Source organism: Bacillota bacterium (assembly GCA_009711825.1).
Classification (GTDB): domain Bacteria; phylum Bacillota; class Proteinivoracia; order UBA4975; family VEMY01; genus VEMY01.
Genome location: VEMY01000010.1, coordinates 1 through 200,824, shown reverse-complemented (window position 1 = coordinate 200,824; position 200,824 = coordinate 1). Strand labels below are relative to the sequence as shown.

General features: G+C 51.5%; 213 protein-coding genes, 3 tRNA genes, 2 other RNA genes, 2 pseudogenes and 1 riboswitch. Of the genes and pseudogenes, 200 read left to right on the top strand and 20 right to left on the bottom strand.

The window, feature by feature from the left end:
* Positions 1-167 precede the first annotated feature (167 nt).
* The 11 genes from FH749_05870 to FH749_05820 all read left to right on the top strand — a co-directional run bounded on the left by FH749_05870 (position 168) and on the right by FH749_05820 (position 10,347).
* Positions 168-620, top strand: coding sequence for a hypothetical protein (locus FH749_05870; protein ID MTI95004.1), 453 nt, complete (start codon positions 168-170; stop codon positions 618-620).
* Between the two features lie 15 nt (positions 621-635).
* On the top strand, positions 636-923 hold the full coding sequence (locus FH749_05865) for a hypothetical protein (GenBank protein MTI95003.1): 288 nt from the start codon (positions 636-638) through the stop codon (positions 921-923).
* 12 nt (positions 924-935) lie between these two features.
* Positions 936-1,511: a hypothetical protein gene (locus tag FH749_05860; protein ID MTI95002.1), complete on the top strand. Its 576-nt coding sequence runs from the start codon at positions 936-938 to the stop codon at positions 1,509-1,511.
* Positions 1,512-1,681: 170 nt separating this feature from the next.
* Positions 1,682-1,882 (top strand): alpha/beta-type small acid-soluble spore protein, encoded by a 201-nt coding sequence (locus tag FH749_05855; protein ID MTI95001.1) that lies wholly within the window; start codon positions 1,682-1,684, stop codon positions 1,880-1,882.
* A gap of 143 nt (positions 1,883-2,025) precedes the next feature.
* Positions 2,026-3,429: an MATE family efflux transporter gene (locus FH749_05850; protein MTI95000.1), complete on the top strand. Its 1,404-nt coding sequence runs from the start codon at positions 2,026-2,028 to the stop codon at positions 3,427-3,429.
* Positions 3,430-3,478: 49 nt separating this feature from the next.
* Positions 3,479-4,021: a hypothetical protein gene (locus tag FH749_05845; GenBank protein ID MTI94999.1), complete on the top strand. Its 543-nt coding sequence runs from the start codon at positions 3,479-3,481 to the stop codon at positions 4,019-4,021.
* 105 nt (positions 4,022-4,126) lie between these two features.
* Positions 4,127-6,136 carry a S9 family peptidase gene (locus FH749_05840; GenBank protein MTI94998.1) on the top strand — a complete coding sequence of 670 codons (2,010 nt, stop codon included), beginning with the start codon at positions 4,127-4,129 and terminating at the stop codon, positions 6,134-6,136.
* Positions 6,137-7,306, top strand: a complete 1,170-nt coding sequence (locus FH749_05835) for a beta-aspartyl-peptidase (GenBank protein MTI94997.1) — start codon at positions 6,137-6,139, stop codon at positions 7,304-7,306.
* 114 nt (positions 7,307-7,420) lie between these two features.
* The gene (locus tag FH749_05830) at positions 7,421-8,908 is read left to right on the top strand and encodes a hypothetical protein (GenBank protein ID MTI94996.1); all 1,488 of its coding nucleotides are present in this window, start codon (positions 7,421-7,423) and stop codon (positions 8,906-8,908) included.
* 109 nt (positions 8,909-9,017) lie between these two features.
* Entirely contained in the window at positions 9,018-9,329 is a 312-nt protein-coding gene (locus FH749_05825) for a hypothetical protein (protein MTI94995.1), read from the top strand.
* Complete coding sequence (locus FH749_05820) at positions 9,319-10,347, top strand: polysaccharide deacetylase (protein MTI94994.1); 1,029 nt, start codon at positions 9,319-9,321, stop codon at positions 10,345-10,347. Before FH749_05825 ends, FH749_05820 begins: the two co-directional genes overlap by 11 nt.
* 71 nt (positions 10,348-10,418) lie before the next feature.
* Here FH749_05820 and FH749_05815 read toward each other — a convergent pair whose 3' ends face one another.
* The 7 genes and pseudogenes from FH749_05815 to FH749_05785 form a co-directional block, all read right to left on the bottom strand.
* Positions 10,419-11,000 (bottom strand): hypothetical protein, encoded by a 582-nt coding sequence (locus FH749_05815; protein MTI94993.1) that lies wholly within the window; start codon positions 10,998-11,000, stop codon positions 10,419-10,421.
* Positions 11,001-11,003: 3 nt separating this feature from the next.
* The gene (locus FH749_05810; protein ID MTI94992.1) at positions 11,004-11,828 is read right to left on the bottom strand and encodes a hypothetical protein; all 825 of its coding nucleotides are present in this window, start codon (positions 11,826-11,828) and stop codon (positions 11,004-11,006) included.
* A pseudogene (locus FH749_05805) lies at positions 11,819-12,807 on the bottom strand (ATP-binding cassette domain-containing protein). Before FH749_05805 ends, FH749_05810 begins: the two are co-directional and overlap by 10 nt.
* 277 nt (positions 12,808-13,084) lie before the next feature.
* Positions 13,085-14,464, bottom strand: a complete 1,380-nt coding sequence (gene argH, locus FH749_05800) for an argininosuccinate lyase (GenBank protein ID MTI94991.1) — start codon at positions 14,462-14,464, stop codon at positions 13,085-13,087.
* Complete coding sequence (locus FH749_05795; protein ID MTI94990.1) at positions 14,454-15,677, bottom strand: argininosuccinate synthase; 1,224 nt, start codon at positions 15,675-15,677, stop codon at positions 14,454-14,456. The genes argH and FH749_05795 overlap by 11 nt, the downstream gene beginning before the upstream one ends.
* 431 nt (positions 15,678-16,108) lie before the next feature.
* Positions 16,109-16,615 carry a chromate transporter gene (locus FH749_05790; GenBank protein MTI94989.1) on the bottom strand — a complete coding sequence of 169 codons (507 nt, stop codon included), beginning with the start codon at positions 16,613-16,615 and terminating at the stop codon, positions 16,109-16,111.
* Positions 16,615-17,166, bottom strand: coding sequence for a chromate transporter (locus FH749_05785; GenBank protein ID MTI94988.1), 552 nt, complete (start codon positions 17,164-17,166; stop codon positions 16,615-16,617). The genes FH749_05790 and FH749_05785 overlap by 1 nt, the downstream gene beginning before the upstream one ends.
* 124 nt (positions 17,167-17,290) lie before the next feature.
* Between FH749_05785 and scfA the strand changes: the two genes are divergently transcribed.
* From scfA to FH749_05770, 3 genes are read left to right on the top strand one after another with little or no spacing between them, the layout of a single operon-like run.
* Positions 17,291-17,428: a six-cysteine peptide SCIFF gene (gene scfA, locus FH749_05780; GenBank protein ID MTI94987.1), complete on the top strand. Its 138-nt coding sequence runs from the start codon at positions 17,291-17,293 to the stop codon at positions 17,426-17,428.
* Positions 17,425-18,780, top strand: a complete 1,356-nt coding sequence (scfB, locus tag FH749_05775; protein MTI94986.1) for a thioether cross-link-forming SCIFF peptide maturase — start codon at positions 17,425-17,427, stop codon at positions 18,778-18,780. Before scfA ends, scfB begins: the two co-directional genes overlap by 4 nt.
* Positions 18,781-18,785: 5 nt before the next feature.
* A complete protein-coding gene (locus FH749_05770) occupies positions 18,786-19,403 on the top strand; it encodes a hypothetical protein (GenBank protein MTI94985.1) in 618 nt (205 codons plus the stop codon).
* A 19-nt stretch (positions 19,404-19,422) separates the two neighbouring features.
* Here FH749_05770 and FH749_05765 read toward each other — a convergent pair whose 3' ends face one another.
* A complete protein-coding gene (locus tag FH749_05765; protein MTI94984.1) occupies positions 19,423-19,893 on the bottom strand; it encodes a gamma carbonic anhydrase family protein in 471 nt (156 codons plus the stop codon).
* 120 nt (positions 19,894-20,013) lie between these two features.
* On the opposite strand from FH749_05765, the gene FH749_05760 reads away from it, so the two are divergent.
* The 13 genes from FH749_05760 to aspS all read left to right on the top strand — a co-directional run bounded on the left by FH749_05760 (position 20,014) and on the right by aspS (position 33,040).
* On the top strand, positions 20,014-20,724 hold the full coding sequence (locus FH749_05760; protein MTI94983.1) for a serine/threonine-protein phosphatase: 711 nt from the start codon (positions 20,014-20,016) through the stop codon (positions 20,722-20,724).
* A 6-nt stretch (positions 20,725-20,730) separates the two neighbouring features.
* Positions 20,731-21,105, top strand: coding sequence for a hypothetical protein (locus FH749_05755; protein ID MTI94982.1), 375 nt, complete (start codon positions 20,731-20,733; stop codon positions 21,103-21,105).
* The gene (locus FH749_05750) at positions 21,083-21,751 is read left to right on the top strand and encodes an HD domain-containing protein (protein MTI94981.1); all 669 of its coding nucleotides are present in this window, start codon (positions 21,083-21,085) and stop codon (positions 21,749-21,751) included. The genes FH749_05755 and FH749_05750 overlap by 23 nt, the downstream gene beginning before the upstream one ends.
* Before the next feature lie 34 nt (positions 21,752-21,785).
* A complete protein-coding gene (gene secD, locus FH749_05745; protein ID MTI94980.1) occupies positions 21,786-23,153 on the top strand; it encodes a protein translocase subunit SecD in 1,368 nt (455 codons plus the stop codon).
* A complete protein-coding gene (secF, locus tag FH749_05740) occupies positions 23,153-24,061 on the top strand; it encodes a protein translocase subunit SecF (GenBank protein MTI94979.1) in 909 nt (302 codons plus the stop codon). Before secD ends, secF begins: the two co-directional genes overlap by 1 nt.
* Before the next feature lie 247 nt (positions 24,062-24,308).
* The gene (locus FH749_05735) at positions 24,309-24,821 is read left to right on the top strand and encodes an adenine phosphoribosyltransferase (GenBank protein ID MTI94978.1); all 513 of its coding nucleotides are present in this window, start codon (positions 24,309-24,311) and stop codon (positions 24,819-24,821) included.
* 28 nt (positions 24,822-24,849) lie between these two features.
* The gene (locus tag FH749_05730) at positions 24,850-27,006 is read left to right on the top strand and encodes a bifunctional (p)ppGpp synthetase/guanosine-3',5'-bis(diphosphate) 3'-pyrophosphohydrolase (GenBank protein MTI94977.1); all 2,157 of its coding nucleotides are present in this window, start codon (positions 24,850-24,852) and stop codon (positions 27,004-27,006) included.
* A gap of 12 nt (positions 27,007-27,018) precedes the next feature.
* On the top strand, positions 27,019-27,468 hold the full coding sequence (locus FH749_05725) for a D-tyrosyl-tRNA(Tyr) deacylase (protein MTI94976.1): 450 nt from the start codon (positions 27,019-27,021) through the stop codon (positions 27,466-27,468).
* Between the two features lie 10 nt (positions 27,469-27,478).
* A complete protein-coding gene (locus FH749_05720; protein MTI94975.1) occupies positions 27,479-28,102 on the top strand; it encodes an MBL fold metallo-hydrolase in 624 nt (207 codons plus the stop codon).
* A gap of 54 nt (positions 28,103-28,156) precedes the next feature.
* The gene (locus FH749_05715; protein ID MTI94974.1) at positions 28,157-28,336 is read left to right on the top strand and encodes a hypothetical protein; all 180 of its coding nucleotides are present in this window, start codon (positions 28,157-28,159) and stop codon (positions 28,334-28,336) included.
* A gap of 30 nt (positions 28,337-28,366) precedes the next feature.
* The gene (hemZ, locus tag FH749_05710) at positions 28,367-29,737 is read left to right on the top strand and encodes a coproporphyrinogen dehydrogenase HemZ (GenBank protein MTI94973.1); all 1,371 of its coding nucleotides are present in this window, start codon (positions 28,367-28,369) and stop codon (positions 29,735-29,737) included.
* A gap of 301 nt (positions 29,738-30,038) precedes the next feature.
* Positions 30,039-31,289, top strand: a complete 1,251-nt coding sequence (locus tag FH749_05705) for a histidine--tRNA ligase (protein ID MTI94972.1) — start codon at positions 30,039-30,041, stop codon at positions 31,287-31,289.
* Between the two features lie 2 nt (positions 31,290-31,291).
* Positions 31,292-33,040 (top strand): aspartate--tRNA ligase, encoded by a 1,749-nt coding sequence (gene aspS / locus FH749_05700; protein ID MTI94971.1) that lies wholly within the window; start codon positions 31,292-31,294, stop codon positions 33,038-33,040.
* 57 nt (positions 33,041-33,097) lie between these two features.
* On the opposite strand, the gene FH749_05695 is transcribed toward aspS, so the two are convergent.
* Together FH749_05695 and FH749_05690 are read right to left on the bottom strand one after the other, a co-directional pair.
* Positions 33,098-34,009 carry a hypothetical protein gene (locus FH749_05695; protein ID MTI94970.1) on the bottom strand — a complete coding sequence of 304 codons (912 nt, stop codon included), beginning with the start codon at positions 34,007-34,009 and terminating at the stop codon, positions 33,098-33,100.
* Between the two features lie 97 nt (positions 34,010-34,106).
* On the bottom strand, positions 34,107-34,385 hold the full coding sequence (locus FH749_05690) for a hypothetical protein (protein ID MTI94969.1): 279 nt from the start codon (positions 34,383-34,385) through the stop codon (positions 34,107-34,109).
* 124 nt (positions 34,386-34,509) lie between these two features.
* Between FH749_05690 and ssrS the strand changes: the two genes are divergently transcribed.
* From ssrS to pruA, 6 genes are all read left to right on the top strand, one after another.
* A non-coding RNA gene (gene ssrS, locus FH749_05685) (6S RNA) lies at positions 34,510-34,694 on the top strand.
* A gap of 40 nt (positions 34,695-34,734) precedes the next feature.
* Complete coding sequence (locus FH749_05680) at positions 34,735-35,448, top strand: tRNA threonylcarbamoyladenosine dehydratase (protein ID MTI94968.1); 714 nt, start codon at positions 34,735-34,737, stop codon at positions 35,446-35,448.
* 107 nt (positions 35,449-35,555) lie between these two features.
* Entirely contained in the window at positions 35,556-35,855 is a 300-nt protein-coding gene (locus tag FH749_05675; protein MTI94967.1) for a metal-sensitive transcriptional regulator, read from the top strand.
* Positions 35,839-36,300 (top strand): SoxR reducing system RseC family protein, encoded by a 462-nt coding sequence (locus FH749_05670; GenBank protein MTI94966.1) that lies wholly within the window; start codon positions 35,839-35,841, stop codon positions 36,298-36,300. The genes FH749_05675 and FH749_05670 overlap by 17 nt, the downstream gene beginning before the upstream one ends.
* 2 nt (positions 36,301-36,302) lie before the next feature.
* Positions 36,303-37,640, top strand: a complete 1,338-nt coding sequence (locus tag FH749_05665) for a replication-associated recombination protein A (GenBank protein MTI94965.1) — start codon at positions 36,303-36,305, stop codon at positions 37,638-37,640.
* 91 nt (positions 37,641-37,731) lie between these two features.
* Positions 37,732-39,276 (top strand): L-glutamate gamma-semialdehyde dehydrogenase, encoded by a 1,545-nt coding sequence (gene pruA / locus FH749_05660; protein ID MTI94964.1) that lies wholly within the window; start codon positions 37,732-37,734, stop codon positions 39,274-39,276.
* 47 nt (positions 39,277-39,323) lie between these two features.
* Here the strand turns inward: pruA and FH749_05655 are convergent, their stop codons facing one another.
* On the bottom strand, positions 39,324-41,297 hold the full coding sequence (locus tag FH749_05655; GenBank protein MTI94963.1) for a hypothetical protein: 1,974 nt from the start codon (positions 41,295-41,297) through the stop codon (positions 39,324-39,326).
* Between the two features lie 125 nt (positions 41,298-41,422).
* Here FH749_05655 and FH749_05650 point away from each other — a divergent pair, with 125 nt between their 5' ends.
* Genes FH749_05650 through FH749_05640 form a run of 3 tightly spaced genes read left to right on the top strand, consistent with a single transcriptional unit; the run spans position 41,423 to position 45,540 of the window.
* Positions 41,423-42,589 carry an ATP-NAD kinase gene (locus FH749_05650; protein MTI94962.1) on the top strand — a complete coding sequence of 389 codons (1,167 nt, stop codon included), beginning with the start codon at positions 41,423-41,425 and terminating at the stop codon, positions 42,587-42,589.
* 13 nt (positions 42,590-42,602) lie between these two features.
* On the top strand, positions 42,603-44,012 hold the full coding sequence (locus tag FH749_05645; protein MTI94961.1) for an aminomethyl-transferring glycine dehydrogenase subunit GcvPA: 1,410 nt from the start codon (positions 42,603-42,605) through the stop codon (positions 44,010-44,012).
* Entirely contained in the window at positions 44,005-45,540 is a 1,536-nt protein-coding gene (locus FH749_05640; protein MTI94960.1) for a glycine dehydrogenase subunit 2, read from the top strand. The genes FH749_05645 and FH749_05640 overlap by 8 nt, the downstream gene beginning before the upstream one ends.
* Before the next feature lie 43 nt (positions 45,541-45,583).
* Here FH749_05640 and FH749_05635 read toward each other — a convergent pair whose 3' ends face one another.
* Positions 45,584-46,597 (bottom strand): hypothetical protein, encoded by a 1,014-nt coding sequence (locus tag FH749_05635; GenBank protein ID MTI94959.1) that lies wholly within the window; start codon positions 46,595-46,597, stop codon positions 45,584-45,586.
* A gap of 121 nt (positions 46,598-46,718) precedes the next feature.
* Here FH749_05635 and FH749_05630 point away from each other — a divergent pair, with 121 nt between their 5' ends.
* The 53 genes from FH749_05630 (at position 46,719) to FH749_05370 (ending at position 92,994) form a co-directional block, all read left to right on the top strand.
* On the top strand, positions 46,719-47,243 hold the full coding sequence (locus tag FH749_05630; GenBank protein ID MTI94958.1) for a hypothetical protein: 525 nt from the start codon (positions 46,719-46,721) through the stop codon (positions 47,241-47,243).
* A gap of 193 nt (positions 47,244-47,436) precedes the next feature.
* Entirely contained in the window at positions 47,437-47,643 is a 207-nt protein-coding gene (locus FH749_05625) for a hypothetical protein (protein MTI94957.1), read from the top strand.
* A 65-nt stretch (positions 47,644-47,708) separates the two neighbouring features.
* Positions 47,709-48,767, top strand: coding sequence for an AI-2E family transporter (locus FH749_05620; protein MTI94956.1), 1,059 nt, complete (start codon positions 47,709-47,711; stop codon positions 48,765-48,767).
* Positions 48,768-49,038: 271 nt separating this feature from the next.
* Complete coding sequence (gene alaS / locus FH749_05615) at positions 49,039-51,657, top strand: alanine--tRNA ligase (protein ID MTI94955.1); 2,619 nt, start codon at positions 49,039-49,041, stop codon at positions 51,655-51,657.
* A 96-nt stretch (positions 51,658-51,753) separates the two neighbouring features.
* The gene (locus FH749_05610; GenBank protein MTI94954.1) at positions 51,754-52,014 is read left to right on the top strand and encodes an IreB family regulatory phosphoprotein; all 261 of its coding nucleotides are present in this window, start codon (positions 51,754-51,756) and stop codon (positions 52,012-52,014) included.
* A gap of 5 nt (positions 52,015-52,019) precedes the next feature.
* Entirely contained in the window at positions 52,020-52,964 is a 945-nt protein-coding gene (locus tag FH749_05605; GenBank protein ID MTI94953.1) for an aldo/keto reductase, read from the top strand.
* Between the two features lie 15 nt (positions 52,965-52,979).
* The gene (gene ruvX / locus FH749_05600; GenBank protein ID MTI94952.1) at positions 52,980-53,393 is read left to right on the top strand and encodes a Holliday junction resolvase RuvX; all 414 of its coding nucleotides are present in this window, start codon (positions 52,980-52,982) and stop codon (positions 53,391-53,393) included.
* Positions 53,386-53,649, top strand: coding sequence for a DUF1292 domain-containing protein (locus FH749_05595; protein MTI94951.1), 264 nt, complete (start codon positions 53,386-53,388; stop codon positions 53,647-53,649). Before ruvX ends, FH749_05595 begins: the two co-directional genes overlap by 8 nt.
* An 18-nt stretch (positions 53,650-53,667) precedes the next feature.
* Positions 53,668-54,768 carry an endolytic transglycosylase MltG gene (gene mltG, locus FH749_05590; GenBank protein MTI94950.1) on the top strand — a complete coding sequence of 367 codons (1,101 nt, stop codon included), beginning with the start codon at positions 53,668-53,670 and terminating at the stop codon, positions 54,766-54,768.
* 14 nt (positions 54,769-54,782) lie between these two features.
* Positions 54,783-55,994: a U32 family peptidase gene (locus FH749_05585; protein ID MTI94949.1), complete on the top strand. Its 1,212-nt coding sequence runs from the start codon at positions 54,783-54,785 to the stop codon at positions 55,992-55,994.
* Positions 55,991-56,623, top strand: a complete 633-nt coding sequence (locus tag FH749_05580) for a uridine kinase (GenBank protein ID MTI94948.1) — start codon at positions 55,991-55,993, stop codon at positions 56,621-56,623. Before FH749_05585 ends, FH749_05580 begins: the two co-directional genes overlap by 4 nt.
* A 40-nt stretch (positions 56,624-56,663) precedes the next feature.
* Positions 56,664-58,334, top strand: coding sequence for a penicillin-binding protein 2 (locus FH749_05575; protein MTI94947.1), 1,671 nt, complete (start codon positions 56,664-56,666; stop codon positions 58,332-58,334).
* 61 nt (positions 58,335-58,395) lie between these two features.
* Complete coding sequence (gene sigK, locus FH749_05570; protein MTI94946.1) at positions 58,396-59,097, top strand: RNA polymerase sporulation sigma factor SigK; 702 nt, start codon at positions 58,396-58,398, stop codon at positions 59,095-59,097.
* A gap of 53 nt (positions 59,098-59,150) precedes the next feature.
* Positions 59,151-59,669 carry a YqeG family HAD IIIA-type phosphatase gene (locus FH749_05565; GenBank protein MTI94945.1) on the top strand — a complete coding sequence of 173 codons (519 nt, stop codon included), beginning with the start codon at positions 59,151-59,153 and terminating at the stop codon, positions 59,667-59,669.
* Positions 59,670-59,730: 61 nt separating this feature from the next.
* Positions 59,731-59,925, top strand: coding sequence for a hypothetical protein (locus tag FH749_05560; GenBank protein MTI94944.1), 195 nt, complete (start codon positions 59,731-59,733; stop codon positions 59,923-59,925).
* Complete coding sequence (locus FH749_05555) at positions 59,922-60,677, top strand: hypothetical protein (GenBank protein ID MTI94943.1); 756 nt, start codon at positions 59,922-59,924, stop codon at positions 60,675-60,677. The genes FH749_05560 and FH749_05555 overlap by 4 nt, the downstream gene beginning before the upstream one ends.
* 94 nt (positions 60,678-60,771) lie before the next feature.
* Complete coding sequence (locus FH749_05550) at positions 60,772-61,203, top strand: hypothetical protein (GenBank protein ID MTI94942.1); 432 nt, start codon at positions 60,772-60,774, stop codon at positions 61,201-61,203.
* Between the two features lie 10 nt (positions 61,204-61,213).
* Positions 61,214-62,260, top strand: a complete 1,047-nt coding sequence (locus FH749_05545) for a type II/IV secretion system protein (protein MTI94941.1) — start codon at positions 61,214-61,216, stop codon at positions 62,258-62,260.
* Positions 62,257-63,234, top strand: coding sequence for a type II secretion system F family protein (locus FH749_05540; GenBank protein MTI94940.1), 978 nt, complete (start codon positions 62,257-62,259; stop codon positions 63,232-63,234). The genes FH749_05545 and FH749_05540 overlap by 4 nt, the downstream gene beginning before the upstream one ends.
* A gap of 14 nt (positions 63,235-63,248) precedes the next feature.
* Positions 63,249-63,572, top strand: coding sequence for a prepilin-type N-terminal cleavage/methylation domain-containing protein (locus FH749_05535; GenBank protein MTI94939.1), 324 nt, complete (start codon positions 63,249-63,251; stop codon positions 63,570-63,572).
* A complete protein-coding gene (locus FH749_05530) occupies positions 63,559-63,876 on the top strand; it encodes a hypothetical protein (GenBank protein ID MTI94938.1) in 318 nt (105 codons plus the stop codon). The genes FH749_05535 and FH749_05530 overlap by 14 nt, the downstream gene beginning before the upstream one ends.
* A complete protein-coding gene (locus FH749_05525) occupies positions 63,873-64,292 on the top strand; it encodes a hypothetical protein (GenBank protein MTI94937.1) in 420 nt (139 codons plus the stop codon). The genes FH749_05530 and FH749_05525 overlap by 4 nt, the downstream gene beginning before the upstream one ends.
* Complete coding sequence (locus tag FH749_05520) at positions 64,285-64,584, top strand: hypothetical protein (GenBank protein MTI94936.1); 300 nt, start codon at positions 64,285-64,287, stop codon at positions 64,582-64,584. Before FH749_05525 ends, FH749_05520 begins: the two co-directional genes overlap by 8 nt.
* 167 nt (positions 64,585-64,751) lie before the next feature.
* On the top strand, positions 64,752-65,333 hold the full coding sequence (locus tag FH749_05515; protein ID MTI94935.1) for a hypothetical protein: 582 nt from the start codon (positions 64,752-64,754) through the stop codon (positions 65,331-65,333).
* A 50-nt stretch (positions 65,334-65,383) separates the two neighbouring features.
* The gene (locus FH749_05510; protein MTI94934.1) at positions 65,384-65,767 is read left to right on the top strand and encodes a signal peptidase I; all 384 of its coding nucleotides are present in this window, start codon (positions 65,384-65,386) and stop codon (positions 65,765-65,767) included.
* Positions 65,716-66,699 carry a hypothetical protein gene (locus FH749_05505; protein ID MTI94933.1) on the top strand — a complete coding sequence of 328 codons (984 nt, stop codon included), beginning with the start codon at positions 65,716-65,718 and terminating at the stop codon, positions 66,697-66,699. Before FH749_05510 ends, FH749_05505 begins: the two co-directional genes overlap by 52 nt.
* A gap of 56 nt (positions 66,700-66,755) precedes the next feature.
* Entirely contained in the window at positions 66,756-67,247 is a 492-nt protein-coding gene (locus FH749_05500) for a hypothetical protein (protein ID MTI94932.1), read from the top strand.
* A gap of 345 nt (positions 67,248-67,592) precedes the next feature.
* Positions 67,593-68,873, top strand: a complete 1,281-nt coding sequence (locus tag FH749_05495; GenBank protein ID MTI94931.1) for a hypothetical protein — start codon at positions 67,593-67,595, stop codon at positions 68,871-68,873.
* On the top strand, positions 68,807-69,235 hold the full coding sequence (locus tag FH749_05490) for a prepilin-type N-terminal cleavage/methylation domain-containing protein (protein ID MTI94930.1): 429 nt from the start codon (positions 68,807-68,809) through the stop codon (positions 69,233-69,235). Before FH749_05495 ends, FH749_05490 begins: the two co-directional genes overlap by 67 nt.
* Positions 69,236-69,247: 12 nt before the next feature.
* Complete coding sequence (locus tag FH749_05485) at positions 69,248-69,763, top strand: prepilin-type N-terminal cleavage/methylation domain-containing protein (protein MTI94929.1); 516 nt, start codon at positions 69,248-69,250, stop codon at positions 69,761-69,763.
* Positions 69,764-69,873: 110 nt separating this feature from the next.
* Positions 69,874-72,900, top strand: a complete 3,027-nt coding sequence (locus FH749_05480; GenBank protein ID MTI94928.1) for an efflux RND transporter permease subunit — start codon at positions 69,874-69,876, stop codon at positions 72,898-72,900.
* 297 nt (positions 72,901-73,197) lie between these two features.
* Positions 73,198-74,748, top strand: a complete 1,551-nt coding sequence (locus tag FH749_05475) for a type II secretion system protein GspE (protein ID MTI94927.1) — start codon at positions 73,198-73,200, stop codon at positions 74,746-74,748.
* A 20-nt stretch (positions 74,749-74,768) separates the two neighbouring features.
* A complete protein-coding gene (locus FH749_05470) occupies positions 74,769-75,770 on the top strand; it encodes a type IV pilus twitching motility protein PilT (GenBank protein MTI94926.1) in 1,002 nt (333 codons plus the stop codon).
* A gap of 17 nt (positions 75,771-75,787) precedes the next feature.
* Entirely contained in the window at positions 75,788-77,002 is a 1,215-nt protein-coding gene (locus tag FH749_05465) for a type II secretion system F family protein (protein MTI94925.1), read from the top strand.
* Positions 77,003-77,075: 73 nt separating this feature from the next.
* The gene (locus tag FH749_05460; GenBank protein MTI94924.1) at positions 77,076-77,522 is read left to right on the top strand and encodes a prepilin-type N-terminal cleavage/methylation domain-containing protein; all 447 of its coding nucleotides are present in this window, start codon (positions 77,076-77,078) and stop codon (positions 77,520-77,522) included.
* 57 nt (positions 77,523-77,579) lie between these two features.
* Positions 77,580-77,981, top strand: coding sequence for a prepilin-type N-terminal cleavage/methylation domain-containing protein (locus FH749_05455; GenBank protein ID MTI94923.1), 402 nt, complete (start codon positions 77,580-77,582; stop codon positions 77,979-77,981).
* 14 nt (positions 77,982-77,995) lie between these two features.
* Positions 77,996-79,138 carry a hypothetical protein gene (locus tag FH749_05450; GenBank protein MTI94922.1) on the top strand — a complete coding sequence of 381 codons (1,143 nt, stop codon included), beginning with the start codon at positions 77,996-77,998 and terminating at the stop codon, positions 79,136-79,138.
* A gap of 16 nt (positions 79,139-79,154) precedes the next feature.
* Positions 79,155-80,147 (top strand): type IV pilus assembly protein PilM, encoded by a 993-nt coding sequence (gene pilM / locus FH749_05445; GenBank protein MTI94921.1) that lies wholly within the window; start codon positions 79,155-79,157, stop codon positions 80,145-80,147.
* Complete coding sequence (locus tag FH749_05440) at positions 80,147-80,695, top strand: hypothetical protein (GenBank protein MTI94920.1); 549 nt, start codon at positions 80,147-80,149, stop codon at positions 80,693-80,695. Before pilM ends, FH749_05440 begins: the two co-directional genes overlap by 1 nt.
* Positions 80,688-81,260 (top strand): hypothetical protein, encoded by a 573-nt coding sequence (locus FH749_05435; protein ID MTI94919.1) that lies wholly within the window; start codon positions 80,688-80,690, stop codon positions 81,258-81,260. Before FH749_05440 ends, FH749_05435 begins: the two co-directional genes overlap by 8 nt.
* Positions 81,257-82,021: a prepilin peptidase gene (locus FH749_05430; GenBank protein MTI94918.1), complete on the top strand. Its 765-nt coding sequence runs from the start codon at positions 81,257-81,259 to the stop codon at positions 82,019-82,021. Before FH749_05435 ends, FH749_05430 begins: the two co-directional genes overlap by 4 nt.
* A 1-nt stretch (position 82,022) precedes the next feature.
* The gene (locus FH749_05425; protein ID MTI94917.1) at positions 82,023-82,475 is read left to right on the top strand and encodes a type II secretion system protein; all 453 of its coding nucleotides are present in this window, start codon (positions 82,023-82,025) and stop codon (positions 82,473-82,475) included.
* Between the two features lie 66 nt (positions 82,476-82,541).
* Positions 82,542-83,426, top strand: coding sequence for a DMT family transporter (locus tag FH749_05420; protein ID MTI94916.1), 885 nt, complete (start codon positions 82,542-82,544; stop codon positions 83,424-83,426).
* Between the two features lie 32 nt (positions 83,427-83,458).
* Positions 83,459-84,550: a D-alanine--D-alanine ligase gene (locus FH749_05415; protein MTI94915.1), complete on the top strand. Its 1,092-nt coding sequence runs from the start codon at positions 83,459-83,461 to the stop codon at positions 84,548-84,550.
* Positions 84,543-85,178, top strand: a complete 636-nt coding sequence (locus FH749_05410; GenBank protein MTI94914.1) for a histidine phosphatase family protein — start codon at positions 84,543-84,545, stop codon at positions 85,176-85,178. Before FH749_05415 ends, FH749_05410 begins: the two co-directional genes overlap by 8 nt.
* Before the next feature lie 17 nt (positions 85,179-85,195).
* Positions 85,196-85,801 carry a cyclodeaminase/cyclohydrolase family protein gene (locus FH749_05405; protein ID MTI94913.1) on the top strand — a complete coding sequence of 202 codons (606 nt, stop codon included), beginning with the start codon at positions 85,196-85,198 and terminating at the stop codon, positions 85,799-85,801.
* Between the two features lie 49 nt (positions 85,802-85,850).
* Entirely contained in the window at positions 85,851-86,105 is a 255-nt protein-coding gene (locus FH749_05400) for a hypothetical protein (GenBank protein ID MTI94912.1), read from the top strand.
* A 114-nt stretch (positions 86,106-86,219) separates the two neighbouring features.
* Positions 86,220-86,325, top strand: a riboswitch (glycine riboswitch).
* A gap of 135 nt (positions 86,326-86,460) precedes the next feature.
* Positions 86,461-87,567 carry a glycine cleavage system aminomethyltransferase GcvT gene (gene gcvT, locus FH749_05395; protein MTI94911.1) on the top strand — a complete coding sequence of 369 codons (1,107 nt, stop codon included), beginning with the start codon at positions 86,461-86,463 and terminating at the stop codon, positions 87,565-87,567.
* Positions 87,568-87,954 carry a glycine cleavage system protein GcvH gene (gene gcvH / locus FH749_05390; protein ID MTI94910.1) on the top strand — a complete coding sequence of 129 codons (387 nt, stop codon included), beginning with the start codon at positions 87,568-87,570 and terminating at the stop codon, positions 87,952-87,954.
* A gap of 3 nt (positions 87,955-87,957) precedes the next feature.
* The gene (locus FH749_05385) at positions 87,958-89,301 is read left to right on the top strand and encodes an aminomethyl-transferring glycine dehydrogenase subunit GcvPA (protein ID MTI94909.1); all 1,344 of its coding nucleotides are present in this window, start codon (positions 87,958-87,960) and stop codon (positions 89,299-89,301) included.
* Complete coding sequence (locus FH749_05380; GenBank protein MTI94908.1) at positions 89,301-90,761, top strand: glycine dehydrogenase subunit 2; 1,461 nt, start codon at positions 89,301-89,303, stop codon at positions 90,759-90,761. Before FH749_05385 ends, FH749_05380 begins: the two co-directional genes overlap by 1 nt.
* Before the next feature lie 85 nt (positions 90,762-90,846).
* A complete protein-coding gene (lpdA, locus tag FH749_05375) occupies positions 90,847-92,220 on the top strand; it encodes a dihydrolipoyl dehydrogenase (protein ID MTI94907.1) in 1,374 nt (457 codons plus the stop codon).
* A 69-nt stretch (positions 92,221-92,289) separates the two neighbouring features.
* A complete protein-coding gene (locus FH749_05370) occupies positions 92,290-92,994 on the top strand; it encodes a DUF421 domain-containing protein (GenBank protein ID MTI94906.1) in 705 nt (234 codons plus the stop codon).
* A 24-nt stretch (positions 92,995-93,018) separates the two neighbouring features.
* On the opposite strand, the gene FH749_05365 is transcribed toward FH749_05370, so the two are convergent.
* Positions 93,019-95,595 carry an aminotransferase class III-fold pyridoxal phosphate-dependent enzyme gene (locus FH749_05365; GenBank protein MTI94905.1) on the bottom strand — a complete coding sequence of 859 codons (2,577 nt, stop codon included), beginning with the start codon at positions 95,593-95,595 and terminating at the stop codon, positions 93,019-93,021.
* A gap of 270 nt (positions 95,596-95,865) precedes the next feature.
* On the opposite strand from FH749_05365, the gene FH749_05360 reads away from it, so the two are divergent.
* The 51 genes from FH749_05360 (at position 95,866) to ald (ending at position 139,607) form a co-directional block, all read left to right on the top strand.
* On the top strand, positions 95,866-96,306 hold the full coding sequence (locus tag FH749_05360) for a 3-dehydroquinate dehydratase (protein MTI94904.1): 441 nt from the start codon (positions 95,866-95,868) through the stop codon (positions 96,304-96,306).
* A 3-nt stretch (positions 96,307-96,309) separates the two neighbouring features.
* Positions 96,310-97,377, top strand: a complete 1,068-nt coding sequence (locus FH749_05355; protein MTI94903.1) for an aminopeptidase P family protein — start codon at positions 96,310-96,312, stop codon at positions 97,375-97,377.
* 12 nt (positions 97,378-97,389) lie between these two features.
* Positions 97,390-97,947: an elongation factor P gene (gene efp / locus FH749_05350; GenBank protein ID MTI94902.1), complete on the top strand. Its 558-nt coding sequence runs from the start codon at positions 97,390-97,392 to the stop codon at positions 97,945-97,947.
* 60 nt (positions 97,948-98,007) lie between these two features.
* Entirely contained in the window at positions 98,008-98,445 is a 438-nt protein-coding gene (locus FH749_05345) for a hypothetical protein (protein MTI94901.1), read from the top strand.
* Positions 98,446-98,520: 75 nt separating this feature from the next.
* Complete coding sequence (spoIIIAA, locus tag FH749_05340; protein MTI94900.1) at positions 98,521-99,468, top strand: stage III sporulation protein AA; 948 nt, start codon at positions 98,521-98,523, stop codon at positions 99,466-99,468.
* A gap of 2 nt (positions 99,469-99,470) precedes the next feature.
* Positions 99,471-99,989, top strand: a complete 519-nt coding sequence (locus tag FH749_05335; protein ID MTI94899.1) for a hypothetical protein — start codon at positions 99,471-99,473, stop codon at positions 99,987-99,989.
* Positions 99,990-100,001: 12 nt separating this feature from the next.
* Complete coding sequence (gene spoIIIAC / locus FH749_05330; GenBank protein ID MTI94898.1) at positions 100,002-100,208, top strand: stage III sporulation protein AC; 207 nt, start codon at positions 100,002-100,004, stop codon at positions 100,206-100,208.
* Between the two features lie 11 nt (positions 100,209-100,219).
* The gene (gene spoIIIAD / locus FH749_05325; GenBank protein ID MTI94897.1) at positions 100,220-100,606 is read left to right on the top strand and encodes a stage III sporulation protein AD; all 387 of its coding nucleotides are present in this window, start codon (positions 100,220-100,222) and stop codon (positions 100,604-100,606) included.
* Positions 100,603-101,724 carry a stage III sporulation protein AE gene (spoIIIAE, locus tag FH749_05320; GenBank protein ID MTI94896.1) on the top strand — a complete coding sequence of 374 codons (1,122 nt, stop codon included), beginning with the start codon at positions 100,603-100,605 and terminating at the stop codon, positions 101,722-101,724. Before spoIIIAD ends, spoIIIAE begins: the two co-directional genes overlap by 4 nt.
* Before the next feature lie 7 nt (positions 101,725-101,731).
* Positions 101,732-102,343, top strand: coding sequence for a stage III sporulation protein AF (spoIIIAF, locus tag FH749_05315; protein MTI94895.1), 612 nt, complete (start codon positions 101,732-101,734; stop codon positions 102,341-102,343).
* A 49-nt stretch (positions 102,344-102,392) separates the two neighbouring features.
* Positions 102,393-102,959: a hypothetical protein gene (locus tag FH749_05310; protein MTI94894.1), complete on the top strand. Its 567-nt coding sequence runs from the start codon at positions 102,393-102,395 to the stop codon at positions 102,957-102,959.
* An 11-nt stretch (positions 102,960-102,970) separates the two neighbouring features.
* On the top strand, positions 102,971-103,552 hold the full coding sequence (locus FH749_05305) for a SpoIIIAH-like family protein (protein ID MTI94893.1): 582 nt from the start codon (positions 102,971-102,973) through the stop codon (positions 103,550-103,552).
* 95 nt (positions 103,553-103,647) lie between these two features.
* Positions 103,648-104,052, top strand: coding sequence for an Asp23/Gls24 family envelope stress response protein (locus tag FH749_05300; protein ID MTI94892.1), 405 nt, complete (start codon positions 103,648-103,650; stop codon positions 104,050-104,052).
* Positions 104,053-104,081: 29 nt separating this feature from the next.
* The gene (amaP, locus tag FH749_05295) at positions 104,082-104,621 is read left to right on the top strand and encodes an alkaline shock response membrane anchor protein AmaP (protein MTI94891.1); all 540 of its coding nucleotides are present in this window, start codon (positions 104,082-104,084) and stop codon (positions 104,619-104,621) included.
* Between the two features lie 11 nt (positions 104,622-104,632).
* A complete protein-coding gene (locus FH749_05290) occupies positions 104,633-104,845 on the top strand; it encodes a DUF2273 domain-containing protein (protein ID MTI94890.1) in 213 nt (70 codons plus the stop codon).
* A gap of 16 nt (positions 104,846-104,861) precedes the next feature.
* Positions 104,862-105,290: a transcription antitermination factor NusB gene (gene nusB / locus FH749_05285; protein ID MTI94889.1), complete on the top strand. Its 429-nt coding sequence runs from the start codon at positions 104,862-104,864 to the stop codon at positions 105,288-105,290.
* 1 nt (position 105,291) lies between these two features.
* Positions 105,292-106,212, top strand: a complete 921-nt coding sequence (locus tag FH749_05280) for an O-sialoglycoprotein endopeptidase (GenBank protein ID MTI94888.1) — start codon at positions 105,292-105,294, stop codon at positions 106,210-106,212.
* 103 nt (positions 106,213-106,315) lie between these two features.
* Complete coding sequence (locus FH749_05275; GenBank protein MTI94887.1) at positions 106,316-107,131, top strand: sulfide/dihydroorotate dehydrogenase-like FAD/NAD-binding protein; 816 nt, start codon at positions 106,316-106,318, stop codon at positions 107,129-107,131.
* On the top strand, positions 107,128-108,540 hold the full coding sequence (gltA, locus tag FH749_05270; GenBank protein MTI94886.1) for an NADPH-dependent glutamate synthase: 1,413 nt from the start codon (positions 107,128-107,130) through the stop codon (positions 108,538-108,540). Before FH749_05275 ends, gltA begins: the two co-directional genes overlap by 4 nt.
* A complete protein-coding gene (gene folD, locus FH749_05265; GenBank protein ID MTI94885.1) occupies positions 108,541-109,386 on the top strand; it encodes a bifunctional methylenetetrahydrofolate dehydrogenase/methenyltetrahydrofolate cyclohydrolase FolD in 846 nt (281 codons plus the stop codon).
* Positions 109,380-110,612 carry an exodeoxyribonuclease VII large subunit gene (gene xseA / locus FH749_05260; protein MTI94884.1) on the top strand — a complete coding sequence of 411 codons (1,233 nt, stop codon included), beginning with the start codon at positions 109,380-109,382 and terminating at the stop codon, positions 110,610-110,612. Before folD ends, xseA begins: the two co-directional genes overlap by 7 nt.
* Positions 110,590-110,790 carry an exodeoxyribonuclease VII small subunit gene (xseB, locus tag FH749_05255; protein MTI94883.1) on the top strand — a complete coding sequence of 67 codons (201 nt, stop codon included), beginning with the start codon at positions 110,590-110,592 and terminating at the stop codon, positions 110,788-110,790. Before xseA ends, xseB begins: the two co-directional genes overlap by 23 nt.
* Complete coding sequence (locus FH749_05250) at positions 110,780-111,661, top strand: polyprenyl synthetase family protein (GenBank protein ID MTI94882.1); 882 nt, start codon at positions 110,780-110,782, stop codon at positions 111,659-111,661. The genes xseB and FH749_05250 overlap by 11 nt, the downstream gene beginning before the upstream one ends.
* 12 nt (positions 111,662-111,673) lie before the next feature.
* A complete protein-coding gene (locus tag FH749_05245; GenBank protein MTI94881.1) occupies positions 111,674-112,108 on the top strand; it encodes a divergent PAP2 family protein in 435 nt (144 codons plus the stop codon).
* Positions 112,109-112,832: 724 nt separating this feature from the next.
* Positions 112,833-113,387, top strand: coding sequence for a hypothetical protein (locus tag FH749_05240; protein MTI94880.1), 555 nt, complete (start codon positions 112,833-112,835; stop codon positions 113,385-113,387).
* 1 nt (position 113,388) lies between these two features.
* Complete coding sequence (gene dxs / locus FH749_05235) at positions 113,389-115,290, top strand: 1-deoxy-D-xylulose-5-phosphate synthase (protein ID MTI94879.1); 1,902 nt, start codon at positions 113,389-113,391, stop codon at positions 115,288-115,290.
* Positions 115,263-116,063, top strand: a complete 801-nt coding sequence (locus FH749_05230) for a TlyA family RNA methyltransferase (protein ID MTI94878.1) — start codon at positions 115,263-115,265, stop codon at positions 116,061-116,063. Before dxs ends, FH749_05230 begins: the two co-directional genes overlap by 28 nt.
* 90 nt (positions 116,064-116,153) lie before the next feature.
* Entirely contained in the window at positions 116,154-116,642 is a 489-nt protein-coding gene (locus FH749_05225) for a hypothetical protein (GenBank protein ID MTI94877.1), read from the top strand.
* A gap of 5 nt (positions 116,643-116,647) precedes the next feature.
* Positions 116,648-117,499 carry an NAD(+)/NADH kinase gene (locus FH749_05220; protein ID MTI94876.1) on the top strand — a complete coding sequence of 284 codons (852 nt, stop codon included), beginning with the start codon at positions 116,648-116,650 and terminating at the stop codon, positions 117,497-117,499.
* A gap of 12 nt (positions 117,500-117,511) precedes the next feature.
* Positions 117,512-119,242: a DNA repair protein RecN gene (recN, locus tag FH749_05215; protein MTI94875.1), complete on the top strand. Its 1,731-nt coding sequence runs from the start codon at positions 117,512-117,514 to the stop codon at positions 119,240-119,242.
* Between the two features lie 210 nt (positions 119,243-119,452).
* Complete coding sequence (gene spoIVB, locus FH749_05210; GenBank protein ID MTI94874.1) at positions 119,453-120,766, top strand: SpoIVB peptidase; 1,314 nt, start codon at positions 119,453-119,455, stop codon at positions 120,764-120,766.
* Between the two features lie 53 nt (positions 120,767-120,819).
* Positions 120,820-121,599: a sporulation transcription factor Spo0A gene (gene spo0A / locus FH749_05205; protein ID MTI94873.1), complete on the top strand. Its 780-nt coding sequence runs from the start codon at positions 120,820-120,822 to the stop codon at positions 121,597-121,599.
* Between the two features lie 67 nt (positions 121,600-121,666).
* A complete protein-coding gene (locus FH749_05200; protein MTI94872.1) occupies positions 121,667-122,797 on the top strand; it encodes a hypothetical protein in 1,131 nt (376 codons plus the stop codon).
* The gene (locus tag FH749_05195; protein MTI94871.1) at positions 122,770-123,552 is read left to right on the top strand and encodes a hypothetical protein; all 783 of its coding nucleotides are present in this window, start codon (positions 122,770-122,772) and stop codon (positions 123,550-123,552) included. Before FH749_05200 ends, FH749_05195 begins: the two co-directional genes overlap by 28 nt.
* On the top strand, positions 123,549-124,217 hold the full coding sequence (locus FH749_05190) for a glycosyltransferase family 2 protein (protein MTI94870.1): 669 nt from the start codon (positions 123,549-123,551) through the stop codon (positions 124,215-124,217). Before FH749_05195 ends, FH749_05190 begins: the two co-directional genes overlap by 4 nt.
* Positions 124,208-124,999, top strand: coding sequence for a hypothetical protein (locus FH749_05185; GenBank protein ID MTI94869.1), 792 nt, complete (start codon positions 124,208-124,210; stop codon positions 124,997-124,999). Before FH749_05190 ends, FH749_05185 begins: the two co-directional genes overlap by 10 nt.
* A 101-nt stretch (positions 125,000-125,100) precedes the next feature.
* Entirely contained in the window at positions 125,101-126,774 is a 1,674-nt protein-coding gene (locus tag FH749_05180) for a sigma-54-dependent transcriptional regulator (GenBank protein MTI94868.1), read from the top strand.
* A gap of 111 nt (positions 126,775-126,885) precedes the next feature.
* The gene (locus tag FH749_05175) at positions 126,886-127,986 is read left to right on the top strand and encodes an amino acid dehydrogenase (protein ID MTI94867.1); all 1,101 of its coding nucleotides are present in this window, start codon (positions 126,886-126,888) and stop codon (positions 127,984-127,986) included.
* A 17-nt stretch (positions 127,987-128,003) separates the two neighbouring features.
* On the top strand, positions 128,004-129,062 hold the full coding sequence (gene buk / locus FH749_05170; protein ID MTI94866.1) for a butyrate kinase: 1,059 nt from the start codon (positions 128,004-128,006) through the stop codon (positions 129,060-129,062).
* Between the two features lie 16 nt (positions 129,063-129,078).
* Positions 129,079-129,990, top strand: a complete 912-nt coding sequence (locus FH749_05165) for a bifunctional enoyl-CoA hydratase/phosphate acetyltransferase (protein ID MTI94865.1) — start codon at positions 129,079-129,081, stop codon at positions 129,988-129,990.
* Positions 129,991-130,016: 26 nt separating this feature from the next.
* A complete protein-coding gene (locus FH749_05160; protein MTI94864.1) occupies positions 130,017-131,087 on the top strand; it encodes a Glu/Leu/Phe/Val dehydrogenase in 1,071 nt (356 codons plus the stop codon).
* 65 nt (positions 131,088-131,152) lie between these two features.
* Entirely contained in the window at positions 131,153-132,232 is a 1,080-nt protein-coding gene (locus tag FH749_05155) for a butyrate kinase (GenBank protein ID MTI94863.1), read from the top strand.
* 13 nt (positions 132,233-132,245) lie between these two features.
* Positions 132,246-132,896, top strand: a complete 651-nt coding sequence (locus FH749_05150) for a hypothetical protein (protein ID MTI94862.1) — start codon at positions 132,246-132,248, stop codon at positions 132,894-132,896.
* A gap of 15 nt (positions 132,897-132,911) precedes the next feature.
* Positions 132,912-133,115: a 4Fe-4S dicluster domain-containing protein gene (locus FH749_05145; protein ID MTI94861.1), complete on the top strand. Its 204-nt coding sequence runs from the start codon at positions 132,912-132,914 to the stop codon at positions 133,113-133,115.
* 15 nt (positions 133,116-133,130) lie between these two features.
* Entirely contained in the window at positions 133,131-134,189 is a 1,059-nt protein-coding gene (gene vorB / locus FH749_05140; GenBank protein MTI94860.1) for a 3-methyl-2-oxobutanoate dehydrogenase subunit VorB, read from the top strand.
* On the top strand, positions 134,189-134,935 hold the full coding sequence (locus FH749_05135; GenBank protein ID MTI94859.1) for a 2-oxoglutarate oxidoreductase: 747 nt from the start codon (positions 134,189-134,191) through the stop codon (positions 134,933-134,935). Before vorB ends, FH749_05135 begins: the two co-directional genes overlap by 1 nt.
* Positions 134,936-135,481 carry a 2-oxoacid:ferredoxin oxidoreductase subunit gamma gene (locus FH749_05130; GenBank protein MTI94858.1) on the top strand — a complete coding sequence of 182 codons (546 nt, stop codon included), beginning with the start codon at positions 134,936-134,938 and terminating at the stop codon, positions 135,479-135,481.
* Positions 135,482-135,522: 41 nt separating this feature from the next.
* Positions 135,523-136,620, top strand: a complete 1,098-nt coding sequence (locus tag FH749_05125) for a M20/M25/M40 family metallo-hydrolase (protein ID MTI94857.1) — start codon at positions 135,523-135,525, stop codon at positions 136,618-136,620.
* The gene (locus FH749_05120) at positions 136,607-137,677 is read left to right on the top strand and encodes a DUF3866 family protein (GenBank protein ID MTI94856.1); all 1,071 of its coding nucleotides are present in this window, start codon (positions 136,607-136,609) and stop codon (positions 137,675-137,677) included. Before FH749_05125 ends, FH749_05120 begins: the two co-directional genes overlap by 14 nt.
* A gap of 45 nt (positions 137,678-137,722) precedes the next feature.
* Positions 137,723-138,361 (top strand): stage II sporulation protein M, encoded by a 639-nt coding sequence (gene spoIIM / locus FH749_05115; protein ID MTI94855.1) that lies wholly within the window; start codon positions 137,723-137,725, stop codon positions 138,359-138,361.
* Positions 138,362-138,488: 127 nt separating this feature from the next.
* Positions 138,489-139,607: an alanine dehydrogenase gene (ald, locus tag FH749_05110; GenBank protein MTI94854.1), complete on the top strand. Its 1,119-nt coding sequence runs from the start codon at positions 138,489-138,491 to the stop codon at positions 139,605-139,607.
* Positions 139,608-139,657: 50 nt separating this feature from the next.
* Here the strand turns inward: ald and FH749_05105 are convergent, their stop codons facing one another.
* A complete protein-coding gene (locus FH749_05105) occupies positions 139,658-139,945 on the bottom strand; it encodes a hypothetical protein (GenBank protein MTI94853.1) in 288 nt (95 codons plus the stop codon).
* 93 nt (positions 139,946-140,038) lie between these two features.
* Between FH749_05105 and FH749_05100 the strand changes: the two genes are divergently transcribed.
* The 38 genes from FH749_05100 to FH749_04915 all read left to right on the top strand — a co-directional run bounded on the left by FH749_05100 (position 140,039) and on the right by FH749_04915 (position 173,699).
* Positions 140,039-140,233 (top strand): hypothetical protein, encoded by a 195-nt coding sequence (locus FH749_05100; GenBank protein MTI94852.1) that lies wholly within the window; start codon positions 140,039-140,041, stop codon positions 140,231-140,233.
* A 72-nt stretch (positions 140,234-140,305) separates the two neighbouring features.
* On the top strand, positions 140,306-141,196 hold the full coding sequence (gene xerD / locus FH749_05095; protein MTI94851.1) for a site-specific tyrosine recombinase XerD: 891 nt from the start codon (positions 140,306-140,308) through the stop codon (positions 141,194-141,196).
* Complete coding sequence (locus FH749_05090) at positions 141,105-142,385, top strand: phosphopentomutase (protein ID MTI94850.1); 1,281 nt, start codon at positions 141,105-141,107, stop codon at positions 142,383-142,385. The genes xerD and FH749_05090 overlap by 92 nt, the downstream gene beginning before the upstream one ends.
* On the top strand, positions 142,382-143,200 hold the full coding sequence (locus FH749_05085; protein MTI94849.1) for a purine-nucleoside phosphorylase: 819 nt from the start codon (positions 142,382-142,384) through the stop codon (positions 143,198-143,200). The genes FH749_05090 and FH749_05085 overlap by 4 nt, the downstream gene beginning before the upstream one ends.
* Positions 143,201-143,202: 2 nt before the next feature.
* Positions 143,203-144,024 (top strand): purine-nucleoside phosphorylase, encoded by an 822-nt coding sequence (locus FH749_05080; protein ID MTI94848.1) that lies wholly within the window; start codon positions 143,203-143,205, stop codon positions 144,022-144,024.
* The gene (locus tag FH749_05075) at positions 144,024-145,349 is read left to right on the top strand and encodes a pyrimidine-nucleoside phosphorylase (GenBank protein ID MTI94847.1); all 1,326 of its coding nucleotides are present in this window, start codon (positions 144,024-144,026) and stop codon (positions 145,347-145,349) included. The genes FH749_05080 and FH749_05075 overlap by 1 nt, the downstream gene beginning before the upstream one ends.
* Positions 145,350-145,457: 108 nt before the next feature.
* A complete protein-coding gene (locus FH749_05070) occupies positions 145,458-146,618 on the top strand; it encodes a D-alanyl-D-alanine carboxypeptidase (GenBank protein ID MTI94846.1) in 1,161 nt (386 codons plus the stop codon).
* Between the two features lie 64 nt (positions 146,619-146,682).
* A complete protein-coding gene (locus tag FH749_05065) occupies positions 146,683-147,024 on the top strand; it encodes an anti-sigma factor antagonist (protein ID MTI94845.1) in 342 nt (113 codons plus the stop codon).
* Between the two features lie 4 nt (positions 147,025-147,028).
* Positions 147,029-147,484 carry an anti-sigma F factor gene (locus FH749_05060; GenBank protein MTI94844.1) on the top strand — a complete coding sequence of 152 codons (456 nt, stop codon included), beginning with the start codon at positions 147,029-147,031 and terminating at the stop codon, positions 147,482-147,484.
* Complete coding sequence (locus FH749_05055; GenBank protein ID MTI94843.1) at positions 147,471-148,169, top strand: sigma-70 family RNA polymerase sigma factor; 699 nt, start codon at positions 147,471-147,473, stop codon at positions 148,167-148,169. Before FH749_05060 ends, FH749_05055 begins: the two co-directional genes overlap by 14 nt.
* A 68-nt stretch (positions 148,170-148,237) precedes the next feature.
* Entirely contained in the window at positions 148,238-148,441 is a 204-nt protein-coding gene (locus FH749_05050) for a dodecin domain-containing protein (protein ID MTI94842.1), read from the top strand.
* Positions 148,442-148,512: 71 nt separating this feature from the next.
* Complete coding sequence (gene spoVAC, locus FH749_05045) at positions 148,513-148,959, top strand: stage V sporulation protein AC (protein ID MTI94841.1); 447 nt, start codon at positions 148,513-148,515, stop codon at positions 148,957-148,959.
* Positions 148,960-148,971: 12 nt separating this feature from the next.
* A complete protein-coding gene (gene spoVAD / locus FH749_05040) occupies positions 148,972-149,979 on the top strand; it encodes a stage V sporulation protein AD (protein ID MTI94840.1) in 1,008 nt (335 codons plus the stop codon).
* Positions 149,980-150,333, top strand: coding sequence for a stage V sporulation protein AE (gene spoVAE, locus FH749_05035; GenBank protein MTI94839.1), 354 nt, complete (start codon positions 149,980-149,982; stop codon positions 150,331-150,333). It begins immediately after the preceding gene.
* Between the two features lie 2 nt (positions 150,334-150,335).
* A complete protein-coding gene (locus FH749_05030) occupies positions 150,336-150,728 on the top strand; it encodes a hypothetical protein (protein ID MTI94838.1) in 393 nt (130 codons plus the stop codon).
* A 12-nt stretch (positions 150,729-150,740) separates the two neighbouring features.
* On the top strand, positions 150,741-152,210 hold the full coding sequence (locus FH749_05025) for a spore germination protein (protein MTI94837.1): 1,470 nt from the start codon (positions 150,741-150,743) through the stop codon (positions 152,208-152,210).
* Positions 152,211-152,216: 6 nt separating this feature from the next.
* On the top strand, positions 152,217-153,140 hold the full coding sequence (locus FH749_05020; protein MTI94836.1) for a hypothetical protein: 924 nt from the start codon (positions 152,217-152,219) through the stop codon (positions 153,138-153,140).
* A complete protein-coding gene (locus FH749_05015) occupies positions 153,137-154,249 on the top strand; it encodes a CoA protein activase (GenBank protein ID MTI94835.1) in 1,113 nt (370 codons plus the stop codon). The genes FH749_05020 and FH749_05015 overlap by 4 nt, the downstream gene beginning before the upstream one ends.
* Entirely contained in the window at positions 154,224-155,192 is a 969-nt protein-coding gene (locus tag FH749_05010; GenBank protein ID MTI94834.1) for a 2-hydroxyglutaryl-CoA dehydratase, read from the top strand. The genes FH749_05015 and FH749_05010 overlap by 26 nt, the downstream gene beginning before the upstream one ends.
* 115 nt (positions 155,193-155,307) lie before the next feature.
* Positions 155,308-157,938, top strand: coding sequence for a CBS domain-containing protein (locus FH749_05005; GenBank protein ID MTI94833.1), 2,631 nt, complete (start codon positions 155,308-155,310; stop codon positions 157,936-157,938).
* A 1-nt stretch (position 157,939) separates the two neighbouring features.
* A complete protein-coding gene (locus FH749_05000) occupies positions 157,940-158,602 on the top strand; it encodes a site-2 protease family protein (protein MTI94832.1) in 663 nt (220 codons plus the stop codon).
* Positions 158,566-159,354, top strand: coding sequence for a hypothetical protein (locus FH749_04995; GenBank protein ID MTI94831.1), 789 nt, complete (start codon positions 158,566-158,568; stop codon positions 159,352-159,354). Before FH749_05000 ends, FH749_04995 begins: the two co-directional genes overlap by 37 nt.
* Entirely contained in the window at positions 159,341-159,856 is a 516-nt protein-coding gene (gene scpB / locus FH749_04990) for an SMC-Scp complex subunit ScpB (protein MTI94830.1), read from the top strand. Before FH749_04995 ends, scpB begins: the two co-directional genes overlap by 14 nt.
* A gap of 71 nt (positions 159,857-159,927) precedes the next feature.
* Positions 159,928-160,629, top strand: a complete 702-nt coding sequence (locus FH749_04985) for a DUF2953 domain-containing protein (GenBank protein MTI94829.1) — start codon at positions 159,928-159,930, stop codon at positions 160,627-160,629.
* On the top strand, positions 160,565-161,041 hold the full coding sequence (gene ytfJ, locus FH749_04980) for a sporulation protein YtfJ (protein ID MTI94828.1): 477 nt from the start codon (positions 160,565-160,567) through the stop codon (positions 161,039-161,041). The genes FH749_04985 and ytfJ overlap by 65 nt, the downstream gene beginning before the upstream one ends.
* A 53-nt stretch (positions 161,042-161,094) precedes the next feature.
* On the top strand, positions 161,095-162,252 hold the full coding sequence (locus tag FH749_04975) for a D-alanyl-D-alanine carboxypeptidase (protein MTI94827.1): 1,158 nt from the start codon (positions 161,095-161,097) through the stop codon (positions 162,250-162,252).
* Positions 162,245-162,832: a nucleoside recognition protein gene (locus FH749_04970; protein ID MTI94826.1), complete on the top strand. Its 588-nt coding sequence runs from the start codon at positions 162,245-162,247 to the stop codon at positions 162,830-162,832. Before FH749_04975 ends, FH749_04970 begins: the two co-directional genes overlap by 8 nt.
* Complete coding sequence (locus FH749_04965) at positions 162,832-163,362, top strand: spore maturation protein (protein ID MTI94825.1); 531 nt, start codon at positions 162,832-162,834, stop codon at positions 163,360-163,362. Before FH749_04970 ends, FH749_04965 begins: the two co-directional genes overlap by 1 nt.
* A 109-nt stretch (positions 163,363-163,471) precedes the next feature.
* The gene (locus FH749_04960) at positions 163,472-163,900 is read left to right on the top strand and encodes a hypothetical protein (protein ID MTI94824.1); all 429 of its coding nucleotides are present in this window, start codon (positions 163,472-163,474) and stop codon (positions 163,898-163,900) included.
* Positions 163,901-163,966: 66 nt separating this feature from the next.
* On the top strand, positions 163,967-165,424 hold the full coding sequence (locus tag FH749_04955) for a hypothetical protein (GenBank protein MTI94823.1): 1,458 nt from the start codon (positions 163,967-163,969) through the stop codon (positions 165,422-165,424).
* A 12-nt stretch (positions 165,425-165,436) separates the two neighbouring features.
* Complete coding sequence (locus FH749_04950; protein MTI94822.1) at positions 165,437-166,714, top strand: FAD-dependent oxidoreductase; 1,278 nt, start codon at positions 165,437-165,439, stop codon at positions 166,712-166,714.
* 18 nt (positions 166,715-166,732) lie between these two features.
* Positions 166,733-168,148 (top strand): hypothetical protein, encoded by a 1,416-nt coding sequence (locus tag FH749_04945; protein ID MTI94821.1) that lies wholly within the window; start codon positions 166,733-166,735, stop codon positions 168,146-168,148.
* 55 nt (positions 168,149-168,203) lie between these two features.
* Complete coding sequence (locus FH749_04940) at positions 168,204-168,461, top strand: DUF2619 domain-containing protein (protein ID MTI94820.1); 258 nt, start codon at positions 168,204-168,206, stop codon at positions 168,459-168,461.
* A gap of 77 nt (positions 168,462-168,538) precedes the next feature.
* Positions 168,539-168,766, top strand: a complete 228-nt coding sequence (locus tag FH749_04935) for a hypothetical protein (protein MTI94819.1) — start codon at positions 168,539-168,541, stop codon at positions 168,764-168,766.
* Between the two features lie 225 nt (positions 168,767-168,991).
* The gene (locus FH749_04930) at positions 168,992-169,423 is read left to right on the top strand and encodes a hypothetical protein (protein ID MTI94818.1); all 432 of its coding nucleotides are present in this window, start codon (positions 168,992-168,994) and stop codon (positions 169,421-169,423) included.
* 70 nt (positions 169,424-169,493) lie between these two features.
* A complete protein-coding gene (locus FH749_04925) occupies positions 169,494-170,924 on the top strand; it encodes a hypothetical protein (protein MTI94817.1) in 1,431 nt (476 codons plus the stop codon).
* Positions 170,925-170,954: 30 nt separating this feature from the next.
* Entirely contained in the window at positions 170,955-172,241 is a 1,287-nt protein-coding gene (locus FH749_04920) for an FAD-dependent oxidoreductase (GenBank protein MTI94816.1), read from the top strand.
* A 48-nt stretch (positions 172,242-172,289) separates the two neighbouring features.
* Positions 172,290-173,699: a hypothetical protein gene (locus FH749_04915; protein MTI94815.1), complete on the top strand. Its 1,410-nt coding sequence runs from the start codon at positions 172,290-172,292 to the stop codon at positions 173,697-173,699.
* Positions 173,700-173,770: 71 nt separating this feature from the next.
* Here FH749_04915 and FH749_04910 read toward each other — a convergent pair whose 3' ends face one another.
* Positions 173,771-174,205 (bottom strand): hypothetical protein, encoded by a 435-nt coding sequence (locus FH749_04910; GenBank protein ID MTI94814.1) that lies wholly within the window; start codon positions 174,203-174,205, stop codon positions 173,771-173,773.
* A gap of 121 nt (positions 174,206-174,326) precedes the next feature.
* Between FH749_04910 and FH749_04905 the strand changes: the two genes are divergently transcribed.
* The 9 genes from FH749_04905 to FH749_04865 all read left to right on the top strand — a co-directional run bounded on the left by FH749_04905 (position 174,327) and on the right by FH749_04865 (position 183,931).
* Positions 174,327-175,046 (top strand): FCD domain-containing protein, encoded by a 720-nt coding sequence (locus tag FH749_04905; GenBank protein ID MTI94813.1) that lies wholly within the window; start codon positions 174,327-174,329, stop codon positions 175,044-175,046.
* 57 nt (positions 175,047-175,103) lie between these two features.
* Positions 175,104-175,334 (top strand): hypothetical protein, encoded by a 231-nt coding sequence (locus FH749_04900; GenBank protein ID MTI94812.1) that lies wholly within the window; start codon positions 175,104-175,106, stop codon positions 175,332-175,334.
* A gap of 1 nt (position 175,335) precedes the next feature.
* On the top strand, positions 175,336-177,147 hold the full coding sequence (locus FH749_04895; protein ID MTI94811.1) for a cobalamin B12-binding domain-containing protein: 1,812 nt from the start codon (positions 175,336-175,338) through the stop codon (positions 177,145-177,147).
* A 1-nt stretch (position 177,148) separates the two neighbouring features.
* On the top strand, positions 177,149-178,123 hold the full coding sequence (locus FH749_04890) for a hypothetical protein (GenBank protein ID MTI94810.1): 975 nt from the start codon (positions 177,149-177,151) through the stop codon (positions 178,121-178,123).
* 50 nt (positions 178,124-178,173) lie between these two features.
* Complete coding sequence (locus FH749_04885; protein MTI94809.1) at positions 178,174-179,001, top strand: DegV family protein; 828 nt, start codon at positions 178,174-178,176, stop codon at positions 178,999-179,001.
* A 68-nt stretch (positions 179,002-179,069) separates the two neighbouring features.
* Positions 179,070-179,774, top strand: coding sequence for an rRNA pseudouridine synthase (locus FH749_04880; protein ID MTI94808.1), 705 nt, complete (start codon positions 179,070-179,072; stop codon positions 179,772-179,774).
* A 54-nt stretch (positions 179,775-179,828) separates the two neighbouring features.
* The gene (locus FH749_04875) at positions 179,829-180,488 is read left to right on the top strand and encodes a helix-turn-helix transcriptional regulator (protein ID MTI94807.1); all 660 of its coding nucleotides are present in this window, start codon (positions 179,829-179,831) and stop codon (positions 180,486-180,488) included.
* Complete coding sequence (locus tag FH749_04870; GenBank protein MTI94806.1) at positions 180,481-181,302, top strand: kinase/pyrophosphorylase; 822 nt, start codon at positions 180,481-180,483, stop codon at positions 181,300-181,302. The genes FH749_04875 and FH749_04870 overlap by 8 nt, the downstream gene beginning before the upstream one ends.
* Positions 181,292-183,931, top strand: a complete 2,640-nt coding sequence (locus FH749_04865; protein ID MTI94805.1) for a pyruvate, phosphate dikinase — start codon at positions 181,292-181,294, stop codon at positions 183,929-183,931. The genes FH749_04870 and FH749_04865 overlap by 11 nt, the downstream gene beginning before the upstream one ends.
* 32 nt (positions 183,932-183,963) lie before the next feature.
* Here the strand turns inward: FH749_04865 and FH749_04860 are convergent, their stop codons facing one another.
* Complete coding sequence (locus tag FH749_04860) at positions 183,964-185,163, bottom strand: D-alanyl-D-alanine carboxypeptidase (GenBank protein ID MTI94804.1); 1,200 nt, start codon at positions 185,161-185,163, stop codon at positions 183,964-183,966.
* Between the two features lie 167 nt (positions 185,164-185,330).
* On the opposite strand from FH749_04860, the gene FH749_04855 reads away from it, so the two are divergent.
* The 12 genes and pseudogenes from FH749_04855 to FH749_04800 all read left to right on the top strand — a co-directional run bounded on the left by FH749_04855 (position 185,331) and on the right by FH749_04800 (position 194,501).
* Positions 185,331-186,302, top strand: a complete 972-nt coding sequence (locus tag FH749_04855) for a deoxyguanosinetriphosphate triphosphohydrolase (protein MTI94803.1) — start codon at positions 185,331-185,333, stop codon at positions 186,300-186,302.
* A gap of 215 nt (positions 186,303-186,517) precedes the next feature.
* Positions 186,518-187,621 (top strand): RNA polymerase sigma factor RpoD, encoded by a 1,104-nt coding sequence (gene rpoD / locus FH749_04850; GenBank protein MTI94802.1) that lies wholly within the window; start codon positions 186,518-186,520, stop codon positions 187,619-187,621.
* Positions 187,622-187,671: 50 nt separating this feature from the next.
* Positions 187,672-187,746 (top strand) — tRNA-Asn (locus tag FH749_04845).
* 5 nt (positions 187,747-187,751) lie between these two features.
* Positions 187,752-187,827: transfer RNA gene (locus FH749_04840), tRNA-Met, on the top strand.
* 21 nt (positions 187,828-187,848) lie between these two features.
* Positions 187,849-187,925, top strand: a tRNA-Glu gene (locus FH749_04835).
* A 147-nt stretch (positions 187,926-188,072) separates the two neighbouring features.
* Positions 188,073-188,774, top strand: coding sequence for an SAM-dependent methyltransferase (locus FH749_04830; protein ID MTI94801.1), 702 nt, complete (start codon positions 188,073-188,075; stop codon positions 188,772-188,774).
* Entirely contained in the window at positions 188,759-189,865 is a 1,107-nt protein-coding gene (locus FH749_04825) for a Nif3-like dinuclear metal center hexameric protein (protein ID MTI94800.1), read from the top strand. Before FH749_04830 ends, FH749_04825 begins: the two co-directional genes overlap by 16 nt.
* Before the next feature lie 19 nt (positions 189,866-189,884).
* Positions 189,885-190,619 carry a hypothetical protein gene (locus FH749_04820; GenBank protein ID MTI94799.1) on the top strand — a complete coding sequence of 245 codons (735 nt, stop codon included), beginning with the start codon at positions 189,885-189,887 and terminating at the stop codon, positions 190,617-190,619.
* Between the two features lies 1 nt (position 190,620).
* A complete protein-coding gene (gene murG, locus FH749_04815) occupies positions 190,621-191,745 on the top strand; it encodes an undecaprenyldiphospho-muramoylpentapeptide beta-N-acetylglucosaminyltransferase (GenBank protein MTI94798.1) in 1,125 nt (374 codons plus the stop codon).
* Between the two features lie 57 nt (positions 191,746-191,802).
* Positions 191,803-192,145: RNase P RNA component class A (rnpB, locus tag FH749_04810), an RNA gene on the top strand.
* A gap of 118 nt (positions 192,146-192,263) precedes the next feature.
* A pseudogene (locus tag FH749_04805) lies at positions 192,264-193,386 on the top strand (Na/Pi cotransporter family protein).
* Positions 193,387-193,520: 134 nt separating this feature from the next.
* Entirely contained in the window at positions 193,521-194,501 is a 981-nt protein-coding gene (locus FH749_04800) for a TGS domain-containing protein (protein ID MTI94797.1), read from the top strand.
* Positions 194,502-194,540: 39 nt separating this feature from the next.
* Here FH749_04800 and FH749_04795 read toward each other — a convergent pair whose 3' ends face one another.
* Together FH749_04795 and FH749_04790 are read right to left on the bottom strand one after the other, a co-directional pair.
* Positions 194,541-194,711, bottom strand: coding sequence for a DUF1540 domain-containing protein (locus tag FH749_04795; protein MTI94796.1), 171 nt, complete (start codon positions 194,709-194,711; stop codon positions 194,541-194,543).
* A gap of 54 nt (positions 194,712-194,765) precedes the next feature.
* Positions 194,766-197,201, bottom strand: a complete 2,436-nt coding sequence (locus FH749_04790) for a leucine--tRNA ligase (protein MTI94795.1) — start codon at positions 197,199-197,201, stop codon at positions 194,766-194,768.
* A 275-nt stretch (positions 197,202-197,476) separates the two neighbouring features.
* Between FH749_04790 and FH749_04785 the strand changes: the two genes are divergently transcribed.
* A complete protein-coding gene (locus FH749_04785; GenBank protein ID MTI94794.1) occupies positions 197,477-198,514 on the top strand; it encodes a DUF2600 family protein in 1,038 nt (345 codons plus the stop codon).
* Here the strand turns inward: FH749_04785 and FH749_04780 are convergent.
* Complete coding sequence (locus FH749_04780; GenBank protein MTI94793.1) at positions 198,511-199,479, bottom strand: polyprenyl synthetase family protein; 969 nt, start codon at positions 199,477-199,479, stop codon at positions 198,511-198,513. The genes FH749_04785 and FH749_04780 overlap by 4 nt on opposite strands.
* A gap of 67 nt (positions 199,480-199,546) precedes the next feature.
* Complete coding sequence (locus FH749_04775; GenBank protein ID MTI94792.1) at positions 199,547-200,518, bottom strand: LysR family transcriptional regulator; 972 nt, start codon at positions 200,516-200,518, stop codon at positions 199,547-199,549.
* Positions 200,519-200,824 lie beyond the last annotated feature (306 nt).

Genomic DNA, 200,824 nt, shown 5'->3' with positions numbered 1-200,824 from the left:
ATGACCTCAATGGCCTCGCAAAGCTCCTGGTATTTGGACGAGCGCTTTGTCCGGAATCAAAGCTTGAGACTTTTAGAGAAAGGAATCGCTATGCCTTCAGTGTTGCATCGTCGGAAAGTCTAGCTGAGATATATCGGACCCTAGATTGTTTAGACGAGAAGTCAGTGATGAATTCTGATTGGGCTGTTTCCATCAATATTGTCCTTATATTTGTTTTAATGTTTGCGGCAAAGCTCATTAAAGAAAAGCTGGGGATTTTTAAAAGCATCATCGTCCCCACAGCACTGTTGGCGGGATTTTTGGGGTTAATTTTGGGCCCTGAAGCATTGGGATTGCTTCGATTCGATACCTCTCTCTATGAGAGATTGGTCTTTCATTTCATGGGAATCGGCTTTATCGCCCTCACGCTTTCAGAGCGAAGCGTCAAACAAAAAGCTGATTCAGTCAAGTCCGGCCTTTTTATTATTTCTACTTATTGTTTTCAGGGCCTGATTGGTATGCTTGCAGTCCTCTTCCTAATAATCACAGTTAAACCTGAGTTGTTTGTCGGTCTGGGATTAATGTTGCCATTGGCCTATGGCCAGGGGCCTGGTTTTGCCTCTTCAATCGGCAGTTCCTGAGATGAGGCGCTTTCATTGGGACTCATCAATCAGTACGGCCTCACCCTTTCCACAACAGGATTTCTTGTTGGCGGCCTGATTGGGGTGATAATGCTTAATTATTATATTCGCAAGCACAACATCCCGGTGGCAAAACTGAATACCCTTAAAGGTTTGCAGTCGAAGGAAATGACGGTTACTTCAGTCCGGGAGATAAATTTCTTTGACAATCTTACCGTGCAGATTACTTGGGTGTGCCTTATCTATCTTGGCGCATACGTCACCATATGGGGTTTAGTTTCGGTGTTATCTCTGCTGGGGTAGCTGGGAGAAACAGTGGCTAGTTTGATCAAGGGCTTCAACTTCCTGTTTGGCATCTTGCTGGCATTGTTATTTAAACGTGTCATGCATTTTCTGTCCCGGCGTGGACACCGGACGCTGCCGTTGTTGGATAGATATGTTATGCACAATGTAGCGTCATTGTCTTTTAATGTGATGATTACCGCCTCGGTAATGGCAATTTCGATTCAAGCCATCAGTTCATACTGGGAGGTCCTGCTGACGGTAGCAGTGGTTGGAGCCGTCGCGACTTTGTTTTTTGTCACTTGGTTTGCAAAAAAGGTGTTCTTGCAGCATACTCTCCACTATTCCCTGGCGATGTTCGGAATGTTGACTGGCACTGCGTCAACGGGAATTGCGCTGCTTCGAGGCCTGGATCCAGACTTGGATACCGATGTTGCCAAAAACTTTGTTTTGGGCAGCGCTGTGGCTGCGCCCCTTGGTTTCCCGCTTATGATCCTGTTGGGGCTGCCGATTATCGGGTTTACTGAGAATAATCCTATGTACTATTACCTGACATTCCTGGCAAATCTTGGCTTATACGCTTTTGTTAACTGGGATTCTGCTTTATAAACTGCGTCAGGAACGTAAAGCATCAGCAGGTGAAGTTGATACCATAATATAATTGTTCAGCAAATATATTGGCTTCGGGCACATAAATATTTACTAACTGACTGGGGGTTTGCACTAGCTTGTTTGAGGCATACTAACCTTGCAGACTTTATGTCTGCGGGGGAGGTGAGATGTTGGCAAGGCGAAAGCTCCTGCTGCCCGAAGCTGAACAGGCGATGGATAAGTTCAAATATGAGGTTGCACAGGAACTGGGGCTTGCTGACAAGGTTTCCGCAGTCGGGTGGGCGGATATGACCACCCGGGAATGTGGCATGGTCGGCGGCATGATGGTCAAGAAGCTTATTCAGATGGCTGAAGACCAACTTGATTAGAGCTGACTGAGACACCCCCTGGCACTAGGCCGGGGGGTGTTCCATTACCGGGATTGATTACAGAAACATAACAATGAACAATTTCGCATAGCGAACTAATCCTCCGTGTGATACAATAAGTAAGGTATCGGAGGGGACTGTATATGAAAGAAAATAAAAACCGCGAAAAAATTCTTGACGGCAATATAAAGAAAGTGCTCTTATCCCTGGCTCTGCCAATTATGTTGGCCAATGCAATTCAAACTGTTTATCAGGTTGTGGATATGTACTGGGTCAGCCGGCTCGCCGACGGTGACAACGCTGTTGCAGCAATAAATTTTGTCTGGCCGATGATTTTTGTCACCATTGCCTTTGGAATCGGCATAAATATCGCCGGTACCAGTATAATCTCCCAATATATTGGCCTGGATAAGGAACGAGAGGCGAAAAAGGTTGCTGGACAACTAATCTCCTTCTCCCTTGTTTTCTCCGTTTTGCTCAGCGTTGTCGGCTATTTGTTTGGCGGGCAACTGCTGTCTTTGTTGGGAGCGGAAGGAACGATGCATACTTATGGCTGGGAGTTTCTCAGTATTATTTTTGTAGGAATGCCGTTGATGTTTTTGTTTTTTGCGTTTCAATCAATCAAGCAGGGTCAGGGAGATACCGTTACTCCTATGGTTTTGGCCGGTGCTTCGGTGTTGTTAAACATTATTCTCGACCCTATATTCATGTTTACCTTTGACATGGGCATTGCCGGAGCAGCCTGGGCAACAACAGTTTCGAGAGGGTTGAGCTGTTTTGCCGGCCTTTATCTGTTGTTTTTCACCAATAACGGATTGCGACTGCGGTTTATTGATCTCAGGTATAATGGCAAGGTTCTGTCCAAGATTGTTAAAATTGGTCTTCCTTCAGCCATCGGGCATTCGGTAGAAGGGTTTGGCTTTATGCTCCTCAACGTGTTTGTGCTTAGCTTCGGCTCTTACACCATTGCTGCTTTTGGTATTGGCAATAAAATCAATTCGCTGATTTTAATGCCGGCAATGGGCATCGGCGCCGCTCTGGCCACAGTTGTTGGCCAGAATCTGGGCGCCGGTCAGGTTGACCGGGCCGGCCAGGCAGTTAAAGAAAGTATTAAGCTCTCTGTGAGTATTATGGCAGTGGGCGGGGTAATCATGTTCTTTATTACACCCTGGATTGTCGGCATCTTTACAGACCACCCAGTGGTACTGGAACAGGGCATATACTTCCTGCGTCTGATTGCGATTACCATCCCGCTGATGGGGATTTTTCAATCCTTTGTCGGTGTGTTTCAGGGGTCCGGCCATACGATGACGGCAATGATGATAACAACTGGCCGCCTCTGGGCGTTACGGATTCCACTAATTCTTATCCTCAAAAATTTCACTATGCTACAGGAAAAATCAGTCTGGTATGCCATGGTCAGCAGCAACCTAATAATCTGCTTGATTGGATTTGGGTTGTTTATGCTGGGGCACTGGAAACAACGGGTGGTCGATGAAGATGAAGATGAGGATTATTCAGAAGGCGAATTGCAGATGGCTCGATAAATAACTACCTCTTGCCTTACGGCAGGTCGCAGGGTTATTCCTTACAGTTATCTCGGGCAGGACCCGGGATGAAGCCCGGATTTTGGTTTTGGCATTGGGAACTGTGTTAATCTCAGTTGGGCTTGCCACACTTCTTGCAGTTCCTGCATTATTGGCCGCAATGAGCGCCGGCGCTGTATTGGTTAATCTGTCTCGCGCTCCACAGCGTTTGCGAAGAGCCCTGCAAGGAGTGGAGGCGCCAATCTTACTTGCCTTTTTAACATTGGCAGGTGTTAAACTAGATATCGCAGTTGTGCCGGAGGTAGGTCTGATAGGTTTTGTTTACATTGCTGCACGTTTAGTCGCCAAGCTAATGGGCAGTAGTATTGGGGCCAGTATGACAGCATTTCCGACCAGTTGGAAACGGAATATTGGGCGGGCCCTGACTCCCCAAGCGGGGGTAGCAATTGGGCTGGCAATAATTGCGGAACAGCGGTTACCTCATGTTGCTGGGACTGTGACAACAGTTATTTTGGGGGCAGTGGTGGTATTTGAGATAATTGGCCCGATATTAGTGCGACGTGCATTATGTGATGTTGGCACACATGATTAACGTCTACTCGAGCACCCCCCGGGGTGCTTTTCACTTCCTTCGGCTGCAGGATTTCTCGGTTACTTGCAGAATAACGTTATTAATGAAAAACAAGGGGGACGTATTGTGGAAAAACTAAAATTAGATGATTTTACCCGTTATCATTTTTTATCGGGAATTGAATTCAGTCCCGACGGAGAACATGTTTGTTTCGCGGCCCACCGGGCTAATCTCGACAAGAATAATTACGACTCCAACCTCTGGATATACAATGTCAAGACCGACAGGTATTTTCAGCTTACCGCCTTTGACCAAGAGCGGGGTTTTATCTGGTTGGATGACGGCGAGCACATCCTTTTCCCCGGAATCCGCAAGTCCCAGGATAAGGATAAACAGGCGGGCGGCGAGGTTCTGACTGTATTTTACAAAATCAGCATTCATGGTGGTGAGGCCAGAGAAGCATTCCGGCTACCCCTGCCGGTGAAAAGTATTCGTCAGGTGGACAGCACCCGCTTTCTGGTTACCGCCACTTATAACCCTAACCGGCCCGATTTGGACGGAATGTCCGAAGCGGATAAGGCCGCCGAGCTCAAACGGCGCAAGGAAGAAAAGGATTATGAAGTTGTTGAGGAAATCCCCTTCTGGAGTAATGGCGAAGGGTTTGTGAGCAAAAACAGAAACCGGGTCTATCTATACGACAGCGCCAGTCGGCAATATGAGGCTCTGACCAACGATAAACTTCAGGTCTATAGTTTGCAATTAAATGAAGCGAGAACCAAAGCCGTGCTCATCGGTCAGGAGTATACCGGGCGTATGGAGCGGCAAAATACCCTCTACATCCTGGACATTGATGAAAAATCGCTGCGTCGGTTGACACCGGAAGACGAGAAGATAACCTATAATGCTGCCCAGTTTATCCGGGAAGACAAACTGATTTGCCTTGCCAACGAAATGGAGCGCCATGGCATCAATGAAAACGCCCGTTTCCATATTGTTGATGTAAAATCCGGTCAGCGACAGCTGCTGACCCCGGATTTTGAACAGAGCACCTGGAACTCGGTGGGCTCCGATTGCCGTTTTGGCGGCGGACAGCCGGTGCGGGTGGACAACGGCTATCTTTACTTTATGACCACCGAAGATTTTAGCTCGTACATCAATCGGATTGATATTGACGGGAAGATCGAGCGAATCACTAGTGCCACTGGCTCGGTGGATTCCTATGCAATTCATGACGGCGAGATTTTGTTCATCGCCCTGCGCGGTCTGAAGCTGCAGGAACTCTATCGGTTCACTGGTTCCGACGAAGAGCAAATCACTCGTTTTAATGACTGGGTCGCATCAGAGAAATCCCTTTCCGAACCCAAGCACTTCAGCTTTGAATCTTCCCCTGGGGTGATGATAGACGGCTGGGTGATGGAGCCGGTGGACAAGGAGGAGGGCCGCAAGTATCCGGCAATCCTCAATATTCATGGCGGTCCCAAGACTGTCTATGGCGATGTGTTTTATCACGAAATGCAATATTGGGCTAACGCCGGTTATTATGTGTTCTTCTGCAATCCTCGGGGTGGCGACGGCAAAGGCAATGAGTTTGCCGATATTCGCGGTAAATACGGAACGATTGATTATGACGATATCATGCGCTTTACCGATGAGGTGCTTAAGCGTTACCCGGATATCGATGCCGAACGCCTGGGTGTCACCGGCGGCTCCTATGGCGGCTTTATGACCAATTGGATTATCGGTCATACAGATCGCTTTCGGGCCGCAGCCAGCCAGCGCAGCATCTCCAACTGGGTGTCCTTTGGCTTTGTCTCCGACATCGGCTACTTCTTTGAGCCGGACCAAGTGGGAGCCACACCCTGGGAAGACATTGACAAGGTGTGGGAGCATTCGCCACTAAAATACGCCGACAAGGTGAAAACGCCGACCCTGTTCATCCACTCCGATGAGGATTATCGCTGCTGGGTGCCCGAGGCAATCCAGATGTTTACGGCCCTGAAATTCCATGGGGTAGAGTCCCGGCTCTGTATGTTCCGGGGTGAAAACCACGAACTGAGCCGCAGCGGCAAACCAAAGCCGCGGATTCGTCGCTTAGAGGAAATTACCCAGTGGTTTGATCGCTATCTGATGGAATAGATGTCGATGCTAAAATTACTCAAAGTCGGTAGCTGTCTGGCGCCCGGGAGCGAGGAAGCTACAGAAATTCTCGTGGCCGCTGAAAAAGTTATCGCCATCGGGCATGATTTGGCCAATAACCTCGCCGGATTCGAGTCGGAAATAATCGACTGCGGCACCAAGAGCATTGCTGTGCCGGGGTTAATTGATCAACATGTGCATATACTCGGTGGCGGCGGTGAAGGCGGCTACCACACCCGGGTGCCGGAACTGATGCTTTCCGAGATAGTCCGCTGCGGCGTCACCACCGTGGTGGGGATGTTGGGCACCGATGATGTGACCCGGCATCTGGAGTCGCTCTTGGCCAAGGCTCTGGCCCTGGAGACCGAGGGGATTACCGCATACATCCTCACCGGCTCGTACGCCCTGCCGACGCCGACATTGACCGGCAGCGTCAAGCGGGACCTGGTCCTGATTGATAAGGTGCTTGGTGCCGGCGAAATTGCCCAGTCCGACCATCGGGCCAGCAAGGCCGGGTACCAGGCCCTGAAGGACGTGGCGGCCGCCTGCCGTCTGGGCGGCTTGCTCAGCGGCAAGGCCGGGCTTTTGCACCTGCATCTGGGCGACGATCCGGAGGGACTTGCGCCGGTGCGGCGTTTGGTGGAAGAGCGGGTAATCCCCATCCGCCAAATTGTAGTCACCCATGTGAACCGCAACCGCCGCTTGTTTCTGGAAGCGGTGGATTACCTGCGGGCAGGCGGCAATATCGATCTGACTTCTTTTGCTTTTCCCGGCGACGATGCTCTGACGGTGGTCGCGGCCATTAAGAAGCTGAAAGCGGAAGGTCTGTCCCTGGAGCGGGTGACTGTCAGCTCCGACGCCAATGGCAGCATGCCCCGGGTCGATGATCAGGGGCAGGTAATTGGTTTGCTGGCCGCCAGCATGGACACTCTGCTGGCCGACTTGCAGGCCCTGTACCGGGAGGAAGTGCTGGACCTGAAAGAACTGCTTGCCCTGGTTACAACAAACCCGGCCCGCTTGCTGGGCCTACCCCACAAAGGCACACTGACAGTCGGCGCCGACGCCGATATCACCGTTTTCGATTCTGAGCTCAATGTCAACCATGTGCTGGCCCGGGGCCAGGTGATGGTTGCTGCGGGCGCAGTTGTAAAGAAAGGCACATTTGAATAAGCAAAAAAGGGATGCCTGCGCATCCCTTTTTGGGAACATGCGGTGGAACTTTGACTGTTATGTTTTCCTGATTTCCAACGTCTTATTTATAGCTACATTTTGTGGGGGGAGTGCATGTTTGAAAAGTTGTTTGCCGATTGCAAACGGGTTATAAAGATTTCTTTAACAGTCTTTGTCGCGCTGATTGTTCTCGTCTTGTTTTTGTCTTCTCCGACTGAACTGGCGCTCAGTGATACTGAATTGGAGTTGGCAATCGGGGAGCGATTTCAGTTGACTGTAGAGCGTTTGGACAGAGATAAACTCACTTGGTCTTCTAGCGACCCGGCGGTGGCCCGGGTGAATCAGCGCGGTGACGTAGTCGCGCTGTTCCCGGGGACTGCGGAAATCGCTGTAGAGGCCGAGGGGCTTACTACTGTCTGCACAGTTGTGGTGCCAATCCCAGACGTTGCGAATTTACAGATGGCGGAGTACTTGCCCATGGTCATTGGCGATAGCAAGAGAATAGAACCGGCGGTGGAGCCTGCTGAAGCCAAACTCCATGATGATTGGCAGTGGACTTCCAATGATTTTGGGGTTGCAACTATCGATTCCGAGGGAAATGTGACGGCAGTGGGGCTGGGCAGTACTGTTATCACGGCCCAACTGGGCGGGACTGAGGCCACTTGTCTTGTTACAGTGCACAGGCCAATGTATAAAGAATCGCTACAGAGAACTTGGTTACCTTTTTTTGATTTCAAATATCCGGAGATTTTTCTCAATACCGCCGGCACTCTTTTCGCTTATCGCACTGACATTGGTAAAGGGGGGATCGCCGTGGTAGCGGATCGTAGTGGCAACTACCACGTCTTGCCTGATTTTTATGAGTACGGCCCCCCAACATGGCAGGGTGACAAGCTGATTTATCAGGTGGTGAAAGCAGGTGACGGTGGTTGGGATGAGCTGGAAAGGGTCGTCTATATCTACGACCCGGCAGACCAGTCCTCGCTTGAAATTGACGGGATTCCCGAGACTATTCCCTCATCATCACTGATTTTGCGCCAGAACCAGGTATTCGCCCTCGCTAACGATGGAATTTGGTCATATGATCTGCCAACTGAAACATGGGCCCAGATTACTCAGCTGGCCCTTGAGGGCACCGGCCCTGTTTGGAGCCCGGACGGCCGGTTTCTGGCCTGGTGGGCAAGCGAAGGGCTGGCGGTTCTGGATGTGGATTCTGGAGAAAAGCCCCTGGTTGCGGAAAGTGGTCGTGGCCAAATTGCCTGGTGCTGGGATAACATGCGCCTGGCGATCCTCAGTCATCAGGCAGAAGAACTGCAGATTTTTGCCCGGACTGGGGAAGTGCAGAGGGTTTTTCCTGTCCATAGCAACGAAATCAATCATTGGCGTCATTGGTTGCGAAACTTGAGCTGGGTGCCCGGCGAAAATAAAGTTTCTTTTCAGGACTCCAGTACTTTATTTGTTATCGATGTTGACTATGGCAGGCGGTGGGCAAATACCGGGGCGCCACCCACCCACATTTGGCTGGCAGATGGCCGCCTGGCCTATTCCGGACCAACTGAACGGGCAGTTTTGCTGGAAACCTTTGCAGTCCAATGGGATTAATCGAAAAGAAGACAGGTTTGCCGGAGCAGACCTGTTTTTTTATGGCTTAGAGGATATTGATATAGGCAAGTAGAAACAATAGGTAATTAATCACACAGGAGGAAGGATAGTGAAAAGAACAGGCATAATTCTGGCGTTTACAGTTCTATCACTGGCGGCGGCGGGTTATTTGTATATCGACGTACAAGAGCAAACTAATCAGCTCAGAGATTTGGAGGCTGCCTTCAATCTGGCAGAGGCAGCCAATAGCGAACTGACGGCCAAAAAAGAGGAGCTTGAAGAACAGTTAAATGCCAGGACGGAAGAGCTGACTAATCTTTTGGCCCAAACCCAGGCTGCTGACGAGGATCTGCGGGCACTGGAGGCTGAGCTTGCACGAATTGAGGCTAAGATTGACGGGGCTGGCGAAGATGATGAGTAGCGCAAACTCCCGGCGCCTGAGAGTACTCTTAACCTCAATCTTAGTCCTGGCGGCGTTGGCTGCAGGTTATTTACTCGTTCTGCAGCAAGCAAACAAAATTTCTATTTCCCAAGTGGAGCGCCAGTTGGCTACGAGTCTAGAGCAAACTGAAGACCTGGAGCAAGTCCTGCTGGAAATTGCTGCGGACCTTGAGCTTGCCGAGGCACAGATGGAAGCGGCAGAAGACCGCAGCAAGGGCGTTTTGGCGAATGTAGCGGCTGTGGCCGAGAAGCTTACCAAAGCCGAGGCAGAGTTGACACGGGTGGAAGCAGCCCGCAGCCAGCCGGCCGCAGATGTTAGTTTGACGCCGGGATTTAGACATTCTCTCCAGGGGAGTACTCCCCCCGATGAGAAGATCGCCTTTCTCACCTTTGATGATGGGCCGTCGCTTGTGACTGGGCAGATTCTGGACATTTTAGGAGAATACGAGGTTCCCGCCACATTCTTTGTCAATGGTCGCACAACCAGTACTGCTATTGCGATGTATAAGCGAATTGTTGATGAGGGCCATGCCCTGGGAAACCATACATATACCCACCGCTGGAGCGAGTTGTACACTTCAATCGATGCCTTTTTTGACGATCTCCTTCGCTTGGAGACCTTATTAGTTAAGCATACCGGTGTACGACCGAGTATCGTTCGCTTCCCCGGCGGATCCAGCTACGCTTATGCAGGGCGCTATGGTGGCAGTTCCATCATGGATGAATTGGCCCAGGCCCTGTTGGACAGGGGTTACTATTATTTTGACTGGAATGTGAATTCCGGCGATTCAGTGGCTGCGACAGCGCCTAGGGACAAGATTGTAGAGAATGTCCTCAAAGGCGTGCGGGGTAAGAACAATGCGATTATCTTGCTCCACGACCTGCCCAGCAAGACTACTACCGCGGAAGCGCTGCCGGAAATAATCGAGGAATTGCACAGGCAGGGCTACAGGTTTGAAGCGCTAAACGAGGATTCTTTTACTTATCGGTTCCGCTAGCTGCCGTTGCCGTGCTGGGGTAGCGAGGATTTTTAACTGTCGGTGCTGGTATAGTGACGCACGCCTATCCGCTATACCATTATTGCGGTGGCCAAAAATGCGAGTCCGACTGGCAGGGCCAACCAACCCAGGGCGGGGGAAACTCCGTCCCAACCACCAATCGCCGCTGCCGGCCAATAGGCGAAGGCGAGCATCGGCATGATGTAGAGAAAGGTATTTTTAAGCCAGGCAGGTAAGAGCTGGGGTGGACATTTTGTTATTTGATAGCTTATATTGGTGAAGATATAAATCCAGTCCAGGGCATTGATTGTCCAGAAAGAAATGGCGGCCGAGATAATAAATACACCGGTATAGATGGCATAGCCGCCGACTAGAGCGAAGACCAACAGAATGGTTGTTGGTGCCCTCAGGACTATCTCCAATCGAGCCAGGGCCCAGCCAATCATAAACAGACCTCCGACGACCCGGGAGAGCCTATGGACATGAAAGCGGGCGCCGATGTTGCCAAAGCGGGCAAAAAGCAAAAATACTGCAATCGGGTCGCTGATCACAGTGGACAGAACCATCGCCATTTGCAGGGGCCAGCCTTTATATTGGAGGTTTGCCAGGAAGTTCAGGCGAATAAACCGCAAGTAAAGGTTGAATCCGGTCATCTGCTAACCTCCTTGAATTACCAGGCGCCGGAATTGTCTGTTCAGCAGAAACCGGCCCAGAATGATAAAGACGAGGGTCCAGGCCAGTTGCAATCCGACTGCAGACCAGACTGCAACTGCCGGCAGGGTGCCAGTATACAGGCGCAGGGGAATATCTACCAGACCAGCGAAGGGCTGCCAGTAGAGGATTGCCTGGGTCCAGTCCGCCCATAGTTGCAGGGGCAGTTCTGCCCCGGATAAAAGCGTAATCAGGCCGAGGACGATGTGAGTGGGTCCCTCCCCCCAAGTAACACGCATCAGCAAGGTATATGTGAAGGTTATACAGGCGCAGGCCAGGAGCAGCGCCGCAGCTAGGGCCAGCATAGCGGCAAAAAGATTTGCCAGTGAAGCGGGCCCTTGTAAATTGTACGGCGCCGGCAGGAGCATGATAATCAGGGTGACGGGTGCCAGTTGCATCAAAAGCGGCGCCAGGCGGAGGGCCGCTGCCCGGGCAAACCCATGGGCATACAGGTCCAGTGGTCGGCAAAGCTCGATACCAATATCACTGTTGCGGATCTTTTGCCAGACTTCTGAGTCCACTGACATCGCCGGCAGGATATGGGCGATAACCTGAATCAGCCAGACATAGCTGATGGCCTGCCCCATGTTCATGCCGGCAGTGAAACCGGCGCCGGTGTTTTCGCCAAACCGGTAGAATATCTGAATCAGAACCACGTGGACAAACCCGTAAAAGATAAAGGTGCTCATCTTTGCCCAAGCCGCAGCCCGAAATTTCAGACCCGAGATTAGTTGGATACGCACAAGCGAGAGGTAGGCTGTCACTGGCATAACCGAAGTTCCTTGTACATATCGGCAATCATCTGGTCCACATCCTGCTCTTCCACCATCATGTCCGCAAGCGGACAGGAGGCGGCCAGGGTAGCAATCATTTCCTGGGTAGGGGTGTGATCCGGGCGAAAGTATACCAGGTATTCGCCGTTGGACATTTCCACCCGCTCGGCACCCGCTAAATGAGTGACGGTGACAGGCCGGGAAAGTTTGGCCCTGATGCGGCGCTGGGGTGAATATCGTTGTTTCAAGTGCTGCAGGCTGCCGTCAAATGGTAAGTGCCCGCGGCCGATGACCATCACCCGTCGACAAAGGCTGTCGATATCAGTCATGTCATGGGTGGTAAGAATCATCGTTACGCCATGTTTTTCGTTGAGCTCCTTGAGAAAGCTGCGCAGGGCCAGCTTGGAGACTGCATCGAGGCCGATAGTTGGCTCATCGAGAAAGAGGATTCGGGGGTTATGGAGCAGCGAAGCGATTAGCTCACAACGGATACGTTGGCCGAGGCTGAGTTGACGCACAGGTATGCCCAAAAGGTTTGCGATGTCCAAAATGTCTGTAAGATTTGTCAGGCGTTTGCTGTAGTCTCGGGCGTTGATTCCATAGATGTCCCGGATCAAGTCGAAGGAATCCTGAACCGGCAAATCCCACCACAATTGGCTGCGCTGGCCAAATACTACGCCGATTTGGGCGACATGGGCTGTGCGCTCCTGCCAGGGCACTCGCCCCATAATCTGGCAGTGGCCACTGTCAGGTATTAGGATCCCGCTCATAATTTTGACCGTGGTTGATTTGCCGGCGCCATTGGGGCCAATGTAGCCAACCAGTTCACCTTCATTGATGTTGAAGCTGACATTGTTTAGGGCGTCAACCGGTATGCGTTCCCGGGTAAAGGCGCCCGGATTGCGCCCATCAGACCTGGTGGCCGTTTGTAAACCTGGTACTGTTTGTTCACCGCCTGCAATACAATCTGTGCCATACACACTCCCCCTAATTAGTATCAGGAGGATAATATATCCCTGGGCGGTCCGGAAGTAAAACTGTGAATGCAAAAAACCCATCCTTTACCGGTTAAGGATGGGCGTAAAGCTTAACTTATCATGGTTTTTTGCAAAATACCTTGACAAGTTAGAACTTTTACTTTAGTATAACTTTGTTCAGTGAATGGCAACATTCACCGGGCATCCTTATATCTAAAACAGGCTTGTCAGGCGACAGGTCTTTTTTTTATTGTTGGTTGCGATAATTATGCCGACCTAACCAACACGCCTGCGGGCCTGCTTCAGTTGTTTGTGCACCTGGGCTTGCCCGGTGCCACCTTCGCTATTGCGCGCGGCGATAATCTGCTCCGGTGCCAGCACGTGATAGATATCCTGGTCGATGAGGGGGTTGAACTGCTGGTATTCTTCCAGGCTGAGGGCCGTCAAATGTTTTTTGTGCTCAATCGCATAGAGCACGATCTGGCCGGTGATTGCGTGGGCTTCCCGGAAAGGGAGTCCCTTGGCGGCCAGGTAATCGGCGATGTCGGTGGCGCCGGAGTAGTCCTCCCGGACCGCCTTGTGCATCGCCGCTTTGTTTACCCGCATTGTTTCAATCAGCGGCGCCAGCAGCTTCAGGGCCCCCGTCAGTGTTTTTACAGTGTCCAACATACCTTCCTTGTCTTCCTGCATGTCTTTGTTGTAGGCCAGGGGCAGGCCCTTGAGCACGGTGAGCAGTCCGATTAGATGGCCGTAGACGCGGCCGGTTTTGCCCCGGAGCAGCTCCGGCACATCGGGGTTTTTCTTTTGGGGCATGATGCTGGAGCCAGTGCAAAAGGCATCATCCAGCTCCACGAATTGGAACTCCTGGCTGGACCAGACAATCAGCTCCTCGGCAAGCCGGGAGATATGCATCATCATAATCGAGGCGGCGGCGAGGAATTCCAGCACAAAGTCCCGGTCGCTGACAGCATCGATGCTGTTGGCATAGACTTGGGAAAAACCCAGCAGGTCGGCGGTTTTTTGGCGGTCGATGGGAAAGGTGGTCCCTGCCAGGGCGCCGGCACCCAGGGGCGATATGTCCACCCGCTTGAGACTGTCTTGTAGGCGCTCTTTGTCCCGCTCAAGCATCCAAAAATAGGCCAGCAGGTGGTGGGCAAAGGATACGGGCTGGGCGCGCTGGAGATGGGTATAGCCGGGGAGGATGGTGTCCACATGGGCTTCGGCCTGTTTGAGCACGGCCAGCTGGACCTGGCCCAGGTGGCTGATAATTTTTTCGGTGTGGTTTTTTAAGTAGAGGTGCATGTCGGTGGCTACCTGATCGTTGCGGCTGCGGCCGGTGTGGAGCTTGCCCCCCGTAGGGCCGATTTCAGCGATTAGCAGCTTCTCGATATTCATATGAATGTCTTCATCGGCGACCGAAAGTTCTAGTTTGCCCTGCTCAAGTTTTTCGGCGATTTTCTCCAGGCCCTGGACTATTCTGTAGCCTTCATCCGGCGTGATAATTTTACATTCGGTCAGCATCTTGGCATGGGCGATGCTGCCGGCGATATCCTCAGCGGCAAGTTCCTGATCAAAGCTGATGGAGGCGGTGAAATTATCCACCAGCTGGTTTGTCTCGTTGGTGAAGCGGCCACCCCAGAGTTTGCTATTTGACACGTTGCAGCACCTCCTTGGGCTGATTTACTGCTGAGTAGGTCTTGGTGGACAGCCCCCAGAGCTTGATAAAGCCGGCGGCGGCGTCATGGTCAAACACGTCGCCCTGGGAATAGGTCGCCAGTTTCTCATTATAGAGGCTGGTCCGGGCCATTCTGCCGGTGACCTGGTAATTACCTTTATGGAGTTGGACGCGGATAGTGCCGGACACGGTCTTTTGGGTTTCCCGGATAAAGGCGTTGAGGGCATTTGTGAGGGGGGAGTACCAGAGCCCGTCATAGAGCGCCTGGGCCAGCGCCTGTTCCACCTGGGGCTTGAAGCGGCTCACTTCTCGGGGTAAAGTGAGGAACTCAAGCTCCCGGTGGGCGTTGATAAGAATCATTGCCCCGGGGCATTCGTAGACCTCCCGGGACTTGATGCCCACCAGTCTGTTCTCGATGTGGTCGATGCAGCCGACACCGTGTTTGCCGCCTAGTTCGTTAAGGGTTTCGATGATACTGACCAGGTCAAGTTGGGTACCGTTCAGGGCCACCGGCAGACCCTGCTCAAAGCTGATCTCGACAGTTTCCGGCGCGTCCGGGGTGTTTTCGATTGGGTTTGTCCAGGCGAAAGCGTCCTCAGGCGCTGCCTGCCAGGGGTCCTCCAGCACGCCGGCCTCACAGGCCCGCCCCCAGATATTGGCGTCGATGGAATAGGGCTTTTCCAGGTTAACCGGCACCGGGATTCCCTGCTCCCGGGCGTAGGAGATTTCCTCATCCCGGTTCATTTTCCACTCCCGCACCGGGGCGATGATCTCCAGGTCCGGGGCCAGGGCCTGGACCGAGATCTCAAATCGCACCTGATCGTTGCCCTTACCGGTACAGCCGTGGGCCACCGCCGTGGCCCCTTCCTTGCGGGCCGTCTCCACCAGATAGCGGGAGATTAGAGGGCGGGAAAGGGCCGAGGACAGGGGGTACTTGCCCTCGTAGAGGGCATTGGCCATCAGGGCCGGAGCGATGTACTCCCGGGCCAGAGTCTGTTTGGCGTCAATCGCTATTGCTTTGATTGCGCCAACCGCCAGCGCCTTTTGCTTGACTTGTTCCAGGTCTTTGTTTTCGCCAACTTCCAGTCCAAGGGCAACGACATCACAGCCGTACTTTTGCTGCAGCCACTTGATGCATACCGAGGTGTCCAGACCGCCGGAATAGGCGAGAATCACTTTATGTTTTTTTGTCATTTGCATGCACTCCTTAGAATTGATGGTTTATAATTGCTAAAACCCGATTAGCAGAAGGACCTACAAAATTATATAAAAAACCCGTCTCCAAAAAGAGACGGGTTGACCCGCGGTGCCACTCTCATTGATAGGGATTTGTTCTGGGAACCGGAAAACAAAAAACCGCCTCCGGTAAGAGACGGTTATTTCCGCGGTGCCACTCTAATTGATACAGAACAAGTCCATATCCACTTACTCCGATAACGGCGGATGCCGAATCCTCCTACTGAATTCAGAGGACCTCCTCCAGGGTGCGCTTCACAAGAGTCTTGTTGCCGGACTTCCACCAACTCCGACTCGCTGGAACAAAAATCCCTTGCTACTCTCCCTGTCCCGGGATTTACTGTATTAAAGCAGATTATAAATCGATGTTTGGGACTTGTCAAGGGAAACTACATAAAGATGACGCCGGCAATTCCAGCCAGGAGAATGATGTAGATTGGGCTCAGTTTGGTTCCGGCCGCAAGCCCGAAGGCAATCAGGGCAAAAATTACATCTACCGGAGTCTGAACCGCAGGGCCAAAGAGGCTGACCACGGCCGCGGCAATCAGGGCGGTGACGGCAACGCTGACACCGCGTAACGACACCCCGTACTTGCTGGCCTTGAGTTTTGCCAGGAACTTAGCAAAGATGATCATGATGATCAGTGACGGAGTGACAACGCCCAATGTCGCAAGGGCGGCGCCAGGAACACCGGCCACCTGATAACCGACAAAGGTTGCCGAATTAATCGAGATTGGGCCGGGGGTCATTTCCGCCACGGCGACGATGTCTAGAAACTGGGCCTGGGTCAGCCAGCCATGGATGAGGATTTCCTTTTCCATCAAAGGGATCATCGCGTAACCGCCGCCAAAGGTAAACAGTCCAATGCGGAAGAAAGTAGTGAACAAAGTAAGCATTATTGTTCACCCCCGTTCTTGTTCAATGCAGCCCAGGCCAAAGTGACCAGGCCGCTGGCAATAATAAAGATAACCGGGTGAACACCTGGGAGAAGAACAATCGCCGCCAGCGCGACTGCAAACAGCGCGATGAAGAATCTGCCCCGCACAAGTTTACGCGCCATTTTCCAGGCCACATGGGCGATTAAGGCGACAACCGCCGGGCGCACGCCGGCAAAGAATTTTACCGCCGGCTCCCACTCCAATATGTTGGTGAAGAATACCGCAATGCTGAGGATAATCATAAATGATGGCAAAATAACGCCCAGGCAACCGGCCAAGGCGCCGGGAATGCCGGCTTGTTTGTTACCAATGAAAATTGCGGTGTTTACGGCGATTGCACCGGGTGCGGACTGGGTGACGGCAATTGTTTCGGTGAATTCGTCATCTTCCAGCCAGCCCAGGCGCTCAACAATATCCCTGCGCATTACCGGCAGCATGGCATAACCGCCACCAATGGTGAATGCGCCTACTTTGAAAAATGAAGAGAATAATTGCCAAAGTACATGCACTTGGGGTCCTCCTTTCTGTCTGCTCCATTATAGCATAAATGGATTCGGCGTCGGGCAGGTTTGTATATTGTCACTAGATTTTAAAAATGATAAGATAAACTATATTTGCAAGGAGGCTGGAATTATGAAACATATTATTACCGTCTATGGCGGCCAAAAAAATACCGATGCTGCGGCGTGCGGCGAGTGTGTGACTTCTTGTCAGTCGGCATGTAAAACGTCGTGCACTGTTGGCAACCAGGTCTGTGTCAACAAGGGATGAATCCGGGAAATTATCATTTAATAACCCGCGGTGAGCTCAATATTGTGCTTGATGTGCCGACCGGCGCCGTCCATGTGTTTGATGCGCCGGCTTTGGCCGTTTTTAAGGCTTTGGCAGAGGGCAAAAGTTTTGAGGATTTAGCGCGGGATTGGCAGTTCTCTCCCGAGGAACTCGCCGATTCCTGGCAGGAGGTTCACGGGCTGATTGAGCAGGAGTTGTTGTTCACCCGGGATGTAAAGCCGCGGCAGCGGCCGGGTGGTGGACGTTTTAAGGCGATGTGTCTGCATGTCGCCCATGACTGCGATTTGCGTTGCCGCTATTGTTTCGCCTCCACCGGCAGTTTTGGCGGTGAACGGGGATTGATGGACGCTGATGTGGCCCGGTCTGCTGTCGATTTGCTGTTGTCCAGCTGCGGCCACACCTGTGAGATTGACTTTTTTGGCGGTGAGCCTCTGCTGAACATGGAGGTTGTCCGCAGGACGGCTGCCTATGCTCGGGAGCGTGCTGAGGCACTGAACAAAAAGGTAAATCTTACTCTGACAACCAATGCAAATGCTCTCACTCCCGCCTTGCAGCATGAACTTGCCGAGCTGGGGTTGGATTTGGTGCTAAGCCATGACGGCCGTCCGGAGGTACATGATAAGATGCGACCTGGCTGCGATGGTTGTGGCAGTTACCAGGCAGTGACCGAGAATATTCAGGCTTTGCTTGCGAAAATCGGGGACAACCATTATGTGCGTGGTACATATACCGCTCTTAACACAGACTTTGTCCGGGATATTGAGCATTGGCTGGACTTGGGTTTTCGGCGCTTCTCTTTGGAACCGGTGGTGGCCCCGGCCCGGTCCCATTTGGCGATTAGGACTGAGCATTTGCCCCAATTGCGACAGCAATATTGGCAGCTGGCGGAGCTGGCTTTGAACACACCGGAACCATTTGTTTTCTTTCATTTTCTTATTGATTGGAGCCAGGGCCCCTGTGGCGCCAAGCGTGCGTCGGGTTGCGGCGCCGGTGTCGAGTACCTGGCTGTATCACCGGCGGGGGAACTCTACCCTTGCCACCAATTTGTCGGGCAGTCAGAATGGCGTCTGGGCGACGTGTACACGGGAGTGAGCACTCCCCGCGTACGGGACAGTTTTGCAGCTGCAGACATGTGGCAAAAAGAAACCTGCCGCAAATGCTGGGCACGGTATTATTGCGGTGGCGGTTGTCACGCTAATGCCTGGTGGGCCAATCAATCTCTGGATGAGCCCTGGGACTTGGGGTGTGAGCTCCTAAAAATGCGCATGGAAGCGGCCCTGTTTTTGAAAGTTAAACAGGCATTGAATGAACAAACTATCGGTAAGAGGTGAGGCATGTGGTGAAGCATAGGAAATCCAACAGACGTAAACAGGTATGGACCAATATTTTGTTGATTGTCCTGACTGTGGCTGTGCTGGCGGTTGGTGGCGGTGCAATTTGGTATTACCAGGCGTATTTGCCGGGGGCGACGGCAGCTATGGAAGCAAGTGCCAAAGACTTCAGCGCCAGCTACTTTAATTATGATTATCAGAGCATGACCGGTTTGGAAGGTATCGATAATGTCAGCGGCCGGTTTGCCGATTACCTCAGGGAGACTGCAAATGATCGGGTAGACGCCTTTACCCAGCAGCAAACTGTCTCGGAAATCATCGGCGATATCCAGGTTCAGGTGTTGGACCGCGGTTGGCGTCAGGGAGTTGTTCGGGCTGAGTTCATGCGAATCGAAACAGACGGCGATAATGTTCGCGAGCAATTGGAGTACTATACTTATTACTTTGTTGAAGAAGCCGGTGACTGGGTTGTTGACCGACTGGAAGTCCCCAGCCAGGAAGATTTGGCTAACTTCTGGCGCAGTCGCGGTTTTACCCCGGTTGATGATGAAGATGATGAAGATGATGAAGACGGGGAAGGCGAAGATGAAGAAGATAATGGTTCAGATGAAGAGGACGAATAGAAAGATTAAGAGAGCAGACCTAAATCTGCTCTCTTTTTTCAGGGACGAATTCATTATCATGCACCAGCTGTTTTTGGGCCATCTGCCAATAATTTTCCGCTGACTTGCCGACTGCCTCAATTTCTTCCGGGGTTAGCGAGCGGATAATTCGAGCAGGCTTGCCCATAACAAGAGAATTGGCTGGAATCTTTTTCCCCGGTGAGATTAAGCTGCCGGCTGCAATTAGGCAGTTTTCGCCAATTTCGGCGCCATCGAGAACAATTGAGCCAATCCCAATCAGGCAGTTGTCAGCAATTGTGCAGCCGTGGAGGACGGCTTTGTGGCCGATGGTCACCCGGTTGCCAACTTCAAGGGGATGATTGCTGTCAACATGCAGCACAACCCCGTCCTGAATGTTGGTTTGGTCGCCGATGGTCATGGCAGCCATATCTGCCCGCAGCACCGCCAACGGCCAGATACTAACTTTTTTTCCCAATGTGATGTCACCCATTAACACCGCTGAGGGGTGGATGTACTGTTCTAGTTTCAAGACAATGCTCCTTTCTTTGCATTTTTTTGCCACCTAAATTATAATTTATTTCAGGTCTTGAGAAAAGGGAAGGGGAGTCTAATGCAGATTGCAGTCGCCGTTGATAAAACAGCAAAACATGCAGTCAGTCAGGCCGGAGACAGCGCCGAAGTGGTGGAGCGCCCCTTGGGCGGAGTTTCAGTGCTGATTGTCGATGGTCAGGGCAGCGGCCGGGCCGCTAAGACAATTAGTTCAGCCCTGGCGGGCAAGGCCTCAGCATTGATAACTGATGGGGCTAGAGACGGGGCCGTGGTCAGGGCAATCCACGATTGGCTCTATGTGCAAAAGCGCGGGCGTGTCAGCGCTACCATCGGCATGATTTCAGTGGCCACAGACACCAAAACCCTGGTCCTGACACGCAGCGGCAACTGCCCGATTTTTGTTTTTTCGGCGGAGCGGGCGTGGCGCTTTGACAGCGATTGCCCGCCCCTGGGATTTTACCGTTTTACCCGTCCCCAGATTCAACAGCTGCCCCTTAGGGCTGGTCTGATGGCTGTCACCTTCAGTGACGGAGTCCTCAGTGCCGGCGTTCGTTCAGGCAAAGAAATGTCTGTGGAGGCCTGGCTGCAAAAGATTCATCACTTTTATAAACAGGATATCGCGCCTGATTATGTTGCTGGACAGATTATCAATCACGCAATCGCTTTAGATGATGGTCGTCCCCAGGACGATACCTCGGTGGCGGTTGTATCAATCCGTGATCGTGCGGGCAATGGCATCCGGCGAATGCGGGTTGAATTTCCGTTGGAGTGACAGACTATGGATGAGATCATTGCTGTTGTGGGCAATTGTGCTGCGGGTAAAACAACTTTGGTGAAAAATTTAAACGATTTGGGCTACAATGCCAGGAATGTTCCCCAGGAGCATTCGGAGGTCCGACGTTTGTGGAAGTATAAACGGCCGACTGTTTTGGTAATGCTAACTTGTACTTTCGAAACCGCCTGCAAGCGGCGGCCTAGCTTTGCCTGGTCGGAAAAACAATTGCAAATCCAACAGCAGCGATTGAAGTTTGCCCGTGAAGAATGCGATTTGTTAATAATCACCGACCCCCTCAGTATTGATGAGGTGACCCAAACCGTTGTCGATTTTTTGGAAAAGAGGAGCAGAGCAAATGAGCAAACCAATCACAGTTGAAGATGTTAAAAAACTGCCCATGGTGCAAACTTTTATTGAGATTGGTAATGAGCATTTGGGCGCCATGGGGTTTACTGAGCACAGTTACCGCCATGCCGGTCTGGTCGCAAAAATTGCCGGCAACACCCTTTCACGCCTTGGGTATCCCAAACGAGATTGTGAATTGGCTGAGATTGCTGGCTATATGCATGATATGGGCAATGTCATCAGCCGCTATAATCATGGTCAGTCCAGCGCCTATATGGCGATTCAGGCCCTGAAAGATTTAGGCATGGCCTGGGAGGAAATCGCTTTGGTGGCAGCTGCTGTCGGCAATCATGAAGAACAATACGGACATCCGGTGAACCATATCGCCGCGGCCTTAATTTTGGCGGATAAATCTGATGTCCATCGCTCCCGGGTGCGCAATACGGATGTGGTGAATTTTGATATCCACGACCGGGTTAATTACGCCGCTCAGCATTCCTTTTTGCGTGTTGATTCAGAACAAAGAATTATCACCCTGGAGTTGGAAATCGATACTGAAATCAGCGATGTTATGGAGTATTTTGAGATTTTCCTTACCCGGATGATTATGTGCCGCCGGGCCGCCGATCACCTGGACAGTTCGTTTTCACTAGTAATTAATGAGTCTCGCCTGCTCTAAACAAAATTGACACTGACATTGGGACAAGGTTATAATGTTGGGAGTATGGCGAGAGGAAGGGGAGAATGCGATGATTCAGTGGAACAAGCTGCTGACGCTGATTTTGCTGATCGCTGTGATTGTATCAGCAACAGCTCTGGCAGTGCCTCTGATTATTGACGAAATCAACCTGGGTCTGGATCTCCAGGGCGGGGTCTATGTGCTTCTGGAAGCGCAGCCGTCCGAGGACAGCCCGGATGAAGAGACAGATGAAGAAGAAAGTGTGTCATTCCTGCAGCGGATAACCGGCTGGTTTGACAATTTGTTTGGCCGCGGCGGCGATCAGCCCGGTGGCGGTCGGATAGCAGAAGAAGACATGGTGGGCACAATTGCCGTGCTGCGCAACCGTGTGGACCAGTTTGGGTTCGCCGAGCCGATTATTCAACGGGAGGGCGAGCGGCGGATTCGGGTTGAGCTTGCTGTGGACCCCAATGTTGACATGGACCAGCAGGCGATTCTCGATATGATTGGTACCACCGCCCAGCTGGAGTTTCTGGACGCCGATGGCAATACAGTGATAACCGGCGCCAATTTACGCAATGCTCAGGCAGGTTTTGACGACCGCGGCAATGCGATTGTTTCCCTGCGCTTTGATTCGGAAGGCGCCCAGTTATTTGAAGAATTAACCAGGACACATATCGGCCAGCAAGTGCCAATTGTCCTGGATGGCGAGATTATTTCCAATCCAGTAGTAAACAGTGTGATTTCCGGCGGTCAGGCCCAAATTGAGGGCATCGGCACCATCGATGAAGCAGCCAACCTTGCCAATTTGCTCCGCTCCGGCGCCCTGCCGCTGGAATTGGTGCAGCTGCAGGTGAGGACTGTCGGCCCGACTTTGGGGCTTGATTCTCTGCAACGCAGTTTACAGGCTGGTATGATAGGTCTGGTTTTGATCTTAGTATTTATGATTGTTTTTTACCGATTACCGGGTCTGATGGCCGCTTTTTCCCTGCTGGCCTATCTGGTTCTGCTCCTGGGAACGCTGACGGCCATGGGCGCTGTTCTTACCCTTCCCGGTATCCTCGGTATAATTCTCACCATCGGCATGGCCGTGGATGCCAATGTCATTATCTTTGAACGGATAAAGGAAGAGCTCTATAACGGTAAGACTTTCCGCACCAGTGTTGTATCTGGTTTCCGGAAGGCATTGAGCACCATCCTTGACTCCAATGTCACCACATTGATTGTCGCGGCAATTCTCTTTCAGTTTGGCACCGGCCCGATTCGGGGCTTTGCCCTGACGCTGTCCATTGGTGTTATCGTCAGCATGATCTCCGCTTTGGGAATTAATCGGTTGCTGATGTCCAATCTGATTGCTTCCAACGTAGTTAAAGCCAGATGGTTGCTGGGGGTGAATAAGTAATGAATTTTGATTTTATGGCGAGACGCCGTGTTTGGTTTGTTGCCGCCCTGGCAATTATTCTTGTTGGTCTGGCATCGTTATTGATTCAGGGCCTGAATTTTGGCATTGATTTTACTGGTGGTACCCGCTTGCATTTGGAGCTGCCCGGAAATGTCAGCATCCAGGAGATGCGCGATGTTTTGTCTCAGGTGGAGGCAGAAGATGCCACCGGCCGGGTTATCACACTTGAAGGCAGCTTTATCCAGACAGTGGATGGAGAAAATGAGTTTGTGATTCGCACCGTTCCCCTGACCGAGGATGAGCAGGAACGCTTGTTGACAGCAATCCGTGAGAACTGGGCCGGATTTACCAATGAAAACATCCTTGATATTGAAGGGGTTGGGCCAGTAGTCGGCGGCGAGTTGATTCGTAATGCCCTGATGGCTTTATCGATTGCTGCTCTGGCAATAATCGGCTACATCAGTTACAGGTTCCAGTTCAAATATGCGATCACTGCTCTGGCAGCTCTGTTCTTTGATACTTTTGTTGTTATCTCCGCTTTTTCAATTCTGCAGGTGGAACTGAACAGTCCCTTTGTCGCCACCATCTTGATTATTGTCGGATATTCGATTAACGATACGATTGTACTTTTTGACCGTATCCGTGAGAACTTGAAATACGAGTCCAGTCTCAAGGTGCTGGATCAGACTGTTAACCGCAGTATCAACCAGACCCTGGTGCGGTCCCTGAACACTTCTTTGACCACATTGCTGGTTATCGGTTCTCTGTTGTTTTTGGGCGGCGAGACAATTCGCCCGTTTGCGCTGCCATTGTTTATTGGCATCATCAGTGGCACCTTTTCGTCAATTTTCATTGCCAGTCCCATTTGGTACAGTTGGCGGATGCGGGAAACGAAGGTTCGAGCGTAGAAGCACAGAACCTGCCGCAATGTGCGGCAGGTTCTTTTTTGTCGGTAGGGAAATTATTTACTTTAGGTGCATTGTATGCTATTCGATGGGGGGATATAAGAAGAGCGAAGCGTTTTTCTTGATTTCGGCAGGAAATGGCATACTAATAGCGAATTCTGTTTTGGGAAACAAACAGCCATTTTAGAGTCCAGAAGCTGCCGGTTGGCCGCTTCCGACTGGACATCTATTTATTGAGGGAGGTATTATAATGGATTTGAAGCAAACCATACGGGTGATTCCTGATTTTCCCCAAAAAGGCATCCGCTTCAAGGACATTACCACATTGATGAAGGATCCCGTCGCTTTCCGCCAGTCCATTGATGACATGGCCGCTTTGGTGGCAGACTTGGAGATTGACGTTTTGGTCGGGCCCGAGGCCCGGGGATTTCTGATGGGAGCGCCTCTGGCCTACAAGTTGAATGCCGGTTTTGTGCCGGTTCGCAAATCGGGCAAGCTGCCGGCTGATGTAATCACTGCCAGTTACGAGTTGGAATATGGTAAGGACACTTTGGAAATCCACAAGGACGCAATTAATCCAGGGACCAAGGTTCTGGTTGTAGACGATTTGCTGGCCACAGGCGGGACTATCTGGTCGGCAGTGGATCTCGTGCGCCAGCTGGGTGGCGAGATTGTCGGCGTGTTATTCTTGATTGAGCTGACTTATTTGAATGGTCGGGAGAAATTGGCCGATTATCCGATATATTCGTTGATAAAATACTAAGGAAACGAAGCCGGAGGAGGTGGGCATTTTGAACTTGGATAAGATTCATGCCAGTTTGGCTGAATATGCGCCGGGATACGATGCGGACCTGGTTCAACGTGCCTGGAATCTGGCGCAAAGGGCTCATGAAGGGCAGTTCCGCGAGTCGGGTCTGCCCTTTGTCGTCCATCCCCTGGCAGTTGCCGAAATCCTCACCGAGATGGAACAGGACCCGGAGACAATCGCCGCCGCGTTTTTACATGATGTGGTGGAGGATGCTGATGTGTCTGTTGAGGAAATCAAGGCCGACTTTGGCGCCGAAATCGCCCAGTTGGTGGACGGTGTTACCAAGCTGAAACGCCTGCGCTTTCAGTCCAAGGAACAGCAGCAGGTGGAGAATTTGCGCAAGATGTTTATGGCCATGGCCCGGGACTTTCGCGTAATAATCATCAAGTTTGCCGATCGCTTGCATAACATGCGCACCCTCAGCCATATGCCGCCAACCCGGCAGAAGGATATCGCCCGGGAAACCATGGAGATTTACGCGCCGCTGGCCCATCGCCTGGGGATTTTCAAATTTAAATGGGAGTTGGAAGATCTGTCCTTCCGTTACCTGCATCCCCAGCAATACTATCAGCTTGCCAGGGAGATTCAGCAACGTCGTGAAGAACGGGAGCAACTGATTAATGAAATCAGCTTTAAAATTTCCGACAGTTTGCAGACCGCTGGCCTTAAGGCGGAGATAACCGGGCGTCCCAAGCATCTCTACAGCATTTGGCGAAAGATGCAGGTTCAAAACAAAACCCTGAATGAAATTTTTGATCTCACCGCTCTGCGGGTGGTTGTGGATAACGTTCGGGACTGCTATACGGTGTTGGGTCATATCCACAATCTGTATAAGCCGGTGCCGGGGCGCTTTAAAGATTATATTGCCATGCCCAAGAGTAACATGTACCAATCACTGCACACAACAGTTATCGGTCCCCAGGGCGTGCCGGTGGAAATTCAAATTCGTACCTGGCAGATGCATCATACATCCGAGTATGGGCTTGCTTCCCATTGGCGTTATAAGGAAGGAAACCGCAAGGGCGATCGCCAGTTTGAACAGAAATTATCCTGGCTCCGCCAGTTTATGGAATGGCAGGTGGAGCTCAAGGACACCAATGAATATATCGAGACGCTGAAGATAGACTTGTTTGATGACGAGGTCTTTGTATTTACCCCCAAGGGTGATGTGATTGACCTGCCAATGGGCGCGGTGCCGCTGGATTTTGCCTACCGAATTCACACCGATATCGGCAATAAAACCGTGGGCGCCAAAGTCAATGGCAAGCTGGTCCCCTTGGATCATAAGTTGCAAACCGGCGATATCGTCGAGATTGTCACCCAAAAGGGCGCCAGCCCAAGCCGGGATTGGTTGAAGCTGGTCAAGTCCTCCCAGGCCCGGACAAAAATCCGGCAGTGGTTTAAACGGGCGGGTCGGGAGCAGAATATTGAAAAGGGCCGTGAACTTTTAGCCCGGGAGCTGAAGCGCTATAACCTGAATCTCTCGGATATCACAGAGCGTTTTGACCAACTGATTAAGCGCTATAATTACAATCCCAAACAAGGCGATGATTTCTTTGCCGCCCTGGGCTATGGCGGACTTAACGTGGCATCTGTGGGCAGGAAGCTCTACCAGCTCACGTTAAAAGAGCGCGCTGAGGAAGTGCGTCTGGCTGATTTGGATGAGGTTCGGGAGCAGCGGGATACGGGCAGGCAGGATCAGAATGTTGTAATCAAGGGCGCCGATAATCTACTGATTCGCTTTTCCCGGTGCTGTAAGCCGGTGCCGGGAGACAAAATTGTCGGCTATGTGACCCGGGGACGGGGCGTCTCTGTCCACAGGGTGGACTGTCCCAGTATCCGGGGAGCCCAGAAGGAACGGTTGCTGGAGGTGAGTTGGGGCGAGGCTGAGAACCAGGCTTTCCCTGTGGAATTGATTATTGTCGCCTGGGACCGCAAGGGTTTGCTCCAGGAGATAATGCATATTTTCGGCGAGGCCAAAGCGAATATCCTCGCCATTCACGGCAGCGGCCAGAACGACGGCTCTGCCCGGGTCAACCTCACAGTGGAAGTTTCCAGTCTGGAGCATTTACGGACAATTTCTGAACGCTTGAAATCGCTGCGTTCAGTTATGGAAGTGCGGCGTCGGCAGCATAAATAGGGGAGGATATCGATGCGCATAGTGTTTCAAAGGGTCAGCCGGGCAGCAGTTGCCGTCGACGGTGAGGAGGTAGCTTCAATTGGCCCCGGCGCCCTGGTTTTAGTGGGCGTTGGCGTTGATGATACAGCGGATGATGCCCTCTACCTGGCGGAGAAGACCGCAAACTTGCGGGTATTTGCCGATGGAGAACAGAAAATGAATCATTCGTTGTTAGACATACGGGGCGAGGCTCTGGTTGTAAGTCAATTCACCCTCTATGGCGATTGCCGCAAAGGCAGGCGCCCCTCATGGCATTTATCGGCGCCGCCGGGGCTGGGCAAAGAGCTGTATGAGCTTTATTGTCGTGAGCTCTCGGCCATGGGAGTGCCGATAGCTACCGGCGTGTTTGGAGCAATGATGGATGTGTCGCTGGTCAATGACGGGCCGGTGACGATGTTAATCGATAGCAAACGGGAATTTTGAGGTGAATGCAATGAAAGTAAAAACACTAGTGGTCGGCAATATGGGCGTGAACTGTCACTTGCTCTGGTGCCCTGATACCCGTGCGGGTATTGTAATCGATCCCGGAGGCGAAGCGGACGCTATTATTTCAGCGGTGGAAGAGCTGGGCCTGGATGTGCAAATGATTATAAACACCCACGGCCATTTGGATCATATCGGCGCTAATGCAGAGCTTGTCGAGCACTGGCAATGTCCGCTCTCTGTTGGTGTTGATGATGCGGAGATGTTGCCCGATCCGGAGCAGAACCTCTCCGCCAACTGGGGAGCGCCGGTAATCAGTCCGAAACCGGAACGACTGTTGGCTGATGGAGATAAAGTTCGGTTCGGCACATGTGAACTGACAGTGATCAGCACCCCCGGGCATACCCGGGGCGGAATCTGTCTCCATGGTCATCAGGTTTTGGTGGCCGGCGATACACTGTTTCAGGGTTCCATCGGACGCAGTGACCTGCCGGGAGGCGATCATCAGCAATTACTGGCCAGCATCAAAGAGCGGCTACTGACACTTCCTGATGACACCAGGGTGCTTACCGGCCACGGCCCCGAGACAACAATCGGCAGAGAACGGGCAGACAACCCCTGGCTGCAGGGATAGCGTGACCTTTTATTGGCATAATAGTGGTAAATATTGTGCCGAGGAGGACTAGGGGTGGAAGAGCAAACCATCAGGGCAGCGCTGGAAAAATTGCGGGCGCAGAAATTGCGGCGGGTAGACTTGCATCAGCTATTGAACAGTATGGATCAGGGGATGGATGATCTTGAGTTGGCTGAGCAGTACAATATTGACCTGGAGGATGTGCAGCTGATGCGGCGCGTGCTCCGGGAATAGGTTTGCCTGTCGGGTAGGGAGGGAGCAAGAATGCTGGTATATTTTGATGCGCCGGGAGTTTGGTGGAACCGGGGGATTAATTTGCTGCGCTCTCTCCCGGAAGCTCAGGTTGTTTCTGCTGACGGGGAATGGGACCTGAAGGTCTCGGTTCAAGTCCGTAATGACGCAATGCTGCTCAGCGCTGAAGACCGAAAAAGCAAGCAGACGGCTATTATTCCGGCTACCCGCCAGGATTATTTGCGGGGGCTCTTTAGTTTGCTGGAGAGATTACTAGGACAATCTCCCAGCCCTTGGGGGATTCTCACCGGTGTCCGCCCCGGCAAGGTGGCAGCTAAACTATTAAGCTCCCATGGGCGAGAAGAAACTATCGACACTTTAAAGGCCCAGTATCTACTAGCGCCTGGAAAAGCGCAGTTGGTTACGTCTGCCGTCGAAAACGGCCAGCAGGTATTACAACCACGGGGAGTCAGTATCTACATCTCTGTGCCCTTCTGCCCCAGTCGGTGCAATTATTGCTCGTTTCCCGGATACATCAGGCATAATTGGCGCCATCTGCTTGCAGATTACATTGATGCTGTCGCCAGGGAATTGTCTGATTTACTCACTGGCTGCGCAATGTATCAATTACCTGTAAATAGTATTTATGTGGGTGGCGGTACGCCCACAAGCCTGTCTGCCGGACAATTGGAGCAAATGCTGACACCGGTATCTGATTACAGGGGCGAGTTTACAATCGAGGCCGGGCGCCCTGATACGCTTGCGCCTGAGTTTTTTTCTGTGATGGAGCAACTGGGCGTCACCCGGGTGAGCATTAACAGTCAGTTCCCCAATCAACATACTCTGGATGCAATCGGGAGGCGGCACAGCGTCGAAGAGTTTTACAATGTTCTTGAGCTGGCCCTCAACGCCAATATCCCGGTGGTCAACACTGACTTAATCATCGGCCTTCCCGGACAAAGCCCGGAGCTGTTTGTTAGTGTTTTGGACCAGTTCATTGGGCTCGGAGTTCAAAACATCACATTGCATGCCCTGGCTTTGAAGCGGGGCGCCAAGCTCAGTGCCCAGTATCTTGACCAGGAGACGGCGGTCTCGATTGCTGAGGCGGCATATGCGCGACTGAATGAATCAGGCTACGGGCCCTATTATCTCTATCGACAGAAAAACATTGCCGCCAATTTAGAGAATATAGGTTTCAGCTTGCCAGGACACTACTGTTATTATAATATCGCCAGCATCGCCGAGTCGGAACCGGTGTTGGGAGTGGGTGCTGGAGCTGTCAGCAAGCTTGTCCGTCATAACAGTATTGAGACTCTAAACAATCCCCGTGACCCAAAGCTCTATCTGGAGCGAAATCAGGATCTGGTGCGGCGCAAATTGGACTGGTTACGTCATTCCAGTTGACAAGGGCTGGCCGGGACTGGTAAAATACTGGCAACATAGTCCAATGCGATGATGGGAAGAAGTATGCCGATGCTGTTCTCCAGGGAGGAGGCGCCGAGACTGAGAGCCCTCCGAACGTGGCGGCAGAAAAGACAGCCCGGAGCAGTTGACAGAAAGGTTCATCCAACGTCAAACGGGTGGCTCCGTTATCCGCTTCGAGGGGCCGTTTTGGCAACCAGGGTGGCACCGCGGGAATGAACCCGTCCCTGATTTAGGGACAGGTTTTTTGTTTTTTGCAGGGAGATTACAGGAGGTGTTGATTATGAAGTACACAGTGCCCCGGGGAACCCGGGATTTACTGCCGGAGCAGGCAGAGGTTTTCAGGCATATGGAGGTTACAGCTGCGGAGTTGGCCAGAATTTATGGCTATCATGAATTGCGGACGCCGATGTTTGAACATAGTGAGTTGTTTGAGCGCGGGGTAGGGGAGTCCACCGATATTGTGGAAAAGGAAATGTACACCTTTTCTGACCGTGGTGAACGCAGTCTCACTCTGCGACCAGAAGGGACGGCGCCGGTGGTGCGGGCAGTGGTGGAGCACAAACTTTATAATGGACCGATGCCTCTAAAGCTCTTTTATTGGGGGCCGATGTTTCGCTATGAACGTCCCCAGGCCGGCCGCTATCGTCAATTTTGGCAGTTCGGCATTGAGATGTTTGGGGCTGAGGGCCCCCGGGCCGATGTCGAAGTGATTGCCCTGGGTTGGCGCTGGTTTCAGCAGTTGGGGATTGAGACGGAGTTGGTCATGAACAGCATTGGCTGTCCTGAGTGCCGCGCCCAGTACAGACAGGTTTTGATTGAATACCTGCGGAAACAGGAGTTGTGCGCCAATTGTGTTGGCAGAATCGACCGCAACCCGCTGCGGGTGCTTGATTGCAAGCATAAGGAGTGCCAGCGTCGTTTGGAACAGGCGCCCTTGATTAGCGAGCATCTCTGCCAACCCTGCGCTGACCACTTTCAGGCGGTGCAAACAGGACTGGATCAGCTGGAAATTTCTTATCGCTTGGACGGCCGCTTGGTGCGGGGCCTGGATTATTATAATCGCACGACTTTTGAATATAAGACCAAAGAGCTGGGGGCACAGGATGCGCTGGGCGGCGGCGGTCGCTACGATGGTCTGGTGGAGCTGCTGGGTGGACCGACTGTGCCGGCTGTAGGCTTTGCCCTGGGCGTGGATAGAATCGAGCTTTTGTGTTCTGCCAGCGCGGGCGCTGAGACACCCCGAAGCGGCCTGTTCCTGGTGGCAACAGGGGAGACCACCAAAAAAGCCGATCAGTGGCTATACAGTCTCCGGGAGCAGGGAGTGGCAGTCCAGGCGGATTTGTTGGAGCGCAGTTTCAAAGCTCAGTTTAAGCAGGCCGACAGAAACAATTGCCGCTATGCGCTTATCTTTGGGCCCGATGAGTTGGCCCGGGGCGAGGCGGAAGTCCGCGATTTGGAGACGGGCAAGCAGACGGCGGTGGCCCTGGAGAAACTGACAGAACATATCCTGGCATTGGAAGGGGTTAAATAATTATGGAACGGACACATAAATGTGGTGAGCTTACCAAGGAACATATTGGCCAGGAGGTGACGCTCTGCGGCTGGGTGGCCGGGCGCCGGGACCTAGGTGGCGTAATTTTCCTGGATATCCGCGACCGCTGGGGGCTGGTGCAGGTTACCTATTATCCGGAAAGCGTTGCATTTGCCAGCGCCGATGAAGTTCGCAAGGAATATGTGGTAAGTGTGCGGGGCAAAGTTCAGGCCCGGGAGGAACAAAATATAAACCGGGAGATGGCCACCGGCGAACTGGAAGTTGTCGCCAGTGGGTTGGAAATTCTCAATACCAGTGAGTTGACCCCATTTTATATTACAGATGACGTCCAGGTAGACGAGAACCTGCGGCTGCGCTATCGGTATCTGGATTTGCGCCGGCCGGCGATGCAAAGGAACTTGCTTGTCCGCGCCCGTCTGGCCAAAACTTTCCGGGATTTCCTTGATGCCAACGAATTTGTCGAGGTGGAGACCCCGATCCTTACTCGGAGTACACCGGAGGGGGCCCGGGACTATCTGGTGCCCAGCCGCATTCACAACGGTCATTTTTATGCCTTACCCCAATCACCCCAGCTATTTAAGCAGTTGTTAATGGTCTCGGGCATGGAGCGCTACTATCAGCTGGCCCGCTGTTTCCGGGATGAAGATCTCCGGGCGGAACGGCAGCCGGAATTCACCCAAGTTGATATAGAAGCGTCTTTCATCGACCAGGATGCGTTTATGACACTGGTTGAGCAATTGCTTGCCAAGATTCTCAAGGAGTTTCAGGAGCATGATTTGCCCCTGCCGCTGGCGCGCATACCGTGGCAGCAAGCAATGGAGAAGTATGGCTCCGATAAGCCCGATCTGCGGTTTGCAATGGAAATCACAGATGTTTCAGATTTAGTTGCCGACAGTGAGTTTAAAGTATTCTCCGGGGCTGTTGCCAAGGGTGGTTCGGTGCGGGCGCTGCTGGCGCCGGGGCAATTTAGCCGCAAAGAGGTTGACCAACTTTCAACCATCACTGCAGCCCATGGCGCCAAAGGGCTGGCCTGGATGGCAGTGGAGACCGAAGGTATACGCTCGCCAATCGCCAAGTTTTTCAGCGCCGAACAACTGACGGCGTTGACCAACAGGCTACAGGCGAAGCCGGGCACGACAATATTCTTTGTCGCGGACACAGACACCTTCGGCGTCGTCCTGCCGGCTCTGGGAGCTTTGCGGATCCATCTGGGCAAGGAAATGCAGCTGATAGATGAAGCCGCTATCCGCTCCTGCTGGGTGGTTAACTTCCCGCTCTTTGAATATGACAGCGAGGAGGGGCGTTATACTGCTGCCCATCATCCCTTCACTGCTCCCGAACCAGGGGACGAGGATAAGTTGGCCACCGACCCGGCAGCTGTTCGGGCCCAGGCCTACGACTTGGTTTTAAACGGGGTCGAAATTGCCGGCGGCAGCATTCGTAACCATAACGTCCAAACCCAACTCAAGGTTTTAGCTGCCATCGGATTTTCTGAACAGGAGGCAAAGGAACGTTTCGGTTTCCTGCTGGAGGCGCTCTCATTTGGCGCCCCGCCCCACGGTGGTGTCGCCTTTGGCTTTGACCGGCTGGCAGCCCTGTTGGCGGGAGAAAATTCAATTCGCAACGTAATTGCGTTTCCCAAGACCAACAGCGCGGCAGAGCTCATGACCGGCGCGCCGGCGGCTATCGATGAGCGCCAACTTGCTGAATTGGGTTTAAAAACAAATTAATAACAATGCCCGGCCACTGTATCAGCGGCCGGGCATTGTTGTTGATTTACTATAATATTAGTGAAGTACTTCCGATTGCAGCAGGGCGATTAACTGCTCCTGAAAACTAGCAGGTGCGATTTGTGTCTGCGGATAGACTGTCACCAAATGCAGCTTATCACGGTTAATCGCGCCGACAAAGTTTGTCTCGTTTATGCTGAATAATACTATATGGCCCATCCGAAAGGAATAGTCTACGGGTGAATTTTTTATATGTTTAAAGAGCTTGGTTTCGGCATACAGCGGACTTGACCCATCGGTGAGAATCCGTGTCTGAAAGCGCTCAAGGCAATGGGCGGTGACACGTATTCGTTCATTGCGAAATTGATGCACTGAAAAGCTTCCGGCAGGGGCTGCGGCTGTGATCCGCAAACCGGTCCGGGATAAGCAGCACTTAAAGCCGGCGCCGTCTCTCCCCACCACCAGAACGGATTGCAGGGTGGGTGAATCGGACATTGCCGTTATCTTATCGGGTTTTATTAGCGCCTGCTCGGATAGAGCTGTCAGACAGAGACGACGCTTGGGCAATTCCCGGGGACGAAAGTGGCCGAAAAAATTTCTTACCGCTCGGTTGCTGCACCGGAAACGGCTGCCCTGGCGAAGGCGCAGTAATTTTAATAGTTTATTGCCAGTAGACACATTAACCTCATAAGGACGTTTTTCGATAACCAGACTTTGCACACGGTCCCGGGCCAGCTGATTGAGGGCTTTGGTCAGCGGCAGTGCCTTTCCGCCCAGCAGGGGATTATAATCGCTGACCCGTTGCAAAACCATGCTCCGGGGCTCGCAGGTAAATAAAAACCAGTAATTATCGCCCTGGACCGCCAATTTATCCTGATCCAGCCAACAATTGAGCTTGGATTGCTCAATGCCGGAAAGAGAACCAATGCTGGGGAAAAGGTCAATTGCTTGCTTACTGGGCAATACCAACTTGATTACACACAGATAGCATTCCTCCTTTCCCGCTTGAATAAATAGATTATACTGGAAGTCTATTGTCGAATGGTGGCGCATTCAGTCGGCTGAATCAAGTGGTGCGGATTTTTGCAAGCAAATCATGGATAAAGTTTGAGCCTCGGGAAATAATTAAACCAGTCAGGAACCAATCTATCCACGGCAAGCTCATCTGAACCCCCATCATTGACAAGAGTCCGGTGGCGGTTGCCACCGTCAGGCAGACTCCGAGGACCATGGAGGACAGCTGACTGCGTTGACCGTGGATAAAGGGAACCGCGGATTTCAGGATATCCACGCTGACTTCTACTAAAAGTGCCATTACAATTAAAACTGTAAAAGCGTTGGTCACTTCTGCACCTCCTAAAAAAAATTTATTTTAGTAAAAAATACGACAAAAGTTATGGTTTTAGCACCGACAATTTGCCAGTTGAAAAGTTCATAACAAGTGTGCTAAACTAAAGACAGCAAATAACACAGCCCTGCTGTGTGCGAGAGCTACTGTATTTTTTGAGCCAACACCGATGAAGAGGGAGCCAGGCTCCGGTTGTGGCGAATAGGCCCCAACTTAGGTTCGGGGGACATTCAAAGTAGTCGGGCGGGCACCCACCTGCCGAGGGCAGGTTCAAAAAATATGGTCATACGGCACGGTGGGGCAGCTGTTTAACATAGCGTCTTTTTTTTATTTTGGGGGTGTTTTAATGGTTAGCAGCTTTTACCGGACTGAATTGCTAGTTGGCAGTCAGGGCCTTGAACAGTTGCGCTCAGCCAGTGTCGCTGTTTTTGGCATTGGCGGCGTTGGTTCCTATACCGTCGAGGCTCTTGCCCGGACGGGAATTGGCCGTATACGCCTGGTGGACCATGACAGCATCGACCGCACTAATATCAATCGCCAAATTCATGCCCTCGAGGGCACAATCGGTCAGTCCAAAGTGAAAGCGATGGCCCGGCGCTTGAAGGAGATTAATCCCCATATAGAGGTGGAGCCGATTCAGGAATTTTACACCCCGGAAACAGGTGCCGCTCTAATTGCAGGCGAGTTTTGCTGGCTTGTGGACGTGATGGACACTGTTACGGCAAAACTAGACATAATTACCAGGGCCATGACCCTAAAGTTGCAGATTATTTCTGCCATGGGCGCAGGCAACAAACTGGATGCCTCTCAACTCAGAGTTTCTGATTTGTCTAAGACATCCAATTGCCCGTTGGCCAGGATTATGCGCAAAGAGCTTGGCAAACGCGGTATCCGCCGAGGTTTGCCGGTGGTTTGGTCGCCGGAGACGCCACTTCGGCCCAATGAAGTACTAACCCATGCTTCCCGGCGTCAGCTTCCCGGCAGCATTTCCTATGTGCCTGCTGTCGCTGGTTTACTGATTGCTTCCCATATTGTAAATGCCATTCTCAAGCAAAGCTGACTGTGCGAGTCAGTTTTCGTTTTTGTGGAAGAATATATAGAGATTTGACAGCAGCAGTCGCAATATGCTAGAATTGTCCAAAATTACCGGGGGGAGGTATCCATGCAATGGAGCCAACAAATTTCGAAAAGACCAGTTTAATTAATCGCTTGCGTCGGATTGAGGGGCAGGTTAAGGGTATACAGCGCATGCTAGAAGAAGATCAGTGCTGCGGTGATATCCTGGTTCAGGTTGCTGCGGTCCGTTCTGCAATAAACCGGGTAGGAATGTTGATATTTGAGAATTACTCCAGTAACTGCCTGCAGTCTGCCAGTTCACCCGAGCAGCAGCAAGAGGCAGTGGCCGAGTTACTAAAGACGATGAACAGCTTTATCAAGGGAGGTGGCCAGGATGGATCAGGTCGGTAAAGTGCTGGCAGTAAAAGATGATACTGCCGAAGTAATGTTACAACGGAACAGTGCATGCGAAAAGTGTGGTGTTTGCCACTTAGGGCGTACCCAGGACCTTCTGCTCCGCCTACCCAACACAGTCGATGCGGAGCCCGGTCAGCGGGTGTTGATCGGTATGGAAGGGGTAAACGTGGTCAAAGCGAGCTTAATTGTGTACATATTGCCGGTTTTGGCTCTAGTTGCCGGTTTTGTGCTTATATACTTGTTCCATGAGCCCCTGAACCTCGGCGGTAGCCCCGATCTCTGGGGCGCGGGACTGGGATTTGCTTTGTTCCTCCTGACCTTTGCCGTGATTCGCACCCTCGAACCCCGGTTGCGGGCAAAGGCCGAATATAATCCCGTAATTGTTCGTGTTCTGGAGGATTATGAGCGCACCGATGAAGATTCCACTTGCGGTGACTAGCCATGTCTGATCTGTTTAGCTTTGGCAGGGAAAACCAAGGTACAGCAGGAAAACAGGCGCCGCTGGCGGCGCGCATGCGCCCCCTGGACTTGGATGAGTTTGTGGGACAAGCACATATCGTCGGCCCCGGTTCCCTGTTGCGGCGGGCAATTCATGCCGACCGGCTGGGCTCTATGATTTTTTTCGGGCCTCCCGGCACCGGCAAAACCACTTTGGCTGCGGTTATCGCCAACCAGACCTTAAGTCACTTTGACCAGTTGAATGCCGTTACCGCCGGGGTCGCCCAACTGCGTGAGGTTTTGGAACAGGCCAAGGCGCGCCTGGATATGTACCATCGCAACACAATCTTATTCATAGATGAGATACACCGCTTCAACCGCAGTCAGCAGGACGCTTTATTGCCGGCGGTGGAAGCAGGGACGGTGTTGTTAATTGGCGCTACAACCCAAAACCCGTTCTTTGGTGTCAACGCCGCGCTTTTGTCGCGCTGCCGCATTTTTGAATTGCATCCGCTGGCCAAATCGGATATCAGCCAGTTATTGGACCGGGCCCTGGCGGACCCGGATAAGGGCGTGGGCGGGTTGAAGATAAACCTGACTGCAGACGCCCGGGAGCATATTTTGGACATGGCCGACGGGGATGCCCGCACTGCCCTCAATGCGTTGGAGTTGGCGGCGCTGACCACCCCTGCCGATAAGTCGGGAATGATTGTCATCGATCAAAAGGTGGCCGAGCAGTCAGTGCAGCGGAAGGCTGTTCGCTATGACAAGGATGGCGACAATCATTATGATGTGATTTCTGCGTTCATCAAGTCAATCCGCGGCTCTGATCCCGATGCCGCGTTGTTTTATCTGGCGCGGATGTTAGATGCCGGCGAAGATCCATTGTTCATCGCCCGGCGGATTTTAATCTCCGCCAGCGAAGATATTGGTAACGGAGATCCGCTGGCGCTCTTGGTGGCTGAGGCAGCTTTCCGGTCTGTAGAGGTCTTGGGACTGCCCGAGGCCCGGATTGCATTGGCTCAGGCCGTAACCCACCTGGCGTGCGCTCCCAAAAGCAATGCATCCTATGTCGCCCTGGAACGGGCTATGGCAGACGCTCGCAAGGTTCAGGGCGCCACTGTCCCCAGTCACCTACAGGACAGCCATTACCCCGGCGCAAAAAAACTTGGCCATGGAAAGGGATATAAATATCCCCATGATTTCCCCGGCAATTATGTTGAACAACAATATCTTCCGGATGTGTTAAAAGGCAAACGTTATTATCATCCCGGAAAAAATGGATATGAAAAACGACTGAGCCAATGGTTAGAGCAAATTGGTAAAATGCCCGTCAAGTGACGGGCATTTTTGCAGGATTTTATTCATATGGTATAGAAGTAATATAGTGCCAATTTGTATTGCTCAATAAATTCTAAAGGAGGAATGTACGATGTTGCCCCCTTTTGTCAATGAACCGTTTACAGATTTTACTGTTGAGGCAAACCGGGATTTGATGCGGCAGGCAATTGCCGCAGTTGAAGCTGAGTTGGGCAAGGAGTATCCATTGGAAATTGGTGCGGAGCAGATATTCACCAAAGAAAAGATTGTTTCCACCAACCCTTCGGAACATCAACAGGTGATTGGAGTGACAGCCAAGGCAGATCGTGACTTGGCAGGGCAGGCTGTGGAAGCTGCGAAGTTGGCGTTTGAAAGCTGGCAGCATGTTGCTGTCGATGCCCGTGCCCGCTATCTGGTGAAGGCGGCTGCGGAAATGCGACGGCGCAAATATGAGTTTGCGGCCTGGATGGTGCTGGAGATCGGGAAAAACTGGGCGGAGGCCGATGCAGATGTGGCCGAAGCGATTGATTTTATGGAATACTATGCTCGGGAAATGCTGCGCCTGAGCGAACCGATGAAGCTTACTCCCTGGCCCGGGGAAGAAAACTGGGCTACCTATATCCCGCTTGGCGTTGGTGCGGTGATACCGCCTTGGAACTTCCCGCTGGCGATACTAGTGGGAATGACAACAGGCGCAATTGTTGCCGGCAATACCGTGGTGCTTAAGCCGGCCAGCAACACGATTACCATCGCGGCAAAGTTCATGGAATTGTTGCGAGACGTCAGCCTGCCGGCAGGGGTTGTTAATTTCGTCCCTGGCGGAGGTGGGGAAATCGGTGATTTCTTGGTTGATCATCCCGATATCCGATTTATTAATTTCACTGGTTCCAAGGAAGTTGGCTTGCGGATTTCTGAGCGGGCGGCGAAAGTAAGTCCCGGCCAGAAGTGGATCAAGCGGGTTCATGCCGAGATGGGCGGTAAGGACACGTTGGTGGTGGATAAAGACTGCGATTTGGACGCTGCTGTCCAGGCAACGGTTGCTTCGGCTTTTGGGTTTCAGGGGCAAAAGTGCTCCGCTTGTTCCCGGGTGGTTGTTCTCAAAGAAATTTATGACCAGTTCTGTGACAAGCTAGTGGCTGCGGCCAAGGAAATCAAGCCCGGGTCTGTAAAGGACGGCGATTATCTGGGGCCGGTCTGTGACGGCAAAGCCCATAAGACAATCCTCGAATATATTGAAACAGGTAAAAATGAGGGACGTCTCCTGCTGGGTGGCAATCCTGGACCTGCCACTGGATGGTTCATCGAGCCAACAATCATTGCAGATGTCGCCCCCAACGCTGTAATCTCCCAGGAAGAGATTTTCGGACCTGTGCTTGCAGTGCTCAAGGCCGACAGCTTTGCTGATGCAATAGCGATAGCCAATAACACCGAATTCGGCCTCACTGGCGGCGTGTTCTCAAACAACCGGGAGCATTTAGAATATGCTAGGCGGGAATTCTTCGTCGGAAATCTCTACTTCAACCGTAAGATCACCGGCGCCTTGGTGGGAGTGCAACCTTTTGGCGGCTACAACATGTCTGGAACCTGCGCCAAAGCCGGCGGTCCTGACTACCTGTTGTTGTTTACTCAAATGAAGGTTGTAGTTGAAAAGTATTAATTAAAAAGATTGCCGGAAGCAGTCCCGCTTCCGGCAATCTTTTTTAATCAGACAATTGGCAGCTGCTCAATCACGGTCATAGTTATATTGAACTTTTGATAACTGGAAAGTTTATTCCAGGCAAGCAGCAGCCGCAGGCCAATGGCATACAGGGGAATCAGTAACAGATAGAATGACTCATGAACCATGGCCAGTATCGATGTCGCTGTTAAACAGGCAAAGAACCCGCTGGAAAACACAAATGCATCGATGGGCCATCCACGGACAAAGCGCTCCGGCCACTGGACCAGCCAGAGGCCCAGATAGAGAAGAAGAAAGTAGGACTTGCTGTAAAACAAGAACTCGCGAATACTAAAGGAGCGTAGGCCTGCTTCCGAATAGGTGTACATCGGGCTGGACTCAGGATAAAGATAGCCCTGTTCGCCAATTAGTGTCCAAGCATGCCAGTTATTGATCGCGACCTGAACGTCATAACCCAGGTTTGACAGAATTGACGCATGGAGAATTGCCCGGCCGTCACAATCTTCCTCCGCATAGCGCAAGGTTTCCACTGGCGACATATGCAAATCCACAGTCTCGCTGCGGTAGCTTATATAATTGATGACGAAGTTTTCTATGTGTCTTGGCAGGTCGGCAATCTTACCGTTTTCAAAGTCAGTTTGGAATTCCTGGGCCAGCAGTTGGACTGGGGCGCTCTCGGGCAGGACCAGTATTTCGTCCAAATACAAACGGTCGGAAACATCATGGTTGGGAAGCTGTAGCAGATAAGCCAGGTTCAAGATGACCAAAAGTACTGCCAGCTTATATGCCCAACTTCGCCAGGCGATCCCCAGCGTGAAAACCGCAAACAGAATCGCCAGGCCCAATACATGCAGGGCAAACTCCCAAAATTGATAAATGCCAGCAACATTACTCACGACAAGGGTGCTGACCAATAGCCCGGCTCCAAGTGCCAGCCAGGGCAGAAGCTTAAGCAGCCCATCGCCCAATCTTCCCTCTCGCCAGAAATAGCCCAGTGCAATCAGCGCCAGCACTAACAGCCACAAAACCCATGCCGGGGGGCGGGGCGGACGATTGTTGTCAGATTTCAGGGCATGTTCTCCCTGGGAAACCAGCTGCCGAGCTTGAGAGTAGTTGCCGTCAATATATTCCGTCCAACCTTTCTCAAGCAACAGCGCCGGAGTAGCAGTCGGTCTAGTCCAATACACGGATTCAATTTGTTCTTGGTGGCGAAGCAGCTCCCAAAAGGCCATGTCCCGGTCTGCATCGGCCAAATGCTCGGAATTTGCAGCTTCCAGCCCCCAGTTTGTCAACTCACGTAAAAGTCCGGATACTGTCTCATGGCGGATGTCCATGCTGCTTGTAAACAAAATCACGCTCCCTTTGCCATAGCGGCGGGCGGCGAAGACTACATTTTCTGCGGGCGGCAGTTCACGGTCGTGATCTAGGCCAGCAAAACGCTTGATCTCTCCTTTAAGATGGCCTGTTATATCCCACTCCGTTTCCAGATGGATGGTTCCCTGATGGAAGGGGGCGACGGCACTTAGGTCGGCTTCCATGCCCTGGACAGTAAAATACACATCGTCTGTTACATATATTTTGGGAATGATGCCGGCGACAGTATAGACGTCTTTTGTCAAGAGGACATCGTGATTAAAGCGGGCGCCAAACTGAGCTGTCAGGGCATTGAAATTAGATCCCCCCTGTAAGTGGTGACGCCAGTCGTTTACAATTAGCACGGTGCCACCATTGGCTGCATAACGTTCGATTGCGTCAATTTCTTGGTCTAGGTAATGCTTGCGGGGGCGTGCAAGCACCAGGAGCGGAGACGGCGCGACGAGATCGTAATGAATCGGAAACCAGGCCGGAGTTTCCAGCTCCATGGCTAAAATCTCCTGCCAATGTCGGAGGGTGTGCCGTGGTTGTCCGTGCTGCAGGTCAACCCAACCTTGGGCAGCGACTATTCCGGATTGTAACATTATGGTCAGCAGCACAATGAGGGCAACAATTTTTTTTGTCATGCCATACCTCCATGTTGCTAATATCTAGTTTATTTGACCTGTTGGGAAAATTACCTGCCTTGAACACTACTTGTCAGCTTACTGTAATCGGGAAGCAACTCGGCGTTTTTTAGCAGGTAAAAGCGTTGATTAAAGCGAACATAATCACATGCAGCGATTGGAGGTGGCAGGTTATCGAAAATCACAAATTAGGTCTCATCATTAACCCCATCGCTGGTATTGGGGGCAAGGCAGGGCTGAAAGGGAGCGACCAGCGAGATTGTTGGCAGCGGGCTATACAGATGGGACTCAAGCCGGAAGCCAATCACCGGGCCGTTACGGCACTTAAAGTTTTGCGGACACTTGCGCCTGGCAACCTGGCGCTATGGACCGGACCCCATGAAATGGGAGAAACCGCTGCCCTGGAGGCTAGATTTAATCCCCAGGTTATCGGCAAGGCGAAACAAGGCGCCACCACCGGCAGCGATAGTGAACGCATTGCCCGGGAAATGCTTGCGAAAGATTTGGATTTACTGCTTTTTGTCGGAGGTGACGGCACCGCCCGGAATATCTGTGCTTCGGTGGGGCATGCCTGCGCTGTTTTGGGGATTCCTGCCGGGGTAAAGATGCACTCGGCAGTGTTTGCGGTTAACCCGGGAAGCGCTGCACGTTTGACAGCTGAATTCCTTCAGCACAAGTTGCCCGTGGCGTCTCGGGAGGTAATGGATATCGATGAAGATAGGTTTCGCCGGGGAGTGGTGGATGTCAAATTGTACGGTCATCTCCTTGTTCCGGAAAGCGCTGTCCTTGTCCAGGGTGCAAAAGCCGCTGGGCAGAGCAGTGACGACACTGGTATCCGGGGGATAGCCGCAACGATTGCTGAACGCATGGATGGCGACAGCTACTGGGTCTTTGGACCTGGGGGCACTACCCAGGGGATCATGCATGCGCTGGGCTTGGAAGGTACGCTCCTGGGCGTGGACCTGGTGCAAGATGGCGAGATTGTGGCTCGGGACCTCAACGAGCCGGCGCTCAACGCCGCTGTGGCTGGGCAGCAGGTGCGAATTGTGCTGACGCCAATTGGCGGCCAGGGCCACATCCTAGGACGGGGCAATCAACAAATCGGCCCCAGTCTAATCCTGCAAGCTGGCAAAGAGAATCTGGTTATTGTCTCATTGCTTGGGAAGCTGGCTACAATCCCCGGTGGCGCACTGCTGGTGGATACCGGGAGTGATGAGGTTGATCAGATGCTGCGGGGCCCGATCCGGGTGTTGACGGGTTACCGCCATGAACATGTTTGCAGAATCCACTGAGAGAGGTGACAAAATGACCAAAAGAACATATCCGTATATGCCCGGCAGCGTGCCGGCTGCGAAGCAAGCGCTGCTCCGGGAGTTGGGAATTGATTCGGTGGAAGTGCTGCTTAAGGACATACCGGATGACTTGAGATTTCCCGGCAAAATGAAGCTGCCGCCACCTTTGTTGGAAGAATATGAACTTAAGCGACACGTGCAAGCTGTGCTGGCTGGGAACGCCAATTGCCAGGAATATATAAGCTTCCTGGGGGCCGGCTGTTATCAGCATTATGTTCCGGCAGTCTGTGATGAGGTCAACAGCCGGGCCGAGTTTCTCACAGCATACTGCGGCGAGACCTATTCTGATCACGGCAAGATGCAGGCGATTTTTGAATACTGCAGTCTGATGGCAGAGTTGCTGGACTTAGATGTGGTGAGCTACACTTTGTACGATGGCGGGCAGGCAGCAGCGTCCGCTCTGCGCATGGCCACTCGCATCACCGGCGGCACCCGCGTGTTGGTGCCGGCAACAATGCACCCGGAGGTGCTCAGCCAGCTACAGGACTATTGCCGCCCTGTAGCCCAGGTGGTGCCTGTACAAACCGATGCGGACAGTGGACGGCTGAACCTGGAGGACTTACAGGCAAAACTTACACCAGGAACAGCGGCGGTGTTTGTTGAGAACCCCACATATCTGGGCGCCATTGAAACCGATGTGCGGGAAATCGCCACCCTGGTCCATAGCCAGCAGGCTTTGTTTGTTGTGAGCGCCGACCCATCATCCCTGGGTTTGCTTGAGTCCCCCGCCAATTATGGGGCAGATATTGTTGTGGGAGATATTCAGCCCCTGGGCATGCATATGCAGTACGGCGGCGGTTGCGGCGGGTTTATCGCCACCCGGGACGAACCGGAGTTTATCAACCAGTATCCCACCTACCTCTATGGAATCACCACTACCCAGCGAGAGGGCGAGTATGGTTGGGCCCGGGCCCTCAATTACCGGACATCCCATGAGGGCCGCGAGAAGGCCAATGAATACTTTGGCACCGAATCGGGGCTCTGGGCAATTACGGCGGCAGTTTATCTGTCTCTGATGGGACCCCAGGGCCTGCGGGAGCTGGGAGAGACAATCGTCTATCGCAGCAATTATGCCCGGCAGGTGTTCTCCGCGCTTCCGGGGGTGGAGGCCCGGTTTACAGGTCCAATCTTCAAAGAGTTTGTCCTCAATTTTGACGCCTGTGGTCGTTCGGTGGCGTCAATTAACAAGGCGCTCTTGGAATACGGGATTTTCGGCGGCAAAGACTTATCCCAGGACTTTCCCCACCTGGGGCAAAGTGCCCTGTTTTGCGTGACGGAAGTTATCACCCAGGCTGACATTCAGCGTCTAGCCTGTGCCCTGCAGGAAATTCTTGCTGGTGAGAGGGGGAACGGCAATGACTAACAAATCTTTTCACCAGGCCAGGTGGAATGAGCCGATAATTCTTGAGCAGGGTAGTCCCGGCGAGAGGGGCATTATCCCCCCGGCGCCGGAGCCAGCAGTTAAAGAGCAAGTCGGTGCCCTCGAAAACCTTCTCCCCGCAGAGATGCAGCGGACAACGCCGCCAAGATTGCCTGAGCTCTCGCAAATGCAAGTGCTCCGCCATTTTTTACGTCTGTCCCAGGAAACCCTGGGCGCTGATCTATGTATAGATATTGGCCTGGGAACGTGCACGATGAAGTACAGTCCTAAGATTCACGAGCAGTTTGTGCGTTCGCCCCAGATGGCTGCTCTGCATCCCTATCAGGATGAAAACACGGTTCAGGGCATGCTCAAGGTAATGTACGAGCTTGAGCAATTCTTAAAGGAAATATCGGGGATGGACCGGTTTTCCCTGCAGCCGGCCGGTGGGACCCAGGCGATTTACACCAATGCGGCGATTGTCCGCGCCTATCATCATTCCCGAGGGGAAGGGGAGCAGAGGGATGAGGTAATCACTACCATTCTCTCCCATCCCGGCAACGCCGGTGCAGCCAGCACCGCCGGCTTCAAGGTTCTGACCCTGATGCCCGGGGATGATGGACTGCCGGATATCGAGACCCTGAAAGCGATTGTGTCCCAGCGGACAGCGGCTTTGCTCATCACCAATCCCGAGGACACAGGCATCTTTAATCCCCGAATCAAGGAGTTTGTGGACATAGTCCACGAAGTAGGCGGCCTGTGCGTTTACGACCAGGCGAATCTGAACGGGTTGCTGGGTATCTCCCGGGCCCGAGAAGCCGGATTTGACCTTTGTCATTACAATTTACACAAGACCTTTTCCTCGCCCCATGGGTGTCAGGGGCCCGGCGCCGGCGCCCTGGGGGCAACAGAAAAACTGGCGCGGTTTTTGCCGGTGCCAACTGTGGAATTTGATGGCGAGAAACACTGGTTAAATTATGACAGTCCGGAGAGTATCGGCAAGGTGCGGAAATTTTATGGTGTGCCCGCGGTTATGCTCAGGGCATATGCCTATATTCTCAGTCTGGGCGCCGAGGGTTTGCAGGCTGTGGCTGAGCTCTCAATCCTCAACAACAACTATCTGGTCAAGAAACTTCTGGAGATTGAAGGGCTGACACTGCCGCTGGCACCGGGGAAAAATCGCCTGGACCAGGCGCGATTTAGCTGGCAGAAGCTCCAGGCCGAGACCGGGGTCGGCACTGATGACATCAACCGGCGGATTGTTGATTACGGTTTGCAGAGCTATTTCACAAGCCACCATCCCAGGATAATCCCCGAGCCCTTCACCCCGGAGCCACCCGAGACCTATTCAAAGGCCGATATCGATAAGTATGTGGAGATACTCCGCCAGGTGGCCCGGGAGGCATACGAAGATCCGGAATTAGTACGCACCGCGCCTCACCGGAGCACAATCACCAAGATTGACACCGAGCCCCTGGTGGAGATGGACAAATTCGCTTGCACCTGGCGGGCATTTAAAAAGAAGCGTTGAAAAACATCAAGACGCTCTGGAAGTTCTCCAGAGCGTGTTTTGATTAGTCCAGATTATCATAGCAACCGGGGATGTACTTGCGGTAAACATCGGGCCGCATCTCCTGAAATACCTTTGTGTCGCTTTCGCTGCGAACTTTGTCCAGGGCGGCAAAGTCCCAATCAGCAAAAATTATGCTCTCTTCGTCGGGCGGGGTCTGGGCCAACACGCCAGAGTAGTCAGCGGTTAAATCCAGGGGGGCGAGGATTGAAGAGGGACCGCTATAATCCTTGGTAAATTGCTTGCTAATATCGTTCTTTCCAACCAGACAACTGTGGATGCCGAAGGTCTGGTTGTCCTGGCAGCGCGACCAGGCACCGGCCCGGATTTTGCTCCAACATAACCGTCCGGGGCAGGCAGAGACATTGATTAACACTTTGGCACCTTTTAACGCCAGCACCCGGGATATCTCCGGGAACATGCCTTCATAGCAGATAACCACGCCGATGGGGCCGAATTCAGTGTCAAATGTCCTGATTTCATGGCCCGGTTCGCAAATATGAGTATCTTCGATATACAGATGAATTTTGTTTTGATGCCCCAAACAACTGCCGTCGGGGCCAAATACATAGGCCGCGTTCACTATTTCTCCTGTCTCCGGGTCAGGGGCGTAGCAACTGCCTGCGACCACATAAAGTTCATATTTTGCGGCAGCGGAGGCAAACACACGCTTATAGGACTCCAACAATTGGGGTCCGTTTTTGCGAACCTCGTTTTTAAAGATTTTCGGCATGTCCTGGAGAGCAGTGAGCTTATCCAGACTGGCAGCGAGAATTTTTTTGCCGAACTTGCCCACTTTGGCCTCCGGTTCGGTTTCGCTATAGGCCGCCGCCAAGGTTTTCACTAAGGGTTTCGCCATAAACTGGGTTACCAGCATCGCGCCGCAACCTTCCGGAAAGGCAATCAGGCGGCAATTTTCTTTTTTGGCCTGGGCTATAAATTTGTCGACATCGGCAGCAAAGCTGGCTTCGGTAGGATGAATTTTTACTTTTTGCTGAACACAAGCAACTCGGATCATTTTTTGCCCCCTTAAATTCGTTACTAGCTTATTAATACGGTGTCGGCCGGGAAAATTCCTCCCCCGGGTATTTTTTGCAATCTCCGGGGCATGCTAAGGATAAACAAAAAAGGGGTGACCGATGCGGAAAGCCAGCGACATCCTGGGAATGCCGGTACTTAGCTTGGAGGATGGCAAACAAATCGGTTATATAATGGAATTGCTTTTTGACCTGGATAGACGGCGCCTGCACGCATTACAGCTGGGTTCCGGGGGAATTTTGGATCGCACCCGCCTTTTGGTGGCGGACAAGTTAAAAGAAATCGGCCGTGACGTTCTCGTGATAGACGGCCCGCACCAAGTAATAAGCGGCCGCGAAGCCGGCAGTATTCGGGAAGGTCTGCACTCGATGGAGAAACTAAAGCAAAAGACAGTTTACACCAAGTCGGGAAATCGCTTGGGCACAGTTCAGGATATTGTGCTTTCAGGGCTGGACATTGAGGCCTTGGAACTGTCGGAGGGATTGCTGTACGAGTTGTTTCATGACCCGATTCAGGTTCCGCTTTCGGGGCCAGTGGTGTTTGGCGAAGGTATAATGGTTGGCGATTACCTACAACCAGGATCTGAAGGTAAAGAGGAATTAGAGACGCCCCCGGGGGAAAGATAGTGTTAGTGGAGGGTTAGAGATGAGATGTCCCAATTGTGATTGCCGGGACGTAGGCAAAGTGGCAAATAACCAATTTTATTGCTGGAGTTGTTACGTCTTATTCAGTTTCGACAGTAAGCTTCAGCCGACTATTTATGAAGTTGATACCGAGGGCACATTAATAGCGCTGGAATAAACGACCGGAGGTGGATTTGTGCGCAGAGGATATTGGACCGGATTTATTATGGGCGGCTTGGTGGGAATGTTGGCAGCTCGGGCATATGGTGGCCGGATACTGGATAAAATGTTTCCCGGGCTGCTGGACGAAACGGACGACAATGAAAGTTATCGAGACATGGATGCCGGCGGTGAAGATTTCCGGCCGGTTAGATACAGACGCAGATACAGACGTAAATTTTAGGGGCGATTTTTCGCCCCTGTTATTATTTTTCGGGGAAAAACAATACTATAAAGGGGGGTGATTATGTGTTGGGGCGTATGCTTCAGAGTTTGACTGTCCGTAGAATTATTCTCGGGTTTACTGGCCTTATCTTGGTTATGCTTGCGATAATCTTTCGGCAACGATTGATGGCGATTTTTACGCCATTTTTGGTGGCACTGATTATCTCCTATGTATTGAATCCTGTGGTAATCTGGTTGCAGGACAAAAAATTCAATCGCACTTTGGCGGTCTTTGTAATTTATTTCGTGTTTTTTGGGTTATTGTTTATAGGTATCGCCCGCCTGGTGCCGGTGGTTACCGCGGAGGTAAACCGTCTGGCCAGCCGGATTCCTGAGTATACCGCCCAGATCCAAACATATATAGTTGAGTTTAACGAAGCGACAGACCGCTTGCAGCTCCCGCAATCGGTGGAGCTGGCGCTCGAGGAGAACATCCACAATCTTGAGGCGTATCTGCTCGGTCTGTTGGGGAGAATGCCAGAGTTTACAACCAATATCGCCCGGGCGATTTTTAATATCGTCTTGATTCTGATTCTGACATTCTATTTCTTGAAGGATTTTTCGTTGGTCAGGGATTCCTTCTATCGCCTGTTGCCCAGGGAACATCAGGCAAAAACCAGGAAAATCATCTACGAAATTGATCACAGCTTAGGCAATTATATCCGCGGTCAATTGATTATAACAACGATAATTGCCATCTCCACATATTTGGGGCTGTTATTCCTGGGCGTGGATTTTGCCCTAATCCTGGGTCTGATTGCCGGCATTACTAACATCATCCCTTATTTTGGGCCGTTTTTCGGCGCGATTCCTGCTGTACTGGTGGCTTTGCTTAAGTCGCCTATCCTTGCGCTGAAGGTTGCGATAGTGATAACATTGATTCAGCAGGTGGAAAGCCATTTGGTTGCGCCCCAGGTCCTGGGAAAAAGCATGGGCATGCACCCATTGATTGTCATTCTTGCGCTTTTGGCTGGGGGACAGTTTATGGGGATTACCGGAATGATTATCGCTGTTCCGGTTTTGGCGGTGCTGCGCATCCTGCTGCGCAATTTGGTGATTCCGGTTTTCCGTGGCAAAAGTTGACACCAATCGGCCATGGCTATATAATCAGTATATATGTTGCCTGCGAAGGGGTCAGTCAGCCCCTGCTGTAGCCAGAGAGGGACCGGTTGGTGCAAGGTCCTGACAGCCCGCTGACAGCCGCCCTGGAGGCGGGAGTGATGAGCTCCCCGGGTGATTCCGTTAAAAATCATTGGAGCTGACCGGCGCTTTTGTGCCGGTAACCAGGGTGGTACCGCGGTCAACCCGTCCCTGACAGGGAGGGGTTATTTTATTTCCCGGAAAGGTGATGAAAATGCAAGGTAATGAAATACGTAGACGCTACCTGAAATTTTTTGAAGGCAAGGGCCATACCATCATTCCCAGCGCAAGTTTGGTCCCCGATAATGATCCCAGCTTGCTGTTGATTGGCGCCGGCATGGCGCCGCTAAAGAAATATTTTACCGGCGTCAAAACGCCACCCACACGGCGTATGGTCAATTCGCAGAAATGTGTCCGTACCGGCGATATTGAGGAGGTGGGCAAGACAGCCCGTCACCACACGTTCTTTGAAATGCTGGGCAATTTCTCCTTTGGCGATTATTTCAAGGAAGAGGCAATTACCTGGGCCTGGGAGTTTTTGCTGGAGCATTTGCATCTCGAGCCGGAAAAACTTTGGGTATCGGTCTATCTCGATGATCAGGAAGCCTGGGAAATCTGGAACAAGACTATAGGCGTGCCGAAGGACCGGATTGTCCGCCTGGGCAAAGAGGACAATTTCTGGGAGATTGGCGTCGGCCCCTGTGGCCCCTGCTCAGAGATCTACTATGATATGGGCCCGGAACTGGGCTGTGACAATCCTAAGTGCCAACCCGGGTGTGATTGTGACCGGTATCTGGAAGTCTGGAACCTGGTGTTTACCCAGTATGACAAAGATGAGGAAGGGAATTATAACCCGCTGCCCTCACCGAATATCGACACTGGCATGGGCCTGGAGCGGATTGCTGCCGTTCTCCAGGGGGTAAAGACCAATTATGATTGTGACCTGATTTTACCGCTGATCGAACACTATGCACAGTTGGCACAGGTCGAGTACAGCAACCCGCGTTATACCGCTTCCCTGCGGGTGATCGGAGATCATCTCCGGGCAGTGGTCTTTATGCTGGCTGACGGCATTTTGCCAGCCAATGAGGGCCGGGGCTATGTGCTGCGCCGCCTTTTGCGCAGAGCCGTCCGTCATGGTATGCTCTGCGGATTGAAGGGGAGTTTTCTGCACACCGGAGTCCAAAAGGTTGTAGATATGTTTGGCGATGTTTATTCTGAACTCTCTGCCAATCAAGAGCATATTTTAAAAACTGTAGTTAATGAAGAGGAGCGGTTCCTGGCTACCATCAGTCAGGGAATGGATTTAATGGAGCGGGAACTGGCGGCACTTTCAGCCGGAGGAACTCTGGATGGTGAGACGGCGTTCAAGCTCTATGATACCTACGGCTTCCCCCTAGACCTGACCCAGGAAATTGCAGCCGAGCGGGGATTCGTTGTCGATGAAAAAGGTTTTGCTAATGCACTAGAGCAGCAGCGTGCCCAAGCCCGGGCTGCCCGGAGCGAAGTGGACGCGATGATGACCAGAGATCTGTCCGGTGAATTAAAGGATGTGCCTGCCACTGAGTTTACCGGTTACGGTGCCCTGTCGGCTTCCGGACGGGTGCTGGCAATACTTGCCCCGGATAAACGGGAACAGGCCGCTGTCGGTGAACAAGTTATCCTCGTCTTGGATAAAACTCCTTTCTACGCGGAAGGTGGCGGTCAGATTGGCGATACTGGCATCCTTCAGGCCGGCAGCGCCAGTGTCCAGGTGGAAAATACGACTGCCACAGGCGGCATAGTTCTGCACCACGGACAGGTGGTTACAGGAGAAATTGCCGTCGGAGATTCGGTGGTGGCCGAGGTTTCCGGTCGACGCCGGGAGATTCAGGCCAATCATACAGCCACCCACCTGCTGCATAAGGTCCTGCGGGATGTGGTCGGCGAGCATGTGCGTCAGGCCGGTTCCCTGGTGGAGCCCGGGCGGCTGCGGTTTGACTATACCCACACATCACCGCTGACACCTGAGGAGTTGGAGCAAGTAGAGGGCCGGGTTAACGCGCTGATTGCCAGCGATTTGCCGGTGACCGCAGCCGAGATGAGCCTGGATGAGGCCCGGAAACAGGGGGCAGTGGCGCTGTTCGGCGAGAAGTATGGTGATCAGGTGCGGGTAGTTTCTGTGGGAGATTTCAGTCAGGAGCTATGCGGCGGCACTCATGTGAAGACTACTGCCAGAATCCGCGGTTTTAAAATAGTTGGCGAAACCGGCATTGGTTCCGGCGTACGCAGGATTGAGGCAATCACCGGTGATGCAGTGCTTCGGCATTTGCATACAGTGGAAACCACTTTGACCGCTGCTGCTCAGGCTGCCAAAACAAAACCGGAAAACCTTGTCGAGCGCATTGGCGAACTGCAGGCGGAACTGCGCCGTTATCGTCAGGAGAACGAAAAATTACAGAGCCAGATTTTTTCACTGCAAACATCCAGCATCCTCGATCAGACAGAAGATGTCAACGGGGTGCCGGTGCTGGCCCGACAGGTAGAGAGTGCCGACATGGCAGCGTTGCGTAATCAGGCGGAACAATTGGCCGCAAAACTCAAGTCAGGAGTAGTGGTCTTGGCGACAACTGCCGATGACAAGGTGAATTTAGTTGCTGTGGTCAGCAAGGACTTGTTGAAATCCGGACTCCATGCCGGAAAATTGGTTGGTAAAGTTGCCAAGGCAGTGGGCGGTGGCGGCGGCGGTCGACCCGATATGGCCCAGGCTGGCGGACGCAATCCTCAGCAATTGCCCCAGGCCCTGGAACAAGTTCCGACAATTGTTGCTGAGCAAATGCAGGCCGGTGAATAGCGGCCGTCTGTTGGGGAATATAATTATCTAGCAGGAATTTTTGCCCAGAGAGTAGAATCCATCTATAAGCATTTAATAAATAGGGGGTGGACGCATGTGGATAACCATACTCAGGAAACTGTAAGTTTTCGGCTCGATGCCGAGGAGTCCAATGAAACCCGCACCATCTTGGTTGAAGTGTTCACGGCCTTGAAAGAAAAAGGATACAATCCAATCAACCAAATTGTCGGTTACCTTATTTCCGGAGACCCGGCTTATATCACCAGCCATCGCAATGCCCGCAGCCTGATTCGCAAGCTGGAACGGGACGATATTCTGGAAGAACTTGTGACCGCATATCTACAAGAGGTAGAATAAAATTGTTGCCGGTTATCAACCTGGGCGACTCGGGAATCGCCGTCAGTCGCCTGGGTTTTGGAACGTTGGCTCTCAGCCCCCTGCAAACTTCCCTATCTGTGGAAGAGGGGGCTGAACTTTTGTGTTACGCCTGGCACAAGGGCGTGACTTTTTGGGATACTGCGCAAATTTACAACAATTATCCTGTGTTGAAAGCTGCTTTGAGTAAAATTAAGGGAGAACCGGTGATTGCCACCAAAACCTATGCCTATACTGCATGTCAGGCCCGGGAGGCGGTGGAGGAGGCCCGACGCGCTTTGGGCAGGGATGTCCTCGATATAGTGTTGTTGCATGAGCAGAGCGCCCTGACTCTGCCCGGACACCGGGAGGCCCTGGAATGGTTGGCTGAAGCCCGAAGTAAAGGGGCTATCCGAGCAGTGGGGATTTCCACCCACAGTGTGTCAGGGGTGCAGGCCGCATTGACGTGGCCGGAAATTCAAATCCTGCATCCCCTTTACAATCAGGCAGGAGTAGGTATCCGGGATGGCAATGCCGAGACAATGTCTAAGGCCCTGTTGGATGCCCAGGCAAGCGGGCGCGGGATTTATGCAATGAAGGTTTTGGGTGGAGGCAGTTTGTATCGTGACGCTGGTACTGCCATCGCCCATGTGCTGGGTATGCCATGGTTTGAGAGTATGGTCATTGGCATGGTCAGCCAGGAAGAGATAGACTTCAATCTCGCTTTGTGCAATGGTCGCAATCCGGCGCCAGAGCTTGCCAGCGCGACTTTGGGCAGAAAACGACGCCTGCACATTGCCGACTGGTGCAGGGGGTGCGCTGCCTGTGTCAGCGTCTGTCCCCAGGCGGCATTGCAGATAGAACAGGGGAAGGCAATTGTTAATCATGACCTCTGTCTATGTTGTGGCTATTGCAGCCGTGTCTGCGGGGAAATGTGTCTTAAAATAATTTGAATAGAGGTGCCATTGATGCGGATAATGGCCTTAGATGTCGGGGAAAAAAGAATTGGGGTAGCGGTCTCTGACCCCCTGGGAATGACTGCCCAGGGAATCAAGGTACTGGCTAATGATAAAAAAACTTTTGCTGAAATTAAAAAGTTATGCCAAGAATATGAAGTGTCCCGTCTGGTGATAGGGATGCCCCGGAATATGAATGGAACCTACGGCCCGGGCGCTGAAAGCGCTGAGCAGTTTGCCGAGGAGCTTGCAATTACAACTGGACTACCGGTGGATTTTGAAGATGAGCGCTTGACAACAATGGCCGCGGAGCGGGTGTTGATCGATGCCGATGTTAGTCGGCGGAAGCGCCGCAAAGTAGTGGATAAAATGGCAGCAGTGATAATTTTGCAAAGCTATTTACAACGAGGTGAAAAAAATGTCTGATGACAGCAATGTTATTCAATTGTATAATGAAGAAGAAAATCAACTCTTGAACTTCATCGAATACCGGCGGTTGCAAGTGCGGGGCCGCAATTACGCCCTGCTGCAACCGGAAGAAGATCAGCAAACCCTGATACCGTTTCGGGTTGAGCAGGTAGTCAGCGATGAAGGCAATGCCGAAGAAGAAATGTATGTATATGTTATTGATGATGATGAACTGGCAGCGGTAGAGGCTGCCTGGCAAAAACTGCATTCTTAAATAAAGCGGGTGAAATTCATGGCAAAAAGCCAGCATGAAACCAAGACCAGCAGACCCCGGCTCTTGGTGCCAATCCTAATTGTCCTGTTATTACTGGTTACGGCTCTTTCCACCGGCGCCTACATTGGCTATGGTATTTTGCAGGACAATCTCGGTCCGGTTAGCGACGATAGCACAGAATTTCTCGTAACTGTCCCTCAGGGTGCATCCAGTGCAAGGATTGGCGATGTTCTCGAAGAGGCAGGAGTGATTAAGAGCGCTTTGGTCTTCCGTCTTTATCTCAGGTACCATGAACTGGATGGTAGAATCCAGGCCGGCGACTATATGCTCAGTCCATCATCCGGTCTTGAAGAAATTGTGGACAAACTTGTTTCTGGCGACGCTTTTATCGACACATTTCGATTTACGGTTCCGGAAGGTCTGTTTATCTCCGACATTGCTGCCCGCCTGGCCAACAGGGGGATTGTCGATGAGGAACGTTTTCTGGAGCTGGCAAATGATCTGTCTAATTGGGATTATTGGTTTGTGGAGCAGATTCCCGAGGGGCTGGAATTTCCCTTGGAAGGATATTTGTTCCCGGATACCTATGAAATGCGCGCTGATGTAGAGGACCGGGAACGGGCGGTTATCAACACCATGCTCAGGGGCTTTGATCGCGTGTTCACTGAAGAAATGCGTGAAGCCACCGAAGCCATGGGCATGACGGTGCATGAAATCGTCACTTTGGCGTCAATCGTCGAGAAGGAAGCAGTTGTAGCCGATGAGCGTCCGCTGGTTGCGGCGGCCTTCCACAATCGGTTGATAGATCGGGCTGAAACTTACTTTATGCTGGAATCATGTGCAACGATCAATTATATCCTGCAGGATTTCTCCATTCGCGATATTTCTCCGTACAGGGACATCGACTCTCCTTATAACACGTACATGTATCCCGGCTTGCCTCCGGGGCCGATTGCCGGACCGGGCGCCGGTTCGTTGCGGGCCACTGTATTTCCAGCCGATGTTGATTATAAATTTTTTGTCGCCAAAGATGATGGCAGCAGTGAGCACTATTTCGCTGCCACTTATGCCGAGCATGTGCAAAACGCCCGGAGGGCAAGGGAGAACAGACAAAACTAACGGAGGCAGAGGCTATGAAACCTGAACTTTTAGCGCCGGCCGGTGATTTGGAGAAACTGCGAACCGCCATTGTCTACGGCGCAGATGCCGTATACCTGGGCGGACAGGCCTTCAGTCTCCGGGCCGGCGCCGGTAATTTTAACGAGGCAGAGCTGATTGAAGCGCTGTACCACGCCCACGCTAATGGCGTCCGGGTTTATGTAGCGATTAATATCTACGCCAAAAACAACGACTTGCAACCTTTGGAGGAGTATGTGCGTTGGCTTGAGGCCGCTGGCGTGGACGCTGTGATTGTCTCCGATGTCGGGGTGTTTCAAACTGTGCGTCGGGTGGCACCGGGTCTGGAAGTGCATATCAGCACCCAGGCCAGCACCAGCAATACCGCAGGCGTGAATTTCTGGGGAGAGCTTGGCGCCCGGAGAGTGGTTTTGGCCCGGGAACTTAATCTCGAGGAAATCAAGGATATTGCCGACAATACCGAGGTCGAGCTGGAAACCTTTATCCACGGCGCCATGTGCATGGCCTGGTCGGGCCGTTGTCTAATCAGCAGCTTCCTAACCGGCCGCAGTGCCAACCGGGGCGATTGCGCCCAGCCCTGCCGCTGGAAATACCATCTGGTGGAGGCCCAGCGCCCTGGCGAATATATGCATGTGGAAGAAGATGAGCGGGGCACTTATATTTTCAACGCCCGGGATTTATGCATGCTGCCCTATGTTCCCCAGTTGGCGGCCGCTGGAATTGCCAGCTTTAAAATCGAGGGCCGGATGAAGAGTGTGCATTATCTGGCAACTGTAGTCAACGCTTATCGACAGGCGATTGACGCCTGGTGGCAGCAGGGCGATAATTATCAGCTGGATCCGGCCTGGTTGGAAGAATTGGATTTGGCCAGTCACCGTCCGTGGAGCACCGGATTTTACTTTGGCGCCCCCGGCGCTGAAGGCCAGTTCACCGAACACTCCCGCTACCTGCGCCACGCCGCTTTTGTAGGTGTTGTCCGCGGTTGGCAGGATGGTGAGTTGCTGGTTGAGCAGCGGGGCAATTTTGCCCGAGGGCAGACCCTGGACTTGGTGCTGCCGGGCAGCAAGCCGGTGAGTATAAAAGTTGAAGCCATGACGAATGCTGAAGGGAGGCCTCTGGAGCGGGCGCCCCATGCCCAACAATTGGTGAAAATTCCCTGGCCACAACCGGTGCCAGAGTTTACGGTGTTGCGGAGGCGGGAGCAATGAATGACGGGCCTTTGTTGATTGGGATTGCCGGTGGGACAGGCTCAGGCAAGACCACTGTTACAAACGCCATCGTTGAGAGTTTGCCGCCGGAGAGTGTGGCTGTGCTGGAGCACGATAGTTATTACAAGGATCAATCCGATATCAGCTTTGAAGAGCGGCTGCACACCAATTATGATCACCCCTTTGCCTTTGACACGCCGCTCTTGATCAGTCATTTGGAGAAATTACTGCAAAACCAGACGATTGAAAAGCCGGTCTACAGTTTCGTTGAACACACGCGTTTGGCCAGGACAGAGCGGGTGGAAAGCCGGCCAGTGATAATCCTGGAAGGCATTTTGATTCTGGAGGACAAACGCATCCGCAATCTTCTCGATATAAAGGTCTATGTGGATACCGATGCCGATGTTCGAATCATCCGCCGCATTTGTCGGGATATTCAGGAGCGGGGACGAACGCTGGAATCTGTTGTGGAGCAGTATCTGTCGGTGGTGCGGCCAATGCATATGCAATTTGTTGAGCCCACCAAACGATATGCCGATTTAATCGTTCCGGAAGGCGGTCAAAATTTGGTAGCGGTAGATATTTTGGTCAGTAAAATCCGCCATTTGCTTGATAACTCAAAAGGATAAAGCCCTGCCCCCGGGTGATACTAGCTCCGGGGGTGTTTTTGTGTCCGCCGAGCGTCGAAAACGAATTACAGCACTGATGTTATGCTTTCTGGTTACTTCTCTAATTTTAATCTTTCGCCTGGCTTGGTTGCAGCTTGTCCAGGCCAAAGAGTTGGCGCAAATCGCCACCTATCATCATACGCGGACTGTGTTTTTGGACTGGGGCCATGGCAATAGCGGGCGGGGACAGATTACAGACCGCAACCTCGCGCCCCTGACCGGAGCCCAGCCCCGGTCCGGTCTCGCGGTGTTTACCCAAGTGGGCCGGGTCGAAGAAACAGAAGCTGACTTCAACAGTTGGCTCAATTGGTTGGAATCCAGAACCGGCCTGGACACCGAGACAATAATTGAGCGTTCCCGGAACCGGCAGCCTTTACCGCTTGTGGCCCCGCTGGCCCCGCAAATAGAGCTTCCCCATTGGATTAAACCTGTAACTTGGGACTGGGACGACGAGCTCAATTTCCGCCGGTATACATATACTTCGCTGGCTTGCCACGTGTTGGGGATTGTCAACGACAATGCTGGACTTTTAGGTCTGGAAAAGAGCTTTGATAGCTTCCTCAGTTGTCAGCGCCCGGCTGTGGCTGCATTTGTCACCGCCGGCAATCAGTTGATTCCCGGTCTGGGTTACCGGGAAATCGGCGCTGAGCCACCGGTTCTGGTCACTACATTAGACCTGGAAATTCAGCGCATTGTTGAATCAGTCTGGAACCAATATATCGATACCGGCCGCGTGCCGCCCACCGGTGCGTTGCTTGTCCTCGACCCCAATACCGGTGAAATCCTTGCCATGGCCAGCAGGCCTGAAATTATAGGCGCCGAGCATCACTATAACCGGGCGGTGCGCAAATCTCCCAATGTGCCGGTTTTGCCCCCGGCGTCGGTTATCAAGACATTGACCGCTGCGGTCGCCCTGGAGCAAGACATTAACTATCTCCAGGCCCGCTATACATGCACCGGAAGCATTACTTACGGCGCCAACAGTTTTGAATGTCACCAGGTTCATGGCGAGCTGGACTTGGCCGGCGCTCTTTCCCACTCCTGTAATGTCTATTTTGCCAAACTGGCGGTTGAGCTGGGTGCTGAGGACTTGCTCAAGATGGCCGAGGGCATGGGTTTGGGGGAGCCCCCGCCAATAGAACTGCCGTCTTTTGAGGTTGATGCCGGCCAACTGCCGACGCTTGCGGACTTGTCTACCGAGTCGGGGGTTGTAAATCATTTTGCTCTTGGCGGCAATAAGTTTGAGACTACGCCTTTGCAAGTGGCCGTGATGATGGCCGCTGTTGCCAATGGCGGTTACCGGGTGGAACCAAGTCTGGTTCTGGCCCTAGACGATGAGAAGCCGACGCCGGTAACTCCCCGTTGGACCAGGGTGTTTACTTCAAGCACTGCCCGCACAGTGGCGCAAATGCTCAACCAGGCGGTATTGAATAGAGAGAACTTGTACAATTTAACCGCCTGGCCCCGGGCCAGAGAACTTGCAGCCAAGACTGGCACTTCTGATCGCCTGCAACCCGGCAATTATGAGATCCGCTGGAATGCAGGTTTCTTCCCAGTCGATTCGCCCCGGTATGTTGTAGTTTACATGGCGGAGGTGCCCCCAGGCTGGTTATCGGTGCAGAGGGAACGGTTGCTGGCTGAGCTGGCCCACACCATTCTTGCCCGGGAATAATTGGTTGTCACGCAATTGACTTCACAGGCATATATATAGTGAGCTTAATATTGATAGGGGGATGCCTGTGATTCCTGCAGTTTTGCTATTGTTGGCCAACGCGGTTCGAGACTTGGCGCTTTTAGTTTCCCATATTAAGAACAGTTCTTTTCCCCAACCCCTAGACCCGAAAGACGAGGAACGGTTTATCAATTTGCTCCAGGAGGGGGATGAACATGCCCGGCAAAAACTGATTGAACATAATCTCCGCCTGGTAGCTCATATTGTCAAGAAATACGATAACACCCGCATTGATAACGACGACCTGATTTCCATCGGCACAGTTGGTCTGATTAAAGCAATTAACACCTTTCAACCCTCGAAAGGCGTGCGCCTGGCAACATATGCGGCCCGCTGCATAGAGAATGAGATTCTCATGCAATTGCGGAGCATGAAAAAAAGCCGCGATGACCTCTCCCTAGAAGAACCACTGGGAATCGACCAGGAGGGCAATGAATTATCCTTAATGGACATCCTGGGCTCGGAATCGGACTTATTCGAACGGGTGGAGCAAAAGCTCCAGATTGCCCGGCTAAAGGAGACGATTCAAAAACTGCCCCGGCGGGAGCGCTTTGTTCTGGAGCGCCGGTTTGCCCTCAAGGACGGACGCAGCTGGCCGCAACGGGAGATTGCTGCCAAACTGGGTATCTCCCGCTCCTATGTGTCTCGAATCGAGAAACGGGCATTGCGGATGCTTAATCATCAATTACACAGGAAAATTTAGCAGGAAATTGAACATCAATAACGAATAAATCTAGAGCGCCAAGGAGGTGGACAATGTTAGAAAAATTTAGCCCCAATTTATATGTAAAAAGCATTTACCACATTGATCTGGATAAATTATGGAATCGCGGCATCCGAGCAATAATTACTGATTTGGACAATACACTAGTTGCCTGGGACAGTCCGTTGCCAGACCAACGACTGATGGAGTGGTTGGGTATGGTTCAGGCCAAAGGTTTTGCTGTATTCATAGTATCCAACAACTCCCGGGATCGGGTGGATAAGTTTGCCAAGGCCGTGGGGATTCCGGCCATATCCAAGGCGATTAAGCCCCGGCGGGGCGCGTTTCGCACCGCCCTGGAGACTTTAGGTGTGTCAGCCACGGAAACGGCGGTGGTGGGCGATCAGATTTTTACCGATGTCCTCGGAGGCAATCGGCATGGCTTGTTTACGATTCTGGTCTTGCCGGTGAGCGACAAGGAGTTTTTCGGCACCAAAATCAATCGTGCATTGGAGCAGATGGTCTTGCGTCGCCTCAAACGGCGTGGGCTTACAGACAGTCCGGACGATTAAATGCATATCGGCACTCCCCTGGAGCATAGTATATAGATATAACATTTTAGGGGGTGCTGATGTGGAACAGGAACAAGTATACTTTCAGGAGTTGGATCTGTCCTCAGGACAGGCGCCGCTGGCGCTTTTAAAGCAGGTGGTTGAACGTCAGCCCCCTGCCCCGGGGCAGCGGCTGAACGATATCGGCCTGATTCGGGATGGAGAACGGGTGCTGCTCAAGCTCTATTTTGGGCAGGCCGGGGAGGAAGAAGAGTGAATCAACTATACCTGATTGGCCGGGCACCGGGCTACTCGCTGTCGCCACAACTGCACAGCGCCGCCTGCTCGGCCTTTAATTTACCCTGGGAATACAAACTGCTGGCGGTGCCGGAGTTCGCGGAGGCAATAGATACCTTGAGGTCGCCGGGCTGCATCGGCGCCAATGTCACAATCCCCTATAAGGAGGAGTGTATCCGCTACCTGGATGAACTGGACCCAGTGGCGGAACAATTGGGCGCTGTTAATACCATCGTGCGCAGGGACAAGCGCCTAATAGGTTATAACACCGACGTCGTGGGTCTCAACCGGGATCTCGTCCGGCTTGGCATAACAACCACCGGCCGCAAAATCCTTATCTTGGGCGCAGGTGGCGCCGCTGCTGCCGTGTTAGCTAACTTGAACTCTTCGGCAACAGTAACCATTGTCTGCCGGCGCCAGGAACAGGCAAACGACCTGGCCAAGCGGTTCAAGCAGGCAGTGGAACATATCCCTTGGCACACACCGGAGTTGTCGGAGGCCGACCTGATTTTTGTCTGTACACCCCCCGGGGTCTGGCAGCGCTGGTCCTGGCCGCAAAAAGCGCTAATCTATAATCTAAATTATCTTGAGAACGATATACTCCATGCAAACTATTATTCAGGTTTAGGAATGCTGGTCTTTCAGGCAGCCGAAAGTTTCACGCTCTGGAGCAACCGCCCGGCGCCTGTGGCTGCGATGGCAGCTGCAGTCAATTTACCGCTGACACCGTAAGGTGTTTTTTCGTGTACAGAATTTTCGGATTCTTGCAGGAAAACAGTCAACTGGTGGCGAAAAAAATAGAAAAAGTTGAGGGGAGCGATTAGCGTTGGATTTTAAACTAATTTCTGTCGCGGTCGCTTTGGCAATTCTCGGCCTTGGCATGGCGGTGGTGGCGCCGGTGGGAGTAGACCTGGCTGCGGTTCTCTCAGCCGAACAGGCAGCGGAGCGCCTTGCAAGGGAACTGCAACACTATCAACAGCTGGCTGTGGCCCAAAACACAACCTTTGAGTTCGCTTTTTTCCCCTTCGATAATTGCTACGTAATTAAAGACCTTTCCGGTCAATACCCGGTTGCTCAGACAATTTGGCTGCCAGCAGGCGTGGAGTTTGACTACCTAAGCTATCAGCACCAAGTCCGCTACCATCCCAGCGGCCGGGCCAGTCAAAACGGCAGGATCTCCCTTACCCATGAAAACTGGCAGGGAAATGTGCAAATCATTATTGCCAACCATTCCGGTCGGGTACGGGTCCAGCGTTAGGAGGTAAATCATGCTTGCCGAGTTGTTAAATTCAGCGGTGGACCTTCGCGCCACCGACGTGCATATCGAACCGACGGAAGAACAATTTCGCATCCGCATGCGTATCGACGGCCAACTGCTGCCCGGGCGTACATTGCCCACCGGGGAGGGCCGCCAGCTGATCAGCATCATCAAGGTGGAATCGGGCATGGATGTGGCCCAGCGCATGCTGCCCCAGGATGGCAGCTTCCACAAAGTCGTGGCGGGCAGACATTTTGACCTGCGGGCCGCCTCCCAACCCAGCATCCTGGGGGAAAAGCTTGCCCTGCGTCTGCTGCCCTGTGAGCCTTTGAGCCTGGATCTGGGCGAACTGGGCATGCCCCAGGCAATGGCCGAGGAGTTTTCCCGCATGGTTTTGAGGCGTCAGGGCCTGCTACTGGTCACCGGTCCCACCGGCTCGGGTAAGACCACCACACTCTACGCCGCCCTGCACCTCCTGGACAGGAGCCGGGTAAATATCATGACCTTGGAAGACCCGGTGGAGTACCGGCTGGCCGATGTGGTGCAAACCCAAGTCAATTACCGCAGCGGACTGGATTTTGCCACCGGGCTCCGGGGCCTGTTGCGTCAGGATCCGGATGTGGTCCTGGTGGGGGAGATTCGCGATGCCGAGACGGCGGCAATCAGCGTACGGGCGGCGATGACCGGGCACCTGGTCATGGCGACGATGCACAGCCTCACGGCCCGGGGGGCTGTAAACCGCTTGCTGGAGATGAACTGTGCCCGCTATCAGGTGGCAGGGGCGCTGAACGGTGTCCTGGCGCAACGGCTGGTGCGGCGCCCCTGTACTTGCAAAAAGGGGTGTCAGCGTTGCATGGGCAGTGGCTGGTTTGGCCGGGTGGGTATATTTGAACTGCTTAATGTAACCGGACCCTGCCGTCAGGCAATTCTCACCGGTAACGAACCAAATCCCCCTAAGCCAACCCTTCTGGATGACTGTCTCCACAAAGTGGAGCAGGGGCGCACAACCAGTGATGAGTTGACTCGCATTGCTCTGGAAATGGAGGGGCATGTATGAAGTATCTGCTGCTCTGTACCAGGCAATTGGCTTCGATGCTAAGAAGCGGCCTGCCCCTGGTCACCGCCCTGGAGCATTTGTCCGCATATTTCCCCCACCGGGGCTATGCCAAGGCCACAGGAACGCTGGCCACCACCCTGCGAAACGGACACCCGGTCCACCAGACAATGGCCGGCATGCCCAAATTATTTCCAGACTTCTACTGTCGCTTGCTGAAGATTGGCGAGGACAACGACAGCCTGCTCCCGGCCCTGGAACTTTTGGGCCAGCATTATCAGCAGCGCTGGCAAATCCAGAACCAGCTGGCGCGGATGTTGTTTTATCCGATGCTGGTGCTCACTGTCGCCGGGATAAGTGGCCTGGTGGCCCTCTGGCATGTGACGCCGGTATTCGCCGACCTCTACGCCGGTCTCGATGTAATTCCTCCGCCGGCGACACAAGCGGTGTTTGCCCTTTCCCAGGCGCTGACGCCATTCCGGTTCGCCCTGATTGCCCTCCTGATTGTTGCCGCACTGACAGGGACAACGATGTGGATAAGAAGACTGCCCTGGCAGGCACGAGCAAAAATCCCGATAATGCGCAGCATCAATTGTTATTACTTCTGCCGGATTACCGCCATGACGGTGGCAGTAGGTAAGAACTTAGAGCATGGATTGGAAATGGCCGCGACCCTGAACCCGTCTGGGCCGGCGCCGTCTGTGCTCAAAGACCTGCGCATGGGAATCGATCTGACCACGTCGCTGGCGGAAAGTCCCGGCCTGCTGCCGGCCTTTGTTGCCCAGGGCGAAATTACCGGTGATATGGAGTCCACCCTGAAACGGGCTGCAGATTATTATCTGGAGGAGACGGAGACCGGGTTCGCAATGTTGCAGCGCTATCTTGAACCCTTGTCGGTTCTGGCGGTTGGCGGCTTGGTGGCCTTGCTGCTTCTCACGCTTATGCTTCCTTTGTTGGGCATAATGACTGCTATTTAAAGGTAGGTGAAAACATGTTAAACAAGGATGGTTTTACACTGATGGAGGTGCTGGTTGTGGTGGCGATTATCAGCATTTTGGCGGCAATTGCTGTGCCCAATTATCTGCATGCCTTGGAAAGTTCCCGCCAAGACGCTTGCATTGCCAATATTGAAATTCTCGATGCCCAGGTTGAGCGCTACCGGCTTAAAAATGGCGAGCTGCCAAAGCCGGAAAACCAAACCCTGACCGAGCTTCTGACAGAGGAAAAATTACTTTCCAAACCGGTGGAGTGCCCGTTGGGTGGGGAATACGAGCTAGAAGATGGCCGGGTGGTCTGTAACCATGAGCAAGAGTAAGGGCGCAATCCTCCTGGATGTGGCCGCTGCTGCGGCAATCATGGTGCTTGTTGCCCTGACCTTGGGTGCTTTGTTTGTCAGTACATTGCAAATAGCTGACACTGCCCAGGCGGTGACCAGGGGACGGCTGTTGGCCCAGGCCCATCTGGAGTTGGCCTCAGCCGGTCAGGCGCCGGATGTGCTTAGTGAAGCCAGTCTCACCAGTACACTCACCGCTCTACACTCAAACGGCATCAGCTACTGGCAGGTGGAGGTCACAGGCGAAGCGCTACCCAAACCACTGGCTATGGTTCGAGTGCAATGAGCAAGGGCTATATCTTACTGGAAACATTGGTCGCCACCGCACTCTCGTTACTTATCTTGACTGTGGCTGCGACGCAGCTTTATGTATTCTGGCAGATGTGGCACACAACCAATGACCAGGCCCGGCAACGCCATTGGGCAGCCCAGGCCTACGATTCCTTGGCTACAGACGCCATGAATGCCAAGTCTGTATCGATTTTGTCCGACAGGGCAATTTTTTATCTGGACAGCGGCTTGGCCACCTACCGTTTGACGCCCGCTGGTTCCTTTTACCGCAACTGGCAAAATCGCGATGCCGCCTTCGCCGACAAGGTGCAGGCCGTTGATTGGCAGCTCGACGATGATGTTCTCTGGATGACGCTGATATATAAAGATGGGCAGACATACCGGAGTTGCTTTCAGATGAGCAATGAATAACCAGAAAGGATATGTCTTGATAGTTGTGCTGGTGTTGATGTTGGCGGCAGTTCCCGCAGCCATCACACTCTTACATAACGCTCGCTCTGACCTTGCCTCGGCCCTGGATGACTATCACTATACCCGGGCCAAGTATGTAGCTCACTCGCTGGCGGAGCTGGCAAAACAAAACCCAGACCTCGCCTTGCAGGTGGCAGACAATTGGCCTGATAGCGAAGTGACAATTGAGATTGATGCCTCAACAATCACGGTTCGCCTCGACAGAGTAATTGTGAGTGTGGATTACGACTAAATCAGACAAAAAATACAAATTCTTGTTGACAGTCCTATCGGGAATTGATATTATCGCAATGGGTACATAAATGAGCACTTTCCCCAGTAATAAATGAGCACTTTAGTTTGGACAAGCAGGTAGGGTGCCTGGGTATGCGTGGGACAAATTAAAGTGGGGGTAATTAAATGAGCAGAGGAAGAAGACGGACCTCAGTCATCATAGGCTTGGCTTTTGTAATGATTCTATTGGTTTATAGTGTAGTTACGATTCAGGGAACTGGTGCTTGGTTTAGTACTGTAGAAACAGATACCAGCGACGTAACTGTTCTAGAATGGAAGGCTGAAATTGAAAACTATGAAGAACTTATTACAGTAACTGATTTAATTCCAGGTCGTCAAAGCGAATCCAAAGAGGTCACGATTAAGAATTCAGGAGAAGTTGAGTTCATCTATTGGGTAGAAATTGCACGGCCTGATACACAAGATTCGAACATATTGTGGGGAGACGAAAGTGAGCTTTATTTGGTTATCCAAGATGATGATGGCGCTGACATATATAAAGATAACCTCATCGATGGAGAAATTGTAGTGGGACAAGATCAATTAGATCCCAATGATGATGTTACTCTTAGTTTCTACGTCCATTTGTCTCAAGCTGCCGATAATCAGTATAGTGCCCAATCTACTCAGGTAGAAATAACCTTTCATGCATACCAAGTTGACGCAATAGATGATGAAGGGAATATTCTTGAACCTAGCGAAGATTAAACCTTAGAGACGGAGGAAAAGGGGCTGCTGTTGCAGCCCCTTAACCAGATATGTTTAATATACTAACAACAGCTATCAAAGGTGCTATAATTTCATTTACAGTCTTCCTGATTGCCATTCTAGCACTGATGTGGGTTCCCCAATTATGGGGGTGGCAGTCTTTTCGTGTTACCTCAAGCAGTATGGCGCCCTATATTAGACCGAATAATATTATCGTTGTCCAGCCAGTGGAAAGCTCAGAATTACGGACCGGCGATATAATTACTTACCAACAACCCGGGTTTAACACCGAAACACATCGGATTGTGGAAATCGCAGACGGGATGTTTTATACTCAGGGAGACGCAGTTCCTGATGCTACTCCGGCGGCTATTGAGTATCAATGGATTATTGGACGTGTCGTATTTCAGGTTCCATTGGGGGGATTCTGGTGAAAAAGTTAATCATCGCCCTTGTTATAATTGCAGTTATTGCTATTAGCCCACAGGCGATGGCTTTTTTTGGTACTAGTTACATTATAGCCGAAGACACAATTAGCACCCATCCTGGCCATGTCCTTTTCTATATTACATTGGGTAACAATGAAGACACCTATCAGCGACAAGATGGAAGTGGGCCCGTGGGGTTTCACAACCACAATGGAGATTTTGTTGTTGATTTTGGTAACCATGAAAATTCTAAAGGTAAAGAGAGTTTTCTCTTGGGTGAAATAGTAAATAAGTCTAACTCAGCAATTACCGTAACTTTCAATATAGATAACCCTAATTCTCTTATGAAAAATAACATGCTTACCGATTTGACTGGCAATAATCGTATTCAGCCCGGGGATAGCGGCAATATTGAGGCTGAGTTTCAATTTAAAAACAAAGAAATAGGATTATTTTCGACAAATGTTACATTGTCGGTCGCTCTTGAAGGCAATACCATTGGCACTTACGAATTCCCTGTTCAAATAAATGTTGTTGAATCATATCCTCAATGGGATTCGGTAACGATTTATGAGGAAGATGATTACGTTATACACGACGGAAGAATCTTTTGGGCCCGGTGGTACATTCAAGGGATTGAACCGGGGACAGACCCCGTATGGCAAGAGGTAACCGATGAGTGGCGTTGGTATAATGTTTATGGCGAAGGTGACATTGTTGTTTTTGAAGGTAAAGAATTTCGGGCTAGAGGTTATAGTCAAAATGATCAACCTGGATTAATGCGCAGTCCTTGGAATGAGTTGACCGATGAGTGGCGTTCTTTCAATGTTTATAACAACGGCGATATTGTTTGGTATAACGGGCAGCAATACAGGGCAGGTTGGTATACTCAAAATGACCCACCCGACGCTTCCCATGTTTGGGAGGTTCTGCCTTAGCCAATTTGCTCTTCCCCGGTTTGGTATATTATGTTTGCCAGGAGGTGCTAAGAGAATTGAAGTTGCTGCTATTCCTTATCGGCTTTATGGGATCTGGTAAAAGCACTCTTGGCCACTACCTAGCCCGTGAGTGGGATTTGCCTTTATGGGACAGCGATCATTTGCTGGAAGTCTGGCAGGGAGACTCTCCCGGAAACCAGCTCCATGCCGACCCCGTCGCCTTTCGTGCCCGGGAGCAGATCTTGCTGGGCGAACTTGCCCGTCTGAAACGCGGCATCATCGTTCTCGGTGGCGGAGTTGTCGAATCTGAAAATAACCGCAATCTCCTGCAGAGTTTGCCGGTTTTGCTTCTGGACCCCGGTCCGGATATCTGCTGGCATCGGGTGCAGACCAGTTCGCAGTATCGTCCCTTGGCTGTTGACAAAGAGAGTTTCTATGCCCTATATAACCGCAGGCAGGAACTCTACCGGCAGTGCTGTCTCTGGCAGTTGCAGGTCGATGCGCCGATAGAAAATCTGGCAGAGACGATAGAAAAGTTTATAGTGTGAAAGTCGCTTTGCGTATGCGGAGCGACATTTTAATTTCTGTAAAGCTCAATGTTTAATGATTGATAAACCGATGAGCAAACAATGAAGATATCCAGAAATATCAGGGATCGTCTAGAAGGGTGTCGTATGAACGAATATCGTGGAAAAACCTAACAGTTGATTGCGAAAGCCGATATCGAGTTTCGATAAATAGAAAAAGTATCGCATTACCTAAACAATGTTAAGGTTCAATTCTGTAATTCGTGGATTTGTTAGTCATTTATGGTTTGACAGGTTACTGAAAAAAACGAGATAATAATCTAAATTGTTGAAAAAGGGTGTACAGAGCTAGATGGGGGGTAGGGAATGCTTAATGAGCGTGGTTCTACGTTGGTTACTGTGTTGGTGGTTACTTTGATTTTATTGATTTTTGGTACCACATTAATCAGTGTTGGAATGAATGATGTAACCCAAGCGGTCCGGCATGAGAAAAAGATCGAAGCATATTATTTGGCCAGGAGTGGTGCAGATGCTGTAGCTGCGCACTTGTTGCAAAATCCTGGTGATATCGATGATTTTCTTGCCATGGGCGAAGATGAATTTGAGTTGGCGAACGGCAGATGCGTGGTTCGTGTTGTCGAACAAGGTGAGGATATTGTGGTGGAGTCGACGGGGCATGTTTCCAGTTATAGTGATACAGTCAAGGTTTCATTGTTTTCTGATTCCAGCATGCCTAATCTTGATATGGCAGTGTTCGCAGAGACTACTCTGGAACTTGAAGGCTCAGCCGTTATTGGTGTGTCAGGTACAAATTCAGTTGAGCCCGGAAGTGTTAAGTTCACCTGGTCGCCAAAGGTTGACGGAGACTTTTATGTGGGTGTTGGCGGTAATCCCAACGAGGTTATTGACAGCCAACAGGGAGGATTACAAAATATCGTGGGCTTGGTTGGAAATCTTGATGAGGTGCGCACTTATCCATTGCCTCCTTTTCCCCAGTTTCCTTCAGAGTTGAACTATTACGGAGATTTTTTGGCTGGGTGGTGGCCTTCGCCTCCACATCATATCTTCGATGATTGGACCTTTGATGAGCTAAGGGTTCAGAGTCATTTGATTATCGATGTTGGACATGATGTCCGCCGGATAAGGGCACGCAAACTTGTTGTTGAAGGGTCGGGTGCAATTGAACTGGTTGGCTCCGGTCAGCTTGAACTTTACATTGAGGAAGAGTTTATTCTTAGCGGGGGTGGTACAATTAATCAGGGGGGAGATCCTAACCAGATAATGCTTTATTATAAAGGATCCCAGCCAATTGGTCCCCCGGGTAATACAAGATTGTACGGTTGTTTGTACTCCGAATCTGCTGACATCGTTCTGCAGGGCTCTGGGGGCATTCTCGGTAGTATTATCACTGGTGGTAGCAACGTTTCTCTTGAGGGCAGCACCTCTGCGTTAGTTCGGACAATATATGCACCCAACGCCGATGTTGTACTAAGCGGCAGTTCTACCGTTTATGGTTCCGTCATAGGTAACAGTTTTGTCGCTGTCGGAAATTCTCGGGTGTATTTTGAGCCGGACCAAAAATGGGAGGATATACCGTTGCCTTCTGGAAATTCAGGATTAAAACGCGGCCATTGGAAAAGAAATTGATAGTTCACGGGGAGGGGGGGAGCTTATTGTTTGACTGTTCGAAACAGGCCGGTTTTACCCTGGTCGAAGTTCTTATAGCTACAGCGATTTTCTTGTTAATAGCACTGTCATTGAGTGCGCTTTTCATTAATAGTTACAGGACGATAGGGCTGGCTGGAAATAGAGGGACATTCGTCGCAGAAGCGCAACAGGAAATGGAAAGGGCTATTGCTGATGATACATATCAGACAGATGAGTTGGTTAGGGAAGATGAATATGAAATTGTTCTATTTGGCAGAGTGTTTACTGGCACGTTGGTTAGTATTGAAAAGCAGTATAGTGAAAACAGGCGAGTGCATTATCTTACTTTTGTGGCCGAGTAAAGGGGAACGCAGATGATTAACTTGCGTTCGCAATCCGGTATAACTTTGGTTGAGTTGCTTGTTGTCTTGATAATTTTGTCTTTGGTAATGGCGGGGGTCTTTTCATTTTTCCTGATGGGCCATAAGACCTATAATCTGGGGAGGCGGCAGGCGCAAATGCACCATGACCTACGTCTGGTCTCTGAGCTGCTTACTCAGGAAATGCGCTATGCTGTTGTTTTGACGATGTTGGATGACTGGGATGATTTACCGGAGCAAGCTGAGATTTCTCCCGGTGAAAGGTTTTTGTATTTTGATGAGCATAGTGGTCAGATTATTATTGCTGACAGTCAAGCAAGTAGGCCCTTAACAAACGCAATAATCTCCGAGGCAAGTTTCTGGCTGGAGGCAGATATGTTTTCGTTCAAACTTGGTATTATTAGTGGTGATGTGGCTTATAGTATGGAATCATCTGTGATGTTGTTGAACATTGAAAACTCAGGTACTATGCATTCATCTGTCCCTGCCTTGCGTTATGTTAGGCCTTGACCCTTGACCTTGGCAAAATCCCGGTTATTACTTTGCCTGCCGGGATTTTGCATTATTAAATCCAATTAAAAGGGAAACCCTACAGAGAGAAATCTGTGGAGGTGGAGCCATTGGGGCCTGGCAATCTGGCGGTGCGCCGCCCGGTAACGATGTTAATGCTAATGCTGGTGGTAATTCTTTTGGGGGCAATTTCCCTGAACCATCTGAGCCTGGAACTTTTGCCCCGGTTCGAACCGCCGGTACTGGCAGTCTACACAAATTGGGGCCAGGCTTCACCTCAGGAAACGGCAACGATGATTACCGAGCCGCTGGAGCAGGTGGTGGCCACCATTGGCGGCCTGAAGGAAGTCAGCTCGATTTCCGCTGAGGGCAGCTCGGTAATCATCTGTGAACTTGCTTGGGGCGCCAATCTAGACGCGGCCCGGGATGAAATAAAGGAGCGCATTGGCCTTATTCCCCTACCCGATGATGCGGGCCAGCCCATGGTATTACGCTACGACCCGACCACAATGCCCGGGTTGCGCCTGAGCGTATGGGGAGATGTGGACGAGGACCGTTTAGAAACCGTGGTCAGAGATGTATTGCTGCCAGGGCTTGAATCTGTACCTGGAGTGGCCTCGGTGGATATCAGCGGGCTCAATGAGCAGCAGGTGCAGGTAACAGTCTCACAACCAGACTTGGCCGAGCTAGGTATGGATCTAGGGACTTTGGCCAATATGATTCGGGCCGGCAATGTCTTAATGCCTGCCGGCACAGTAGCGAATGACGAGTCGGAGTATAGTGTGCGGGTTGTGGGTGAGTTCGATTGCCTGGAGGAACTGGGCCGGGTTGTCGTGGGCCGGAACAGTGATGGGTTTGTCCTGCTAGATCAAGTCGCAGACATAGCTGATGGGCGCGCCCCCGGGGCAAGTATAGTGCGCACAAATGGGCAGCAGAGCCTTGGTCTGGCGGTCCGTAAAGAGGGCGATGCCAATTTAGTGCGGGTAAACCGGGATGTGATGAGCCGCCTGGAGGAGTTGTCGGGCCAGTTGGACGAAGTGGAGGTTGTCGTCACAATGAACCAGGCGGAGTTTATTGAAGAAGCAATTCAGGGCATTGGCACCAATTTGCTGGTGGGGGCAGGGCTGGCGGTCTTGGTTTTACTCACTCTGATGCAAAGCATTCTCAGCACGTTAATCATTGCTGTGGCGATTCCCTTCTCGGTGGTTGCCACCTTTGTAATGATGCATTTTGGCGGCCTTACCCTCAACCTGATGAGTATGGGCGGGTTGGCTTTGGGTGTGGGCATGCTGGTGGATAACTCAATTGTCGTAATTGAGAACATATACCGGCATATTCAGGGTGGCGCGTCGACGGCAGAAGCCGCTGCCCGGGGCACCAACGAAGTAGCCGGAGCAATCACTGCCTCAACACTAACCACATTGGCGGTTTTTCTGCCCGTTGTTTTTGTAGGGGGTGTCACCGGTGAGCTATTTCGCGAGCTGGCTTGGACTGTTTCTTTTTCTCTTTTAGCTTCCCTGCTAGTTGCCATTACCGTGATTCCAATGTTGGCTTCCCGGATTCTGCCTTATGGTCGGTGGAACCAGGCATTGCGACCCCGTTCATCCCGGAGTACATACGCACGTATGGTCAGGGGGGCGCTGAGACGTAGAGGCCTGGTTTTGTTGGTGGCCCTGGGGCTGGTTGCAGTTTCAGCTATCCCGTTCTTATATCTGGGACGGGAGTTTTTGCCTGCCATCGATGAAGGTAGCTTTAACATCTCTGTTACTTTGCCCCCGGGTGCGTCTTTGTCTGCAACTGACACTGTTGCCGCAGATTTGGAAGCATTGTTGGCCACTCATCCCGATGTCGATATTTACTCCACCCGGGTCGGTCCCGGAGGCGGGGTGAGTATGTCTGAAGGCGGCAAGAATACTGCCTCAATCGATGTGCGGCTGTTGCCGCCCGAACAACGTGCCAGCGAAACCGACGCTGTGGTTGCCTGGGTCCGGGGTGAGGCGGAAAAATTACTCTCGCCCGATGTGGAGTTTGCAGTTGCGAGTCAAGACCAGTTTAGCTCCATGGCCGGTAGCGACAATTTGCAGCTGGAGGTCAGGGGTCCCTCTCTGGAGGAAGTGCAGCGGCTCAGTCTTGAGTTTCTGGAGGATTTGCAAACAGTCCCGGAGCTGGGGGAAGCTACTTCCAATTTGGAACAACAACTGCCGGAAAAGAAAGTGGTCTTGGACCGGCAGCGGGTGGCTGCGCTGGGCTTGATGCCGGCCCAGGTTGCAACTCAGGTCAACGCCGCCATGGGCGGGGTGTTTGCCACGCGCCTTAACCGGGATGGGAATAATCTTGATGTTCAGGTCCAATACAGACCGGAGGATATTGATAACCCCGATAAGTTGCGGCATTTGTCTATATCCCTACCTGGCGGGCATAATCTTCCCTTGATTATGCTGGCAGATATCGAGGACGGGCAGGGGCCAATTAGTATACATCGCTCCCGCCAACAGCCTGCCGCCCAAATTACCGCCCCGATTCTCAGTGGCGACTTGGGTTCGGCGATTGCTGAGGTGGAAGCATTGATTGAGCGTGTTCAATTGCCGGGAGGGTATAGCGCTTCTGTGACCGGGTCTGGGCAACTGATGCAGGAGGGGTTTCAGAGTCTTTATGGGGCTCTCGCTCTGGCAGTGGTGCTGGTTTATGCCCTGATGGCTGGACTCTTTGAGTCGTTGCTCCATCCCCTGGTAATTATCATTTCACTGCCTCTAGCGGCGGTGGGGGCGCTCTGGCTATTGCTGGTTGGAGGTCACGCCCTGGGGATTACAGCGATGATCGGCCTGATTATGCTGGCGGGGATTGTGGTTAACAATGCGATTGTCATGGTGACAGCGATTAATCAGTTACGTGGGGAAGGAATGCCTGTTCGGGAGGCGATTGCAACTGGTGCCGCCATGAGGCTGCGGCCGATTCTGATGACGGCTTTTACAACAGTTTTGGCAATGTTGCCCCTGGCTCTGGGAATCGGCTCGGGGGCAGAATTACAGGCGCCACTGGCCACAGCAGTTATTGGCGGATTGCTTAGCTCAACTGTAATGATTCTAGTGGTTGTACCGGTAACTTACTCGCTTTTTGCCGGGCGTAGACACGTTTGAAGGTTGCGACAATTGGAAGATACCCCCAAAAAATGCTGTGGAATGTCGAAAATACTATAATAAGAGCGGACAAGCTGTCGACGCTTCACGATTTTTGTCATTTAGCAAGGAAAAGTTGCGCAAATATTACGGTTGTAAAAAGGAATTTCCTTCTTAATGTAGAATTAGTACCTACGCATGAAATATTTGGTTAATTGTGTGTATGTTGACATTGAATTATTTCTCGACTAATTATTTGCAGAAACCGGGGTGAGCAGTTTGTACCAGACGTTGGAAGAGCTTTTGCTGGAAACGGGGATGGCCACCCGTGAACAGATTGATGAAGCGAAGGCCAGCGGCAAGGGCAGCAATATTGCCGAGGCGTTGGTGGAACTGAATGTTCTCACCCAGCAACAATACATAGAGATTATGGAGTTTCATCTGGGCGTCCCCCATGTTAATCTAGATAATTACCAGTTAGATGGAGAAGTAATAAACATTCTCGACCAGGAACTGGTCAAGCGTTACAAGGCGGTGCCGATTGAAAAAGTTGGCGAGCGGGTTACCGTGGCCATGGCTGACCCCAAGGATGTTGTCGCCATCGACGACATCGCCATGGCAACTGGATGCCAGATTGTCCCTGTGATTGCCGCCAAGTCCGATTTGGACAAGGTCATCCGGAAGCACTTCACGCTTCGGGAGTCCATGGAAAGGGTAGTACAGGAATCCAAGGTTGAAGAGGAACTGGACACCGAACAGCTCAAGCTGATGGTTGATGACGCCCCCATTGTTCGTTTGGTTGACAATATGATTGACCAGGCAGTAAACGAAGGGGCCAGCGATATCCATATCGAGCCTCGAGAACACGATTTATTTATTCGTTTCCGGATTGACGGCATTCTCCATGAGCGGATGACTCCGCCCAAAAGTACCCACCCTTTGGTTGTATCCCGGTTAAAAATTATGGCCGAACTGGATATTGCCGAGCGGCGCGTCCCCCAGGATGGCAGAATTAAGTTTACGATTGCCAATGGATCTCAGATCGACTTGCGGATGAGCACCTTGCCAACCATTTACGGTGAGAAGGTCGTGCTCCGGATTCTCAATCCCGAGTCAATCTTACTTAAAATGGACGATCTGGGTTTTACCCCTGCCAACCTGGAGAAGTTTAAGGATATTATAACCCGCTCCTACGGTTTGGTGCTTGTTACCGGGCCTACCGGTAGCGGTAAGACCACAACTCTGTATACAGGACTTAATTATATAAATTCACCTCAATTCAACATATCGACCGTTGAAGATCCTGTCGAATATCGGCTGGGTGGAATCAATCAGATTAACGTGCACAGCCGCATCGGCATGACCTTTAGCGCCGGCCTCCGCGCTCTCTTGCGCCAGGATCCGGATATCATCATGGTTGGTGAGGTCCGGGACGCAGAGACTGTCGAGATTGCTGTTCGGGCAGCGCTCACCGGCCACTTGGTTTTATCCACCATTCACACTAACGATGCTCCCTCAACCCTCACCCGGTTGATTGAAATGGGCCTACCCCCGTTCCTGGTTGTCGCTGCTATTAACGGTGTAATGGCCCAGCGTTTGGTGCGACGCTTATGTCGGGAATGTAAAGGCAGTGGATGTAGCCGCTGTAACAAGACTGGTTTTAAGGGTCGGCTGGCTGTCCATGAAGTGCTGACTTTTACCGACAAATTGCGCCAGGCGGTAATTGACGGGGCCAGTGCCTCCCAGCTGCGTAAGCTGTCACGTGAGGAAGGGATGGCCACCATGTATGAAGATGGGATGACAAAGGTTGAGCAAGGCCTGACCACCAAAGAAGAAGTTGTACGGGTGGTCGGTCTGGATTATATTTAACGGCTAAAGGAGAGGACAGAATGGAGCTTTTGCAGATTATGCATTTTGCCCGGGAGCGAGGTGCCTCCGATATTCATTTCACTAACAAGCGCCCGCCCCTGATGAGGATTGACGGCGACCTGATAAAGGTCAATGATGATATCATGGATCCTGCCAAATTGGAGCAAGTCGTTAAGGAACTTACCGGCGACCGCTACGATGAATTTATGGACAGGGGCGAGCTAGACTTCACCTTTCAGGCGCCTGATGGCCGTCTCCGGGTTAACGTCTACCGCCAGCGGGGCATCCCCGCCGCGGCGCTTCGGGTTATTCCCGACCGGATTCCCGGCATCGATGAACTGGGGTTGCCCGAGGTTGTCCATAGTTTTGCCAAGATGAAGCAGGGGTTGGTTCTGTTTACAGGTCCTACCGGTAGTGGTAAATCTACCACAATGGCAGCACTTATAGACTCAATTAATAATGAGAAAAGTGCCCATATACTCACACTTGAGGACCCGATAGAATATATACATGAACACAAGAAGTCTATCGTCAATCAGCGGGAAGTGGGACAAGATACATATTCATTTTCCAACGCCCTACGGGCTGCGCTACGCCAGGATCCCGATGTTATCCTGGTTGGCGAGATGAGGGACTTAGAGACCATCTCCATCGCCGTTACTGCCGCCGAAACTGGCCACTTGGTTCTGGGGACTTTGCACACTTCGACGGCTCCCGCAACTGTCGACCGGATTATCGATGTTTTCCCCGCTCACCAACAGCAGCAGATTCGCGTGCAGCTGGCTGAGACCCTGCGCGGGGTCGTTTCCCAGCGCTTGCTCCCCAAGCGGGGCAGTAGCGGTCGGGTATGTGCCACCGAAATCCTGATTGGCACCTCTGCTATCAAGAACCTAATCCGGGAAGGGAAATTGCATCAGATACCCACCCAGATGGAAACCGGCTCCAAATTCGGTATGCACACCTTTGACCAGTCATTAAAGAAACTTGCCGATATGGGAGTTATTGACCCCACAAGCTTCTAAACCCGGGAGGGATGTAAATGTCCAACATTTATACATATAAAGCTCGGGATGCTACCGGTAAGGTTGTAAGTGGACAGATTCAGGCTGATGACATGAACCGTGCCGCCGCTATGCTCAGGGAGAAGCGGATGATTGTCCTCCAGCTTAATGTAGGTAAAGCAAAAAGTCAGGGCGTGAGCTTTTTAAAGAAAAAAGGGATTCCTTTAAAGGAATTTGCTATGTTTTGCCGGCAAATGGCGACAATGGTCAAGGCCGGGGTCACAATTATGTCATCCATTTCTGCCATTGCCTCCCAGGCTGAGAACCCTGTTTTGGGTGATGCGCTTGGCGAAGTTGGCAAGGATTTGGAGTCCGGCAAGACTTTTAGTGAAGCCTGCCAACGTCACAAAGATTTATTTCCCACCATCTTCACCAGTATGGTGGAAGCCGGTGAAGCATCCGGTGCCCTGGATGATGTGCTGGAGCGTATGGCCGATTACTTTGAAAATCAGAGTGAGATTCAGGAAAAAGTTAAATCTGCTTCGACTTATCCCATATTTATTGCTGTATTTGCGATTGGAATCACAATTGGTTTGATGGTTTTTGTTGTCCCGAATTTTGCAGACATGTTTGCTGAGGGCGGTATGGAACTCCCGGGCATTACCAAGGGGATGTTGGCAGTTAGTGACTTTATGCAAAATCAGTTTCTGCTTCTGATTGTTATGCTGATTGCTGCGTTTATCGGGCTTAAACGTTATCTTGGAACAACCAAAGGCAAACACGCAACGCAAAGATTGAGCTTAAAATTGCCCAAGTTTGGCACGATGTTCCAAAATGCCGCGATGGCGAGATTTTGCCGGTCATTAAGTATTCTGGTGGCCAGCGGCGTTCCAATGATTACTGCTTTGGAAATCGTAGCCAGGGTTGTAAATAATGTTGAATACGCAAGCGCTGTTCTTCATGCACGCAAAGGTGTTTCCGAAGGATTGACTTTGACTGCGGGGTTGAGCGCATCTCCTCGGTTCACCCCCTTATTGTTGCATATGCTCAAGGTAGGCGAGGAATCTGGGGCAATGGATACTATGTTGAGTAAAGTCGCTGATTTCTACGAGGCAGAGGTACGCTACACTGTGGACCGGTTGAGCTCGATTATTGAGCCTTTCCTTATATTGTTTCTCGCCGGTATTGTTGGTTTGGTCCTTGTGGCAGTTATGCTGCCCATGTTCCAAATGGGAGACATCGTCCAACCATAATTAAGGAGGTGAGGGGTAACGGTAGTGTAACATTGTTGGTATTTTAGTCAAATAAAATCTAGGAGGTAGTAAAATGTTGAATTTCTTCTATCGGTCTCTTAACAATGAGAAAGGCTTTACCCTGATTGAGGTTTTGGTTGTTGTCGCAATCATCGCCATCCTGGCGGCAATCGCCACCCCGATTATCCTTGGCCGGATTAATCAGGCCCGTGAAGCCAGCGACGAGGCTCTGGCATCAACTTTGGAGAACGCCCTGGCCCTGTACCTGGTTGACAAGGATGCCGACCCCAGCATCGATACGGTTACCCTTAACGCCACCGGGTTTCCCGATGAGCTGAAAATTCTCTGGACAGACCATGGAAACGACTATCTGGATAACAAAACAATTGAGTTCCTAGGGAACAATACCGATGAGTCTGGTAATACAGTTACTGGCCGGGTTTTGACAATTACCTATGACCCCACAACCGGCATCATCCAAACATCTGGTGGTAGCATCGACGAAGGCGGCGAAGGCTAGGCTACGTCATATAGTTTGAGTTGCTCAGTTTAACCAAATTAAAAAGCGGGGGATTATATGTTTAAGTTTATCCGATCCCGCGCCGGTCTGACTTTGGTAGAGGTGTTGACGGCGGTGTTCATTTTGGGCATCGTCGTCGCCCCCTTGACCGGCTTCTTCGTTATTTCAAATAATCGGGCACGACAGACCATGACCCAGCGTCAGGCCCTAGCAATTGCCGAGGATTATTTGGAACGTCTGCGGGCAGAAACTCATGAAGCCTCCTTTATCTACCCGGGGGAAGAAATCCCGGTGGAAACGGAAGGGCGGTTTACAGTGTACACCGAAGTAACCGAGCTGGAAAATGCCCCAGGGGGCGACCCGGAGAATCCGCGGCCATTGTTTGAAGTTAAGGTCCGGGTTGAATGGAATGGCGGAGAAGTGAGTTTGTCGACTATACGCTCTGAATTAAGAAGATAAGGAGGTGCAGTGCGGTGAACACTCGTGGCAGTGCCCTTGTCAATGTCCTGATTGTCGTGGCCGTTCTGTCTATTGTGGGGATGGCTGCGTATCAGGTTGTAAGGGCAGACAGCACCTTTGCGATAACGAACAGAGACGGGACTCAGGCCTTTCATTATGCTGAGGGCGGAATTGATTATGGGATGCACTTGCTTAGAATCGGCGAAGAGCTAAATCAGCCTCATGTTCTGGATATGCAAGACGGTCAGGTTGAAGTTCTGGTAGAACCGGGCCTTGGCGAAAATGAATTCATTATTACTTCTAAGGGTACCAAGGGTAGTGCCACCCGCACTGTCAGGGCAACACTGTTATTCGTCGAGGGCCCCTTCGAATATTCCCTGTTCGTCGGTGGCGAAGGGGAGGAAAAGCAGGAATTAAAGAACTTTCGTATTTCCGGACCTGTGCATATTGCATCAGACCATATTGAAATAGACGGCATTTATTTTGAACAAGATGCACATTTTGACAGCAATTATGTGAAAATATCAAACGATACGCAAAAGAGTGATACGGCAATCATCACCCGCGAGGAACATACGGAAATAGAACCTCCCAACCACCACCACTGGAGTAATACTGAAATCTATACAAAAAATTATCAGGTGGAATTTCCTCAAGTGGATCTCGAATTGTTTTCGGAATACGACAACTATGAAATTTGGCCACAAGAAACTGACCGGATTCGGTTTATAGATTTAAAGCAAAACAATTATTTTACCGAAGACATAACAATTGAGGTTAGGCGTCAGGATGGTATCCTACCTTGGGAAACCATTGTTATTGTTGGGAGGGGCAATGTTTATTTCGACGTTCAAAACCAGTACGAGAATTATTATTGTAATCTGATTGTCATGGCTGATGGAGACATTGACGGTGTTGAAAAGGTTAGCAATACCGATGATGAATATGAGAGCATAAACATGTATCTTTATGCTAAAGGAACAGTTACTACCGGGCAGAACATGAACCTGCGATCGATTATGGCACAGGTTGTCACGATCAATCATAATCAACAGCAGTTGATTAGAGAACCACAACCAGAGAAATTGCCACCGGAAATTGCTCAGGCCTGGATTTCAGCGTTTGGTGGCGTGCAGATAATTCACTGGGAAAACTAGGAGGGAGGCTGCAACCTTGCCTTTTTTTTCTAACAAATACAAACTCGGATTAGACATAGGCAGCACTTTCATCAAGGTATGTCTGCCCCGCAGAGGCGGGAAACCCCTTGTGGCAAGAATGCTTAGTCCGGAGGGCGCTGTCACAAAAGGGGTTCTACAGACCCCGGAAGTAGTTTGTGATGCCTTAAAGATGTTAGTGAAGCAGCAAAAATTACAAAACAATCAGGTTGTGGCTACACTGCCGGCCAGTACTCTTGTTCTGCGCCATATTCAGGTTCCAATTATGAAGCCAAAGGAAACAGCTGACGCGGTTGAGTGGGAGGCCCGCAGGGTTCTGCCGTTTGCTGTTGAAGAGGCCCAAATGGACTGGGTACAGCAAGGAACTAAAGTTACTGAAGAAGGTGAGATGCAGGATATCCTTCTTGTTGCTGTACGGGATAGCACTATTGAGCGATACACCGATGCTGTCAGAGAATCAGGTTTGCGTCTTGTTGCGCTGGATGTAGCCCCAATGGCATTGGGGCGCTGGTTATTAAAAGATTCCAATGAGTCAACAGTAATTATTGATCTGGGGGCTGAAACCACCCAGCTGCATTTCTTTGAAAGCACAAAGCTTGTTTTTTCCCGGAGCTTGTCGATCGGTGGTTTGCAGGCTACAAAGGCAATTCAGGCAGCGACAGAGCGTAGCTTTGAAGAGGCAGAGATAATGAAGTTACGTGGTGAGTACAGCGAGGAATGGCTGGAAAGTTGGCACAGCGAATTGGCTCGCGAGCTGCAACGCTCGCTTGAATATTACCGCAGCAATTATCAGCAAGAAGGGGACCAGAATTTTGATCAGGTGCTGTTGACTGGCGGCGCTTCTTCGACTCGAGGAGTTGAGGCCCTGATTGGCGATGTTGTCGGGGTGCAGGCAAGGTATGCTGAGTTCGCCAGTAAATTGCGCACTCCCCGCAGCGATAAAATTATGTACAACGTTGCTCTTGGAGCCGGGTTATGGGAGGGGAAATAATGCAGCTTCAGGTTAACCTGTTACCAAAACAATTTCGTCCCCAACCTTCACTTCGTCCAATCCCGGTTTTAATCACTATAATTTTGTTAATTAATGCAATGGCTTTGGCGGGCTGGTGGGTATTGCTCGAGGTCAATTTGGGGACACTGCGCTCGGATTTAGACAGCTTGGAGTCAAGCATTGCTTCTTTGGAAAGGAAAATTGCTGATGCCGAGTGGGCCGCAGAATTAGAAGATTCGGTTATGGCAAAAGCTGACTATATTCAAATGAAAGTTGTCGAATCGAAGCTATGGAATCCGTCGCTCACATCAGTTGAGCAGGCGATGGAGAACGAGGTAATACTCAGCGGATTTCGAGGCACTCCAGACGGCGCAATCGTTTTGAGCGGCTATACACCATCCATTACTGCAGTAGCGAATATGTTGGGAAGTTTGCACCAGGAAACAGGGCTTCGGGTAGTTCATTATAATAGTGCGACCGTAGATGGCTCGTTTCAGTTAACTTTGAGCGGTTGGCACGGACGGGAGGTGCCCGAAGAAGATGAATAATCTAGCGCCTGCCTACAAGTGGGCAATTGCGATTGTATTAATGCTCGCTGTTAATGGCTGTGTTTGGTTTCTATTTCTCGAACCGGCAATTGAGGAATCAAACCAGGTAAAATCTGAGATCGAGAACAGAGAAATCTTTCAACAACAATTGGAGCAAAGGCTGGAAACATTGCTGGCGATTGATACAGGCTCATTATTAGTTCAACAGGAAGAATTAGAGGCGCTGATCCCTCCCAATGGTCAATTACGGGAACTCCTGGCTGAACTTGAAAAAATGGCCGAGGAATCAGGTTTAACACTCAATAGCATTCGGGGGGGGAACCCCAGCAGAGATGATGAATACATGAGCCTGGACCTGACAATACTTTTGGAGGGCGATTATCAGGAGCATTTTGATTATATTAAGATGTTGGAGAACCACGAGCGGCTGTTGGCAGTGGATTCATTTAATCTTTCACGCTCTGGTGACAGTATCAATGCAAATATTCAAATCTCCATATATGGTGATGATTTCTATCCTCCCACTCCCTACGATGCTCCCGGAAGGGACAACCCCTTCCAGTGAATACAGTAATTGGTTTAGTCGGCACATTGTTAGGTGCAGTGTTTGGCAGCTTCGCCAATGTCTGTATTTATAGACTGCCCAGGAATGAGTCAATAGCCTGGCCGCCATCCCACTGCCCTCACTGCGGGCAAAGAATACTCCCCTGGCAACTGGTCCCGATACTCAGCTGGCTCATTTTAAAGGGCAGATGTGCTAAGTGCAACCAGGCAATTTCTTGGCAGTACCCGTTGGTTGAAATGGTGACTGCGTTGTTGTTTGGCCTGATTGGGTTCCGATGGGGGTATAGCCTGGAGACCCTCCGGTATATTATCTTGATATGGGCATTGGTAATTGCTGTTGGCACCGACTTTTCTCACCGGATTATTCCTGATTCAATCAGTCTTGGTGCTTCTGCGGTTCTTGCTCTATTGGCCTTAGTCAGCTTGGACTGGGCCGCCATTTTGGGAGGAGTATTACTTTTTGTTATTCTGTTTCTGATTGCCATAGCCAGTCGGGGCGGCATGGGCGGTGGAGATATCAAGCTTGCCCTCGCCATCGGTTTGGCCCTGGGATGGCAGTCCGGACTAATTGCATTATTGGTCTCGTTCTTTGGCGGAGGACTTATCTCTGTTGGGATACTGCTATTCAGCCGGAAAGGTGGCAGGAAGACTGAGGTGCCATTTGGACCATTTCTGGCGGTAGGGGCAGTGGTTGCTATGTTTTGGTCAACAGAGATTATTCAGCTTTACTGGGATTTCACATTATTGCTTTGGGGGTGGTAAGGTGCTTAACAACAGAGGTATGACCTTGGTTGAGTTATTGGTAACTATGATAATTTTTCTACTGATTACCACAGCGGTCTCTACCTTCTTTGTTGGTGCCTTGCGTGGCGCCAATAGCAGTCAACAGGCCGCCTTTGGTGGCCAGGCTGCAGAATTGGCAATGACCCATTTACGTACCGAACTGGCCGGAGCAATGAATGTCCAGGAAGGTGTCAACAGCACGATTATTTATACACGAGTGCGGGACAATGACCCTTGGACGATAGAGGTTGAAGATAAGGTTCTGCGTCGCCGTAATATCGACAACGGGGATGTAGTTGTGTTTGCCCGTAATATTGATAGCTTTGATTTTGAATTAGTAGAGAATACGTACCAGATTGCAGTAACTGTGAACTCCGGGAAAGTTACCCTTGAAGAGAGGATTTTTATGCGCAATATGCGCTACAACCAATAGTCGGCCCAGCCGGCTTTTTTTATGTTATAATAATCCCGTCATGTCATTTTACTTCTGAGGTGAGCCATGAGAGAGAAGAGATGGATGGGGTATGCGGTTCTTATATTTATCACCCTAATATGGGGGACTACTTTTACTGTTACCAAAAATTCTTTACTGGCGGAGATGCCGCCGTTATATTTTTTGGCCTGGCGTTTTTCCTTGGCCACCTTTGGTCTGCTGTTGTTGAACTTGCGTAACCTGCCTTCGATGAACTCTGTGGAGTTAAAAGGTGGCCTGGTGACTGGTGGTTTGATGGCCATGGGGTTTGTGGGGCAGACTACTGGCATGGTGTATACTACAGCCACTAAGGCCGGGTTTATTACCGGATTGGCGGTTGTGTTGGTGCCTTTGGCCGGAGCGCTTTTGTTCCGTCGGCGCCCTTCCTTTTGGGTGTTTTTTGCCGCCGGGTTGGCTGCTGTCGGCATGGGGTTGATGAGTCTGGATTTTGAAGCCGGCTGGGCAATTAACCGGGGTGACGTTTATTTGTTATTGAGTGCCATCGCCTTTTCCTTTTACATACTATATGTTGGGCTTTATGCCAACCGGGTGCGGGTGGGGTTGCTGGCGCTGATTAAGGTCGTGATCACTGCTGCCGTGTGTTGGCTGGCGACTTTGCTTTTCGAAACCCAGGTGCCGATGGCACCGATAATCTGGTGGTCCTTGCTTTACCTGGCTTTCTTTGCCACGGTTATCACCACTGTTGGGCAGACCTGGGGTCAGCGGGTGGTGAGCCCGGAACGTGCGGCGTTGATCTTTGCACTGGAGCCGGTGTTCGCCGCCGTCTTTGCGATGATCTTTTTGGCTGAGCGCCTGCCCCCCCTGGGTGTTGCCGGCTCTGTCTTGATCATGGCGGGGATTTTCCTGGCGGAATTGGCGCCCCGGAAGGTTAAAGCGCCGGCAATGGAGTAATATAATATTAGCAAACAGGCGAGGTGTTTAGCATGCAACATAAGGTAGCGGTTTTGATGGGAGGGCGCTCGGGGGAGCATGAGGTTTCCCTGCAGTCTGCCCGCTATATCATGGATTCTCTGAAGGAAGTGGGACATTCGGTTTTGGCCATTGGCATCACCAATGACGGCCAGTGGCTTTACCATCCGGATATCTGGCAGATGTTAGTAGACGGCGCTGATTTGAGCGAGGCGCAGCCGGTGAGTCTGGACCTGAATTATCAGGGGTTGGGTCTGCTGGTGGATGGCGAGCCGCTGGATTTGGATATTGTATTCCCGGTGCTGCACGGTCCTTTTGGTGAGGACGGAACCGTTCAAGGTGCCCTGGAGCTGTCGGGTGTGCCCTATGTGGGGTCAGGGGTTCTCGGGTCCGCAGTGGGTATGGATAAGGTGCAGATGAAGATTGCTTTCCGGGCCAGGAATCTGCCGATGGGCAGCTATATTGCGTTTAATGCCTGGGAATGGGATGATGGGCGCCGGGAGCTGGTGGCCCGCATCGAGGAGCGCCTGGGTACGCCACTGTTTGTGAAGCCGGCAAATCTTGGTTCTTCGGTGGGGATTAGTAAAGTTACAACTATTCGCGAGTTGTTACCGGCCGTGGAGGAAGCCCTGAAATATGACAGCAAGATTATCGTCGAAGCCGGCATCACGGGCAGGGAGATTGAATGCAGTGTCCTCGGCAATGAGCACGCCCGGGCCTCGGTGCCCGGTGAGATTGTCCCCGCCAATGATTTCTACGACTACTCAGCCAAGTACCTGGATGAAAAGTCCCGCCTGATTATCCCGGCCCAATTGCCTGATGATGTTACACAGCGGGTGCGGGATTTGGCGGTGGAGGCCTTTCACGCTGTCGATGCCGCCGGCCTTGCCCGGGTGGATATGTTTGTGAAATCCGACGGCAGCGTCTATTTGAATGAGATCAATACCATGCCGGGCTTTACCGCCATCAGCATGTATCCAAAGCTATGGGAGGCCAGCGGTCTGGGCGGACCGGAATTGGTCAATCGGCTGGTGGAGCTTGGTCTTGCCCGTCACTGGCGGCGAGGACGGCTGCAGCATAAGCGACAGGAGGACAATAATGACTAAGATGATTTTGGCGCGTCATGGCGAAACCGACTGGAATAGCGCCGGCCGGATGCAGGGCAGCGTGGATGTCCCGCTAAATGAGCGGGGCCGCGGCCAGGCCCAGCAGCTGGCTGATTTGCTGGCGGACAAGCCCCTGAAGGCAATTTATGCCAGCCCCCTGAAACGGGCGTTCGCTACAGCGGAAGCGGTTGCAGAGCGGCGTGAGATGGATGTGCTAATCCGCGAGGATTTGCAGGAGATAAATGTGGGGGAGTGGGAAGGGCTGACTCGGGAGGAGATTGCGGCCACCAACCCTGAACTTTGGCAGCAGTGGCGGCAGGATCCCTTTAAGTCGCCGGCGCCGCCGGAGGGTGAACACTATTTAGACTTTCAGAAGCGGTGCATTGATGTGTTGGACGCAATTGCCGCCGAGCATGACGAGAACGATTTAATTCTTGTCGTCACCCACGGCGGTGTCCTGAAGGCAGTTTTATCTGGGCTGCTGGGCATACCCTGGCAAAGCCGGGGCATAATGTATTTCTTGAATTGCGGTGTGACCCGCCTGCGCTGGAATCCCGGCGGCAGGGTTGTAATTGATGGTTTCAATGAAGCAAGTCATCTCAGCGATGTTCAGACATCGCGAAAATAAATAAGCGAGGTGTTTTGATGCTGGTAAACTTGTCGTTGCAGGAGTTTAGTGCCCGACTGGCAGACAAAAACCCCACTCCCGGAGGCGGCAGCGCCTCTGCCTATGTAGCTGCCTTGGGCAGCGGACTGGTGGCTATGTTCTGCAATGTCACTGCCGCACGGAAGAAGTATGCCCAGGTCAAAGAAGAGATGGAAGCCACTGCCGAATATGCCGAAAAGTGGCGTGGTCATTTTCTGGAGTTGGTGGATGCCGACAGCGCCGCCTTTGAACAGGTACTGACCGCTAACCGCATGCCCAAAGATGACCCCGGGCGGAGTCAGGCAATCGATGAGGCCTCCTTGCAGGCCACAAAAGTGCCCCTGCAAACAGCTTCTGCCTGTGTGGCGATGTTGGAAAAAATACCGCCGCTGGTGACCAAAGGCAACCCCAACGCCATCAGTGATCTCAATGTCGGTATGGAATTGCTGCACACCGCTTTTCAGGGCGCCCTGGCCAATGTGAACATAAATCTGCCCTGGCTGCCAGAAGCGGACGCTAAGTCGATTCAAGAGGAAGCTCTGGAACTTTCCCGCCGTGCCCAGGCGGCTCATGAAGAGGGCAAGCGGCAGTTCGCTGCTCTCTAGGCATATTTGCACCTCCTGCCACATATTTGTTGGCTAGGGGGTGTTTGCTTTGTTGACCATGGATGTAAAGAAAGAATTGTTTGCCCGTATTAAGCTGCCGGAACTGAATATCGAGGCGCGGGTGACAATTCTTGCCAACGGTGAAGTGGAAGTCAGTTTCACACCCTGGAATCAGTGGAGTCTGACGGGAGAATCCTTTGAACAGCTGGTGGAAGACTATAACTTATTGAAAAGCCACATAAAGCTCTGCCTGGATAATCAAGCGCAGGAACGTTTAGTGCCCCCACCGAGACCAAAAGATTGAGATTTTTAGCCAAATTAGTGCCAAACGCTAGTTCTTTTAATCACTTGCGCTGATTTGCAGGATTTTTCCCCGGGATTGACGAAAATACCTGATGATAAAGTGCATACAGGTGGATGATGGGTGACGGGAGAGATCCGCGCACGGCGGGCGCCGAAGGAGCAAGGCCTTGAAATGTTGCGTTCAGGCCGAAACTCTCAGGCAAAAGTACTGTCACTTGGACACAACTCTGGAGAGCGTTGTTTGCAGCGCACCAAAGGGGATGAAATCTCTCAGGTAACAGGACAGGGAAAACAGCATCAGCTGCTTTTTCTGTTCTTTTTTGTTAAAACTATGACTGGAGGTGGGATTATTGGATTTGGAAAACTTGAACAAGACACCTTTGTATCAGCAACACGTGGACGCTGGCGGAAAAATTGTCGACTTTGGTGGTTGGGCGCTGCCGGTTCAGTATAGCGGCATTCTGGAAGAAATCGACGCTGTGCGTAACCGGGCCGGACTGTTTGATGTTTCCCATATGGGGGAAATCGTTGTCGGCGGAGAAAAAGCACTGGATTGGCTGCAATCCATGCTGACCAATGACATCGGCCGTTTGGTGGACGGTCAGGTAATGTATACCCTGATGTGCTATCCCGATGGCGGTGTGGTGGATGATTTGCTGGTCTATCGGTTCAACGCCCAGAAATTTCTCTTGGTTGTCAACGCCGCCAACGCTGAAAAGGATTGGCTCTGGTTACAGCAACATTGCTGGCAGGGTATCCAGCTGGAGAATACTTCCGACACCACAGCGCAATTGGCGCTCCAGGGGCCGGAGGCGGAGGCGATTTTGCAAAAAATTACTGATATCCCCCTGGATCAGCTGGGCTTTTTCCGCTTTGTCCATGAAGCCAATGTCGCTGGCCGCTCCTGTTTGATTTCCCGGACCGGCTATACTGGCGAAGATGGATTTGAGATTTACTGCCGGCCGGACGTCGCGGCTCCGCTTTGGGAGGCGATTATGGAGGCAGGGAAAGACAAAGGTCTCTTGCCGGCAGGGCTGGGCTCTCGCGACACTTTGCGTTTTGAAGCCAACCTGCCCCTGTATGGACATGAAATTTCCCCGGAAATATCGCCGTTGGAAGCAGGGCTTGGATTCTTTGTCAAGCTGAAGAAGGAAGCCGATTATATCGGCAAGCAGGCCCTGATTGCCCAGAAGGAAGCAGGCCTGAAACGGAGATTACGGGGTCTGGAAATGTTGGACCGCGGCATTCCCCGGGCCGAGTATCCGGTTTACAATGAAGCTGGCGATCAGATTGGTGTTATTACAACCGGCTCTTTCTCCCCGACAGTGGGCAAGAACATAGCCAATGCCCTTATGGACACCAGTTACATCGAGGAAGGCACCACCGTCTTGGTTGGCGTGCGTAATCGCCGGCTGAAGGCGAAAGTTGTTAAATTACCATTTTATAAACGGGAGGCTAAATAAATGAACATTCATCAAGAACTGAAGTACACCAAGGAGCATGAATGGGTAAAAATCGAAGGCAACAGGGTTACCGTAGGCGTCACTGACTATGCTCAGGAGCAGTTGGGCGACATTGTATTTGTCGAGTTGCCGGATGTGGATGATGAGATTGGCACAGGCGACAGCTTTGCAGTTCTGGAATCAGTTAAGGCCGCCGCTGACGTCTACTCACCGCTGACAGGTGTTGTCGCTGAAATTAACGAAGATTTGCTGGATGAACCCGCGCTTGTCAACAGCGAGCCCTATGGCAACGGCTGGATGGTCGTTTTTGAAGTTGAGGATGTAGAGGCCATCGAAGGCCTGATGACCCCTGAAGAATACAGCCAGTTTGTCGCTGAACAGGAGTAGCGCATGGCAAAACGCTATCTTCCCAATACTCCGGAACAACGTCGGGAGATGCTGGCGGCCATCGGGGTGGAAAAAATCGAGGATTTGTTTGCCGATATCCCCGGCAAGCTGCGCTTTAAGCGCGACCATAACCTGCCCCATCCAATGGCGGAACCGGCTTTGGTCACCCATATGGAGTCGCTGGCAGCAAAGAACAACATCAGCGCTGTAAATTTCCTCGGCGGCGGTGTTTATGACCACTTTACTCCTTCGGCAATCAACCATATTCTCACACGCTCTGAGTTCTATACAGCGTATACACCCTATCAGCCCGAAGTCAGCCAAGGTACGTTACAGGCAATTTTTGAATACCAGTCCATGATTTGCGAACTGACCGGCGCTGATGTATCCAATGCTTCCCTCTATGACGGGGCCACCGCCCAGTCGGAGGCGGCAATTATCGCCCTGAACACCACCCGCAAGCGCAAGCTGCTGGTGGCCGAGACCATGCATCCCTGGTATCGTCAGGTATTGACGACCTCTATGGACGGTCTCGATGCGGAAGTGGTAATCATCCCCGCCAAAGATGGCCGGCTTTGCCAGCAAACCCTAGCTAAAGAGCTGGACAAAGATACTGCGGCACTCATGGTTCAATCCCCCAACTTCTTTGGCAATCTGGAAGACTTGCCGGCTCTGGGCAAAGAGCTTGCCAACCACAAAGCATTGTTTGTGGTCACAGCCGATCCCATCAGTCTTGGCGTGCTGGAAGCTCCCGCCAAGCTAGGCGCCGATATCGTCATCGGTGAAGGCCAAGGTTTGGGCCTGGGCCAGAATTTTGGCGGACCGCTCCTGGGCTTCATGGGCGTCAGCAGCAAACTCACCCGCCGGATCCCCGGCCGGGTAGTGGGCCAGACCACCGATACCGAAGGCCGGCGCGGCTTTGTGCTCACCCTCCAAACAAGAGAGCAGCATATTCGCCGGGAAAAGGCAACTTCCAACATCTGTTCCAACCAGGCGCTCTGTGCACTGGCTGCATCCGTTTACCTCAGCCTGATGGGACCGGCCGGTCTCCAGGAGGTGGCAAAGCAATCGCTGCTCAAGGCCAATTGGGCAAAAGAGCAGTTGACAGCAGTGCCGGGAGTGGAGTCTGCCTTTGCGGGGCCGATGTTCAAAGAGTTTGTGCTCAAACTTCCCAAACCAGCGGCAGGCGTAATTGACTCGCTGCTGGAAAAGGGAATTTATGCTGGTGTTGACCTAGGCCGCTTCTATCCGGATATGGCCGATTGCCTGCTGGTGGCGGTTACCGAGAAGCGCACCCGTGAAGAAATTCTCGCCTACAAAAACGCTTTACAGGAGGTGCTTGCGTAATGAAACATCCGGTTCCCCTGATTTTTGAACGCTCTGTCCCCGGTCGCACCGGATATTCCTTACCGGAACTGGACGTGGATCAGCACCCCCTGACCGACTTGCTGCCTGCCGATCAGCTGCGCAGCGAACCGCCGGCTCTGCCCGAGGTGAGCGAAGGCGATGTGATTAGGCACTATGTCAAGCTTTCATCTTTGAATCACAGTGTGGACTCCGGGTTTTATCCCCTGGGTTCCTGCACCATGAAATACAATCCCAAGCTCAACGAAGATATGAGTCGTCTGCCTGGATTTGCCCGGCTCCATCCCCTGGCGCCGGAAAGCTGCAGCCAGGGCGCCCTGGAAATGATGTATAACCTGGAGCAGTATCTGGCGGAGATAACGGGCATGGATGCCGTTACCTTGCAGCCTGTGGCCGGCGCCCATGGTGAATTTGTTGGTTTGAAGCTGATTGCGGCCTACCATCAGAGCCGGGGTGATGACAAGCGGACCAAGGTCCTGGTTCCTGACTCTGCCCACGGCACCAACCCCGCCAGCGCCGCTCTGGCCGGCATGCAGGTTGTTGAAGTGGAGTCCGACTGCGACGGTTGTGTCTGTCTCGACGATCTCCGCTCTAAGATCGATGACCAAGTTGCGGCATTGATGCTCACCAACCCAAATACTTTGGGTCTCTTTGATCAGCAGATCTCAGAAATTGCCGCTGTTGTCCACGAAGCTGGCGGCCTGCTCTATTATGACGGCGCCAACGCCAACGCAATCATGGGCATTGTCCGCCCTGGGGACACCGGTTTTGATGTCGTACACCTCAATCTGCACAAGACATTCTCCACCCCCCATGGCGGCGGCGGACCAGGGTCTGGACCGGTGGGTGTGAAGGAAAAACTAGTTCCTTTCCTGCCCAAGCCCCGGATCAAGAAGGACGGGGATCAATTCCGGTTTGATTACGACATACCCCAGTCCATCGGCAAAGTCCACGGCTTCTATGGCAACTTCGCGGTGAACGTGCGTGCCTACACCTATATCCGCACCATGGGCGGCGAGGGCCTGCGGGCTGTGAGCGAGGACGCTGTCCTCAACGCCAACTATCTCCAGAGCCAGTTGATCTCCGATTATCATCTGGATTATAAACGCTACTGCATGCACGAGTTTGTGCTTTCCGGCAAACTCCAAAAGCACCAGGGAGTCAAGACCTTGGATATTGCCAAGCGGCTGCTGGACTTCGGCGTTCATCCACCGACAATTTACTTCCCCTTGATCATCGAGGAAGCGATGATGATCGAACCCACCGAAACCGAGGGCAAGGAAACCCTGGATTACTTCATCGAAGTGATGCGCCAGATTGCCAGGGAAGCCCGGGAGCAGCCGGAACAAGTGACCGGCGCCCCCCACTCCACCCCGGTTACGCGGCTGGACGAAGTGGGCGCTGCCCGCAGTCCGGTGGTGCGGTGGCAGAAGCAGGAATAGACATAGTTACGCCCGGCCCCTGAGGGGTCGGGCTATATAACTATATCTCTTACCAGTATTGAGGAAGAAAGGAAAGGTTGATTCTATGTATGATTTAATAGTCATTGGCGGTGGTCCCGGCGGCTATGTGGCCGCAATCCGGGCAGCCCAGTTAGGCGGCCGCGTGCTTCTGGCCGAGGCCGGTGAGCTGGGCGGAACTTGTCTCAACCGGGGTTGTATTCCCACCAAGGCTATGTACCATTCGGCCAAGCTATATTCCGAAGCCCGGGAAGGAGAACAATTTGGCCTCAGCTTTGAAGGACTGAAGCTGGATTTCAGTGCCGTTGCCAGCCATCGCGATGGAGTGGTCAAGACTTTGGTTCAGGGGATTCACGGCCTGATGGAGGGCAATGAGATTGAAGTTGTCAACGAAAAGGCCGAACTTTTGGCGCCTGGTAAAGTGCGCCTCGGCGCCAGGGAGGAGGAAGCCAAGGCAGTAATCATCGCCACCGGTTCTGCCCAGGGCAAGCCGCCGATTCCCGGCATTGACAGCCCCGGGGTCGTGGACACCGACGCAATCCTCCACAGCGAGCAGCTGCCCCAGTCGTTGTTGGTGCTGGGCGGCGGCGTGGTTGGAGTGGAATTTGCCTCGATAATGAGCTCCTTTGGCGTCGATGTTACGCTGGTGGAGATGCTGCCCGGTCTTCTGTCCACTTTGGACAGCGAGTTGGGGCGGCGGCTCTCGGTTTGCCTGCGCAAGGCCGGGGTCAAAATCCACACCGGCACCAAGGTATCTAGCATTGAGTCCGGCAGTGGCGGCCTCAAGGTGGAGCTAGAAGGCAAGCGGGGCAATCAGCAGGTAACGGTGGAGCAGGTTCTGCTGGCCGCCGGCCGCATGCCCAACTATGGCGGCATCGACCTCGATGGTCTCGGAATCGGATACGAACGGAGCGGGATTGTCGTGGACAAGACCATGGCCACCAGTGTGCCCGGAGTTTGGGCAATTGGCGACTGCGTGGGCGGCGCCATGCTTGCCCATGTCGCTTCGATGGAGGGAATTGTCGCTGCTGAGAATGCAATGGGTCATAGGGCAGAAATGGACTATACAGCGGTGCCATCCTGTGTTTTCACCCTGCCGGAGGTTGCCAGTGTTGGCTTGAGCGAAGCGGAGGTCAAGGAGCAGGGCCTGGAATACAAGGTAGCAAAGTTCCCCTTTGCCGCCAACGGTAAAGCCCTGGCCCAGGGCGATAAAGAGGGAATTGTCAAGATGGTGGCCGCCGCCGACGGCAAAATCCTCGGCGTCCACATTATCGGTCCCCACGCTTCTGATTTGATTGCCGAAGCGACAGTGGCGGTCGCCAAGGGAATCACATGCGAAGAATTGGCCGGCATCATCCACGCTCACCCCACTTTGGCGGAAGCGGTGGCGGAAGCCGCCCATGGCCTCGCCGGCGGTTATTTACATTTTCAGGGGCGGTAAGCAAAAACCGGAGTCAACTGACTCCGGTTTTTATATTTGCCACCTCGGGTAAACTAGAATTGAGAGGTGATGGCCCTGATTTTTGATGTTCTGATACGCTCGGTGCTGGCCTTTTATTTGCTTGTGCTGATGACACGCCTGTTGGGAAAAAAGGTGATCTCCCAGCTGAACTTTTTTGACTTCATTGTCGGCATCACAATTGGATCAATCGCTGCAGCTGCCTCCACCGATCCCGATTTGCCGCTGGTCTACCCTCTGACGGCGATCGGGGTGTGGACGGCGGTGGCGATCTTAAATAGCTGGCTTGCCCTAAAGATCATGTATTTTCGCAAATGGACTGAGGGAGAAGCGACGTTGGTTGTGTACAAGGGAAAACTTCTGGAGCGGAACATGGCCCGGATTCGTTATAACAGCGACGACCTGATGGCCCAGTTGCGCAACAAAGGTGTGTTCAGTCTCGACCAGGTTGAATATGCGCTGCTTGAGACCGACGGCCATTTGAGCGTTCTGCAGAAGGCCGAATATCAGCCCCTGCGGCCGGAGCACCTGGGGCTGGATGTGAAGCGGGAAAACCTGCCGGTGGTGGTGATCAGCGAGGGAAAGATAATCCGTCACCGCCTGAAGGAATTGGGGGTCACCGAAGCCTGGCTGCGCAGCAAGCTCCAGGATCAGGGAGTGGCGGATTTGGATGAAGTAGTTTTGGCCCAGATTGATTCCCGTGGCCACCTTTATTATGACCTGGAGGACGACGGTCTGAATCCGGATACAAAATAGCCCTGCAGGGCAGGGCTAGGGTAATCAATTTACCTTTTTGGAATGACCGTTGCGGGCACGGACAACCCGCTGCCAATCGGCTTCAGAAAGCGGCTTGTCGAAGCTGCGTAAATCTGCGACCCGAAAACCGTGTTTTTGGGCCAGCTTGCGCATCATCAGCACGGTCTCCATGGGAATGTTGCTGCCGATGCTGGTGTGCTGGAGATGGCCTTCAAGAGCCAGCAGCATGGTTTCTGCCATGCAAGCATAACCCAGGCCCTGCTCAAACCCGAAATTCCACCCAAGATCCGGGCGCTGCCAGAGTTCGACCACGCCGCCATCGATGACAAGCACATCGGGACGCAGGCGTTTGATTTCCCGACTGACATTGGCTGGCCGTGAAAGATCGCAGACAACGGCGCCGAATTTCACATTGCCCGGGGTCACCAACTCGCTGACCGAATTGGTTGCGGTGGCCACGACGTCGGCCCGGGGCAGGGAGGCGTCGGCATCGACGCTGATGGTGATGGGAATATTCTTGGCAGCATCCACAAAGAACTTGGTAAACGTGTCGTCATCGGCTGTTGTAGCCGGCGGCTGTAGTCTGCGGAGCATCTGGCCAATGGCACTGTCTGGCGCTTCTGTCAGCAAGTGACGGCAAATGGAGTCTGCCACTGCCTGCAGGCGTTGACGGCTGCGTTGGGGATTGGACGGGTTGCCCAGTAGCACCAAGTGACCCACCGATTCGGCCAGCAGGTGGGAAAGGGCGCTACCGATGGAGCCAGACGCGCCAACCACCGCCGCCGTTGTTCGCTGGGGCAAAATGCCCAGCCGCTCCAGGGCCTGGAGCACGGCCTCGCCGGCGGTGGCCACCGTATAGCTGTTGCCGGTGGTCAAAGGCACACCCACATCCCGGACCCGCATGCCGCCCCAGGTGACAACCGAGGTGAAGGCGCCCAGGCCCACCAGCTCCGCGCCCTGCTCCCGGGCCAGTTCTACGCCTTGGCGCACCAGGGCGAGACTGGCTTCCGGATTCATTTCCATCAACTGTTTAGCCGTTGCTGGGATGTTGATAAACTGACAAGTGGCGCTGACGCCGGCGGCCGATTGAATTGGCGCTTCGCCGATTACAAAGGGCGATAGTTCCGACTGCCAGTCCTGAATCAGGACATCCAATTGTTCGGGTTTTAACTGCCCGAGGCTGGCGTCGAACTCTGAAAAACTGTTGGCAGCCAGGGGATGGAGCAGAAAAGCAAATTTGCGGCCCCGCGGAATCTGGGGCTGACGGGGGATACGCTTGCGGGGTAGCCGGGTGGGGCTGCCATCGGCCAACAGCGGGCTGAGCAGCGCGCCGGTATCGCCCTGGTCCAAAAGGTGCAATGTCTGTTCAAGAGCTGTCAAAAGCTGCTCTGCTTCTGTTTCTGTTATTGTCAACGGGGGCTGGATGCGGATAACATTGGCGCCGTTTAGTGTTGGCGCCACCCGCACCTGATGTTGATTCAGGAGATGGCTGGAGACCAGCGGCGTCAAAAGCTGCTGTTCCGCCAAATTGCCAAGCAGGCAATGGGGATGGGTGTTTCTGTCGATGTTGAACTCCAGGCCCAGCATCAGTCCCCGTCCCCGGACAGTAACAAAATCATAGGGGGCAGTGAGTACCTCTAGACGCTGGTGGAGCCAGGCGCCTGTTTCGGCTGCTTTTTTTACCATTGCCTGGCCATCGGCAGTCAACAGCTCCAAGACTGCAATGCCCGCCTCACAGGCCAAAGTGCCGCCGGCGAATGTAGAAGAATGTTTAAGTCCATATTCACTGGAATAGAAGTCTTTCTTGCTCAAGACTGCGCCGATGGGCATCAGCCCGCCGCCTAGGGCTTTGGCCAAAAGCAGCACATCGGGAGTAATAGCCTCCGTTTCGCAAGCAAACAAGCGGCCGGTGCGGCCCAGTCCGGTTTGAATCTCATCAACAATTAACACAACCTGATGTTTGCTGCAGAGCTCACGCACAGCTTTTAGGTAGCCCGCAGGCGGTAGTACAACGCCGCCTTCACCCTGCACCGGCTCCACAATAAACGCTGCCGGCTTCCCACTGTCGGCCTCCAGGTATGCGGCAAGCGCATGGGAATCGCCGAAAGGGATGTAATCGAAGCCGGGGACCGGAGCGCCAAAGGCCGCTTGATAAGATTCTTTACCGGTGGCCGAGAGGGCGCCCAGGGTTTTGCCATGAAAACTATTGCTGGTGGTGAGGATTTTATTTCTACCTGTGGCCGAGCGGGCGAGTTTTATAGCCGCTTCAACGGCCTCGGCGCCGCTGTTGGTGAAAGTCACATAATCCAGGCCGGGAGGCGCGAGGGAAAGCAGGCGCTCTGCCAGCTCGGCTGCCGGCGTTAGCGCCGAGGGTTGCATAAAGTTTGGCCTGGCGGTGGAGCGCACTTTTTCCAGGGCGGCCCAAATTTCCGGCGGGTTATGGCCGAAGGGAAGGGCGCCGTAGGCGGACACGCAATCCAAATACGCTTTGCCCTTGGCATACAAAAAACTACCTTCACCCTTTTCATAGTCCAGATTCATATGTAGATGTTCCAGCATTTCACCCAGCCAGGGGTTGATGTGTCGCTTGAAATTGCCCATGTAATTCCCTCCAGTGTTTTGTGACACCTAATCTGCAATTGAGTCGCCTATAAAAAGAAGCAGACCACGGTTTAAGGAAGCGTATTTTAAACACCTTCGGAGTTTAAAAACGCGATGTGCACAAGATTGTGCTCAGATATTTATTAGTATAGCAAACATCTGGTCTTAATAACAATATTTTTTCCCGGTGGGAATATTGGAATTTACAGGCAAGGAGAGATGGCGTATACTTAGAGAAGATGGAAGCTGAAAACAGGAAGGGTTTTTGCGATGCGTTTTTGGGTGATCAACGGTCCAAATTTAAACTGGCTTGGCCGGAGGGAAGTGGCTGTTTACGGTGATCTTTCTCTGGAGGCGGTGAATGACAAACTGATGGACTGGGCTGCCGGGCGCAAGCTGGAATTGGTGTTTCGCCAAGCCAATTGTGAGGGGCGGATTATCGATTTTCTGCAAGCAGCCGAAGATGACGCCCGGGGGGTTGTCCTCAATCCCGGCGCCTTTGGGCATTACAGTCTTGCGATTGCCGATGCCGTTAGCGCCTTGACGGTGCCGGTGGTGGAAGTACATTTGACCAATGTTTTCGCCCGGGAGCCGGAGCGTCATACGCTGCCGGTGGCCGCCCGTTGTCACGGTTTGATAGCCGGGCTGGGCTGGCGCGGTTACCGTCTGGCCCTAGAAACGCTGACTGAAATTATTGAGGGGAGCGAATAATAAATGGAGCGTTATAAGAAGCTGCAAAATTTAATGGCTGATGTGGACGGTATGATGGTTATGCAGGCTGAGAACCGGCGCTGGCTTACCGGCTTTACCGGCTCGGCGGGTATAGCTGTGGTGCCCCGCAGCGGCAAGCCGGTATTTATGACCGATTTTCGCTATGTGGAGCAGGCAACTGAGCAGGTGCCCGGCTTTGAAATCGTTCAGGCCGGTCGCGAGATGTTGTCTACAGACCTGCAGCAGGTTTTGACCAAACTGGGCATCAGAAAGCTGGGATTTGAAAAGGACCATCTGACAGTCGGACAGTTTCAAAAGATGGAAACAGCCCTTTCCGACATCCAACTGGTGGCCCAGGACAATGTCGTTCTGGAGCTGCGCAGTGAAAAGGATGGATCGGAAATTGAACTGCTTGCGGAAGCAGTGCGGATTGCCGATGAGGCCTTCAACTACATATTGGATGTGCTCAAACCGGGTCTGACCGAACGGGCAGTGGCGCTGGAATTAGAACATTATATGCAGGCCCAGGGTGCAGCTGGCGCCTCGTTTGAGATTATAGTTGCCTCCGGCCCCCGGTCGGCGCTTCCCCACGGCGTTGCCAGCGAAAAGGTGTTGCGGGCAGGCGAGTTTGTTAAAATGGATTTCGGCTGTGTTTATCAGGGGTACTGCTCTGACATCACGCGCACTGTTGTGCTTGGCAAGGCGGATGAGCGGCAGCGGGAGATATATCATACGGTGCTCGATGCCCAACTGGCGGCAATCGACGGGATTCGCCCCGGGCTCACCGGCGCCGACGCCGATGCCCTGGCCCGGAATCTGATTAGCGAACGGGGATACGGCGATAATTTCGGCCATGGCCTTGGCCACGGAGTCGGCCTCGCAGTCCATGAACTGCCAACCCTCAGTCCCGCATCCACCCATACATTGCAGGTAAACAATGCCGTCACCGTTGAGCCAGGAATATATTTGCCGGGCTGGGGCGGTGTGCGGATTGAAGATATTGTTGTCGTTACCGAAACGGGCTGCCGGATATTGACTTCCGCCCCGAAAAATTTAATTGAATTGGCTTAGGAGGTTTTTGAGATGATTTCTCCCAATGATTTTCGAACCGGTTTGACAATTGAAATTGATGGCCAGGCCTATACAATCATTGATTTTCAGCATGTCAAGCCTGGCAAGGGCGCTGCCTTTGTGCGCACCAAAATGAAGAACCTGGAAACCGGGGCCGTTACCGAGCGGACATTTAATCCCAAGGACAAAATCGCCAAGGCCCATGTGGAGCGGCGTCCGACCCAATTTCTCTATACTTCCGACGACCGTTGGTATTTCATGGATACTGAGACCTATGACCAGTTTGACCTCGGGTTGGATCAACTGGGGTCTGCAGTGAAGTATCTTAAAGAAAATATGGAATTGCATTTGCAGGTCTACCAGAATCGGATTATTGGCGTTGACTTGCCGGTGACGGTGGAGTTAACCGTAACCGATACCGAACCGGGTATCCGCGGCGACACTGCCTCGGGGGGCTCCAAGCCGGCGACATTGGAGACCGGTCTGGTGGTAAACGTTCCTTTCTTCATCAATGTCAGGGATGTGTTGCGCATCGATACCCGCAGTGGCGAGTACCTGGAGCGGGCTTAGGAATAATTGCGACCGCTGCGGTGAATATACTTACTGAATTTAAAATAAGGAGGAATCGCAATGAGCACACTGAAAGAACGGGTTTCGTACATACGCGGATTGGCAGAGGGGTTAAATTTGGACAGCACCGAACCCAATGGTAAGGTGCTGACCCAGATGCTGGAGTTGTTGGCGGAGATGGCCGATCAGATTGAGGATCTCGATGCCCGACTGGATGATACCGAAGATGTGTTGGAAGCACTGGACTCGGATCTGGCTGATGTCGAGGAGTTTTTGTTTGATGAGGATGAAGCAGACGCGGAATTTGCTGAAGACGAACTCAGCGAGTTTGAAATCCAGTGCCCCCACTGTGACGAAATCGTTTATGTTAATGAAGATGACCTGGAAGAAGTCGCTGATGACGAGGTGGAAATCCTTTGTCCCAATTGCAACAAAGTGATTTTTTCCGATGAAGAGGGCCAGGATGAAGAAGCGGAGCCGCCGGTAACAGTCGATTAGCTGGTAAAATCTTCATAGCCAAGGCATAAAAACACCTTCCCTTCAATATCTATTATTGCAAGGGAGGTGTTTTTTTTGCTTTCTAAGCTGCAGTGGGAGGAACACCTTCTACCGTTGTTAGTTCCCAGGGTGCGTAATGCTATCCGTGGGTTGCCCCATAGAGACCGACAGCAAGTGGAAGAAATTCGTCTGCGCTCTGGCAGCCATCCCCTGCTGGATATGGGGGACAGAAGCTGCCCGCTGCCGCTGCCAGAGGGGGTGTTAACCCTTACGGATATCCAGGAGACTGTAAACCTGCTCAGTCAGTATTCTTTTTATGCCTATGCCGGCCAGCTGGCCCAGGGCTACCTGACAGTGGCCGGCGGTCACCGGATTGGCGTTGCCGGCCGGGTGGTGGCGGAAAACAATCTGGTCACGGCAATGGCCGAGATCGCTAGTCTTAACTTCCGTGTGGCCCGGCAACTGCCGGGCGTCGCCGATACTGCACTCCCCTGGTTGTTTACATCCCGGGGTCAGGTATGCAGCACTTTGATACTGGCTCCGCCCCGCTGTGGCAAGACCACTTTGCTCCGGGACTTGGTTCGGCAGTTGAGCGCCGGGGGGCAGGGACGCGCCGGACTGAATGTCGGCCTGGTTGACGAACGCTCCGAATTGGCCGGCTGTTACCGGGGGGTACCCCAGCTGGATGTGGGCCCGCGTACCGACGTGCTTGACGCCTGCCCCAAGGAACAGGGATTGTTGATGCTTGTCCGCTCAATGGGCCCTCAGGTGGTAGCGGCAGATGAGCTGGGCCGTTCCGGCGATATGGCGGCAATTGAATCAGCTCTTTGCGCCGGGGTGGCGGTGCTGTGCACCGCCCACGCCAACGATTTAAAGGATGCAGAAAACAAGCCTGTCTTAGGGAAACTACTTGCCCAAGGTTTTTTTGAGCGGATTCTGGTTTTGGCCAGGCATAATGGGAAGCCCCGACTCGCCGCTGTTATAGCATTGCCTGACAGGCAATTTTTGTACAGGAGTGATTGAAGATGCTGAGAGTATTAGCCGCGTTTATGATACTAGCAGCCTCCACAGGCTTGGGGTTTGCCCTGGCGGAGGGTATCCGCAATCGGCCCAGGCAATTGCGCATGCTTCAATACGGGTTGACTATTCTCCTCAGCGAAATCCGCTACCGGCAAACACCACTGCCCCATGCGTTTCAGTTGTCTGCCCGGCGCTTGGATGCACCGGTGGCCGGGCTCTTTATGGCTCTGGCTAGAGGTCTGGCCCAGGCGGAGGGGCGGGGATTATATTGGGTCTGGCAGCAGACGGGGACTGCGGCCCTTCATGACTCCGCTTTGAGCCAACAGGATTTGCAGGTTGTCGACAGCTTGATGCGGGTGCTTGGCAGTGGCTGCACCGGAGAACAGGAGCGGCAATTGGAAATGCACCTACGGCATCTGCAGCAGGAGGAAATCCAGGCGGAGAAACAGCGGGAGAAAACAGAAAAAATGTGGCGCTATCTGGGCGTGCTCAGCGGGATTGCTCTGATAATAATTTTGCTCTAGGGGGGCTGACGGGTGGATGTTGTAAATGTGGATTTACTTTTTAAGCTGGCGGGGATTGGTATCTTGCTGATGGTGTTTACCTCTGTGCTCAGTCAGGCAGGTAAAAACGAGCAGGCCCAGTTGCTCACTCTGGCGGGCGTGGTAATGGTAATGATGTTCATTATTCACCTGATAGGAGATTTGTTCAACACCGTCCGGACAATATTCCAGATTTACTGAGGTGAGTGGCCATGACAATTATGCAGGTTGTTGCCCTGGCAGTGGTCGCCACAATTTTGGTTATTGTGATCCGCCAGGAAAAACCGGAACTGGCCTTTCAGGTGTCTATGGCTGCCGGCCTACTGATCTTTGCCCTGGTGGCATGGAAGCTGTTGGAGGTAATTAGTTATCTGGAACGCCTGGCGCTGCAGGCCGATTTGAATATGGTGTTTTTGGGGACGTTATTGCGGATAATCGGCATCTCGTATATGGCGGAGTTTGGTTCCCAGGTGTGTCGGGATGCTGGCGAGGGGGCGATTGCCACCAAGGTAGAACTGGCCGGCAAGGTCTTGATAATTTTATTGGCGCTTCCGATTATCACGACAATATTTGACACGGTTTCGAGGTTACTGCCTTGAGACGGGCGCTGACATTGGCCCTGGTGCTAGTGATAATTATTCTTGCGCCGGTTCCGGCCTTCGCTGACGCGGATGAAGACGAGATGCTTATGGAGATGGAACGCCAGTGGCAGACGGCCTATGCCCAGTATGAGCGGTATCTGCCGGAATTGGACTGGCGTACGCCTGGAGCGCGGTTTGATATCCTGGGTCTGATTTCCGGGCTGCTGACATTCCTCTTCCATGAAATCTGGGTCAACGGTGTTTTGTTGGGTCAACTGTTGCTTTTGGCGGTGCTGGCGGCAGTGCTAAACCGATTGCAAGCGGCCTTTGGCAATGATGGAGTGGCCCGGGTTGGCCGTGCGGTAGTGTTTTTGGTTCTGTTTTCCGTGAGTGTGCATAGTTTTACGGTGGCCAGTGGCATGGTCCGTGAAGTGGTGGGTGCGATGTCCGACTTCACCATGGCATTGGTACCGGTTTTGTTGGCCCTGCTGGCTGGCATGGGCAGCCTTGCGGCGGCGGCTGTGTTTCAACCCCTGTTGTTTACCGCTGCGGCGGTGATTGGTTTTATTATCAGTAATGTGATTATGCCGCTCTTGTTTTTGGCTATGGTCCTGGCGTTGGTGGACAAAATGATGTCCGGCCTTGGGCTACAGCGTCTTGCCGGCTTTCTTAAAGATGGCGCAGTTTGGATATTGGGCCTACTGTTGACGCTGTTTGTGGGTGTGACTGTCATCAACGGGACGGTGGCCACAATCGCTGATGGTGTTGCCTTGCGGACTGGTAAATTCGCCGCCAAGGCGGCGGTGCCGGTGGTGGGTGGAATGTTTGCCGATGCCTTTGAGACGGTGGCGGGAGCATCCCTGGTGCTCAAAAACTCGGTGGGTGTTTTTGGTTTGGTGATGCTGACAGTCATCTGTGTGTTCCCGATTCTAAAATTGTTTGTAATCACAGTGATCTATCGGCTGACGGCGGCATTGATTCAGCCTTTGGGCGAAGATGGAATCAGTGGCACGTTGGATACAATGGCCGGCTTCCTCTTTGTGCTGATTGGCACCCTGACCGCGGCCGCACTGATGTTTTTCTTTGTGGTTACAATTCTGGTGGCATCAGCGAATCTGATGGTGATGGTGAGGTGAGCGCTGCTTGCAAACGCTCTACGAATTAGTGCGGAAACTGATTCTGTTGGCAATTTTGGCGGGTTTTTTTGAACTGCTGCTGCCAAGCAACACTTTTAAAACATACTGTCGATTGGTGGTAGGTTTGTTGATTCTGGCAATGCTTTTACAACCGGTGATGGACTTATTGGGCCAGGGATGGAATCCAGAGCAATTTCTGGCGGACTCGGAACTGGGATTGACAATAAGCACTTACCCAGAAAACGGTGAGGATCAACTGGGAAGTTTGGATGCACAGGAAATGGTAGAGCAGCAATTGGCCCAGCAGCTTACTCCGACAGTGAACCGGCGTTATCCCGGCACCGAAACAAGAGTGCGTCTGGACTTGGAACTAGATGAGCATGGCAACATGGTTGCAGTTAATTCACTGGCGGTGTTAATCGCTCCGAAAACAGGGGGAGCATTCGCCATCGAATCGGTGCGTATAGGGGGCGAGGACTCCCGCGATTATCTGGAACTGGCGAATGACGATTTGATTTTTGCCTTGGCGGAGCGGGTGGACCTGCCGGTAGAGTCAGTGAGCCTATACATGCATTCAGAACTTGAGCGGCAGTTTACGGAATCCGACCAAACGAATTAAACAGGTCGACCGAACCTGTCCTCAGACTCTCAATTAAGCGGGGGGAGCAATGAACGTGAATTTAAAGGGCTATTTTCAGCAGGTGAAAAAGCGTGCCGGCGCTAACAAACTGCTCCTGGGAATATTGGGGGCTTTGGGCGTGATGCTGCTGGTGCTGCCGGGAAGTTGCCAAATGCCGGCGGGCGTTGACGATCCACCCGGTGGTTATGTGCAGAGTCAGCCCGATTACCAGACCCAGCTGCAAGCGGAGTTGGAACGAATCTTGAAAACCATTGATGGCGCCGGGCGTATCTCGGTATTTCTGACTTTGGACGATGAACAGGAAATGGTTTATGCCTGGAATCACGAGGAGCGGGAACGAACGGTTTTTGAAGAGGATGCCCAGGGCGGAGTAAGGGAGCAGGTTGAGTACGATGAGCGGGGCCAGCTGGTAATTGTCCGCAATGGCGGGCAGGAGCAACCGGTTGTCACCCAGGTTATTCGCCCTAAAGTCCGGGGAGTGCTGATTGTATCCAGTAATGCCGACAATCCCCGGGTACGGCAGCGATTGTTGGAGGCAGTGCAGGGGGCCTTGGACACACCTGCATATCGGGTTACTATACAAAAAGGAAGGTAGGAGGGTTGAAAATGTTGAAAATACCCCGGTCGGTGGTGATGTTTTCATTGGTTGTGTTGGTTGTCGCCGCCGGATATTTGGTTGTGACGGCCGGCGGCCTTTGGGAGCATTTGGATTTTACCGCCCAAACCCCGGACCCGGTTACACCCGGGCTGGATGACGTAAAGGAAGAAGATGAGGAGGCGGAAGAAACTTTGTTTGAGGAGAACGACCCCGCCGAATGGCAGTTTAGCAGCGGCGAAGAATTTTTTATCGAATACCGGCTGGAACGGGAACGGGTGCGGAGCCGGGAACTTGATGTCTTGAACCAAATGATTGATAATCCAAATATCAGTGATGAGGCCAAGCGGGAGGCAGAACAGAAACTCCTAGACCTCCACGGGCTAATGGAGACGGAAATGCTGGTGGAAAATGCCGTCAAAGCCCAAGGTTATGATAACGCTGTTTTAATTTTGCAGAATGACGCGGCATTTTTAATTGTCAGCGCCGGCGAGCTCAGTACTCCCGAGGTCAGTCTGATTATCCATATTGTGATGAACAGCACCGATATCGCTCCAGATAAAATCAATGTGACTGCCCAATCAGGAAAATAGCAGGTGGTAATTGATTGCTAATTTTGTTATAATGAACTAAACTTAAAGAATAAACGCCTTTGGTTTTTTTATACTAGTGTGGAGGTGTGTAGACAATGACTGACGAACAAAAGGTATTAAGTGAGCATACTTACGGCTCAATTAAAATTGCCGACGAAGTTGTGTCAATTATCGCTGGTCTCGCCACTATCGAAATAGAGGGTGTGGCCGGTATGAGTGGCGGTTTTGTTGGCGGTATTGCAGAAATGCTTGGCAAGCGCAATCTGAGCAAGGGTGTGAAAGTTGCTGTCGGCGAAGTGGAGACAGCAGTTGATTTATGTCTAATTGTTGATTATGGCATCAACATTCCGGAAGTAGCCGAGCAAGTGCAAAAGAATGTAAAACAAGCGATTGAGGGGATGACCGGTCTCGATGTTGTCCAGGTGAATGTTCACGTTCAGGGCGTTAAGCTTCAGGCCCTGGCCGAGGGCGAGACGGCTTCATCATCAGCCCGGCTCTAAGTAAACGCTGAACAAGGGGGGAGTTATTTTTGGTTAAGGCATTATTGACAGCACTGTGGGTATTAGCAATTGCAGTTTTGGCGGGGTTTCTGACGGTGATGCACTTTAGCGCTGCGTTATTGGAGTTCGCGGTCAATGTTCTGGAAACGGTTTTCGCAAACTGGCAGTTCTCGTTATTATTCGCGTTTATAGCCGGAATTTCTTTGTGGTTGTTTTTTGTCCAGTTTCGCGTTGTTGACCGTGATCCCACCCCCAATTCGGTAATAATTCAGGCAGAAGAAGGGGAAGTGCGGATTGCGCTTACGGCAATTGAAACCCTAATCAACCAAGCCGCGTCCCAGGTTCGGGGCGTGCGGGAAATCAAGGCCAGTTTCTATAATCGTAATGAGGCGTTGGGAGTGTACATACGCACTGTGGTGGCAACAGAAGACAGCATTCCCGAGCTGAGCGCCCAACTGCAAAAGGTAATCCGCGACCATGTTTATCGGATTGCCGGGATATCGATTGAAGAAGTTAAGGTATTGGTGGAGAACGTAGCCAGCGCCCGCAGTCGGGTTGAACTCCGATAGGAGGTAATGCTATGAAAGATTTATTGTCTAGTCTCAGGTCGGCCGGCGGTCGGATTATCGGCACTATTGTCGGTCTTGTTATTGGTCTTTTGTGGGCTATGTTTGGATTTTGGAAAACCGCGTTTATCATTCTCTGTGCTGTGGCCGGGTATCTGGTCGGCAAGGCTCTGGATGGTGACGAAGGTTTAGAGACTATTTTGCGACGCCTGTTACCGCTGCGCTAAGAGGCGGCGCTTTTTTTTGCAAGGAGGAACGGCCGTGGCCAGAAGAGCAACACGGGAATTAGCCTTTCGCATTGTCTATCAGACTGACTTTGGCACTGAACCAGATTGTAATCAGGAAATAGAGTATTTTCCCAAGCAAGTTGATGCGGAATATTTGTCGACCTTGGTTGATGGTGTAAATGCCGTCAAGCCTGCTTTAGATGAGCTTATTGCTAGATACAGCAGAGGCTGGTCCAGTGAGCGTCTTCCCCGGGTGGACAAGGCGATATTGCGCATCGGTATTTTTGAGCTATTGCGCGACACCGTGCCGGAAGCTGTTGCGATAAATGAAGCGGTGGAGCTGGCCAAGGCCTATGGAAACGATAAATCCGCCGGCTATATCAATGGATTGTTGGAAACGGTGCGTAAAAACAAAGAAACGCTGGCCCAGGAGTTGGAACCTTAAAATGAGTGTCCTGGGCATAGACACCAGCAATTATACAACTTCGGTGGCAGTGTTAGATGAGCCGGCCAACCTAATTGCCCAACAGCGCCGTTTGCTCCAAGTGCCCGCAGGCAGCCACGGCCTGCGTCAGTCGGAAGCTGTATTCCAACATCTCCAAAACCTTCCTGATTTGGTCGAGCAGTTGGCGATTGACTTCCAGCAACTATCAGCCGTTGGCGTCAGCGTCCGGCCCCGGGATCAGTCGGGGTCTTATATGCCGGTTTTTACTGTCGGCGCCAATTTCGCCCGGGTTTTGGCAAGGGGACTGTCTGTGCCGGTGCATGAATGCAGTCACCAGGCGAATCATCTGGCGGCTGCTCTCTGGTCATTGTCCTGGTGGCCGGAGCAGGGCGAGGAATTTATTGCCGCCCATGTTTCTGGCGGCACCAGTGAAATCTTACATGTGCGCTGGTCATCTACACCCAGCGTAACTGTTTTGGGGGCAACCAGAGATTTGAATGCCGGTCAATTTGTCGACCGGGTGGGAGTTGCCCTGGGTCTGGACTTTCCTGCCGGCCCGCAATTAGAGCAGTTGGCCCGTAAAGCCAAGGGTGAGGTGCGTCTGGCCAGTCCGGTTGAGGGCTGCGATATGAGTTTTTCCGGCCCCTTAAGCGCGGCGCTGCGCCTGGTGGGCCAGTCTGAGCCGACAGAAATTGCCCGGGGCGTGGAAGACTGCGTTGCCAAGGGTCTGGAAAAGGCCTTGCTGCATGCCTGCGACCACACACGGCTGTCGGATGTCTTGCTGGTTGGGGGCGTAATCTCCAATCAGCGGATTCGTCAACGCCTGGATCACCGCCTGCGTGGCCTGAGGCTGCGATATGCCAGCCTGGAAACGGCCCGGGACCATGCCATCGGCGCCGCTGTTCTGGCGTGGAAAAATTGACCCGCAAGGCGGGTTTTTTGCTGTATTTCCCTAATTGGGGAGGAATCTGTGCTTTATGAGCGAAATTTAATATTTGAGCTTTTATAAGGGAGGGACTTGACCAGTGTTTAAAATTATTGAAAAGCAGGAACTGGCTCCTACTCTCAAGCTGTTCAGGGTTGAAGCGCCAATGATTGCCCGGCGTGCCCAGCCCGGCCAGTTTGTGATTCTCCGGGTCCACGAACAAGGTGAACGGATCCCGTTGACTATCGCCGACTTTGATCGGGAGCAAGGCACAATAACTTTGGTTTTCCAGGAGGTTGGGCATTCAACTCAACTCCTGGGAGCTTTGGCGGTGGGCGATAGCATCCCCGACTTGCTGGGACCATTGGGGGAACCAACTGAGCATCCAGAAGGAAAAAATGTCGTCTGTATTGGCGGCGGGGTAGGCGTTGCACCTGTGTATCCGGAAGCAAAAGCACTTCATGAGCAAGGGTATAATGTGACGACAATTATCGGCGCTCGTACCGCTGAGCTATTGTTCTTTGAAGCGGAAATGGCCGCTGTCAGCAATCAGGCATTCGTCACCACCGATGATGGCAGCAAAGGTCACAAAGGCTTTGTTACCGATGTTCTGCAGAAACTGATTGATGAGGGCAAGAAACCGGACTTTGTAATCGCTGTTGGACCAATTCCGATGATGCGCGCTGTCGCCGAGTTAACTCGTAAATACGAAATTAAAACCATTGTCAGCCTGAACTCGATGATGGTAGACGGCACCGGCATGTGTGGTGGCTGTCGGGTCACAGTGGGCGGAGAGGTCAAGTTTACATGTGTCGACGGTCCCGCTTTTGACGCCCATGAACTGGATTTTGACGAGCAAGTAAGACGCCTGGAGATGTACAAAGAGATGGAGAAAAAAGTGGGAGGTGAGTGCTGATGGCAAAGATTGTCCCCAAAAAACATCCAATGCCCGCCCAGCCTGCGGAGGAGCGAGTAAAGAACTTCGATGAAGTCCCCTACGGTTATGACGAAGATACCGCAATCGCGGAAGCGCTCCGCTGCCTGCAATGCAAAAACCCCCGCTGTATCGAGGGTTGTCCGGTGGGGATAAATATTCCTGCATTCATTCTTAAAATAGCTGAAAAAGATTACCAAAGCGCGGCTGATATTCTCAAGGACAAAAACAGCCTGCCGGCAGTCTGCGGTCGGGTCTGTCCCCAGGAAGAGCAGTGCGAACAGGTTTGTATCGTCGGCATTAAAAATGAGCCGGTGGCCATTGGCCGCCTAGAGCGCTTTGCCGCCGATTGGGAAGCGGCCAACAGCAACAAAGAAGTTGAGCCCGTGCCGTTGACCGGCCCGAAAGTGGCTGTTGTCGGCTCCGGCCCTGCCGGTTTGACCGTTGCCGGTGAGCTGGTGCGTAAAGGGTACCGGGTTACAATCTTTGAAGCTTTCCATCAGCCGGGCGGCGTTCTGATGTATGGAATCCCGGAGTTCCGTCTGCCCAAGGCAATTGTCCAGCGGGAGATTGACTATCTTAAAAAACTGGGCGTAGAAATTCAGCTGAATGTTGTCGTCGGCCGGACAGTTACCATCGAAGAGCTGATGACAGAAGAAGGCTATGAGGCGGTGTTTGTAGGTTCCGGAGCAGGATTGCCTTATTTCCTCAACATTCCCGGCGAAAACCTCAATGGTGTGTATTCTGCCAACGAGTTTCTCACCCGGACCAATCTGATGCGGGCCTACATGTTCCCCAAATGGGAGACACCAATTCATGTGGGCAAAAGGGTGGCCGTCGTTGGCGCCGGCAATGTGGCTATGGACGCTGCCCGGACGGCGCTGCGATTGGGCGCCGAGGAAGTACACATTGTCTACCGCCGTTCCGAGAAGGAAATGCCGGCCCGGATTGAAGAAATTGAACATGCCCGCGAAGAAGGGATTAATTTCAATCTCCTTACCAATCCAATTGAAGTTTTGGGCGATGAAAAGGGTTGGGTAAACGGCCTGAAGTGCGTAAAAATGGAGCTGGGCGAGCCAGATCAATCAGGCCGCCGGCGGCCGGTACCGATTGCCGGCTCTGAATTCGTGTTCCCGGTGGATGTGGTGGTCGTTGCCATTGGGCAGGGCCCGAACCCCCTGATTCCTCGAACCACTTCCGGTCTTGAGACCAGCAAATGGGGCAATATCATCGCTGATCCGGAAACCGGTCGCACCAGCATCCCCGGTGTTTATGCCGGCGGCGATGTTGTGACCGGCGCAGCCACAGTTATCAAGGCAATGGGTGCGGGTAAAGTTGCAGCCCAGGCCATCGATAAATACCTTACCAGTAAAAATGAGGAGGCGAACTAAATGAGTGCGAAGATCATTGACGGCAAACAGGTTGCCAAGCTGCTACGCAAGGACATGACCGAAAAGGTTGCCAAGCTAAAGGCAGAAAAAAACATTGTTCCCGGACTGGCTGTAGTTTTGGTCGGCGATGACCCTGCATCTGCCACCTATGTAAGGATGAAAGCCAAGGCCTGCAGTCAGGTAGGTCTCTATTCCGAAGTCCATCGCCTGGACGCCGATGTCAGCGAGCAAACCGTGCTGGATCTGGTGGAAAAACTCAACGCCGATGACAAGATTCACGGCATTCTTGTCCAGCTGCCGCTGCCCAAGCATATCGATGAGTTGAAGGTCCTGGAAACCATCAATCCTGCCAAAGATGTGGACGGCTTCCATCCCATCAACGCCGGCCGGATGCTGGTTGGTGAGGACAGTCTGCTTCCATGCACCCCCTACGGCATCATGGAACTTCTGGCCCAGGAGGGTGTGAACCTCAAAGGCAAAAACGCTGTTGTCGTCGGACGGAGCAATATCGTCGGCAAGCCGATTGCCCTGCTTTTGCTGCGGGAGCATGCCACCGTTACAATCTGTCACTCCCGGACCGCAGACTTGGCCGCCCATACCAAGAATGCCGATGTCTTGATTGTTGCTGTCGGGCGCCCTGAGTTCGTTACCGGCGACATGATTAAACCTGGCGCGGTGGTTATTGATGTGGGCGTCAATCGCGTGGATGATAAGCTGGTTGGCGACGTGGAATACGAAACCGCTTTGAACGTTGCGGGAAGCATCACTCCGGTTCCCGGCGGCGTGGGGCCGATGACGATTACCATGCTGCTCCACAACACAATCCTTGCCGCTTCCAAATGCTAGATTCTGCCCGGGCGCTTACCGTCAGTGAGCTCACTGATGCGGTCAAGCGGGCAATCGAGCAGGCTCCCGCTCTTTATGATACAGTTGTGGTGGGCGAAATCTCCAATTTCGTCCACCATGGTTCCGGACATATGTATTTCACACTCAAAGATCGTGATTGTGCAATTAAATGCGTAATGTTCAGAAACTGGAATCAGCGCCTGCTCTTTACGCCCTCTGATGGAGACAAGGTATATCTCCGGGGCGATGTGACAGTGTATAAGCGGGGCGGCAATTACCAGTTAAATGTTTTTTCCATGGAACCTGCGGGGCAGGGAGCGTTGGCCCTTGCTTTCGCTCAATTAAAAAATAAGCTGGAAGCTGAAGGACTGTTTGCTCGGGAGCGCAAACAGTCCATTCCTGCTTTTCCTGCCCGGATTGGCCTGATAACCGCTCCGGGAAGCGCCGCGCTTCAGGATTTCCTTACTACCGCTAGCGGTCAGGGGTGGCCGTTAACTACCTTGCTGGCCCCGGCTTTGATGCAGGGGCTTGGCGGGGCAAGTTCGGTAATTACAGCTTTAAACAATCTATCCAGACTAGAACTGGATGTGATCGTAATTACCCGGGGAGGCGGCTCGCTGGAGGAATTATCGGTGTTTAATGAGGAAGCTGTTGCCCGGGCGGTGGCGGCTTGTCCGATTCCTGTGGTCAGCGCCATCGGGCACGAAACTGATTATACAATTTGTGATTTTGCCGCGGACGTTCGGGCCGCGACACCGACTGCCGCCGCTAAACTGGTGGTACCCGAGCGGGCTGCCGTACTCCAGCAAATGGCCGGCTTTGACCAGCGACTGCGTCAGGCAATACAGGGACGACTCACTGCCGTCCATAGTGATTTTAGCCGGTTGCGGAGCAGACCAATTCTTACAAGACCCTGGCAGCTGCTTTTGCAGCCCCGGCAAAATCTCGATTACACTGCATACAAACTGCAGACAATTTTACAAAATTTGCTCGATGCCAGGCGAAACCGTTTGTCTGCTCTCAATAACCGCCTGGAGGATCTTAACCCTCGGAACGTACTGAGACGCGGGTATTCGCTAATCAGAACTGAAACGGATATAATAAACAGTGTGTGTCAGTTGCGGCCAGGCCAAGACATTACAATCCAACTCCAGGATGGAAGCGCCCGGGCGCTGGTGCAAGCTGTTGAAGGGAGCAAAGCTGATGGAAGCAAAGGAGAAACTTAAGTTTGAAGATGCCCTGCGCCGCCTGGAAGAAATTGTCCATACCCTGGAGCAGGGGGATGCTGATTTGGAAGCAGCGCTTACATTGTTTGAAGAAGGCAGCAATTTGATTAAGGTCTGCGACCAGGAACTGAAAACTGCCGAGCAAAAACTGGAAAAGCTGGCCGGAAATGACGAATAGCTTTAATCTGAACTCTTATATCCAAGAACGCTGCCTGTTGGTGGAGGCCGCAATGGAGCGGCATCTGCAGTGGCTTGACAGCCCGTCGCTTTTGCGGGAAGCGATGCAATACTCTCTTTTTGCCGGTGGCAAACGTCTGCGGCCGGTATTGACTCTGGCTGCTGCTGAAGCCTGCGGTGCGGAACATGAATGTGCCTTAGACGCAGCTGTGGCCTTGGAATTCGTGCACACCTATTCCCTAATTCACGATGACCTGCCGGCCATGGATGATGATGATCTGCGCCGGGGCAAACCAACCAACCATAAAGTTTTTGGCGATGGAATGGCGATTTTGGCCGGCGACGCTTTGCTGACCGAGGCGTTTGCAATCATCAGCCTGACCCAGCGGAAACCGGAAACTACTGTCGCCATGGTCAGGGAATTGGCGAAAGATGCGGGTCCCCAGGGAATGGTCGCGGGTCAGGTTATAGATATTCTCGGCCAAGTCGCCACTGAAACTGATTTATTGGCTATGCACAGCCGCAAGACAGGCGCGCTGCTGCGGGCGGCTGTTCGCTTGGGCGCAATTGCCGCAAATGCTTCCGACAAGCAGTTGCAGACCCTGACCACATATGCCGAGGCCTTGGGACTGTGTTTTCAAATTGTTGATGACATCCTTGACGTGGTGGGCAATGTCAATGAGCTGGGCAAAGAGCCGGGAGCTGATGCCCGGGCCGGCAAAAAAACAATTGTTGATTTCTGGGGCGTCGACAAGGCACGAACAATGGTCGCCCAGTACACAGAACGGGCTGTTGCCAGTATAGAGGATTTTGGCCCCAGAGGTGAGCACCTGCGGCAGTTGGCCCTTAATCTCAGTGAGCGCAGCAGCTAAGGAGGCGGCGAGATGTTTTTTGACAACAAAATTTTTTGGGTTTCATTGGCGGGGTGGACAGTTGCCCAGCTGTTAAAGGTGTTCTTTGACCTATTAACCCACCGTAAGCTCAACCTCAGCCGGCTGGTGGGAGCCGGCGGCATGCCAAGCTCCCATGCTGCTTTCGTTTCTGCTTTGACTACCGCCGTGGGTATTGTAGAAGGTTGGGATTCCACGGCTTTTGCGATTGCCTTGGTGCTGGCGTTAATAGTGATGTATGATGCAGCTGGTGTGCGCCGGGCAGTAGGTAAGCAGGCCCGAATTCTCAATACACTGATTCCGCGCCTCTACCATGGCAGCAATTTGGTCAATGAAAAAGAAAAATTAAAAGAATTGCTAGGACATTCGCCTTTTGAAGTCTTTTCCGGTGCGGTTTTAGGTGGTTTAATTGCATATTTATTAACTTGAAGAAAATGGATTCTCAGAGATTATTATATATTGTATGAGTATCGTATAAATGTTAAACTGATAATACCATTCAGGGTGGTGCAGTATCCTAGTCGGTGCACCTCTGTCTGAGGGCGGGCCTAAAAATCCGTCAAAGGGCACATCGATGAAGTTCCTGGTGCCGGCTGCCGACGCCCCGTTGGGGGTTGGTGCTGGGAGTTAAGAAGGATGGGGCGATCTACAAGGGCATGTAGGCGTTGACCCCGCCTTCGTGGAGACCCAAGTGCGTGGCGCTATGCAGAGGGTATAGTGCTACGGCTTGGGAAGAACCTGTATGCGGTTCCGACCGATATTAAGAGGGGCTGTGTGCAGTGTAGCCTGCCTTGAGCGAAATAGGTGGATTGCGGTATTCCGCGCAGCTGGCGTTGGCCTACGCCAACTGTGCTCAGGCGCTTGAAACCTAAATTGCAAAAGAGGCTAGGGCAGAGGGTTGTACCGTTGAGGAAAGCTCCTAGGCTGTTCTGTAAAGAGGCTTGGCAGGGATTAAAGTGCGGTCTCAGTGGCTATCTGGCGCCGACGTTAGTCGGGGCGGGGCTTAAAGGGGAACCGCCAGTCTGGCGACAGCTGGTGAACCGTTGGGAAAACCTGCTAGACCTAAGCCGCAGCATTTACTTGCCAAGCTACCACCCCTTACATATAAGATGTCTGAATCGGAATTGAAGTCGGAAGTCAGAGGTGAGTTCTTTTGGCTAACGGTAAGCAGTCAATGCGTTGGTTGCGCAATATTTTATTATGGACTTTTTTTTTATCCTTGTTTTTTAATATTGTTTCCCAATCACTTTTAGGCTGGCTTGGACTCATTGGGTCGTTATTGGTCTTGCTGGCAATAATCTTGCTGGGGGTTGTGTTTGATACAATCGGCACTGCTGCCGCAGTTTCCTCTTTGCCACCACTGAACGCCAAAGCCGCTAAACGATTGCCTGGCGCCCGCCAGGCATTGTCTCTGGCCAAAAATTCCGAGCAGGTAGCCACGTTCTGCAATGATGTGGTCGGAGATATCAGTGGAATTATCAGTGGTGCTGCAGCTACGGCAATCATCTTTCAACTGGCCACTGATAATATTATTGCAGAAAGCACATACTTAAGTATAATTCTAACCGCATTGGTTGCCTCCCTGACGGTTGGCGGCAAGGGGATTGGCAAGACCTTGGCTATTAACAGGGCGCCGGATATATTAATGATTGCCGGAAGAGTAATATTTTACGTTCAAAAGCTTTGGCCTGGAAAGCGAGGCGCTTAATATGGAGAGAATTTTGGATTCAATAGCCCAACCAACGGACTTAAAAAATTTGTCTGTCAATCAACTTAATAAGTTGGCGGAGGAGATTCGCCAAGAGCTTGTAGCTGTTGTCAGCAATACCGGCGGCCATCTGGCATCCAATCTCGGTGTTGTTGAGCTTACCCTGGCGTTACACAGCGTATTTGATTCACCTACAGATAAAATTATCTGGGATGTAGGGCATCAGTGCTATGTGCATAAACTGATAACCGGGCGCCGCAATCGGTTTAAGACGATACGCCAATTTGGCGGGCTTTCCGGTTTTCCCAAACGTTCTGAGAGCAGTCACGATATAGTTGAAACTGGGCATAGCAGCACCTCGATTTCCGCTGGCCTGGGAATGGCCATCGCCCGGGACTTAAACCAGGACGATTATCATGTTGTTGCTGTGATTGGCGACGGTGCGCTTACTGGCGGCATGGCATTTGAAGCCCTGAACCATGCCGGGTGTTTGCATTGCAATCTAACAGTGATTCTCAATGATAACGAGATGTCAATTGCTGAAAATGTTGGCGGTCTTTCCGCCTATTTAAGCCGGGTGCGGACAGATCCAAAATACACCCGGACCAAGCAGGACATTGAGTTTTTATTGCGCAGGATTCCTGCGATTGGCGACACAGTTTACAAGACAATGGACAGGGTCAAATCCAGCCTGAAATACCTTTTGGTCAGCGGAATGATATTTGAAGAGCTGGGCTTCACATACCTAGGGCCGATAGACGGTCATAATATCGGCGCCATGCAGAAGGTTCTGGCAAAAGCGAAACAGTACCAGGGTCCGGTTCTGATTCATACAATTACCAACAAAGGCAAGGGTTATAAACCGGCGGAATTAAATCCAGCTCTTTATCATGGTGTCGGACCCTTTGACAAAGAGACTGGGGAGCTGAAAAAAAACAACGGTGATTCCTATACCAGCGTTTTCTCAGAAAAATTATGCGCCCTGGCTGAAAATGATCCTCGAATCGTGGCAATTACAGCTGCCATGCCTGACGGTACAGGCCTTACAAAATTTGCCCAGCGGTTTCCCGGACGGTTCATCGACGTAGGCATTGCGGAACAACATGCGGTAACCCTCGCCTCTGGTTTGGCCCGTTCCGGCTATCGGCCGGTGGTGGCTGTATACTCTACTTTTTTGCAACGGGCCTATGACCAAATCCTCCATGATGTCTGCCTGCCCGAGTTGCCCGTGGTGTTTGCTGTGGATCGGGCCGGCCTGGTGGGCGCGGATGGAGAGACGCATCACGGCTTGTTTGATATCTCGATGCTGCGTGCGATCCCCAATATGGCAATAATGATGCCCAAGGATTACCGGGAGTTTGAGCAAATGTTGCAACTCTCCGTTCAGCATAACGGACCGATTGCTGTCCGTTACCCCCGGGGCGGCGCCAAAAAGCTGCCTGTTACCTTGTCTACGCCGATGGCGCTGGGTAAAGGCGAATTGTTGCGGGATGGCCGGGATCTGGTTCTGATTGGTTTGGGCACCACCTTGCCTGCTGTCCTGGAGGCCCAAAGTCAATTGGCCGTCAGGGGGATTAGCGCCGCGGTAATCAACCCCCGGTTTGTCAAACCCCTGGATAAAGATTTGCTTTCCCAGACCATAGGACGGTGCGGACGAGTGGTTGTTGTGGAGGAGCACGTGACGGCCGGCGGCCTTGGCAGCGCAATCGCTGAGTTTTGCAGCATGGCGGGACTTACGCCCAGTCTCCGTCTGCTGGGGGTTGGTGACGGTTTTGTTACCCACGGCACACATCAGCAGTTATCAACCGTTTGCAGGCTGACCAGCTCCGATATCGTTGACGCAGTTGATAAAATAATGGAGGATGGCGGCAGTCAATGGCAGGAAAAAAAAGGCTGGACTTGATTCTTGTCGAGCGTGGCCTTGCGGAAACCCGTGCCCGTGCCCGGTCCCTGATAATGGCTGGCCAGGCAATGGTTAATGGCGAAACTGTGGACAAGGCCGGATTTTTGATTGCAGAGGGGACCGTCGTCAGTTTACGTGAGCCCAACCCGTATGTCAGCAGGGGCGGACTCAAACTTGCTAAAGCTATCGATGAATTCGGCCTTGAAGTGGGCGGTCGCATCGTATTGGATGTTGGCGCGTCCACAGGCGGGTTTACCGACTGCTGCCTCCAGTCAGGGGCAGTCTTGGTCTACGCTGTCGATGTCGGCTACGGCCAGCTTGCCTGGAAACTGCGGGAAGATGAGCGGGTAATTAATCTCGAACGGACCAATATTCGACATCTCCAAGCGCAGGCTTTCACCGCGGGCGTGCCGGATTTTTGCTGTATAGATGTCGCTTTTATTTCCCTTCGCCTTGTGTTGCCGGTAATCGCCCGTTTACTTGCGCCGCCGGCAGAAGTGGTGATGTTGATCAAACCGCAGTTTGAGGCGGGCAGGGAGCAGGTCGGCAAAAAAGGAGTAGTAAGGGATCCTGAGATTCATGTTCAGGTTTTGGATTCGGTGTTGACTGTGGCCAGGAAAGAGGGGTTTTATTTGTCCCACTTGGATTTTTCACCTATCCAGGGCCCCCAGGGCAATATTGAGTATCTGGCCCATGGAGGCTTTGATTCCCGGTTCTCTAGCAATCCTCCGACTCCCGCTGAGGTCGTTGACGCTGCACAGGCAAATTTCTGAAAAACCGTTTTCCGGTTTTTTTTTGTTAATCGCAGGAATAGCGTGGCGTTTGTGGAATTATACAGGGAACGCTTTTCAGGGGGTGGTCCCTTGCTTACAGCTTTTGACTATGCACTGATCTGCAGTTTCGCGTTTTTGATTTTGCTCTACAGATTTGTGCGGGATTGGTATGGATACCGGGAAACACCTCGCAAGCTCGAACATGAAGCGGCCGAGTTTTTGCAAGAGCAGGGTTATAGGATTCGGGCGCTGGCTGTGGTAAAATATTTGGACTTTCGCATTGACGAGCGCAAGCATCTGCAAAAAGTGCGGGCGGATTTGGTAGTCACCAGCGGGTTTAAAAAGTATGTGGTGGAGGTAAATGCTCGGTCCGGTACCAGTTCGGTACGGAACGCCGATATTCGCCGCAGGATCCTGGAATATCAGATTGCTTTTAATCCCCACGGCATAATCAGTGTCGATATGGACAAGGGAAAATTGCGAACGATTGTAATCAGTAATCGGAGGATTGTTCAACATATTCTGGCTATGGCGACGGCGCTTTGTCTTGGCGCTGTGCTGTACCTTTTGTTGAGGTAGATATTATGAAATCAGTAGCAATCATTGCAAATATGGCCAAGCCAAACGTTCAGCAGGTGGCGGAGCGCATCTATGCATGTCTGCGCAAGCAGGGAATTACAGTTTGGTGCCAAAAGGAACTGAATTGCGGCGAGCAGAAGCTGGAAACCTGCGGGCCGTTGCCGCCTGTAGATCTGATTATGGTTTTGGGTGGTGACGGTACATTTCTCAGCGTCGCCCGTCATTATTGTACGCTAAACATCCCGTTTTTGGGGGTAAACCTGGGTCACCTGGGTTTTTTAACGGAAGTTGATCTTGCCGAGTTGGAGACAGATCTGGCTAAGCTGGTCAACGGCGAATACTTTATTGAGAAGCGGAGCATGTTAAGCGTCCGGGTTCTGCGTTCAGGTCAACTGGTTGAGCAGACCTTTGCCCTCAATGAAGCGACAATCACCAAGGGACCGCTTTCCCGGATTATCCGTCTCGACGGGTATGTGGATGGGGTCCTGGTCGGCAATTATCATGGAGACGGGCTAATTGTGTCAACGCCCACGGGGTCAACCGGCTATTCTTTGTCTGCCGGTGGGCCGATTATTTCGCCCAACGTCCGCGTGTTCGTAATAACGCCTATTTGTCCCCATACACTACAGACGCGTCCGGTGGTGGTCGATCAGTCGGCAAAAATTACAGTCGATGTCGGCTCCCCCCAACAGGAAATTGTCCTGACTGTCGACGGTCAGCACAGTATGTATCTACAAAATTCAGATCGGGTAGAAATCGAACATTCCCGTTATGTTACTGCGCTAATTCGCCTGCGAGGGAAAAACTTTTTTGATATCTTGCGCTGTAAACTTATGGAACAAACCCGGAGGGGGTAAGGGGGAGTCGAGATGTTGCGGGAACTCAGCATCGAGAATTTTGCACTAATCGATAAACTGACAATCTCACTGAGCAGTGGCTTGAACATCCTATCTGGTGAGACCGGCGCCGGTAAATCAATCATCATCGATGCCCTAAATCAGGTGGTAGGCGCCCGGGCTTCATCCGAATTGGTACGCAGCGGCGCTGAGCGGGCAGTGGTAACAGCTCAGTTCGACAGCTCGGAAATAGTAGGGGAGCTGCTGGCGGCCAACGGGCTCGATTCAGGAGACGAGACTGTAATTTTACAGCGGGAAGTGTATGCCGGGGGTAAAAGTCAGGCCCGGATTAACGGTCGGCCGGTAAACCTCGCCCAGCTCAGGGAGGTTTCCGCCGTTTTGGTGGAAATCCACGGCCAGCATGAGCACCAGACGCTTCTCAATCCCGCTGCCCATCTGGCAATCTTAGATAGTTTCGGCGGCCAAGAACTATTGTGCTTGCGACAAGAGTACCATAGTTTATGGCAAGAGCTTCGAACGCTCCAAACTGAGCTGGCTTCGCTGCATGGTGATGAGTTTGAACGGGAACGTACGTTGGACTTGCTCCAATACCAAATCAATGAAATTCAGCAGGCGGAACTTGAAGCAGACGAAGAAGATAAGCTGTTGGCTGAACGGAAACTGTTGCTAAACGCCCGGCAATTGCTGGAGCTTTGTGAACAAGGTTATAGCAATCTCTATCAGGGGGAGGAGCTGCAGCCGGCAGTGGTGCAAATCCTTGGCGCGCTGGTGGAAGGATTAAAGCGTTTTGATGGTTTGGACGGCAGTTTAGATCAGGCAGCCGGACAATTGGAGGAATCATTGTATACAATAGAAGAGAGTGCCCGGCAGTTGCGCCAGTTTGTTGACGGCTTTGATTTCGATCCGCAACGCTTGGAGGAATTAGAGCAGCGCCTGGATTTGATTAATGATTTGAAACGAAAATATGGTGGCTCCGTTGAAGCTGTACTCAACTGGCTGGAACAAAAAACTGCGGAGATTGAGGCGATACGGGCTTCTGAACAGAGGCATGGGCAGTTGGTGACGGAGATCAAAGAAGTTTCCCGCAATGCCGGAATAGCGGCGGGTAAATTATCTGCTTGCCGACGTAGAGTTGCTGTTGATCTAGCTCAGAAAATCGTAGCCGAGCTCAGTTATCTGCAGATGAAAAACAGCCGGTTTGAGGTTCAGTTCGATTGTACAGAATCAGAAACAGGAATACCTGTGGACGCGAAAAATCTACAGGCCACGGAAACCGGAGTTGATCAGGTGGAGTTCATGATTGCACCCAACCCGGGCGAGCCCTTAAAACCCTTGGCAAAAATAGCTTCCGGCGGCGAGATGTCCCGAATTATGTTGGCAATTCTCAACATCCTGGCAACAGCGCAGCCGGTGCAAACCATTGTTTTCGATGAGGTTGATGCTGGGATTGGTGGCAGGGCAGCCCAGGCAGTTGCAGAAAAGCTCGCCTCCGTCTCGATACAAAGGCAAGTGCTCTGTGTGTCGCATCTGCCACAGGTAGCGTCTATGGCGGACAGCCATTATTACATTATGAAGGAAGCGGCAGCCGGCAGGACCCAGACCATGGTGCGAAGACTGGATCAGGAAGGCCGGGTCGAGGAACTGGCCAGGATGCTGGGAGGAGCAGAGGTTACACCTGCGACCCTTCGACATGCCCGGGAGATGTTGGGGTTGGCCGGAAAAATCAAGGCAAAATCAGTTTAAAAAATTTTAAACAGGGCTGTGCTAACAACCCTGTTTTTATTTTTATAAGCAGGAAGGGAAAACCAACCGAAAAATATATAATTCCCAGACTGGGTGAAAATTATTAGGTCAGCGAGTTATTAACAGCATATAAAGCATCCCAGACGGCAAATTTAAAACTAGAACTAAATACAGGTTGCAGGTGTGGTGGTAGAGGAGGAAACACACAATTTGCGAAACAGAATAATCACAGCCGTTGGCTTGTGTTTACTGACTGTCGTGATGTTGACAGTTCCCGCATTGAAGATGCTGGGGAGCTTCCCCACTGAAGTTACCTTGTTTCAGGGTGAGGAACAACCGTTTGATTTTGATTTGCCCTGGGGAATCGAGCTTTCGGATAAAGGCCTGCAAGATATGGCCGGAAAACTGGATGACATGCTGTTTGACACAACAGAGATTGGCAGCTACGATTTATCGCTTAAATTCATGGGCATATTGCCCATGGGTAACTTGCGGGTCACGGTTATTCCACCCCTGGAATTGATGCCTTCGGGACATTCCATCGCCGTAAAATTATCGGACGAGGGAGTTTTGGTCAGCGGTCTGGATGCTGTTTACACCGAGGCAGGCGCTATTGAACTGGCCCGTGAGTCAGGTTTTCAGGAGGGAGACATAATTGTTGCTGTCGAGGGGAAGCCTTTGGTCAATATTGAACAGTCGGCTGCTGTTCTGGACGAATTAAGCCAGTCTGGGGAAGAGTTGGAGTTCAGTGTTCTGCGGGACGGAGAAACAATCAGACTGCGTATACAGCCGGAGTACTGCCAGCAACTAAAGAAAAATCGACTGGGTTTGCTGTTACGGGATACAACCGCCGGTGTAGGGACCATGACCTTTTATCATCCCGAAAGCGGTATCTACGGCGCGCTGGGTCATATGATTACCGACGGCAGTGGCAACCAACCGGTGGATTTAAAATCCGGACGCATTGTGGATGCTGAGATCATCGCAATTGAGCCAGGCGCAAGGGGTAAGCCGGGCGAGAAAAAAGGAACAGTGGATGCTGAGCAACAATCTTTAGGCAGTATCAATTTCAATACTGAACTGGGAATTTTCGGACATTTATCCAGAACTCCCGAAAAAAATGTTCAGCAGGCGCTGCCTTTGGGATTGCGGCATCAGGTAAAAACAGGTAAGGCAGAAATTCTCACCGTCGTTAAAGGCGACAAAATAGAACGCTTTGAAATTGAGATCGAAAAAGTTTTTATCCAGAATCAGCCATCTAGCAAAGGCATGGTGATTAGAGTCACTGACGTCCGACTGTTGGAAGCGACAGGCGGGATAGTTCAAGGGATGAGCGGTAGCCCGATTATCCAAGAGGGGAAACTGGTTGGCGCCGTGACCCATGTGTTTATCAATGAACCAGATCGGGGTTATGGATGTTTTGCAGAATGGATGGTAATTGAATCAGGTTTGTTGTCAGAATTAGAGTCGGCTCTGCCTCCAGATTATCTGGAGGCTTTAATTTATAATTTGCAGGATATTTGAACTTTAATGTAGAATGTTTTTCCAGTAAGTAAAAAATGAGGGGATTGAAGGGTATGATATCTGTAGTTGTTGCTGACGATAACAGGGAACTATGCAATTTAATTTGCGAATTTATTTCCGCACAGCAGGATATCAAATTGTTGGCTGTGGCAAATAATGGACTCGACGCTGTCGAAAAGGTGGAAAAGCATCAGCCTGACGTGCTTATTCTCGATATTATTATGCCCCATTTGGACGGATTGGGGGTTCTTGAGCGACTGAATTCAAATGGCCAGTATCGTCCCCGAGTGATTGTGCTCACCGCTTTTGGTCAAGAAAACATAACTCAGCAAGCATTGCGTTTGGGCGCCGATTACTATGTTCTCAAACCGTTTAATATAGAGGTTTTAATCAAGCGAATTCGAGAATTGCAAAATCCAGCTGGTCTCGAAACAGCAGCTACCCGTGAACACGCTGACAATACATATTCAACTGAAAAGGGCCCGGACTTGGAAACCCAGATTACCGAGATGCTGCATGAAGTTGGTGTGCCTGCTCATATCAAAGGCTATCAATATTTACGTGTGGCGATTACTCTGGTTATTGAGGACATGTCGATATTGAACAGTGTCACCAAAAGTCTTTATCCCGAGATTGCAATACGGTTCCACACTACTCCCAACCGGGTAGAGCGGGCAATACGCCATGCAATTGAAACTGCCTGGGAACGCAGTGATTTAGAAACAATCAACAAGATGTTCCGGTATACTATACGCAATGACAAGGGCAAACCGACAAATTCCGAATTCATTGCTTTGTTGGCTGATAAATTGCGACTAAAACTGAAAAATTAAGGGCTGCGGCCCTTTTTTCATTACCCGGATAAGCTGGGACAGGACATGCAATACTAGTTTTGATGGGGTGAATGAATTGACTGCAGGCAGGTTCAGGAAAGGCAGACGGACGAAAGATTTAATTCCTTTGTTAAAACGAGGGGATATCGCGCTGATAGGCCACCGGGATTTGGATTTGGTTGCCGCGGAAGGCCTGGCCCTCAGCGGCGTCGTCGCGGTACTTAATACCGAAAAGTTTATTAGTGGCCGCTATCCCAATGAGGGGCCCTCGCTCTTATTGGCAAAAGGGGTCAAGCTCTATGATATGGTCCCCGAAGAATTGTGGAGTCTTGCCGACGGAACAGATGTATCCATTTCCTCCGACAATCGGCTTCGAGGCGGTTCCGCGTCGTTTCAGCTGGGGGCGCCTCTGACTGCTGAAGCGGTAGATTTGCTGCTCACCTCGACCCGGGCCAACCTGACAGAGGAGCTGGACCGGTTCATTGAAAATACGCTGGAATATGCCAAACGGGAAAAGGATATTGTCCTCGGACCCCTGAAAATTCCCCCCTTGGAACATAGTATTCATGACCGCCCGGTGGTCGTGGTCGTTCGCGGTCGGGATTATCGGCAAGATCTAAAAATAATCTCTGATTATATTCGCGAGCGTCATCCCCTGCTATTAGCAGTTGACGGAGGGGCTGATGCGTTGCTGGAACAGGGTTTAAAACCAGATATAATCCTCGGAGACATGGACAGTGTCAGCAACCGAGCCTTGCAATGCGGCGCCCAATTGATTGTTCATGGCTACAGTGATGGCAGGGCGCCCGGTTTGGAGCGTCTGTACACGCTGGGGCTTAAAGCCGATGTATTTTGCGCGCCTGGCACCAGCGAAGATGTGGCAATGCTTTTGGCCCATGCCCAGGGAGCAGACTTAATTGTCGCCGTGGGCACCCACTCCAACATGGTCGATTTTTTAGATAAGGGGCGGCCCGGAATGGCCAGCACCTTTCTCACCCGATTGCGGGTGGGTGACAAGCTTGTGGACGCAAGGGGATTGAGCAAATTGTATCAAACCGGGCCGGGTCCGGGATGGATAGCAGCCTTGTTCGGCGCTGCCCTGCTGCCGGTTCTCGCCCTGCTCTATGCGTCATCTGATTTTCGACATTTAGTGAGTTTGCTGATTTACAAATTAAGCGCTGCGGTGTTGGGGGGCTGAAAGTGACCGGGTATAAACAACATCTGATAACGGTAATTGGCATTTTTATTGCTTTGGCGATGGGTATATTTATCGGCAGCACCACCAGCGATGATATAATCATCCGGCAGCAAAGGGAAGTAATTCAGGACCTGGAGCAAAAAAACAACCACTTACATGAAAATTATGTTTCGCTGAGCCAGGAGTTGGAGGAATTCAGTACGTCAATGCTAATGGCCCGTCAGTTAGTGGAGCAGTTGACAGAGTGGTATCTGCAGTTGAATCCAATCCAGCAAAAGGTGATGTTGGTCCATGATGGCAAGGATTTTATGCCGGCGGAACTGGGGAGTTACCTGATGGAAAACGTGATTGATGTCCAGCTTTTGCTGGGGGATGTGACCAGTAAAGCCGCAACTTTGGTGGGCAGGGCAATAACTGACGGTAAAGAATATTATTTGGGTCCGCTCCAGGATAATTTGTCTTTTGAAGGCGAGTGGCATGCTCCGGATATCGTTGTGCTTGTTGTGGGCCCGGAGACCAACATGCAATTTATAACTGAGCTCGGCGGTTTTATGTTGGACAAAGGCATGCCGGTGGTGGCTGTTGGCAAGGGTCAGCGAGGGTCACTTGCCGGACTGTTTGAGCACGCGCTTTACTCGTCGGTCTCCCATCTGGATACCCCCCACGGTCTGTACAGTCTGGCGGCAGTGCTTCATGGTCAGTCTGGCCATTACGGACACGATTCCGTTCTTTTCCCGGGGGAGGCAGGGCAGTGAGAATCTCGGTCATAGTTCCGGCATATAACGAATCGGAGAAAATCACTGTCACTGTTTCGGCCCTAAAATCGACCTTGCCGGCGGCGCAGGTAATTGTGGTGGATGATTGCAGTACTGACGATACCGCAACGAAGGTACAGGGAAAGGGGGTAGCCCTGATACGTCATCGGCGCAATTGGGGCAAAACAGCGGCTGTTTGCAGCGGGCTGGCCCGGGCCACTGGCGATGTGATACTTTTAATCGACGGCGACATGGGACGTCACGCCCGGGAGGCGGCAAAATTACTTGTTCCGATTGTCAGTGGTGGTTGCGATATGGTGATTGGCAAATTCATTCATTCCGCTGGCGGCGGCTTCGGACTGGTGCGGTCATTGGCCAGTTACGGCATTCTCATTTTAACTGGACAGAGGCTTCAGGCGCCGCTTTCCGGTCAGCGGGCTGCCAAAAGAGAAGTCTTGGAACGCTGTCTGCCGGGAACAGGCGGGTTTGGACTGGAGACGGAGCTGACGGTTCGGGCGCTGAAACGCGGTTATGTGGTCAAGGAAGTGGACACAAACTTTGTGCATCAGGGGCATGGCAAGACGCTTCAGGGCTTTAAACACAGGGGAAAACAGTTTTTGGCTGTTCTGGGGGCCCTGTTCCGGGGGGCAGCTGGATGGCGGTAGCAGGTGCAATAGTTATTGCCGGATTAGTTACATTGCTCTGCCAGCAGCCGGTGGCAAATATGCTTGCGGGAAAACTAACCCAGGCCAATTACCAGGGAGTGCATATCCCCACGGGAGTTGGGATTGCTATGCTGCCGGCAATAATCTTGACGTTTACGCTAACCAGTGTTGACCGAGAGCATTCAATCATACTGTGGCTTACTGCAGCCTGTATGGGCGGATTTATCGATGACGCAATCGGCGACCATGAGTTCAGAGGTTTCGTGGGGCATTTTCGGGCACTGTTTGCCGGTCAACTGACTACAGGGATTGTCAAGGTGGCCCTGGTTGCAGGCGCCGGCTGGCTGGTATTTGTTCCGCAGCTTAATATCCAGGCACTGGCGGATTTATTAACTGCCTTGCTAACAGTAAATTTGTTTAATCAATTGGACCTGCGCCCCGGGAGGATGCTTAAGGGCGCCCTGCTACTTTTGGCGCCGATTGTTCTGCTAACCACCGGGCAGGGGCAGCTGCTGGCAGCAATCGGCACCGGTGCGGTCTTAGGCATTCTTGGCGGCGATATCCGGGCCAGAATTATGTTGGGCGATGCTGGCGCTAATTTGGTGGGAGCGCTGGCGGCAATGGCCTTGTTCCTGACACTGTCCCCCAGCGGACGGTTATTGGCTTTGCTTTTCGTTTTCGTTCTCAATCTGGTGGGAGAACTGTATTCTTTTACACGATTAATACAGCGTCTGCCAATCCTAGGTTGGTTGGATTATTTGGGCCGGCAACGGCAGGAATAAATTAGACCGGTGGCGAATACCCCATAGTGCAAAATTATGCAAAGGGGGCATCTGGTTTGAGTGAGCTGCCACCGATTAGTATCGAAGCAATTGTCAATACGATGCATGATGGCTTGGTCGCTGTCGATGTTCAGGGTAAAATCACCCACATTAACTCTGCTGCGGCGGAGATTCTCGGCACCCGCAGAGAACAGGCGCTGGGAAAACCGGTGGGAACGATTATACCTAATTCCCGTTTGCCGCGGGTGCTGGCTTCGGGCGTTGAGGAGCTGAACAAACAGCAACAGCTGGATGATCAGATAATCCTCACCAGCAGAATCCCATTGCAGGATGATGCCGGCAAGGTTATCGGAGCAATGGCGGTGTTTCGAAATATCTCAGAAGTGCGTAAACAAGCCGAAGAAATTACAAATCTCCGGGAAATTCAGGGGATGCTTGAGGCAATTATCAATGCTACCCAGGACGCAATCTCTGTGGTGGACACCGAGGGCAAGGGGATTCTCTTTAACCCTGCCTATAAACGCCTGACCGGATTCGCCGAATCTGATGTCTTGGGCAAACCGGCCACAGTAGACATTGCCGAAGGCGAAAGCGTTCATATGCGGGTACTGTCGGAAAAAATGCCAATGCGGGGCGTACAGTTGCGGGTTGGCCCGGCAAAAAAAGAGGTGCTGGTCGATGCGGCGCCAATCATTGTTAATGACCAGCTTAAAGGCAGTGTGGCGGTAATTCACGATATTTCTGAGATCAAGCGGCTCACGGAAGAATTGGATAAGGCCAAACAGATTATTCGGACGTTGGAAGCAAAATATGATTTTAATGATATTATCGCCGAAAATCGGGAAATGGTCCGGGCGGTTGAACAGGCGCGAAAAGTTGCCGAGACCCCGGCAACAATTTTGTTGTTGGGAGAGAGTGGCACCGGTAAGGAGCTCTTCGCCCATGCAATTCATAATTCCAGTAGGCGTCGTTATAATCAGTTTATTCGGGTGAACTGTGCGGCGCTTTCTGACAATCTGCTGGAGAGCGAGTTGTTTGGTTATGTTGAAGGCGCTTTTACCGGCGCCCGTCGCGGTGGCAAGAAGGGACTGTTTGAACAGGCCAGCGGCGGAACCATTTTTCTTGATGAGATTGGCGAAGTAAGTTTAAGCGTGCAAGCCAAACTGCTGCGCGTCTTGCAGGAGAAGGAGATTACCCGCGTTGGGGACACCGCTACAATTACTGTCGATGTGCGGGTAATTGCAGCTACTAATATTGACTTAGAGTCGGCAGTAGTTGCCGGCAAATTTAGGGAAGATCTCTATTACCGGATCAGTGTTGTGCCGATTTATATTCCGCCCCTGCGCACCCGCCGGGAGGAGATTCCCCGATTGGCAAGACATCTTTTGCGCAAGTTTAATCAGGAATACGGGCGTGTGGTGGAGGATTTGTCTCCAGAAGTTTTGGAAACATTACAGGCCTACGACTGGCCGGGAAATGTGCGGGAGTTGGAGAATGTCCTGGGACGGGCGATCATAAACATGCGATTCAATGAAACGATCATTCGTCCGGGACACTTGCCCGAGTTGAACAGCGAAATGCCCCGGGCGGTGGATGCGGGGGTAACCGAGGCCGATGTTGCGGCATCGCTGGATGAAGCAGTCGGCCAGTTCGAAAAGCAATATATTCAGCGTATTCTGGAGCGCAATCGGGGAAATAAGACCCAAACGGCGCGCGACTTGAATATCTCGCTGCGCAGTCTTTATTATAAGATTGAGCGCCACGGCCTTGCTTGAACAATGTTGCATGCATATTTTTGCACGGTAATGAAATCTTTTGCAAGGGTGAGCAGTACAGACACAGTCGTACTGCTCACCCTTTTTTGGCATAATAATTGCATTGTATAAATGGTACAAATAATAAGGGAGGTAGGGGGCTTGAAGATTTTTGAGACTATGGCAAAGGAAGGTCATGAACAGCTGTTTTTTAATCATGATCGCACCACAGGGTTAAAGTCGTTGATAGCCATCCATGACAGCACTCTTGGACCGGCGTTAGGTGGATGCCGGATGTGGAATTACGACACCGAAGAGGAAGCTGTTCTGGACGTATTGCGGCTATCCAAGGGGATGACCTTCAAATCCGCGGTTTCTGGTGTGGACTATGGCGGCGGCAAATCACTTATCTGGGGCAATCCCGCTACAGACAAATCCGAAGGCTTGTTCAGGGCTTTTGCTCGCTATGTCGAGGTACTTAACGGCCGCTTCATGACCGGGACCGATGTGGGAACCACCTTTGATGATTTTGTTATTGCGCTGAAAGAAACCAAGTATGTTGGGGCATTGCCGGCTGAATATGGTGGCGGTGGCAACTCTGGAATTATCACTGCATATGGCACCTGGCGGGCAATCAAGGCCGTCGCCAAGGAGCTGTTTGGCAACGACGAGCTTAAGGACAAGGTCATCGCTGTCCAAGGGCTGGGCAAGGTTGGTTTGCATTTGGTAGGACACCTGATTGAAGAAGGCGCCAAGGTTATTGGTTGTGATATCAACGAAGACAACATAAAGGCTGTACAAGAGAAATATCAGATTGAGATTGTGGCTCCCGACAGTATTTATGACGTGGAATGCGACATCTATTCTCCCAACGCATTGGGTGGCGTGCTCAATGACGACACCATCCCTCGGTTGAAGTGCAAAGGTATAGCCGGCGCTGCCAATAACGTTCTGGCAGAACCAAGGCACGCTCAGGCAGTCGCCGACCGCGGCATTCTTTACGCGCCGGATTATGTTGCCAATGCAGGCGGTCTGATCCAGGTAGCTGACGAGTTGGAAGGTTACAATAAAGAAAGGGCTTTCCGCAAGGCGTCCATGATTTATAACCGTTTGTTGGATATCTTTGCAGCCGCCAAAGAACAAGGGATAACAACCGATGAAGCCGCGAACAAGCTTGTCGAGCAGCGGTTAAACGAAATCGGCCGGATTACAAGGAATTATGTAGGGAAATAGTATAACGAGGTGTAAAAATGACCCAATGGATACTGGCCATAAACCCTGGCTCAACTTCAACCAAGCTGGCAATTTTTCAAGGTACCGATCAATTTGCTTCCGAGACTCTGCGGCACCAAGTAGATGAATTGGCGCCTGTAATTAGTGATCAACTAGACTACCGTCTCAAGCTTGTGGAAGAGTGGTTGGAGAAGACCCCGGTTCGGGATCAGTTGTCTGCTGTGGTTGGCCGGGGAGGCCTGTTGAAACCGCTAGCCGGTGGCACCTATCCCGTGAACCAACAGATGCTTGCAGATCTACGTGTGGGTGTACAGGGTCAACATGCTTCAAATCTTGGTGGATTGATTGCCCATGCTCTAGGAGAGCGACTGGGCATACCTGCATTCATCGTTGATCCGGTGGCTGTTGATGAGTTCATTCCTGAGGCGCGGGTTTCGGGCATGCCGGAAATACCTAGGCGCAGTCTGTCCCACGCCCTGAACATCCGTGCGGTCGCGCATCGGGCGGCAGAAGATTTGGGGCAGCCCCTTGGGGAGGCAAATATGATTGTCGTCCATCTTGGCGGTGGTATTTCGGTGGCGCCGCTGTTGGCCGGTCGAATGCTAGATGTGAACAATGCCAACGAGGCGGGACCATTTTCGCCGGAGCGCACCGGTGGTCTGCCGGCAGGTGACTTGCTCAAAATGGCCTTTTCCGGTGAGTATACCGAGTCAGAGCTTCTGCGCAAGTTGACCCGGCAAGGCGGGCTGCTGGCTTATCTCGGCAGCAATGACGGCATGGAGATCGAAAACCGCATTCTGGACGGTGACCAAGAAGCGGAAGCGGTGTTTTACGCCATGGCTTACCAGGTTGCCAAAGAGGTGGGGGCGATGGCTGCGGTTCTGTCCGGTGCTGTCCGGGCGATAGTGATTACCGGCGGCTTGGCTCATTCAGACCGTTTGGTTGGCTGGATCAAAGACCATGTGCGCTTTATTGCTCCGGTGTTGATTTATCCCGGCGAAGATGAACTCCAGGCCCTGGTTGAGGGGTGCTTGCGGGTCCTTTCCGGAGCTGAGCAGCCCCGGGAATATGTTTAGGTCGGAGGTGAGGACTATGTTTACCAAAATGGAGCAGATTCTGGAAGCTGCCAGGACGTTGCCCAATCGTCGACGTCTGGTTGTGGCCGCGGCCCAGGATAAAGATGCGCTGCAGGCTGTTGGCGATGCGCTTACTTGGGGAGTCGTGTCTGTCACGTTGGTTGGCGATGAGGATACGATTAAATCGGTGGCCGCTGAAGTTGGTTTAGATCTTGCGCAATGTTCGCTGCTCAATGAGCCGGATCCTGTTCAAGCCGCCAAAACAGCTGTAGCCATGGTAAGCGGCGGGCAGGCAGACCTGGTGATGAAAGGCAAAGTTGGAACCGCAGATATTCTCCGGGCAGTTTTGGATAAGGACGAGGGGCTGAGAACAGACCGCCTGCTCAGTCACGTGGCAGTCTTGGAAGTGGAGGGCTATGAGCGTTTGTTTATGCTCACCGACGGCGCCATGAATATCGCGCCGGACTTGGAACAGAAGATTCAGATTGCCCAGAACGCCGTTGATGTTGCCAATGCCTTGGGAATTGAGGAGCCACGGATTGCGCCACTGACTGCAGTGGAGGTTGTCAATCCCAAGATGCAGGCTACCATTGACGCCGACGGCCTTGCGAAAGCGGCTGCGAGGGGCGAAATCGGCAGAGCGATTGTTTCCGGGCCAATTGCCTTGGATGGCGCTGTCAGCGCCAAGTCCGCTGAAATTAAGGGTATTACCGGACCGGTGGCAGGCAATGCCGACATTCTGCTGGTTCCGATGATTGAAGCTGGCAATGTGTTGTATAAGTCAATCATTTACTTTGCCCGTTCACGGGCTGCGGGGGTCATTGCCGGCGCACGCGCTCCTGTTGTTCTGACCTCACGGTCAGACAGCCGGGAAGCTAAGTTAAATTCAATTGCCCTGGGCGCCATTATTGCCGCTCAAGGCAAGTAATAATAACAAAACTGGGAGGGTTTTAAATGTTGATTTTTGAGTACATGGAGAAATACGGTTTCGAGCAACTGGTATTCTGTCATGACAAAACTTCCGGTCTCAAGGCAATGATTGCAATTCATGACACCACTTTGGGGCCCGCACTGGGCGGCACCCGCTTCTGGAACTATGACAGCGAAGACGAAGCAATTGAGGACGTTCTGCGTCTGGCCCGGGGTATGACCTATAAGGCGGCAGCAGCCGGCCTGAATCTGGGCGGCGGTAAGGCAGTTATCATCGGCGACTCCAGAAAGGACAAGAGCGAAGAGCTGTGGCGTGCCTTTGGCCGCTTTGTCCAGAGCCTCAATGGCCGCTATATCACTGCTGAGGACGTAGGAACTGCTGTTCAGGACATGGATATTGTCAACCTGGAAACTGATTTTGTCACCGGCGTCTCCAAGGCCAAGGGCAGCAGCGGCGACCCCTCGCCTAAGACCGCTTACGGCACCTTCCGTGGCATGCAGGCTTGCGCCAAGGAACTCTGGGACTCCGACGACCTCAAAGACAAAGTCGTTGCCGTGCAGGGTGTTGGCCATGTTGGTTACTATCTCTGCCAGTACCTGCATGAAGTTGGCGCCAAGCTGATTGTCTGTGATATCAACCAGGAAGCGATTGACAAGGTTGTCAACGAATTTGGCGCCAAAGTTGTTGAGCCCGATGCCATCTATGGTGTGGAATGCGATATCTTCGCCCCCTGCGCTTTGGGTGCTATCATTAACGATGAAACTATTCCCCAATTTAAATTCAAAATTATTGCCGGCGCAGCCAACAACGTCCTCAAGGAAGACCGTCATGGTGACGTTATCCACGAAAAAGGCATCCTCTACGCCCCCGATTATGTTATTAACGCCGGCGGTTTGATGAATGTCGCCGATGAATTGAATGGCTACAATGAGGAGCGGGCGATGGCCAAGGTTTCCACAATTTATGACAACATCGCCAAGGTTATCGAAATTGCCAAACGGGATAATATCCCCACTTACAAAGCTGCTGATCGTATGGCTGAAGAACGTATCGAGAAGATTGGCCGGGTACGCAGCAACTTCATTCAGCGTTAGGTAAGTATTGCCGGGGGAGTTGTGGAGATAATCGCACAACTCCCCGGTTTTTAAGGAGGAATTCAATGACTGCCAAACACCGCCTGTTGGTAATTAATCCCGGCTCCACCTCAACCAAAATTGCTGTTTACGAAGCAGACCGGCCGATGTTGGAGCAGACATTGCGCCATAGCAGTGATGAACTGAAACAGTACGAATCGATCATCGACCAATACCAGTTCCGCAAAGATGTAATTCTTGAGACGCTCCATAGCCAGGGGATAAATCTCAACAAGCTGTCGGCTGTTGTTGGCAGGGGCGGGCTGCTGAAGCCAATCGCCGGTGGCACGTACACTGTCAATGAGTTGATGTTGGAGCATTTACGTCAGGGCCTGCAGGGTCAGCATGCTTCGAACCTAGGTGGCATTATTGCCTGGGAAATCGCGAGCCAATTTGATATTCAGGCGTTTATTGTCGACCCGGTGGTGGTTGATGAGCTGAACCCAGAGGCAAGGATTTCCGGCATGCCTGAAATTGAAAGACGCAGTATCTTCCATGCTCTCAATCAAAAGGCGGTTGCCCGCCGGGCTGCTGCAGAGCTTAATAGTGATTATGACAAGGTGAATCTGATTGTCGTACATTTGGGTGGCGGCATTTCCGTAGGCGCCCATTGTCGCGGCCGGGTTGTGGATGTAAATAACGCATTAGATGGTGAAGGTCCATTTTCGCCGGAACGGGCCGGCGGCCTGCCGGTGGGGGATTTGGTCAAGCTCTGTTTCAGTGGCAAGTACAGCCAGCAAGAGCTCTATAAAAAGCTTGTAGGACAAGGGGGCCTTGTCGCCTATCTGGGAACAAATGACGGGCGGGAAGTACAGGAGCGCGTCAGTGCAGGCGATAAGGATGCGGAATTAATTTACCGGGCCATGACTTATCAGGTGGCCAAAGAGATAGGCAGCTGTGCCGCGGTGCTGCGGGGCGATGTCGATGCCGTTGTGCTGACCGGTGGCCTTGCATACGACCGGGAACTGCTGGTGCCCTGGATTGAGGAGCGGGTATCGTTTATTGCGCCGGTGAAAGTTTATCCCGGGGAAGACGAAATGCTGGCCCTTGCCCTGGGTGGACTCAGGGTGCTGGAAGGAAGGGAACAGGCCAGGGAATACAAGTAATCCCGGAGGAAAAATGACAGAGAAAATAATTGTAGTTGGCGAGTACGGCAGCGGCAAAACTGAATTTGCACTAAACCTTGCGGTTCAAAAGGCCGTTGAAGAAAAGGTGATTTTGGTCGATTTGGACATTGTTAACCCGTATTTCCGGTCCCGGGAAGCAAAAGCACAATTAGCAGATAAAGATATCGAATTTGTGTTCAATCAACGCTTGCAGAACGCAGATTTACCTGCACTTTCGCCCCGAGTTGATGCAGCGCTCACCCAGCCCGGCAGTGTAATCATCGATGTCGGTGGGGATGACGGCTCGGTTGTTCTGGGTCGTTACCGGGAGCGGCTGCTGCGAGCAGGGGCAGAGGTTTGGCAGGTTGTAAACTGTAGCCGTCCGTTTACCAGCACAGCTGCCGGAATTGTGGAAGCGGCCGCACGGATTGAGGCAAAATCAGGGTTACGGGTGAATGCGCTGATTAACAATACCAACCTGGGCCGGGAGACCACAGCCAATGATGTAATTGAGGGCGCCAAAATTATCGCTGAAGCAGCGGCAAGTCTGAAGCTTCCTGTGCTTTGGCATTGTGCCCGCCCGGAGATTCTGCCGGAACTATCGACCCATTTAGAGCAGCTTTTTAGCATGGACATCAGTCTTTTCCCCGCATATTTAAGTTAAAGGAGGTAGAGTTTTTTGCCCAAAGTAGAATTTGACCGCGATCGCTGCAAAGGGTGTGAACTCTGTGTAAGCGTCTGTCCGACAAAAATCGTTGTGATGGACGAGAAGATTAACAAAAAAGGATATCGGGCCGCTACGGTCAGGGAGATGGACAAATGTATCGGCTGCGCAATGTGCGCCCGCATTTGTCCCGATGTCGTAATCAAAGTATATAAGTAGTGAGGAGGTTAATTCATGGCTAAACAACTGATGAAGGGTAACGAAGCGATTGGCGAAGCGGCAATTACTGCCGGCTGTAGACATTTCTTTGGTTACCCAATCACACCGCAAAACGAACTGCCCCAGTACATGTCCCGCCGTATGCCCCAGGTAGATGGCGTGTTTTTGCAGGCCGAAAGTGAAGTCTCGGCTATCAACATGGTGTATGGTGCTGCCGGCGCCGGCGCCCGGGTTATGACATCTTCTTCCAGCCCCGGCATCAGCCTCAAGCAAGAAGGAATTTCCTATATAGCCGGCGCTGAATTGCCCTGTGTAATTGTCAACATCATTCGCGGTGGCCCCGGGCTCGGCGGCATTCAGCCCGCCCAGTCAGATTATCTCCAGGCCACTAAGGGCGGCGGCCATGGTGATTACCGCCTTATCGTCTTTGGTCCTGCCAGTGTTCAGGAAATGGTCGATATGACCATGGAGGCCTTCGATATTGCCGACTATTATCGCGCCCCTGTCCTAATCTTGGGCGATGGCGTGCTTGGCCAAATGATGGAACCGGTTGAATTCAACAAGCCCAAGAGTCGTGAGCTCAAGCCCAAGGACTGGGCGACAACCGGCGCAGCCGGTCGGGGACCGAACATCATCAATTCACTGGCAATGCAGCCGGAGAAGCTGGAAGAGCATAACTGGCGCCTGCAAGAAAAATATAAGCAAATTAAAGAAAACGAGCAGCGCTTTGAACTGTATAATTGTGATGACGCCGAGCTGGTCCTTGTTGCCTACGGCACCACCTCCCGGATCGTAAAAAGCGCAGTAAATCAATTGCGGGAGCATGGCATTAAGGCCGGTTTGCTGCGACCGATTAGTCTTTGGCCGTTCCCTGAGAAAGCTTTTGCCCAGCTGCCTGACAGCGTCAAGGCTTTTCTTGCTGTAGAAATGAGCGCCGGCCAGATGGTTGAAGATGTGCGCTTGACTGTAAACGGCGCCCGTCCTGTGGAATTCTTCGGCCGGACCGGCGGAATGATCCCCTCTCCCACAGAAATCATTGAAAAAGCAAAAGCAGTCCTGGGAGGTGACCGGTAATGAAAAAGGTCTTTGACCGTCCTCAGGCAATGACGGAGAAACAAATGCATTATTGCCCCGGTTGTACCCACGGGATTATACACCGTTTATTGGCTGAGGCAATCGATGAGCTGAATGTGCGCGAAAAGACAATCGGTGTGGCGCCGGTCGGCTGCGCCGTCCTGGCCTACGAATACTTTAACTGTGATATGCAGCAGGCAGCCCACGGTCGGGCGCCGGCAGTTGCCACCGGAATTAAGCGCACCAACCCGGACAATGTAGTCTTTACCTATCAGGGCGATGGCGACTTGGCCTCCATCGGCTGTGCCGAAATCGTCCACGCTGCCGCCCGGGGCGAAAAAATCAGCACCATTTTTGTAAACAACGCAATTTATGGAATGACCGGCGGCCAGATGGCGCCAACTACTTTGGTTGGTCAAACCACCACCACTTCTCCCTATGGCCGTGATTCTTCCCATGTCGGTTACCCAATCCAGGTTTCGGAAATGCTGGCCACCCTTCAGGGTGCAGTATATGTGGCCCGGGTATCGGTTCATGATGTGCCCCACATTCTCAAGGCGAAAAAAGCGATTAAAAAGGCCCTGGAAATTCAAATCAAGGGTCTGGGCTTTTCAATAGTTGAAGTCTTATCCACTTGTCCCACCAACTGGGGCAAAACGCCGCTGGATTCCCTGGAATGGCTGCAGCAGAACATGCTGGAGTATTATCCTCTGGGCGAATACCGTACACCTGAGGAGGGAAAATAAATGGCTGAACTGATTCTCGCCGGTTTTGGCGGTCAGGGTGTAATGTCCATGGGACAGATGCTTACCTACGCCGGTATGATTGAAGGCAAAGAAGTGTCATGGATTCCGTCATACGGTCCCGAGATGCGTGGCGGCACCGCCAACTGTGCAGTTGTAATTTCCGATGAGCAAATCGGTTCACCGGTGGTAACTGAGCCGGATATCGTTATCGCCATGAACCTACCGTCAATGGACAAATTTGAGCCGATGCTCAAATCTGGCGGTATATTGATTTACAATAGTTCGCTGATTGAACGGTCGGTTTCCCGGGACGATATTACAGTGATCCCGGTTCCCGCCAATGAGGTGGCCGGTGAGCTGGGGAACAGCCGCGTAGCGAATATGGTCATCATGGGCACTCTGTTGAGCAAGGCCTCCTTGGTCAGCAAAGAAGGTATTCTCGAGGCACTGCGCAAGGTTCTACCCTCCCATCGCCATGACCTGTTGACTGTTAATGAGCAGGCCCTGGAACGGGGCGCCGAGTACGCCAGTCAAAAGAGCCAATAGGAATAAGCCGCCTTTTGAGCGGCTTATTTTTTTTTGCCTGATTGGATACAGTATCAAGGGTGATAAAAGTGGAAGAAAAGATTACGCGTTTATTTAGAGAATTGACAGCAATCAACAGTCCATCCGGGCAGGAAGAGGAAATAAGGACAGCTGTGCGGGCAAAGCTGACTGAGATTGGCTTCAGCCCCAGGGAGGTTTCGGGAAATCTAGTGGCTCGAAGGGGAGCGGGCGAACCGCTGTTGCTTTGCTGCCATCTGGATACGGTGGAGCCGACCACGGACCTGAATTTGGGCTTTGAAGACGGAGTTTTTTACAGCCGCGGTGACAGTATTTTAGGCGCCGATGACAAAGCCGGGCTGGCTGCGCTGCTGGCAGTGCTCCCTGAGATCCCTGAATCGGCGCCGGTGGAGGTATTGTTAACCGTCGGGGAGGAGTTGGGGATGGAGGGGGCAAAACAGCTAAAACCCGGCGACTTGAAAGCCCGAGCCGGCCTGGTCTTAGACGCCGGTGAACCTGTGGGAACAGTTATCAACCGGGCATCCGGGGAAATGCAGATCCAAATCAAGATGATTGGCAAAACTGCCCACGCGGCTGCCGCCCCCCAGGAGGGTATCGATGCCATTCGCATGGCAGCACGGTTTATTACGCAGCTGCCGCCCCACATGCCTGACAAGGAGACATCGCTTAATATTGGAATTATTCGCGGCGGTTCTACGACCAATACGATTTGTGATTTAGTCGAGCTCACCGGGGAGATTCGCAGCTTCTCTCCTCGACGGCGTCAGGATCTAGCCGGTGAACTTGAGGCGCTGGCCCAGGCAACGACAGGTGACTCAGGCGGAACGTTTCAATTTCATTCTCAGCAAAGCTACGACGGATATACGATTGCGCCTGAAGACAATTTGATTGGGTTGTTGCGTAAAACAGCTAATGCGGCCGGTTTTGGGGCGGTAATCAGCTCTAGGAATGCCGGCAGCGATGCAAATATTCTCAACCAATTGGGGGTTACCACCGTCAACCTCGGCACTGGCTATACTGACGGGCATAGTCCCAGGGAGCGGGTGGCTTTAGCAGAAATGAATAAACTGGCCCGTTGGTTACGGACGATAATTGGGGAGTGGTCGGATGCCCGCACTTAACCTGCGGCCGGCCAAGGTTATTAGCATCATTGAAGAACGGCCGGGCCTGCAGTTATTATCCCTGCGTGTTGGTGAACAGGAATGCCGGGCTGTAAATTATCTCATGCTTGGAGCCAAAGCCAGCCCGGGGGACGAAGTGGTTGTCAATACCACCGCGGTCGATATCGGACTTGGCAGCGGCGGTGTTCATTTTGTGCTCCCCTTTACCGGGAAGCGCACTTACGGTTGGGGCCATCAGGTTAAACTGCGCTACACTCCGCTCCAGGTACAGGTAGACTGCGTTGAAGAGCAGAACAGCCCCTGGCACGATAAATTTCAGTGCTCCGATGGATTGGAACAGACCCCGGTTTTGGTGGCGGAGTTGCACAGTATGCTTCCCCCTTTGGTGCTGGCAATCAGGCAAGAAGATCCCGGGGCAAGAATTGTTTTTGTGTCGATGGATGGAGGGGCCTTGCCTGTGGCGTTTAGCACAAATTTAGCTTGGTTGCGTAAGCAGCACTTGGTACAGGGGACAATTTCCTGCGGCCACTGTTATGGCGGAGATTTAGAGGCAATCAATATCTTTACCGGTTTGCAGGCGGCTAAGCTGGTGTTAAACGCTGATTATATCATTGTCTCCATTGGCCCGGGGATTGCCGGCACAGGCACAGTCTATGGGTTTTCCGGCTTGGAACAGGGATTTAGTTTGCAAGCGGTCCAGGCCCTGGGGGGACAGGCGATTTTTGTGCCCCGGATAAGTTTTGCCGATTCCCGCAGTCGACACCATGGGATTAGTCACCACAGCCTGACCGTACTCCGCAAGGCGTATTCCGGTTCGGCGGTTATACCCTTGCCACTGCTCCGCCAGCCCCAGCGGCGGGTACTGGCGTCTGCAATCCGCAAACTTCCCCAGCGGTATCGGTTTATCTGGCGACAGCGTCAGATGCGCGTACTTGCCGCCAGATATCCGAAGCTGTTTAGGACAATGGGGCGGGGTTACGAGCAGGATCCAGCTTTTTTTGATTCTCTGGGGGCCGCGGCAAAGGCAGCGGTAGAATTGAACAGGTCTAAACGCTGAGACAGGCGCATAGCATTTAAGTAGCTTGTAAGGGGAGGGGAGGATGTGGGAATTTCCCAATTGCTCAAGGCTCCCAAGGGTTACGAAAGGTACTTGCGGAATGCTGCCCTGGCCATGGTTATTGCGCTTGTTATCGGCATGGTTTTTGGCGCAACTATGGTCAATCACCTGGATTTCTATCAACAGCAGGAACTTGAAGAGGGGCTGAACTATTATCTTCAAATCAGTGATGAGGGCGGTAGCATATCCAAGGCAAAAATAGCCACCAACTCCCTGAATACCAACGGCATGTTCGTGTTCTACACGACAATATGCGGCTTAGCGGTTGTGGGATTGCCCTTTGTCTGGGGTTTGGTATTTATCAGGGGAGTTGTATTGGGATTCACCGTCGGCTATTTGGTGCAGAGACTGGCCTGGCGGGGCTTGGTATTTTGTCTGGCAACCTTGTTTCCCTTCGCCGCCTTGTTGATTCCGGTGACTATCTTTTCTGGCGCACATTCGGTTGCATTCAGCTGGTTAATGATTACAAAAGTGTTTGGCGGAGGAGACCGCACTCCGCCCCCAATACTGGGGTATATTTTTGTTCAGTTCACAGCATTTGTCGGCATGTTTATTTTGGCAATGCTGGAGGCAGCGATTGTCCCGTGGCTGTTGGAACGCCTGTTACCCTGGGTCATTGCATAATTGTGCATGCAAAACATTGCAAAAATGCAATTTTATGCAGGACCACTTGTGGACAAGGTTGGATGATATTTATGGCATATTTTTTGCATTTGTATAGGGTGATATTAATCTTGGAGGAGGCGTTTTAATGATTATTGGAGTCCCAAAGGAAATTAAGCCCAATGAAAACAGGATTGCGCTCACCCCAGCGGGAGCAAATGCCCTTACGGGTGCAGGACATCAGGTGTTTATTGAAACTAAGGCCGGGGAAGGCAGCGGATTTTCTGATCAGGAGTACATCAATTCCGGCGCTGAAATTCTCCCCACTCCCCAGGATGTTTTCGCCAAAGCAGACATGATCATGAAAGTTAAGGAACCGCTTCCCAGCGAGTACCCACTGTTTAAAGAAGGACAGATTCTCTATACATACCTGCATCTGTCAGGTGTGGATCCCGAACTCACCAAGGTTTTGATGGAAAAGAAAGTTGTTGCCATTGCGTACGAAACCGTTCAGTTCGAAAATGGTGAACTTCCTCTGTTGACTCCCATGAGCGAGGTTGCCGGTCGGATGGCCACCCAGGTGGGTATTCACTTCCTGGAAAAAACCCATGGCGGTCGCGGCGTTCTTCTGGGCGGCGTGCCGGGAACTCCTCCGGCTGAAGTCGTGGTTATCGGCGGTGGCGTTGTTGGTACAAACGCAGCCAAAATGGCTTATGGTTTAGGCGCCCGCGTGACCATCCTCGATGTCAGCCCCGCCAGAATGCGCTATCTGGACGATATTTTTGAAGGCAATATTACCACACTGATGTCTAACCCCTACAATATCGAAGAATGCTGTCGCAAGGCCGATTTGCTGATTGGCGCAGTCCTTATCCCCGGCGCCCGTGCCCCGCGGTTGGTCACTGAAGACATGGTTAAGCAAATGAGAGAAGGCGCTGTGATTGTTGATGTGGCTATCGATCAAGGCGGCTCGATTGAAACCATCGACCGGGTTACCACCCACGCAGAGCCGACTTATGTTCGTCACGGCGTTGTTCACTATTCAGTTGCCAACATGCCCGGCGCTGTTCCCCGGACTTCCACCATCGCCCTGACCAATGTAACACTTAAGTATGCTCTCGATATCGCTAACAAGGGCTATGCCCAGGCAATCAAAGATGACCCTGCTTTGGCACTGGGTGTCAACACCTACGCCGGTCAGGTGGTCTACGAAGCTGTGGCCAATGATCTGGGCCACAAATACGTGCCGCTTAAAGATTTACTCTAAACCAAGCAAAATTAAAAGGCGACGCCTGATGCGTCGCCTTTTAATTATTCTCAGTGCAAGCGTGCGCCAACTTCCCGACTGATATCCGGGATAGATATTTTGCGTCCCTGGCTGAAAACTTCGCCGTCAATCATCACCACCGGCACCTTGGCGGTTGAATTAATTGCAGGCGTTGCCTTCATGTTGTTTAGCGCTGTCTCCATCGGCATGTACGCAAAATCAACCTTGTTGGGGTACTGGTTCTCCAATTGTTCCTTGGCAAAATGCGCCACTTTGTGCCAGTCGTTGTCGGGATCATCGGTGTCTTCACCAATAATCAACACAGAAACCCGTTGCATAGCTAACACCTCCGCACTTAGTATGGCCGGAAATCGTATTGTTTTTGCTTTTTTCCGGCGTTTTTGCATAGATTTATCATAGGGAGGGATGTGATGAAACGGGTAATTTGGCTGCGGATTCCTGAAGGACTGGGCTTGAGTTTGATTCTTGTTTTTGCGGCGCTGGGACTGGTACTTAGTCTCGGCGGGCAACTGTCACCGGCGATAACTGTGCAGTCGGGAGCGAAAATCAGTCGCTTGGGTCAAATGTTGCTGGATTTACTGGATTTTGTCCATTTTGGACTTTGATTCTCTTTGACCTGACCGTAGGAATTATGGTAAGTTGTTATATATAAATCAGCGCAGCAAAGGAGTCTGGCCATGGAACAACTGGTGGAAAATTATTTATCGCATTTAAAGGTTGAAAGGGGGCTGGCAACTAATACCCTGGACAGCTACCGGCGGGATTTGGGCAAGTTCGTGCGTTATCTCCGTCAACGGGGCTTGAAACGCATCGCTGATGTGGACAGGCGCCAGATAATTGCCTATATGGACGATTTACATAAACAGGGACGGGCTGCCGCCACTATATCCCGTAATCTTGCCGCCATCCGTTCATTCTATGGCTTTTTGACCGCTGAGAATTTGGTGGAAACCAACCCCTCCCGGGAGCTGGATTCGCCTCGGATTCCCAAACGTTTACCCGAGGTGTTGACAATCGAACAGGTTGGCAAATTGCTGGAACAACCCTGCACTACTTCTGCAGCTGGCCTTCGGGATAAAGCGATGTTGGAATTGTTGTATGCCACCGGTATCAGGGTATCTGAGCTTGTGGATTTGAATGTAGATGACTTGAACCTGAAAATGGGGTTTCTCCGTTGCACAGGCAAAGGGTCCCGGGAGCGGATTGTGCCCCTGGGGCAGACGGCGGTGGAGTGCCTGGATAAATGGCTGACTTCAGGACGGGGACATATGGTGCGTTCTGCCCAGGAGGAGGCAGTCTTTGTTAACATCCACGGGCGTCGCCTAACCCGGCAGGGGTTCTGGAAGCTGCTGAAAAAGTATGTAACTGCGGCCGGCATCCGCGGGGAGATAACACCACATACGTTGCGACATTCTTTTGCCACCCATCTATTGGAGAATGGCGCCGATCTGCGTTCTGTCCAGGAAATGCTGGGACATGCGGATATTTCCACTACCCAGATTTACACGCAAGTTACAGGCAATCACTTGCGGGAAGTCTATCGCCGGTTTCATCCCCGGGCACGCTAAGGAGGATAACAAAGTGCGGATATTTCTGGTGGTTTTAGATAGTGTCGGCATTGGCGCTTTGCCTGATGCGCATCTGTATGGCGATGAGGGCAGCAATACACTGGGGAATATTGCAGAACAGGTGGATTTGGAGCTGCCACATCTCGCTAAATTGGGCCTGGGGAATATCACGGAAATTTCCGGCGTTCCCCCGGTGGAACGGCCACAGGCCAATTTCGGTCGCATGGCAGAAGCTGCCCCCGGCAAGGATACAATAACCGGCCACTGGGAAATGGCCGGTGTAATCATTGATACACCTTTTCATACATATCCCCACGGGTTCCCTGAACCGTTGATCGCGGAGTTTACACGTCGGATTGGGCGGAAAGTTCTTGGCAATTTTGCTGCCTCAGGGACCGAGATAATAAATGAACTGGGAGAGAAGCATTTCGAAACCGGTTATCCAATAGTTTATACCTCAGCCGATAGTGTGTTTCAAATTGCCGCCCATGAAGATGTGATCCCCCTTGCCGATTTGTATGGGATGTGTGCCGTCGCCCGGGAATTATGTACCGGAGAGTATAATGTCGCACGCATCATCGCCCGGCCGTTTGTAGGACAGCCGGGTAGTTTTAGCCGTACTGCCAACCGAAGAGACTTTTCTTTGAGACCGCCCCGCCCCACTGTTCTCGAGCAATTAGTCGCCTCGGGTCGTGAAGTTCTGGGCGTTGGTAAAATCAAAGATATTTTTGCCGGTCAGGGGATAACGGAGAACTTTAAAACCCGGGACAACGCCCATGGCCTGGAGACCATCGAAAAGTTGGTCGCCCGCGGCGACGGGGACTTTATATTTGCCAATCTGGTGGATTTTGATTCTGCCTTTGGCCACCGCAATGATGTTCAGGGCTATGCCCGGGCGCTTATCGAAGCTGACCGGGGGCTTGGGGAAATTATTCCCTTGCTCACAGCTGACGATATTTTGATTATTACTGCCGACCACGGTTGTGACCCAACTTTCCCCGGCTCTGATCATACCCGTGAATATGTGCCACTTTTGGTCTATGGCGCCACGCTGAAATCCGGCATCGATTTGGGAACCAGGCCAAGTTTTGCCGATGTTGCCGCCACAGTCGCAGATTTGCTGGCCGTAGAATATCAAGGGGATGGGAATAGCTTTGCTGGACAAATTCTCAGGGAGGTTAGAGAATGACAACGCAAGTACAAGCGACTGTGAAGTATTTGCAGGAACAGGGTTTTGGTCGCCCGGCCCTGGCCATAATCCTTGGCTCCGGTCTTGGCGGTCTCGCTGACCAGCTGACCGGCGCGGCTCACGCGCCCTATGAGCAAATCCCGGGTTTTGCGCCCTCGACAGTGGCCGGTCACGCCGGACGTTTGGTCTTCGGCTACATAGAATCGTTACCGGTGGTGGCTATGCAAGGGCGTTTTCACTATTATGAAGGACACTCCCAACAGCAAATTGCCTTTGCGGTCAGGACAATGCATGCTCTGGGCGCTTCAAAGCTGATTGTTACCAATGCTGCCGGGGGACTGAATCCCGGTTTTTCTGTAGGCGATTTGATGCTGATTCGCGATCACATAAATTATACCGGAGGCAATCCCCTTCTGGGACTAAACGATGATAGTTTAGGTCCGCGTTTCCCTGACTTATCCCACGCCTATGACCAAAAAATGCGTAGCCAGGCAAATGATGTTGCTTCCCGGCTGGGAATACCCTTGCAACAAGGAGTGTACCTGGCAGTCTCGGGGCCTAGTTACGAAACGCCTGCGGAAATAAAAACCTTTGCTCGCTTGGGCGCAGACGCGGTGGGAATGTCGACGGTTCCTGAGGTAATCGCTGCGGTGCATTGCGGCATGCAGGTGCTGGGCATTTCTTGTATAACCAACATGGCCGCAGGCCTGGGGGCAGAAAAGCTGGCCCATGATGAAGTAATTGAGGTTACCGTGCGGGTGCGGGACCAGTTTCAGAATTTGGTTATGGAACTGATTAAATCTGAGGAGTGGTAGCTATGAATCTATTGGAACGAATTCACGATTCAGCTGAGTTTATTCGCGCACAAATCGATTTTCGCCCGGATTTTGCTCTGATCCTGGGGTCCGGTTTGGGTACGTTGGCCGAAGAGATTGAGCAACCGGTGATCATTGAGTACAGTGAAATCCCTCATTTCCCAGCTTCAACGGTTCCTGGACATGCGGGGCGGTTGGTCTTGGGAAAACTGGCTGGAAAGTCCGTGGCAGCAATGCAGGGTCGTTTCCACTACTACGAGGGGTACAGTATGCAGGATGTAACCTTCCCAGTATATGTGCTTAATGCCCTGGGGTGCAAAGCGCTGGTGGTTACCAATGCCTGCGGAGGGCTGAATCCCAAATTTTCTGCCGGCGACTTGATGCTAATCTCCGATCATATAAATATTTTACCCAATCCGTTAATTGGGCCGAATTATGAGGAACTTGGTCCACGGTTCCCGGATATGTCTCAGGCCTATGACCCGGAGTACCGGGAGCTGGCCCGCTCTGTGGCTGCTGACCAGGGAATATCGCTGCAGGAAGGTGTCTACCTGGCAATCAGTGGTCCCTCCTACAGTACGCCGGCAGAACTTAAAATGCTAATCGCTTTGGGGTCGGATACCGTGGGCATGTCGACAATTCCGGAAGTAATTGTCGCCAACTATCTGGGGATGCGGGTGTTGGGGATTTCCTGTATCACAGACATGGCGCTCCCTGATCAGTTGGAGCCCCTGACCCACCAGCAGGTTGTGAAAATCGCCAACCAAACCAGGCCGAAGTTTATCAATCTGGTGAGGGGCTGGCTAAAGCGAGCTGAATCCTGATGCGCGCCTATGACTTGATACTGAAAAAACGAATGGGCGGCGAATTGACAGAACAGGAGATTCAATTTCTCATTTCTGGGTATGTTTCTGGCGCCGTTGCTGACTATCAAATGGCTGCCTGGGCAATGGCTGTTTGGTTTCGGGGAATGTCTGCCCGGGAGGTGGCCTGGCTGACCCAGGCGATGGTGGCTTCGGGGGATACGGTAGATCTCTCGGCAATTGACGGGATTAAGGTAGATAAGCACAGCACTGGCGGCGTTGGTGATACAACCACTTTGGTGCTCGCCCCGTTGGTGGCGGCGGCGGGTGTGCCGTTTGCCAAAATGTCCGGGCGCGGTCTCGGCCATACCGGCGGCACCCTGGATAAACTGGAATCATTTCCCGGATTTCAGGTGGAGTTGGAACCAAAGCAATTTATCGATAATGTCAATAGATACAAGCTGGCCGTTGTCGGTCAATCCGCCAGACTGGCGCCGGCGGATGGAAAGCTCTATGGCTTACGGGATGTAACTGCAACGGTTGACAGTCTGCCCCTGATCGCCAGTTCTGTTATGAGTAAGAAACTTGCCGCCGGCGCCGATGCGTTGGTTTTGGACGTGAAAGTGGGCAATGGCGCCTTTATGCAATCCCTTGACGATGCATTTGCGCTGGCGGGCATGATGGTTGAAATCGGTGAAAAGCTGGGACGGCGAACAATTGCCCTGATTACTGCTATGGATCGGCCCCTGGGTCAGGCAGTGGGTAACGCCCTGGAAGTAAAAGAGGCAATCGCAGTCCTCTCCGGGGCTGGTCCAGAAGATCTGAAGGAACTTTGCCTGGAACTTGGAAGCAGGATGCTGGTGGCGGCCGGCGCCGGGACCGAGGCGGCTGAAGCGAGATTTTGGCTTCAGGAATTGTTGGCATCAGGCGCAGCGCTGGCAAAATTCCGGGAGCTGATTAGCGTTCAGGGTGGCGACGCGGGATTGATAGACAACCCGCAGAACCTTCCCCGGGCGCCGTTGAAGCGGGAGGTCAGAGCCAGGCAAAAGGGCTGGGTCAGTGAGCTTGACACCAGGGGGATTGGCGCCGCAGCCCTTGGTTTGGGGGCTGGCCGTGTCCGCAAGGACGAACCAATTGACTTAGCTGTTGGTATTGAAGTCTTGGCTAAGCCGGGACAACAGGTCGAACTAGGGCAGGTCTTGGCGGTGCTTCATGGTCGTGATGAACGTACTCTCGCTGAAGCCCAAACCCAAGTGCAGGACTGTTACACCATTGGTCCTGAACGAATAACGCCACTGCCGTTGATTTGCGGTGAGGTAAGCATAGACGGCGAAAAACGATTTTAAGGTCCGTTTTCGGACCTTTTTTATGTTTTTCAGGAAGACCGCCGGAATTTGAATGTTTATTCCTTATGCTGGGAAACATTAGAACAGCACAATATAGGAGGAATATGCATGCGAAGACTGATTGTAGCAACGTTAACTGCGTTTTTGCTCTTTAACGCTCTGCCTGTTCAGGCGGAAGTTCCGGATTATGAAGGAGAGCTGGCATCGAGCAGCGCTGTATTGCTGGACGCCGCTACCGGACAGGTACTGTTTGAAAAGGATCCGCACCTTCAGCTCGCACCTGCCAGCATCACTAAAATTATGACCATGCTTTTGGTAATGGAGGCATTGGAGCGGCAAGAGATTTCGCTAGATGAAGTGATGATCACCAGTTCCCGGGCCAAAGGCATGGGCGGTACCCAGATTTTTTTGGAAACTGATGATGAAATCACAGTTGAAGAAGCTATGATCGGCATGGCTGTTGAGTCGGCAAATGATGCAGCGGTGGTTGTGGCTGAACATCTGGGGGGATCTGTGGAAGGCTTCGTGGAGATGATGAATCGGCGGGCCCGGGAGTTGGGAATGGAAAACACCCATTTTGTCAACCCCACCGGTTTGCCGGAGAACGGCGGCGAGGGGAGCATGACCACCGCCTATGACGTGGCGCTCATGGCCCGCGAGCTGCTTAAGCATCCACAGATTACCCAGTGGACAACAATTCCCTGGGACACCCAGTTCATGGGCAGGGTATATATTGCAAATAAGAATCTCAGCTTTCTGCGGACCTATCCAGGTGGCGATGGATTAAAGACCGGTTGGACAGAAGAAGCAGGATATTGTTTGGCAGCGACCGCACTCCGTGACAGTACGCGCATGATTGCTGTGGTCATGGATGCCCCCACTTACACATTGCGCACCCAGGACGCAATTAACCTGCTGAATTACGGCTTTGGCCATTGGCGTTCGGAAGTGCTGCATCAACGGGGTGAAGTCCTTGGCACTGTTCCGGTGGACAAAGGACGTCAAGAAGTGCTGGACCTGATAACGGCGAATGATGTCACCATGCTGATTGACAAGACTGCTGACGGTGAGCCGGAAGTTAAGTTGAATCTGCCGGGTCATGTTCAAGCTCCGGTGTCACAAGGTGAAGTGGTGGGCACAGTAGAGGTCCTCTTAAACGATGAAGTTGTCGAAACAGTAGATTTGATTGCCGCGGAAGCGGTGGCGAAAGCAAACTGGTTTCAGATGATTGGCAAAATCATGCGCAGCCTGTTGGAAACTATTCGCTGATTGCGCATTGGTTGCAGGAATTTCCGGCTTTCTGGCGAATCAAACCTGGGGAGGGGTGATTGTCATGAAAGTGAAAACCAAGTACTATAATTCGGTTTTGGTAGTTGCTCCGGCCGGTGAACTTGATCACCATACAGCCGCTGAACTGAAGTCGGCCATGGAAACCGAGTTGGCAAAGGGAATTGCCCGTGATATAGTTTTGGATTTGCGTCATTTAAGTTTTATGGACAGTTCCGGTTTGGGTGTGGTGCTGGGGCGTTATAAACAATTGGCCCGTTGGCAGGGGCGCATGGTAGCTTTTGGTCTGCAGCCAGCAGTGGAAAAGGTCTATAAATTGTCTGGCTTGCCCAAATTGATACCAGTTCATCCCGATTTGGATACTTGTTTGGATTCCCTGGGGGGGTGAGATTATGAGCGTTAAAAATTACTTTACCTTGAATTTTCCGGCCAACTCAAGCAATGAGTCTTTTGCTAGAGTCGTTGTCGCCTCTTTTGCGGCCCAACTTGATCCTACCCTGGAAGAACTGACCGATGTAAAGACCGCGGTTTCGGAAGCGGTTACCAACGCCATTATCCACGGCTACAATGAAGGTCAGGGCGAGATAACGCTGACCGGCAGTCTGGGTAATGACGGTTCGCTGACGGTGATGGTTAAGGACGAAGGAGTTGGGATTGCCGACTTGGAGCAGGCCCGGGAGCCGTTATTCACCACGCGTCCCGATTTGGAGCGTTCCGGAATGGGCTTTACGATTATTGAAAACTTCATGGATCGGGTGGAAGTTGATTCCGCCCCTGGTAAAGGGACGGCTGTGACCATGACCAAGAAGTTTTCTCTTAAGGGGTCAGGAGGACATGAGAAAACTTGATGGCGAGCTGCTGCCGCACTTGGAGCAGAACGAGCTGCGCCAGCTCTTGTCCCGGGCCCAGGCAGGCGATTCAGTCGCGCGGGAGCAGGTGCTGCGCCATAACTTATTGTTGGTGAAAAACATACTGCCTAGATTTGCCGGTGCTGAGTTACAGGAAGACCTGTTTCAGGTTGGCGCAATCGGGCTTTTGAAGGCAATCGACGATTTTGATTTAGACCGGAATTTAATGTTTTCAACATATGCGGTGCCGAAAATCATTGGCGAAATCAAAATGTATTTGCGGGCGAATAATCCGGTTAAGGTTAGCCGGGATTTGCTGCGAATTTCCGGACAGGTGAAAAAGTGCCGCCGACAATTGGAGCAAGATTTGGGACGTGAACCCACCGTTGCCGAAGTTGCACGGGAACTGCGTTTGAGCACTGAGGAGGTGGCAGCCGCCGAAACCGCTGTCGAATCTCCTGCCTCTTTGGATGCGGTTACAGCCACAGTTTCCATGGATGACTTCCGGATTGCCCTCAAGGACGCAATTAGCAGGTTGGAGACGCGGGAACGGCAGGTTATCACTCTGCGTTATTTCTCCGAATTATCCCAGGCACAGGTTGCCCAAAAACTAGGTATATCGCAAGGACATGTTTCCCGTATTGAACGCCAGGTTTTATCTAAAATCAAAGCATCCTGGGGATGATTCCAGGGTGTTTTTTATTTTTGGTTGGGGAAATACTAAACCTGACCAAAAAAAGGAGGGAATCGCTATTGACAGTGTTTAAGGTTATTGAGCTGGTGGGGGAGTCTGGCAGTAGTTGGCAGGATGCTGTGGATGATGCAGTGCACAAGGCATCAGCCACGATTGACGGGATTAGCGGAGTTGAGTTGGTAAACCTGACTGCCAAAGTGGAAAATGGCCGGATTCTCAGTTATAAGGCTAATGTTAAGGCTGCTTTTGAGGTCAAGAATTAATCATTCCCCCCCTTTGTGGGGGGGTGAATATTTTGTTTGCGCGGGTGAAAACTATTTTTTGAGGTGAGCCGATGAACAAGTTATTATCTGACCAAAACTCCTATCAGAATGTATTGAATCAGAAGATGCCGAAACCGAATTTGCCCCGAAATTTAGCGCTATCCTTTGTCGTTGGCGGGGGGATCTGTGTTTTGGGACAGTTCATACAGAATATTTATATTAATTACTTTAACTTTTCCCCGGACCGGGCGGGCGACCCGACAATTACAACGATGATTTTTCTCGGCGGCCTATTGACCGCGCTTGGCGTGTTTGACAGGATAGCTCGCTTTGCAGGCGCAGGGACTGCGGTGCCGGTCACCGGCTTTGCCAACTCCATGGTCAGCGCGGCCCTGGAGTTTAAACGGGAGGGGTATGTCCTGGGTGTCGGCAGTAAGATGTTTATCCTGGCAGGTTCGGTGATTGTCTTCGGTGTTGTTGCTGCGTTTATCATCGGCTTGATTTCAGCGTTAATTTAGGGAGACGGTTTAATGGTATCCAAACTAGGCAAACAAACGTTGATGTTTACTGGCAAGCCGACAATCACTGGATATGGCACAGTAGCCGGGCCGAAGGAGGGGCAGGGACCGGTTGGTTCGTACTTTGACAAGGTTTTCCCCGACATGATTTTGGGGGAGAAAAGTTTTGAGAAGGCAGAGCGAAAGCTGATGGGTACCGCAGTGGAACTGGCGGTGGAAAAAGCGGCCCTGACCAATGAGCAGATAGATTTATTTATAGCCGGGGATCTATTGAACCAGATCATCACTGCTAATTTCAGCGCCCTGCGCCTGGGCGCGCCGTTTATGGGTATTTACGGCGCCTGTTCGAGCTTTGCCCAGGGTTTGCTTTTGGGGGGCCTGTTCGTGGATTCAGGTGGCGCCCAGAATGTGGTTACTGCAACTTCCAGTCATAACTGCAGTGCTGAACGGCAGTATCGCTACCCGACGGAGTACGGCGCCCAACTGCCACCCTGGTCTCAGCATACAGTTACCGGCGCTGCCGCCTGTGTTGTCTCCGCCACCGGCGCCGGCAACACCTTGGAGATGGCTACCATCGGCAAGGTCCAAGACCTAGGCGTTAAGGATCCGTTCAACATGGGCGGAGCAATGGCGCCGGCGGCCGCCGATACCATTTTTAAGCATCTGGAGGAAACCGGTCGTCAGCCCGGTGATTACGACTTGATTGTCACCGGCGATCTGGGGAAGGTAGGCCGGGAGATGGTATTGGAGATTGCCCAGCGTCAAGGGGTGGATTTAAGCCAGAATTACCGGGATTGCGGCGAACTCATTTATAGCAAAGAACAGCAGATGAATGCAGGCGGTAGTGGTTGCGCATGTTCGGCGCTGGTCACGCTGGGATTGTTGTTTAATCAGAATTACAAGCGGATTTTGGTGGTGGCCACTGGCGCCCTGCATAGTCCGACAACTTATCAACAGCAAGAAAACATTCCAACAGTGGCGCATGCGGTTTCGATAAACTTTGCTGGAGGAGGAAATTAAATGGGCACATATCTGACAGCGTTTTTGGTCGGCGGCGCTATTTGTATGATTGGTCAGCTATTGTTTGACCTCACTAAGCTGACACCGGCGCATGTGCTCGTCCTATTCGTTGTCGTCGGGGCGATACTTGGCGGCTTGGGTCTCTACCAACCGTTGATTGAGTTTGCTGGCGCAGGGGCGACGATCCCCATCTCAAGCTTTGGCAACTCGCTTGTTAAAGGTGCGATGGCGGAAGCGGCCCGTACGGGACCGATAGGAGTTTTAACTGGAATATTTGAGCTGACCAGTTCCGGCATAACCGCTTCGATAATTTTCGCATTTCTGTTTGCCTTGGTCTTTAATCCCAAGGGCTGAATATGGTCAGACTGGACGTTCTGGGCATTCTCCTGACCGTGTTTCTGCTGGGGCCGGCAAATTGGCGCTGGTCGCTGTTGGCGATGGCAATTGCCAAAGGAGCGACATTGTTGCTTTTGGTGTTTGGGCAAGCCCCGGTTATTGCTTATACCATGGGGGGAATGTTTAATCAGTTGGAACTTGATGGGCAGCTGGTCAAGGCGATACTGCTGATTTTTGCCGGTCCTGTCGCCTGTTACAGCTTTGTGCGTTTTCAGACTTCCCGTCCCTTTGGGGATAAAAATTTGTTTGCCCAGCTTCTCCCCTGGAGCGAGCTGGAAAACCCGCTTCGTGTCACAGTTGTGAAGTATGCGCTATTTTCAGCGCTGTTCAACATAGTTTCATACTTTGTTTAGGGTGGTTGAGCCATGGGGGATAAACGTCCGATTGCGAAGGATTTGGAAACCAATGTATCGCACCTAAAATCGGAACTGGGCATCGGGGTCAGCTTTGACGTTATTGTCCGAGAGTTTTTGATTGGCGGGAAAAAAGCTGCCCTGTTTTTTGTTGACGGGTTTGCGAAAGACGATATGTCCTTGTTCATTATGAACAACCTGTTCCGGGTGCTCAGGGAACAAGTTGCCGTAAAACCGATTGACAAGCTGATTAACAGCCATATCCCTTATATCGAAGTGGATGAATTGGAGGCTATCGATGAGGCAATCACCAAAATTCTCTCGGGAGCGCTTGTCTTATTTATCGACGGCGAAGACCGGGCGATCGAAATCGACGCCCGTGAGTACCCTGCCCGTTCGCCGGAAGAACCGGATGTTGAGCGGGTAACCCGCGGGTCCCGGGACGGGTTTGTCGAAACGATGGTTTTCAACACCGCCTTGATTCGGCGACGCATTCGTGATCCCCGCTTGCGGGTGGAACATTTGGAGGTGGGACGTCGTTCTGCCACTGATGTGGCGCTGGTCTATTTACAGGATGTGGCCAATCCGGATTTGGTGGATACAATTCGGGAGCGAATTGAAAAAATCGATGTTGACGGTCTGCCAATGGCCGAGAAATCCTTGGAGGAATTTATCTCCCGTACCGGCTACAGTCCCTTCCCCCGGGTCCGGTATACTGAGCGTCCTGATGTCGCGGCGGTGCACGTGTTGGAAGGCCATGCGGTAATTGTAGTCGACGCATCACCCAGTGTTATGATTGCGCCGACAACGGCGTTTCATCACCTGCAGCATGCCGAAGAATACCGGCAGATACCGCTTTATGGGACATATATTCGTTGGGTTCGTTCCTTTGCCATCCTCTTGTCCTTGATAGCGACACCGCTTTGGCTGGCCTTTGCCTACCAATCGGAACTGCTGCCGGCGCCCCTAGCGTTCATCGGAGCCGAAGATGTGGGGCCGATACCGCTTTACTTGCAGTTTTTCATCGCTGAAATAGGGCTGGATATGATTCGCATGGCAACGATACACACACCATCGCCGTTAGCTACTGCCTTGGGGATTATCGCTGCGTTTTTGATTGGCGATATAGCCATCAGTGTCGGCCTGTTGGTGCCGGAGGTTATTTTGTACCTGGCCGCCGCAGCGATCGGCACCTTTGCTACTCCCAGCATGGAATTGGGCAACACCATCAGGATTTTCCGGCTTTTGTTATTGGGTCTGGCGGCTGTGTTTCAAGTCGCCGGAGTAGTTGCCGGCATAGTGTTATTGTTCATCTGGACGGCCGCCACAAAATCTTTTGGCGTTCCCTACCTCTGGCCGCTGCTCCCCTTTAACGGTCAAGCATTGAAGGCAATTATTCTCAGAAAGCCGGTCCCGGTCAGCAAATCCCGACCGAGCGTGATCAAACCCCAAGATCAGGATAGGATTGACAATCGGAGGTGAGCTTTTATGCGCATCGGCATTCCCCGGGCGTTACTGTATTACAATTTTTATCCGGCGCTGAGCAGATTGCTGGAAGCGACCAAGGCAGAAATTGTTATCAGTTCGGAAACTAACAAACAAAAACTGGAACAGGGTCTGACCCTGTGCGAAGATGAAGTCTGTCTGCCGGTGAAGGTGCTCATGGGCCATGTTATGACCCTCGCTGAACAAAATGTGGATGGATTATTTATGCCACGAATGATTAGTTTGGAAAGGAGCCGTTACATCTGCCCTAAATTCCTCGGATTGCCAGACATGGTGCGTTCCAGCCTTGGTAAAGATATTCAGGTGTTAAGTCCCACCGTCAATCTCAGCTGGGGCAAGCTGCGTATGTTTCGGGAGGGCTTGAAGTCAGCCGGGCCATGGCTCAGGCACCCGCTGGCCTTGTGGCGCAGTTTTCGGGCTGCGGAGTCGGAACAGCTTGCCCATCAACAGCAGTTGGCAGCGGCCTTTGCCCAGCCCCAAGGCACAAGCAAGCGGGTGGCAGTGCTGGGCCATGCCTATAATATTTTTGATGGTTATATAAATTACGACCTTTTGAAGAACCTGCAAACCATGGGAGTTGAGACGCTGACAGTGGAAAATTTCTCCCGGGCAGCCATTGAAGAAGGCGCCCGGGATCTGTCCAAAGACCTATTCTGGAGCTATGGCCGGGATATTGTCGGCGCCGCTTTCTATTGCCTCCGGCGCCGTGCAGTGGATGGGGTGATTATTGTCGCTTCATTTGGATGCGGACCAGATTCACTGATTACTGAGATTATCGAACGGCGATTTTCCCAGGCCGGCATCCCTTTGATGTCAATTGTTCTCGATGAACACTCGTCAGGCACCGGCTTGATTACCCGGCTTGAGGCATTTACTGACATGCTGCACTGGAGGGATGCCAATTGAAGATTACCTTTCCCCATCTCGGTTATTGCTCAATTCCATTGCGGACATTATTTGCTGAGTTGGGGCACACAGTGATTGTGCCTCCGCCCATCAGCCAGAAGACGATAAGCCTGGGAACATTGCATGGGCCGGAATTTGCATGCTACCCATTGAAACTAGGTCTAGGCAACTTTATCGAGGCCTTGGAGGCAGGCGCCGATACATTGATTATGGGGGGCGGGATTGGCCCCTGTCGGTTTGGTTATTACGCCCAGGTCCAACAAGACATCCTCCGCTCCCTGGGTTATGAATTTGAAATGATTGTGATAGAACCACCTTTGGGACATTTCCGACAGGTGGTGGCTGCCGCTGGCCGTTTAAAACAAAAAAATAGTTGGATGCAACTGGCCCAGGCAGCCAGCTTTGCCCTGGCAAAACTTCGGGCCTGTGATGATTTGCATCAATTGAGCTTGAAAATCCGGCCCCGGGTAGAGAACAAAGCGGTTCTGGCAAATCTCTACAATCGCGCCCTGACGGCAATCGATGCTGCCGACAGCCACCGAACATTAAAAACTGTGGCGAACCGCTTCCAGGAAAACATAAAAGCTTTGCCCCAGACCAGGGTAGAGCCCTTGAAAGTGGCCCTGGTGGGGGAAGTATATCTGCTGGCCGAACCGGCAGCAAATTTGGCAATTGAAGAGAAATTGGGGAATCTGGGCGTTGAAGTAATTCGCCATGTTTATATTTCAAGCTGGTTGAAGGTAAATATTTTGCTGGACTTTTTGCGTCTAAGGCGCAAAGAGAGCGCAGAGCAGGCGGCACGTCCATATTTAAACTGTTTTGTCGGTGGCCACGGTCAACATTCTGTAGGAGAAACTATTCAGGCAGTACGGGACGGCCTGGACGGAGTTGTTCATGTCTATCCCTTTACATGCACTCCGGAAATTGTCGCCAGGGGAATAATGCGAACCTACGCCGCCGAAAAAAATATGCCCCTGATTTGTTTTTCATTGGATGAGCACTCCGCCGAGGCGGGCTTTAATACACGCCTTGAAGCTTTTGTTGATGTAATGCAACGCAAGAACGGACAAGGGGAGTTGACTGATGAGCAAGCTCTACATGGGATTTGATGTCGGGTCTGTCAGCACCAATGTTGCGCTGGTTGACCAAACTGGAGAAGTGGTCTACACACTGTATAAGCGCACACAGGGGGCGCCGATTCGCACTATTAAAGCCGCCCTAAAAGAAGTGGCGACGGAGTTTGGTGAAGCGAAGATTGCCGGGGTTGGAAGCACTGGCAGCGGTCGCTCGCTGGCGGCAGTGATGCTGGGCGCCGACCTTGTTAAAAACGAGATTACAGCCCACGCGGTGGCAGCTGGACATATCTGCCCCGGGGTCAATACCGTATTGGAAATCGGTGGTCAGGACTCAAAGTTAATTATCTTGCAGCATGGCGTTGTAACGGATTTCGCGATGAACTCTGTCTGTGCCGCCGGCACCGGTTCATTTCTTGACCAGCAAGCTGCACGGTTGGGGATACCAATTGAAGAATTTGGCGACTTGGCCGAGCAGTCTCAAAATCCGGTACGTATAGCCGGCCGCTGTTCTGTGTTTGCAGAATCGGATATGATTCATAAACAACAGATGGGAAACGATATTGCCGATATTGTCGCCGGGCTCTGCGCAGCGCTGGTGAGAAATTACCTGAACAATCTGGGCAAGGGTAAAATCCTTAAGGCACCGGTTGTGTTTCAGGGCGGCGTCGCTGCTAACAAGGGGATAAAAAAAGCATTTGAAGATGCACTTGGTGTGGAAGTGATGGTACCCCAGCATCATGGTGTAATGGGCGCTGTAGGCAGCGCCTTGCTGGCCCGGGCCCATGTGGCGGATAAGCCCAGCCGGTTTCTCGGATTTGGCATCAGCGAGCTGGAGTATGCCAGTCGCAGTTTTGAGTGCGCTGACTGCCCAAATAACTGCGAGGTTGTTGAATTGACATGCGATCAGGAAGTGGTGGCGCGTTGGGGTGACAAATGCGGCAAATGGTCCAGTGAGACCAGTGCCCGCACCGGTTGATGTCTGGGGGCGGAGCTAATTCCAGCAGCTCCGCCTATATTCTATTATTCTACCTTTTTTGTTGCCCTGATTATGGTATAATATCCGGTAGACCGCATTTGGGAGGTGAGGGGCCGTGGAGATTGTTAGCACCCATGCAGGAACTGATTTTGACGCTCTGGCGGCCATGGTTGCCTGTACGCGCTTACATAGGGACGCAAAGATGGTCCTCCCTGGGTCAATGCGCACCAATGTCCGTGAATTTGTGGCCCTGCATCGTGACTCATATCAGTTTTATCGTCCTTCGCAATTAAATCTGGATGCTTGTTCGGTTTTATATATGGTGGACACCGCTGACTGTGTTCGCCTTGGCGCTGCGGCTGGACTCTGTGAACGGGCAGAGAAAATTGTCGTATATGATCACCATCCCGGCCCGCTCAGCCCCGGTCAAACCGGCGTTCGAGAACCATTGGGAGCCGCAACGACGATTCTGGTGGAGAAGTTGCGGGAGCAGGGGGTTGCCCTCAGCCAGCTGGATGCCACATTGTTTATGTTGGGAATCTACGAGGATACCAACTGTCTGATCCTGGACACCACCACTGTAAGAGATCTGCAGGCCGCTGCCTGGTTGCTGGCCCAGGGCGCTAACCTCAATGAAGTTGATAAGTATGTCAACAGGCCCCTTAGCGAGGGAGAACGAGAGTTATTTGAAGAAATGCTTGCAGCCAGCAGCATTGAAGCGATTAATAATCGCAGTGTTTTGGTCACCGTGGCCAATGTCCCCGAATATGTCGGTGGTTTGGGACGGCTCACCCAGCGCCTCAGCGAACTGGAAGCTTGTGACTTGGCGATTAGCATTGTCCAAATGGAGGACCGGGTGCATTTAGTTGGCCGGAGCCTGAATCCCGGTCTGAATTTGCTGGAGCTATTGGCGCCGATGAATGTAGCCGGGCATCCCGGTGCGGTGGCGCTTACGATTCAGGGACAGTCTCCGGGCGATATCCGGGAGCGCGTACTCTCTATTCTCCGGGAAAAACTTGAAATCGGTAAAATTGCCAGCGATGTGATGTCGGCGCCTGTAAAAACCATCGATGAAAATAAACCGATTGCTGATGCCAACCGGCTGCTTCTGCGATACGGACATACAGGCATGCCGGTGATCAACGATTTTAAACAATTGGTCGGGGTCATCTCACGCCGGGATGTCGATAAAGCGATGCGTCACGGCCTTGGCCATGCTCCGGTCAAGGGCTATATGTCGCGCAATGTGGTTACCGTCAAACCGGATACGCCTTTGGAATCTGTAACCCATTTGATAATCCACAATGATATTGGGCGCCTGCCGGTGCTGGAAAAAAATCAGCTGGTGGGTATCATTACCCGCACGGATATTTTGCGCCAGATTCACGGCGAATCTGCGCCCCGCTGGCATCGCGCTCTCTACAGCGAGGTCGATTTCCGGATTGCCGACAAGGTAAATAATGTTACCCAGCTAATTAATAATCGCCTGCCCAAACGGCTACAGGGGCTGTTGTTACTCCTGGGCCAAAAGGCAGATAAAGAGGGATTTAAAGTATATGCCATCGGCGGCTTTGTCCGGGATTTAATCCTCGGTCTGCCCAATTACGATTTGGACCTTGTTGTTGAGGATAACGCAATCAAATTCGCCAGTCTGCTACCGCCGCTTTTAGGGGGCAAACTCCATGTCCATGAGGAGTTTGGCACCGCGTGCCTGACACTGCCCGACGGCTTTCAAATTGATTTTGCTACTGCTCGCATGGAATTTTACCAATTCCCTGCCGCTCAGCCGGAAGTTGAACAGACATCAATTAAACATGACTTGTACCGTCGAGATTTTACCATCAACACGATGGCGATTTGCCTTAACAGCAGCAGCTTTGGAAAGTTCTTGGACTTCTTTGGCGGCTATGAGGATTTGGAGGCCGGGTTGATTCGGGTGCTTTACAATCTCAGTTTTGTCGAGGATCCAACCCGGATTTTGCGGGCTGTGCGTTTTGCCGGGCGCTATGGCTTTTCGATTGAAGCTCAAACCGGCGTGTTATTGGAGAACGCGATACGTGACCGCATACTGACCCGGGCGCCTGCCGCCCGTATCGGACATGAATTGCGCCTGTTATTTCAAGAACCCAATGTTCCTGCCTTGCTGGAGACTGCTCATGAGTTAGGGATTATCAAGGGTATATTTCCCGATTTGGAGTTGTCGGAATCTTTATCTGAACAAGTTCTTGCTGCCGGACAGGTACTTGACTGGAATGAGCAACTGGGCGACCCAGTTCACCCAGCATGGCTGATTTATCCACTGCTTTTGCTTCGGCAGGTCGATACCCAGAAGCGGAAAGAACACAGCGAACGCATGGGACTTACGGCCGCTGAGCTCAAGGATGTGTTATTAGTCTTGGAACAGGCGGATACCATCGGTAGTCAACTCAGCGTCAGAGATTTGAGGGACAGTACGATTTATCAGTTGTTGCAGGGCTGGCCGGTGGTCGGATTGCTGGCGCTTATGGCGATTTTTCACGACCAACAGCGCTTGCGTTCCCGGGTTGTGTTTTACTTAGAAGAACTGGCTGATGTGGAGCTGGATATCAACGGCCATGACTTGCTAAACCTTGGGTTCAAACCAGGACCGGTAATCGGCAGGGTGCTGCAGGCACTGAAGCGGGCTCTGCTGGATGGCGAGATTAACTCCCGGGAGCAGCAACTGTCCTTGGCACGGGAACTATTGACATGGCAAGAGGGGGAGTAAAATGTTCAACAATTTGACTAGTCTGCTGAACGACGCGATTTACCTGGCGCCGGCATTGTTATTGACAATTACATTTCATGAATATGCCCATGGCAAGGTAGCGGATATGCTGGGGGACCCTACGCCCCGGGCAAACGGCCGCCTGACTTTAAACCCTATTACCCATATCGACCCACTTGGGCTGATAATGTTAATCTTGGTTCGTTTTGGCTGGGCAAAGCCGGTGCCCGTGAACCCCATGTACTTCCGGGGTGACCGCCGGCGGGGAATGCTGTTGGTGGCCGTGGCCGGACCGCTGACCAATTTCTTTTTTGCCTTTGTGGCCGGTGTCGGCTGGACCCTTGCCCATCCACTTTTCAACTTATTTGGGCCGGCCAGTTTCCACTTGTGGCGCTTTTTTGACTATTTCCTGATATATAATGTTTTCTTGGGTTTATTTAATCTTTTGCCAATTCCTCCCCTTGACGGGTCGAAGATACTTGCCAGTGTGCTGCCCCCGCGGTATGCGTACCAGTTTGCCCAGTTGGAACAGTATGGATTTTTAATTCTGATGTTGGTGCTGATCACCCGGGCCCACACATTTTTCCTGATTCCAGCGGCTAACTTTTTAATGAGCCTGGTTTTCACATTTTCCCAATATCTTGTTCTACCGTTTTTGGGGTGAGGGCTGTGAAAGCATTCAATTTGCAACCCGCAGCCAGTGGCTTTCAAGTTCAACAGGCTGCTTTTGAGGGGCCGTTTGAGTTGCTTATTCATCTGCTGGAACGGGACAAGCTTGACATTAAAGACATCGTTCTCTCTGATATTACCCAGAAATACATGGAAAGCCTAAAAGTTTTGCAGCAGTTTGATCCTGATTTGGCCAGTGATTTTATATACACTGCCGCCTGGCTATTGGAGTTAAAATCTCGGTCGCTTCTGCCCCGAGTTGAGCGGGAGCAGCTGGCTCTGCAGCAGCAGGACGACCCCCGGGAAGAATTAATTGTCAGGTTGATGGAGTATAAGCGGTTCAAAGAACTGGCTGTCGTGCTGGAGGCAAAAGCTAGTGGTGGCTACCGCGTTCATGCCCGGCCACCCGGGATGCCGGATGTAGCGGTTATAGTCCCTCAGCTCGCACCCCATTCTTTGGATAATCTGTTTTCCGCCTACAACCGCGCCTTGACAAAGGGTAAGAAGGAAGTAAGGGAACTCCCCGCCCGGGGGATGCCAGTGGCGGAACGCATTGAGGCGTTGCGTGCGCAACTGGCTCATGGACCTGCTCATTACGCGGAACTTACAAAGGGTATGGCGGTTAAAGACAGGATCGTTACTTTTTTAGCGATGCTGGAGCTGGTGCGAATGGGTGAAATTGTTGTTAGCCAGCAGAAACTATTCGGACCGATACTTTTGGAGATGAAGAGGGATGCAAATGGATAAACAGATGGTTGCCGCCTTGGAGGCTGTGCTCTTTTGTTGTGGCGATCCCATAGGTATAGACAAACTTTGTGAAGTATTTGAGGCGACACCGCTGCAGCTAAATCAGTGGCTGGAGCAGCTTGAGGCTGAACTGGACCAGCGGGGGATAGAACTACGGCGCTTGGAGGACGAGGTGCAGCTGGTAACACGTCCGTTGTATAATGTCTACATCGAACGTTTGTTAGACCGGCAGCGACCGTCGCGCCTGTCGTCCCCGACCTTGGAGACTTTAGCAATTATCGCCTACCGCCAGCCGATTACACGCCCGGAGATTGAAGAGATCCGTGGTGTCAAGGTTGAGAAGGCGCTGCATACCCTTTTATCCTATGATTTAATCACTGAGGTTGGCCGTAGGGAGACACCGGGCCGGCCGATTCTATACGGCACCACCGATCAGTTCCTCAGACATTTTGGGATCACTGATCTAGCTGATTTACCAGAACCAAAAAGCGAGAAGTCTTGATGGCAGCAAAGTCTGCCATTTTTTGCATTTTAGTTTCACACCGGGGCATACTAAACCGGTGGTGAGAGCTGATGGAACAGTACCTTGTTGTTTGGTGGGCAATAATAATACCAGTGATTTTGGTATCGCCGGTGCACGTTTGGCTGGATTACCGGCATCGGGGGAAGACAGAAGACTCTTTATCCCTGCGAATCAGCTGGCTGTGGGGGCTGGGAAGTTTCAGTTTTCAGGTGCCGGTGATACATACTGAAAAATCCGGTGTTGCCGTCAAGGCGGAGGCAGGCGCCCGCAAAAAGAATATTAAGTTTCCATTTAAACTATCGCTCCGTGATATCTTATTTATGTCGGCCAACTTTAAGTATCTTAAATCGCCTTTGGACAAATACTTACGTTTTTCCCGAGTGTTCTTAAAAATTGAGCGCTTTGTCTGGCATACAGAGTTGGGCATCTGGGATAGCGCCCGACTGGGGCAGCTAATTGGCGTGGTCTGGTCAGCCAAAGGTATGATATCTGGAATGCTTGGCAGATATCTCAAATTCAAAAAAACCCCTGTTCTCCGCGTCCTGCCAATGTTCAACACCAGTCGCTTTCGAACGGTGGTCAGTTGTATATTAGTTTTTCCAGTGGGCTATATTATAATTGCCGCGATATTTGGCATTTATATGGTGGTAAAGGTTAAACTATTGACAAAACGAAGGGGTGAAGCTGATGTCAGAACATCCAATTCAGGGATTGATGAAGACTGCCATGGAAAGTATCAAGGAAATGGTTGATGTAAACACCGTCATCGGTGATGCCGTAGAAACACCTGAGGGCAGTGTAATCATTCCTGTTTCAAAGTTGGGTCTGGGGTTCGCCGCCGGCGGCAGCGAGTTTGATAAAGCTGGTGACAATCACCATCTCCCATTTGGAGGTGGCAGCGGTGGTGGCGTTTCTGTACAGCCGGTGGGGTTTTTGGTGGTCGGAAGCAATGGAGTGCGTCTTTTGCCGGTGAGCAATAGCGCGCTTTATGATCGTCTGATTGATTTAGTTCCCCAGGTTATGGAAAAAGTTCAGTCCGCTGTTGCCAATGGCGGTGATAGTTCGGGCGGCATGCAGCAGATGCGCGCTCAACAGCAAAAATTAGAGAAGCAGATTGAAGAGCTGCGGAACGAATTACAGCAACGGACAATGCCCCCTTCCTAGGGGGTTTTTTTGTTGCCCTCATAAACAACTCCCCGCCTTGAATATACATACAGATGGGGGTGGGACGATTGAAAACCATTGGCAAGCTCTTGTTAATCAGCCTGCTATTAATATTAATCGCTGGTGTGGCAGTGGCAGAGCAGTCAGATGACGGTGTTGATACGATTGTTTCTGAATCTTTTATCTTGTTGGAAGCCTCCAGTGGACGGGTTCTATACGAAAAAAACTCCCGAGAACAAAGTTTGATAGCCAGCACCACCAAATTGATGACAGCCATAGTTGCGCTTGAGCTTAGTGAATTGGATGAAATTGTGACGATTGAACCCGAAAGTACGGGCATCGAGGGATGCTCAATCTATCTTGAGCCAGGTGAACAGCTGACAATGCAGGATCTACTATACGGACTGATTCTGCGTTCAGGAAATGATGCGGCTATGGCGATTGCCAGGCATGTGGGGGGCGATGAGCGACAGTTCGCTGCGCTGATGAACAGAAAAGCGTGGGAACTGGGAATGAAGGACACTAGTTTCGCCAATCCCCACGGACTGGACGCAGAGGAACATTATTCCTGCGCCCATGATCTGGCGATTCTTGCCCGGGAGGTCTTAAGACATCCGGTGTTGCGGGAAATATGCGCCACCGAAACTTATGTCAGTCGCGAACTGACCACTGGCCGGCCGCGGGTAATGTATAACAGCAACAAATTGTTGGAGCGGGATCCTCGGGCGTTGGGTTTAAAGACCGGCTGGACTGAAGCCGCCGGGGCGTGTCTGGTGGCTGCTGCCGCAGAGGATGGTATGGAATTAATTGCGGTGGTAATGGACACCCAGGCGCTTTATTCCGACGTAATGAAACTTTTTAATTATGGATTTGACAAAGTTGATATGAAGACTGTGATTGACGCAGGCAAAACTGTGACAGTACTGCCTGTGAGGGGCGGCGTTGAGCGCCGCGTGCCGGTGCAGCTGGCGCGGCAGGTGTCGTTTCCAGTTTACGCCAATGAAATGATTAATTATGAAGTAATTCCAGACCTGCCGGCGAGACTAGAAGCCCCGCTAACAGTCGGCGAGGTTGTGGGGACTGCACATATTTTGATCGATAACCAATGGGAGTTGAGCGCAGATTTACAGGTGGCGGCAGATGTTGACGCCAGAAGTGGCTTATTTGCCCGTATAGCCAATTGGTTGCGGGGATGGTGGCAAAATGATTAACCGCTTTTGGCTGTTTTTTATCTTGTCGGGAATTCTGGTTGCCGCCATCAGTGGCAATATAGGCGATATCACGCCTGTAATTCTCGATACCGCCGACAAAGCTGTCAGTCTGGCCATCGGCTTGATTGCCGTAATGACATTTTGGCTGGGGATTATGAAGGTGATTGAGCGCTCGGGACTCCTAAGGATAATGGTCCGGATTATGAAGCCCTTTGCCCGCTTTTTGTTTCCCGATGTTCCGCCTGAACATCCCGCAATGAGCTCAATCTTAATGACGATGAGTGCGGATATTCTTGGAATGGGAAGCGCTGCTACGCCAATGGGACTTCAGGCGATGAAGCATCTCCAAGAGCTTAATCAGGACAAAGATACAGCGTCGCCGGCAATGTGCACTTTTTTGGCGCTCAATACCTCCAGCATAACCTTAATTCCAACGACAGTGATTGCGCTTCGGGCCGCCGCCGGCTCAGTGGAACCCACACGGATTGTGGTGACGACAATTATCGCTACGGGCTGTTCAACGCTCGTGGCAATTACCTTTGATAAGATTTTCCGTACCATCAGCAGGAGGAAACAGTAATGGCGATCCTGAATGCGGTCTCTCAATGGGCGATTCCGGTGTTTATTTTTATCGTCTTGGTCTTTGCCGCCTGGCGGAGAATAAATGTCTTCGATACTTTTGTGGAAGGTGGCAAAGAGGGGTTCACCATCGCTGTGCAGTTAATTCCGATTTTGGTCGCGATGCTGGTAGCTCTGGCAATATTCCGGGAATCAGGGGCCTTCGACCTTCTGGTGGGCATAATAAGGCCTGCAACCGAAACCGTTGGTATCCCCTCAGATGTGCTGCCCTTGGCAATAATGCGGCCGATTTCTGGCAGCGGCGCTCTGGGAATGACAGCGGAGTTAATGCAGAGATTCGGCCCCGACTCGCTTCAGGGCCTGATCGCCTCCACCATGCAGGGTAGCACCGACACAACTTTTTACATTTTAACAGTTTATTTTGGCTCGGTAGGTATTCGCAGGGCCAGGTATGCCCTGACTGTGGGCTTGTTATCAGATTTAGCAGGATTTATAACTGCCGTAATCATTTGTAAATTGATGTTCGCATAATGGTATTAATAATTTCCTTACCCCCGGCCATCCGAACTATTCAGGTCGCCAGACATTTTAACGAATGTCTGGTTTTTTTGTTGGGAAAGTTAAACATGGAGGTGTTGGCATGGATCCCTATGCAAGCGGAATGTTTAAGGCGAATCCATATGCTGAGAAAACAGATGTGAAAGGCGAATTGGTTGTGGTGCTGCGCGGAAAGTATCCGCAACGAGGGCTGCAGTTAATTAAACCAAAATCCAGGGCGGTTAATCTTGGAGAAGTTCATGAATTAATTATTACCGACCAGCAAGCGCAGCCTGGAGACAAGGTTGATCCAATTGCTTATCTTGGTTTTTTTGCGATTACGGCGCCGGGGATTCTGGTGACTGGCGATCGCCTGAAGGTTGCAGGTAAAGAGGTGGGAATGTTATCCGGCTTCGATGAGACGCATATGCCCAATCACTTGAATATTATTGTCTCTGGAGAGCGAATCAGTGGCGAAGAACTGGGACTAGAGCTGGGAGCAGATGTTGTTTTTCAGCAGGGTGAATATTAGGCAATTCGAGTTACGCATACTACCTGTAGGCTTTGAAAAATTATTCCTGAGGAGGCTACCAAGTTAATGGCGGATAAGTTTAAGTTTCAAATGTACAAACATTTACAGCAAAGCATCCCCAAAATTTATGAAGAGGCGCGCAAGGCGGCAGATGAAATCGGTGTTCCATCGGAATTAAGGGGCAAGTTTGGCTTGACTGGCGCCATCTCCGGATGCCCGGCGCCTTTGCGCAACGATATCCGAAATTTTATCGAAGAAGGAGTCACCGAAGTTATCCCCCTGGCCAAGCTCGTTGACGACATCAGAGACTTGGTGAAGTCCGTTTATGGTGACGAATACGATGCCTGCCCGGTAAATACGTGTGAGGCGGGAATTTGGGTTTCATTTGATACTCTGTTCACGCCGCCAATGCAGGGGCGAGGTGACAACTACCGCGCTCGCTATATCGCCCCGTATGAAAAACATTTGCATCACCAGGGTTCATATGGCCGTCCGTTCCCGGGTCGGTTTAAAGACATTCTTGCTGATCGGGGGTCAACACCGGGCGAACTTGGTTTTTATGGCAAGCGCCAGAACAATACCGACACAATTATCGTGCCGCTGGAAGGTGCTAGATATGATGTTCACGGTATAAAATACTGGCCGGTGCCACTATTGACAGAAGTTGATGCTGAAGCTTCCGCTGAGAAAATTGCCATGGTCGCGGAACGGCATGCGCATTGTCTCACCGGCTTTACATCCCTTGGCTATGAAACGCCCGGCTATGGTTATGGCGAGCATGATGAGGAAGGAATACCACTGTTGCAGAAGTACCTTGCTCAGATTGCGGAAGAGTTTGATGTGCCATATATCACAGATAATGCCTGGGGGTTGCCGTTTGTTGGCACAGATATTCGTAAAACCGGTTCCCATGTAATCATTTACAGCATGGATAAGGCAACAGGATCAGCAACCAGCGGCTTGATCATCGGCAAAGAAGAATATATGGTTCCCATTCGTCGCGCTCTTGGTATGCATGGCGATCGGTGGGGCACCACAGCCTCTTACGGTAAGGCAGCATATGTGACCCAGGATCCTGGTAAAGAGGCACTGTTGGGTCAAATTGCCGCACTGCGGGCTCTCAAGGAGCGTCCGGAAGTTCTGACCAAGCCTGTTGACGACCTGTACAAAGTCGTTAAAGAGGAGTTTGATCAAATTGATTCCCGTATCGGTAAGGGTCTGATTATTTCCAAGACTTACAATTCCACCGCTGTCGAGATTAATTACGAAAAGACTTGGAAGGAAGGGCTTGGTATGCCAATATTCTCAATTGAGGATATGTATGGCGGATCCCACCTGCTGCAAACCGGTATGGCGCAAATGGGGATTATTCCAACAATCGCCTATGACGCCAATATCTATATTTCCCCGGGGCTGGGCACCACCGATGACGATGGCCAGTTGATAGAAGAACGGGCCCGCTATGCCGTTAGGGGCATGGTCAGGTTGATGGAAATTGTCGCCCGGCATGCGGGCATAATCTAAGGAGGTTGGATGATGGTTAAGGTTGGCATAATCGGTGGTGGCTGGGCTGGTACAGCCGCTGCCATCGCTGCCGCTAAGTTGGGCGCGGAAGTTGAATTAGCTGAGCGTACCGACATGTTATTGGGAACCGGCCTTGTTGGCGGAATAATGCGCAACAACGGTCGTTGGACTGCTACCGAAGAGTCAATTGCAATGGGTGGCGGCGATTTGTTCAAACTCTCTGATCAGGTATCTAGGCATCGGGAGATAGAATTCCCCGGTCACAAACATGCGTCGCTTTATGATGTCTCAAAAATTGAGCCGGCGATCCGTCGTCTTTTGGAAGAGTACGGCGTCAAGATGCATTTTGTAAACCGCGGTAAAGATGTGGAAATGAGCGGAGATACAATTAAACATGTGCAATTAGACGATGGCAGTAAGATGGAAGCGGATATATACATTGAAGCCACGGGATCTGCCGGCGGCATGGCCAATTGCACCAAATACGGCAATGGCTGCGTAATGTGCGTCTACCGCTGTCCAACCTTTGGCAGCCGGGTATCGATTTCGGCCAAGGCCGGAGTCAAAGAAAAGATGGGCAAGAAAGGGGACGGCAGCATTGGCGCCATGAGCGGTTCCTGCAAGCTGCATAAAGATTCCCTAGCTCCCGATATCGTAGACCGCTTGGACTCCACCGGTGTGGCAATAATACCAATCCCCCCCGAATTGCGTAAAGAGGGCTCGCTGGGGATTAAGGCCTGTCAACAATATGCGTTATCTGAGTTTGCAGAGAATATCATCCTTTTGGATACGGGCCACGCTAAATTGATGAGTCCATTTTATCCTTTGGAAGTGCTGCGGAAAATTCCTGGGTTTGAGGACGCACGTTTTGAAGATCCGTACTCAGGTGGCGTTGGCAATTCGATGCGTTACTTGGCTCTTTCGCCTCGCAAAAATACAATGCAGGTTGAGGGGGTAGCTAACCTGTTTTGTGGCGGGGAAAAGGCCGGCCTGTTGGTTGGTCATACTGAGGCGATAATCACCGGAACAATTGCCGGGCATAATGCCGTGCGTCAGGTAATGGGTAAAGACCTGGTTGAAGTGCCCAGAGACCTGGCGATTGGTGAAGCAATTGCCTGGGTAAACGAACAAATGCAGACCGAAGAAGGCATGACAAAAAAATATACTTTCTCCGGCGCTGTAATGTTTAAACACCTTCAGGAGAAGGATATGTATATCACAGACCGCGCGGAAGTTGCCCGCCGGGTTCGCCAGGCTGGCGTGGAGGATATTTTTGCGCAGAAGCCCTAACAGGCAGGAGGGAATAACATGGAAGGGTCTCTGACTATTGGTCATTGGATCTATATAATCACGTTGGTTGTGGTTCTCTTGGCCATGATTCTCAAACGCGATGTCGTCGTGCCCTGTATTTTGGGGATACTGCTCCTGGGCTGGTCACATCATGGGTCGCTGATTGCCGCGGTCCAGACTGTGTTCCAAGGTTTGCTCACAGCAGGGACATCGCTCTTCAACATCATGTTGATAATCGCCTTAATGGTGGCGATGCTGAAAGCGCTTCAGACCATGGGCGCTGATGTGCTGATGGTTTCACCTGTCAGACCGCTAATGAAAAACCCCAAGGTGGCCTACTGGGTGCTGGGGGCAGCAATGTATGCTGCAGCACTGTTCTTTTGGCCAACGCCAGCCACTGCTCTGGTGGCAGTGATTCTGCTGCCAATTGCAGTGCGGGCAGGCCTGCCTCCGATTGCTGCTGCCATGTCGGTAAATATCTTCGGACACGGCATGGCGTTATCCGGTGACCTTGTAATCCAGGGTGCACCAGGGATAACTGCCCGGGCGGCAGGGATACCGACAGAAGCGCTTCTCTCTGAAATTGCGATTTTGTCGTTGATCACCGGTTTGGTGGCAGGCGCTGTTGCCTACCTCCTCACGTTGCGGGATTATGGCAAGAAGCCTACCCAAGATTTTAACACCCAGGCCATCGATGAAGACAACGCAAAAAAGGTTCCAATTACCGGGGTATCAAAATTCTTCGCCGTGTTTGTGCCCGCAGTGCTGCTGTTGATTATCGTGGTAATGGTATTCGTACCAGACCCGTCTTCATCAGCCGACGCGGTTGTTAGGATACGTGGCGGTTTGTCGGAGGCGCTTTTGGGTGGAACGGCAACTCTATTGATGTTGATTGCCGGTTTTGGACGCTATGGCAATAAAGCCCTGGAGGAAATAGTCGGCTTTTTGCGGGAGGGTCTGCTGTTTGCTGCCAAGATCTTCGCGCCTGTAATTCCTATCGCCGGATTCTTTTTAATGGGTTCCGGCTCGGTTGCCGATATTTTGGGGGAAGGTGCTCCCCAATACTTGTTCGATATTGGAAACATGATAGCCGACAGTCTACCTTTGAATGCTTTTTCGCTGGCCTTTGGCAACCTGCTGATTGGCATCCTGACCGGTCTCGATGGCTCCGGGTTTAGCGGCCTGCCTTTGGTGGGTGGATTGGCCCAGGCCCTGGGCGGACCGGCTGGAGTTAATGTGGAAGCCTTGGCGGCCGTTGGGCAAATGGGCGCTGTCTGGATTGGCGGCGGTACTTTGGCGGCCTGGTCATTTGGTTTGGTGGCCACTGCCGGTGTCGCTGGGATTAATCCAATTGAGCTCGCCAGGAGAAACTTTATCCCGGTCGTAGCAGGGCTGGTTGTGTCGACATTGGTAGCGATATTGTTTATGATGTGACAAGACAAATCCCCTGGAAAAGGTTATAATGGCCCAATATAAGGGGGAATGAACGATGAACATCAATCTCATTACAATGGCCGCAATCAGAATGCTCTACGGCGTTGTCAGTCTTAGCGGCGGCTTGCTGATGTTATATTATAAGGACTTGCAGTCAGCCGTTAAAATCAACGGTATTATCGGCAGTGTCGGACCATTTGTGTTTCTGTTCGTAAGCGCCATTGGCGTTGCTGGCCTGGCAGGACAGATTGATCTACGCAAATTAGGTTTGCTGCTTATGGGAATAACGTTGATTATGCTTGCCACCAGATAAAGACCCGATAGGGGTCTTTATTTTGGTGTGCACATTTATTCCCTAAGCGCCATAATCTGAAACACGGGGGGATGAATGTGAAAAAAATTATTGTCCACGGGACCCACTGTCATGACTATGCACGCAGCGATCAGGCAATCAATATTTGGGTCAATGATATGGATGTTTTGGCCGCCCGGATATTTGCTCTAATGGAAAAGTACAATATACCCTTCTACAATGTCGAGCCACATAACACCGATTGCCCGGGACTTCGCTTTTCCTGGGAAGACCTGGAATACAATCTGTTTGTCCTCGGGCATTAGGTGTTGATGACAATGGGAAACCGGAAAGAACTTAAAGAAACTTTGGTTGTTTTGGTTTTGGGGACCATTTGGATTACTTTATTATTTTTGCTGGCAAGCTGGGTCGGAGGAATTCCATTGTTTAACTGAGAAATTTCTCAGTTTTTTTTTTATGTTTAAGCAGGAATTCCGGAACTAATGGCGAAACTTACTGTAGCTGCTCATCAATGATGAGGAGGTGAAGATGTGACGGATCCGTATAAGCAGCGAATGTTCAAGTCAGATCCTTATTTTGCAAAAGTTAACGTAACGGCTGATTTGGTGGTTGTGCTGACTGGTCAGTATGAGAATCGCAACTTAAAGTTGATAGGCCAGCCTTCCCGAGCTGTTAGTCGCTACCAGGTTCATGAGTTGATTGTAACTGATCAACATGCAAAACCGGGCGATATTGTAAACCCGATTGCGTATCTAGGATTTGTGGAGTTTACCAACAGCGGTGTTTTAGTTGCCGGTGATCAACTGAAGGTTGACGGTGAAGTGATTGGAACGATTGTGGGGTTTGATGAAACTCACATGCCCAATCACCTCAATATTGTTCTCCATGGGCAGCGCATTTGTGGAAAACAACGTGGTTTGGAGTTGGGTCAACAATTGAAATTCGTTAAGCCACCTACGTAGCTACATATTGACCCGATAAGTTCAATCTCAAAATATAAAATTTTAAGGAGTGTTTGTTGTGAAGTTCAAAATGTACAAAAAGTTACAAGCCAATACGGCTGCCATTTATCAGGAAGCTAAACAGGCTGCTGATGAGATTGGTATCCCTGCGGAGTGGCGTGGCAAATTTGGTCTTACTGGTGCTATATCCGGATGTCCGGCGCCTTTGCGCGACGACATACTCGAGTTCGCTGAAAAAGGTGCCAAAGAAGTTACGCCGCTGGCTACCTTGGTAGATGAAATTCGTGAACTGGTCAAGAGCGTCTATGGCGATGAATACGATGCCGCGCCTGTTAACACCTGCGAAGCTGGACTGTGGGTGAGCTTTGATGCTTTGTTTACTCCCCCCAATCTTGGACGGGGAGACAATTACCGCGCCCGTTATTTGGCGCCTTACGAAAAGCATCTTCATCATCATGGTGCTTATGGTCGTCCGTTCCCGCCTCGGTTCAAAGACGTGTTCGCTGACAGAGGCAGCACTCCTGGGGAGCTGGGTTTCTACGGCAAGCGTCAAAACAATACCGATGCAGTGATTGTGCCGATGGTGGGCGCAGAGTATCCAGTGCATGGCATCAAATATTGGCCGGTGCCGCTTTTGAGCAAAGTGGATGTGGACAAGACGCTGGCGAAAATCGCTAAAACAGCAGAACGCCATGCCGATTATCTAACTGGAATCACATCCCTTGGCTATGAAACTCCTGGCTACGGCTATGCCGACAAGGATAGTGAAGGTGTGCCCCGTTTGCTGAAAGGCCTAGCTGAAGTGGCCCATTCTTATGATGTGCCTTATGTAATTGACAATGCCTGGGGCTTGCCGTTTGTCGGCACCGATATCCGCAAGACCGGCGCTGATGTCTTCGTCTACAGTATGGACAAAGCGACTGGTTCGATGACCAGCGGTCTGGTCATTGGTAAAGAAGAGTATATGGTTCCAATCCGTCGCGCTCTCGGTATGCATGGCGATCGCTGGGGCACCACTGCTTCCTACGGGAAAGCTGCTTATGTAACCCAGGATCCGGGCAAAGAAGCTCTTCTCGGCCAAATTGCCGCTCTGCGGGTTCTTAGAGATAAGCCTGAAGTGCTGAAGCAGCCGGTTGATGAGCTTTACGAGATTGTCAAAGAAGAATTTTCAGCACTTGACCCCGAATTGCTCAAAGGTATTATCATCAGCAAGAGCTACAACTCCACAGCTGTGGAAGTAAACTATGAAGGAACATGGGCAAATGGCGCCGGCATCCCCATTTTCTCCATCGAAGACATGTATGCTGGTTCCCATATGCTCCAAACTGGCTTGTCTCAGATGGGCGTAATTCCCACCGTTGCCTATGATGCCAATATCTACATTTCCCCTGGTCTCGGCACAACTGATGACAATGGTCAGCTGATTGAAGAGAAGGCCCGTCTGGCTGTAAGAGCCCTGGTGCGGCTGATTCAAATCGTTTGCAAATATGCGCACGAATAAGATTATTCAACAACAAGGAGGCATAACTCAATGGTGAAAGTTCTGGTTGTTGGTGGCGGTTGGTCCGGAACGGCGGCAGCACTTGCTGCCGCCAAGGCCGGCGCCGATGTAACCTTAGTTGAACGGACAGATATGCTTTTAGGAACAGGTCTAGTTGGTGGAATCATGCGCAACAACGGCCGTTGGACTGCAACAGAAGAAGCAATTGCTTTAGGTGGCGGTGAATTGTTCCAAATCGCCGACTCAGTCTCCCGACACCGCGATATCGAGTTTCCTGGTCACAAGCATGCTTCTCTGTATGACATCGGGAAAATTGAACCGGCTGTAAAAATAGAGTTGCTGGCCCGAAGGATTGAGATTCGCCTCGAAACTACAGCTAAAGACGTTATCAAAGACGGCTCCAGGATTGTCGCCGTCAAACTCAGCGACGGCAGCAGCGTGGATGCAGATGTTGTCGTTGAAGCCACCGGTTCTGCAGGCGGAATGGCCAACTGTGGCAAATACGGCAATGGTTGCGCCATGTGCGTGCTGCGCTGTCCGACCTTTGGCGGCCGCGTAAGTATTGCCGCCAAGGCAGGTGTAGAGGAAAAAATGGGCCAAAAAGCCGATGGCTCCATTGGTGCAATGAGCGGCTCCTGCAAGCTTCTCAAAGAGTCCCTGGCGCCGGAGATTGTAAAGCAATTGGATGAGACCGGTGTTGCCGTTGTGCCGATTCCCGAGGCACTGCAAAAGGGTGAAGAGGCACTTTCATCAAAAGCGTGTCAGCAGTATGCGCTGCCTGAGTTTGCCGCCAATGTAATATTGCTGGATACCGGCCATGCAAAATTAATGGCGCCATATTTTCCCTTAGAAACCCTGAGACAGATTCCTGGCTTTGAAGAAGCCCGTTACGAAGACCCCTATTCTGGCGGCCTTGGCAACTCTATGCGTTATCTGGCGCTGGCCCCTCGGGATGATAAGCTGCAGGTACAGGGTGTCGATAACTTGTTCTGCGGTGGCGAGAAAGCTGGCCTGTTGGTCGGTCATACCGAGGCAATTATCACCGGTACACTTGCGGGGCACAATGCCGTTCGTCAGGCCCTAAACCTTGACTTGCTGGAACTGCCCCGGACTCTGATGATTGGCGAGGCAATTGCCTATGTCAGGGAACGGATGGAAACCCCTGAGGGTATGGGACAGAAGTTCACTTTCTCCGGCTCGGTATTGTTCAACCACTTGAAAGAGCTGGGTATGTATACCACCGATAAAGAGGAGGTGGCAGCCCGGGTCGATACCGTTAACTTGACAGGCGTTTTTAACCAGCAATTGGCCAAGTAATTCCCTTCCCGGGGAAAATCAACCATAAAATATTGGGGGCCAAAATTAATGGAAGTCACTTTAACCCTGTCTCATTGGATTTATTTGCTAGTTGTTCTGACTGTGGTTTTGGCAATGGTATTGAAACGAGATGTTGTTTTACCCTGTATAGTAGGAATCTTTGTCATCGGTCTGGTGTATAACGAGGGCAGTATTATTCCTGCCGTGCAGGCAATGTTCCGTGCACTATTGGTAGCCGGCAGCGACTTGTTTGACATCATGCTGGTTATTGCACTGATGGTAGCAATGCTCAAGTCGATGGCAAAGCTGGGCGCCGATACATTGATGGTGGCTCCTGCCCGTCGCCTGATGGTCAATCCCCATGTTGCTTTCTTCGCTCTGGGTGGTGTGATGTACATCTGCGCACTGTTCTTCTGGCCCACCCCGGCCACCGCGCTGGTTGGCGTAATGCTCCTTCCTGTAGCGATCAAAGCGGGACTGCCGGCAATGGCTGCGGCCATGTCGGTAAACATCCTTGGTCATGGTATGGCATTGTCTGGCGACTTAATCATTCAGGGAGCGCCAGGGCTCAGTGAACGGACCATCGGATTGGAACCGGGCGCTATGCTCAACGAAGTGGCAATTTTGTCGTTGGTGGTTGGTCTTGTCGCCAGTGTCATCGCATATTTGATGATGCGCAAGGAAATCAAGACCCAGCAGGGGCTGAATGTAGAGAGTGGTTTGGTTGCGGCGACAGCCGATGATGCTCCGATTGAGAAGACCAACAAGAATATTGCTTTTGCGATAATTGTGCCGGTAACATTTATGCTGATAATTGGCACCATGATTTACGCTTCATTTGAAGCTACTGCCCTTGCACCAATTATGGGTGGAGACGCAACCGCGTTGTTGGGTGGAGCCGCCGCGGCGCTCTTGATTATCATGAGCTTTGCCAATGATGGGGACAAAGCCCTGGAATCTGTGGTCGTTCATTTGCGCGAAGGCATGCTCTTTGCAATCAAGATATTCGCACCTGTTATTCCAATCGCCGGCTTCTTCTTCCTTGGCGGTGGCGATGCCGTGGCTATTTTGGGCGAAGGCGCGCCGCAACTCCTCTTTGACTTGGGTTCGGCGGTTGCGAACTCGTTGCCGGTCAATCGATTGGCTATGTCCTTTGGCAACCTGTTTGTCGGGATTATCACCGGGCTAGACGGCTCCGGTTTCTCCGGTCTGCCACTGACTGCAAGTCTCGCCCAGTCCTTGGCGCCGGCAGCAAACGCCAGTGTCGAGGCTGTGGCAGCGATTGGCCAAATGGGTGCTGTCTGGGCCGGTGGCGGAACCCTGACTGCCTGGGCATTTGGTTTGGTGGCAACTGCCGGCATCGCTGGCGTAAGCCCGATGGATCTGGCGCGGAAAAACTTCATTCCCGTAATCTGCGGATTGGCTGTTGCCGCTGTTGTTGCGGTATTCCTGATGTAAGCTCAGCAATCTGCTAAATAATCTAGTTTCCCCGGGAGTAAGCGAACCGCCAGCTTTTTGCTGGCGGTTTTTTATCCTATGTTTATGATAAACTGACCCGGTCGTGGACAATACAAGCCGGTGCTGGAGCCGGGACGGAGTACCATTGATTTATTGTTCTCAATAATACGGATTAGTGTGGACCGCTGGAAATCTTCAGCGGACAAAAAAATATTGGTGCGAACATGCAAATCGTAGTCACTCAGTGATTCAGAAACGTAAACTGGCTTCGCCGGCCGTACTTCCATAGGCCCCACGCCCAGTTTGGTCAGTTCAACCTGGCAGATGCACAATCTGCCGCTGCCCGCGAAGCGGTTGCCCGCGGGAATTGTGGTGAATACATGATACTCGTCCCTACCGGCCGAGTGAGAGATTGCATACTCTTTGTGGAAAAGACAAATCTCCACAAAGTGTCCCAATTTAACTGGCAGGGCATCGACGGCAATCAGTTCTGCGCCAGCGGTCATACATTTCCCCCCTGTCTGATATCAGCATATTCAGAACCTGGCAGGGTGTGCTGGGACCGCTGTGCTAGATAATTATGGTATAATATTTTCAGTTCGCAAGCGAGAAAGGACTGGTGCGAAAATGGAAGAACGTGCGGAAGTGATTTGCCTGATGCAATACATGCTTAACAATCCGGATGAGCCTATTGGATCCGGGAAGGCCAGCCAGGTAATCGAAGCAGCCGGCTACCAGGTTAGCGAGGCAACAGTTGGCCGGTTGTTGCGGCAACTGGACATAAAAGGATATACAGACAGGCAGGGATATCGTGGCCGGTTACTGACTGAGCAAGGAATAAACTTTATCAAGCAGCTGTTGGGGGAGGAAATGCGTCGGCGTCATTCGATTGCGCTGGCCCGCCAGGTTCGCTCCCGGAACAAAGATGATTTGATTGAAATCCTGGTGGCCAGACGAGCGATTGAACGGGAAATTGCCCGCTTGGCAGCCGCCAACAGCAGTGATCAACAGATTCTGCAAATGTCCTCACTGATTGAAACCTATGAAACTGCATCTACCGATGCAGTGGCGGAAGGGGATGTGGCATTTCATGAATTGTTGGCTGAAGCAGCCGGCAACAAGGTGCTGCGGGCTGCCCTTAACCTGATTCGTCAGGACGGCCAATTGTCCCCTGTCCTGGGCTTTATCCGTACTGAGGTGCATAGCCGTGTATTTGCCGATCACCGGAAAATCTTTGAGGCCGTGAAAGCGCGAAACCCGGAGGCAGCTGAGTTGGCGATGGTAAATCATATAGAAAGTTTGATTGCTGATGTCCATAAATATTGGTCCCGGGCAGGGCAGGAATAAATATCTTGCTTTCTATTTATGCTACTAGGGACAAGGTAAGAGGAGGATGAAGCAGTAGTGAATAAATATCTTGAACGGATTGTGGACGCGCTGGATATTGAGACATTTGTAATTTGTCGCGATGAAGATGAAGGTATGGATATCATCCGGAAAATGATGGGTGAAATGGGGTTGAAGGATGTTGACATTGTTTTTTGCCAACATCGGGGACCCGGTGCCCGTATTAGAGCCAGGGGATATATCTTCCGGTCAGGAGATCATTATGGCTGGCTGAAGGAGGCTGAGTAGAATGGGAAAAAAAGTTGTGCTCGCACCCTTGGATCCTGTTCACGACATTGGGCTCAAGATGATCCGGCGTGGCCTTGAACAGGCCGGACATCAGACTTGGTTGTTCCCTCCCGACTATTCACCCCAGGAAATTGTCAATGGAATCATCGAGCACAAAGCTGATGTGGTCCTGATCTCTAGGACTTTGGGCTATGGAGTCGAAGAAATACTGGCCCGGTTTGTTGATCTTGTCGATGCTGCCGGGGTTCGTGAAAAGGTCAAGCTTGGTGTTGGCGGCATGGCGATCCGTGCCGAACTGGCGGCTGAACTGGGGTTTGACGCCGGTTTTGGCCCCGGTACGCCAGTTGAAGCCGCGGTTGCCTTTGTGGAGGGGCGAGAGTTTAAGCCCTCACGGGAAGGCACAGAAAAGAAAAAAATCGACATGGTTGGCACCTATGATTACAGTTTTAATAACGCCTCGATTAAGGCAATGTTGGATAACATAACAAACCAGATTATAGAGTGGTCCGCCAAACGCTCCAGTCCCGGTGTTGAGCGGGCTCAGCTTCGGGAGGAAATTCTAAAACAGGAGGGTCTGGGCAGGGATACGGCGTCATTGCGAAAAGAGTATGCCAAACTATGCGATGACGTGATTGCTGATTACTACACCAAGGGAAGCTTGCATGCACAAACCAGAGGTTTAGAACAAGCAGAACTGGATTCACTGGAACAGTATGTGGAGCGGACCCGGGCCAGGATGCGACCGCTGGATATTCGCCATACCCGAAAAAAACCTGCTGTGTTTGTTCAATATGGAACCGGCTGCCCGTTCATGGATATCGCCCATATCAAGATCGCTGAGGGATGGGGGGCTGACGGGGTGGTGCATTTTGATCCGTCCTGGGGCGCCAGAACCGAAGGATTTTTGGAAGGCTACCTCACCCATCAGCAGGATGGCTCGGTGATTACTCCCGAAAACCTCCGTTGCATCCGTTCTGCCTTGGAGGAATCCAGTCTCTGGCAGGTGCGCGCCCATAGGGGATTAAATACACCGGAGACGGTTGTGCTGGCCGGTGAGTGCGGGGCTGATCTGACAAAGATCAATATTGTTTATGGCGCGTTGGGCGCTGGCACCGATCCGTCTCGGCTGACTGTGGACGCTGTGGCTGCAATTAAGTATGCCGCGCGCTACAATCTGCCCTTTGACGTGGTTACTAATGAAGAACTATGTGGAGTGCCAGCCCATAAAGCCTTCGCCGGGATGTTGATTGTCGCTAATCTTGCCCTTGCACTGGGCGCAAAACCGATTTTGCAGCCTTTGTTTTGCTATTCACCGGAAGTGATGATAAATAAAGCGATGGAAGATAACTATATCGATTTTAATGCCGCGAAGTTAATTGCCCTTCGGCAGATTGTTGATGCTCCGATTTGGCCAGGGGCGCCAATTGGCTTTTTGACTCAAAATGAAGATCGGGTCCAGTCTTCGGTGAGCACCGGTCTGCACGCAGGCCTCGCCGCTTCATTGGGAGTGGATGCCATCTCAATTGCATCGGCAGATGAAGCATATTCCGGGGGACCGATTGCCGGGGCATCAAGAGTTGATACACTCCAGTCCGTGCGAGAAACATTCCGGTTTATGGGCCAGGCCAAAATTGAACCGACCCGGCAAGCCGAGGATATGGCCGGCGAACTACTTGCAGGCATTGAAACAGCGCTGCGGGAAACTGTTCAGGTGGGAGATTTTGTCGCCGCCCTCCACGAAGGCGTGCTAGGTAACCGGGATGAGGGCGCCTACCCCGGGCGTTCTGGTAAGGACACGGTTACCGGCGGTTGAAATGCGTGTTCTTGGAATTGCCGGAACCGCCAAAAATACCGGCAAGACTACTGCCACAGTCAGTCTAATTAATAACTGGCAGAACTATTCCCGGTTGGCGGTTACCAGCATCGGTTATGATGGCGAGAGCAAGGACAATGTCACCGGCTTGCCCAAACCCCGCCTGCATTTGCCAGCCGGGGTTTGGGTGGTGACGGCGGAGAAATGCCTGAGTGCGGGCAGCGCCGGCCTGGCGGTCATTGAGTTTACCCAACAACGCACACCTTTAGGCAGGCTGGTGGTGGTCCGCGTGCAAACACCGGGACTGGTGGTGCTTGCCGGTCCCAATAGTGAACGAGCGCTGAAGTGGTTTATTGAGTACCTGCGGTCCCGTGATTTGGAAATGCTGATTGTGGACGGGGCTTTGAATCGGCTGGCGCCAATGGCGGCAGCCGACAGTCTTGTTATTAGCACCGGTGCAGCCCGAAACAGGGATTTGCAAGCACTGGCGGCAGAGGCAGAGGCGATTGAAACTCTGATGACTTTGCCTCAGTGCGAGAACCCCCGACCGACGCTGAAGTTAGGCTCTTTGTTGGTGGACCAGCAGGTGCCCGATGTTCTGCGACAAATTGATTCACAGCCGCTGGTGGAATTTAGCGGAATTGTGGACAGCAAGCCGCTGCGAAAACTGTTGGCCAAGCTCCCCGGGGAACCGGCTATCGTGCTCAATGATTCGATAAAATTGCTATTAAGCGGCGATCTGATAGACACTGCTGCCCTGGTCACAAATTATCAGGGTGTTTTTCAGGTGCGTAAATCTGTGCAGCTGCGTGCTGTGACTGTAAACCCCTTTTTTCCTCGATATAATGAGGCCAATGGTCAATACTCGCCTGACTTTGTCGATCATCAATTGCTTTTGGATTTGGTGCGTGACAAGTTACAGGTACCTGTAATTGATGTAGTTCGTCAACAAGGCGCATTGGTGGCAACTGTTTAGCAGGATTTTTAGCTAGTTCCGGAGAACAGGAAAGGCGGAGGTGGATTTGTATGCCAGTGAGAATTGTCACCGATTCATCCTGTGATTTACCTGCAGATATTTTAGAGGAGTTTGATATCGTTCAGGTGCCGCTGCGGGTAAATTTCGGCGCCGAAACTTATGCCGATTGCGTGGACCTGACGCCTGACGATTTTCAACGCAAGCTATTATCCAGCAATACAATGCCTACTACATCGCCGCCTGCGCCCCAGCAATTTCACGCGGTTCTAAAGCCGCTCGTCGCTTCCGGCATGGAAGTTGTGGTAATCACTTTGTCATCGGCGTTAAGCGGTACATACACAAATGCCCAATTGGCGGCCGGAACGATCCCGGGAGTGACAGTTATCGATTCATTGTTGGGCTCAATGGGATTGGGACTGTTGGCAATAAAGGCCGCAAAACTGGCAGCGCAAGGGGCCGACAGACAGCAGCTCCAAACCTACATCGAGGCTGAGAGAAGGAACATCCGGGTATTTTTGACCATGGAAAGCGTGGAGAATATCGTGCGTGGCGGCCGACTCAGTCTGTTTAAGGCCAGGGCCGCTAGTAACCCGGGCATCAAACTTATCTTCACCAATAATGATCTTGGTCAACTGGAGATTTTAGAGCGGGTCCGTGGGCGCCGGGGCGCCCTTGAGCGTCTCGTTCAATTAGTGGCAGACCGTCAAGATTGGTCGCAAACGGTGGTTGGTATCTCCCATGTGGCCAGCCACCCTGAAGTTGAAAGCCTGCGCCGGGCGATAGAAGAAAATTATCATCCAGCCCGAATTGTGGTTAGGGAAATGGGGAGCACCATCGGCGCATACGTCGGCCGGGGCGGTCTCCTGGTGTCAGTTTAGACTGTCCGCGATGTAGCATCGCGGACTTTTTCATTGGATTCATGGCTTATAAAACGGGAGGTGAATTTATGGAGCGGTTACAAAAAGTCTTGGCGGCAGCCGGTATTGCATCCCGAAGGAAATGTGAAGAAATCATTCGGGCCGGGCGCGTGGAAGTGAACGGCCAGGTTATCACCAAGTTGGGAACGAAGGTTGCAGCTGATGCTGAAATCAAAGTGGATGGAAGACCTGTTCACCGGAATACCCATGTCTACTATTTGCTCAACAAACCCAAGGGTTATGTGACAACAGTCCGGGATACCCACGGACGTCCAACTGTTGTGAGCTTGGTGCCTACCCGTCCTCGGGTTTATCCTGTGGGCAGATTAGATCTGGATACAGAAGGTTTGTTGTTATTGACTAATGACGGTGAACTAACCAACACACTATTGCATCCCCGGTTTGGCGTAAAAAAAACCTACAGGGCGGTGCTGGACAGAGAACCAGAGGCCGGTGTTTTGGCTAGATTGACTGCCGGAGTTCGGTTGGAGGATGGAATGACCGCGCCTGCCAAGGTTAAAATAGCGGGTCCGAAAACAGTGGAATTGATTATTCACGAAGGGAAAAAGCGTCAGGTCCGCAGGATGTTTGCAGCCCTAGGCTATAAAGTTATAAAGCTGGAACGAATCCGGTTTGGTTTTTTAGATTTGCAGGGAGTCCCAAAAGGCGGATACAGGCAGTTGACCAAAGAAGAAGTGACTAAATTATGTCTACTAAAGAAAAAAAACCTTTGAAAACAAAAAATAGTATAGTATAATTGCTGGTAGATAAGTCAATTAGTATGTCACATTGGCGGTGATATTATCAACCTTAGCAAAAGACATTTGGAGATCCTCCGCCTAGTCCGGGATGAGGGACCGATTACTGGCGAAGAGATAGCTGCTCATTTTAATTTAACCCGTGCCACCTTGCGGCCCGATTTGACAATCCTGACCATGGCAGGATTGTTGGATGCCAGGCCTCGGGTGGGGTATTTTTATTCAGGCAGCAAGGGCCGGAGTTTTCTAGCTGACCAGTTGGATTCAATACCTATAAAGCAACTAAAGGCACATCCAGTGGTAATTGAGGCCGGGCAATCGGTCTATGAGGCAATTGTGACTCTTTTTCTTGAGGATCAGGGGACGTTGTTTGTAGTCAATAGTTCAGGAGAACTGGGCGGGGTTGTCTCACGGAAAGATTTGTTGAAGGTTTCTTTGGGGAGTAATGACTTACAATCGGTACCGGTGGAAATGGTTATGACCCGTTTTGCCCAGACTGTATGGGTTGAAGAAGGGGATACCCTGTTGGCGGGTATTAACAAGCTGCAAGCGAGCCATGTCAATTGTTTGCCCGTGCTCAAGAGCTTGGATTCTAAAATTCCCACCGGACGATTCGATTTAGATATAGTTCTGAAAATCTTGGCTGAAATGGTTGAGGGCAAATTTGAGGAGGGTTTATACAATGACTAACTCGGAACGGGCAGTGGTATATGTGTTGTCCGATTCAATTGGCGAAACTGGTGAATTTGTTGCAAAAGCTGCGGCCAGTCAGTTCAATGGTGAATTGGTGGAGGTTCGGCGCATACCGTTTATCGCCGACGAAGAAGCCCTCCGCGAAGCAGTCAACGAGGCCAAGGAAACTGGCGGCGTTGTGGTATATACAATGGTTATTCCCCAGCTCCGGAAATTGGCCCGCGAATATGCGGAGGCGGCCCAGTTGCCCTTTGTTGATGTTATGGGGCCGATGATGGATGCGATGGAGCAGGTTATGCCCAATCAGCCCCGGTTACAGCCAGGTCTGGTGCGAAAATTAGATGAGCATTATTTTAAACGGGTTGAGGCAATCGAATTTGCCGTAAAATACGATGATGGCAAAGATCCCCGGGGGCTGGGACTGGCAGACTTGGTTTTGATAGGTGTATCCAGGACCTCAAAAACGCCTTTGAGCATGTATCTGGCTCATAAGCAAATTAAAGTGGCCAATGTGCCGCTGGTGCCCGAAGTTCAACCGCCGGAGGAGTTATACAACATTTCCCGGGATAAAATTGTCGGGCTGACAATCTCCCCTGAGCAATTAAATGAAATTCGTCGCGAACGCCTGGCTACCATGGGGTTGCGTCACCAGTCAAACTATGCCACCTTGGAACGCATATTTACGGAGCTGGAGTTTGCTCAAGGGGTGATGAAGCGGATTGGCTGTCCGATATTTGATGTTACCAATAAGGCCGTTGAGGAAACAGCTGGTAAATTACTAGATCTTATAAGGAGGCGTCATGATGAGTAAAATGGTATTGGTTTTTGGCGAAGGCAATGCCACCCAGCGTGAATTGTTGGGTGGAAAGGGGGCAAACCTGGCCGAAATGAAAAACATGGGCCTGCCTGTGCCCAATGGTTTCACTGTTACCACTGAGGCATGCAAGGATTTTTATCGGCAGGGGCGTAATTTGTCTTCGGAACTGGAAGTGGAAATCACCGAAGGGGTACGGCGTCTGGAAGCGCTGACAGGGAAAAAGTTTGGCGATGTTGACAATCCACTTTTGGTTTCTGTCCGTTCGGGAGCGCCGATTTCGATGCCCGGAATGATGGATACCGTACTTAACCTAGGTCTTAACGATGTTACCGTTGAGGCTCTGGCCAAGGTTACCGATAATCCCCGCTTTGCTTTTGACTGTTATCGGCGGTTTATCCAGATGTATGGAGATGTTGTCTTAAACGTCCCTCATCATGATTTTGAGGCAATCTTAACTCGAATCCGGTCAGAAGCCGGTGTTGAGCATGATAATGAGTTGGAAGTCCAGCACCTGCAGAAATTAATCAAACTTTATAAAGAACATATATACAAAATAGTCCGTATCGAATTTCCCAAGGAGCCACTGGAGCAGTTGATGCTGGCGGTAAAGGCAGTATTTGCTTCATGGAACAACAACCGGGCGATTGTCTACAGGAAAATTCACAAGATTCCAGAGCATTACGGTACTGCTGTCAATGTTCAGGAAATGGTGTTTGGCAATATGGGCAACGACTCTGGCACCGGGGTATTGTTTACCCGCGACCCCTCCACCGGCGAAAATGGCCTTTATGGTGAATTTCTGATTAACGCCCAAGGTGAAGATGTCGTAGCCGGAATCCGTACCCCCCTGCCGCTGGCAAAATTACAGGAGCTAATGCCCGAAGTATGGACAGAACTGCAAGCGGTATGTGAGCGTTTGGAGACGCATTATCTAGAGATGCAGGATGTGGAATTTACCATCGAGCGGGGCAAACTCTATATGCTGCAAACCAGGACCGGTAAACGCACAGCCCGCGCGGCGGTGAAGATTGCCGTCGATATGGTGCGGGAAGGCCTGATTGACAAAGGGACTGCCCTTCTGCGGGTAGATGCCAACCAGGTTGGCAATCTGTTACATCGACAGGTCTCGCCGGATGCAAAACTTGACGTAATTGCCCGGGGTTTGCCAGCTTCACCCGGCGCGGCCAGCGGCACCATCGTCTTTGATTCCGATGAAGCAGAAAAGCTGGGGCAGAACGGGGAAGTTGTGATCTTGGTGCGGCCAGAAACAACTCCGGATGATATTCACGGAATCGTCGCTGCCCAGGGCATCCTTACATCCCGGGGCGGTATGACCAGCCATGCTGCCGTTGTGGCCCGTGGCATGGGAAAACCGTGTGTCTGCGGTTGTGAAGCGTTAAAAATCGATATGGAAATGGAAACTGTGACTGTTGAAGGAAAGACCTTGTCGAAAGGAGATAAACTGTCCATTGACGGCGGCACAGGCAGGGTAATCCTCGGTGAGGTACCGTTGGTGGAGCCGGAGATCAGCAGTGAGTTCTCAGAGCTGCTGGATTGGGCCGATGAGGTGCGCAAGCTTGGGATCCGGGCAAATGCCGACAACCCTGAAGATGCGGCCAAAGCTCGTGAGTTTGGTGCCCAGGGTATCGGACTTTGTCGGACTGAGCATATGTTTATGGGGCCCGACCGCCTGCCTTTGGTACAAAAGATGATCTTGGCTGAGACAAAGAACGAGCGGGAGGATGCCCTCCAAAAGCTGCTGCCGGTACAGCAGCAAGATTTTGCAGGCATTTTCCGGGCCATGGATGGACTACCGGTTACCGTCCGCCTTCTGGACCCGCCGCTCCATGAGTTTTTGCCAAGCGCTGAGCGGCTTGCGGTGGAAATAGCGCTCTTGGAGCATCAGGGTATCAAGAAAGATCTCGAGACCAAAAAGCATCTATTACGCCAGGTCAGGAATCTGGAAGAATTTAACCCGATGCTTGGCAACCGTGGTTGCCGTCTTGGGCTGCTCTATCCGGAGATTTACGCCATGCAGATTGAAGCAATTCTCAATGCCGCCAACCAGTTACAGTCTGAGGGATTAGACGTAAAGGCAGAGATAATGATCCCTCTGGTTTGTGAGCAAAAGGAACTAGAAAAAATGCGGGCGTTGGTTGAAGATGTCCTGGCAGAGGTTGAAAAACGTGACGAACGCAAACCGGATATCCTGATCGGTACGATGATCGAGCTCCCCCGCGCCTGCATGACAGCCGATGCCATTGCTGCCCACGCCGACTTCTTCTCCTTTGGTACCAATGATTTGACCCAGACGACCTTTGGATTTAGTCGGGATGATGCTGAGGGTAAGTTTCTGCCCGGCTATCTGGCGGATAAAATACTTGCAGAAAATCCGTTCGCTGTCCTTGACCGCGAGGGTGTCGGCAGCCTGATGAAAATCGCAGTCGAACGGGGACGGGAAAAGCGGCCTGACATCAAACTGGGAATTTGTGGTGAACATGGTGGCGAGCCAAATTCAATAGAGTTTTGTCACTTGCTGAATATGAACTATGTAAGCTGCTCCCCGTATCGGGTGCCGGTGGCCCGCCTGGCAGCTGCCCAGGCAAAGTTGAAAAACAACTAAAAAAGAAGTGCGACCGCTGGGTCGCACTTCTTTTAGGATATCTTGTCCATAATCCAGCCACCCAATTGGGTAAGGGCGTCACTGAGATAGCGAAGGGTCCGGACAAAGAAATTTGCCTGGGTAACATCCTCATTGACAGTCAGCGGTATTTCCAGCACTGTTTCCTCGTCCCAGAGCAACCGGTAGGTGCCGACTTGTTCCCCTTCAGCCAGCGGGGCAGCGATATCATCCATAAATTCTTTCTCAACATGTAAGTCTGCAACAGACATCTCAGGCTTCAACAAAACAGTGGCATCAGATTGCAATACCACATTTACTTCCCGTTCCCGGGCATTGGCGATGTTTAGGGTCTCAACAACCACCTCTGTCTCTAGGACGGTGCGCGGCTCAAATTGATCATGTCCATAATCAATTAACTTTTTGGTTTCGGCATCCCGAATGGCGATGGTTTCTGTTCCCAGAACCACAGCAATAACCCGCCGGTCATTATGGAGCGAAGTGGCGGTTATACCGCGGCCGGCTTGGGGGGTCCAGCCCGTTTTCAGGCCGTCAACGTTGCGCCAGCCAATCAAAGACGTGAATGTAGAGTTGAGATCAAAATGGCCCTCCCGGACATAGCGGGTTTCCCTGTCCAGGCGCAAATGGCGAATGGAAGAGTAGTCAAGGACATCGGGAAAATCCCGTAGAATGGCGCGGGAAAGGATAGCTATGTCCCGGGCAGACATATGGTGGTTTGCCGCATCTAGGCCGTGGACATTCGCGAAATTGGTTTGGGTCATGCCCAATTCTCGGGCCTTGTCATTCATCAATGTGATAAAGGCGCCTTCACTGCCGGCAATGTGTTCCGCCATGGCAACGCCTGCGTCATTGGCCGAGATGATTGCGATTGAAAGCAGTAATTCTTTCACAGTTAATTCTTCGCCTGGTGCAAGGAATATTTGTGAGGAATCCGCAGACATCAAGACGTTGCTGGAGGCTGTTACCTTCTCATCCAGGCTGATTTGACCGGATTCCAATGCCTCAAAAATTAGATACATGCTCATTAATTTGGTGATGCTTGCCGGAGGCAAGGCTTCGTCAATATTATGCGCATAGAGAATCTGTCCGGTATCGTAATCCATAACCAGAGCAGCTTTGGCTTCAACCTCAAACGGTTGCAGCCCAGCATGTGCTGGGATTACGGCCCCAAGCATTAACAATGCTGTGATGGCAAAAATTAATATTTTCTTCAATGCTTTCTCCCTCCTCTGGTGTGACGTACTATAAATGTTTTTAGTTTGAATTGGCGTATGGGTAAAGTATAAACAGATTGACAAGATTATTCAATATCATATAGTTGGCAAATACAGCAGGTATTTTTGCTGTCCTGTTGAACTATTATTTCAGGGAGGTGATATCAATGCGTCCATGCCTTGAAAAACTGGAAGCAGAAACCTTATCTCCCTTTGCCGTTTTAAGCTCCCAGAGCAAGGGTCGTAAACGATATGAGACTCCTTGCAGTATTAGAACCGATATGCAGCGGGACCGTGACCGCTTGCTCCACAGCAAAGCCTTTCGGCGCCTTAAGCATAAGACACAAGTATTTATCGCTCCCGAAGGCGATCATTACCGGACGCGCTTAACCCACACTCTGGAGGTCGCTCAAATATCCCGCACCGTCGCCAGGGCATTGCGGCTTAACGAGGATCTGACAGAAGCAATTGCCTTGGGTCATGATTTGGGACATACCGCTTTTGGTCATGCAGGCGAAGCTGCTCTAAATGAAATCCATCCCGGCGGTTTTCGCCACAATCATCAGAGTCTGCGGGTAGTGGATATTATCGAAGATTTAAATCTTACCTGGGAAGTTAGGGATGGGATTCTAAACCATACCGGAGACAAGTTGCCCCAAACCCTGGAGGGCCAAATCGTTCGTATCTGCGACCGAATTGCCTATTTAAATCATGATATTGACGATGCAATCCGAGCCGGGATATTGGAATCTAGTCAGCTGCCTGCCGATTGTGTTGCTTTGTTGGGAGATTCCACTTCAGCACGGATTAATCATTGTGTCCGGGCATTGATTACAAACAGCCGCGATCAAGAGTCTGTCAGTTTCGATGACAAAATGTTAGAAGCGATTGAGCGTCTGCGTGAGTTTATGTTTGAAAACGTATATATTGGCTCACGGCCAAAAGAAGAGGAAGTCAAAGCACGGTATGTAATTACCATGCTTTACAAACACTTTACTGCCAATCCTCATGCGTTGCCGACTAATGATTCCGTCGACTCGTCGCCCCAGCGTATCTGTGATTATATCGCTGGAATGACCGATAGATACGCGATTTCCCTGTTTAAAGGCTTGTATTTACCGACTCCCTGGCAAGGGTAATCCTAACAGTATATTTTGCTAAATTCTGTCTATAATAAATTTGATTCAGGGGGTAAATTTTTTGCAATAAATGAAGGAAATATAACAGCATAGAGCGAATTATCTATTGAAGCCTACTTGAATAGCTTGCTATTTTTTTTTAAAGCAAGAATGTTGAATAAGCAATTTTTACCGAATGTGTAGGGAGTGACACTCTCCGCAAAGGGGGGACAGACATGGATCAACAGCAAACCAAATTGGCAGAAAGAAAACAGGAACTCATATCCCGCGGCAAAAAGAGGGGTATTTTAACCTATAAAGAAATTATGGATTTTCTGCAAGAATTTGATTTGACAAGTGAACAGATTGATGATTATTATGAGCAGTTAATTGCAATGGGAATTGACGTTGTCGACGGTGAAGGCGAAGAGCCGGATTTGCCGGTGATTGAAGCCGATGACAGCAAAGACGAGGAAAACGAAGAAATTGACCTGTCTTTGCCTGAAGGAATAAGCGTAAACGATCCGGTTCGCATGTACCTAAAAGAAATCGGACGGGTCCCGCTCTTGTCAGCAGATGAAGAGATTTCTCTTGCCCAGGCAATGGCTGAAGGTGATCAGGAAGCGAAACGCAAACTGGTGGAAGCCAATTTACGTCTGGTTGTCAGTATTGCCAAGCGTTATGTCGGGCGCGGCATGCTTTTCTTAGATTTAATCCAGGAAGGAAATCTTGGTCTTATCAAAGCTGTAGAAAAATTTGATTATCAGCGTGGTTTTAAATTCAGCACCTATGCAACTTGGTGGATCCGCCAGGCAATTACCCGGGCCATAGCTGATCAGGCACGCACAATCAGGATACCTGTACACATGGTGGAGACAATTAACAAACTGATTAGGATTTCCCGGCAGTTGGTGCAGGAATTAGGGCGCGAACCATCAGCGGAAGAAATAGCCGAGCACATGGAAATGAGTCCCGAAAAGGTCCGCGAAATCCTCAAGATTGCCCAGGATCCTGTTTCATTGGAAACACCGATTGGCGAAGAAGACGACAGTCATTTGGGCGATTTTATCGAAGATCAAGACGCTTTGGCACCTTCTGACGCAGCGGCGTTTGAATTGCTAAAGGAACAATTAGAAGATGTTTTGCATACGTTGACTGAGCGTGAGGAAAAGGTGTTGCGGCTTCGTTTTGGACTGGATGACGGAAAACCCCGTACATTGGAAGAAGTTGGCAAGAAATTTAGTGTCACCCGCGAACGTATACGTCAAATAGAGGCAAAGGCTCTGCGTAAACTGCGTCATCCCAGTCGCAGCAAGCGCTTAAAAGATTATCTTGAATAGGTATTGACTTGTATTCACCGGTATTTTATAATGGTCAATGTCAACTGTGTTCCTCAGTAGCTCAATGGTAGAGCAACCGGCTGTTAACCGGTAGGCTGTAGGTTCGAATCCTACCTGGGGAGCCATTTTTGGGCCTATAGCTCAGTCGGTAGAGCAACCGGCTCATAACCGGTCGGTCCCTGGTTCGAGTCCAGGTGGGCCCACCACCTATCAGTTGTTTTATGAATGGCCCCTTGGAGAAGCGGCTTAACTCACCAGCCTTTCACGCTGGCATTCAGGGGTTCGAATCCCCTAGGGGTCACCATATGTCCACAAGACACTGCCAATGGCAGTGTTTTTTGCTTTGTTTTTTGCGATTAGTGCAATTTGTAATGAAGGAATTTACGCAGCATGCATGGAAATATACTAGTTAAAGACGGGTACAATATATAGATAGCCGGGGGTGAGTAGTATGCAACTTACGCCGAGACTTCAGGCCGTTGCCGATATGGTGCCCGCCCAATCAATTGTGGCCGACATAGGTACTGATCATTGTTATATACCAATTTATCTTCACAAACAAAAAATAACATCCCGCCTCATTGCCACTGATAATAAGCCCGGACCATTGGCCGCGGCCCGCAATACACTGGCACTATTTAACCTGGAAAAGATTATAGACTTGCGTTTAGGCGAAGGGCTGGCGCCCCTTGAACCATCTGACGCGGTATCGACTGTAATCATTGCGGGTATGGGTGGCGAGACTATTTGTTCAATTCTAGCTTCCGGACGGCAGCTGCTGACAGAGCATGTATATCTTATTATCCAGCCAATGACGAATAGTCAGGATGTTAGAGTCTGGCTGGCGGAAAATGGTTTCCACTTCGTTCAGGAAGAACTGGTTCGCGAGGAAAAGCATATTTATGAGATTATCGGCGCACGCTTTTCTGGTAAACAGGAAGATTATGAACTCCTGCAACTTGCTATTGGCCCACTGCTGGTACAACAGAAACATCCGTTACTGACACCGTTGCTGCAGGAAAAGATCGGCAAACTGCAGAAAAACATTCAGGCCGCTTCCCGGGCCGATAGCTACCGAGCCCGCAAGCGGGTTGAGGAATTGGAGCAAGAACTGTGCCGCTTAGAAAGGGTGTTAAAATGGCTATCCGATTAGAAACAGTTGCCAAAACCCTCGAGCGCCTGGCGCCCAGGGAGTTGCAAGCTCCGTGGGATAATAGCGGTCTGCAGGTGGGCAGCAAAACTTGGTGTGCAAATCGAGTTTTACTCGCTTTGGATATAACCCCCTCGGTGTTGGATTACGCGCTGGCCAAAGACTACAATCTTGTTATCAGCCATCATCCTTTAATGTTTAAGGCGCCTAAGCACATTGACCCGGAGACTGCCCTGGGAAAATGTATAAGCTTGGCTTTGTCCGAAAAAATAGGTATTTACTCGCTTCATACCAATCTTGATGTTGTAACTGATGGAGTTTCTGAGCAGTTGGCGCGGGAATTGGATGTTTCAGTAACCGGGGTTTTGGAACCGACCGGAAAACTGTATAAGCTTGCTGTTTTTGTACCCGAAGACTACCTGGAACAAGTCCGGGAGGCCTTGGGAGCAGCAGGTGCTGGTCACATCGGCAATTACTCTCATTGCACGTTCACATCTCCCGGAACGGGTACATTTATGCCCCACTCTGGCAGCTCACCGTTTATCGGGGCGGTGGGTAAATTGGAAACGGTGCGCGAACAGCGACTGGAAGCAGTGGTTACCAGTCACCGGCTCCATTCGGTGCTGGCTGCGATGATTGACGCCCACCCGTATGAAGAAGTTGCCCATGATGTTTATCCCCTTGAAAACCGAGGTGTTGTCGGGTTCGGGCGTATTGGCGACTTAAGCGTACCGCGGACATTGTCAACCTTTGCCAAGGAATGCATAGCAAGGCTTAATTGCTCCGGTATACGAGTCGCCGGAAGCTTAGATAAAGAACTTCGCCGGGCAGCAGTTTGTGGAGGCAGTGGCGGAGACTTCTGGCGGCAAGCCCTGGCGCTAGGTGCAGATGTTTATGTATCAGGTGATATTTCCCATCATGAGGCCTTGGACGCTGCTGCAGCTGGAATGGCGATAATTGATGTCGGCCATTACCAGTCAGAACGTTTGATTCTGGATTTTCTCCAGAATCACTTGCTCCAGGAATACCCAGAAAACCTCGTCTGCGATTGTTATCCTGTTGATACAGATCCCTTTAAGATAGTGGCCAGATAAAGAGGAGAGGGGTTGAATTATGGAAGTGCTGTGTGATTTATGGCAGCTTCAGGTAGTGGAGATTAATATGGTTAGGATGCGTAAGGAATGGGAGCAGATAAAGGAGCTGCTGACGCGCGAAGAGCGCAACGACCTGGAGACTATTCGCAATTGTATCGAAACTGCCCGGGAACAATGGCAGAGTGCGAAAAAAGATTACCAGAAACTGGTCGATGATACTGAATCTATTGTCAGGCAACTGGAGCAGCAGAACACGGCACTCTACGGCGACGGCAGTCAAAGCAAAGAATTGGTAGCGATTCAGCAAAAAATTCAGGAGCTTGAAAAGCGCAAGTCGCACTTAGAGGAACAGCAAATGACATATATTGAAAAGCTGGATCGGCTTGAGCAAAAAATCGCCAACGAAACTTGTCGTTTGCAAAGGTTGGAAGAACAATCCCGCTCCCGAACAGCTAGATTGCGACAACGCCAGCAAGAAATTAAAGAATCTTATACGTCCCTTAAGCAGCAGCGAGAGAACCTGCGTGAAAAGATTCCTGCCCACATGCTGGTAATCTATAACGATCTTGTGAGCAAGAAAAAGCGTCCTTTGTCACTTCTCAAACTGGACAGTTGTGCCGCCTGCGGTATGGTGCAATCTATACTAACGGTGAATTCTGTGAACAAGGGTGGGCAGTATATGCGGTGCAGCAGCTGTGGTCGTATTTTGATACCAGAGTCTGCTTGCAATATTCCAGAAGGAACAGGAGAGTAATATGCCAGCGTCAAAGTTGAAAATTTTAATTACCGGCGGCGGAACCGGGGGCCATGTCTATCCCGGGCTGGCAATCGCAAAAGAGATTAAAGCTCTGCGTCCCGATGCGGAAATCTTGTTTGTGGGCAGTCCCCGGGGCATAGAACAAAAAGTTGTGCCCCGAGAAGGGTTTCCCATAGAATTTGTCGATGTAAGGTACTTTGTTCGCAAATTATCAATGCAAAATCTGCGGACTGTGTTGATTGCGGCCAGGGCCTATCTCAAGGCAAAAAAAATTATCCGTAGGTTCCAGCCGGCAGTGGTTGTCGGCACAGGCGGGTATGTATCGGGGCCAGTTGTCCTTGCTGCCACCAAAGCGAAGATTCCCACATTAATTCAAGAACAAAATGCTTTTCCCGGTCTAACAACCCGTTTATTGGCCGCCCGGGTTGACAAGGTGGCGGTCAGTCACAAAGATGCAGTGAAACGCATCGCCAAAAATGCGACCGTGGTTATAACTGGTCATCCGGTGCGGGGACAGTTTTTCAATGTCTCCAGGCGGGAAGGCAGGGAAAACTTGCAAATTAAATCCAAGCAAAGGTTGGTATTAGTCGTGGGCGGCAGTGGCGGCGCCGAAAAACTAAACCAGGTAATCTTAAGCGCTGCTGAACGCCTCCTGGCCAATCCTCAGGTGCGAATTATTCACGTAACCGGCAAGCGCTATTACCAGTGGGCTTGCGCAGAATTGGCAAAACTCGGTTTACCGACGGAAACAGCAGAACGTTACCAACTGGTTGATTTTCTCCATGACATTCCCTTTGCGATGGCCGCAAGTGATTTGGTAATTTCCCGCTCCGGCGGGATGATTCATGAAGTTGCCGCTGTCGGCAGGCCGGCTTTGTACATACCGTCGCCAAACGTTACTGATGACCACCAATTACACAACGCCCGTTCGATGGCCGATGCTGGAGCCGCCATCCTAATTGAGGAGAAACAACTGAATGCGGATATCCTTTATTCTGAAGTTTCATCGCTGCTGACAGATGACTCGCGTCTGGAATCAATGGCTGCCAACAGTAAAAAGCTTGGTAAGCCAGGCGCCGGTCAAAGAATCGCCAAGCTAGTGCTGGAATTGGCGAATAAATAATTTCTTATGTTAAAAATTGAAATTGACCTGTTTTTTTTTCTGTGTTAAGGTTATTGATGAGCAAGCTGGGCAGTCGCGGCTTTTTGCTGAGGAAAGTCCGGGCTCCACAGGGCAAGGGTGCTGGATAACGTCCAGTGGGGGTGACCCCAAGGATAGTGCCACAGAAATTAAACCGCCCCTTTTGGGGTAAGGATGAAACGGTGCGGTAAGAGCGCACCAGCAGCCAGGTGACTGGTTGGCTTGGTAAACCCCACCCGGAGCAAGACCGAATAGGAGGGATAAGGGCGGCCCGTCCGGCCCTCGGGTATGGTCGCTTGAGGCATCAGGCAACTGATGTCCCAGATAGATGACTGCTACCCCAAAAGGGGTACAGAACCCGGCTTATACGCTTGCTCATACATAATAATTCGCTGCCCCGTGCAGCTTTTTTTATGCCATTAACAGGGTTTGTATCGTTGACAGTCCCTTGTTCATCTTGTAACATGGTACTTAGTTATTGCATCTGCTAGGGGACGAATATGTCCGCGTCTAATATCTTTCTTGGTGTGTTTGGTGGTTTGGGTTTATTTATTTTTGGCATGAAATTAATGAGCGAAGGTTTGCAGAAGGCGGCCGGTGACCGCCTGCGACAAATGATAGAACTGCTCACTTTCAACCGTTATATCGCCTTAATAACCGGGATTATTGTCACCATGCTGGTGCAAAGCAGCAGCACAACGACTGTAATGGTGGTCGGCTTTGCCAATGCCGGGTTAATGAGTCTGGCCCAGGCAATGGGAACGATTTTGGGCGCCAGAATTGGCACAACAGTGACTGCACAAATGATTGCTTTCAACATTTATGATGCTGCCTTACCTCTAATTGGTGTCGGTGTCATTATGTCATTCTTTGTAAAGAAAAAAATATATCGTCATTTGGGACAGGCTGTGCTGGGTTTTGGTCTGCTTTTTTTTGGCATGAGTGTCATGGGCGACAGATTAAGTGAGTTGCGCACTAATCCTGCTTTTATTGATATGCTGGCTAATTTTGGCCAATACAGGGTTTGGGGTGTGCTGGCTGGCGCTTTATTTACTGCGGTGATTCAGAGCAGCAGCGCCAGTACCGGTGTTGCTGAACAATGACCCTAGCATGATTGCCTCTGTAGAGCGCAAAGAAGATATTGTCGATGATTTGGAATCTGAAATAGCCGTTTATCTTGCCGAGATGGCGCAGCAAAATATCACCAAGTCCCAGGGTTTACAATTGGCTGGTTACTTTCACGCCATAAATGATATCGAGAGAATTGGGGATCATGCTCAGAATATTGCCCAATTGTGTGAAGAAAAAATAGAAGATAATTACCCATTTTCTAAGGCCGCTGTCCAGGAAGTCGATCAAATGTATCATAAAACCCGTGCAATCAACGCTAAGGCAATCAACGCTTTTCAGGAGAAAGACCTAACGCTGGCCCGGGAAGTAATGGTTGACGACAACGAAATCGATCGCATGGAAAAACGCTTGAGAGATAATCATATTGCCCGGGTAAATGTCGGTGATTGTTTCCCGCCCTCCGGAGTAATTTATCTTGATATTCTTGCCAACTTGGAACGAATTGGCGATCATTCCACTAATTTGGCCCAGACGGTTTTGGGAGAAAATTAACAGCTGTTTTGGGTGGACTCAGCACAAGCCTTTGTGCATTATCCAACTAGTATGGTATATTTTATATTAAACAGTTTCTGTCAGACAGCACCGTATTTCCGGTGATAGCCTTGGAATAAGGAGTGTGATTTTTCATGCCTGCCAATTTAACACCACAATATTATGAAGCCGAAGAAGCATATAAAAGAGCATCTACTCCTGAAGACAAGCTGGCTGCCCTTGAAGAAATGTTGGCGACTATCCCTAAACATAAGGGCACTGAGAAGCTCCAGGCAGAGATAAAAAAGCGTATCTCAAAATTTAAAAAAGAAGAATCCAAATCAAAGGGAGGCAGTCGTCAGGAGGATCCGTTCCTTATTGAATCCCAGGGCGCCGGACAGGTGTTCATTCTTGGCTTTCCCAACTGTGGAAAATCCTCTTTGGTCCAGGCCCTGACCAACGCAAAAACCGTTGTCGCCGAATATCCATTTTCTACGCCGCTGCCAGTTCCGGGCATGATGGCCTATGAAGATACCAGCGTACAGCTTATTGATGCGCCGCCCTTTGTGGCAGAAGGAATCCCTGGGAATTTTACCACCGCCCTGCGTAATTGCGATTTGCTCTTGATGATGCTAGACCTTTCTGATGATGATTGTGCTGATCACCTGACGGCAATGTTGGACTTTCTCCAGGAAAAACGTATTCTTCGAGATGAGGAACAGAAAGGTGTGCAATTCCTCACCTGGAAACAACTGGTTGTTGTTGGCAACAAGACTGACAGTCCCGATGCGATGGAACGATTGAATTTGCTTAAGGAACTGGTGCCCGATTGCCCGGAAATAATTCCAATTTCAACCACCGAAGGAACCAATTTGGAGTTATTGCGGGAACATCTTTATCAAGCGCTTGCGGTTATACGTGTCTATACTAAAAAACCCGGCAAAAAACCTGATTTAGATCGTCCCTTTGTGCTGCCGGTTGGCAGCACCGTCAGCGAACTGGCCGAATATATTCATAAAGACATTGCAGCCAATTTAAAATCGGCAAAGGTATGGGGCTCAGCCAAGTTTGACGGACAACAGGTAAATCATGATTACGTCCTTTACGACAAAGACATAGTTGAATTAAACGATTAAAAAAACAGGGATGCCTACATCCCTGTTTTTTAAATTAATTTAGCGTTCGGGGCTGAATGTTGCACAATCAGTTTCTTGAGTATCGTGGGCATTGGGGGGCTGAATTTCAATTTCGGAGGCAGTACAATAGTTGCCATTACCGTAATAGCGACAGGTGTTGACTACACACTTGACTCGGGAAATAGGGTTTCCAGTTTTATCTACCCGCATACTCTCACCTCCTCACAATCATAGTATTGAGAAGATGAGTAGGACATATTCCTGTTATTTTACCACCAGATTTAACAGTTTTTTCGGGACATAAATTATTTTAACGATTGTTTTTTGTTGCAAATGGCTGTTAATCTTAGAATTTTTTTGGGCGATCTCCACAGCTTGTTCCTGATTGATATCCGGGCTAATTGTGATTGTGCCCCGCAGCTTGCCATTAACTTGGACTGGAATCTCAATGGTATTTTTAACCAGGGCATTGGGGTCATATACCGGCCATTTCTGAAGGTGAACACTGTTTTGATGGCCTGTTTGCTGCCACAATTCTTCGCACAGGTGTGGTGCAACCGGTGCCAAAAGTAAGATCAGTGTCTCAATTCCCTGTTGCCACAGGGGAGAAGTAGCCAGCTTTGATCCCTGCCATCGCACCAATTGATTTGTATACTCCATTAGTGCAGACAGCATTGTATTGAATTTAAAGTTTTCCATATCTTCAGTAACACGTTTAATAGTGGAATTGATTAACCTGTTTAGCTCTTCCTCAGTGGTTTGCTGGGGTTTCTGGGTGGAAATTTGTTCTCCCATTGCCAAGCGCCAGACTTTGTTCAAAAAGCGGGAGATACCACCTATACCCTCGCTGTTCCAGGGACCGCCCAATTCCCATGGGGCCATGAACATCAGGTAGGCACGGACAGTATCAGCGCCGTGCTCAGCCACCAGGTCATCGGGGGCGACAACATTGCCCCGAGATTTGCTCATTTTTTCAGAGTCCTCCCCCAGAATAATTCCCTGGTTAAAGAGGGAGCGCATCGGTTCCGAAAAGTTGAGTAAACCCATGTCCCGCATCGCTTTTGTAAAGAAACGGGTATATAAAAGGTGCATGGTCGCGTGCTCAACGCCGCCAGTGTACTGGTCAACTGGTAGCCAGTACTCCGCGTCAGATTGATTAAATAGAGCCGTTTTTTCCTTGGGGCTGACATATCTGTACTGATACCATGATGAATCAAAGAAGGTGTCCATCGTATCTGTTTCCCGCTCAGCCGGTTGGTTGCATTGGGGACAAGAAGTCTTCAGGAAATTTTCGTTGAAACGCAGCGGGGATTCGCCCGTGGGCCGAAATTCAGCGTCCTCGGGCAGCAAAACCGGCAGTTCAGACTCCGGCACCGGCACCAAACCGCAGTGTTCACAATTGACGAAGGGAATCGGTGTCCCCCAATAACGTTGACGGCTGACCAGCCAGTCCCGCAGGCGATAATTGATTTTGACTCCGCCCAAACCCTGCGTTTCTAAAAAATGGGTCAGTCTTTCGGCTGCAACCTTGTTGTCGAGGCCGGTGTATTCCCCGGAATTGATTAACACGCCCGGTCCGGTATAAGCTTCGCCAGCCGGCGGCTCGCCGTCGAAGGGTTTAATTACGGTGGGTATCGGCAGGTTGTAGCGTTTTGCGAAATCATAATCTCGCTGATCATGCCCTGGCACAGCCATAACCGAACCGGTGCCATAGCTTAACAACACATAGTCAGCAATGTAAATCGGGAGCTCGGCGCCGGTGAAAGGATGAATGGCCCAGGCGCCGGTAAATACGCCGTCTTTTTCTGTTTTGGTGCTTAGGCGTTCAATTTCTGTTTGGCGGGCGCTCTTGGCGATATAATCTGTGACCACGTCCTTTTGTTGATCGCTGGTTATTTTGGGCACCAAAGGATGTTCCGGCGCCAAAACTACAAATGAAACACCAAATACTGTATCGATACGGGTCGTAAACACAGCGATTTTGTCGCCGGTTCCTTTGATTTCAATTCCGAACTCGACGCCCTCACTGCGGCCAATCCAGTTGGTCTGCATGACCTTAATTCTTTCCGGCCAATTTAGTTCTGAGAAGTCCAGCAATTCTTCGGCATAGTCTGTAATTTTCAAAAACCACTGGTTCAGTTCCCGTTTGGTGACCGGAGTGTCACAGCGTTCACAAAGTTTCTCTTCCCCTACGACCTGTTCGCGGGCAAGGGTTGTGTTACATGTTGGGCACCAATCCACAGGGGAATTTTTTTTGTACGCCAGCCCATGCTCATATAGTTTGATAAACAACCATTGGTTCCATTTGTAGTATTCCGGATCGCAGGTGATAATTTCCCGTTCCCAGTCAAACATTGCTCCCATTGAGCGCAGCTGGCCACGCATGCGCTTGATGTTTTCGATGGTCCAATTATACGGGTGGATGTTGTGCTTGATGGCGGCGTTTTCCGCAGGCAGGCCAAAGGCGTCAAATCCCATGGGGAAGAGGACGTTATATCCACGCATGCGTTTGTAACGGGCCCGGGTATCGGAGGGCACCATCGCATACCAGTGACCGATGTGCAGATCACCGCTTGGATACGGGAACATGGTCAGGGCATAGAACTTTTCTTTGTCTGGGGACTTTGTTTGTCGATGAAAACCTTGTTCCTTCCAGTATTGTTGCCATTTTTCTTCGATTGCACTGAAATCATAGCTCATTGTCTTCACCTCGCTAAAATAATAAAAAACTCCTTCCCTAAGGGACGGAGTTTCCGCGGTACCACCCTAATTGCATTGACCAATGCCTGCTCAAACTGTAACGGCGTTAACCGGACAGGGTTTTGACCCTGTCAGCTCCGGGATGAGTTCACGGGTTTCAAGGACCGATCTTGCAGCCTGGAATCGGTTCTCTGGGCAATGAAGTGGCCGTTACTATTTCCCATCTTAGCGATTTATTATATGGTTGTTGTTAATAATAATTAAAAATCAAGCTGATGTCAAGAATTGGACGGTGGAAAAAGATGATACTTCAACTGATGTTACAAACATTTCCGGCTGTCCGCCGACGTTTGCGGCGGTATCAAAGTTTTCTAGTACCCCACACTGGACCGCTAGCCACCGAGGCCAAAAACAGCATTCGGGACAAAGAATTCCATTGCCTGGGCGGTGCTGTATTTGCGCAAGCGGCGTTGCCCAAACACCGGAATGATGTTCTTGATTTCATTGTCGCTTATCAAACCATCAGCGATTACCTGGATAATTTATGTGACCGTTGCGGTATCACAGATCAACATATTTTCCGTAGCCTGCATTTGGCGATGCTGGACGCAGTGCAGCTTGATTCACTGCCCCAACACAATTATTACAGTGATTTTCCCTGGCAAGATGATGGCGGCTATTTGCAGATGTTGGTTAGCCACTGTCGCCAGGCAATTGTCAAGGTGCCCCATTATCGCAATATAGAGTCCAGGGTTTTGACTTTGGCGCAACTCTACATCGAATTGCAGGCCCGGAAGCACCAGCAAAGAGATCTGGCCGTGCGAGACTTAGAGCGGCTTTATGACTTGTGGCGGCTGGCAGTCCCTGGCCTATATTGGTGGGAGTTTGCCGCTGTTTGTGGTTCAACCCTAGGAATTTTCTCGCTGCTGGCCGAGAACCGAGACCCCCAGTCCGTTTACTCTGCCTACCTTCCCTGGATCAGCGGCCTGCATATTCTCCTGGACTATTTCATTGATCAGGAGGAGGATAAACAATATGGTGATTTAAATCTCGTTGCTTGTTATCCTGATGAATCCCGGGCTGTGGAACGAATTAGCTGGTTCTATCTACAAAGCCAGAAGGCCGCAAAAGGGGTAGCGAACTCAAGTTTTCACTTACGCGTAATTGACGGGTTGCTGGCCATGTATTTGTCCGATCCAAAAACCGCCGGGCACTTGAACAATCAGACGGCATGGATTATGCAGAACTCATCGGCTGTCGCCAGGCGACTCAAATGTATAGCCGGCTTGCTGCGCAAGCTTAAGTATCTTTAAACTTGGCATTGGGTTTTAAAGAAATCGACAATTGTTCGTAAATAGTCAATGGCCGGGCACTCGGGCAATGGGTCCAGTTGGTCCATTGCCTGATTGAGGTAGTTGTCTGCCAGGTTCCTGGTCCGCCTAAGAGCGCCGGAGTTTTTGAGCTCATTGCAAATACCGGAAAAGTCGGTTGGCAAGCTATCCATGGTGTTTCCATCCTCCAGCCAAAAAATCAGGGGCGAGGTCATCACGCCATGCTTGATATCATTGGCCCAGGGTTTGCCGGATTGCTGTTCGGTCAAAGTATAATCGCAGATGTCGTCAATTATCTGGTATGCACATCCCAGATTGATGCCATAGTTTCGAAGTCGGGGGACCAATTCCCGGGGCATGGGACTGATAAGCGCCCCGGTTTCACATGCTGCTCCAATCAGGCTGGCTGTTTTTCCGGTGATGGTGCGCAAATAAGTGGCAAGATCGATATCAAGATTGTGACGCCCACTTGACTGCCGCAATTCTCCATTACACATTTCCGCGATTGCGTCGGTAAAAATAGACAGGATTTGGCGCTCATGGAAATTGCTAAGAATATTGAATGCCTGGGCGAAAAGATAATCACCCGCCAGGACTGAACTGGAGTTCCCCCAAATATTGTTGGCCGTTGGCTGGCCGCGGCGCAAATTCGAGTCATCAATCACATCGTCATGGAGAAGCGAGGCAGTATGGATTAGTTCGGCAACGGTTGCCAGCTGAATTTTAGCATTTAAGGGAGCGCCAAAAATATTAGCTGCAGTAATCACAAGTGCCGGGCGAATCCGCTTGCCACCCATGGATAGGATATGCTTAGTTATCTCAGTCATCAGGCCACCGTAGTCTTCAACTGTGCGCCGGAGATTGTAATCAACTAAGGTTAGTTCCGGAAGTTTTAATAATTTTAGATGTTGTTTATCTAGATAAGACATTGGTTTTCCACCCAACATGTTTTCATTTATTATTAACCCGTCAAGATGGAGTATGCAAAAATAAACACCCGGGGAAAACCGGGTGTTAAAAACTGAGCGTTAGAAATTCTATCAGGTTTATCAGAATCTCGCGTTTGTCAAGTTCTGCTTGGTAAAAGAGGTAGAAAGGCATTTGCAGCTGGAGCAGACACTGTTCAACTTCGTGCAGTTGATTGCTGGCAACCTGAGTTTCGACAGCCATTCGCGGCACCAATCCAATGCCGTTGTGGCTGCAAATAGCTGTAATTATCGCGTTGCTATTATCAAGTTCCATTAAAATATTGAGCTGGTCCGGGGGGTAACCAATGCGGGACAGCTCTTGTTCCAACGTTTTCCGAAGTCCGCTCCCCGACACCGGCAAAATTAGCGGCAGATTGCACAACTCTTCAATTGAATTGAGAGGCGGGCAGGAATCTGGTTGAGAACTCACCAAAATCAGTTCATCTTCACCCAGAAGCACCAGCACCAAATTCCCTTCGCGGAAACGCTCATTATTTTCATCAGAGAGGGGGCCTTCCAGGATGCCAATGTCGGTTGTTCCATCGAGAACACTGTCAATGATTGTTTCGGTATTGTCAATTGAGAGTAAAAATTTATGATTAGGAAACTTCGAGGCATAACTGCAGAGAGTAGCGGGAAGAAGGTATGTACCTAAGGTCGGCGATGCGGCAATTTTCAAGCTGTCTGTTGCTGGCGAGTTCAACTTCTCCAGCTCCGTCTCCAAAGAATTAAGCACCCGAAGCAGTCTTTGACCGTGGCGGTACAAAACTTCGCCGGCCGGAGTGGGGTTAACACCCCGATTGGTGCGTTCCAGCAATTTTGTTTTAAAGCGAGTTTCCAGACAGTTTATTTGCAAGCTCAGGGCCGGTTGACTGAGATGCAACTCCCGGGCAGCTTTAGTGATGGATTTCACTTTCACTACCCTGCAAAAAGACGAAATATAATCGATATGCAACCGCACCCCTCCCCTCAATATTCCGTTATTTAGATTATATATCAAAATTGTGGTTTGTGCCATCGATAACACGAAATTCTAACATAGGATATGTTTATGCCCATTTGCTAGGATAATGATTTGCGGAGCAAGTGAATCGCAGCTGAAAAGAATTTTTCATTGGCGTACACACAGTTTATAGGGTGAAAACTGATTTGCTTGCAGGTTACGGGCGATTTGCCTGAAGTGTGGAGAATTTTTATCGCTAGTTTAACAGCACCGCTGGGAAAAGGATACCGTAATCCCTTGTGGCATAAAGCTTCAAGGGTATATTTTTTTGTTTTTCTTTACTTATTTATGTGGCATAACATGGCACAATGTGGTATAATG

What these genes read in the sequence shown, in the direction of transcription:
- FH749_05870 (MTI95004.1), top strand. Translation starts at nt 168, where the DNA reads ATGAATTCTGATTGGGCTGTTTCCATCAATATTGTCCTTATATTTGTT.
- FH749_05855 (MTI95001.1), top strand. Translation starts at nt 1,682, where the DNA reads ATGTTGGCAAGGCGAAAGCTCCTGCTGCCCGAAGCTGAACAGGCGATG.
- FH749_05850 (MTI95000.1), top strand. Translation starts at nt 2,026, where the DNA reads ATGAAAGAAAATAAAAACCGCGAAAAAATTCTTGACGGCAATATAAAG.
- FH749_05835 (MTI94997.1), top strand. Translation starts at nt 6,137, where the DNA reads ATGTCGATGCTAAAATTACTCAAAGTCGGTAGCTGTCTGGCGCCCGGG.
- FH749_05830 (MTI94996.1), top strand. Translation starts at nt 7,421, where the DNA reads ATGTTTGAAAAGTTGTTTGCCGATTGCAAACGGGTTATAAAGATTTCT.
- FH749_05820 (MTI94994.1), top strand. Translation starts at nt 9,319, where the DNA reads ATGATGAGTAGCGCAAACTCCCGGCGCCTGAGAGTACTCTTAACCTCA.
- FH749_05815 (MTI94993.1), bottom strand. Translation starts at nt 11,000, where the DNA reads ATGACCGGATTCAACCTTTACTTGCGGTTTATTCGCCTGAACTTCCTG.
- FH749_05810 (MTI94992.1), bottom strand. Translation starts at nt 11,828, where the DNA reads ATGCCAGTGACAGCCTACCTCTCGCTTGTGCGTATCCAACTAATCTCG.
- FH749_05795 (MTI94990.1), bottom strand. Translation starts at nt 15,677, where the DNA reads ATGACAAAAAAACATAAAGTGATTCTCGCCTATTCCGGCGGTCTGGAC.
- FH749_05790 (MTI94989.1), bottom strand. Translation starts at nt 16,615, where the DNA reads ATGCTTACTTTGTTCACTACTTTCTTCCGCATTGGACTGTTTACCTTT.
- scfA (MTI94987.1), top strand. Translation starts at nt 17,291, where the DNA reads ATGAAACATATTATTACCGTCTATGGCGGCCAAAAAAATACCGATGCT.
- scfB (MTI94986.1), top strand. Translation starts at nt 17,425, where the DNA reads ATGAATCCGGGAAATTATCATTTAATAACCCGCGGTGAGCTCAATATT.
- FH749_05765 (MTI94984.1), bottom strand. Translation starts at nt 19,893, where the DNA reads ATGGGTGACATCACATTGGGAAAAAAAGTTAGTATCTGGCCGTTGGCG.
- FH749_05760 (MTI94983.1), top strand. Translation starts at nt 20,014, where the DNA reads ATGCAGATTGCAGTCGCCGTTGATAAAACAGCAAAACATGCAGTCAGT.
- FH749_05755 (MTI94982.1), top strand. Translation starts at nt 20,731, where the DNA reads ATGGATGAGATCATTGCTGTTGTGGGCAATTGTGCTGCGGGTAAAACA.
- FH749_05750 (MTI94981.1), top strand. Translation starts at nt 21,083, where the DNA reads ATGAGCAAACCAATCACAGTTGAAGATGTTAAAAAACTGCCCATGGTG.
- secD (MTI94980.1), top strand. Translation starts at nt 21,786, where the DNA reads ATGTTGGGAGTATGGCGAGAGGAAGGGGAGAATGCGATGATTCAGTGG.
- secF (MTI94979.1), top strand. Translation starts at nt 23,153, where the DNA reads ATGAATTTTGATTTTATGGCGAGACGCCGTGTTTGGTTTGTTGCCGCC.
- FH749_05735 (MTI94978.1), top strand. Translation starts at nt 24,309, where the DNA reads ATGGATTTGAAGCAAACCATACGGGTGATTCCTGATTTTCCCCAAAAA.
- FH749_05725 (MTI94976.1), top strand. Translation starts at nt 27,019, where the DNA reads ATGCGCATAGTGTTTCAAAGGGTCAGCCGGGCAGCAGTTGCCGTCGAC.
- FH749_05720 (MTI94975.1), top strand. Translation starts at nt 27,479, where the DNA reads ATGAAAGTAAAAACACTAGTGGTCGGCAATATGGGCGTGAACTGTCAC.
- hemZ (MTI94973.1), top strand. Translation starts at nt 28,367, where the DNA reads ATGCTGGTATATTTTGATGCGCCGGGAGTTTGGTGGAACCGGGGGATT.
- FH749_05705 (MTI94972.1), top strand. Translation starts at nt 30,039, where the DNA reads ATGAAGTACACAGTGCCCCGGGGAACCCGGGATTTACTGCCGGAGCAG.
- aspS (MTI94971.1), top strand. Translation starts at nt 31,292, where the DNA reads ATGGAACGGACACATAAATGTGGTGAGCTTACCAAGGAACATATTGGC.
- FH749_05680 (MTI94968.1), top strand. Translation starts at nt 34,735, where the DNA reads ATGGTTAGCAGCTTTTACCGGACTGAATTGCTAGTTGGCAGTCAGGGC.
- FH749_05675 (MTI94967.1), top strand. Translation starts at nt 35,556, where the DNA reads ATGGAGCCAACAAATTTCGAAAAGACCAGTTTAATTAATCGCTTGCGT.
- FH749_05670 (MTI94966.1), top strand. Translation starts at nt 35,839, where the DNA reads ATGGATCAGGTCGGTAAAGTGCTGGCAGTAAAAGATGATACTGCCGAA.
- FH749_05665 (MTI94965.1), top strand. Translation starts at nt 36,303, where the DNA reads ATGTCTGATCTGTTTAGCTTTGGCAGGGAAAACCAAGGTACAGCAGGA.
- pruA (MTI94964.1), top strand. Translation starts at nt 37,732, where the DNA reads ATGTTGCCCCCTTTTGTCAATGAACCGTTTACAGATTTTACTGTTGAG.
- FH749_05655 (MTI94963.1), bottom strand. Translation starts at nt 41,297, where the DNA reads ATGACAAAAAAAATTGTTGCCCTCATTGTGCTGCTGACCATAATGTTA.
- FH749_05645 (MTI94961.1), top strand. Translation starts at nt 42,603, where the DNA reads ATGACCAAAAGAACATATCCGTATATGCCCGGCAGCGTGCCGGCTGCG.
- FH749_05640 (MTI94960.1), top strand. Translation starts at nt 44,005, where the DNA reads ATGACTAACAAATCTTTTCACCAGGCCAGGTGGAATGAGCCGATAATT.
- FH749_05635 (MTI94959.1), bottom strand. Translation starts at nt 46,597, where the DNA reads ATGATCCGAGTTGCTTGTGTTCAGCAAAAAGTAAAAATTCATCCTACC.
- FH749_05630 (MTI94958.1), top strand. Translation starts at nt 46,719, where the DNA reads ATGCGGAAAGCCAGCGACATCCTGGGAATGCCGGTACTTAGCTTGGAG.
- alaS (MTI94955.1), top strand. Translation starts at nt 49,039, where the DNA reads ATGCAAGGTAATGAAATACGTAGACGCTACCTGAAATTTTTTGAAGGC.
- ruvX (MTI94952.1), top strand. Translation starts at nt 52,980, where the DNA reads ATGCGGATAATGGCCTTAGATGTCGGGGAAAAAAGAATTGGGGTAGCG.
- FH749_05595 (MTI94951.1), top strand. Translation starts at nt 53,386, where the DNA reads ATGTCTGATGACAGCAATGTTATTCAATTGTATAATGAAGAAGAAAAT.
- mltG (MTI94950.1), top strand. Translation starts at nt 53,668, where the DNA reads ATGGCAAAAAGCCAGCATGAAACCAAGACCAGCAGACCCCGGCTCTTG.
- FH749_05585 (MTI94949.1), top strand. Translation starts at nt 54,783, where the DNA reads ATGAAACCTGAACTTTTAGCGCCGGCCGGTGATTTGGAGAAACTGCGA.
- FH749_05580 (MTI94948.1), top strand. Translation starts at nt 55,991, where the DNA reads ATGAATGACGGGCCTTTGTTGATTGGGATTGCCGGTGGGACAGGCTCA.
- sigK (MTI94946.1), top strand. Translation starts at nt 58,396, where the DNA reads ATGCCTGTGATTCCTGCAGTTTTGCTATTGTTGGCCAACGCGGTTCGA.
- FH749_05565 (MTI94945.1), top strand. Translation starts at nt 59,151, where the DNA reads ATGTTAGAAAAATTTAGCCCCAATTTATATGTAAAAAGCATTTACCAC.
- FH749_05545 (MTI94941.1), top strand. Translation starts at nt 61,214, where the DNA reads ATGCTTGCCGAGTTGTTAAATTCAGCGGTGGACCTTCGCGCCACCGAC.
- FH749_05540 (MTI94940.1), top strand. Translation starts at nt 62,257, where the DNA reads ATGAAGTATCTGCTGCTCTGTACCAGGCAATTGGCTTCGATGCTAAGA.
- FH749_05535 (MTI94939.1), top strand. Translation starts at nt 63,249, where the DNA reads ATGTTAAACAAGGATGGTTTTACACTGATGGAGGTGCTGGTTGTGGTG.
- FH749_05530 (MTI94938.1), top strand. Translation starts at nt 63,559, where the DNA reads ATGAGCAAGAGTAAGGGCGCAATCCTCCTGGATGTGGCCGCTGCTGCG.
- FH749_05525 (MTI94937.1), top strand. Translation starts at nt 63,873, where the DNA reads ATGAGCAAGGGCTATATCTTACTGGAAACATTGGTCGCCACCGCACTC.
- FH749_05520 (MTI94936.1), top strand. Translation starts at nt 64,285, where the DNA reads ATGAATAACCAGAAAGGATATGTCTTGATAGTTGTGCTGGTGTTGATG.
- FH749_05515 (MTI94935.1), top strand. Translation starts at nt 64,752, where the DNA reads ATGAGCAGAGGAAGAAGACGGACCTCAGTCATCATAGGCTTGGCTTTT.
- FH749_05510 (MTI94934.1), top strand. Translation starts at nt 65,384, where the DNA reads ATGTTTAATATACTAACAACAGCTATCAAAGGTGCTATAATTTCATTT.
- FH749_05505 (MTI94933.1), top strand. Translation starts at nt 65,716, where the DNA reads ATGGATTATTGGACGTGTCGTATTTCAGGTTCCATTGGGGGGATTCTG.
- FH749_05495 (MTI94931.1), top strand. Translation starts at nt 67,593, where the DNA reads ATGCTTAATGAGCGTGGTTCTACGTTGGTTACTGTGTTGGTGGTTACT.
- FH749_05490 (MTI94930.1), top strand. Translation starts at nt 68,807, where the DNA reads ATGGGAGGATATACCGTTGCCTTCTGGAAATTCAGGATTAAAACGCGG.
- FH749_05485 (MTI94929.1), top strand. Translation starts at nt 69,248, where the DNA reads ATGATTAACTTGCGTTCGCAATCCGGTATAACTTTGGTTGAGTTGCTT.
- FH749_05475 (MTI94927.1), top strand. Translation starts at nt 73,198, where the DNA reads ATGGCCACCCGTGAACAGATTGATGAAGCGAAGGCCAGCGGCAAGGGC.
- FH749_05470 (MTI94926.1), top strand. Translation starts at nt 74,769, where the DNA reads ATGGAGCTTTTGCAGATTATGCATTTTGCCCGGGAGCGAGGTGCCTCC.
- FH749_05465 (MTI94925.1), top strand. Translation starts at nt 75,788, where the DNA reads ATGTCCAACATTTATACATATAAAGCTCGGGATGCTACCGGTAAGGTT.
- FH749_05460 (MTI94924.1), top strand. Translation starts at nt 77,076, where the DNA reads ATGTTGAATTTCTTCTATCGGTCTCTTAACAATGAGAAAGGCTTTACC.
- FH749_05455 (MTI94923.1), top strand. Translation starts at nt 77,580, where the DNA reads ATGTTTAAGTTTATCCGATCCCGCGCCGGTCTGACTTTGGTAGAGGTG.
- FH749_05440 (MTI94920.1), top strand. Translation starts at nt 80,147, where the DNA reads ATGCAGCTTCAGGTTAACCTGTTACCAAAACAATTTCGTCCCCAACCT.
- FH749_05435 (MTI94919.1), top strand. Translation starts at nt 80,688, where the DNA reads ATGAATAATCTAGCGCCTGCCTACAAGTGGGCAATTGCGATTGTATTA.
- FH749_05420 (MTI94916.1), top strand. Translation starts at nt 82,542, where the DNA reads ATGAGAGAGAAGAGATGGATGGGGTATGCGGTTCTTATATTTATCACC.
- FH749_05415 (MTI94915.1), top strand. Translation starts at nt 83,459, where the DNA reads ATGCAACATAAGGTAGCGGTTTTGATGGGAGGGCGCTCGGGGGAGCAT.
- FH749_05410 (MTI94914.1), top strand. Translation starts at nt 84,543, where the DNA reads ATGACTAAGATGATTTTGGCGCGTCATGGCGAAACCGACTGGAATAGC.
- FH749_05405 (MTI94913.1), top strand. Translation starts at nt 85,196, where the DNA reads ATGCTGGTAAACTTGTCGTTGCAGGAGTTTAGTGCCCGACTGGCAGAC.
- gcvH (MTI94910.1), top strand. Translation starts at nt 87,568, where the DNA reads ATGAACATTCATCAAGAACTGAAGTACACCAAGGAGCATGAATGGGTA.
- FH749_05385 (MTI94909.1), top strand. Translation starts at nt 87,958, where the DNA reads ATGGCAAAACGCTATCTTCCCAATACTCCGGAACAACGTCGGGAGATG.
- FH749_05380 (MTI94908.1), top strand. Translation starts at nt 89,301, where the DNA reads ATGAAACATCCGGTTCCCCTGATTTTTGAACGCTCTGTCCCCGGTCGC.
- lpdA (MTI94907.1), top strand. Translation starts at nt 90,847, where the DNA reads ATGTATGATTTAATAGTCATTGGCGGTGGTCCCGGCGGCTATGTGGCC.
- FH749_05370 (MTI94906.1), top strand. Translation starts at nt 92,290, where the DNA reads ATGGCCCTGATTTTTGATGTTCTGATACGCTCGGTGCTGGCCTTTTAT.
- FH749_05365 (MTI94905.1), bottom strand. Translation starts at nt 95,595, where the DNA reads ATGGGCAATTTCAAGCGACACATCAACCCCTGGCTGGGTGAAATGCTG.
- FH749_05360 (MTI94904.1), top strand. Translation starts at nt 95,866, where the DNA reads ATGCGTTTTTGGGTGATCAACGGTCCAAATTTAAACTGGCTTGGCCGG.
- FH749_05355 (MTI94903.1), top strand. Translation starts at nt 96,310, where the DNA reads ATGGAGCGTTATAAGAAGCTGCAAAATTTAATGGCTGATGTGGACGGT.
- efp (MTI94902.1), top strand. Translation starts at nt 97,390, where the DNA reads ATGATTTCTCCCAATGATTTTCGAACCGGTTTGACAATTGAAATTGAT.
- FH749_05345 (MTI94901.1), top strand. Translation starts at nt 98,008, where the DNA reads ATGAGCACACTGAAAGAACGGGTTTCGTACATACGCGGATTGGCAGAG.
- FH749_05335 (MTI94899.1), top strand. Translation starts at nt 99,471, where the DNA reads ATGCTGAGAGTATTAGCCGCGTTTATGATACTAGCAGCCTCCACAGGC.
- spoIIIAD (MTI94897.1), top strand. Translation starts at nt 100,220, where the DNA reads ATGACAATTATGCAGGTTGTTGCCCTGGCAGTGGTCGCCACAATTTTG.
- FH749_05310 (MTI94894.1), top strand. Translation starts at nt 102,393, where the DNA reads ATGAACGTGAATTTAAAGGGCTATTTTCAGCAGGTGAAAAAGCGTGCC.
- FH749_05305 (MTI94893.1), top strand. Translation starts at nt 102,971, where the DNA reads ATGTTGAAAATACCCCGGTCGGTGGTGATGTTTTCATTGGTTGTGTTG.
- FH749_05300 (MTI94892.1), top strand. Translation starts at nt 103,648, where the DNA reads ATGACTGACGAACAAAAGGTATTAAGTGAGCATACTTACGGCTCAATT.
- FH749_05290 (MTI94890.1), top strand. Translation starts at nt 104,633, where the DNA reads ATGAAAGATTTATTGTCTAGTCTCAGGTCGGCCGGCGGTCGGATTATC.
- FH749_05280 (MTI94888.1), top strand. Translation starts at nt 105,292, where the DNA reads ATGAGTGTCCTGGGCATAGACACCAGCAATTATACAACTTCGGTGGCA.
- folD (MTI94885.1), top strand. Translation starts at nt 108,541, where the DNA reads ATGAGTGCGAAGATCATTGACGGCAAACAGGTTGCCAAGCTGCTACGC.
- xseA (MTI94884.1), top strand. Translation starts at nt 109,380, where the DNA reads ATGCTAGATTCTGCCCGGGCGCTTACCGTCAGTGAGCTCACTGATGCG.
- xseB (MTI94883.1), top strand. Translation starts at nt 110,590, where the DNA reads ATGGAAGCAAAGGAGAAACTTAAGTTTGAAGATGCCCTGCGCCGCCTG.
- FH749_05250 (MTI94882.1), top strand. Translation starts at nt 110,780, where the DNA reads ATGACGAATAGCTTTAATCTGAACTCTTATATCCAAGAACGCTGCCTG.
- FH749_05245 (MTI94881.1), top strand. Translation starts at nt 111,674, where the DNA reads ATGTTTTTTGACAACAAAATTTTTTGGGTTTCATTGGCGGGGTGGACA.
- dxs (MTI94879.1), top strand. Translation starts at nt 113,389, where the DNA reads ATGGAGAGAATTTTGGATTCAATAGCCCAACCAACGGACTTAAAAAAT.
- FH749_05230 (MTI94878.1), top strand. Translation starts at nt 115,263, where the DNA reads ATGGCAGGAAAAAAAAGGCTGGACTTGATTCTTGTCGAGCGTGGCCTT.
- FH749_05220 (MTI94876.1), top strand. Translation starts at nt 116,648, where the DNA reads ATGAAATCAGTAGCAATCATTGCAAATATGGCCAAGCCAAACGTTCAG.
- recN (MTI94875.1), top strand. Translation starts at nt 117,512, where the DNA reads ATGTTGCGGGAACTCAGCATCGAGAATTTTGCACTAATCGATAAACTG.
- spo0A (MTI94873.1), top strand. Translation starts at nt 120,820, where the DNA reads ATGATATCTGTAGTTGTTGCTGACGATAACAGGGAACTATGCAATTTA.
- FH749_05185 (MTI94869.1), top strand. Translation starts at nt 124,208, where the DNA reads ATGGCGGTAGCAGGTGCAATAGTTATTGCCGGATTAGTTACATTGCTC.
- FH749_05180 (MTI94868.1), top strand. Translation starts at nt 125,101, where the DNA reads ATGCATGATGGCTTGGTCGCTGTCGATGTTCAGGGTAAAATCACCCAC.
- FH749_05175 (MTI94867.1), top strand. Translation starts at nt 126,886, where the DNA reads ATGGTACAAATAATAAGGGAGGTAGGGGGCTTGAAGATTTTTGAGACT.
- buk (MTI94866.1), top strand. Translation starts at nt 128,004, where the DNA reads ATGACCCAATGGATACTGGCCATAAACCCTGGCTCAACTTCAACCAAG.
- FH749_05165 (MTI94865.1), top strand. Translation starts at nt 129,079, where the DNA reads ATGTTTACCAAAATGGAGCAGATTCTGGAAGCTGCCAGGACGTTGCCC.
- FH749_05160 (MTI94864.1), top strand. Translation starts at nt 130,017, where the DNA reads ATGTTGATTTTTGAGTACATGGAGAAATACGGTTTCGAGCAACTGGTA.
- FH749_05155 (MTI94863.1), top strand. Translation starts at nt 131,153, where the DNA reads ATGACTGCCAAACACCGCCTGTTGGTAATTAATCCCGGCTCCACCTCA.
- FH749_05150 (MTI94862.1), top strand. Translation starts at nt 132,246, where the DNA reads ATGACAGAGAAAATAATTGTAGTTGGCGAGTACGGCAGCGGCAAAACT.
- vorB (MTI94860.1), top strand. Translation starts at nt 133,131, where the DNA reads ATGGCTAAACAACTGATGAAGGGTAACGAAGCGATTGGCGAAGCGGCA.
- FH749_05135 (MTI94859.1), top strand. Translation starts at nt 134,189, where the DNA reads ATGAAAAAGGTCTTTGACCGTCCTCAGGCAATGACGGAGAAACAAATG.
- FH749_05130 (MTI94858.1), top strand. Translation starts at nt 134,936, where the DNA reads ATGGCTGAACTGATTCTCGCCGGTTTTGGCGGTCAGGGTGTAATGTCC.
- FH749_05120 (MTI94856.1), top strand. Translation starts at nt 136,607, where the DNA reads ATGCCCGCACTTAACCTGCGGCCGGCCAAGGTTATTAGCATCATTGAA.
- ald (MTI94854.1), top strand. Translation starts at nt 138,489, where the DNA reads ATGATTATTGGAGTCCCAAAGGAAATTAAGCCCAATGAAAACAGGATT.
- FH749_05105 (MTI94853.1), bottom strand. Translation starts at nt 139,945, where the DNA reads ATGCAACGGGTTTCTGTGTTGATTATTGGTGAAGACACCGATGATCCC.
- FH749_05100 (MTI94852.1), top strand. Translation starts at nt 140,039, where the DNA reads ATGAAACGGGTAATTTGGCTGCGGATTCCTGAAGGACTGGGCTTGAGT.
- xerD (MTI94851.1), top strand. Translation starts at nt 140,306, where the DNA reads ATGGAACAACTGGTGGAAAATTATTTATCGCATTTAAAGGTTGAAAGG.
- FH749_05090 (MTI94850.1), top strand. Translation starts at nt 141,105, where the DNA reads ATGCGGATATTTCCACTACCCAGATTTACACGCAAGTTACAGGCAATC.
- FH749_05085 (MTI94849.1), top strand. Translation starts at nt 142,382, where the DNA reads ATGACAACGCAAGTACAAGCGACTGTGAAGTATTTGCAGGAACAGGGT.
- FH749_05080 (MTI94848.1), top strand. Translation starts at nt 143,203, where the DNA reads ATGAATCTATTGGAACGAATTCACGATTCAGCTGAGTTTATTCGCGCA.
- FH749_05075 (MTI94847.1), top strand. Translation starts at nt 144,024, where the DNA reads ATGCGCGCCTATGACTTGATACTGAAAAAACGAATGGGCGGCGAATTG.
- FH749_05070 (MTI94846.1), top strand. Translation starts at nt 145,458, where the DNA reads ATGCGAAGACTGATTGTAGCAACGTTAACTGCGTTTTTGCTCTTTAAC.
- FH749_05065 (MTI94845.1), top strand. Translation starts at nt 146,683, where the DNA reads ATGAAAGTGAAAACCAAGTACTATAATTCGGTTTTGGTAGTTGCTCCG.
- FH749_05060 (MTI94844.1), top strand. Translation starts at nt 147,029, where the DNA reads ATGAGCGTTAAAAATTACTTTACCTTGAATTTTCCGGCCAACTCAAGC.
- FH749_05055 (MTI94843.1), top strand. Translation starts at nt 147,471, where the DNA reads ATGAGAAAACTTGATGGCGAGCTGCTGCCGCACTTGGAGCAGAACGAG.
- spoVAC (MTI94841.1), top strand. Translation starts at nt 148,513, where the DNA reads ATGAACAAGTTATTATCTGACCAAAACTCCTATCAGAATGTATTGAAT.
- spoVAD (MTI94840.1), top strand. Translation starts at nt 148,972, where the DNA reads ATGGTATCCAAACTAGGCAAACAAACGTTGATGTTTACTGGCAAGCCG.
- spoVAE (MTI94839.1), top strand. Translation starts at nt 149,980, where the DNA reads ATGGGCACATATCTGACAGCGTTTTTGGTCGGCGGCGCTATTTGTATG.
- FH749_05030 (MTI94838.1), top strand. Translation starts at nt 150,336, where the DNA reads ATGGTCAGACTGGACGTTCTGGGCATTCTCCTGACCGTGTTTCTGCTG.
- FH749_05025 (MTI94837.1), top strand. Translation starts at nt 150,741, where the DNA reads ATGGGGGATAAACGTCCGATTGCGAAGGATTTGGAAACCAATGTATCG.
- FH749_05020 (MTI94836.1), top strand. Translation starts at nt 152,217, where the DNA reads ATGCGCATCGGCATTCCCCGGGCGTTACTGTATTACAATTTTTATCCG.
- FH749_05010 (MTI94834.1), top strand. Translation starts at nt 154,224, where the DNA reads ATGAGCAAGCTCTACATGGGATTTGATGTCGGGTCTGTCAGCACCAAT.
- FH749_05000 (MTI94832.1), top strand. Translation starts at nt 157,940, where the DNA reads ATGTTCAACAATTTGACTAGTCTGCTGAACGACGCGATTTACCTGGCG.
- scpB (MTI94830.1), top strand. Translation starts at nt 159,341, where the DNA reads ATGCAAATGGATAAACAGATGGTTGCCGCCTTGGAGGCTGTGCTCTTT.
- FH749_04985 (MTI94829.1), top strand. Translation starts at nt 159,928, where the DNA reads ATGGAACAGTACCTTGTTGTTTGGTGGGCAATAATAATACCAGTGATT.
- ytfJ (MTI94828.1), top strand. Translation starts at nt 160,565, where the DNA reads ATGTCAGAACATCCAATTCAGGGATTGATGAAGACTGCCATGGAAAGT.
- FH749_04975 (MTI94827.1), top strand. Translation starts at nt 161,095, where the DNA reads ATGGGGGTGGGACGATTGAAAACCATTGGCAAGCTCTTGTTAATCAGC.
- FH749_04970 (MTI94826.1), top strand. Translation starts at nt 162,245, where the DNA reads ATGATTAACCGCTTTTGGCTGTTTTTTATCTTGTCGGGAATTCTGGTT.
- FH749_04965 (MTI94825.1), top strand. Translation starts at nt 162,832, where the DNA reads ATGGCGATCCTGAATGCGGTCTCTCAATGGGCGATTCCGGTGTTTATT.
- FH749_04960 (MTI94824.1), top strand. Translation starts at nt 163,472, where the DNA reads ATGGATCCCTATGCAAGCGGAATGTTTAAGGCGAATCCATATGCTGAG.
- FH749_04955 (MTI94823.1), top strand. Translation starts at nt 163,967, where the DNA reads ATGGCGGATAAGTTTAAGTTTCAAATGTACAAACATTTACAGCAAAGC.
- FH749_04950 (MTI94822.1), top strand. Translation starts at nt 165,437, where the DNA reads ATGGTTAAGGTTGGCATAATCGGTGGTGGCTGGGCTGGTACAGCCGCT.
- FH749_04945 (MTI94821.1), top strand. Translation starts at nt 166,733, where the DNA reads ATGGAAGGGTCTCTGACTATTGGTCATTGGATCTATATAATCACGTTG.
- FH749_04940 (MTI94820.1), top strand. Translation starts at nt 168,204, where the DNA reads ATGAACATCAATCTCATTACAATGGCCGCAATCAGAATGCTCTACGGC.
- FH749_04925 (MTI94817.1), top strand. Translation starts at nt 169,494, where the DNA reads ATGTACAAAAAGTTACAAGCCAATACGGCTGCCATTTATCAGGAAGCT.
- FH749_04920 (MTI94816.1), top strand. Translation starts at nt 170,955, where the DNA reads ATGGTGAAAGTTCTGGTTGTTGGTGGCGGTTGGTCCGGAACGGCGGCA.
- FH749_04915 (MTI94815.1), top strand. Translation starts at nt 172,290, where the DNA reads ATGGAAGTCACTTTAACCCTGTCTCATTGGATTTATTTGCTAGTTGTT.
- FH749_04910 (MTI94814.1), bottom strand. Translation starts at nt 174,205, where the DNA reads ATGACCGCTGGCGCAGAACTGATTGCCGTCGATGCCCTGCCAGTTAAA.
- FH749_04905 (MTI94813.1), top strand. Translation starts at nt 174,327, where the DNA reads ATGGAAGAACGTGCGGAAGTGATTTGCCTGATGCAATACATGCTTAAC.
- FH749_04895 (MTI94811.1), top strand. Translation starts at nt 175,336, where the DNA reads ATGGGAAAAAAAGTTGTGCTCGCACCCTTGGATCCTGTTCACGACATT.
- FH749_04890 (MTI94810.1), top strand. Translation starts at nt 177,149, where the DNA reads ATGCGTGTTCTTGGAATTGCCGGAACCGCCAAAAATACCGGCAAGACT.
- FH749_04885 (MTI94809.1), top strand. Translation starts at nt 178,174, where the DNA reads ATGCCAGTGAGAATTGTCACCGATTCATCCTGTGATTTACCTGCAGAT.
- FH749_04880 (MTI94808.1), top strand. Translation starts at nt 179,070, where the DNA reads ATGGAGCGGTTACAAAAAGTCTTGGCGGCAGCCGGTATTGCATCCCGA.
- FH749_04870 (MTI94806.1), top strand. Translation starts at nt 180,481, where the DNA reads ATGACTAACTCGGAACGGGCAGTGGTATATGTGTTGTCCGATTCAATT.
- FH749_04865 (MTI94805.1), top strand. Translation starts at nt 181,292, where the DNA reads ATGATGAGTAAAATGGTATTGGTTTTTGGCGAAGGCAATGCCACCCAG.
- FH749_04855 (MTI94803.1), top strand. Translation starts at nt 185,331, where the DNA reads ATGCGTCCATGCCTTGAAAAACTGGAAGCAGAAACCTTATCTCCCTTT.
- rpoD (MTI94802.1), top strand. Translation starts at nt 186,518, where the DNA reads ATGGATCAACAGCAAACCAAATTGGCAGAAAGAAAACAGGAACTCATA.
- FH749_04830 (MTI94801.1), top strand. Translation starts at nt 188,073, where the DNA reads ATGCAACTTACGCCGAGACTTCAGGCCGTTGCCGATATGGTGCCCGCC.
- FH749_04825 (MTI94800.1), top strand. Translation starts at nt 188,759, where the DNA reads ATGGCTATCCGATTAGAAACAGTTGCCAAAACCCTCGAGCGCCTGGCG.
- FH749_04820 (MTI94799.1), top strand. Translation starts at nt 189,885, where the DNA reads ATGGAAGTGCTGTGTGATTTATGGCAGCTTCAGGTAGTGGAGATTAAT.
- murG (MTI94798.1), top strand. Translation starts at nt 190,621, where the DNA reads ATGCCAGCGTCAAAGTTGAAAATTTTAATTACCGGCGGCGGAACCGGG.
- FH749_04800 (MTI94797.1), top strand. Translation starts at nt 193,521, where the DNA reads ATGCCTGCCAATTTAACACCACAATATTATGAAGCCGAAGAAGCATAT.
- FH749_04795 (MTI94796.1), bottom strand. Translation starts at nt 194,711, where the DNA reads ATGCGGGTAGATAAAACTGGAAACCCTATTTCCCGAGTCAAGTGTGTA.
- FH749_04790 (MTI94795.1), bottom strand. Translation starts at nt 197,201, where the DNA reads ATGAGCTATGATTTCAGTGCAATCGAAGAAAAATGGCAACAATACTGG.
- FH749_04785 (MTI94794.1), top strand. Translation starts at nt 197,477, where the DNA reads ATGTCAAGAATTGGACGGTGGAAAAAGATGATACTTCAACTGATGTTA.
- FH749_04780 (MTI94793.1), bottom strand. Translation starts at nt 199,479, where the DNA reads ATGTTGGGTGGAAAACCAATGTCTTATCTAGATAAACAACATCTAAAA.
- FH749_04775 (MTI94792.1), bottom strand. Translation starts at nt 200,518, where the DNA reads ATGGCACAAACCACAATTTTGATATATAATCTAAATAACGGAATATTG.